Here is a 230,686-nt window from a genome sequence, read left to right on the forward strand (position 1 = left end):
ATTATTGATTGTATTGACAATACAACTGGCAGTAGCAAACGCTTTCGGCCAGCGTACTGCCCTTGCAGATTACGTAAATACCCTTCAGGGAACAAATTCCAGTCATGAACTGACAAGAGGTAACACTTATCCAACTACCGCATTGCCATTTGGGATGCATACCTGGACTCCACAAACCGGGAATAATGGAGATGGATGGAAGTATCAGTATCATAAGAAAAGTATCAGAGGATTTCAACAAGCGCACCAGTGCAGCTCCTGGTCGAACGACTATGCCGTATTTTCACTGATGCCGGTAATTGATAAGCTAACAGTAAATGAGAATGAACGGGCTACCGGTTTCGAACATACGAATGAAGTTGCTAAACCATATTATTATAAAGTAACGCTAAATAACAATATCACTACAGAAATGGCACCGGTAGAGAGGGGAGCACACCTGCGTTTCTCTTTCCCTAAAGGACATGATGCATTTCTGGTGCTGGATGGCTATACAGGGTTAAGTGGGGTGAAAATTTTCCCTGAAGAAAAAATGATCACAGGGTTTGTAAACAACGGAAGAGGATTTCAGAAAGGCTGGAAAAGCTATTTTGTATTGGTATTTGATGCACCGTTTACTGCTTACGGCACCTGGGATAATACCAATGGCAATACTCAACCGGGCAAGCAGGAAATTGAAGGAAAAGGGGCAGGTATCTACCTTCAGTTTAAAGAAGGAGCTGCTGTACAGGTAAAAACCGCATCTTCCTATATCAGTGAAGAACAGGCTAAACTTAACTTAAAGCGTGAGTTAGGAAAGTATAGGAACTTGGAACAAACCAAAGCAGCTGCAAAAGATATCTGGAACAACCACTTATCCAAAATCCTTGTTGAAGGCGGGTCGGAAGAAGATAAAGCTACTTTTTATTCCTGTTTCTTCAGAGCAAGCCTCTTCTCCAGGAAGTTTTATGAAGTAGACAAAGACGGAAAACCATACTATTTTAGCCCGTATGATGGTACTGTACATGATGGATATATGTTTACAGATACAGGATTCTGGGATACATTCAGAGCTCAGTTTCCGCTGAATGCCCTGTTATACCCTGAAATGCACGGACGCTATATGCAGGCCCTGCTGGCGGCATATAAACAATGTGGCTGGTTACCATCCTGGTCTTTCCCGAATGAGCAGGGGAGTATGATCGGAAATCATGCAATTTCTCTGTTGTCGGATGCCTGGGCCAAGGGTATTCATTCTTTCGATCCAAAAATTGCGCTGGAAGCCTATTCTCATGAAGCCAATAACAAAGGGCCCTGGGGGCCGGCAAATGGGAGAGACGGATATCAGGAATATAACCGTTTAGGCTATGTGCCGTATCCTAAGTTTCATGAGGCTACTGCTAAAACCCTGGAGTATGCGTATGACGACTTCTGTGCCTACAACCTTGCCGTTGCTACAGGTCAGGAAAAATATGCAAAGGAGTTTGGGCAAAAAATGCTGAACTACAAGAATGTATTTGATAACAGTACTGGATTTATGCGCGGAAAGGATGAAAATGGCAACTGGATTAAAGACTTTGATCCGATAGAATGGGGAGGACCCTATACTGAAGGTAATGCATGGCATTGGTTATGGTCTGTTTTTCATGATGTGAAAAACCTTAGTAAGATGTTGGGGGGAGATGAAGCTTTTTGCGCCAAACTAGATGCCGTATTCACAGAACCTAACAACGTAAAGGTTGGAACTTATGGTGGAATGATTCATGAAATGACGGAAATGGTAATGGCAAACCTGGGCCAGTATGCCCATGGGAATCAACCTATTCAACACATGGTATACCTGTATAATTATGGCGGACAGCCCTGGAAATCTCAGTTCCACGCAAGAGAAGTAATGCGGAAGTTGTATAACTCAACTGAAGATGGGTATCCTGGAGATGAGGATCAGGGCCAAACTTCTTCCTGGTATGTGTTAAGCGCTTTAGGATTCTATAGCGTATGCCCGGGAACGAATGAATATGTATTTGGGAGTCCGGCATTCAAAAAAATCACTATTTCGCTGGAAAATGGGAAAAAGTTCGTGATCAATGCCAATGGCAATTCTGCTGAAAATGTTTACATGCATGGTGCTGCATTGAACGGAAAAGCTTACACTAAAACCTTTATCACATATCAGGATATTGCTGCTGGCGGTACTTTGTCGTTCGACATGAAGAAGACTCCCGACCTTACAAGAAAACTGCAACCGCAGGATTTGCCTTATTCAATTTCTAAATAAGGTGCAGTAAGTTGTAAGATTGTGTTTTATTGATTAATTTGTATCTGGTAACTATGCCTGTACAGCCAAAATCAACATACCACCCGAATAATAAAACACAAGATGGAAGGGATCAGCGAAATTCTGAAAAAAACTAAGTCGAGCATCCTGATCATTGATGACAGCGATGATATCCTTGATTATCTGTCGCATGATCTGGGAAAAGAGTATAAAGTACATACTGCTAAAAACGGAGAGGCTGCCCTCGCCCTTTTGCAGCAGGAGTTTGTACAGCTAGTGGTGAGTGATGTAATGATGCCTAAAATGGATGGATTTGAGCTTTGTGAAAAGATTAAATTCACGCTGGAACTTAGTCATATTCCCATTATTTTACTAACGGCTAAGAATACCTTACAGGCCAGGATTCAAGGTCTGAAGGTGGGTGCTGATGCCTATATAGAAAAGCCCTTTTCATTGGATCATTTATATGCGCAGATAGAGAACCTGTTGGCAGGAAGATTAAAGCTGAAAGAATGTTATGCCAAATCACCTTTGGTGCATATCAACAGCATCGCCCATACCAAAATGGATGAGGCATTCGTGGAACAGCTCGTAGGTGTTATATTGAAGCATCTCGATGAAACAGAACTGGATGTAGAACGGCTTAGTTTACTCATGAATATGAGTAAACCCACCCTTTATCGTAAAATAAAATCAATCTCCGATCTTTCTCCTCATGATATTATTAACCTTACCAGATTGAAAAAGGCTGCAGACCTGATCAACTCCGGTAATCACAGGGTAAATGAACTGGCTGAGGAAACAGGCTATAATTCTCCCGGCCAGTTCAGGAGAAATTTCTATAAGTATTTCAATATGTCACCTTCTGAATATATCGACAAGGTTACAATGCGTATTCACGACTAAATTGAGTCATAATCTTTCAACTGCGGTAATGTGAGTGTAAAAATATTTAACTCGCTGTCTGTACTGTATTCGAGGCTTCCCTGATGCAATAAAGTAACAGACCTGGCCAATGATAAGCCAATACCTGCACCGGAAGTGATAGTGTTACCCGCCCTGTGAAATGGCTCGAAGATGCCTGATCTTTCAATTTCAGGAATTATTTCACCGTCGTTCAAAACTTTTATAAGTGCCAGTTCTCCGGCTAAAGCAGATTCAATACTAATTGTAATTTGTGAATCGCAATATTTGATAGCATTATCTATCAGGTTACTAATAATTTTAATCATACCATCTTCATCAATATTACAAATGATTACAGGTGTCTTGTATTCCAGTTTAAATGAAATCTTTTTTATGTTGATAGCAGGCTGAAAGTTATTAGAAACTTCTTCTATAAGAGGTATAATATTTTGGGCACTTAAATGCAGGGAGTAATTTCCTGATTCTACCACCCTGAAATCCAATAGTTGTTTGGTTAAGGTCAGTAACCGATCTGTATTTTTATTCATCACCATTATCTCATGTTTCAGGTCTGGTAAGGCCTCTACATTTTTGATAATCTTACTCATTGGCATTTTGATCAGGGTAAGCGGAGTTTTTATTTCATGCGCCACTTTCGTAAAGAAGTCGATTTTCGATTGATAGAGCTCTTTTTCCTTGTTTAAGGTAAAGATCTCCATCAGTCTTTGTTGCTTTTCCGTATAACGATCATGATAATACCTGGTGATCATATAAAGTGTTGCGAGCGTAATTAATGTATAAATTAAATATGCCAGGTTGGTTTTCCAGAATGGTGGTGTTATCTCTATGCCGAAGGCAGTATCATTTGTAATCCATAATCCGTCACTGTTGGTCGATTTTATTTTGATGGTATAGTGACCGGGGGATAGATTGTTGAAGTGGATAATTTTGTTTTTGTCGATATAATTCCAATTCTTATCAATTCCTTCCAGCATATATGCATATTTCACATTGTCGGGGGCTGTATAGGTTAATGCAACAAAATCGAGACTGAATGTGGAGTTGTTATATGGCAATTGTATTTTGTTTTCTTTCAGAAAAAGATAATCAAAAGGAAGATGGCGTGAATTGATATTTATATTTTTATTGAATACCTGTAATTGACTGATATAGATTGGAGGTATATAGTTTGTAGTCTTGTAGCTTTCCGGATTGAATCTTATCAGGCCTTTAAGGCAACCAAAATAGATGTTTCCATCGCTATCCCGGAAAGAAGACCGGTGGTTAAATTGGTCACTTAATAATCCGTCGCTCTGTTTAAAGGATTTAATCTGCTCTGTTTTTCTATCGATATACGCCAGACCCATAGAGGTGGATGCCCATATATTATTTTGATCGTCGGTAACCGTACAATATACAATGTTACTGGGAAGCCCGTTAGCGGTATTATATACCCCGACAGTATTGGTGGATGGATCGAGGTTGTAAAGTCCGGCTTCCGTGCAAACTAAGAGGTGATGATCCGAATCTTCCTGGAAGTTCAGGATCTTGGTTTTATCGAATGGGTCATTGCCTTCAAGTGAAGCGGATAATTTCTTTATTCTATGTCCTTCATCAATATAAAAAATACCATTGGAAAGAGTGCCCAACCAAATCCTGTTTTTGCTGTCCTGGATTATAGCCGAATAAAATTCATCTTTTATCAGGTCTTGCAGGTATTGAAACTGACCTGTTTTTTTATCAAAATTATAAATGCCATTGGAAGTACAAACCAATATTTCTCCGGAAGCTGTTTTGCAGAATATATTAATGTAATTACTGTTTAATCCATTATTAGTAAAGGCTAAATAATGTTGTTTGATTTTATGAGTTTTTAGATCAAAAACATAAAGTCCATCTTTAAAAGTTCCAATATATAAGTTATCGTTATCGGCAAGTAAGCCATGGATGTTATTGGGTAAACCGGAAGTATTTTTGTTTTCACTATTATAATTAATGAATGTTCTTTTAACCGGATCAAATACAGCTATGCCTTTGTCTTCTGAGCCAATCCATAATTTACCGTATTTATCCTGAACGATTTCCCGGACTACATTTCCCTCAAGTGAAAGGTTGCTAGAGGTTGGAAAAAATTTTTCAAAATAGATAGGATGATTTGCATAATAGTTAATACCCCCAAAAAAAGTTCCCAGCCAGATTCCGCCTTCACGGTCTTTACAAATAGAGTAAATAGCATTATCTGTCAGGGAATATTGATCATGGTTGATCTTATAAATATGTTGTATGTTTTTGGTTTGCGTATTGAGTATATATAATCCTGACTCTGTGCCTATCCAGAATTCGGAATTATTTACTTTGAGTAAACTTCTTACAAATATTTGCTGGTGCCTGGCTGCCGGAAGGTTTATTGTCATCCATTGTTTTTCGAGTAAATCGAATTGCAATAATCCTGTTTGGGAGGTACCGATAAGTAAGCATTCATTTTCCTTGTCTTCACAAATAGTTTCTATAGTGTTGGCTATTCTTGCAACAATTGGCGACGAATAAAATGTGAAATTATTGTTATCAGCATTATATTTTGCCAAAATACCATCGGCACAACCTAACCAAAGTGTACCATCTGTTGACTTATAGAGCGTTGTGATATTTTGCAAAGTTGGTTTGTAATAGGAACTGATTTGTTGGCTTTCTGTATTGTATTTATGAAGAATGGTACCTTCAACGAACCAGATATTGTTATGATCATCGGCATGAATTACCCTAACCAGCTGCCCTTTGGTTTTGGGTAACCTTTTAAAGGTACCATCATTATTATCTAAATAGAATAAACCTTTAAGTGTTCCAACCCATAATGTGCCATTAACGTCTTCATATATGTGATAAATCGGATTGTTAGACATGGTGTTACTTGAATCTTCGTTGATTCTGAAAATCCTGAAGTTATAACCATCAAATCTATTTAGTCCATCTGGTGTACCAAACCACATAAACCCTTTTTTGTCTTGCAGTGAAGTAATTACTGAATTATTAGACAGGCCGTTTTCAACTTCATAGTGCCTGAAATAAATAGATTGTGCGCTGTTCCTTTCAAACAGCATAAGAATCATTATAGTACAGATAAAATATCTGAATACTAAAGTGGAATTCATAAGGTCCTCGTTTTACTAAAATATATCAACAGTTTGTCAGTCAGGTATTGGTTTCTTGGGCTGCGTTTAGCAGTCAGTATGATTTTGGTTCTTATGAATTATTACACAAGTTCAATGCATTATTCATCAGAGTCTTCTGAAAAATATCAAAGAACTAATTTATTTGGCACTCCGGCAATAAGAGGGAAGAGGAATGAGAAAGAATGATACAATATAGACCTTTTTTGATTCAAAATTGAAGCATGGGTTTTCCGGCGCAGTGTAATTTTACCGGTAGTAAATACAGAATGATCAGGATTTATTGATGTGCTGTTCCTGATCGAAATTAGTTCCATTTCAACTAAGAGAATAGAATCCATTTTATCAACTACAAAATAGGATGTAAAGTGTCAAAGATCCTTTATGCTTTGAATTTTTAACATCACAACACGTTATGAATAGAATCCTAAAAGGGCTTCGAAGAAGCCTTCCCATTGCCGTATTCGGCACTATGCTTTTAGCTGCCTGTTCCAAAAAAAAGTCTGCTGAATCTGATGCTAAATTTGATCCATCACAAGCTGTAACAGTAGAGAGATTTACTCCCGATAGTGGCGGTGTTGGTACTCAAATGATCATTTATGGAAGCAACTTTGGAAATGAAACTGGTATTGTAAAAGTATTTATCAATGATATACCCGCACCTGTTATTGGAGTAAAAAACACTGCAATTTATGTTTTGATCCCTTCTCAGGCCGGAGAAGGAAAAGTGAGGGTTCAAATAGGTACCGGAAGTAATGCAAAAGAAGTATTAACTACCAGCTCCTTCAAGTACATCTTCAACTCTGTAGTAGGTACCCTTGCTGGTTTTACAGATAAAGCTGGTAATACGGCGATTGTAGACGGGGATATCAGCAAAGCCCAGTTTGAAGAGCCATATTGGTTGACCTTCGACCAGCATAAGAACCTTTACCTGCTGGAAGAATACCGGGGATTAAGGTTTATCGACTCTGCACGTACCTACGTAAAAACCTTATTCCGAGCTGGAAACGGGTTAGACAGGCCAAGAACTCTGGCATTTAATCCTACTTACGATACATTGTATGTAACGAATGACCAGTGGGATGAACGTGGATTGAGTACTGCTATCCTTACTCCGGAATCTGGTTTCACCAAATGGAATTCCCTGATTTTTTCACAAACAACAAATGGTGGAGATGCCAACCCTATAACCGGAGATTTCTTCTTCAATTCCTATGCAAAAGGAGAAATGTTCAGATGGGATCGGCAAACCAAGTCTTCAAGGCTGATGTATCGGGTAGATGATGTGAACTGGGAGTTTAATATCCAGTTTGCACCAAGCGGTGATTTTGCCTATATCGTTGTGGTGAATCAGAGTTATGTACTCAGAACCCGCTACAATAAGGCAACCGGTACGCTGGATGCTCCGGTACATTTTGTTGGTGGCAGAGGGCAGCACGATTACCGCGATGGTGTAGGTGCTGATGCCAGATTCGATCATCCGCAACAGGGAACCTTTGATAAAAACAATAATTTTTATCTGACAGATGTCATGAACCACTGCATCCGGAAAATTACACCTGAAGGTGTAGTAAGCACCTTCGCCGGTCGCCCGCGTGAATATGGTTATACCGATGGGCCATTGCGTAAAGCCCAATTCGACAGGCCACAAGGTATCGTTTACGACGAAGCTGCCGGTACCTTTTATGTAGCGGATCAGAAGAACCGCAGGATCAGAACAATATCTGTTGAATAAACTAATTATCTTAATAATGAGAGTTTTTTACTTGTCACTGCTTTTTATATGCATTTCCACTACACTATTTGCACAAAAGCAGAATATAGAAATTACAGGGATTGTTAGTGATACTAATAATGTTCCCCTGGCAGGCGCAAATGTTGTCGTAAAGGACAGAGTAGGATTGGGCGCTATTACAGATGAGAAAGGAAGATATAAAATCATAGTAGAACCTTATCATACACTGATATTTTCCTATATGGGCTATATCAGTCAGGAAATCCCGGTACGGGAAAATCATACTATTAATGTAACCCTGAGGGCTACAAATACCAATGCCCTGGAACAAGTGGTAATTACCGCGGTAGGTCCACAGAAAAAAGTAACGGTTACCGGTGCTATCACCACGGTAAACCCTAAAGACCTGCGAACGCCTACAGCCAACATAACCAATGCGCTTGCCGGTAATGTTGCTGGTGTAATTGCGATGCAGCGATCGGGAGAACCAGGCAGTAATCAGTCTGATTTCTGGATCAGAGGGATTTCTACTTTTGGTGCAAACAGTGCTGCTATGGTACTGGTAGATGGTTTTGAACGTCCTTTTAATGAGATCAATATCGAGGATATTGAATCATTTTCCGTTCTGAAAGATGCTTCTGCCACCGCTATATATGGTTCCAGAGGTGCAAACGGAGTAATTCTGGTTACTACCAAAAAAGGAAAAACCGGTAAAATCAATATCGACGGAAAGGTAGAACATACCTACAGCACCCGTACCCGCACGCCTAAATTCGTGGATGGAAATGTATATGCTGCACTGGCAAACGAAGCTAAGGTTACCCGAAACCAGGAGCCTTTTTATACACAGAATGAGTTGGAAATACTCAAAATGGGGCTCGACCCGGATTTTTATCCTAATGTCAATTGGCAGGATCAGATGCTGAAAGATGGTGCCAATACCGAAAGAGCAGCGCTCAATATCAATGGTGGTGCCACTATTGCCCGGTTCTATGTTTCAGGAAGTTATGTGCAGGAGGGTGGAATGTATAAGTCTGATGAATCTCTTAAGGAGTATAAAACAAATGCAAACCTTTCCAGATATAATTATAGGATCAACCTGGACCTGGATGTTACCAAAACAACCTTATTTCGTATAGGTGTTGCCGGTTTCCTTGAGAAAAAGAACTATCCGGGGCTCAAAGATGATATCTGGTACTCCCTGGTAGGACAATCGCCTGTTTCTATCCCTGTTTTATATTCAAACGGTCTGGTTCCTGCCTATGGCACCGGTAATAAAACCAATCCCTGGGTTTTGGCTACACAAACAGGCTTCCGTGAATACTGGAGAAATAAAGCTGAAACAAATTTTGTCCTGGATCAAAACCTGGATTTTATCACTCCGGGCTTGAAAGCAACCGGCAGACTTGCATTTGATGCAAATAATGAAAATAATATCAACAGGAAGAAATGGCCTGAACAATATTTTGAATCCAAAAGAAATAGAAATGGAATTCCTATCCTTACACGTATTTCACCGGAGTCGCAGATGTTTCAGGAAACCAGTGCAGGCGGAGAAAGAGTTTCTGTTTACGAATTGGAGTTACGATACGCACGTGCCTTTGCTCAAAGGCATCGTATAGAAGCAATGGGTAAATATTTCCAAAGGGAGCAACGCCAAACCGTAAATCTTGGAAGCGATATCATAAACGGTATTCCTCGCAGGAACCAATCCCTCTCCGGTCGCCTGATGTATGGCTATGATAATCGTTACCTGGCCGAATTCAATTTTGGTTACACCGGTTCCGAAAATTTTAAACCAGGTCACCAGTTTGGTTTCTTCCCTGCTGTTTCGGCTGCCTGGAATGTTTCCGAAGAGAAGTTTATTAAAGATAATTATAGCTTTATAGACTTACTCAAGCTGCGCTTTTCTTATGGAGAAGTTGGAAATGATAATTTCGGTGGCAACCGCTTTGCTTACCTCAGTACTATTTCTTCTGGTGGTACCTATAATTTTGGAGAGAATATTAGCCCTAACGTTTTCCCGGGCCTGTACTATAGCCAGGTTTCTTCAGAACAACTGACCTGGGAAATAGCCAGAAAACAAGACCTGGGTTTGGAAGTGAACCTGCTGAGAAATTTGTTTTCCATTACTATCGATTTATTTAAAGAAAGAAGGGAGAATATATATACCCGTAGAGGTTATCTGCCCGCAATGGTCGGAATTTCCAGTCAACCCTGGGCAAACGTTGGGATAATGGAAAACAAAGGTTTTGATGCCCAGTTCAACGTAAACAAGAAAATCAAAGCGGTTGAAATTACCATGCGTGGAAACATCACCTATTTTAGAAACCAGGTGATTGCTTACGATGAAGAGGCTAATAACCTGAAGTATAGAATGACACAAGGTTTCCGGCTTGATCAGGCAAAAGGCCTTATAGCCCTTGGACTATTTAAGGATTATGAAGAGATAAGAAACAGTCCAAAGCAAATGTTTGGTCCTGTTCAGCCAGGTGATATCAAATACAAAGACGTGAATGGAGACGGAATTATTGACGAGAATGATATTGTACCTATCGGATCATCGCGAGTACCATGTTTGCTTTATGGAGTTGGTATGTCGGTTCGCTGGCATGGCATAGATTTTAACGTCCATTTTCAGGGATCTGGTAAATCGTCTTACTTCGTTGATGGCCCCAGTGTTTACCCGTTTGCAGATGGCAGCTGGGGTAATATACTCACCGATGTTGCAGAACCTGGCAATAGATGGATTTCCAAAGATATCTCAGGAGACCCTGCAACGGAAAATCCAAACGCAAAGTATCCAAGACTTAGCTATGGCGGTAATCCCAACAATTACAGGGCATCTACTTTTTGGTTAAGAAATGGAGCATATCTGAGACTAAAGAATATTGAACTGGGTTATACCTTACCACAAAGGATCACCAGATGGGCACATATTAATAATGCGAGACTTTATTTAATGGGGCAAAACCTGGCTGTCTGGGATTACCTGAAACTCTGGGACCCCGAATTGGCCAGCGGAAACGGTATGAGTTATCCATTATCTAAAACCATCACAGGTGGACTTACCATCAACTTTTAACAAACAAAAGGTCTATCCATTTAATGTTATGAAAAAAACTTTAATGAATATATCAGGGCAGTTGGACAAACAATCTACTGCTTCCGGTTTCCGGATCAATAAGCTGGTAATGTTTGCAGGCGCATTTGCCGGCATATTGTTGCTAGGCTCCTGCAGGAAGTATCTTGATATGGATCACTTCTTCAAAGATCGCCAGAATACCGATACACTTTTCACCAGAAAAGACTACTCTGATCAATGGCTGGCAAGTACGTTTACCCATCTGAGAAATGAAAATGCGGATGTAGCAAGTAAAGGTTATACGCCATTCAACTTTATTTCTGATGATATGTTCTTCGGCGATAGGGATGATAAATACCGTAAGTATAAAAACGGAGAATATGATGAAGGGTGGGATCAGGCATCCTGGGCTTCCTGCTATGAAGGGATTCGCAAAGCTTCTGTCTTTATTTATAATATAGATAGAAACCGTGAAATGCTCCCCGAAGAAATAGCCGACAAGAAAGCACAGGCACGTTTTCTCAGGGCTTACTACTATTGGCTGCTCCTAAGAAAATACGGACCTATTCCAATTGTAAAAGATGAAGGTATTGATTATACCATTGAGTACGAAAATCTGGCCCAGGCAAGAAATTCATATGATGAGTGTGTAGACTTTATCACCGCCGAATTGGCCACTGCCGCAAAAGACCTACCGATGCAACGTACCAACAGGGAGGCTGCAAGGCCCACAAAAGGAGCTGCATTAGCCGCTCGGGCAAAGGTATATCTGTTTGGAGCAAGCCCGCTTTTCAATGGAAATACTGAGTTATCCGACCTGGTAGATAATACCGGCCGCAAGCTTATCTCACAAACCTATGACGATAGTAAATGGGCAAAAGCTGCTGCGGCTGCAAAAGATGTAATAGATCTCGGCATTTATAAACTCTTTACAGCACCATTTAATTCTGAAGACCAGAGCGCCACTCAACCTAAAACAATCATTCCTCCGTATAACGCCAAATATTCCGACATGGCTTTCCCGCTGGGATGGAGAGATATAGATCCATTTCAATCGTATAGCCAGTTGTTTAATGGGGCTTTAGCTTATACCGCCAATCCCGAAATCATTTTCTCCCGGGTTACGGAACAAAGTACGGAAGGAATAGATCAAATGGTGTTACACCAGATGCCATACTCATTGAAGGGATGGAATACCCATGGTATGACTCAGAAACAGGTAGATGTATACTATATGAGTAATGGTGGTAATGTACCTTTAAATCCAAGGGTTACCGGATTTACCAGCAATAAGGAGGATACTAAACCTTTGCAGCCCAATGTATCTTTACAGTATGCCAACAGGGAACCGCGTTTCTATGCCTCCGTTGCCTATAACGGCAGTATGTGGGAAAATACAAGTGCCAGAAAAATAGAGGACAGATATAAACAAGTGTTTTACTACCGTGGATATCCGGATGGAAAACAACCCTCTTCCCCGGCATTTCATATCAGAACAGGTGTAGGTATTAAGAAATACTATAATCCTTTCGACTCTTTTATGGAAGGTGGATTTGTTGTACCTAAAGTAGAACCGGCAATCAGGTATGCGGAAATATTACTTATTTATGCTGAAGCCCTGAACGAATTGAATGGAAGTTATACTGTTCCTAATTACCAGGGCACCGGAAGTATTACTGTTACAAGAAACGAAACTGAAATCAGTAAATACCTAAGTCAGATTCGTATCAGAGCAGGTATTCCTGATTTTGATAATGCTATTTATGCTTCAAAGGATGCATTAAGAAAAGCATTGAAAAGAGAGCGGCAGATCGAATTGTTTGCAGAAGGGCATCGTTACTATGATCTCAGACGTTGGAAAGATGCACCAGTTGAAGAAGCTACTCCGGTAATGGGTTGTAATATGAATATGACTGAAGACCAAAGAGACTTGTTCTATATCCCTGTAGCCATTCCATCTATGCCTACCATCTTTGTCAGGAAGATGTATCTGTGGCCAATTTCACACAGTGAGTTGAGAAGGAACAGAAAACTGACTCAAAATCCAGGATGGACAATGTTTGACTAAGATAAGCTTGTTTATCAAACCAAAAATTTAAAACAAAATGAAAAGAATATATTATCTCACAGGGTTGTTACTTGTTACTATAATAAGCGCTTGTAACAAAGAGTGGGAAAATGAGCTCTTCACAAAATATGTGGCTTTCACTAAAAATGGCGTAGTACAGATTGCCGTTAAGTATAAAGAAGAAGGAGGAAAAATCCCTGTAAAGATTCCGATAGTATTGAGTGGTTCCACAGCTAATAGTAACGATGTTCAGGTAACAATTGCCTTAGACAAGGATACCATTCAGAACCTGAATTTCGATAGGTTCAGACTCCGCGAAGATCTTTATTTTAAAGAGTTGCCTACAGATTTCTATAACTTTGAGTCGCTTACCGCAACAATTCCCAAAGGGGCAAATACGAGCTACCTGGTTCTGGATTTGAAACTGGAGGGGATAGACCTGGTTAATAAATACATCTTACCTATCCAGATTGTTAGTACATCTTTATATAGTCCATCTCCTCTGAAACACTATAAAAAGTCACTTATTAATATTGTGCCGTTCAATGATTATTCGGGAAGATACTCGGTATCAGGCGCAGTATGGGATAGAACCAGAGATGAACGGAGTCAGATTGCTCTTACTGTTCCTTACAGAAATACATGGGTGGTGAATGAAAAAAGCATCTTCTTTTATGCAGGAGTATCAGAAGAAGAAGCGGTAGACAGAGCAACTTATAAGCTTAAAGCTATCTTCAACAGCGATAGTACAGTTACTCTGTCGTCCGATAATCCAGATATTCACTTTTCTCAGCAAAAAGGAACTTTCACTGTAAGTAAAAGAATGGATGATGTACAGCCTTATCTGGAAAAGACATATACTACTGTATATCTCGAATACCAATATGACGATATAACGAATCCTTCCTATCCCTTAAAGTATAGATATGCAGGCTCCATGGTATTGGAGAGAGTCAAGAATATACAGATTCCGGAGGAAGACCAGCAAGTACAAATAATAGAATAAAATAGGTTGATAAAGGCAGAAAAAGCTCACTGATGAATTTCGGTGAGCTTTTTTTTTATCGATGTTTTTTTAGGTTGATTAATAAATTTATTCTACTTGAAATAGTAAAAAATCGACGTCATTTCATGATTGTTTTAATTGTGATCATTGACAATGATAAATTTCTTGGTTGGGTCGGCTAACTTTGAAAGGTAAAGTATTTCGTGAATTGTAAAAAGTTGTATTTTAGTTTTTAATTGTTTGAATTTAATTCGCAACACTAACTAAAACGACCGTGTTTTTATGGGATTCCTGAAGAAACTATTTGGTAAATCCGAATCTAATAATCCACCTGCTCCCGATATCGAAAAAGATAAGGTACCTGTTTTTCCAATGATCAAGGATGCCCGATGGAAAGGAATGCCTTATGCTGAGTATATCCCTTTTGTAAAATGGAATGATACCCTTGATCTTGCCCTTGTTTTTGTGCAGGATGCCGGCGATAAGTTTGAATACATTACGAAAACGGATTTGGAAAATGAAGCCATAAGGGAGAACTTCAACAAATGGCAGGATAATATTAATAACTACCCTTATGAATTTGAAGTATCCGAAGAATTGAATGGCAGGGTAATTATGGCACCGGGAGAAGACCATAGTTCTGAAAAAATATTATCACCCGCTTTTCTCGCAGAGGCATGCAAAAGACTGAAAACCGATAAGATTATTATATCAGCCCCACGTAGAAGATGCCTTATGATTACTAGCTACCATGAAGATTTTCTGATGCTGGAAACATTCTTCTATCTTCATTTTATAGCTTTCAGGGAGGAAGATTACGGAAATGAGTTGATTACTGAAATGGTATTTGTGGCAGATGAAAATAAGTTGCAATATGCTGTGCCGCTTGGCTTCAGAATCAACCTGTATGAGAAAGATGGGCAGAAACGTCTCTCATATTCTACATCAGATGATTTGTTTGATGAAAATGATCAGATCAATTTTCAAAAAATTATAGAAAGAAATAAAATTCGGGTATTGCTACCTTAATACCAGATTTTTAGAAAGTAGATATTCTTTACCAGGTATTTAAAATGAAAAAGGACAGATGCAAGAATGCATGCTGTCCTCGTCAAAAGGGGCAACGAGATACTTATCTTACTTCAGAATAGATTGTAGGACTTCTTTTCTCCCATCAACAGGCATTGTAATATCTAACCCCAGTAAAGTGGTGATTAGTGGGTATACATGAATATTTTCAAATGTTGGAATTTGTAAATTGGATTTAAAAGCCGGACCCCAGGCCATAAAAGTTGCCTGCATATCTTTTACGGTTGCAGGATCAAACCCATGGTAGCCTATTCCTGGTTTTTTTTCTGAAAAAACATAAGGCCATTCCGGAACCAGCAAAATATCTCCGATTCTGTTTAATCTGTCATCTGCTTCTCCATAATGAAAAGATGCCGGAGTATTGCTTTTTAAATATACTTTAAAGTGATTTTCCTGTTGTTTAAGTTGATTATAAACATACAAAATATCTGCTTTATTTTTAGCATGTAATACCATCATTGTTCCGGAAGAAGGAATAATAAATTTGGAGGTATCTATTGCAGAAGGCATTGGTATAGGATGGTCTCTGTCTACACTGGTCATACCATGGTCGGACACAAAAAGGAAATTGACAGGTAACCCGGTTTCCTTTACAGCTATGGTAAGCAGATTAATAATTGAATCCACAGATTTCACTGCAGCAGCAGTTTCCGGGGCATCCGGACCATAACGATGGCCTGCATGGTCGGGCTCTGACAAATAGAAGGTTATCAGGTGTGGTCGTTTTTCTTCAGGTAATGAAAGCCAGTTTTTTACAATATTGATTCTTTTGTCGATGCTTATTTTATCATTGAAATTATAGTAATAAGTAGGTCTTATTCCATTTACAGCAGCTTCACTGCCTACCCAAAACATGCTTGCACTCAATGTTTGCTGCTGCTCGGCCAGTACCCATAATGGCACTCCTCCATACCATGAACCATCTCTTACTTTAGCTTTATCTCCCATTGAATAGGTAGCATTCTTAAGAGAGTCGTAAAAGGTATTATTCACTAGTCCATGATGAGAGGGATATAAACCGGTAGCAATAGTATAGTGATTAGGAAATGTTACACTAGGAAAAGAAGGAAGCATTGCTGTTGCGCGAACACCTTGTTGCCCCAGCCGGATTAAATTGTCTGCATGGTATTTTTCAGCATAATCGGCCCTGAATCCATCTGCAGAAATAAGAATTACATAGGGCTTCTGTTGTGCAGCTACACTGTTTACCCGATCAGCAATTACATGCTCAATTGTATCCTGTTGGCCATAGGCTATTCCACCTGAAAGTAATATCAGTGTAAGGAATGACTTTAAATTTAAACGCTTCATTATGAATTGCAGTATTTGAGACTGAACGAAAAATAAAAAGACGATATACCGGATATTTCCGGCATATCGTCTTCTGCATTATTATTTCATAGTGATAAACTTCGTTTGGGAAACAACAGCCTTGTTTTTATCATCTTTTGTACGAACATAGATGAACAGGCTGTAAGTTTTTCCTGTTGCGAGTTTGCTAAGCTTCAAATTCAGATTACCTGAAAATGTATTGGTATTGGGATAAGTAGATGGAGTAAATACAGTAGATACACCATTGTTTCCTGTGGCTGCCGATGCATTCACATTCCAGCTGGCAAAATGAACACTATCTACCAAACTGGGTTTACCTGTTGCCGGTGCATCGTACCAGGCAAAATCCAACGTTCCGGGATCGGCTTTGGTTAATGCGCCGCCAAATGTTACCTGGATTACGTCTCCAACCGCAAAAGGACCAGTTTGTTTAATTAATCCTACACTGGTTATTTCAATGGTAGGTAATGCCTTTTCCAATTCTGCTTTTATCATATCGTTGTTCTTTGTACAGGAGAACAGCGTAAAGAGTAGAGCAGCGGATAAATATGATATCTTTTTCATGATAATAGTAATGTATTAATTAGAAAGAATAACGGGCACCTAACTGCATAGACCAGGTACTTGAACCGCTGTTAACATTCTGAGTAGGTGTAGTGTATAATACACCGTTGTTGTTTTGCATACGGTAAACAGGAACTCCCTCAGCATTAATATTCTTAAGTGCAAGCGGCTGAGTAGTAGTTGTAGCTTTTTGAATGCCCCAGTATTTATTTAAAAGGTTAGGCAGATTCAGGATATCTGCAGAGAATTGCAAGGTATGTCTTGTTTTCCCAGATTTAATATAGAACTCCTGTAAGAAACGTGCAGCAACATCGTTATACCATGGCATTATTCCACCGTTTCTCTCAGTATATTGTCCACGGCGCTTGCTCAGGTAAGGAGAGTTGTTAATGAATTTATCCAGAGCTGCAGCCTGTTGTTCTGGCGTAAAGGTATATGTAACACCATTCACAGTTGCACTATAAGGATCGAATAATAACTCGGTCGCTTTCTTAGGTACATACATCAGATCCTGGTTATTACCATCACCATTTAAGTCACCATTGATTCTGTAGGTAATGTTACCTGAAGGTGCTCCCTGGTAGATGAGGGAAACAGTTGTAGCTGCGTGTTTCAGATACTCAAATCTGTATGAAAGCATGCTCACGATTCTGTGGCGCGATACAGATGAAGAAGGATTCAGCTCAAGATCATTGCTGGTACCAACAGTAGCATTGGAGTTCCAGATAGAGTAGGCCTGAGAACCAGAGTTACCGGAGATATCCTTGGCTTTAGTATAGGTATAGGCTACCGAACCGTAGAAACCTTTCGCAAAAGCCTTATTCAGTTGTGTAGTCAGGGCATATGAATATCCTTTATTAGTATTCTCAAGAATAACGGCAGAACCAATGTTTGGATAGATGTATCTGTCGGTATTCAAAGTAGAAACGTAACGTGGTCTGTTATCCGGGCCGTTTAAGATACCGGTTGCTTCTTTCAGGTTGGCATTTCGCATTCTTACTGCATTGATATCTTTTGTAATTAAGCCTTCAATAGTAAAGCTGTAGCCATTACCCAGGTTTTTATCAATAGCCAGGTCTGTTCTGAAGATCTGAGGGAATTTGAAGTTAGGGTCTACCATTACGATATTGGTCGGAATGGAGGTTCCTGCAACAGGAGGGAATAATTTGGAATAGGCATCCACCTTAGGGTCAAATTTCATCTTATTCAACTGCTCAAGGTCATCCGGGTTAGTGTTTTTCAATGCTACGCTATTTTGGTACATACCAGAGTTGGTAGGCATATTAGTCAACCACACGAATGGACCCATACCATTGAAGATACCGGTGCTTCCACGGATAATGAGCGATTTATCTCCCAATACATCCCATCTTGCTCCAATGCGTGGAGATAAAGTAACTCTCGGGCTTGGCCATTGACCATTGTAATGAGTCATATTCCCATCCTTGTCAGGGAAAGTCAATGCAGTAATTGCCGGGTTTTCCAATGCATTTTCCAGGTAAACAGGTTTGTCTGCACGTAATCCCAGGGTCACTTTCAATCTGTTGTTTACTTTGATCTCGTCCTGTGCATAGAGGGAAGCCTGACCATATTTCAATTCAGCAGAGTAAACAGCCGACTTTCCAGGAACCATTGAATATGCATAGGAGTAATATAAAGGCGGATTATCAGCCATGAAATCACTCAGGGAGTTGTAGATATAATAGCTCTGTGCTCCGGGCATGAACATATTACCAACCATCTGATATTCATAGGAGAAACCTGCAGTGAGAGAGTGTTTACCAGTATAGTATGAGAAGTTGTCGGTAACACTCCATACTTTATTGATCACGTCATTATTGAAGCTATATGGCTCATATCCAAAGCTCATGTAGTTATGTGGAATGGTGGTACCATCAAAGATTTCAACAAATGGAAATGCAGCACTATTGGTAATTCTTGTATCCTGTACTTTACTGTTTGTCAGTAATAAGCTGTTTGAGATTTTACCATAAGTACTGTTTAGCTCAAGTGTACCGGTTTTTACAGTATGCTTAAAACCATAAACAGAGTTGGAGAAAACCATCGACTTATTACTCAATCTGCTGTTAGGAAGAGTAGAGAGTGAAGAAGTAGTTCCCGGAAGTGAGAATCCGCCGCCACCAATGATAGATGAAGCATTGATAGATGATGGATCTTCATTACTTACAAAGTCGCTGTATTTGGCAGTAAGTTTATTATGGTTGTTAATGTTCCAGTCAACCTTCGCGATATATTTGTAGTTCGATTTCGCGGCGGTAGGGTAATTGTCATACACGCCAGGATCATAACCATATTTTTCTTTCAGGTATGTAGCCAGTTTAGCAAGTGAATCAATCGGTGTAGAGGAAATATTTCCTGAATTAGTGCTTCCTGTTGCAACATAGTTGGTAATTCTGGAGCCACTATTGATTTCATATTCTCCATTTACAAAGAAGAATAGTTTGTTTTTGATGATTGGCCCACCGATGCTACCACCGTAAGATTTTTTGGAAGAAGAGGTGGCAGGGTCCAGTTTAAGATCTCCAACATTACGGCCATTGAATGACTGGTCGCGGTAGAATCCATAAACAGTACCATGAAATTCATTGGTACCGCTTTTAGTAACAGCATTGATACCGGCGCCAGTGAAGCCCGACTGACGTACGTCTACCGGTGCAATGTTTACAGAAATTTCATCGAAAGCATCGAGGGAAATAGGAGAGGCACCACCACCAGGTAATGGATCAGTGCTTAAACCAAAGCTGTTGTTTAAGTTTGCACCATCTACCTTCAGATTATTGTAGTATCCACTTCTTCCGGCAAATGAGTTACCACCATTGGATTGTGGTGTAAGCTTGGTGAAGTCTGTGATACTACGGTTGTAGCTAGGCAGGGAGGCAAGCATTCTTGAATCTATAACGGTAGCGGCACCACTTTTTTCGGTTGCCCCCTTACGTTTTACGGATGTTGAACTAATTGTTATACCAGCCAGCTCCTTAGTATCGGAACCTAAATTAATAACCACGTCATAAGGTTCTCCTAATAATACGGTGAAACCTTCTACAGTTTGTGGTTTAAATCCGATGTAGTTTACTTTTAACAGGTAAGGACCTCCAATTCTTACGCTGCTAAGGGTGAAAGAACCATTCCTTAATGTACGGTTCATATATCGGGTGCCTGAAGGCTGATGGACCAGTGTAATACTGGCGCCCTCAATTCCTTTGCCATCAGGACCTTTTACAGTACCGGTTACCGAACCGGTAGTTACCTGTGCCATCATTGCCAGTGGCAATAAAAATAGGCATAGCAAAAAAAGTAATGCTTTTTTCTTTAGCATAAGAGCAACTTTTAGTTAATTTAGAGATAGATAGTTAGACTGAGTTGTTGACCGTGATCAGTAGATTATTTCTCTTCCGTCTTGTTATTTATATTTCCGTTTACAACCTGGTTGTAACCACGATTGGATGATGATTTAATAATACCTGGTAATAGTATTCCATCAATCGAGTTAAAGGAGAGGCCAAGTAATTTGCTTATTACAGGTGCTATATCTTCCAGCCCCATTTTATTTATTACAGTGCCTTTACTGATGCCTGCACCATAAGCGATAAAGCCAGTTTCTATATGTTGAAAGTCAGGGAAGAAGCCATGTGTTCCACCGCGTCCGGCTTTTAGAAGGTCTCCGGTAGATGAACCTGAAATGGAAACACCTTCTATGCATGCAATTGCTAGAGCAGCATTAGGATCGGCACCAATTTTATCCATTTCGGCTCTGTTTACCACACGGAATAATTTCTTTACAGCAGGAGGGAGGCTGTCTAAAAGGGATTGTACTTTTAGCAGAGTTTTGTTATCATTCTTATTTTTAAGATGCAGAAATGCTGAGCCACCGGCACTATGGAACATTGCTTTCCAGTTATCTTTTTCACGACCGGCCGGTAGAAGTCCGCTTTGCGCCAGCAAAACATTTGGAGAGAAGCTGGTATGAATATCAGAAAACCCATGATCTCCGGTAACAATGATAGTTGTACTATCTGCTATTCCAGCAGCTTGTAATGCTTCCATAATATTGCTTACAGCATGGTCTGCAGAGGCCAGGGCTTTATAAACAGATTCACCGTTTCTGCCTTCAGAATGTTCGGCATGATCTACGCAAACAATATGTACGGCTGTGAAGTTAGGTTTGTATTTTTTTAGCAGGTAGGCTGCCATTCTGCTTAGGTTCTCGTCTATTGCCAGGTTATTCAGGTTCATCTGGCTATAGTTTAATTTACCGGTAGCATTTTGTTGAATTTCATCGAATAATCCGGCTGGTGTAACATGCGGATTGATAGATACAGTACCGTTCTTATCACTTTCCCATGCTTCAGGAATATTATAATCTATTGGAGCTCCAACAGAAACAGGCCATGAAACACAGGCGGTAGTTAATCCGGCATCATGTGCGGCATCCCATAGGGTAGGTGTCTGAATAAATTTCTCTTCGCGATACCATTTATTGGTGGAACCTGAATCAGAAAAGATGGTATTGTAATATATACCGTGGCGTGCAGGCATGGCACCGGTAATTATAGTGGTATGTGATGGATAAGTTAATGTTGGAAATACTCCTCTTACTCCATCGGCATAAGTACCGTTATTTTTCAGAAAACGAAGGTTAGGTGTAGGCCAGGCCTGATCGAGGTAAAACTCCGGGCGTAAACCGTCTATACTAATAAGTACAACATATTTCGACAACTTTGCTGATCCATTATCATTGCGTTGTTGTGCAAATGTTGGCAATTTAAATAGTAATAAAAGAAGGCATACGGATAAAGGTAATTTACTCATCCTCATAAGTCATGATTTAGATTGTGCGTTGATTAAAACGTCCTTGACATTAAGAAGATGCAAAGTAAATACACATAAAATCAGCAGGGGTCAACGAAAGATCACCAAATAGTTACTTAAACATTAAACGTGTTAGATTCTTACAGGAATATAGAAATTTTTGTTAAAATAGTTAAACCATGCGGCCGAAACAGCTATTAAGTGTATTTCAGACGGCATTGAGCGTATCTGCTGCTAATTGGCGTGTAGTACCTGTAAGGTCTGCAATATCCTGAAGTGTAAGAAGTTTGTTCAGGATGATTTCACGGTTACCAACCATGACTGTTTTTTTCATTAATTCGTCGTGCAGGAGTTGGATTCTCTCACGTGGTTCGTATGATCTGATATTGGAGAGCATGGACTCTGTTTTATTCCATCTGTAAACGATTTTTTCGAAGCACCATGCTGCGACCTCCGGATCATGGGTCATTAAATGTTTAAAGAATGCAGGTTTATAGATTCTCAGTTGTGTAGCGGCAATAGCTTTCCCAAATTCACGGAAAGTATCACCCAACATTGCCAGGTTTCCAAAAAATTCACCTGGTGTAACCAGTTCATAAATATATTCGCGGCCTTTACCAGATATTCCACCCAGCTTTACAGCACCGCTAATAATTTCATAGATATCAGTATACTTATGGGAGGTATCATAAAGCTGTTTACCTCTTTTAACCGTCATAAGTTTTACATTCTCCCTTAAGTCTGGAACCTGTTTCCAGGTAAGGTAGTTGTATAGGCCTACGTCAGAAATTTTCAGCATAACCTTAAAATTATCAGGGAAAAGATATTAATTTTTATATCCTTCGCGTATTTTTCGTTTTAACTTATTGTTATCTTTTATTTTGGTTGATATATTGCATGGAATTTCTCCGTATAAATGGATGCAGGCATAGATAAATCATAGATACAAAGATATCATCTAAGAGCTTAAAAACGGATTAAAAAATTATAAGCAGTCAAATAATATGATGAGTCTTCAAAATAATACCCTTTAAACAAATGATTGGTTGCAAGTTTTAAACTGGCCCTTAATTATACAAATATACCAGAATAGAGACTAATCATTAAAGTAATGCAAAATGATTTTGCTGATTGTATCAGCCCTGTTGAATACCATGAGGTGTCCTCCGCCTTTAATATGATAATCGGGATGTGTGCGTCTACTGGCAATAACCCTGTCTGCCGTTCCATGTATCAGGATTGTTCTTTCCGGAGCTTCTTTATTTTTCCACTTTGCAACACTTTTCAATGCCCATCGGAAAAAATGAATGTCTGTATCTTCCAAGAGTTCAGTTAATTCTTTTTTATCTGTTGGTGTCTTAGCACCAAAGTAACTATTGGTAATAAAATTAGAACGTTCCAGAAGGAAGTGTGGAATGAGCTTATAGAATCCAAGTTTTATAAAAAAGAATTGTACTCTGTTCAATTCATCCTTTGTTCTTACTGAAGAGATCAATACCATTTTCTTTACATCAATTTGCTTGGATACCTCCACTGCAACTATACCTCCGAATGAAAGCCCTATGAAATACGGATTCGCAACGGTGATCTGACTCCTGATTCTGGTGGCATATTCCGTTAATGTTTCATTTGGAAGTGCTGGAATCCAGGTGATGTAAACTTTATGATATCCCGGAAGTTTAAGATTCATAAATACGCTTGAATCGGCTCCCAGGCCACTAAAGAAATAAATGGTTCTTTCTTCTTTTCTATTTGCTTCCCCCGGAGTTTGCGAAAACCCTTGGAAGCTGTTTAGCATAAGTAGTACAATCAATATCACTCTCACAGTTTGCCTCATTTCCTTAGTTCTGATTTATAATAAACACTGATAATAACGTACCAGTTTCTGATATCATAGAAATAAAAGTTAAATTCTTACTGGAAGAGCCAGCTTTATACTCGATTCCTCATGATTTTTCCCTTTCCCTTCACCCTTTTTCAGCTGAATGATGCCTTATACATACCATCAACCAGTATTCAGACATGAAAAAGATACTACTTTGGGCTATGCTGCTACTTCCTGTAGCAGGAATTTGTCAGCAACAGGAAGATAAAGGGTCAACGGTTGGACTCTACGAACTACACCTGAACGAGGTGATGGCTTTCTTTTCAAAAGACCATGTAGACAGTGCTGAAGTAATTAGGGATTTAAATACTTTAAATACTATACTCAATAAAGATATTGGTGAAGAAGCCTTAATGAAAGAAATTGGCGCGCTGGATATGGTTAAGGACAGTGTTGCTTTTGTTAAATTGGTTACTACTAAACCTGCAGCACTTTACGGAAAGAAACGCTTCATGCAGGTGCAATTTGTGGAGGAGCATCCCGATTCCTATGTAAGTTTATATTCTTTGGAAACCAATGAAGGAATGTATAGTGCAGAAAGTTATGCGCTCGCCTATTCAAAACTAAGTGACCGCTTGAAAAATATGAGTGCGGCTCAGGGAATTCGTGATAGGATTACAGCATTGAAAAAATTATCTCTCTCTGGCATTAAGGCACCTGATTTTACCCGCAAAGACCAAAATGGCAAAACCATAAAGCTAAGTGATTATAGAGGAAAGCTAGTCATCCTCGATTTTTGGGGTAGCTGGTGTGGAGCTTGCAGGCAAAGCCACCCTCATTTAAAAGAACTCTACGATAAATATAAAGGTAAGGGGCTGGAAATTGTTGCCGTTGCAAATGAAAATGTACATGGTTCAAAAACTCCATTAGACACAGGGAAGGCCAAATGGTTGGCTGCCATTCAAAAAGATGAAGCAAACTGGGTGCATGTCTTAAACGATGAAGGTACTGGCGCCCCCGACATTGTAAAGGCTTATAAGGTTGGTAGCTACCCGACAAAATTCTTACTGGATAAAAACGGTAAAATCCTGCTACGGATTACAGACTGCCTGAATATTGAAATAGATCAGATGATTAAATCGATTTTAGATAAATAACACGGAAAAACTGACGAATTGAAAGAGCCCTAAAATCTTAATTTAAGATTTTAGGGCTCTTTCCTTTATATTACATATAGATTAGATAATTTAATCAGGTAGTTCTATCAATCAAAAAATAAAAAAAATTGCAATGGGTTTTTTGAATACAAAAACTGCATGGGCTAATAAGGAATTTATTCCATTTAAATTATGCATAGCCAGCATTTATGTAATAGTGGGTAGCTATTTTCATAGTTTTTTTGAAAATTATTATATCCCATTATTTATTTTATTTGGAATTACCGTGACCTGGACACTTTATTTATGGATCAAAAAAATGAAACAACGAAATTAGAAAAAAGGTGTTTCTATAGGGTTACCGATTAATTTTCTCCAACCAGGCTTATATATGATGAGTACCGCTAAGTATCATGCCTGATACATTAGAAAGGTACATAGTATTTATTTGTAAGTTTTTAAGTAGCAATGCAAATAAATACTATTGTATTATTATCAAGCTTTATGTGAGGTAGAAAATAAACGATTTCTGGAAGGGGTTCGAATCAAAGTAAAAAGACAATTGAATTATTTTCTTTTAGCTTATTTTTCTAACAACTAACGGTTCAAACTATGCAACTTAGGTTACTCTTTGTTTTACTGCTCAATTTCTATGCTGCAACAATACTGGCGCAACAAGCTCCCGGAATCCGCTTTCAGGAAGGTAATTGGGAAAACCTTGTTGCCCTTGCGCAAAAGGCGCAACTACCTATTTTTGTAGACGTATATACCGACTGGTGTGCCCCCTGCAAACAAATGGATGCTTCGGTATTTAAGGAAAAACTGGTGGGTGATAAGTATAACAAAACTTTTATCTCCTATAAACTGAATGCAGAAAAAGGAGAGGGGCCGGCGCTCGCTAAACAATTTAATATAAAAGCATATCCTACTTTTCTATTCTTGAACAGTAGCGGATTTTTGATACATAAAGTAGTTGGAGAAAAAGAATCCGGACCTTTTCTGGCTATTGCCGATGAGGCTTTGGCAAAACTTGCAGACAAAGATCAGCTTGGAAATCTGGAAGAAACTTTTAAGAAAGGAAACAGGCAACCACAGTTTCTCAGAAAGTTTATTACTGCTAAAGCAAAACTGGATATAGATAATAGTGAGCTATTTACAGAACTGATAAATGCTTATCCTGTCGATAGTCTTCAAACGGAAGAAACCTTAGTGTTTATAGGCTCCTGGTTAAATGGTCTGCAAACCCCGGCTCTTCAATTCTTAATGCAGAATTATAATACCCTAAGTTCTTCTGCTAAGGAAAAAATAAAACCTCGCCTTTTCAGGATAATAGTAAACCGGGGAATGACGAGCAGCATTAACGCTACACATCTGTTGGAATATGAGCAACTGATCTCGTATGCCCGGCAACTGGAACCTTTAAACGAGGAACAATACAAATACCTAAACCGTTTATCGTTGATCTATGCCGGACTTACAAAAAATTCAACTATGGTAAAGGAAGCGGGGTACAAGGCTATTGGAACCTTAATGGATGTTTCGGTTGCAGATGTAAAAAAAGAAGATTTGAGAGTGTATAATGAACTTATGGGGCCTTTCCTGAGAGGAGAACAGGATAGTACCAAGTATCCCGACTTCCAGGAAGAGAAAAAGATGATTGTTAATACTTATTCCCGGGAAATTGTTTCCAAACTGCTTACTGTGGCAACAGCTTTTAGCCAAACATTGCCGGCTAATGATCCTGCACGTAAAGATGCTTTAAGGTGGGCGGAGCGGGCTAATATGCTTTGGCCTGAATCCAAAGAGGTTTTATCACTGATTCAGAAACTTAAAAAGTAATACCTCGGTATCGGATGTAAGATTGGCTTTTAACAATAAGATAATATACCAGCAAAGAATAGATTTTCACTTTGTTTACTTTCGTATTTCTATTGGCCAACAGCACTTTACAGCTTATGAAATCATCATTATTACTTCTGTTTTCATTATCCTTTGTGGGATTAAAAACATTTGCACAAACACCAGGTAAACAACAGGATACTAAACAAATTCTCTTGCCGAATGGCTGGAAATTAAGTCCAGCCGGCCACTCCATCACCCTGGGTGATCTGCCACTGAATATTCAGCTAAGTAGTTCAGGAAAATACCTCGCAGTAACCAATAATGGCCAAAGTACTCAATCGATTCAACTTATTGATCCTACAACCGCCAGGATTCTTGATAGTTGTGTGGTTGGTAAGGCCTGGTACGGCCTCACATTCACCAAAGATGAAAAACACCTGTATGCGTCGGGTGCCAACGATAACTGGATACTGAATTTTCCTGTTAACGCTGGTAAACTCGGTAAAGCAGATACGATTAAACTTGGCAAACCCTGGCCAACTCAGAAAATTAGTCCTGCTGGTATTGCTGTCAACAACCGTAATACCAGATTATATACCGTTACGAAAGAGGATAGTGCTTTATATATCATAGATCCGGCTTCAAAACAAATCCTGCAGCGAATTCAACTCCCGGATATCGCCTATAGCTGCACTTTATCGCCGGATGAAACAAAGCTGTACATAAGTATTTGGGGAGGAGCATCTGTTGCTGTTGTGAATACAGCTGCAGCTACTATCAGTAGTTTCATATCTGTAGGTAATCATCCCAATGAATTACTTCTCAATAAAAAAGGATCTATACTTTATGTAGCTAACGCCAACGATAATACCGTTTCGGTTATAAATACAGCTACTGAAAAGGTAATCGAAACTATCACAACTACTCTCTATCCAACTCAGCTTAGCGGATCTACTACCAATGGTCTGGCTTTGAGCAAAAATGAAAAAACATTGTATATCGCCAATGCCGATAATAATTGCCTGAGCGTTTTTAATACTTCAGTTCCCGGAAGAAGTGAAAGTATGGGCTTTATTCCTGTTGGCTGGTATCCTACAAGTGTTAAAGTGTTGGGTTCAAAAATTATTGTGGCTAATGGTAAAGGTAATACATCATTACCCAACCCTCAGGGTCCTCAACCTGTAAGCAAGTTGGATAACAGCGGTATTCATACCGGCAGTACCGCAAACAGCCGTCTGCAATATATTGCCGGACTATTTAAAGGCACATTGTCGCTCATCGACGCGCCAAATGAAGGACAGTTGAAAGCGTATACCCGTCAGGTTTATTCCAATACACCATTTTCTGATAAGAAGGCAATGCTTGCTGATGGGGAGGCGGGCAATCCAATTCCAAGAAAGCAGGGAGAAGTTTCTCCAATCAAGTATGTATTCTATATTATTAAAGAAAACAGAACCTACGATCAGGTATTGGGAGATTTACCCCAAGGGAATGGCGATTCTTCATTAACCTTGTTTGGCAGAACCATAACTCCCAATCATCATGCTTTTGCAGAAGATTTTGTTTTGTTGGATAATTTTTATGTAGATGCAGAAGTAAGCGCAGATGGCCATAACTGGAGTATGGCTGCTTATGCTACTGATGTAGTAGAAAAGACCTGGCCCACTTCTTATGGCAATCGTGGTGGTACTACCAATTACGAAGGTGGTAGACCAGTTACCTATCCTAAGGATGGATTCATCTGGGATTATTGTAAACGTGCCGGCGTGACCTACCGCAGCTATGGTGAGTTTGGCTCGTATAGTAAAACCGGTCTTAAGTCTTTGCAGGGTCATATGTCGCCCTATTCTCCTGGATTTGATATGGATATAATGGATCAGGTACGTGTAGATGCCTGGCAGCACGATTTCGATTCATTGCTGGCAATCAATCAGGTACCACAATTCAGCACTATCCGTATTTCAAATGATCATACCAGCGGACAGAAAGTAGGTAAACCTACACCAAGAGCTGCGGTGGCCGACAACGACCTCGCCATCGGCCGATTGCTCGATCACCTTTCCCATAGCCCGCTCTGGAAAGAATCTGTAGTTTTTATATTGGAAGATGATGCCCAGAATGGCCCTGATCATGTAGATGCACATCGTTCACCGGCTTTTGTTTTAGGCCCTTATGTGAAAAGAAATACAGTTATTAATAGTATGTATTCTACCTCCGGATTTCTGCGGACTATGGAACTCATACTTGGACTCCCTCCAATGAGTCAGTACGATGCTGCTGCTTTACCATTATACGAATGTTTTACTTCAACTCCCGACTTTACACCATATACTGTAAAGCCGGTTTCAATAGATCTCGAAGAACGCAATGTAGCTATAAATGAAAGCAGCAAACGATCCGAGAAATTTGATCTTACAAAAGAAGATGCTGCACCAGATCTCGAATTGAATGAAGTAATCTGGAAAGCTGTTAAAGGTGAACATGCTGTAATGCCTGCTCCTAAACGTAGTGCTTTCGTGATTTTGGAGAAGAAGAAAAAAGATGACGATGATTGATCTATGATTGATATATGGAAAACTCCCGTAGATATTATATCTACGGGAGTTTTTTTATAAGAATAATGCTTTGGTTGTATAGTAGTGCTCTAATTCCTCAAAATCTTCTCCCTCATTACATTCAATTATCCTTACGATTTCCATCATTTGTTTTTTATGGGTTCATGATTTTCCGGGTCAGGTTCTCTTAAAACTTCAGACAGAGAAATTAATTTGTCTTTAAGTAGCAGATCAATCATTGACAGAATCGTCTTGTCAAGATCTATAGGAATTTCTTTTTTGTACTTACTGGCTACATAATCTACGTACGCACTAATCGTTAATCTTCCATTGGCATCCAGAAAAACCATTTGTGGCCAGGGATCAAGTGTAAATACTCTGGCCCCCTGGTTGTCATAAACTGTGATCATTTCTTTTGAAATCCAGTGCCATCGGGAGGTGCGGTAAAAATATAAATTTTTGAGAGGGGAATTTTTTAATACCTCATAGTTTGGACCAGGGGTTCTTTTAAAGAAACTAAATTTCATGTAAATAAATGACTGTAAAGGGTTTCTATGATCTGTTTTAGCCTTAGAGCTAATAATATTATTAGTTCTAAGGTAATACTATCTTTTATCATTTGCCTATTATCCCGGGAAGTTTGGAAAAAAGGCTCATAAATAACAAAGCCATCTGACTATAACAGATGGCTTGTACTTGTATTTCTCTGATACTTGTTTTACGCTTTTTTCTTCTTTACAACAAAACTATCGGCCGGATACTTTTCCTTCAACGTAGAACGTATTCCTTCACACCAGTCGTTAAATATCTTCTTCTCATCTGTTGTTAGTTTAGCATTGGTATGAATAAAGGTGTATGATGACAAGGGCATTTCTCCATCATTCACTAATTCGATACTTTCTCCCAGTTTTTTATATTGACGGGAAATTGGATTATTTATGAATTCGTCGAAATTCAGATGACGTTTCCCATCTTTCACATGCTTATCGAGCCACCACGCAACTGGTTGAATTTCGGCATACCAGGGATACACTGTATTATTACTATGGCAATCGTTACAAGCCCGTTTTAATATATCTTTTACTTCGGCAGAAGTGTTGTAGGCTGTTGTAATATTATTGGGCTGAGCCGCTGTGGAAATATTCCTGGCCGGACGATAGAACTGTATTAATACAGCTAACACTAATAAAGCCAGTAGGATTTTGTTTCTTCTTTTCATAACAAATTTACAATCTTATGGTGCTGTTAGTTGATTAACATCTTAAAAGATGATATAAGACTTATCGTGCTAAAATAGGATTTTATTCTGGAGAGATTCTGTAGACGAATACTACATCTGGGTTTAATATAAAAAATAAATAGGCAATAATCGATTTAAAAACCTACCTTTATTCGAATTACATCAAGGCTCCTGCCTCTGCTTCTTCTGATTTAGTCTGGATAACCTCTTTGCTTCCTCAGTCTTCGCTTTTCCAGTTGCTATTTTTTCATATTCAAAAATTTTCTTTTATGAATATTTCTGTTGGCAATTTGAGTGGCCGGATAATTGAATCGGAGTTGTCGGAATTGTTTACTCCATTTGGAATTGTGTATAGAGCTGAAGTGATTTATGATAATTATATGGGTCGTTCTACAGGTTTTGCTTTTAATGCTTATGCAGAAGTAGCCCTTTAAAAGTTTGATGATACCGTAGTGGATGAATAATAAATCGGCTCGTTCAGGAGTCAATTGTCCTTATTTTTCAAGACCCGGATACTAAAAATTATTTACAACATTTTATTGATAGTTCGACTTCTTCATAAAACAGATTTTTTATAAACATTATACGCAATTGTGCGACTTAACTAAAATTAGAAATTATGGGTGAATCCTTTGGCAAAAAAGAAAACAGAAATAAAAAAGCTAAATCTAAAGAAGATAAAGCTCAAAGAACAAAGGACCGGAAATTGAATAACAATAAAGGGAAGAGTCTTGAAGACATGCTGGCATATGTTGATGAAAATGGAAACCTCAGCTCCGTGCCTCCTGCAGAAACAGCAAAGGTTGAGATAGATTCAAAGGATATCCGTATTGGTGCAACACCAAGGCCGGAAGAAGATCCTACAAAAACAGGCATGATTACATTCTTTAACCAGTCTAAAGGATTTGGGTTTATTTCTGATGACAAGTCCAGGGAAAACATATTCTTTCACATTAATGATTTGCTGGAACCAGTGAAGGAAAGAGATAGGGTATCTTTTATCCAGGATAGAAATGCTAAAGGCTACTTTGCAACTTCAGTAAAGAAGGTAAGTACCCAAACTAAGAATTAAGATAAGATAATATTCTATTGATAAAAAGCCAGTTTACATTAAATCTGTAATGTTAACTGGCTTTTTGATTTATATTTTATCTGATAGCTGTACGATGGTTAGGAACTAAAACTACATTTATTACTTTTATAAAAGATAGAAATCTTATAATGTAATAGGTAGGGTCGATCTCAAACCAGCGCTGGCCAAAATTTACGGAAGAGGGATGTTTGTGATGATTGTTGTGATAAGATTCTCCCAGCATTAATATATCAAAAAACAACAGGTTCATTGCCGTGTTTTTTAATTTAAAATTGATATAACCATACTTATGGGCAAACCAATTTACTATTGCCCCATGGAAGGCCCCCATAGATACTACTATTGGTAATAACAAATACTGATAGGGAGAGGTAGCAAATGCAATAAAGAAAGAAGTGTACCCCGCAACCCAAAGCAATCTCGAAAAAGCACTGTTGGCGAACTTGTCGAAATTCTTCCAAAGAGGTAGATTTTTGGTATACTTTACATCCACATTCTCTTCATGGTGGAGTATCTGCTGATAGGCACTTCGGGTATCCCACATCATTGAGAAGATGTTAGACGAATTAGAAGGAGAATGAGGATCGTGTTCCGTATCGGTATGCGCATGGTGTAACCTGTGCATGATTGCATAAGCTCTTGGACTCATATATGAGGAGCCTTGTGTGATATAGGTAAAAATGAAAAAGAACTTTTCCCATCCTTTACTCATAGTAAAAGCTCCGTGTGCAGCATACCTATGCTGAAAAAATGTTTGTGAAAACAATGATAGATACCATAAAGCGGCAAAAAAGATAAAGATGGCCATACTTGAAATTTTGTGAAAGCGGGTAATAAATCTCAAATATGTCAGGTGAATAATTGGAAATATAGTGCGCAATCCGGTGATATGAATATCTTAAAATTAGGGCTTGCTTTGTTAAAAAAAAGGTAAGGAAATGTTATTTAAAACAAATAAAAAATCTCCATTCAGGTGGCAAAAACCAAACAAAAGATCTTTTTAAATTGAACCATTGCTATCGTATTTATGTATATATAATTAGTTTGAAATATTTATTGGCGCAAAGGATATATCAATCTCAATTTGGGGTGCTTGTCAGATGCTTTGCTTCTTTTAATTACTTTAAGTTACTTTTTATGTATATATGAGTTTACGGTTAAATATTTATTTGTTTTTAACTTCTTTTTTAATACCAAATGCAGCTGGTAGAATAGGAGGAATACTAATTATTTTCACCTGTACTACAGCCATAGCACAACATCAGGATACTTTAACGATCAGGGAAGCATATACTCTGGCTAGAAATAATTATCCACTGGCAAAGCAATACGGGCTTATTGAACGTACAAAAGCCTATACAGTTTCCAATGCATCCAAGGGAAAGATACCTGCATTTTCGATGAGTGGACAAGCCACTTACCAGTCGGCGGTTACTAATTTTAATATTAATATTCCAGGGATTACATTACCAACTTTTAGTAAAGATCAATATAAAATATATGGGCAGGTTACCCAGGTAATATATGACGGCGGAGTTATTAATAACCAGCGTAAAATGGCCGCTGTAGATGAATTGATCCAGAAACAAAATCTGGAAGTAAACCTTTATGCACTTTATGATCGGATTAACCAGCTCTTTTTCGGGGTACTTTTATCGGATGAACAATTAAAACAAAACTTCCTGCTCCGTAAAGATATTCTTAATGGTATGGAGAATGTAAAGGCTTTACTGGCCAATGGAGAAGCTTACCAAAGCAGCTTGGATGAATTAAAGGCGCAATTGCTACAGGCCGACCAGTCGCGGATTGATCTAAAGGCCAACAGGCAGGCATTCCTGGATATGTTGGGAGTGTTTATCGACAAAACTGTTGATACTACCACTGTTCTTATCTCACCTCCGGTACCCGAATTAGCTGATAATTTTACCCGTCCTGAATTGTTGTTTTATGATTTCCAGAAAAAATCATATGATATCCAGGACAGAATGTTGTCGGCCAATCTGCGTCCAAAATTTAATTTCTTTTTCCAGGGAGGATATGCCAGGCCAGGTCTCAATTTCCTGAGTAACAACTTCACCTGGTATTATCTGACGGGTATACAGCTTACCTGGAACCTAAATAGCTTGTATTCGCTTAAAGGGGAGAGAAGTTTATTAGATATAGACAGGAAAATGCTGGATATACAGAAAGAAACATTTCTGTTTAATTCCCGGCTCAATAAAGATCAGGGGCGGATAACAATTGGGAAATATATAGACCAGCTACAGCGCGATGATGAAATTGTTGCCTTAAGAGAGAATGTTAAGATCACCGCCGCTGCCCAGTTGGAAAACGGAGTGCTGACCGCTCATGACTATATAACCCAGGTGATTGCAGAAAATCAGGCGAGGCAGGATAGGGTTCTTCACGAAATAGAATTGTTGCAGTCGCAATACAACTATCAGAATGTAATGGGCAATATAAATATTCAATAATGCTAAACTTCCGGGGAATGAAGACTTCCTATCTATTATCGGCCATTATTATGCCTGTAATATTTATGCAATGTAACTTCAATAATCATATTTCTGATGCTTCAGGAACTTTTGAAGTAGATGAAGTAATTGTATCTTCTGAAATTGCCGGTAAGATCATATCACTACCTATAGAAGAAGGTACCATGCTGCAAAAAGGTAGTCTTGCTGCCGTTATAGATTCTATTCCGCTTGGACTGCAGAAAGCACAAATTGAGGCAACAATTGCTACGCTGCATCAGAAGACGCTCGATGTACGCCCGCAGGTAAAGCAATTACAGGATCAAATAAGTGTGCAACGGGTGCAACTGGAAAATGCTATTTATGAAAGAGATCGTACAGAACGTTTGGTTAAAGCCCATGCTGCTACTACCAAACAACTAGACGATCAGAATAACCAGATAGAGGTTCTTAAAAAGCAGATCATTGCTACCGCTGCCCAGATAGGTGTTCAGAAAACTTCAGTAAATACGCAAAATAGCACTGTTTTGAGCGAATATAAGCCTTTAAGAAAATCAATAGCGCAGGTGAATGATCAGATCCGGCGTACTAATGTCCTCAATCCCATCAATGGCACTGTTCTCACAAAATACGCCATGCAAGGGGAAGTAACGGAAGCTGGCAAGGCATTGTATAAAATTGGGGATCTGTCGGTAATTACATTGAGGGCTTATATTACTGGCGTACAGTTGGCCCAGGTGAAACTAAATCAAACTGTAAAAGTTCTGGTTGATAGTACCGCTAAAACCTACAGAACCTATCCGGGAATCATTACCTGGATTTCCGATAAAGCAGAATTTACTCCTAAAACAATTCAGACAAAGGAAGAACGTGCAAATCTCGTATATGCAATAAAGATTCACGTAAAAAATGATGGATACCTGAAGATTGGGATGTACGGAGAAGTCGTCTTTAAATGAATGCATCATGGCAGTTACTGTACAAGACCTGGTTAAAAATTATACTGTTAAAAAGAAAACTATCGAAGCCTTGAAAGGGATCTCGTTTTCTGTTGAAAAAGGAGAAATCTTTGGAATAATTGGTCCGGATGGTGCCGGAAAAACGTCTCTTTTCCGGATTCTTACAACGCTGTTAGAGCCGGATGGTGGATCTGCCACGGTAGATGGCTGTAGTGTGAAAGATGAATATCTGCAAATCCGGCAAAGGGTAGGTTATATGCCCGGCAAATTTTCATTATACCAGGATTTAACCGTGCAGGAAAATCTTGAGTTTTTTGCTGCCATATTTAATGTCAGTATAGCTGATAATTATGAATACATCAAAGAGATATATGAGCAAATAGCCCCATTTAAAGATCGTAAGGCAGGTCAGTTATCCGGAGGAATGAAGCAGAAACTGGCACTTTGTTGTGCATTAATCCATAAACCAACGGTATTGTTCCTGGACGAACCCACTACCGGGGTAGATGCTGTTTCAAGAAAGGAGTTTTGGGAAATGCTGCATCGTCTTAAAACCCAGGGTATTACTATTCTTGTTTCAACTCCTTATATGGATGAAGCCGGATTATGTGATCGGGTAGGACTAATCCAGAAAGGAGCTTTTCTTTCCATTGAAACACCTCAGTCTATTATCCGGGATTTCAAGAAAACACTATGGTCTGTCAGGGCAGATGATATGTACCGCTTAATGGAAACAATTTTAAAAAGTCCGCTGATTAATAGTTGTTACCCGTTCGGGCAATATCATCATGTCACCTTTAAGGACGATACTAAAAAGCAAAGTGATCTTGAGGCGATTGTTGCACCTGGCAATTTTAAGGATGTGGAAATAGCGGCTATTCAGCCTAATATAGAAGATTGTTTTATGGCGTTAATGACAGAATGAGATGCAAACAGATAAAGTAATCAGTGTATCAAATCTTACCAAAAAATTCGGGGATTTTACCGCGGTTGATAATATTTCTTTCGACTGTGTCAAAGGTGAAATATTCGGATTTCTTGGGGCAAATGGTGCAGGTAAAACTACCGCAATGAGGATGCTGTGCGGATTATCATTACCTACTTCTGGAGAGGCTTCCGTGGCAGGATTTGATGTGTATAAAGAGAGTGAATTAATAAAGAAGAAGATAGGTTATATGAGCCAAAAGTTTTCTTTGTACGAAGATCTGACTGTCTGGGAAAACATAAGGTTTTATGCAGGAATATACGGACTATCGGATAGCAACATCAGAGAGAAATCCAGGCAACTGTTGACAGAACTTCATCTCGAGGGGCAGGAAAATGCCTTGGTGCGGTCACTTCCTCTTGGCTGGAAGCAGAAATTAGCTTTTTCTGTTGCTATTGTTCATAATCCTGCTATTGTTTTTCTGGATGAACCCACCGGAGGAGTAGACCCTATTACACGCAGAGAGTTCTGGGGGCTGATCTATGAAGCGTCGGCCAGAGATATTACAGTTTTTGTTACGACTCATTATATGGATGAGGCCGAATATTGTAACCGGGTTTCCATTATGGTAGACGGCAAAATTGAAGCATTAGATACACCGGCAAACCTGAAACAACATTACAATGCAGATTCTATGGACGAGGTTTTTCTACATCTGGCAAGAACAGCCACCCGCTCGCAAGATTAAGTATATAATCTTCAATACATGAAACAATTCTTGATTTTTGTAAAGAAAGAATGTCTTCATATCTGGAGAGACAGGCGTACATTGGTAATCCTGATAGGGATGCCGATTGTGCAGATTATCCTTTATGGATTTGCGCTTACAAATGAGGTCAAAAATTCAAGAATTGCCGTCTTTGATCAATCTAAGGATGATGCAACAAGGCTAATTACCGACAGAATTGCAGCCAGCCGTTATTTCAATCTGGAAAAAAACCTCAATTCCTATAAGCAGATCGGAGAATCGTTCCGCGAGGGGATAGTTAGAATGGTAGTCGTTTTTCCTATTAACTTCCAGGATGATCTGTTGCATACCAACCATGCACAAATTCAACTGATAGCTGATGCTTCAGATCCCAATACCGCCAATACACTGGCAAATTATGCATCTGCAATTGTTAATGATTACCAAAATGCACTCAATAATGATCAAAAGCTACCTTATAATATAGATGTTCAACTCCGAATGTTATATAACCCTGAACTGAAAGGTGCTTATAATTTTGTTCCTGGTGTGATGGCCCTTGTACTTATGCTGATATGTGCAATGATGACGTCTATTTCCATCGTAAAGGAAAAAGAAATGGGAACAATGGAAGTAATTCTGGTATCACCTCTCAAACCATTCAGAATAGTTTTGGCAAAGACTGTTCCCTATTTGTTAGTATCATTACTTAATATCATCAGCATTTTGCTTTTAAGTGTTTATGCGCTGGATGTTCCGATAAAAGGGAGTATTTTCTTACTCATGGCAGAAAGTACCCTCTTTACTATTACTTCTCTTTCACTAGGTATTCTCATTTCTAATTTTTCAAGAACTCAACAGTCGGCCATGTTCACTTCCATGATGAGCCTTTTTCTACCTACACTATTGTTCAGCGGATTTTTATTTCCAATAGAAAATATGCCCAAAGCATTACAGATAATTTCCAACATTGTACCGGCCAAATGGTACTACATAATAGTTAAGGCAGTTATGATTAAAGGATTGGGAATAACTGCCATTTGGAAAGAAACTTTGATCCTTATGGGAATGACCTTGTTGTTGCTTGGTATTAGTATTCGTAATTTCAAAATCAGACTGGCATGAGAATGCTGAAATTTTTATTGCAGAAAGAGCTACAGCAGATATTACGTGATCCTTCCATTATCAGGATCCTCTTCATAATGCCAATGATACAACTGTTGATCCTGCCTTTAGCCGCTGATTATGAGATAAAAAATATTAACCTCGGTGTCATAGATCACGACCATTCTCAGTATTCCCGGAATTTGATTAATAAGATAATTTCTTCCGGGTATTTCAGACTAAAGGATTATAGTGCCACTTTCCCTCAGGCAATAAAATCAATTGAATTAGATAAGGCAGATCTTATATTGGAAATCCCCGGCCATTTCGACAGAGATTTGATCCAGGAGAATAATAACACGCTTTTTGTTGCCGTTAATGCTATCAATGGAATAAAAGCAGGGTTAGGGAGTGCCTATATACAGGCTATAATTAATGATTATAACCAGGATATCAGAACGCAGTGGATACAATTTCCCCGATTTAATCCTCAGCCGATGATTGAAGTAGTAACCAATAACTGGTATAATCCTAATATGAACTATCGTGTATTCATGGTTCCTGGTATCCTGGTTATGCTTGTTACCATGATAGGATCTTCCTTTGCGGCAAACAATATTGTTCGTGAAAAAGAAATGGGTACAATAGAACAGATCAATGTTAGCCCGATTAAAAAATATCAGTTTATTCTAGGTAAACTCATTCCCTTCCTGGTGCTGGCAATGACGGTACTTACTGTTGGTTTAATTATAGCAAGGGTAGTATATGGCATTGTTCCACTAGGAAGCTACAGCACTATTTATTTTTTTGCCACCATCTATCTTATTGCCATATTGGGGTTCGGACTTTTACTTTCTACATATGCACAAACGCAGCAGCAGTCAATGCTGGTTTCCTTTTTTATCACAATGATATTTAACCTTCTAAGTGGATTATATACTCCGATTGAGAGTATGCCCGAATGGGCACAGATTATTACACGCTTTAACCCTGTTTCCTATTTTATAGAGGTAATGCGGATGGTTATGCTGAAAGGCAGTGGCATAGCAGATATCAGACCTCATATAATTGCCATGCTTGGATTTGCAGTATTTTTTAATAGCTGGGCAATTCTTAATTATCGTAAAAGATCTGTTTAGAATCTGAAAATTCCAAAATTTCAATATGGTATTAAGGCGGAAAACGATTACCAGGATAGTTTGGATACTTTCACTTGTTAGTTTATTCACTGATATAGCCAGTGAAATGCTTTACCCTGTGATGCCAATTTTCCTGGAGAGTATTGGATTTTCTGTATTGTTAATAGGTATACTGGAAGGAATAGCTGAAGCTACGGCTGGTCTTAGCAAAGGTTATTTTGGAAAGATGTCTGATAACCTGGAGAAGCGACTACCATTTGTTCGTTGGGGTTACTCTCTGAGTGCTGTTTCAAAACCGATGTTGGCCCTATGGGCATTTCCTTTATGGATCTTTCTTGCCAGAACCTTAGACCGTTTGGGTAAAGGACTTCGTACCGGAGCGAGAGATGCCATGCTTTCAGAGCAGGCTAGTCCTCAGACAAAAGGTACTGTTTTTGGTTTTCACCGTTCAATGGATACAGTAGGGGCAGTAATTGGCCCCTTGGTGGCAATTGCCTTTCTATACTTTAATCCCCAGACCTACAGACCGTTATTCCTACTGGCATTTGTTCCCGGAATTATAGCTGTAAGTTTTACTTTATTGCTAAAAGAGCCGGAACGAGTAAAGCAACATTTACCGGTAAAAACATCATTATTTGATTTTATCAGGTATTGGAAAACAAGCCCGATAAACTATAGGAGGCTAACAAAAGGAATATTGTTATTTACCTTATTTAATAGTTCTGATGTTTTTCTAATCCTCCGGTTAAAGGAAATAGGGATAAGTGATACTGTTACAATTGGGGTATATGTTTTTTACAATATTGTTTTTGCTTTATTTTCTTATCCATTGGGAATTATTGCAGATAAAATTGGATTGAAGAAAATCTTTCTCTCGGGGTTATTGCTATTTGTTGTTGTGTATGCCGGAATGGCTGTGAATAAAGGATTTTATGGTGTGTTGTTTCTGTTTTTTTTATATGGAATATATGCAGCAGCTACAGATGGAGTATCAAAGGCCTGGGTGAGTAATCTGGTAAAGAAAAGTGATACGGCTACTGCAATAGGAACACTAACAGGTTTTCAAAGTATCTGTACTATGATTGCAAGTAGCTTTGCCGGGTTGCTTTGGTATACTGTTGGGTCATTGGCGACATTTATGCTTACTTCATTTATGACCCTTGTAGCGATTATTTATATTTTATTTTTGAAGTTGAAGGATTGATGGAGCATATTTTATGTAGATAGAGTTTCTACTTTTTTACTAATTTGCCCGACCTAAATAATCAAACTATGCAACTTCGGATACTCTTTGTATTGATACTTCATCTTTATGTTTCAACAATTTCGGCTCAAGGACGACTTACTCGAAAAGATGCTACAGCTTATGCTGCAAAGGCTTATCTGGAAATGAAAAATAAGGAACGTAACGACGCTGAGAAAGAATGGAGTAATGCTCAGATAGAACTTGATTCTTTCACAATGCGGTTTAAATATCGCATTTATGGCAATGCCCCGGCAGATGGCCGTTCTCTTTATATATCAATGCATGGGGGAGGAGGGGTTCCTGCTAAAGTGAATGATGAACAATGGAATAATCAAATTGGCTTGTATAAACCAGAAGAGGGTGTTTATGTTGCCCCACGCGCTACCACCAATACCTGGATGCTTTGGCATGAAGCAAATATAGATGATATGTTCGACCGCCTCATTCTGGATGCAGTTATTACCCAGGGAGTAAATCCTGATAAAGTTTATCTGCTTGGCTATTCTGCTGGTGGTGATGGTGCATTTCAATTGGCACCCCGAATGGCAGATAGATTTGCTGCTGCCTCTATGATGGCCGGCCACCCGGGAGATGCCAGACCCTATAATCTGCGTAATTTGCCGTTTTCTATGTTTATCGGAGAATTCGATGCTGCATACAATAGAAATAAACTGGTGCCTGAGTATAGCGCATTACTCGACAGTATCCGTAATACCGATACTGCCGGATATATTCATCAACTTCATGTTTATCCAACCGGCCACTGGATGGATCGTAAAGATACTATTGCTGTTCCGTGGATGGCTCAGTATAAAAGGAATCCGGCTCCAGACAAAGTATATTGGCGCCAGGATGATCGTACACATAACTTCTTTTATTGGTTAGAAATACCAGCTGGCAGTGCGGAGGGAGGAAAAGAAGCAATAGCTTCAATCAAGAATAATACTATTACCCTGCTAAAAAATGACTACGATACTCTTTATATTAATCTAAACGATACCTTACTGGATCTCGATAAGAAAGTGGTAGTTAAATACCAAAACAAAGTGATTTTTAACGATTATGTACGAAGAGATAAAACGCTGATAGATCAAAGTATCACTAACCGCAAAGATGCCGGGTATATTTTTGCTGCAAGACTATGCGTAAGTGGAACATCAGTGACTAGATGGAAATAATTATTGACATCCCGGCTCTTTTTCCCATTTGAGGAAACTGGCATGAGCACTATCTACATAAAAATACTCCTGTTCGGGATAAGTAGCTGAGTATTTGGGCATCCAGGTACTTATATATTTATCCCGGTTTTTCCAGCTAAAAGTATAAGTAGTTGCTCCGGTACTTTTAATTATAACGGTATTACTATCTACAGGTACAACTTCTTTGATCCTGGTAGTCAAAAATTCAATCCCGGTTTGTTCGTATAATTCGTTGTCACTTACCCGAATAAGTTGCATGTCCTGGCCGCAGGGGCGGAATACTACAAAGTTGTTACTGTCCTTCTGCACTACCTTAAACCAGGTGCCCTGGTAGCTTTTGCCCACTTTTGACGGAGGATTGTCGGCAGGCGCAGTGAGTGCAGTATCAGAAGAAGCGGTATTGGTGGAAGTTGAGCCAGGTTTGCAAGAGGCGTAGAGGAATATGGTTAATGCGATTGCAGAAATTTGGTACATAGATGCTGTTTCGTTGGTGAAAATTTTTATTAGGTTCTGGTTATGATTACCATTAATTGGCTTCTTAATTATAAATATATTCAAAAATAGCAACTGTGAAAAGTTGCTAAATATAGTCCTGACTCTTAAATCATACATGATAATTTGGTGGATGTGGTAGTGATTTTATTCCCCAAGATTTTGTATACATTTATTACAATTATGAATATAATACAGGAAATTAATTACTATGCTGTTAAAAATGATTTGTCTGTCCTGAAGTGCAAAGACATGAAAGAATGTGTTAGTCAGGATGGTTTTATCTATGGTATAAAGGAAACAAAAGGCATCTCCCGTCATCTTATAGAAAATGTATATTTCCACGATGATGCTTTGGAAGTACAGTTATTCAATAAAAACGGTGATCAATTTACATTATCTGAAAATGGTTGGTTGGCCACTGCTATCGGAATTAAGGAGTCACGTAAAGGATTTGGAAATGGAATCATACCAACAATGGATATTGCTGATCCACTTGGTAATACTCAGACAATCACTGCTGAAGTTAAATACTATGGTGGTGTTATTCAATTACACAGGCTATTAAAGTATTTATCAAACTGCCCGAATTGGGATATAGCAAGTGAGCGTAGGAATAAAATGGAGTTAAAGAAAATATTTTTAAGGCTAAAGAATGAAAAAGATATAAATATTACTCTATTTATTAATCCTGATGAAGATTTTTTGATAAGACTTTATTTTGAGAACAACATTTTTAAAATGCATTATTGTATCATAGAAGGAGATCTCTATTTAGGAGTAAAATATAAAGATGAACATGATTTTGAAAGCAATGACTTTTATGAATTCATGCATAAAGTTTATGAACTGTTCCCGAATATAGAAATTCAATTGCGAAAAGATTAGTTTTAGAATAGGAATTAACAGATGGCTCTATAGGTCAAAATTTCATTACTTACAAATAATATTCACCATTTTAGGTAAAGCCTTATTTGCAGCCTCGAGCTTTTTAGGAGCAAAATCCTTAGGATCTAGATTGTCGAATTTCTTGTCAATTGTTAATGTAATTTCCTGTTGAGATAATCCGTTTTTAACTTTTGTTATTTTCATTTCCATGATTATAAAGTTATTAACTTTTAATTGTAAAAAAATATCAACAACAAAAAAGATTATAACCCTCTGTTGTAATAATTTTTGTAACTGATTTAGCAACATTTATAGAACAATCACATCCTCTGGAGTTCCATAGTTCTAACCCGCTAAATAAGTATGAACCATTTAAAATAATTAGCGTTATTTCTTTGATTAGTTTTTAACCCTTAACACAAAACCATAAACTATGGAACAACCTATCGAATCAGCAATCATTAAAGAGATCAGCAATACTTTAGGTATTCCTGAGACTTCTATTTCCTCCGGACAATCAATTGAGGAATTAGGAATGACATCAATTCTGGCAGTTCAGCTTGCGTCCAAATTGGAGCAACAATTTGGAGTAAAGGCCGACATGGACGGTTTGTCTATGCATAGTACAATTGGTGAGGTCGCCGATTATTATAAAACTAAGGCTAAATGATTTTGGTTATTTATTTTTATTTTATAGTAATTGTTTTGAAATATCTATTCATATTTTTTGGCTAGATATTTGAATAATAGAAATGATTCTGTACACCGGGTCTATCTGATATAAACAACATTATTTTGCCAGATAGACCCTTTGAAAAATATTTGGATAACCTTTATTTATACAAATAATTTTTTATGAATTATAATCAAAATTCACAAAGAGGGAAACTATAATTTTTATATGTAATTGCTTCATCAATCTTATTCATAATAAAGCCACCTTTTATCAATCTCTTCCCCTCATCTTGATAATAGTCTCCATTAAACAAAACTATATTGTCATTAGATGATGTTTCAATATTACCTCTAATAAATCCCAATATATTTGATTCAGGTGTACTAATACCATAACTTAGTAAGTAAGATTTATCTGGAAATATTACTGCTTTATTAGTATTCCAATTATATGGGTTCTGAAACTTGACCAAGGGGGATTCATGGTTATCTTTTTTCCAACAACGTTTTCCTTGTAAATGCCACTCAATCATGTTTCCTCTGACATGCCTTAAGTAAATAGAACAAATACCACCATGTGCATAACCTTGATTTTCCCGGTAACACTTATATTCGTATTTACCAGAAATATCAAAAGGTACTCCACGTTTAATTTGAAAGTAATTTTCCTGAGAAAGGAATTTCGATAATGGTGATAATGATGTATTCTTCTCTTTATAGGCTGAATATACTGATTTAATCTTTGATGTTAATATCTTTCGAAATTTTTTATATTCTTGCGTATCTTTGTTTTGTGTCATCTGTGTAGGGTACATTACGTGTTCAAATGAGCTTAAATCAAAGTTAAATTTTGTTTTTTCATCAATTACTATAATGATTGGCATATCGAAAGCTACCCTTAAACCTAATTCATATAATACATTGGGATTGTTTCCACTTACATCGCAAATTACTAATGGAATTTCGAATAGGTGATTAAAAATTCTACTCTTTATCTCGGGGTTGGTATTGTCAAAGCTGACAACTTCTGTGTTATCATAATTAATTGCGTCAGATACTATTGATGCAAGGATTTTTTTTACTCCTATCCAGTGACCTGCGGAATAATCATTTATGCCAGAAATAGGCATAATTAACCCACATTTTTTGTTAAACTCCATGGTGAATATTAAAAGGTATTTTAGGGTATTTCGCTAGTTAAAATAGAGATTTATATGGAATTTGTCAACATATTTATATAATTACCTTTAAATTATTTTTTTAATTAATTCCAATTTATAAATGATGTCTTTCATTTCTCATTGAGTAATAAGTTTACATACGCAAATTAAGAATGTATTGACCATATCAGGGTTATAACCCTTAAGTATTTCTCGATCATCTGAGAACTTTTAGTTGATGAATGTTCTGGCTGTTCTGGTTTGGATATGTAATTGTCAAATTAAGGTATAATTTTTAAGTTAAAAAATGAATGGACAGCTAACTTTTTTAGAACATTTTTAGCTTAAATTATCCCATTCTCTATTTAAAAGTATGGTAAAAGTGATTACTTTTGCGCCTGTTTTTAAGAGACCATTCAAATCTGCCATATCTCAAAAACCTTGGGAAAAGCCACTACGATAGTAGAAAATTCAGATATGCGTTATAATTATTATTTGGTAAGAAAAATACGGATTTCATGCAAAAACCATTAAAATCAATATTCCTACTGTTATTGCCTTTTGCCTGCTTCGCTCAGAAAACTGTTTTACCCGGAAACCCAGACATTAATGCCAAACGATTAAAACCGGGAAAATCATTATTCACGATCTATTACGTAAAAGACCAGACCTGGACCAAAAAAGGATCATATACCAACGAGCTAACTATTTTAGGAAATGAGATGTATTTTATTACCAACTACATCGATGAGAAAGAGAAATGGTATAAAAAGAGAACTTCTGTAGCTGATGCAAAAACACTAAGTCCTGTTAGTTATAAATCCGAAGGATTAAAGAATGTGCTTGATCTGAAATTCGGTAATCCCGTTACCGGTAAAGAACATTTTCTGAATGGGGAGAAGGATAAGCAACTTGAAATAAAGCCAACAGGCAAATATGTTGATTTTAACATAGCCGAACTTCTCTTTACCACTTTGCCACTGGATGTGGGCTACAAAGCTACTGTTCCCGAGTTTTACTACGGTTCAAGCCCCGACAGTGTATTATCCAACTACCTTATTAAAGATGTAAAAAGCTATTTACATTACTCTCCTAAAACAGGGAAACACGAAAGCTGGCTTGTTAGTGTATTGGAAGAAGAGTCTGGCGTTATCTACACATATATAATAGATAAGAAAGATCACAGGATCTGGCAACGTGAAATGCCGGCAGGTGGAGGTACTATTGAAATTTGTACGAATGAGGAATTGGATTACCTGCCTATAGAAAGCAAATTTGATAAAGAAGAGAATCTAAACAAATTGGAGAAAGGGAACAGTGCAATTGTAGGCACCGCATTTGCCAGAGATCACAACAAAGGAAGTTTGGCAGTGGTAAATATCAATAGGGCTCAATATGCCCCAATAGGTACAGTAGTATCTATTCTTCCTAATTCACCCTACATCCAGGAATGGAAAGAAGTGAACAGAAAGATCCGGAAGGGTAAAAAATTACCGGAAGTACCTATCGACCCTAACGTTGCTGCCTGTATTAAAACAACAAAAGTCTACGATGATAAAGGACATTTCGAATTTACGAACCTGATGCCTGGCGAATACATACTATTCACAACTTTTGGGTATACCCACCGTTATTCTTATCAATACCGTAGTGGTACGTCCTATCTGATGCACCCAAGCGGAGCGGTGCTCTCATCTAGTCCTACTTATGGCTCTGCCAGTGCTTCCTCAGGCGCAACAGCTGAAATAGAATCAATTGTCACCATTCGGAAAGACGGCGATAAAGTAGACGTTAGCCTGAAAGAGGTACGTTGATCAACTTACACATAAAAGCATAACAAGGGGCCGTCTCAAAGCATTGAGACAGCCCTTTGATGTTAGGCATGATGGAAAGCCTTTTATGGCTCCAATTGACCTTTATTTTAATATTTAGGTTCTCCCCATTTATTCAGCGCAGGATTACCAGGCATGGTTACCGGGCATGCTTCGGACGCTGCCTTAATCTTTTTGCTGATACTGCAGCCACAAACCTTGCAAACACAATCTGCCGCTCTTTTACCAATAGTATCCTTAGATTTGGATGTTACCAGTTTTTGCAGGAATTTCTCGGGCTTCACCAGGTGTTCACAGGAAAGGCAGGCATCTTCTCTTTTTTCCAATACTTCATCACTCACCACTGTAAAACCAGATTTGGTCCAGTTTAATAAGGCTGTTCCCGCTCTTTTAATCAAATCTTTGTTAGTTAATTCTTTTTCCTCCTCAACTCCATACATTTTATTGCCAGGATCATTTAACAAGGCATTCAAAAAGGGCGCACTCTGACGGCTAATAATAAGATTTTGGGCATATACAGGATCATTGATTGCCCGCAATAGTGCGTTGGTTGGTGCGCTCCCTGGCAAACCTAGAAAGCTGCCGAATTTTACGGCTAAATCGTCAAATGAACTGCTTTCGTCTACCTCAAGAATTTCATGTATCATGGTACTTACTGGATTTGTGACTAAGAAATAAGGAGCCTGTAATACTTTGCAGTATACAGGCCTCCTTATTATTGAAGCCGGTTATTAAAATTTAAAACTGGCGCAATTATCACCCTTGATCAGTGGTTCTCCTTTAGCAGAAGTCACATCATATACGCAAACGGAATAACTTCCCGGTTTACCCATAATGGTATGAAGATTTACCACACTTGGATTTGTAGGGTCTATACGGGCAGCATTTACGGAAAGAATCGGATCGAATACATAGTTACCGATTGCTGTAGCTGATTTAGGATCTACCGGTACGTTGTAAGTAACTACCAGAATAGTACCTGTTTTATCAGTTATAGGAAGTGCTGATTCTACCTGAAGTTTAGGATCTACAGGCCCACCGGCACATGCAGGCAAAGGCATCATATGGAATGCTGCTTTCATGGCTTCCAGACGGCAATCTGTTGATATATGCATGCAGGTATTACCTTTCTTCCCTGTTCTCAATTTAGGATTGATCAGATCAAAGAAAGATGTCAATGTTTCAATAGCCTGCGAAATGATTGGACCAGAAGAAAGACCATACCATACCTTAGGTAATACCCCGGTAATTGCAAAGAAATCTGATTGACCTTCGCAAGTATAATCCTCGTCATTTTTAGGAACACCGCCATAGAGGTGACCTAATTCATGGGCAATAACAAAAGCCAATGTATCAAAGTCCATCAACGCAACACGTGCCAGACCTCCATTAACAACTACGAATGATTTACCATATTCAAAAAATGAATATGCATTTGGCATCTGGTTTACCTTATCGTAGTAGAATATAACATCTGGATAAAAACCTTGAAACATGGTGAACAGATATTTCACCAGGTCATCACCAATACCGGAATAAACAGGTGATATATTTGATTCCGGATTTTCAAGGATTGAAATCGCTTGTTCTTTGCTTACAAAGTGCTGGGCACTTTCAGGAATAATAACAGGGCCTCTCTTACCAAACACTTCAAATACAGAAGAATCGAAATCTTCCGGTTTGTGCTCGGGGTGATGCGCTTTCAATGCATTACCAATAACGTGTTTGTATTTCTCAAAGTATTCCTTAGTACCAAATTCAGGCAATTGGGCGTGATTGGCAACCAATGATTTACTATCTGATTGTCCGCCACCCAGGCCAAGTTGTAAGGCATAATCGCCACAAACAATACCTTTAGCAAGCATCAGGTGTCCATCCATTGTTGTGGCTGGGCCAAGGCTGGTTGCAATATGGTGTAGCCCTTTTTTGTATTTACCAACTTCCAGACTTTTAACCATTGCAGTAGTGCCGTCATAAAATACCAGTTGGTCTTGATCCGGAACAAGTCTGGATGCGGATTTCATTTTTTTATCTGTCATATAAAATAACTGATCTCTGGAAACAAACAAGTGATCCAGTTTACCATCCGAAACCTCATAAGTAAGTTTAATCATGGTAATTGCGCTGGAATTTCCACCAGCACCATTACTAAACAATACTTGTTTCTGGCTCCATTTGGTGAGGTCTGCATTGTCTGCTACATAAACCAGATCACCAGGATTGAATTCTGCAATTGCCTTGTAGGTTTTTAAATCCACAGCAACAGGTGTTTCATTGGCGAAACAACCGCAGCAGCAATAGCAGCCTAACTCAAGGATAGGTACTGGTGATGTTGCAGAGTAAGAACAGCATCCTTGATACCTTACAGGGTCACATCCATTTGGATAAACATCGGTGCAATTACAATAGTTTTCTGAGTAATCCTTGACAATAGTAGAATTGCAATGTTCCTCAGAACACATTGTTCCGTGCAATTTCTTGATATTATCGAGGCAGGGCTGGTACCACCAGTCATTAGTGCCCATAGACTTAATTTTTTTTGAGTGAGAGAAATGGTTTTAAATTCTGTTGCAATAGCTGGATAATACCAGCAAGAAATGAAATGGTTATTTTACTTTCAGGGTGTACCTCCTTTTTTTGGTTTTATAAAATATGATTAACTAAATGGGGGCTCTGTGTAATAAATAACTATTGCCATGTCAGTTAACTTTGTCGGATCAAGTGCCTTATTCTGGCCTGTTCCTTTGGATATTGCATCCGGCAGATTCGCATCCACAAACTGGATTGTACAATTCACACTATCTTTCCCAAAACCTATACTCTGTAAATCATCTCCGCTTATCTCACCATAATTGGCCGAGATATTAAATAGCTTGGAACCCTGACTGGCTTTTATCTGTACAAAAGTACTTCCACTCAGAGCCGTACCATCGGCTAGTTCGAGCTGTATTCCCAGTTTTTCGACCTTTACATTGGCCATATTGGGCAACCAGAAATTATCTGTAATTGGGAAGGTGATTGATTGCATACCACTCACCGGAGTGCCAAACAGGTTGGTCCAGCTATTAAAAAATGCCTTTTCTAAATCGAAGGTCTTAGCCTTGATATAACTGTTTGAAGGATACTGAATATTCTTATAAATATTCTTGACATCTGAAGTGAAATTGTTACCTCCAAATTTGGATGTATATTTTACATTGATGATGATATCAGAAATACTGTTATAGTTAATTCTGTTTGTATCCGGAGGTAGACTTAATGTCCACGAAGAGATTGCACCAGTGCATTCGAACGGCAAATATCTTTCATCATCAAAATTCAATACAAACAAACCTGCATCATCTATGCCTTTTGATAATGCAATCTGTTGTCCGGGTACCCAGTTTTGTCTCAGGATATTGGACGGTGGCTCTTCGGTGGTAAGACCTGTTCCGGCTGTAGTTTTGGAAATTACATATTTCACCGCATTTGTATCCGGTACCAGAATTAGCCAATTGTAATTTTGTGTAAGCGTAGCATTCAGGTTCTGATAAGGTCCGATTACCGCCGGAATAGAAATAGATATGGACTTTATCTTTCTGCAATACTGACCTGGAAAGTCAAAATCAAATAACTTCTCACTTAATACAAAATCAAGTACACCTTGTGTTCCACCATTATTGCCCCACTTAAAGCGTAAGAATTCTTCTGGGAAATTCTGCTGAACGGAAATGGTTTTTTCAATTTCGAAGGTACGTGTGTTGATGTTATTATACGAAGTTTCCATTTGCTGCAACGATAGCATCAGCGATTCTCCGGCCAGTAAGCCTTTATACAGACTATCCCAATAATCGAAGGTAATAAACTGAGTGTTGGTATCTTCTTCAAACTGAAATGCTGCCTGTGCTTGCAATGCAGTATTTAATGCCAGGTTATAAGTTTGGAAGTACAGTGATGATAACCTGGAACTCATCCACGTATAGAGGTCTTCATTCGTAAATTTGGATTTCAGGAAACTATCAACTGTTTGAGTTTGAGTGATACTCTGTTGGTTGACAAGCAAATCCTGCTGAGCAATCTGAATACGTGCCTGGCTTGATGTAATTTCCTGATTGATTTGTGCAACTTCATAATCGGCACTTTCTTTCTGGAACTTCCAATCTTCATCCCGGCGTTGATAAGTACCTGCCGTAGCTACCAGGCCAGCAGATTGATTCAGTATCTCTGCAGTGATGCTACTGATACTGGCTCCACACGTTATGGCTTCGCCAAATTCCATTCCTCCGTCTGCAAATCCGAAAATATTGGGGGCAAGATATCCAGCGATGGCTACACCATTAATACCCAATGCAATGGTTTGAGGAACTGTGGCAGATGAACGTAATGCCACATCGGCAATTTCGTAAGAATTCCAGCCTGCATCCAACAAATCGGTAAAGTACTGTTGTTTGTATTGCGCGCTTTCAAGACTTTGCTGTAATGCTGCCAATTGAGCCTGGGCATCTACAATTTGTTGTTGCTTTATTATTACATTAAGATTCAGCAGATTTAATTCGTTTACAGTTTGCAGTTGCTGTAATGCTTCGCTATCTTTTTTCTCTAGCGCAGTGAGTAGCTCTCCTCCCAACTGAGTAACTGTGCCGGTTAATTCTTTTGCCAACTGTATCATGCTGCTAAAGCGATATGCAGGTACATTTGGCTGCACCATAGAACTAAGGTTCAGAATATTGTTGCCAGATGCTGCTGCTTTTACCAGATCCATTGGATTAATAGGTGGTTCAAACAATGGCAATGGCTGTGGAACTCCGTTTATATTCAGGCAATGCCTGATGTTATACAACCGGTTTTCGATGGTATCCCAATAGGTAGCAAACATCTCATTTTCAGGAATACAGAAGTATGCTTCAATGTCATTGTATGGTACATCTTTCCCGATTGGAGGAATTACTGGTGGGAGAGATGAAGAAATAGCATTTTCCATGTCTATGAGAAACTGTGGTATACCACCAACAGTATCACCATACTTCTCCAGAATTTCATTAAAGTTAACAGGGAACTGAGGGGGCTGCTCACCCATATCTACAGGGCGCGGACCCAACAGATCATAGGCATAGATGTATAACATCATAGCTGCAGTGATAGACTCCCAGGTATATAATCTGTATTCACTGTCGCCCCAATCGATCAGGTTCTGAATATATTGCATAACCGTCGCCTTTTCGTATGCACCGATTCTAAGTCTTGCAATGGCATGCGGATCAAAAGGATGACGATCGTAAGTATAAATCTGTGCTGCGTCGGTTAGTTGATCGGTCAGCGATTGCAAGGTATGTTCTCTGAAAGGCTGGAATTGCCAATAAGTATACAGAGGGGTGATCAGATAATTGTTGACCAGAATATTTTTAACTTCTGCTGCTTGTATTTCAGATATGTATAAAGTAGCTGCCAGCATCTGTATGCTTACATTCAGTGCTGCTTTTTTTACCATGCCATCTTTATCAATCAGGTCATTAGGCGGTGTAGTAAGAGTGGTAAAGATCTGAGCAGATTGGATGGGTGAGATATTGTTTACCACAAACGAATCTGGCCCCATCTTTACTACACTCAATGTAGGGTTGAAGACATATTGATACCAATCTTCTGCATCTTCAAATTGCAGATTATTATTCAATACCTTAGCCACCAGCATCGGACCATGGAAGAATAATTCCCAATAGTATTCACCATATGGCCCCACAAAACTTACCTGCTCATCATATTCTATTTTAGGAGGGGTTACGGCATCGGTAGGTGCCATCTGATCAAAATAAGACACAACATTCTTAGGCGCCTGTTGCGATTCCAGCGACAACATCTGATCAATTCCTTCTGTAAACAGTATCCGGCTAAGTTTTCTGATGGCGCCAGTGCTGATTCTGTCGACAGTGAAATTGAGTGAATAGATATTGTCATTGGGTTTAAACTTACTAGGCGGAGTATCCTGGTCTGGTGTTGTGAGTACAGCTTTAATTTCTGTAGCCTGGGCTTCAGAAAGCCCGGTTGCTGCAGCAATCATTTCTATACTCAACTCATCAGCAATAATAGAATCTACAATTCCATCTTCACTGATTATCTCATTTGGTGGTGTGCGGAATACCGTATATACCCTTTGGGATGTAGCTTTGTCTATATCCTTTGTTTGAAATGAATTAGGTTCAACAAATACATAAGTACCACTTTCATAACAAATACCGGTTAGTGAAGATGAGAGCAGTGTATTCTTAACTTCATAAGCCTGCTCAATTGAAATACTACATAAAGTAGCCAGCATAGCCGGTTGTATAGCAAGTGCCTTTGCTAAATCTACCTGCCCGTTTGCACCTATTATAACATTTGGCGGCTTAGATAATGCATTGAATATATTGAAGGAGGTAGTCTGGTCTATATCCAGCGTCATAAATGAATACTTATTCACACCATCCAGCAAATTTCCAATTCTGGCCAGGTCACTGATATCGCCATACTTATCGTTCTTAAACAGATAGCCATCTCCATCATTATAAAAAATAAACATGCCCGGATTATTATCTATCGGAATAATCTGGCTGTTATAAGTAGCTATATTTTCGAGTAATGACTGTGTTCCATAATAGTGGGTAAACAGCGTGTCTCTTACTTCCCTGGCCTGCTCTGTCTCGAGCGATAGAAGCTGGGCATACATAGTCACATCAATATTCAGAGCGATACTCTTCACCATGCCACTACCATCAATAACATCATTAGGCGGAGTGGTAAGAATTTTGAAAATAGTGGCTGATTGTTCGGCTGTAATGTCGGGGGCAATGAAGGAGGTATTATCCACCGGGTAAGGCTCCAGGAAGCTAACAGCTTCCAGGCCCATTCCTTCAATATAATTAGTTCTTAGTGTATTATACGATGGTTGTAGTACCAGTTTCTTTTCTACGCTGGTTGCTGCAAATCCCGGGGCACTATTTCCTGATAAGGCATCATCCTGCAGAAAAACATATTCATTGTTGTTGACCAGGAAACTACTTTCCAGTAAGGTATCCAGTACAATGAATGGAGTAAGCGGATAGTATCCTGCGGTACCGTTAGTTTTTCCCTGTCGTATAACGGCATCGTCTATACTAATTTGCTTTTCAAATGCATAGGTCATTGGTGGAGCCTGCGGATTGGGAGCAGGAACGGATGAAGGGTTATACGTTAAAACATTGGTGAGTGGTCCATAATAAAGATAAATTTTTTGTTGCTTCTGCGGATCGGCCTCGGGATCATAGAAGTTCTTGTCGTCGCTTGGAAATGCTATTACCCGATTGTAATAGGGTTTATCAAAATTGAAGGTGGTAGCGTTGAACGGACTACTGAAAGAAGGATACGGACTTATATCTATCACCTGATTATCGACAACGGTTTGTGGTTGTTTCCAATTACCGCTGTAATCATAAAAAGATGATTTAATAGTAGCTTTTGTTACTAGAATTTTAACATTGTCCGCTCCTGTTTCATTGGTCTGTACCTGCTCTACCCAAAAAATGAACAACTTGTTAAAGGCATATGTAGCAGTAATATGATCAGAATTGATGGTGATATTTATCTTATTCCATTGCGACCATACATCCCCGGGCTGCCTGGTAATATAATAATATTGGTAGGGAACAGATTGGGTTCTGGCAAAGAGATACAGGATTTCACTTTCAGGATTAATGGGTCCATCTGTATAGCAATGATATCCACTCACATATTGTAGGGTGGCCAGTTCCTGGAATGAATCCAGGTATTGTGTATAGGCCGCTTCTACAGTAGATTTGGTAATATTTCCCTGGCTTAGATTATTCTCCAGCTGTTTGAATAAATCTGTTTTTGAAGCACGTAAGCTTGGGTCCAGATAATTTTCGGGATATAGAAATACCTGCCGGTTTGCCTCCCATACACGATAGTTCATAATCCATTCCCAGTATATATCCGGAAGGTCGGCCTTATCAATAACAACATTTCTTTCCAAATTGAGCCGGCACCGTTGTAAGTATAACTGAGCAGAATTCAATGCCTGTTTAATGTAGGAAATATCCTGGCATCCTCCCCGTTTAACATCAATCAATAGATATTCATATAAATTATTTGCTGTGGTAATGTCTGGATAGGTTTTTCCAACTTCCCATACTGTCAGATCAAGCATTGCTGTTCGCTTAGCTTCTTCGAGTTGACCATTCATGGATTTAAAAACTGTTGGCCATGCGTCCGAAGGTGTAGCTGCCTTTACATTTTGAAGGAGGGTAGACGATAAACTGTTGTAGGTTGCCCAGTTGGTTGCATTTGTCTGCTGCCAGGAAGCAATATCATTGAGTTGTTTGAGAAAGTATACATCTATTCCCAATTCGGCGGTAATAGTGAAGGCTACGTTCAGCCGCTGTATTTCCAATACAGTCTTACAATTGACACCAGTTCCGAAAAAGTAATCACATAAATACCTGCACTGATCCTGGTGCCAGCCTGTTATAGCACTTAACTCTGCACAGGCATCCAGGGTGGTAGACTTTACTGTATAAAGATAACCTACCAATGCATTGTTTTTATCTCCAAAATCACTCTCCTGGTTAATAAAGGTATTGAGTGCTATTATGTTATTCGGACTAAAGGTGAGTAGGAATGTGCTGCTGTTGAAATTGTAGGTAAGATTGTAGGCTGTTGGAGTTTGGATAATGCCTTCAATTTGTACAATATTAAAACCAAGGCTCTTATAAAGAATAATAAATCTTGAAAGCCCCTGAATGAAATTGAATATGAACAATAAATCATTAGTGGTTTCAATGGTTGGATCTGAATAGAAATAAATATTGTCTTGCCCAGGCAGCTGATAGCCATAATAGAGTACAATTTTGGCTTTATCATCAATAGTCCATGATCCGGTACCGGTGGTTACAATATTGATTGTTTCCGGTAATGGTAAACTATTTTTTGAAAAGACAGCCCGCACTTTGGTTGGGTCGAGATCCGTAGTGCTTCCATCCTTCAGCACAGAATTGGCAGGAGTGGAAAAGAGATCTTTCAGGTAGAAATATTCCAGATAATTTGGAGCATTGAAAAGCGTTTTCACCTGATCAATAATGCTCGACATAAAGTCAGACTTTACCTGGAAGAAGGATGAAATTTCAGAAGTGAATACATTAGTTTGATTACTTCTGTATGTATTAGTGGTTTGAACAATATTTGTTTTGTTTTGGAACGTCAGTGTGAAATCGTTGCTACTTAATACCGTCAACGAATTGGGCAGATTCTGTATGGTTAGAATATTGGTATTTGATACAAATCCTGCTGAGTCGACATAATTCTGAGGATTAGCCTTCATCCAGTCAAAGACTGCTTTGGATTGTTCCGGAGAAATTCCATTACCGGTGAAGCTACTTTCCAGTAGCAGATTTCTTTGAAGTGAGGAATTAAGGGAGTTGATAAAATCCGGTACATTCACTACTTCATATCCGGTATTGACATATTGACTGGGTTGTGCATTACAGAGATAATTTACTGTAAATGCATTAAGCCCGGTTCTGCGCATCCACTTGAGGTTTTCAACTATCTGAATAACATTATCGGGTACAAGAGATAATGCAATCAGTTCCGGATGCCCGGATTGTGTTAATCCCAGCTGTTTTAAGAGTTGTATATATTCGCTGGTCTGGATATTGAGTGTCTTTACCAGCATTGCATGACGGTAGAGTACAGACAAATTCGCAACGCTTAATTTGATGCTCGTTACCTTTCCGAAAGTAGCCTGGGCTATCTGCCTTAGCGAATCTGTAGAAGTAAGGATGCCCGAAATAACAATATTGCCTGGCGCTGATTTGGTATTATCGGTATCGTTGAGATACCAGTCCAGGACATCTGATTGATAGAGAGGATTTACAAACTGCTTGTAGTTATCCTCATATTTTGGATGATATGGAATAATATCTGTAAATCCAATTTGTTCAGGTCCATTGAATACTTTGTCGAACAATGCCTGTGAAAACTGTTGGTTTCCAATACCGGTTGTATTTATATCGTACCATAGACTCGCCAGTAGGTCTAACGGTATTGAATACTCGGTATAGAGTTTCATTACTTTTGCCAGTTCAATGATAACCTTATCAGAAATCTCACGACTGGTGCTTGTTACATAAGATAGTGTCATCAACATCCAATCGAGCGATGCATAATCCCATTCCAGTTTTTGCGACAACCGGATAAACCGGTTTAATGTATCGAGTGTATTAATGTCGAGATTGGCAATTTCATCAAATACATTATTGGGATCTACTTTATTCTCTCTGATAAAGAGGTAGGTAGTTTTATCGGCAAATGGTTGGTTGATAAAGAAGTTATGAGGAATGATTCCACTGGCGGCAGGTGATTTCGTTGTATCCCGGGTGCCGTTCCAGGTAGCAGTTTGCCAGGGCGCTCCCAACGAAGTGTTCCAGTTACCGGTAAATGACATGGCATTATCTGTAAACACAAACTGGCAATATCCTTTTGTGACAGTAGTGTTTTCAGTTTGGATCCATTCTCCTTGCACCGTTTTATCAATGATACTACCATTAATTACAACAGTACCTGAAGCGTAAGTACAAATTGCTTCTATGTTGCTACCGGATTGCTCGAAGACAATCGTAGACCCCTTCATGCCGGTTGTATTATAGGTACCGCCAACATTAAAAATTTCTTCTGTATTGAGGTTTTCCAGTAACAGTAATTTGAAATTCTCGAGGGAGATACCAACCTGACTTATAAATGTATCTACCTCGTTTAAATGAGCCAGATTACTGCTTGTGATAGTAACACCATAGTTGGCACTTAATACTGCAGGCAATTGGCCTGTAGCTGGCTTCATATAGTTGTTCAATTCTTCTACGGACATATTCAGGTATTCCCGTGCAATGGCAAGTCCGCTGCTGCCGGTATCCATCGAAGAGAATATATCAGACAAAGAAGTGTTGTTCTGGGCGAGATAGATTCTTATCTCTTCCAACGGAAGATTAAATGGCAGGTTGAAAGGATAATATCTGCTTACAAGATCAAAGTATATATCTTCTACATTTAACGCATTCATGAGCGTTATTTCCAGAATTTCATTTACAATCTGCAGATAAGGAACCAGGTTGTTTGTATTTGCACAAGTAAGTTTTATTTGAGAAATATCCGGCCTTCTGTCGTTGAACGAAAGTCCGGCAGGAATATCCGGATTGGGTTTTGTAATGGCTTTGTCTATGATCCGTAGCAAATCTGTCAGGTATGCGGCTGCTCCCATAATGGATTTACATTCAGGGCAACTGCAATAATCAAGAGAACCAAAAATCTCCTGGTAGCTCGAGAGATTTTCAAAATCCTGAACAGGATACTGAGGCGCAGGGGAGGAGGCAAGAGACTGATAATAAGGAGATTTACGAAGCTGACTAATATTCGTCCAAAGCAGCATTACTTTGGTTTTGACGTCATTCGCCTGCTGATATATTTGACGTGCTGTTTTGCTACCTCCCGGCAGTTTGGAAGCAAACTTTTTAGTAAAGTGTGATGGACTGTAGGATGTAATTTTCCTGGCGGAATCCAGCTCGTTCTCGAGCAATGCTTCTACAACATCATGATCCGGATGCAGCCGTAAAAGGCGTTGATAAGCTTTCAGTACTTCTACTACTTCTTTTTCCTTTCCCTTGGAAAACTTTAAGGTAGAAAGATTTCGCTCATCAATAAAATTAAAGGTATGTATATCAAATTCAGGATTGGTTTTATAGAAAGATGCGAGTTTTTTACTTTTTATTTTTGTGGGATTAGTTTTTTTCATCGGAATATATTTAATATTTTTTTTGATTGAATATTTATAATCCAAATACTTTTAATGATGATCGGTATGCTTTTTAATCAGGTATTCCACTACATGCTGTGGTAATAATGCCGTGTTTATTATGCCGCCCGGACTAATCTTATAAAATGCATCCAGTGGTTCAATTGGGTGAGATATTCTGTCGATTAACTTTTTAGCCATTGGTCTGTTGTCGAATTGCTTTTTAAAGGCTGCTGATTCCTTTAAACTCATCTCTCTGGCCCATTGGAATTCATCTCCAAGCTTGGGTTGTAATCTGTTTAATAGATTTTCAGTTAAAATATCCATATTGGTTCCACCACTTTCACTGTGCACAGAAGGGGTCAGCAAATCATGTCCATGATCCAGACGCAGCAACTTTAAACGTTGTATCTGATGCTTCAGCAGCATACTCTGTATTGTTTTCTGCAATGGAATATAACTTCCTTCAAAATGGACTACCATAGTGCCTTTTAACAGATTATTCTCGCCAAACAGGCTAAGTCCGAATCCTCTGCAATATACCAGTGAAGGGATCTTTACTATTGCCCTTTCTTCCTTATGAATTACCACCGCTTTGGACGCAGTTACAGAGTGGGTGGTATGGGCAAGATCCCGGACGTTGAGTGAAACTTCCCAGGAAGTACCACCATGCGAGGAGGTGGAGAAGTACTTTCCTTTTGGCTTAACCTTTACCTTTGACGAGTACTTCCAGGCTTTCAACATTAAACCATCTTCATCTACATGAGTAACCGGGTTTCCTTTAACAAATGCATACAAATTGAGGCCGTCTACCGTGCCTGCAGGATCTGTATTCAACCACCTGCCTAACCACGAGACATAATATCGCTGGCCGTAATAATACAGACCAGTGGTGTTGTCGCACTCCTTACCTGAGTACCGGTAAATCTTCAATGATACATCCACCTGGTTACTTCCAGCAATAATTGCCGTACCTCCATAAGGATAGTATTCTTCATAACTGATAACCTGCCCTTGCTGGTCGAGCTCCCCTGCTACCGAACCTAAATTGTTACCTAACTGGTAGCGATATTGACTGTTATCGCCAGATAGAGGCCCGCCCTGGGTCCAGTAATGATAAACGAGAATACAATCTTTATCATCCATGATCCGGACAGTCTGCCTTTTATCTGTACTGGTTCTCGTGCCGTCATTCAGCTGTGTTCCTTTTTCATTGTACACATAGTTATTTATATAAATGTTGTCGTCATATCTGACAGAAGAGGCAGTAGCATACCTTTCACTCACCTTTCTGGTACGTTGTTCATCTGCCCCATATAAGTAATAGTCTGCATCATTATCTTCATCTGGTCTTGTAATTAACGGCACATTCAGCAGGTTGTCACAACAGTTAAATACAAGTTGTGCCTGGTCATTTATTTGAAGAAATAGCGGATTACCTGATGCGTCATAAGTTACATCTGCCAGTCTGTTGGAATTGTCCATAACGGCTGTGTCCTGAGTCCAGCTGGCGGAGGTGGCAATGTGTTGTTTCTTAATCATATTGCCGCTGTCATCATACGTATAAAGCTCTTTATACTGTTCAATAGCATTTCCATCGTTAACCGACAGCTGGGAGTATTTCGACTGCATAAAACTTCCATCAGCAATATTATTCCGGTAGGTAGTAGCAGTGATACCCTGGTGTTGCCGGCCAGTGGCCTGTATTAATTGATAAAGTGCATCATAAGTATAATCCAGCAGCGGCTCTATTTGCTGGTTGTTATTGAATATTGTATCGATAGATTGGTCTCTGATCCTGGTACTATTCCCTACAGGATCATACGTGTAGTTGATGTCCTGTACTGTTTTCGGATCCAGATTGGTACGCTGGGTGGTCAGTTGAAGCATTCGCTGCGTCGTATCTTCGTATCCATAACTTGTACTGGTATCATTACCGAATGCAACATTCGTACGTTGATTGCTGGCGTTGTAACTAATACTCTTAACAGCCTGAGTTTCTACCTGCTGGCTATTTTTAAGCGTTATGGCAGTAGGTAATGCCTGGTAATTATATGTATAGCTGACAACAGAGCCATCTGGAGTTGTTTGGGTGAGTTGTTTCCCCACCGCATTGAATGTATATGCAAAGTCATAGGAGTGGTCCTGCAATGGTACTGTTTTATTCCAATTGACAGGCGTTTTGTAATCAACTGTCATTTTTCTGGAACTTGCCAGTAAATTCCCGGAAACGCTATAACTGGTCTGCATTAGTATGCCCGAAAGATCATTCTGCTGGTAGAGCTGACCGCGAAGGTTGTTTCCTGCCTGGGCTGTTGCATTGGCATATTCGCCGTATGTAAATATTTCTACCAGACTAAAATTGTCAAAATTGCTGATGGGGCCTGAAGTAGTAATGAGCTTTATCTTCAGTTGTAATTTTCTCTGCATCCAGTCGTAGAAGATTACCTGACAATAACTTCTGGGGCTCAACGACCATGTCTGTAAATCAAAAATATTTTTGAAATGCAGTTGTTTTCCAGCATCAATGCTATCTACTACCATACCATCCTTTCCACTCATGGTATATTGATAGCTAAAATTATAGTAAGTGGTTCCTTTGTTAATATTGGAAGTATAGAGGCGTGGATCAATTTCCAAGATCTTTCGCCCACTGATATCTACCTGTATAACGGTTGGAGGTTGTTGACCAGTTACCAGAGTATTAATGGTACGGATGGTAAAACCCATATTGTCCAGAATCGTCAGTGTAGGCGTATTGTCAAATACAGCTGCTTTATCCAATGCATCCTTTTCGTCTTGTTCCTGTTGTGTTGGATTTACAGGATAGGAGCTCATAAAATTTTGATAGTAGATAGATGATTTTACTGTATCGTCTTCATCAAAAGCACTTTGTTCCCAGGCATTAAATTCCGTCTTTGTAAAGAAGCCTTTAGGGGTATCCACTCTGATAATACGTTCGAGTGGATCATAATGGGTGAGGGTAGGAGGAGGTACCTTATACAGAGATGTAATCTCATCCTGAGTCTGATAATCTGGTATTGTAGCAAAGAAGGGAATATAACTTTCACATTCCTTGCCTTTATTGTTATATACTTTCCGGCCGGAAGACAACCATTTGTCGGCGGTTAAAGGTACATCCGTAGCTTTGGTTCTTGTTTCAATTTGCCGGAGTAGCCCATCATTGTAGGTTATAATGGCCTGATTGGGCGTATCCGTTACCGTTATATTATTCTGGTGATAATAATTCTCCCTGGTTAAGTTAATAGCACTGACTGGCTGATCGCTGTTCTGCGTGCCAGCCAGATTATAGAAGAAATAACTGCTCGCGCCTTGTAAAAAGTAACTTTGATCTTTAAGAACTGCGTTAAATGTAATTGCTCCACCACCAGGTGCTGTGGTTCTGACAACATATTCCGCCTTCAGATTTTTGTAATCAAATAACAGCATACCTCCTGTAAGGTTGTTACCTTGGTGTCCAAATGTGGAGGTCACAATTACTTCCCCCAGTGCATCAAAAAGACATTGTGTTACGTTTCCATTGAAGTCTACAAGCTGCTTGATCTGCATACTCTGATAATCCATTGTTGCATTGATCACATTCGTAATCAATGGATCGATAGACAAGAATGTAGTGGTAATAACAGGTCTTAGGTTGTAATTGTCGTATACTGCGGTGCTCATAGAACCCAGTTTGAGCGCAGAACTCTGGGTGCCGGAAGACAAATAGAAGCTTTCAGGAGTTTTATTATAATTCTGAACCAGGCCATGATTTTCCCAATAACCGGTATCCTTGTTATAAATGTATCCTCCAAGATCTGAAATGGTATCGGCGGCCAACCGGTCGCCAAACATAGTGGTGATATTATCGTTCGTAAATTCTGAAGTGGCTATATGATGCAGCAATGCCCTTGGCGATACTTGCCCCAATGGCAATACCTGCTCCTGATCCAGGTTCCAGAAATATGAATATAGTCCGCTGAATTGCCTTGCACAGGTACCTGTTGAAGGAGTAGCCATATAGGTGATGATCTGCTTCATAGCAGCAGTTACTACAGTCTCCGCAGTGTCATAGGTATAGTAATTACCTGTGAAGTTTGCATTTAGCAGTTCATACTGCATGTTGGCATACGGAATACCACGTAGCCTGTAGTCTTCATTCTCGGCCGAGTCGAAATAGCTGGTGGAGGTAATTACACCCTTCAATGTATATTGTTCAGAGAAGTTCTGCTGCACCTGGCCACGTCGAGGCAGGTACATTGTACAGGAAAGCTGAGGTAATCCGGAAGCAGGATCTGTTTCAAAAACAAATTCCTGTGAAACTCTCGGATCATCTGTATTTCTCTCATAATTATAAGTGATTTTTTCCCTGATATCTGTCCTGAAAACCGCTGGGTTATGGGGAGTAGCAGCTTGCAGGAGTGTTACCTCATAACAGATTTGTTCTACCTGGTATGGATTTTCAGAGGTCTCGGTATTATCATCTCCATAAATCTCCTTTCTGATTAACTTACCTGCCAGGGCCAGGTATTCACCATTTATGGTTTGCTCATTTTCTGATGACAGATCGGGCAATTCGTTTAGGGGAAAAGGATACGCATGTGTATCTCCATTAAAAAACTGGCCGGAAAAATCCTGCATTAACAGCGTGTAGTCATTGCCATTACACCCATTCATATACCAGGTTTTGGTATATACCGGAGGTACATATAGCTCTTCATTCAGGGAGGCTACAGGGTAATCGGGATTTTGATAACTATCCTGAAATTCTTCATACGACTCAGTATCCCAGGATTCAATTAGCCCAAAGCCTTTGAACTGACGGTTGTATGCATCATAGTAGCCATTATGATAGCTATAAAGGTTTGTAAACTTTGATTGTGAGAAGGTTTCATAAGCAGTTATTTTTTCAACCACCTGTACCGGAAATGCCAACCTGGTAGTCCATGGCTTTCCATTTTTTTTATCCTCCAGGTAGAATTTAACTGAACTGCAATAATTGATGATTTGAGTTACCCCAATGTTGTTGTTGATAACATTTAGCAGATATGGTTTTAGGGATGCCTGACAGCTTCCATCGGGTAATACTATCTCTCCTGAGAAATTATAATAATATTGTCTGGGAGTTACTGATATCTTCGTAAACACCAGGCAGGTAGTGCCATTGCCCAGGATATCAGCAAATGAAATTTGGTCGAGTGTATCAAATAATTCCGGCAGGTGAATAGTAACGGGATCAGAAAATGTATTACCGGATTGATTCAGGAATAACTCCACTTTATCCGGATAAACATATATAAAATCTGTAGTGCCGGAACCATCAGCATCTGCAAGAAATAAACGTGAAGTATCAAAGTTGTCACCGAACGACGGGGCATTTCCCATCATTACTTTTTTACCGAACCGGCCGTATCCCAGACAAGGCCAGCATTCTACAGAACCATTACTAATCCTTACACGATGTGAGAGCCCATCTCCAAACATATTGGCAAAGGTGACCAGCTCCTGTTTGTATCCTTGTTTTGGCAACGGAAAATCGTTGTCATTGGAAATAAGTGAAGGGCCAGTATAGCCTTCGGTTCCTAACGAAGAAAAAACTTGCAGACTGTCTAATTCTGCCAGCAGCATATCGGTTTTTCCGTTTCCATCCAAATCTACCAGTTCCATATACTTGCTGCTATAGTTATTGGGATAGCTGATAAACGGAGTATAATTGTTCCATCCGCCCTGGCTATTCCGGGGAAAGTATCCCATCTCATTGGAGGTATGTACCAATAAATCGAGATACCCGTCTCCATTAATATCCGTCAGTACTGCTTCGTTATTTTGAATATTTTTATTGATGGGAAAAGGATCGTTTACCTTTGGAGCCTGGTACTTACCATCACCAAGAGGTTCCATATAGAAGCTGGAATTGGCATTACTGTAAAGGAATCCCGGCAATCCATCTCTGTTCAGATCCACTGGTAAGAAAGCGCTGGTATTAAGATAACCGGGAATAGTACTCAGATCCATTTCCAATTCCTTGAAGGTTGGTGCTACAGGCGGTTGAAAGGATGAGAACCCAAATTCGAGTGGTGGTACGGTTTGTGGATCGGAAATATCCTTCTGGTATCCATTCAGCGTAATACTTTTAAGCAATGATGGAGCCTGAAATTGAACAGGAGTATAGCTTTGAATATTTTCATATTCGAGGCATAATTCTTTCACAACTAATGGGTCGCCCAGTTCATCCGGAAAGTGATGTACCATCTGAATTTTTTCACAAAGCCTGAATAACCGAATTTCAAATCCTGCATTGTAATAAGAGAATGGGTCAGGTCTGCAAGCCCACTGGTTATTGGTTTCCTGGCCATAGTTGAATACAACTGTAAAAGCAAAATATTCTATGTTGTTTGTCCAATAATTGCCATAAGTAATTGTATCGATATATCGGCCTGCCTTATAGTTTCTGTTTATTTCAAAGATGCCGGAGGGTACGTTTTCATTATTTTCTTCCAGGTAGGTATAAACAATTTTATTCCCTTTTGCATCATATGAATTATCAATTAACCATTCGAATATTTGTGTATTATCATCAGGGTTGGCTATACGAGAAAGGTCTGAATTTCCATAAATACTGGTAACATTGGAGGTACTAATTGTTTTCCAAAAGGTAATTTTGGTAGATGGATCTTCCCATCTTTCTATAAGCGAATAGTTAATATTAGGATTGGTGAGGTAAGTAGTAATTGTGTAAGTAATATTATTTACTACCTCAGTACGAAGTGCTGTAATGGTACTTACAGATAATGAAACACCATCCAGCAAGTATTCATCTGTACCGTCATATCGCGGGATGTGCCTGCTGGTATTAACTGATATTTTTGATAAGGAAAGGGAAAACCCAAGACCATAGGCACCATTTCCCGCACCCGAATTATAGGAAAGCTGTAATTCAGGCTCAAAACCTCTTGCGGGAGTAACGGGAATAGGAATGTCGTATGAGCCGGTGCCGGAAAAAGCATCTGCCTTAAATGAATTTCCTAATCCTTTAACCGTGCCACCTCCTCCTGGTGGTTTAAGCTCTATGGCAGATATTTTTTGAGGAGATGGTTTCTTTTGATCTGTCGTTTTCATAGCAATAGCTTTACTGTTCCAATGAAAGTATATGAAGAGCGATAAAAAGATCTGAGATCCTTTTTATGCTGTTCATTTACTGCCTTTAGTGCAATCAGTTATTACGTTGTGAACACGAAGTAATAGAATAAGCGGGTCTGGGGAGGCTCATCTAGAGGCTTTGTTTGTCAGGTGGGTGACTTTTGTCTTTACTAGAATGAGATTGTGCCAGGGTAATTCATAGAAAAAATATGAGATATACTAAGGTTATTTCTGAATTAAAAATATAAAAAAATAGATTAAAAATTCATGGACTGGTAAAAATATTTTCTTTTCTTGGATCATTGAATCTGGCATAAACTTTTTAATTCATACTAGATTATTATCTGAATGAATTCGTTTTGTTTATAACAATGATGTATATGCTATTTATTCTGTAATTATTATTGGTAAAGGGTTTGTGCGCTGTTTGGATGAGGTTTGTTTAGAATTAAAAACGCGAGATATGTTGATGTTTTTTTTTGAAATTAATAGCAATATAATTGTTCATGTTAATGAAAGTATTGAGTCCTAATTATAATTTTTAGTTTAAAATATTTACTGAAAATTAACATTTGAATGTGGTTTTGTTTAGCGAAATGGCTCAATGTATTTGATTTGATGGGGTTGAAATTATGGGGCGAAAGATTACTTATTATGGGCTAGATATTCTTAACCGTAGGTATGGGCATTAGTTGCCCAACCTACAGTCAAGGAAATTAACAAACAATTTGTAATCAATAAACCGTACTGAGTTTAATAGTATTAGACAAGAGTCCTCGTTACATTGTAGCGTCTAAATTACGCCTCAGGGTATACGTAGACATCTAGTTGTAGGAAAAGCTTTTTACATTCGAAACAAGGGCTTCGTCATAAGGAACTTCAAAAAGCATTTTTGATTTGTACCCCAATGCTATGGCAATAATCTTCCCTGGAAAGGTGTTTATAGCACTATTGTACTTAATAACCGCATTATTATACTTTATCCTGGATGTGGATATGCGTACTTCCAACCCCGTCCATTTTTCCTGCAGTTGAAGGAAATTGGTGCTGGTTTTGAGATTTGGATAGTTATCTGCCGCATCAATGATTTGATGTAATGCACCTGTGATGCAGCTGTTGAGCTCAATTTTTTCTTCATCTCCCGTATTATAGGAGAGTGCTTTCATACGCATTCTTGTTAATTTAATTAGTACATCACGTTCGTAGGACATATAAGATTTTACGGCATCCACAAGAAGAATAATTAAGTCATAACGGCTTTTTAATGTTTCATTTATACTTCCTGTGGCAATTTCCACTTCATTTTTCTTACGAACAAGTAGGTTATAATAATATATAACTAGTAACAATACCAATCCTGCAATGATTGACATGATATCCATATTGTAATTCTAAATTGATTAATAATTATTATAGTCTCATTTATCTACTTGCCAAATCTGACAATCTCATAATAATTTGGCTCAATCCAGCATGTTTTGGTATCCCAAAAATGGAGAATAATGTTGGTGAAAAATCATTAAGTAGATAACCTCATAAGAATAATCTGTCAGAGACCTAATCCAGTATAGAAAATATATATAATCACCCGAATTGTAGTTATTATCTGTTGCTAATCAATTATTTCCAAAGGAGTGCAGACCAGGAAACTTAACAGGGTATTATTTCTTTTTCAATAATTAATGTATTTTGACGACGATGAAATATAACTGCCTGATTATTGAAGACAATATAATCGAGAGGGATCTTTTAGAAATGTACCTCGATAAAATAAATATCCTGGAAATCAAATCTTCCTGTCAACACGCCTCAGAAGCATTTAAAATATTATCTTCTACAAGGATTGATATTGTGTTTTCAGATATAGATATGCCCGATATTTCGGGAATTGAGCTTCTGAAAGGACTGAAAAATCCTCCCATCTTCATTTTCACCACCTCCCATCTGGAGCATGCTGCAGAGAGTTTTGAACTCGATGTACTGGATTTTATTCCAAAGCCAGTGAGTATGGAGCGCTTAATTAAATCGATCAATAAAGCAATAGAGCATCTTGATCTCAAAAGTAAGGTGCAGACTTTAGAAGTAGAGCAGCGCGGTGATCGGGATTTTTTCTTTATTAAAGACAGCAAGGGATATGCACGCCTGAACTACGAGGAGATAGTGTATATTGAAAGTTTTGGTGATTTTTCCAAATTGCGTACAGAAAACGGACAGACCTACACTGCACTAATCAACCTGAAAAATCTTTCTCTTCAATTACCTGATTTCTTTATCAGGGTTCACAAACAATACCTCATTAATTTCAATAAAATAATGAGTGTAAATACTTCTGAAATTATTTTGGATGGTGGTGCAAAAATTCCAATTAGTATTTCCTACAGGGAAGAACTTCTTCAGCTGATCAACAATCGAACGCTCAACAGGATTGCCAAAGAATCCGCTTTTTAGTGATTGTAGGCCAATTCCCTCTGGCTTATAGGGGCGGTGTTTTTGCATGGCATTGTAAGTACAAATACTGTTCCTTGCTGCCCATTGAATGACGCAGTTAATTCGGCATTCATCATTGCTGCAAATGTTTTACATAGAGTAAGTCCAAGGCCCATACCTTTTTCTTTATTGGTACCGGCGGTGCTACGGCCAGGTTGAATGATGTCATTTCCATTAAACCATTTCAATTGTGTTTCTCCCAGGCCTACTCCTGTATCGGCAATAGACAGCCGTACAAATTGGTTGTCGTACTGGATTTTAACATCGATGCCTCCGCCTTCCGGAGTGAATTTTATTGCATTGGTCAATAAATTTCTAACAATTAACGAAAGCATATTCATATCACCCAACGCATTAGCTTCAGCATCATAATTGAAAGTGAACTTAAGTTTTTTCCTCTCTGCATCTCTTTCGGCTGCTGCTACCAGTTCTTTTACTACTTGGCTTATCTGCAGTGTTTTTAAATCTGGTTTAAAGCCCTGCATCTGACTATACGCCCAGTTCAGAAGGTTTTCCATCATGGAAGAAGTGTGTTCGAGAGTATGACTTAAACTTAAGGTATATGCTTTTAGTTTTTCCTCGCCTGGGTTTCCATGTTCCAATAATCTGGTAAAAGATATCAGGGAATTCACCGGTGCACGCATATCGTGGCTAACCATTCCTAAGATACGATCTTTGACTTTTCCTAATTCTTCCAGTTGGGCTTTCTGTGACGATACCACGAGATTTAATTTCTTAGTTTTGCGGTGTGACCGATAAACCAGCAATGCGGCACCTGATAATCCTAGTGCCAGTATACCTAAAAAGATAGATAGGTTCCGATTGAGTTTTGCTTTATTCTCTTGCTTTATAATCTTTTCGTCCTGAATCTTTCGCTCTAGTCTGGCGTTTAGGCGTTGCCGTTCTAATTCAGTTTCTTTCTGTAGCTTTTCCTTTTCTAATTCCGATTGTCGCTGTAGAAAGGCAAGTTTTTCTATCCTGATTTCTTTTTCTTTCAGCTCCAGCTGCTGCTTTCTTTCTTTTGCCTCTAATGTCCTTTTTTCCAGGGCAAGGCTCATTACATGCTGCTTGTTTTTGTAATCATTTTCCTTGATCATAAAATCCAACTGCAGGCGTTTACGTGTAATTTCCCGCTCTTTTTCTTCATTAAAAATCTGATCGCGGAAATGGATATAGGTTTTATAATGTTCAAGTGCAATTGTGTACTGATGTTGTTTCTCTGCCAATTTGCTCAATGCAAGGTTGGCATCTCTTTGCAAAGCAGGAAAGTGATCGGTATTACCAATATTTAATGCTTCCATTAATAAAGTACTTGCATTATGATATTGAGTGTGTTCAGCATAAAAATCGGCCAGGGCTAACAGATCTGTTGCATACTCCAGTTTATTAACCAAACGTTTATTGTATTCTATTGCTTGCTGCAAGGCATCAAGAGTTTGTGCGGTGGTTCCATTTACTCTCAATATCATTGCCCGGGTACGATAAATTGAGCCTAAAAGAAAAGGTTCATCAATCTGGTTGGCTAATTCCAGTGAATGATTTAGATACCTAAGGGCTGTCTGGTACTTTTGAGTTCTACTTATGCCCAAGTCTTTTTCATCGGCAAGGAAATAATTAGTTCCCAGATTGGAATAGCTAAGTGCTATCCCATATTCATTTCCTTCTGATTGTTTAAAGATCCCTACTGCCTGCTCTAAATATTTTATGGCAGTAGGATATTGTTCAAGGCTTTTATAGGAGCTCGCAATATTAACATAGCATCCTGCTGCGTCAAGACTATCCCCCAGTTCATTGTAAACAGAAACTGCTTCCAGATTAGCATCCAAGGCTTTATTATAGTCGGGCCAACTGGCATACATAGCACCTAGATTGTAATATATATCTCCGTATAACTGCTTATTCCCGATTTCAAGCGCTTTCTTTATCCCTTTGTTATAGATTTCTTCTGCCTTAATATAGTTACCATGACCATGGTAATAAAAACCAAGATGATAGTAGGCATCACCAATATATTGCGGCAACCTTAGTTTTTCAGCCAGCTTAATAGTTTTGTCTACATACTTTTCAACGTTATCGGCCTGGCTAAGTTTGGCGTAGCTTTTATAGAGTTTCTGAAAACGTTCAAGCCGGGCTTCGTCGTCAGTGTGCGATCTGCTGTCTGACAATAACAGACTGTCAATTGTCTGTTCGATATGTTGCTGAGAAAATCCCGTTTGAAATAAAATTATTAAAAATAGGAAGGAGTAAAAGAGCAACTTCATGTTCACATACCATTTGAAAATATGGCGGCGCAAGATACAAAACAAGTACTAATAACCTGTATCTATGTTACAAGTAACGTTTTAGTAAAGTTGTAATAAGTGTGAGATATATTGAGGAATTATCAGATAGTGTCGTAAAATAATCCTTTTAATGTCAGAAAGCCCGCAAATATTATGTTTGCGGGCTTTCTGATTGATTATATCTTTTATCTGTTTACTGGATTGCGCTTTCAGGTGTAAGGATTTCCTTTCTGATTCCCATTTCAGACAACATACCAGCTATTCTGTTTACCATATAAATAGATGCTTCAATTTCTTCTTTCCTGATAGCCACACTTTCTATATTAAATCCAAATGGTATTGATCTTTCCGCACAAAAGATAGCCAGCTTTTCAGCAATTTCGAGGCAGCTATTTACCGATTTTTCCAGAATATTTTCAGATTGCCTCAGCTCTATTTTGAGTTCTTCGGGCACATGGATGCCCAACCACTCCAGAAAATGTAATGTTTTGGCCGAACCGCAGGCGGTAAGGGTAAAGATGATAGTTGGAATCTTTCTCTTTTCTTTTACACAGGTTGCATGAAGGTCATTAACCACATTCTTGGCATAATCGAGGTTGAAAATGCATTGAGAGATAAAGTAAGAGACACCATGATTAGCCTTATCAAGAATCCTTATGTCTTCATCTTTCAGTTTCTCATGCCTTTCAGGTATAGTTACAGCGCCGATGGCGGAGGTTTGGCTATATCTGTTCCAGAGTTTATAGGCTTGAGGCAAGGTAGTTTTAACCGGGTAGTCTGGTGCTGGTACGCCTACAAAAACTGGGTAAAACTGATGTTGATGGAGCTTATCCAGCCACTCAGAAAGTTCCCCTTCAGAAAATTTGCCGGCTGGGCGATATATAATCTTAGGGGTTTGTATCTGTTGCAAAAACTCACTGGCAAAGTAAAATGGATCCAGTGCATTAAGGAAAGGAAAAGGTCTTTCCTCCGATGTACGGGCCGATTCGTCCTGTACATCGTATACTATCAAAGCGTCGATATCCAGGGGCAGTAATCTTGCTACTGTTTTCTCTGCAATTTGGGTAATCTTTTCAAGGTCGGTACCTTCTTTTGGAGGCGTAATGCCATAAGTTAAAATACCTGACTCCCCTGATTTGATTTTGTGTAGGAACATACGTAGTCTGACAATTATTTATGTAGTGAGTATTGCACTCGTCGCTAAAATTGAAGCAAATCTACATATAAAGATTATTTATTGTAATAATTGTATTTATTACAGCATAAAAATCTATTTTTTATTGTTTTATAGAAAATATTACTTGGTAGAGGGCCTATTATCCTCGAAAAAAGAAAATTATTTTCAGGATCTATTGCCTGGTAGCTGCTTTGATACGGCAAAACGAAAGAGGATACGTGTAAGCGTAGCAGTATTACCCTGGTTAAAAATCGGTTCCTAAATGCTTTGGAGAGCTTTTCCTATTAATTGTCCGCTAATAGTGTAAAATGTTCGGTTTCGGACAACCAAATTTTCAAGAAACCGCATACATATGCATTGGGTGGCCTTTTCTTAGCAAGGCATGCCATTTGTTGAACGAGGAGTCTTGGTGCTATTCCATAATCTTTTTTTTCCAGTTTGCTATGATTCGTAACTATCTCAAAATTGCATTTCGCAATCTCACGAAGCACAAAATGTTCTCCTTAATTAATATAATGGGCCTCTCTGCAGGTATGACTGCCTGTTTCCTGATCTCATTATATGTACATTTTGAACTCACTTACGATACATTCAACAAAAAGGCAGATCGAATTTATCGGGTGGCAACGGATATTCAGACCAGCACGGAAACGCTTCGTTATAGTATTAGTCCGTGGGCGATGGCATCAAACATGCAAAATGAGTTCCCGGAAATGGAGACTTACGTTAGGGTGCAGAAAGATGAAATGCTTTTTCGGAGAGGAGATCTCAAATTCAAGGAGGAAAATGCAGTACTGGTAGATTCTACACTCTTCAGGGTCTTTGATTTGAAATTATTGAAAGGTAATCCCCAAACCGCATTAACAGCACCGCTTAGCATAGTATTAACCGAAACTTCTGCCAGGAAATATTTTGGACATAGCGACCCTATGGGCCAATCATTGTTATTGGGAGAGAAAAGTGAACCGGCAATTGTGACAGGTATAATGCAGGATCCACCAGTGAATTCGCAGATCAGAGGCGATATTTTTGTATCGATGAGTACATATACTGGCCATGAAGACAAGAATATTGAGCGCGAATGGGGAAGCTTCGGGGCAACCGCATTTGTACTCCTTAAGCCAAACACCAATCCGATTGTATTGGAAAAGAAATTTCCTGCGTTTCTGGAGCGTCATGCGGGGCAGATGATGGCTAATCGGCAAATGAAGATCCGGATGCTCCTGGAACCACTTAAAGATATTTATCTGCATTCGACGCGTCCTGCTGCTGAAACGGGCAATGTTAATAATTTATATGTTTTCTCAGCCGTCGCACTCTTTATTATGCTGATTGCGTGTATCAACTTTGTAAACCTCACCACTGCACGTTCGGTTGAACGTGCTCGGGAAGTAGGTGTGAGAAAAGCAGTAGGAGCAGCAAGAGGTACATTGGCACGTCAGTTTCTGGCTGAATCGATGTTAATGTGCCTGATTGCATTTTTTATTTCAGTATTACTTTCAGCAATATTGATTCCTTTATTCAACGAAATTGCAGGCAAAGTAGTGAGTGATGGTATTATCTATGAATTGCCATTTGTAGGGATTCAGTTTGTAGCTGTATTGCTGATTGGATTATTAGCAGGCATCTATCCGGCTTTTGTTTTGTCGTCCTTTGAGCCAGTGAAGGTTTTAAAAGGTAGATTTACCACAAGTGTAAAGGGTATAATGCTACGTAAAGGGCTGGTTACCGTTCAGTTTACGATTTCAATTACGATGATCATTGCTACGATTGTAGTATATACCCAGCTGGATTTTATGCGCAGTTATGATCTTGGTTTTTCAAAAGATCAAACACTTGTCATTCAATCCGGCACTGGGCAGGAGAGAGATGGTTTCGAAGCTTCCATTATGAATTTTCCCGGAGTAAAGTCGGCAGCCGCTTCGTCTGCAATCCCGGGAGGCTGGAATCTACAGGCTTTTTCGAAAATTGAGAAAAAGAATGGAGAAATGCAGGCCGGGAATCTGGAGGTGTATCGTGTAGACTTCAACTTTATCCCTCAATATGGCCTGAAAGTGGTTGCTGGGCGCGCATTTTCAAAACAATATGCTACGGATAGTACACAGGCACTGATGATTAATGAAGCGGCCGCAAAAGTGCTGGGGTATACTTCACCAGAAGAAGCCATCGGAAAAAAATTTGATCAATGGGGGCGACAAGGCACAATAATCGGTGTATTAAAGGATTTTCACTTCAAATCGTTACAGGAGAATATCAAACCGCTTACATTTAGGATTATCGATTTTTGGAATGGGAACCTTCTTTCTGTAAAAGTAAATAGCAAAAATGTAAAGCAAACACTTGCTGCAATTGAAGATCTATGGAAAACAAGGTATCCCGACCAACCATTCAGCTATTATTTCCTCGACGAGTTTTACGATAGGCAGTACCGTGCAGACGAGCGTTTTGAATCGCTATTCATGTACTTTGCCACATTGGCAATCTTCATCTCTTGCCTGGGGCTACTGGGGCTGGCTTCCTATTCAACCGTTCAGCGTACCAAGGAAATTGGCGTAAGAAAGGTAATGGGCGCATCAACTACCAGTATTGTTGCATTGCTGTCAAAAGATTTTCTTCAGCTTATTGGAATTGCCTTTATCATCGCAGCACCGCTGGCCTGGTTTGCAATGGATCGTTGGCTGGATACCTTTGCTTATAAGACGGATATCCGACTTTGGGTCTTTATCGTTGCCGCAGTGTTATCAGCATTTGTTGCATTTGCTACAATAAGTTACCAGAGTATCAGTGCCGCATTGATGAATCCTGTTAAAAGTCTAAGAAGTGAATAGTGAGTTACTCACCAAAGTATTCGGCATAGTTATTTTCGGTTTCGTGTAATCTGACCGAATGTAAAAATACCCCTTCATTACTTTCTATGGGTGTTTTTAGTTCATTAAAGATTTCTACGCAGAGAAGCTCTGTTGTAGCCATTTTCCCTGCCAGAAAAGATACGTCGAGGTTCAAATTTTTATGATCAAGTTTTTCAATCACATGATCCTTGATAATCATTTTAAGTAATTTCAAATCGATTAGGTAGCCTGTTTCATAACTTATCTTACCTTTTACTGTTACAAAAAGGCTATAATTATGGCCATGCCAGTTGGGGTTGGCGCATTTCCCGAATGTAGCTATGTTTTTCTCCAGGCTCCATTCTTCCCTATACATCCTGTGAGCGGCATTAAAAGTTTCCCTTCGGGTAAGATATACTATCATTTCTATTGGCTGTATTGCCCGGTATATTGGTAGAACAACACCAGGTAGGTTGAAAACTACCTGATGTTGTTAAAGTAAAAAATATGGATAGATGGCCTGTTATTTAAGCCAGACTTTCGGTACTGATATGTTCACGCGCCTGTTGAGCTGCTTTTACCATGTTGATCAGCGCTGCTTTGGTTTCGGGCCATTTACGGGTTTTTAACCCACAGTCTGGGTTTACCCATAGGTTACGGGCAGGCAGCAAATCAGCTGCTTTTGCTAACAGTGCAGCCATTTCTTCGGTACCTGGTACACGAGGAGAGTGGATATCATAAACACCTGGCCCAATTTCGTTCGGATATTCGAAATGAGCAAAGGCCTGTAATAGTTCCATTTGTGAACGGGATGTTTCAATGGTGATTACATCAGCATCCATAGCTGCAATATGTTCGATGATATCATTGAATTCGCTGTAGCACATATGGGTATGAATCTGTGTTTTATCTTCTACACCGCTGGCGGCGATACGGAATGAACCTACTGCCCAGTTGAGATACTGAGGGCGTTTAGCCTTACGCAGTGGAAGACCCTCGCGAATCGCAGCTTCATCGATCTGGATAATACCAATTCCGGCTTTTTCTAAAGCAACTACTTCATCCCTGATTCCCAGTGCTATTTGCTTGGTGGTTTGTTCGCGAGGTTGATCGTCGCGTACAAAAGACCATTGCAGAATGGTTACCGGGCCTGTCAACATTCCTTTCATTGGTCTGTTGGTTTGGGCGGCAGCAAAAGTGCTCCAGCGTACTGTCATGTCGGCAGGGCGACTAACATCACCATAGATCACCGGTGGTTTCACACAACGGCTGCCATAGCTTTGTACCCAGCCATTTTTGGTAAACAAAAATCCATCTAGTTGTTCGCCAAAGTATTCGACCATATCATTACGTTCAAATTCCCCGTGTACGAGTACATCCAGCCCAATTTCTTCCTGCCAGCGAATGGTGTCGATAGTAGCTTGTTCAATAGCTTTATCGTATTGTTCGGTGGTTAGCTCACCTTTTTTGTATTTAGCCCGTAGCTGACGTATATCATCTGTTTGTGGGAACGATCCGATAGTAGTAGTAGGGAAGGCTGGTAATTTGAAGCGTTCGTGATGTAATTGCTGACGAACTGGGAATGCACTCTTGCGGGTAGCATCACCTGGTGTAATAGCAGCAACACGATCTTTTACTGCCTGCTTATGTACCTTGCCAGATAAACGTCTGCTTTCAATTGCTTTTTTATTTACACTCAATAAAACTGCATTTCCATCAATAATCTGTTTTAATTCACTGATCTCTGTTAATTTCTGTTTGGCAAATGCCATCCAGTTCATGATTTCGGGATCAAGTGCTGTTTCAAAAGCCAGGTCAATTGGACTATGTAGTAAAGAGCAGGATGGTGCAATTATTACGTTGTTGCTACCCAGTTTGGATAATGCCTTGTTGATAAGATTTAAGGACTTTTCGTAATCGTTTTTCCATACATTCCGTCCGTCAATCACTCCTACTGAAAGTTGAAGTCCTGTAGGTATCAGGGCAAGTACTTCGTCAAGTTGCTCCGGTGTACGTACCAGATCAACATGCAATGCATTAACGGGGAGATTGACCGCGAGTTCAGTATTATCGAGCAAGGCATCAAAGTAAGTAGCAACCAGGATCTTAATTCCACTTACCTGTTTGGCGATTTCAGAGTAAGCATATTCAAATGCTTCCTTCTCTTTTTTAGAAAGATCAAGTACAAGACAAGGCTCGTCGAGCTGTATCCATTCAGCTCCTTGCTGTTTCAGCCGATTGATGATTTCAATGTATAGAGGAACCAGTTTTTTAATCAGGTCTGCACGTTCAAAACCTTTCTCTTTTTCTTTACCCAGTAAAAGGTAACTTACTGGTCCAACCAGCACTGGTTTGGCTTTGGAGCCAAGCAGCTTTTGCGCGGATTCAAATTCGTTGAATATATTGTTGGTATAGAGACGGAACTCCTGATTTGCTTTGAATTCCGGAACGATATAGTGGTAATTGGTATCCAGCCATTTGGTCATTTCCATTGCAGTAATATCGAGACCATCTTTCTGGTAACCTCTTGCCATCGCAAAGTAAAGATCAATTTCGTTATTAGCTTTTACCTGGGAGAGAACGGGGGAATAACGTTCAGGAATAACCCCCAGTAAGAGGCTGGTGTCGAGCACCTGATCGTAATAACTGAAATCGTTGCACGGTATCAGATCAATACCAGCGTCTAGTTGCGTTTTCCAGTTTTCCTCTTTAATCTGGCGGGCTACATCCTTCAATTCCTCAAGAGTTATTTTGCCTGCCCAGTACTGTTCATTTGCTTTTTTTAGCTGTCTTTGGCTACCAATTCGCGGATAGCCCAGGTTTTGTGTAAGCATGTTCGTCAATAAGTTTAGTTTAAACAATTAGATGTCTCCACAACTTTTAATGTTCGCAGTAACCAGAGGCACACATCAGTTTTATAGTTGTCTGATATGACTTTTGTTTTTATCGCGAAACATTGTTCTACCAAAACAGGCAGGTCTCCTGGCTTGTAACATTTTCTCCGTCCTTCCCATCTCAACTCAGAGACAGTGGATATAAATTGGAGGAAACTTTAGCGTTACTTACAGTTGCGCGACAGCCCATGATTTGCACATGGTTCCCTATTAATTCCAATGTTATTAGAAACCTATTTTAGTCGATAAGTTTGTAGAACTAAAATCTGGACAAAGCTACATAGAAAGATTATTTATTGGCATAATGCTATTTATTTTGGTATAATAATCTAAATTTGTCTCTGAAACAGAAAATTTTACCTGATAAGAGGGTGAATCCTCTCATAAAAAGAATAATATTTCATGATTCAATTAGATGATATTGACAAACAACTGCTTAAACTTCTGGGAGAAGACTCAACTATTACTGTAAAGGAATTGGCAGTAAAAGTAAATTTATCTACCTCTCCGGTTTTTGAAAGAATTAAGAAGTTAGAAGCCGGAGGCTATATAAAAAAATATATTGCATTGATAGATGCAGAAAAACTTGGTTACGGTTTAATTGTGTTTTGCAACATCAAACTAAAACAACATGATAAATCTGTAGGTACTCAGTTTGTAACAGATATTATGCGTTTGGAAGAAGTAATTGAGTGCTATAATATTTCCGGGGATTACGATTTTCTCCTAAAAGTATATGCCAGGGATATGAAACATTACCAGGATTTTGTGTTTAACAAACTAGGGTCTGTACAAAGTATAGGAAGCACCCATAGTACATTTGTGATGTGTGTGAATAAAGACATCCATAATATTAGTCTTTAATCTTTATTAGAAGAGGTATAGTTAGTAAAATCCTTTTTAGGAGGAGTAGGATAGAATGGGAAAAAAATTGCTTCACTAAATACATAGTTTAAATATATAAATATGTATATTATTTAAATATAGCGCATACGATGCTGAAATCTACTGCCTAAATTTCTTATTAAAATTTTTAAAAAAATAAGCTCCATTTTTATTAGTTTGTATCCCACCAAAATCAATAGAAATTTTACATTAATCGTTTGATCTCTTCACCAATGAATACAACAACAGCAATGCCAGTGGATTCGGGAGCAACCCCAGTGGCATCCAATCGTGACAATGAAAAAAAAGCCCGGTTATACTCATTAGACGCCCTTCGGGGATTTGATATGTTCTGGATTATGGGCGGTGGCTCTATTTTCCATGCCATATCAAAAGTAAGTGGGTCGCCTTTCTGGGAAGCAATAGATACGCAACTAGAACATCCTGCTTGGAATGGGTTCCATTTTTATGACCTTATTTTCCCTCTTTTCCTGTTTATGGCCGGTGTCTCAACACCTTATTCAGTAGGACGGGAACTGGAAAAAGGTAAAAGCAGGAACCAGCTTTTATTACGTGTAATCAAGAGAGGACTATTACTTGTATTGCTGGGGATCATTTATAATAATGGCCTGCAACTGCAGCCTGTATCACAGATCCGCTTTTGCAGCGTTTTGGGCAGGATTGGTTTGGCCTATATGTTCGCCAATATCATTTATTTATACACGAAAGGGCGGGCGCAAATGATTTGGTTTGCCGGTATCCTGGTCGTTTATTGGTTGCTGTTGAAGTTTACGGCAGCACCTGGGTTTGCACCTGGTGATCTTACCATGGAAGGAAATTTCGCATCATATATTGATCGTTGTATTGTTCCCGGTAAATTATATCTTGGTATCCATGATCCGGAAGGATTTACATCCACCTTCCCTGCAATCAGTACTGCCTTGTTAGGAATTATTACAGGCAATTTATTGCGTAATAGTCCAATGCTTCCAGTAAGGAAAGTAGGGCTTATGGCTATCATTGGAGTAATGTTTATAATACTCGCACAACTGTGGAACTTCGATTTTCCTATCAATAAAAATCTCTGGACCAGCTCATTTGTACTGCAGGTAGGAGGTATCAGCCTATTGCTCCTTGCACTTTTCTACTATGTGATCGATATCGCAGGATATCAGAAATGGGCATTCTTCTTCCGGGTTATAGGCATGAACTCCATTCTTATCTACATTTCCGGCCACTTTATTGACTGGCATTATACTAATGACTCAATATTTAAATGGCTTGGACAATTAATAGGAGACCCTATAAATGCGATAGCTCTCAGTATCACGTTGGTATTTGTAAAGTGGTTATTCTTATATTTTATGTATAAGAAAAAGGCTTTTCTGAAGGTATAACTAAGCTCAAATAGCTAACCAGATAAGTTGATTTGGGGTAATGCCACTAAAACAGAACAGGGCAGCACTTCTGCTGCCCTGTTCTGTTTTAGCGTTTAAGGATAAACGTTTGTTGAGGTGTTATGGTAAGATTTTGATTAAAATTCAGTAATTTATATTAATTGAGAATAATATTTCTGCTGTAGTGTAAAATTTGAATTATTGATATTCAATTAGTTGTGTATTTGAATGATGCTTACAAACTATTGAAAAATGAATTCTATTGCATTTGTTGATACCGAAATTACGGAGAAAGGGAGGATTCGAGACATCGGAAGTGTTAAAGATGATGGAAGCTCTTTTCATAAATCATCCACCTTCGAATTTGTTCAGTTTCTCAACGGAACCCAATTCATCTGTGGGCATAATATCTTCAACCACGATATAAAGTATATTGGTAAGGAACTAAATAAAGCTGGAATAAATTCAGCTAATATCATTGATACTTTATTTCTGTCGCCTCTTCTTTTTGCTACAAAACCCTATCATGCGCTATTAAAGGATGATAAACTTCAATCGGATGAAGCCAATAATCCATTGAACGATTCAATTAAGGCGAAGGATTTATTCTATGATGAAGTTGCTGCTTTCAAAACACTGGATAAAACGCTTCAACAAATCTTTTATTTACTCTTAAATGAAAAAAAAGAGTTTAATGCCTTCTTTCGTTTTATTGATTACGTTAGTACCAGTATTGAAACAGAGGAGTTAATTAAAATTTACTTTAAAGATGACATATGTCAGCAAGTTGACCTGCCAGCAATCATTTCAGAGCATCCGGTAGAACTGGCATATTGTTTATCGCTCATTAATTCCTTCATTCAACATAATAAAATACATTCTATCACACCACGCTGGGTGTTGAAAAATTATCCGGAAGTTGAAAGGATCATGTTTCGGATGAGAAATAAACCCTGCTTAAGTGGTTGTGTTTACTGCAATAGTGCATTGGATATTCATCGGGGATTAAAGCGTTATTTTGGATTTACTTCTTTCAGAACTTATGGATCTGAACCACTACAGAAAAAAGCAGTCCAGGCAGCTGTTGATAATAAATCAATCCTGGCAGTGTTTCCAACAGGTGGGGGAAAGTCGATTACCTTCCAGGTTCCGGCTTTAATGAGTGGTGAAAATTCAAAAGGATTGACAGTGGTAATCTCTCCGCTTCAATCATTAATGAAAGACCAGGTAGACAATCTTGAAAAAAATGGTATTACTGAAGCAGTCACCATAAATGGATTGTTAGATCCAATTGAGAGAGCCAAATCATTTGAAAGATTAGAAGACGGATCGGCATCTATTTTATATATCTCGCCAGAAGCGTTGCGCTCAAAAACTATCGAACGATTAATCCTCGGAAGAAAAATTGCACGTTTTGTAATTGATGAAGCACACTGCTTTTCCTCCTGGGGGCAGGATTTTAGAGTAGATTATCTATACATTGGAGACTTTATTAAATCGATCCAGGAAAAGAAAAACCTGGAAGATAATATTCCTGTATCGTGCTTTACAGCAACTGCAAAACAAAAAGTGATTGAAGACATACGGAACTATTTCAATGAAAAATTATCATTAAAACTCGAACTATTTGCTTCTAAATCATCACGTACTAATCTTCGATATAAGGTTTTTGAAAAGGAAAATGAAGAAGACAAATTTCAGGAAGTAAGAGATTTATTAGAGGAAAAGAATTGTCCGACCATCATCTATGTTTCAAGAACCAAAAAAGCATATGCCCTCGCAAAGCGGTTAACTGAAAGCGGATTTAATGCAAGACCCTATCATGGAAAAATGGATGTGAAAGAAAAAACGGCAAACCAAAATGCATTCATTGCCGGAGAAATTCCTATTATGGTGGCTACTTCCGCTTTTGGTATGGGGGTAGATAAAAAAGATGTTGGGATGGTGATTCATTATGAAATTTCAGATTCACTCGAAAACTATATTCAGGAGGCAGGAAGGGCAGGGCGAGACGAGAATATGATAGCTGATTGTTTTGTATTATTTAATGAAGAGGATCTTAGTAAACATTTCATCCTGCTGAATCAAACTAAACTCTCTATCAAGGAAATTCAACAGGTATGGAAAGCTATCAAGGAAATTACGAGATATAGATCAACAGTTTCGAATTCAGCATTGGAAATCGCCAGGAAGGCAGGGTGGGATGATAATGTAATGGAAATTGAAACCAGAGTAATAACTGCAATTGCGGCGTTGGAAGATTCGGGATATTTAAAACGAGGGCAAAACATGCCCAGAGTTTTTGCAAACAGTATTCTTGCAAGAAATGCAGAGGAAGCCATTGATAAGATTAATGCCTCACCAAGGTTTGATGAAAAGCAAAAGGAGAAAGGAGCCAGGATTATTAAAAAACTTTTCTCAAGCAAAAGCAGAAAGCAATCAGATGATGAAATTGCAGAATCAAGGATCGATTACATTAGTGATCATCTGGGCATTGTTAAGGAGGAAGTAATAAATATTGTAAACCTCCTGCGCGAAGAAAAAATCCTTGCTGATGCAAAAGATCTGACTGCCTTTTTGAAAAGAAACGAAAACAAAAATCGTTCTCTTAATATCGTTGAAACCTTCAGCAGGATTGAAAAATATTTACTTTCTGTATTTGAAGAACAAGAAAAAATGTTTCACATCAAAGAACTAAATGAAGACGCTGAAGCTAAAGGATGTGAAGATGTCGATATTAAGAAAATTAAAACAATCATCAACTACTGGGCAATTAAAAATTGGATTAAGAGACAAAATTTAGAACACTCTAAAAATCATCTCGCAGTTATCTGTCTGCATCCCAAAGAAATACTGGAAGATAAACTGGAGAAGCGACATGAATTAGCAAGGTTTATAGTGGAGCTGCTTTTCAGTAAAAGTAATTCGGCAAATGATTCCTCTAAGGATGAAGTTCTGATTGAATTTTCAGTAAATGAATTAAAAGAAGCATATGAACAAAACTACCTTATCAAACACGATATAAGTATTAATGATATTGAAGATGCTCTATTTTATCTGTCGAGAATCGAGGCGATTAAAATTGAAGGGGGATTTCTGGTTACCTATAATCGATTAACGATAGAGCGATTAGAGCAGGATAATAAAAAGCGTTATAAGGTGGAGGACTATCAAAAGCTAAATCAGTTTTATGATAACAAGGTACAACAGATTCATATTGTTGGAGAGTATGCAAAAAAGATGATTAATGATTACCGTGATGCTTTGCGGTTTGCAGAAGATTATTTCCAACTAAATTATACTTCCTTTCTAAATAAATACTTTAAAGGTTCCAGACAACATGAGATCAAACAAAATCTGACTCCTGCTAAATTCAAACAACTATTCGGAGAGCTTTCTCCATCTCAGCTAAAAATAATCAAAGACAATGAATCAAAATACATTGTTGTAGCAGCCGGACCAGGAAGTGGCAAAACAAGAGTTCTGGTTCATAAGCTTGCTTCACTACTACTAATGGAAGATGTAAAACATGAGCAACTGCTAATGATTACATTTTCAAGAGCGGCTGCCACCGAATTCAAGAAACGCCTGTTGAAGCTTATTGGTAACGCTGCCAACTATATCGATATAAAAACTTTCCACTCTTATTGTTTCGATTTACTAGGGAAAGTTGGAAGCCTGGATAAATCAGATTCAATACTAAAAACGACAATAGATAAGATTGAGAATAGAGAGGTAGAAGCAAATCGGGTTACCAAAACTGTACTAGTTATTGATGAAGCGCAGGATATGGATGAAGATGAGTTTAATCTGATAAAGGCATTAATGGATTATAATGAAGAAATGAGAGTGATTGCAGTAGGAGATGATGATCAGAATATCTATGAATTCAGAGGTGCAAACTCAAAATATCTTGAAGAGTTTATTCTGGTAAATAAAGCTACTAAACATGAGTTGGTAGAGAACTACAGAAGTAAGAGCAACCTGGTTAATTTTACTAATCAGTTTGTGACGAGTATTAGTAACCGCCTGAAAGATACTCCAATTATTCCTTATCAAACTGATAACGGGGTCATCAGACTTGTGCACCATCAAAGCAGGAGCCTTATTGTACCGCTGGTGAATGATATAATCTCAACAGATCTGATCGGCACTACCTGTGTGCTCACAAAAACTAATACTGAAGCGCTTCATATTACAGGTTTATTATTAAAAAACGGTATACAGGCAAAACTGATTCAGACAAACGATGGGTTTAGTATCTATAATATGCTTGAAGTTAGGTATTTTATAAATCTGTTGAATGGAGGAGATGATATGTACGTAATTAATGATGAAGTTTGGAATAAAGCAAAACGAGAACTGATTAACCATTTCCACACCAGCACCAATTTAGAAATTTGCATTAACCTGATCAAAGATTTTGAAGCTACCAATACCAGGAAGAAATATATATCTGACTTTGAAGTTTTTGCCAGGGAATCTAAGCTGGAAGACTTTTTTAACGAAAATGGAGAAACCATTTTTGTTTCAACTATCCATAAGGCCAAAGGAAAAGAGTTTGACAATGTATTTTTAATGCTTGAAAACTTCAGCGCTACTACTGATGAAGAAAGGCGACTGCTATATGTAGCTATGACCAGGGCAAAACAGAATCTGGTAGTGCATTCAAATGTCAGTCACTTTGATGGGTTGTCTGCAAACTACCTGCAACGGAGTGAAGATCACAGCATATATCTTCCGCCCAAAGATATTGCTATGCATTTAGGACACAAGGATGTTTGGCTAGACTATTTCACTTACAGACAGCAGCCCATATCGGAACTTATCAGTGGAGATACATTGATTGTAAATGGAAACGAATGTTTTAATGCAGAGGGGCAATCAGTTCTGAAATTTTCAATGTCGTTTATTGACAAAATTGACTCTATGAAACGAAGTAATTATATCTTGAAAAGTGCCAAAGTAAACTTTATCGTCCATTGGCATCAAGAGGAATTAGGTGAAGAGATAAAAATTATTCTTCCGGAGCTTTTATTTGAAAAGAAAGGGGTAAATATTTCTTTCAGAAGGTAGATGCATATTAATGCTGTTGTAGTACTACCGAATGCATTTATCAGTTAGTTTCTTTATATTGTATCTTCAACTAATACATTCACAATCTACCTTGATTGGAAATCGTATAATTTTTTTATGCTTATATAGTAGGATATAAATTAATATAGTGATGAAATAGAAGGTCTTCTTAATAATTTGCCATTAATCCCATATTATGCTGATAAAAGACTTTTTACCCAATAATGCTCTTAGAGAATTTATACGTTGCTACAGGATCGTGCATTTTGAATTTGACGAACTTGCTGATTCCCCCTTCAAGGCATATCCACCAAAACCTGAAGAATGCCTTTTATTTTATCTTAGAGACAGGGAAGAAGTAGAGCTGTTGGGTGCAGAAAAGCTGGACTATCAATTTCAGGTAGCACTATTTGGACAGCAAACTTCTTTAATAAAGCGATATGCAGGGAAAAATTTTTTCAATTTTCAGATAGTCTTCCAATCAACTGCCTTATTTCGACTCACAGGTATTCCTTCTTATGAGCTTACAAATAGGTGTATTGATGCGAAAACTATTTTCTCGAATAATATTTGTTTTGTGCTTGAAGAATTGCAACATGCGATGAGTTATGGTGAAATGCTTGGAATAGCTGACAAATTTGTTGCAATGCTTATTAAGAATACTAAAAAAGAGGCCCATCAACTAGATGTTGTTAGCAATTTAATGCTCCAAAGCAACAATAATATTTCTGTGGATTACCTGGCAAAAGAAACAAATCTATGTATTAAACAATTTAAGAGGAAATTCAATGAACGTGCAGGTATTAATCCTAAGATGTATGCAAGAATCATCCGTCTTACTAAGGCTTTCAATACAAAAAATGCAAATCCCGATTGGGATTGGCTTCGAGTAGCAATAGAATGTAACTATTACGATTACCAACACCTGGTGAAAGATTTTCATAATTTTACTGGTCTCAGCCCTAATGCCTTATTTCAATATGAACTAAATGCTCCAGAAAGCAGATTAGGGCTTACGAATGAACTTTATCAAAGCCGTTTTACCGCGACCTTCTAAGTCTAATAAAAGTCCTTTTTTTACCACCGCCTCTTCCCAAATAACTTGCAACTTTGTTGATGTAAATAGTTTCGTCTAATAATAATCTCCTTTTTTATGAAATCCCCCAATGAAGTACGACCAACAATTGTTTTAATACACGGTGCCGGACATGGCTCCTGGTGCTGGCAGAAAGTAACCCCGCTTCTGGAAGCAAGTGGATTCAACGTAATGGCACTGGATTTACCTGGATGTAGTAATGATTTAGCCCGGCTAACCGGCATCACCCTGGCCGATAGTGTAAGAACAGTAATGGATGCAGCAAACACTGTCTCCGATAAAGTTGTTTTATTGGGGCATTCGAGTGGTGGCGTTGTGATATCACAGGCGGCTGAATGGTTAGGAGCTGAGAAAATCGAAAAACTGATATACCTGGATGCCTTCTTACCACAAGATGGCGAATCTGTATTTTCTTTGGCTCAGAAGCTGAAGGAAAGTACTTTACCTTCAGCCACACAGGATACAGTACAACCGGAACTATTGATTTTTGAGGAAAATGGAAAAGCTTGTATGTGGAATCCGGCAGTTGTTGAACAGATCTTTTATCACGACTGTTTGCCGGAAGATATTGCTTTTGCGAAATCCCAACTTTCGTGGGAATCTATAGCTTCCCTTGCAACTCCAGTGGAATTAAGCAATGAGATTTATGGAACAATTGCTAAATATTACATTCTCTGTGAAGAGGCACAGGATTTAAACAAAAGCAGTCTTCCTACTTTTGTTCATTGTGAAAATGTTTATAAGCTACCTAGTAGCCATTCTCCTTTCTTTTCAATGCCTCATAAACTTGTTGAAATTTTAATTGATATACATAAGTGAAAGCGTTGTTACCAAACCCAGTTGGTTATCAAAAATTTTTGAATAGTCTATGAAATTAGAGTAATTAATGCCTGATAATAATTCTCCAATAACTTGTTATCACCATTGAGAAACAAATATGGTTCTATTAATTCCAATTCCATTAATTTGAACGAGTTGTTTATTACCACACCATCTACCCTGGCATAAAGAGTAGGCTGGGAGAGACTTTGTATAAATGTTTCTGCCTGCTCAATGTGAACAGGGTTAGGTGTTGGATAACTGATACTGCCTCCATGATAGTGTTGCACTCTGAAATCGCCCTCTTTGGGTGTCTTTAAGGTACAATGACTGTATTTACCATTGAAGAACAGGAAAGACCATTCCCCATTTTTTATTTCTTCTGCAAAAGGTTGTACAATGTAATCTTCTGCCATCAGAAGGTTTTCAATTTCTGCTTTATGCTCTTTCAGAGTGTTTTTATTCACTGTAATGGTATTCTGGGCGCCTGCACTTACACAAGGCTTAATAACCAATTTATCTGTTCCAAACAGGTCAAAGAAGCGATCCTCAAAAGCTGAGCCTTTATGGAGGTATTCGGTAGGAATTACCGGAAGCCCATTTTTAGCAATGTCACTAAGATATTCTTTATGACTATTCCATTTGATAATTTCTACGGGGTTTAGGACCTTGATATTTAATTTTTCTAATTTGTTCAACCACTCTAAAAACTCAGTTAGGTGGTTGTGATAATCCCAGGGAGATTTAATCACTGCCACATTAAAACTATTCCAATCCACCATTTCATCGTTCCAAATTGCAGGAACAACATCCAGGCCCTTGCTTTTCAGAAAGGTTATAAGATCTGCATCTTCGTCATTGGTAACGCCTTGTGTAAACTTTTCCAGTTTTTTGTAACTAACTATTGCAATTTTCATTCGTTTAGCTTTTTTAATTAGAATTTTACCGGCCACACACAGAATCAATCCAATAAACTAATGCTGAAATTGAAACAACCCGGTAACCTGGTGAAAATGATGTGAATTCTTATTAAGTTTGAATTCTAATACAAAACTAAAGGTTTAATATCCTTATATCAACACAAATATGAGTACCAGATTAATCTCTTTATTCTTATGCCTGATAATTTCTATGTTATCCAGGGCACAAGGCTGGAAACAAAAGCAGTTGGACTCCGCTGCCACTGCGGCAAATATTGCTTATCTATCCCAAACAGAGAAAGATGCGATAATGTATATTAATCTTTGCAGACTGTTTCCGAAAGACTTCGAACATATAGAGCTAAGCCAATATGAGACAGACCCGGCGTATGAAGCCAGCTATCTTAAAATGTTTGCGGAATACAAAAAATCCCTGCAGCAAGACTTACTCAAAAGAGTAGCTGTAGCTGCACTGGTATTTGATGAGGTACTTTATAAAGATGCAAAATGTTACAGCACTGAAATCTCAAAGGCTGATAGAAAACCTCATGAAAGAAAAGACTGTCCTCCTTCCAATTATGCGGAATGCTTATCCTATGGCCAGTCAACCGGCCAGGATATAGCTATGCAATTACTGATAGATGCTGGAGTAACTAGCTTAGGCCATCGAATCAACTGTCTGAATAAGGAATATCATAAAATTGGTCTCAGTGCTGGTGAACATTTTGAGTGGAAGTATTGTGCAGTTGCTGAATTTATTTGGTAAGGGTAGGCTCTCAAGTTAGTTGTGTTACTGATCTGTTGGCAGATCGATAATCTCACTTCTTAACACTTTTTAATACTGCTTTATATGGTGTTTTGTCGATCGCTTCCCGAATCTTGGCTTCTGTAGTTATATGAGTATTGTACCATACTATTATCTGCCTTTTTTCTACATTTGCTGTTGATTTTATATAACCATCCACCTTTTTTAAGGAATATTCTACAATACCAACACAACAACCCTGAGTGAGCTTCTCTACATAATACTCTGCTATTTCGATCTGAGGTTTTTTTTCTGAAACCTGGCTATTCGTTTGTGCCTTACTGTAATATGGAAGAATAAGTATGAATAGGGTAATAATAGTAATCACCCACAAAAATAATTTTGAACGAAACACTCTCCCCGGCTTTACATCGGTGTCTGTTGCAATAGCACAGCACGACTGCTTTGCCGGTTGGTATGCTTTGTACAGGTTGTATCCCAGTGCCAGCAAACTTGCAATAATCAAATAAGGCTTAATACTAATAAGGAAAGTTAATTGAGCTACACCAATGCCCATAACTCCGGCTAATGCCAGCAAAGGAGATACGCAACAGGTAGATGCAAGTAAGGCTGTTAGTATGCCGCTGCCAGCGACCAATGTTTTTTTCATTTATTGATAGTTTAATGGGTGAGTAGAAAAGGAGATAACTGCAAAAACAATTATCTCCTGAATATTTAGCTGCAACAGCGACCGCTTGACTGATCAATTTTGACCTCAGGTTTATCAATCTTAGGTTCCTCACTTGGTTTGGGCACTTCTAAGGGGTGTTGCACTTTCGAAGCAGGAGTACAGCAACTATCATTTTTAATGTTAATGAGTTTTTCCCAGAAACTGCCGGTTTTTTTTTCTGTCATAGTTCGCTTTTTATTTTTGTAAAACAATTTTTAAGTTATCTCCCTTTAATTCTTCATGCTGCCAAGGTACTAGCACCATATGATCTTGTGTAATTTGCTGAATGTGGGAGAGCCAGCGTTGTTCTCCCTTTGCACGGGCCTTCAGTATTGGGTTATTAGTAGTTGTATTGCTCATACTGTTATTTACAATCCACCAGGTATTTCCAATACCCGCTCTTGAAAGATCTGCTTTAAGACGTTCAGCTTCCAATACAGGGGTTGCTTCAGGTAGTGTAACAATAATAACTTCAGTTTCTTTTCTGTCTCTTAGTCTTGGAAGAAGATTTTTAACAGATGCGGGAATGTCGCCCTGTGAGCGCTCTACCTCGCGGTGGTAGCTCTCCGTACTATCTAATAGCAGTAATGTATGTCCAGTTGGTGCTGTATCGATTATGATTACTTCTTCATCTGCTTTTTTTACAACTTCAGCAAACGCCCTAAATACGGCTATTTCTTTTGTGCATGGTGACTGAAGATCTTCAACTATATAGGCAATGTCTTCATCAGACTTCCCGTTTAACCGGGCTTTTTCAATAACTTCTTTCTTATACAATGCCAGTTCTTTATCCGGATCTATGTTACTGATAGAAAGATGTGAATTCTCCGAAATAATGAATTTCAAATGATCCGCAGGATCGGTTGTCGTTAAATGAACCTTCTGTTCTTTTTCAGAAAGACCAAGTGCCAATGCGGCTGCCATAGTTGATTTCCCAACACCTCCTTTCCCCATTGTGAAAACAACACGCTTATTGGTAACATAGAGGTAATCGATAAGATTGGTCAGGCTTTCATATGTTCCAGCGATGATATCTTCTCCAATCAGTTGAATATTATCTGAAAAGAAGAAATTTCTTAGATTATCCACTCCCGTTAGGTTATAAGAACGAAGTGGTACATAAAAAGTCTGACTTTTAGAAAGTACTTCAGGCGCATTTTCCAATGAATTAGTTTGCTTGTTAAAAAGTTCTGCGGCCAAAAAATCATCTGTTTCCGGTTGTTGTAATAAGCCATTGATTACTATCCATTGATTTCTAATCTGAAGATCTGAAAGTTCTTTGGAAGAACGGGCAACTTCCTGTAATGGTGTATAATCTGGCCTGGATACTAATATAAGTGTGGTTAAGGTTGGGTCAGACAAGCGGGATACTGCTTCTTTGTAGATGGCCTGCTTTTCTTTCATACCGGATAATTGTCCAATATAGTTGTCGGAAGGGGCATCATGACTGATATAGTTATCCCAGGCTGATGGTAGTTCCAGCATCCTGAGGGTATGACCAGTGGGAGCAGTGTCGAAGAGAATGTAATCATAATCGGCAGATTTTTCATTGCTGGTAATAATTTCTGAGAACTCGTTAAATGCGGCAATTTCTACTGTGCAGGAGCCAGAAAGTTGTTCCTCCATATTACGGAGCATCATTTCTGGCATTTTACCTCGGTATGGAGCTATAATGGATTCTTTATACTCATGCGCTGCTTCTTCCGGGTTTAGATTGGTAACAGTAAGGTTTGGTACCTTGGCAATAGCCACTCCTTTATTATTAATGTTAGTATCAAAAACATCCTGTAAATTGGATGCAGGATCAGTGCTGATTAGTAATACTTTTTTTCCATTATCCGCTAAAGCTACAGCAGTAGCACATGCCAGAGAGGTTTTGCCTACACCTCCCTTACCAGTAAAAAATATATATTTTGAGAATGATATTTCAGCAGGGAAATACGATTTTAATTGTGTCCTTTTCATAATTATATACTATTTTCTTTTACATTTTTATCTATACCAGTCCATTCCAATATCTCTGTCAGATTAGGATATCCGCCAGATTTCCTAATAAGGCTATCCACTATTGTAATAGGGAAGATTTCCATTGTCTTATCCTGTAGAAAGTCGTCTATACCAGGAATCTGGTTCAGTAAATCGGGTTTAAGAGCAGCATTGATACGCTGAAGGCTTATCCCAAATTGTTGGAGCTCTTTGGAATATGATTCCAACAGCTGGAGGTCGGAATACTGGGAAGGATTCATAAGGCTGGTCGAACAACAACCGCCTATTTCGAATATGAGCACTTTAGTTTCCATATACTTCTTTTATTAAGAAGTCGGAATTCCAATAAAAAAGACACTTAAAAAAGTGTCTTTTTTTTAAAAATCATTATTTAAGGCAATTTTCTATATCTCTGAATGGTTGACAATGCTCTTTGATAGAACAAGTGGCAAAAGCTCCATTTTTATCGTAAACTATATCACAGCATTCAATGAAGAGGTTATAGAGCTTTTCCCTGGCGCGTTGTACACGCATTTTCGCTGCAGATAATGAAATGTCGAGTTTCTCAGCTATTTTCTTCTGAGGAATTCCCTCTATATCACTCCACAAAAGAGGATCAGCATACCTTGATGGCAGTAATTGGATAATAGAGCGCATCCCATCTATAAGAATAGAGGTACTTGCTTCCTGACTTTTTTCTATTTCAGAATCATTTAAATCAACCGAGAATTCAACAATCGATTTCCCCTGCTGTCTGTAATGATCGGCGATTACATGACGAAGCGTCTGGTAAAGCCAAGCCCGGAGATTATTAATTTCGGTATTTGTTTGATGTGCCCGACTTATTCGGTACATGACTTCCTGCACGGCATCTTTGGCCAGATGCTCATCCCTTAATTGCTTAAAGGCATAAAGATACAAGGCTTGATAGAAGTCCTCGACCACTTTAATAATATCGCAGCATTTGATCATTTAATTTAGTATAATTCAGTTAGGGGATGCTAATCAATTTGATAATTTTTTAATGATGCTTATAAATATTTTTGTACAAAAGTCTGTGAGTAATCCTTAATTAGCTGTCGTACATTTCTGAATTGTTGAAGGATCTCTTCTTCAGTTCCCGTAGCTTTAGCCGGATCAGGAAAGTTTTCATGAAACTTTTGAGCGGTTGTAGGGAAAAAAGGACAGCGTTCTTTTGCATTATCACAAACTGTAATTACATAATCAAAAGGAATTTGACTGTATTCAGTAATGTTGTTGGAAGTATGATGAGATATATCAATTCCATCTTCAGCCATTATTGCTATAGCTCTTGGATTCACACCATGTGTTTCAACTCCCGCGCTATATATTTCTGCTTTATCGCCGGCAAAATATCTGAGATATCCTTCTGCTATCTGGCTACGACAACTATTACCAGTGCAGAGTACGAGTATTTTTTTCATTTTATATAGAATTAGAATAAGAATAATAGAGGAGTTGGAATTACTACCCCAACTGAGTATTGTTATGCTGTAATAAGTGGCTTTTTATAGAGCCTTTTGCGAAGCCAGAAAGCAACATTTACCAATGCAATTAATGCAGGTACTTCTACCAATGGTCCAATCACTCCAACAAATGCCTGTCCGGAATTGATACCAAATACACCAATCGCTACTGCTATAGCCAGTTCAAAGTTGTTACCCGCTGCGGTAAAGGAGATTGCTGCATTTTTAGAGTAATCAGCTCCCATTGTCTTTCCTAATAAGAAACTTACAAGGAACATAATAGCAAAGTAAATAACCAGGGGGATAGCGATTCTGACAACATCCAGTGGTATCTGAACAATGAGTTCACCTTTCAGACTAAACATTACAATGATGGTGAAAAGCAAGGCTATCAAAGTAATTGGTGAAATGAAAGGCACAAACTTATTTTCAAACCAATCCTTACCTTTCAATGCAACCAGGCCATATCTGCTAATAATACCGGCAGCAAATGGTATTCCAAGGAATATTCCCACACTTTTGGCAATTTCACCGATAGATACCGCAATAGTGATTCCTTTCATACCAAAAAAGGTCGGTAACCAGGTAATAAACACATACGCATACACGCTATATAATAATACCTGGAAGATACTGTTGAGCGCTACCAGCCCTGCTGCATACTCTCTGCTACCATCCGCCAGTTCATTCCATACCATAACCATAGCTATACACCTGGCAAGACCAATGAGGATCAACCCGGTCATATATTCAGGATATCCGTGCAGGAATAAAACAGCCAGAATAAACATCAGAACCGGCCCTATTACCCAGTTTAATAATAGTGAAAGAGATAGGATTTTAGTATTGCGAAATACTTCTCCCAGTTTATCGTATTTCACCTTTGCCAGTGGCGGATACATCATAAGTATTAGCCCTATCGCCATTGGTATATTGGTAGTTCCGGAAGAAAAAGAGTTAATGAATTCAGATGATGACGGGATTAAATATCCGATGCCCACACCTATGGCCATAGCTAAGAATATCCATAATGTCAGGTACCTGTCTAAAAAGCTCAGCTTTTTGCGTTGAGCCGGATTACAATTTTGCATTTTTTAGGTCTTTATTTCAGGCTAAAAGCGAGATAAATCAGAATTCTCCTAACAACAACCAGGAGGACAGCAAGCTGTATCAGCTGGTTTTTCAGCGTAAACTGTAATGCTGTAAATGCCTGTATTACTCTTACGAAAGGCCACAATTTCTTCTGAATTCAGATAGTTGGTAAGAATATCATCAGGTATGATAATCGTTTTCTCTTTTTGGATAATGATGTTCTTAAAGCCATTGCTGGTCATCATTCCCAGATACTCGTCTTTTTGAATGGCGCCAGAAACGCAGCCGGCGTACATTTCAGCTGCTTGCTGAATTCCAGCGGGTAATTCTCCCTGTAAAACAATATCTGAAATACTAAAATGGCCCCCAGGTTTGAGTACGCGGAAGATCTCTTTGATTACACCGTCTTTATTTGGTACCAGGTTAAGCACACAGTTACTTACAACTACGTCTGCAACATTTGCTGTAACAGGCATTTTTTCGATATCACCCTGGCGAAATTCAACGTTGTTATAATTAAGTTTATCGGCATTCTGACGGGCTTTTTCAATCATAGCAGGTGTAAAATCAATACCAATCACTTTACCTGTTTCACCTGTTTCATGTCTGGCAATAAAGCAGTCATTACCAGCACCAGACCCAAGATCTATGACGGTATCTCCTTTTTTGATTTTGGCAAATTGGGTAGGCAGGCCACAACCAAGAGCCAGATCAGCATCCGGATTGTATCCTTCCAAATCAACGTAAACGTCTGTCATGATATTATATACTTCAGTAGAGCAGCAACCGGACCCGCAGCAGGAGGATGCGTTTGTATCCTTGTCTTGCCGGGCGATCTCACTGTATTTCTGTTTAACTAATTCCTTCAGTTGTTCGTCTGTATTCATATTTCTATATCATTGTATTATTGCAATATTGCGATGATTTGTAGCAAAAAATTTTTAACAGCACTTATCCTTCAAGTCAACATCCTGAAAGAATGCATTAAATAATTCCCTGTATTGCTTCCAGACCTTTGGATTAATACAATAGCAAACGCTGGCACCTTCAATAGATCCCTGGATAATGCCGGCTATTTTAAGCTCTTTAAGATGTTGGGAAGTGGTAGCCTGTGCCAAACCAAGTTCATCCACAAGATCCCCGCATACACAGGCATTCTTTTTAACCAGATATTGCAGGATAGCAATACGGGCAGGATGTGCAAGCGCCTTAGCCATAGCAGCAATATCATTCTGCTGTTTGGTGAATAAATCAGTTTTTGTTGCTCCCATAGTTTATTGTATTATTGCAATATTACGATTGATTTCTGATTCTCCAAAAAATTTCTACTTTTTATTCAAATATAGATGGCATTTTTTTAAATAAAACAGATGATGGTCACAGAACCGGCCCGCTGTTAAACGAATCTGTTTATTCCAGCTGTACTTTCCTGTCAAATGATTTTCTATTTTTGTAAATTATTATGATAGACTTATCTCATGCTGAGAATCAGATTCAATGTGTCTCGAATTTTCAGGACCTTGTTTCTACGCCATTTAATGGAGAAATTAATGCGATTTGTTGGAATCGTAACCTAACAGGTGATTTTTCTGAGATTGTTGAAAAGGTAAAACTAAGCGGAAATATTACAATAATAGAACAAGAAGAACTCCTGGAACTTCAGCTGAGTGAGCAAGGGCAACTTGCCCGTGAAATTCTTTTAAATGATTTGAAGGAATTAACAGCACATGGGGCATTGCCAACTCTTAATGTTATTAACTACTACGAGCGGGATGATTCATACCCATTTTTTCCTACAGATGTTTACTCTTTTCATGTGGACCGCTCTCCCATACCAACCAATACTTTTTTATGCACTTATTATGGTGAGTCCAGTGAAATTTTACCAAATTCACAAGTCCGGCAGAAGGTACTTATTCCAGAAATACGAGCAGAACTCAGAAAACTATATGATGGTCCGGAAGAAGGTTTTGAATCATTTTTAAGTGAAAACTTCTTTGATCTGCATTATCAGGCTAAACCCAATTCCCACCCAATAAGCCTGGGGATTGGTAATTTATGGAGACTGGCAGTAGACCATCCTGAAAGTAAAGTTCCTCCTTGCATTCACCGAGCGCCAAAAGAAAAACCCGGGCAGAGTAGGTTGTTGCTGATTTGTTGAAACCCTTATAAAGTTGTTTTCAAAAGCTATTCTTAAAATAATCAGCTTTTCAATTCGCTCAAATTTTGAATACAATTGGTGAAATATTCTTATTACTTCTTTTGTCTGTACTGGTTTGGCGTAACTCCTACACGACTTTTAAAAAGACGTATAAAGTGTTGAGGATATTTAAAACCCAATTCAAAAGCTATTTCATTCATAGTTTTTTCACTTTCAAAAATTTCGTGTTTAGCAATTGAAATAATCTTATTCTGAATATATTCCTGAGCAGTGGTACCTGTTTCTTTTTTGATAAGATCCCCGAAATATTTTGATGATAAATGCAACTCGCCGGCAAAATATGCAACAGTTGGAAGGCCCATTGAAGTGGGGTTCTCAGAAGTGAAATAGGTATTCAGTAATGCTTCAAATTTACCTAAGATACCTTTATTGACAGTTTCCCTGGTGATGAATTGGCGATCATAAAATCTATCACAATAATTCAATAAAAGTTCAATACTGGCGGCTATTACCTTTTTGCTATGCTTATCCACTGGTTGCTGCAATTCGGCCTCTATTTTAGCAAAAAGATCTAACACCATTTCACGCTCTTTGGGAGATAAGTGAAGTGCTTCGTTTGTCTGGTAACTGAAGTAATTATGTTCGGCTATTTGTTTCCCAAGATTAGTTCCTAATAACATATCAGGATGGAATGCAAGAGCATGACCGGCAGGTTGATAATAATCGACCTTGTTTTCAATATCAATGATCTGCCCAGGGGAGACAAATACCAATGTTCCTGCCTGGTAATCATAATACTGTCGGCCATATTTCATGTCTCCGCATTTAACTTCTTTCAGGAAAATACAGTACAGATCAAAATACATTTTTGATCCGGTCCTTTCTTTAGCTTTCGAAAAATCTATTACACTTACCAATGGATGCATGGTATCGTGGTTATTGAACGAATTGTAATCGTCAATTGTCCGGAAAACAAATTCTTCTCCCATATCCTTCACTTTAGTTATCTGTTCAAATTTACATATACTAATGACCTAAATGACCTGAGACAGTAAAAAAGGTAATAGAACCAGTAATTTATCTACCAGTCTACTTTTTAAAAATATATATTGTAAATATAAATATTATGTATTTTATTGTTTGGTAATTAAATAGAGGGTTTGGTTATATGTTTGGGAATATTGGTAACAAAAACAGTAATAAGTATACTGATGGATGTTTGATGTAATCGAACTTTGTTTCTGAGGACTTTGTATATAAGCCCAAAGGCATAAAGTATGAAAACAGTAAAATTAAACAACGAAGGATGGTAAAGTGGTTGAGTGAATGAAAACAAAGATGTTTAATTACCCTTTAAATTATTATCAATGTTACCAAAAAGAACTTTAGGAAACAGTAATCTGGAAGTCTCAGCCCTGGGCTTAGGTTGCATGGGGTTGAGCTTTGGCTATGGCCCTGCCACTGACAAGAACCAGGCTATTGACCTCATCAGGGCTGCATATGAGGCTGGTGTTACTTTTTTTGATACAGCTGAATGTTATGGTCCTTTTACCAATGAAGAATTAGTAGGTGAGGCCGTAGCTCCCTTCAGAGATAAAGTTGTAATTGCTACCAAATTTGGTTTTCAGGATGGGGATTCGAAAAAAGGCCTGGATAGTAGTCCTGCAAGGATAAGAATTGTTGCAGAAGCATCACTGAAAAGATTGAGGACAGATTATATTGATTTGTTTTACCAACATAGGGTTGATCCGAATGTGCCGATAGAAGAGGTTGCCGGAACTATTCAGGATTTGATCAGGGAAGGAAAAGTAAGACATTGGGGTTTATCTGAAGCTGGTGTTTCTACTATCCGGAATGCACATGCAGTGCAACCGGTAACTGCCTTGCAAAGCGAATATTCCTTATTCTTTCGTGAACCCGAGAAGGAGATTATCCCAACACTTGAGGAACTGGGTATTGGCTTTGTACCATTTAGTCCGTTGGGGAAAGGTTTTCTGACAGGTGCTATTAACGAAACAACAAAATTCGACCCAACAGATTTCAGAAATATTGTACCAAGGTTTTCTGAGGAAAACAGGAAGGCAAATCAGGCATTGGTAGATTTACTAAAAGTCATAGCAAGTGAGAAAGGAGCAACGCCTGCCCAAATAGCATTGGCCTGGTTGCTGGCACAAAAGAGCTGGATTGTGCCTATACCTGGTACTACAAAATTGCCTCGACTGCAAGAAAATATTGGTGCTGCTTCTATTAACCTTTCCGAAGAAGATTTACGGCACATCGAAAAAGCTGCTTCCAAAATTCACATTCAAGGTGCACGATATCCTGAAAATTTACAAAGCAGGGTGGGGAAATAAAAACTAACTGAAGAAATGGTTAAAATAGTTAATTACTTATGCACGTCTGCAATAGTTCTGCTGGCATCTGTTTCTCTTAATGCTCAAAATACAAAGCAATTGTTGACGATAGCCGGGCAAGGCAGCTTTATGGTTGGGGGATCTGTGATTACAGTGCCAGGCACTTTCGACCTAAGCAGCGCATTGAAACCACAAGGTCAAACCTTTCATGGTGATCATGCTTATGTATTTTACCAGATTCCTGTTAATGCGCATAAGTATCCACTTGTTTTCCTGCATGGTGCCGGGCAATCAAAGAAAACATGGGAATCGACCCCCGATGGAAGAGAAGGGTTTCAAAATATTTTTTTGAAACGTGGTTTCAGTGTTTATCTGCTAGACCAACCAAGACGTGGAGATGCTGGCAGAAGTACTGTTCCGGCAACTATAACCCCGGTACCGGATGAGCAATTTTGGTTCACGCAATTTAGAATAGGTAATTATCCTGATTACTTTCCTAATGTACAGTTTCCAAGAGATAGTGCTTCGTTGGAGCAGTTTTTCCGTCAAATGACTCCCAATACCGGAAGCTTTGATGGTGATATTGTGTCAGATGCCTGCTCCGAGATATTTAATAAAATTGGCGAAGGTATCCTGGTCACTCATTCCTAGGGCGGAGGCCCAGGTTGGCTTACAGCCATCAAAAATGAAAAGGTTAAAGCTGTTGTGGCTTATGAACCTTACAGTGGCTTCGTGTTTCCAGAAAACGAACTACCACAGCCGATTGAATCAACAGGCCTTTTCGGCGAGCTTAAGGGGGTAGGCGTTCCTCTGAATAATTTTCTAAAGTTGACTAAAATACCAATTGTTGTTTATTACGGCGATAATATTTCTAAAGAGCCAACAACTGTCTGGAATAAAGATCACTGGCGTGCAGGTCTGGAAATGGCCAGGATCTGGGCTGCAACAATAAATAAGCATGGAGGTGATGCAACGGTAGTTCATCTTCCTGAAATCGGAATATATGGGAATACTCACTTCTTGTTTTCGGATTTAAATAATATTGAAGTTGCCAATCTCCTATCTAAATGGATTAAAGAAAAAGGCCTGGATAAGTGATAAGGTAACCAGAAACCAGGCATGTAAGAGAATAAAAAAATATGGATTGTATAATCTAAGTGCCTATAAACAACACAATCTTTAAGCCTGGTTGAAAATAAATGAATATAAGATCCTGGTAGATTAAGAAATTAAAAGCTTTAAAATATAGTGAAATGAAAAACGTAAAATTCATGCTGTTGAGCACAGTGATGGGAGCAAGTGTTGTGTCTTCAGCGCAAACAAAACCAGAAAATCCATTTGGTTTAGTGTATGAAGGTGCGATTACTGAAAATATGCCAGGAAAAGTAAATATTCATGCTGTTATATATACGCTAAATGGAATTGAGATTGCTGCTAATGTTTATACTCCTGTAGGATATGATTCGACCAGAAAGTACCCTGCCGTAGTAGTGGCACACCCTAACGGTGGGGTAAAAGAACAAACAGCTGGTTTGTATGCACAACGTTTGGCTGAAGCAGGATATATAACTATTTCAGCTGATGCGGCTTATCAGGGAGCCAGTGGTGGAAAACCACGGAATGTAGATAAACCTTCAAACCGAATTGAAGATATTCATGGTATGGCAGATTTTATTAGTCATTATCCTGGTGTAGATGCAACTCGTTTAGGAGTTCTCGGTATCTGTGGTGGTGGTGGTTATACTTTGAAAGCTGCCCAGAGCGATAAACGTATCAGAGCTGTTGCTACATTAAGTATGTTTAATTCCGGGGAGGTGAGACGTAATGGATTTCAGAATTCGCAGGTAGGAACTATTCAGGATCGTTTAAAGCTGGCATCAGATGCTCGTACACAGGAGGCTGCAGGAGGAGAGATTATTTATATGGGTACAGGTAAAATTACAGAGGAAGAAGCAGCAAAGATACCTACTGATTTGTACCGGGAAGGTTATTTCTATTATGGTAAAACTCACGCGCACCCCAATTCAACTTTTAAATATACCATGAGTAGTTTGCTCGACCTTATGACCTTTGATGCAAATACAAATATGGATCTGATTAATCAGCCCTTGTTGATGATAGTGGGTAGTAAGGCCGACAGCCGTTATATGACAGATGAAGCATTTCCAAATGCAATCAATGCAAAAAGTAAGGAATTGTTTGTAATCGAAGGAGCAACTCACATTGAAACCTACTGGAAAGCTGAATATGTTAACCAGGCAATAACCAAACTGGTTGATTTTCTGGGGAAAAACATATAGAATGAAGAGCGGTATTTTAATTTAAATACTATTTATCCTCAAATATTTTAAATGCTAACTGATATGAAGAAATCTACACTTCCTTTACTCCTGATAATTGTAATTGCTAACTTTTCATTTGCACAAACATCTTCACAGGATCAGGAAATCATAAAGCTTAGTAAAGAAAAATGGAAGTGGATGGCAGATAAAAATATTGATGTATTAAATGACCTTTTTCATGATAAATCGGTCTTTATGCATATGGGTGGTGCCTGGGGAAAAGAACAGGAACTTAAAGTTATTAAGAGTGGAAACATATGGTATAAAAAGGCTGATATTCATGAAGTATCTATAAATATCATTGATAATACAGCTATCCTTCTTAATAGAATTGATTTATTAGCTGTGGTAGGTGGAAATGAGGTGACCAATCCATTTATGGTAACAGAAGTATATATCAAACAAGATAATTCCTGGAAATTAGGATCGCTCTCATTCACAAGATTACTTACTGCTCCCGGGAATAATAGTCATTGATACAATGATTAGTTGCGAAGAGGTTTGTTGTAAAAATAGAAAATGAAACAGATTTTTAGACTTCTTATACTATTCACAGTCTTCGGTATTTTACCAATCATGCTGTGGTCTCAGAATATTATGAATGATACACTTACTTTAAACGCTAAGCAGAAAGCTGTAGTTGCAATTGCAGCACTTACAGCAAAAGGTGATTTGCCGGCATTAAAATCCAGTTTAAGCCAAGGGCTGGAATCAGGGCTTACTGTTAACCAGATCAAGGAGGTATTGATACACATATATGCATACGCTGGATTTCCGCGGAGCATACGTGGGTTGCAAACTTTTATGACTATCCTGGATGAACGAAAAGCCAATGGAATTGTTGATATAGTAGGCATCGACGCCTCACCAATTAATGAAGATAGTAGCAAATATAATCGCGGAAAACAGGTTTTAGAAAACCTAACTGGAGTAACAGATAATTTATCCAAAACAGGATATGCGGCATTTGCGCCAACTATAGAAAAATTTCTCAAAGAACACTTGTTTGCTGATATATTTGAACGTGATATCCTCTCTTATTCAGAAAGGGAACTGGCAACAATATCAGTATTAAGCAGTATTGGAGAAGTTGAGCCAATGCTATATTCTCATTTGAATATTTGCTTAAACGTAGGCCTGAAACCTGGTCAATTACATCAGTTTGTAGGTATAATTAACCAGATAATTGGTGCAAATGAAAGTATTGTAGCTCAAAGAGTATTGGATGAAGTACTAAAAAGTAAAAACTAAAACCTTCTATTACAACTAATTGTTGTGCAAACTTAAAATATGAGACGAATCTTTTTGTATCTGTCATTACCTGTTTGGGTTGTATATGGAGCTTGTAATGATGGGAATCAAAATCGGAATATAGTCCATAAAGAGTTGGGCCTAAGTTTAGTATTTCCAACAGGGGATCTTATTACCAATGATAATTTTACAGGAACGGCATACCTATATTCTCTTGTTGAAGGTGATAGTATTAATGGTAACAGTGTAGGAAATGTCACCTTTGAACCTGGAGCTAGAAGCAAGTGGCACCTACATCCGGCTGGCCAAATACTATTAGCGATTGATGGAGTAGGGTATTATCAGGAGAAAGGAAAAACAAAAGTTATTCTTCGAAAGGGTGTTGCAATTAAATGTCCTCCAAATATATTGCACTGGCATGGCGCAAGCATTGATAGCCCTTTTGTCCAGATTGCTATTACAGGGCGGGAGAAGGGGCCTACTCAATGGTTTGACACTGTTTCAGAAGGTGAATACAACAGTGCGCCTACGCATTAATTTTTTCCTTTAAATATAATTATTGCCTCCTTTGAGTATTAAAAATAATGGGATATGTAAGTGATGTGAAAATTTGAATTGATTTGGACTTCTTAATCTTGTGTATACGCTAATTATCCATGAGGTGCTAATATTGCCTTAATATCTCTCAATTTGCCCCGTTTATCTAAACATTCGTCCGCTTTATCAAAGTAATTATTTGAATAAGTGACAGTATCTTTGCGCCAGCTGGTGCTAAAGTAAAACTAAATCTTCTTACAGTTTATTATTTTAGCAGATTAACATAATTTTGTGAAAAATCCAAACGAGGAAGAGTAATGCAAAAACGATTAATAATGGTTTTTTTAATAGCAGTCTGGTTTTGCCAGCTGTCTGGCCGTTATCTCGTTATGCTCAATTTCTACCTGAATCAGGATTATATCGCCCAAAACCTTTGTGAAAACAGGGATAAGCCACAGATGCACTGCAATGGTAAGTGCCATCTTGCTAAAAAACTGAACGAAGAAGACAAAAAAGACCGGGAAAATCCTGAACGGAAAATGGAAAACAAAAATGAGCTTTTCAATGCACCGGTTTTTGCAATAATAAATCTTTCCATTAATAATTATTCTAATACTGAGATCGATTTTAATTCTCCACGATCAATCGGTTACCCAATAGATCAGCCTTCTGCAGTGTTTCGCCCTCCCATTGCCTAATACACACTTATTTCTTTAGTAATCTTTATTTCAATCGGGACTTACTTCCGTGTTTTTTCGCGTGCACTTCATAACGTGTACCTGCGAATACAAGACGTATTGTGTTTAACAAAAAGATCTGCATACCCGTGCAGGTAAGGAATCCTATTATCTGAACTTTTTTACAATCAATTTTTATGAAAAGAATTTTAACACTGGTTACTATATCTGCCTTATTCCTTGGTTCTTGCAGCAAGGATGATAAGAAAGACAATATTTCCCCGATCGGACAGGCAACTCTGACTTTCGACTCCAGAGTGAATACCGAAGATTTTGCGTTGAATAAAGACTTTACCATTGGTGGTACCAAATATAAATTTACACAACTTCGCTATTGGGTTTCTAATGTTTCCCTGATAAATGATAAAGGCGAAACCTATAATGTTCCTAATTCATATTTCCTGCTGGAAGAAAATAATGCAATCGACGTACAAGGTGGTGCATTCAGCTACCCGGCCAGAAAAAGAGAAGAGGTAACCATTAGCGATATTCCTGCAGGTAACTACAAGGCTGTATCTTTTTCTATAGGTGTGGATGCAGAACATAATGATAATCTCAGCCTTCAGGCTGGTGAATTGTCTCAGCTCAATGGAATGACCAATATTTCCTGGATGTGGCATACCAGCTATATCTTCTCTTCCCTGAAAGGTTCGCGTATCGTTGGTACTGATACTACCGGCATCACCGTTGAAACAGGGCTAAATACCAACTACCGCTCCTTAAAAGTGGACTTGCCCGCAGCTGTTGCCATTGGTGGAAAAACTGCTTCAATTAAGTTTAATGTAGACGTAACTAAGATCATTGAGGGCCTGGACCTGGCTAAAACTCCTGTAATCGGTGCCTCTCAGAAAACTGAAATGACATTGGTTGCAGATAACTACAGTAAGAAAGCAATTTTGGTATCAGGTACTTCGAACAAATAAATGAGGCAATACACTTTCATATTGTATGTGCTCGGCATGCTGATATTTAGCTGTAAGAAAGCCAATATCATCCCGGAGCCACAGGCTTACCGCCTGGAGGTTCCGGCTGATTTTCCTGGAGTTCCGGTATTTGCTGATAATGTGATGAGCCGGCAAGGTGTGGAATTAGGACGAATGCTTTTTTATGATAAACGTTTGTCTGGTAATAACCAGATTTCATGTGCTTCCTGCCATCATCAATCATTGGCTTTTTCAGACGGATTGGCTTTAAGTACACAAGGCTTTTCCGGAAAGCAATTACCAAGATCTGCACCTGCCTTGATGAATCTGGCCTGGGAAAATAATGGCCTCTTTTGGGATGGAGGCTCTACCAACCTGGAATCACAGGCTTTCGGCCCGCTCACCAACGAAGATGAGATGCATCAGAACCTGGAAGAATTGGTGTATGAACTCCAACAAATACCAGCTTATGTTAAAAAATTTAAGGCGGTATTTGGCGATGACATTAAAACAGGATACATAGCTATGGCACTTGCACAGTTTCAACGAACATTGGTTACTGGAAATGCTCCATACGACCGGTACCGCAGAGGTGAACCAGGTGCAGAGATTACAGCCCAACAAAAAATTGGACTGGCTCTCTTTCAGCAACATTGTGCTACCTGCCATGCAGGGGTGCTGTTCACCGATAATGAGTACCACAACAATGGCATAGATGCAGATTTTACGAATGATGCACTGGAAGGACTCTTCCTGGGCCGATTTCGCATAACATATAACCTGGCAGACCTGGGGAAATTTAAAACACCCACCCTTAGAAATATAGCCTTAACAGCACCATATATGCATGATGGTAGATTCAAGGATTTGGCTGCAGTATTGCAACATTACGCAGATGGTGTGAAGAGGTCCGCAACTACAGACGCAAAGCTATATACCAACGGACAACCAGGACTTAGATTATCCAAAGCCGAACAGGAAAATATCATTGCTTTCCTGCAAACGCTTACAGACGATACATTTATTAACAATAGGGCTTTTAGTGAGCCCGCCCTTCCTTAGATAATATTTTTATGAAAAATATTTATGCAATCATTTTTTCCTGTTTTACAGCAGCAACATTTTTTACAAGTTGTTCTAAAGACAAAACAGTTGCACCTTCAGGTGATAATACTGTGAAAACAACATTATCCATTCAGTTTGACAACATTGTGGGGGATAAAAACCTGCAACTTGGAACTGGTACCTACACCAATGCAGTTGGTGAACAGTTTAAAGTAGACTTCCTGAAATATTATATCACCAATATCAAGGTGAAAAATTCAAATGGTGTAGAATACACAGTGCCTAAAGATAGTAGCTATTTCCTGGTGAATGAGGCTGATGGTGCTTCGCAATTTGTGAAAGTGCGCGTGCCGGAAGGGGATTATACTTCCCTTACATTTATCCTTGGTGTGGATAGTCTCACCAGTGTAATGGATGTTAAAAAAAGAACCGGTGTTTTAGACCCTTCTGGTGGAATGGATGAAGGCATGTACTGGGAATGGAATATGGGCTATATCTTCTTTAAAATGGAAGGAACATCCAATGTAGCCCCTGCAGATCCAAGTGGACAGCACAAATTTCGTTATCATATCGGAGGTTTTGGTGGATATAATGCACCAACTATAAATAATATTAAAACAATCACTGTAGATCTTACAACAGCCGGTATTGCCAAGGCAAGAGTTGGAAGAGAGGCAAATATTCATCTGATGGTAGATATCCTTAAGATGTTTAACGGTAAAACTAATGTAAGTATTGCCACTTATCCTACTGTCATGTTTGCTGATTTTAGCGCTACGATTGCTGACAACTACAGCAAGATGTTTACTCACGATCATACAGAAAATTAAATCTCTGCAAATGCGTAAATATTATTGGTGTGTTGCAGCAATGATAGCTTTTTTGATCTGGTCTTGCCAGAAAGATAAAAACCAGGAACCTGCATTTGAAGGATTTGTGCAGCCTGCAGGTTTTCCGGTTCCAACATATAATGTAGCCGGAAACCCTGTTACCAAAGCAGGCTTTGAACTGGGACGTAAATTGTTTTATGAACCCAGGTTATCCAGGAATAATACGATTTCCTGTGGTTCCTGTCATTTACAAACATCCGCATTTACACATCATGGGCATGATATCAGTCATGGGATTGATGATCGTCTGGGGAGCCGTAATGCCCCGCCAATCATGAACCTAGCCTGGAATACAACATTTATGTGGGATGGGGGCATCTTTGACCTTGACCTGCAACCCGTTGCGCCCATTACCAATTTTGTGGAAATGGATGAAAAAGTGAGTAACGTTCTGGAAAAATTACGCAATACTTCTCCATATCCTGAATTATTTAAAAAAGCATTCGGGAGCAGCGATATTACAACCGCCACAATGATGCAGGCCATGTCGCAATTTATGATCATGGTAATCAGTGATCAGGCTAAGTACGACAGCGTAATGCGTGGATTGGCTTCTTTCAGCGAAGATGAAAATAAAGGATATGCCATCTTCCTGCAGAAATGTAATTCCTGTCACAAGGAGCCATTGTTTACCGATCATTCTTTCCGTAATAATGGTATTGGTGCAGGGCCGAATAATGATTCCGGCAGATTTGCTATTACACTGAATCCTAAAGATATGTATGCCTTTAAAGTACCAAGTCTGCGTAACCTTGCTTATACGGCACCTTATATGCACGATGGCAGGTTTTATACACTACAAGGTGTGTTAACGCATTATACCTCTGAGGTAGCAGATATGCCTACATTGGATCCCTTACTGAAGACAAATGGAACACCAGGTATTTCCCTCACCTCACAGGAACAGGCTCAGTTACTGGCATTTCTCAATACACTAAATGATAAGAAATTCATTACTGATACAAGGTTTTCACAGGAGACTCAATAATTAACTAAAAATATTTTGTATGAAACGACTATTGCTACTGGTAACGTTAATGGTTATATGCTGTTATGAAGTTCGTGCGTGTGATATCTGCGGCTGTGGAGTTGGTAGCTATTATATCGGCATTCTGCCAGACTTTAAAAAACGCTTTGTTGGATTAAGATATCAATATAAAACATTGACATCTCATTTAGGTCCGGGTGGTACGACTTCATACCTGACCACAGCAGAAACATACCAAACTGCAGAATTATGGGGAGGCTGGAATATTGGTAAACGATTCAGAGTAATTGGTTTTGTACCAATTAATTTCAATAGCCGCGAAAACCAGGGCAATACTATGAGCAGATCAGGCCTGGGTGATATCGCTGTAGTAGGATACTATCAATTGTTGGACGACCAACACACTGTCGGTAATAAGTTACTGGTACAATCTCTTTGGATAGGGGGAGGATTTAAACTACCTACCGGTAAATATGAACCAGCAGAGCATAAGGAAAATGAAGATGCTCCCAATAACTTCCAATTGGGTACAGCTAGCACGGATTTTACGCTAAATGCCATGTATGATGTTAGGTTGATGGATTTTGGTATAAATGCTAATGTCAGCTATAAAATCAATACGAATAATAAATACGATTATCAATACGGAAACAAATTTACAGCTAATCTGCTGGCTTATTACAAAATCAAGCTTGCAAAAAATTTAACTGTTGCACCTAATGCAGGTATCCTGTATGAAACTGCCGCAAAAGATGTTGAGGCTAAGAAAATTTCGGTGGATATTTCCGGTGGCCATAGCCTAATGGGAACTCTGGGAGCAGAAGCAACTTTTGCCAGCTTTTCTGTTGGAGCTAACTTTCAGCCCGTATTATCCCAGCAGCTGGCTGATATGAGAATTAAAGCCGGCAACAGGGCAATGGTTCATTTTACCTATCTGTTTTAAGAAAAACTTTTGGGAAATCAAAAGTCTCTTCCAATGCAGATGATAGTCTCCATTATACCTGCATTCTATTTTAAACCACCCATTTCCTGAGTCATACTCATATGGAATAGTTTTAATAGCGATTGTACATGAAAACAGTTGAAATACCTGTTTTTTCTCTTGAAAAATCTAATGCGACAACTGATGCATGTTGGTTAGGTGAGATAAATGATTTATTGCGCAACGGGCCGGTAAGACTAGAGTGTCATTTGCTAGTTTTTATTACAAGTGGTAGCCTGAACGTTGTTATAGACGGAACATCAATTTCCTTACAAAAGGGGGAATTGATTTATGTAAGGTCGGGGAGTATTGTCAAAATTACTATAAGTCCTGATGCTGCTGGTACCTGCGTTTGTTTTACGGAAGCATTTATGTTTGGAAAATATGATCGCGTTCTTACCGATTATGCTGTTTTTCAACGATCATATTTCCATGTAGATCAGTACAAAGATAAGCAATATGCCAGGTACGAATCGCTCCTGGTGCTTATGAAAGCGGAGTTTCATGAACAGCAGGCAAATACGGGAAGTGTGTTGCGTTCTTTCTTAAATATTTTACTTTGCAAACTGGATCGTGAAATTCTTGACGATCATAAAATATATCAGCAGCGTATTCCTAAAGAAAAGATAAGGGAGTTTAAATATCTGCTGGAAAAGTACTTTGCAACTCATCGTTCGGCATCGTTCTACGCTTCTAATCTGAATATAACCACTAACTACCTGAATAAGCTTTGTCAAAACCAGGAAGGAATGTCATGCGGGGATATGATAAGGCGTAGAATCATTGTGGAGGCACAACGACTCCTTCGCTATACGGCATTATCTGTAATTGAAATTGCTCAGCAACTGGAGTTTGAAAGTAGTTCCTACTTTATTACATTTTTTAAGAGAAATGTTGGTATTACACCAGAACGGTTCCGAAAAAACAATAAAAAGTAGCTGTATGTCTAATTATCAAATAGGTGAAATAATTACAATCAGGAACCAGCTTTGAATAATTTTCGGATTAGATTAGTACCTATGCTTAAGGCGCATTATGTTGCTCATAGAGATAAATACCGGATCATTCAAAATGATCCGGTATTTTCTTGAATATTGTTTATTTCAAATAGATTAAAATCTTTCTTCCCCTGGAAAATAAGGCTTAAAATATACTTTAATTATTCAAAGAATTTAACGATGCCAGTCTCCAGGTGATACATGCCACCTACTATTTTAATAGCCCCATTATTTACCAATTCAGTGATGATTGGACTTTCTGCGGTTATTTGTTCGATGACATTACGTACATTGTTTTCTGTAACCTTTGTTACAAATGCTGGATTCTTTCCATTTCTGTTTTCTGGTGGTGTTGATGTATCACTATCGATAGCTGGTTTTATCTTATTTAATAACTGGGTGAGTTGGCCCAGGTGCACATCATCGCAAGCACCTTTTATGGCTCCGCATTGCGTGTGGCCTAATACCACAATTATTTTTGTACCTGCCAGCTGTGTACCAAACTCCATGCTGCCTACAATGTCCTGGTTCAGAACATTACCGGCTATACGTATACTGAATATATCTCCCAAACCCTGATCAAAGATAAGTTCCACAGAGGTACGTGAATCCATACAACTAAGGACGGTTGCAAAAGGATATTGTCCATCTCTGGTGGCATTCACCTGGCTTAATAAATCCCTGTTTGCTCTCAGGTTATTTACAAATCTTGAATTGCCTTCTTTAAGATATTGAAGCGCCGTAGCTGGTGTAACGTTACTTTGGGCTTCTTTGGAATGCTTATACATATATTATGGTTTGAAAGTAAAAAACGAGATGTCAAAAAGCTGTACCTCTTCTTTAAAATGTAAAGATATTGAACTATTTTAAATGATAGTAATACTATTATTTTTTAAAGTAAGGTTATAAATCAGGAAGGGTCTGCTATTAATTTGTATTTTTACCTATTAATGCATTAACGTATGGAGCTGCAGTTACAGATAAAAATGAATCCCAAGCTTTACCTGAGAGATCCGGATGGCACCGATCTTGGACGTAATATTATTAAGCATGGAATACAATTGATTCACGATATTGGTTTTGAAGACTTTACTTTTAAAAAGCTGGCAATTGAAATTGGAACTACTGAGGCCAGCATCTATCGCTATTTTGAAAATAAACACCGGTTACTAACTTATATCACTACCTGGTTCTGGACATGGTTGGAGTACCAGTTAATATTTCATACAAATAATCTTAAACATCCAAAAGAAAAAATAGATATCATTATAAGGCTGCTAACCTTTCAGGTGCAGGACAAATTTATAGTGGAGTATATAAATAAAAGTACTTTGCATGCAATTGTGATATGTGAAGGAGATAAATCATACCTTACCAAACAGGTGACTGCTGATAATAAGTCGATGTTATTTAAGCCATACAAAGATCTTTGTCACCGTATTGCGGAGATTTTTCTGGAACTAAACCCGGATTTTCCATTTTCACATTCACTGGCAAGCACCTTAATTGAAACGGCTCACAGACAATTGTACTTTAAAGAACACCTTCCAAGTCTTACAGATTTTGGCAAATCCAAGGAAGTAAAACCTTTATTCAGTTTTTTACAGCACCTGATTTTTACAGCATTGAATAAATGATTAATAAAAACAGCTCTTTCACAATGTAAAATGGGTCTTTCGATTTCACAAATCGGGAAGAGTTACCAAGCAGTATTTAGATTGTGTTTAAATCTGTATTCACAGAAATTAAAGAGCACAAGTAGACATCACTATCTAAATATCCATTGTATATATTTGCTTCTTATATCGGCCCGGCGACATTCCTGTTACTTTCTTAAATATCTTGGAGAAGTAAAATACATTCTCAAAACCGGTTTGGTTAGCAATTTCGGCAAAGGTCATTTGTGTTGTTACCATTAGATATTGGGCCCGCTCAATTCTTTTTTCCTGTATATATTTTGCAGGTCTTTCTCCGGTATGTTGAAAAAAGAGGCGTGAAAAATAATCTGTATGCAGATTTGCTCTTTGCGCCAGAAAATTTACAGTAAGCTCATGCTGGAGGTTTAATTGAATATAACTGATTGAATTCAGGATTTTTGCAGGTATCTGGAGTGTCTCAGATCTGAATATTTCTTGTGTTAGAAAGCGTGAAACTAGCTGAAGAAGAATGCCATGCGTTTCTGTAAAAGTCGACATATTCTGCCGGTTATTTAATTCCTGATATGCTTTATAAAAAGTGTTTTTTTCATACACCTTAGGATTGTCGGAACCATTAATACCTCTGCCGGGGTTTATTTCCAAAAGGCGTTTGAAATTAAGTATATCGATGTCTGTCGCTTTTACCTTCAGCATTGATCTGTTATGCTCGAATAGAGATATGCCATCAGACGACTCCTCAAAGAATTGCACAAAATACTGGCTAAGATAGTTGGAACATAGAAGGTTGCATAGCGTGAAGCTGGGGATTATATATAAAAATCCGGGTTCTAGTATTATCCTGTCTGTTGTATTAAATATTTCTCCTTCACCTGCATCTATATAATATATCCTGAAATATGGGCTGATCACGTTTTTGTAATTCCATTGAGAATTGAGTTTAACGTAGTCAATATTTAGTAAAGCGAAAGTATGTTTTAGTACTCTTTTGATCATATTATAAATATCTGAGACGATTTACATGCTGATACCTTATACACTAGTCTGATATCATTTTTAAGGTTGATTTTGATCCTCTTATTTTTCGGCTTCAGGAAGTTAATATAAAAGAAAAAGGCGGATTTGTATAAAAAAAAGTCCTATTTGACCAAATGTATCGTAGTTATTTCGAAGTAAGTTTGACCTAACAATAATGGACACCCGTTTGAGGGTTATGATCAACACATAAATTAAATTCCATGAAAAGAAGAACGTTGATAAAAGGCCTGGCCACTGGGCTCTCATCTTTATACTTGCCTAAAACTTACGCACACAGTTTGCTTACTCAAGCAATTCCACGTATGGCTCCAGGGCCATTTAAGCCAACCTGGGATTCATTGGGGCAATACCAGGTACCTGACTGGTTTAGGGATGCAAAATTTGGCATATGGGCGCATTGGGGCCCTCAATGTCAGCCCGAACGCGGCGACTGGTATGCTCGCGGAATGTATCAGGAAGGCGGTGATCAGTATAATTATCATATCCAGAAATATGGGCATCCTTCTAAATTTGGGTTTAAGGATGTAATCAACGACTGGAAGGCCGAAAATTGGCATCCTGAAGAATTATTAACCCTATACAAGAAAGCTGGTGCAAAGTATTTTATGGCCCTAGCTAATCACCACGATAATTTTGACCTCTACGATAGTAAATATCATCGATGGAATTCTACAAAACTGGGCCCTAAAAAAGATCTCATCGCTGGTTGGGAGAAAGCTGCCAAAAAACATGGTTTGTATTTTGGTGTTACTGTTCATGCTTCCCATGCCTGGACGTGGTATGAGGTGGCACAACGGTCAGATAAAAACGGGCCTATGGCCGGTATCCCTTATGATGGAAAACTGACAACAGCAGATGGTAATAATACATGGTGGGATGGTTATGATCCGCAGGAATTATATGCCCAAAACCATGTACTGAGTAAGGATAGTTTGAATGATAATAGCATGGGAGGGTATTGGGACTGGGGAAATGGTGCAAATGTTCCTGATAACGCCTATTGTGATAAATTCTTAAACCGGACAATTGATCTCATAGATAAATACAAACCCGATCTCGTTTATTTTGATGATAACGCATTACCACTGTGGCCTGTAAGCGATGCTGGGCTGAAAATAGCTGCACATCTCTATAACACCAGTATCAAAAAACATGGAAAATTACAGGCTGCTCTTTTTGGAAAAATGTTGAATGAACAGCAACGTAAATGTATGATATGGGATATAGAACGTGGGCAAAGCAACCAGATAGAACCTTTCCCTTGGCAAACCGATACCTGTATTGGTAATTGGCATTATGATCGCCGTGTTTTTGAAAACAAAAGCTATAAAAGTGCCAAAACTATAATACACACACTGGTCGATATTGTAAGTAAAAATGGTAATCTTCTGTTGAATATTCCGTTACGTGGAGATGGAAGTATCGACAGTGAAGAACGCGCAGTTGTAGAACAAGTTGCTGCCTGGATGCAGGTTAACAGCGAAGCAATTTATAGTACAAGACCATGGAAAGTATTCGGAGAAGGACCAGCTACTGAATCAGTGACTGCTTTGAGCGCTCATGGCTTTAATGAGGGTAAAGGCAAGCCATATGTGGCTGAAGATATTCGTTTTACTACCAAAGGGAAAACGCTTTATGCTACCCTGCTGGGATGGCCGGAAAAAAATACTATTACAGTGCAGTCGCTGGCAACTAATAATCAGGTAGGAAAAGTTAGCCGGGTAAGCCTCCTGGGAAACCATCATCTGCAATTTCAACAAACATCTGAAGGCTTAAAGGTACAATTACCTGAAGCTGCTCCATGTAAAGAGGCTTTTGTATTAAAGATTGAAGGAGCAATTGTTTAAGTGTAAGAACATGCTTTGCGGTTAAAAAATTGTGCGAAATTTAGCGCTACCTGATTTCATTATCCCCGTAGGATTTGATAAAGATATGAAGAACGGTGGCTCGATTAATGTCGGGTTTACTTTCCTTTTTTTATAAATTTATATAAAGTCATGAAAAAGCATTGTCTGGCCCTTGACCTAAAAAATGACCCTCAATTGATTGCGGAATATGAAAATTGGCACAAATCAGAAAATGGTTGGCCTGAGATAAGGAAGAGTATTGTTGATGCCGGGATTATAGAAATGGAAATTTACAGGACTGGGAATCGTCTGATGATGATTATGGTAACGGATGAAACATATAATGAATCTGCTAAAGCTGCATCAGATGCGGCCAATCCGAAAGTTGGGGAATGGGAACAACTAATGTGGCGATTTCAGCAACCATTACCATGGGCAAAAGAAGGAGAGAAGTGGGTGGAGATGAAACAAATCTTTCAACTATAAAAAATAATATGAAAACAATAGTTTGTGAAAGGCCTGGAATACTATCTCTTTTACACACAGAAAAGCAAAAGCCTGAAGAAGGGTACGTTCAAATTAGAATTCGCCGGATTGGAGTTTGTGGAACGGATCTTCACGCCTATGAAGGCACACAACCCTATTTTAATTATCCACGGATTTTAGGACATGAACTTTCCGGTGAATTAGTAGACACTAACGGAGCTGAAGGTTTTTCAACAGGTGACATAGTGACATTTATTCCCTATTTCAGTTGCGGTGTTTGTATTGCATGTAAGAGCGGAAAAAGTAATTGCTGTGTTAAAATCAATGTTTGTGGAGTGCACATTGATGGGGGGATGACAGAGTATCTTAATGTACCAGCTTCTTCACTGGTACATGGCAATGGCCTTGGATATGATGAACTTGCGTTGGTAGAACCCTTAGCTATTGGAGCACATAGTATCAGGAGAGCGGATGTAAAGCCAGGTGAATATGTGGTAGTTATTGGTGCTGGCCCTATTGGATTGGGAATTATGGAATTTGCACGTATTGCAGGAGGGAAAGTTATTGCTGTTGATGTTAATGCAAACAGATTGGCATTTTGTAAAGAAGTATTGAAAGTTGATCATGTTATTAATGCATCCGTCGAAAACGTAGTGGAACAATTGGCATCTATCACGAGTGGAGATATGCCCACAATAGTTATTGATGCTACCGGTAATCTGAGTGCCATTAATAACAGTTTTGAATATATTGCTCATGGTGGCAGATATATACTCGTTGGCCTGCAAAAAGCGAATATTAGCTTTAGCCATCCGGAATTTCACAAACGTGAAGCTACCTTAATGAGCAGCCGTAATGCCACACAGCAGGATTTTGAATACGTTATTACATCTATCAAAAATGGTCAAGTAAAGCCTTCTAATTATATCACTCATCGTATTGCATTTGAAGAGATTACAGAAGAATTTAAAAATTTGTTAGACCCGTCAAATAATGTGATTAAGGCGGTAATTGAATTGACTTAACTATTAAAGTGTTTTGGATAGAAAAGGTAACCCTATTATTAGGTGTAATATAGCAGTAAGAAGTCAATATTCTGGCTGCATGCGTGCCCTATTGTTGATTGGTGGAACTGAATAATTTGTTATGTTTTAGTTACTTTATTTATTACTTTTAATATAACCTTTATTTCAGTTCTATGAGAACAGTTTTTCACATAGCAACCTGTATACTTTTGTTTGTATGTCGACCTGCCGTTGCCCAATCTGTTAATAATAAAGGCGATCTGTTATATCTTAAATTGCAAACTTTGAATAATAGTGATTTTTCTGTTTATGCAGATTATTTTGCATCCAGATTATTACCTCCCGGATCGAAATTTATTTTACCGGGTACAGTAGGCGAATCCTATGCTATATACGAATTTGCACTTGACGGATACCAGGAATTAAGAGAAAATTACAGCAGGAAACTGATACCTGATAGCATTTACCAGTTATATGCAACTACCAATGAAATTAACGGGGTAGATACTACCAATTATTTGCCTTATCCAATCAGACACCGAATACATATTTTACTTTATTCCCTGCCAACAGGACATTATCAGTTGATTCCTGATACAAATAATAATGATGATTTCAGTGATGATGAAATTTATAACCTGAGCAAGGACGATTTCAAGGATGGTAGCTTTAAAATAAAAAACGTTAGATTTTATAATATTGAATATGCTCAGCACAAGCAGTTGTTTAAGCTGGGCCATACTTTTAACATCAATCTTAAAGCGAAAGAGATCTCCGATGGTGAAATAACTCTGGAAGATCTGAAAGTTTCGAGTATTGAAAACCCTGCAGTGCAATTTGGATACTTCGCGGTTGGTCAGAATAAGTATTATGTATTGTTGTTTATTAATTCTGTATGGATGGATATTAATTATAAAGCCAATCCGAATATTCTAATATTTGAAAATAACCTGCCTGCAAATTTAAATGGAATAAACGGTACCGCTTTTTTTAACCGGCTCAAAGACACCATTTATACTACTTCTGCACTTTTTAATGTTGCTTATTGTTCTTTGCTCGGCGATTCTCTTGTGCTCAAATATCTTGGACCAAATCATCAGCTCTTGGGTGCTGGTATTGGTCTCAAAGTTCCACGGATGAATTCTTACGATTATATCAATAAAACAAAGGCAGTCGTAAATGATTCAATAAAAGGACATTACGCAGTACTCGATTTCTGGGGCAGCTGGTGTGGGCCTTGTATTAAAGGGTTGCCGGACTTTAGGAAAGTTTTTACCAGGTATGCTCCAAAGGGTGTTAAATTCGTATCTATTGCGGTAGATGAACCGGCAAATGTTCCATTATTAAAGAAAATTATTGCTAGAGAAAATCTCACCTGGATGCACTTCCTGGAGGATCGTGGAGATGCACTTCATAATCTGACCCAATTACTCCGGATAGATGCTTTCCCTTACTATATTGTTATTGATCCAAATGGCACCATTGTATACAGAAATTCAGGAAATTCCAATTCTATAAATGAATTGGAGGCTTATTTGGAAAGAAATGTCATTTATTGACGTTTACAGATTAAAGCAATAGTGGTCCTGACCAGCTGTTCTGTGGGAAAATTATTTTTGTGAATTGATATGAGCTTCAAGTAAATCAATAATCCTGGTATCGATTCCCGGATTAAATTTCCAGCAGTAAATAAACCTGTTCGATAAAATCGAAAACCATGCTTAACTTATCATCTACTGGGTTTAGTATACAGATAAAATATTGGGTAGAATAGTAAGGGCCATCCCCGTTTAATTCCCTGATAGTACGAGTATTTTTTCATACATTTAGATTAGTTTGGAAGTTCCAATATATTTTACTCCTCTAGTTATTCGACGTTTGTTTAAATGATTTTCCCCAATTGCAATTATCAGAATCGGAAATAGTTGTAATTATGACTAAAATCTTGATCAAATGAAGTATTCATTAGAATCCTGTTGTAAAACAAATTAATTGGCCTCCTCCTTTCCTGTAGATAATTTTATCTTATTATACTTAAATAAGTTTTCAATTCAAAAATTACCTAAAAACTTTTGAGCAAATAATATGCAAGAACAAAAAGGAAAATATGATGGCTTACAGAATGATGAGCTGGGAATAAAGATTCGCTCAAACAACAATCCTTATCTTTCTGTTGATAGTCAAAAAAAACATCTTCAGCCTTTCAGATTATCTTCTTATTTTATTGTATTAGTTGAAAGTGGATCAATTACCTACAATTTAGACTCACAAGATTTTACCCTTACTGACGGACACTTACTTTTTGCAATGCCGAATCAATTTTTTTCACCACCCGCTAAAACGGACGATCTTAAATATTTTAAGTTGCTGTTTGATGAAAATACAGTGGCATTATTGCCTCAGCAATTTCCATTTTTGGTCAACCCGTTAAACATGCCGGTTATTGTTCTTGACGGAACTGCAAAAGAAAGAGTCATAAAAGTTTTTGGAATTTTAAATCAGATTCTTTACTTAGATGAATGTCAGACCGACACAGAAATAGTATTAGCGTATTTGAACTTATTGCTATCAGAATTAAATAGTGCTTATTTCAAAAAAAATGAGTCCATCAATATTTTAAATGCTAACCTTTCAAAGTTTATCGAGTTCAAATTAGTCGTGGAAACTCACCTTACAGAGCAACCTTCTATCAACGAAATTGCGGAAAAATTAGCTATATCCACAAATAGTTTATATCGGATTGTGAAAGAATATTCCGGAACATCGCCAAAGGATTATTTTATTAACCGTTTGATAGCTGAAGCTCAGAGAAAGTTGCGTTATTCAAATATTTCAATCAAAGAATTGGCCTATGAATTAGGTTTTAATGACCCTGATTATTTTTCAAGACTCTTCAAAAAAAGTACTGGAAAAAGTGCAAGTGATTTTTTACCCAAGCAAGATTTGTCGGGGAAATAAAATGAATTGTCCATTTCCACTATTTTTTAGCCCTCTACTTTTGCTATATAAAATTCATATAGAATGAAAATTGCATTAGTAACAGGAGCTAACAAAAGCATTGGCTTTGAAGTTGCTCAACAACTAGCTCAAAAAGGAATTTTTGTTTATCTCGGGAGTCGAAATTTAGAAAATGGTCTTGAAGCCGTTGATAAATTAAAAGCGATGGGATTACACAATGTAGAAGTTATTCAGCTTGATATTACAGATAATGATTCAGTAGTTAATGCCCGTAAAGAAATAGGTGAAAAAACAAAAGTCCTGGATATACTTATTAATAATGCAGGGATTTTTGGTGGCTACCCACAAACGGCACTTAATGCAACTATCGACCAGTTTAAAGCAACTTTTGATGCAAATGTTTACGGTGTAGTACGAGTTACACAGGCATTTATTGATTTACTGCAAAAGTCGTCGGAACCCCGTATTGTAAATGTAAGTTCTAGTCAAGGTTCCATTTCCTTGCACAGCACCCCAACATATAAATACTACGACTATAAAGGCGCTGTATATCTTTCTTCAAAATCGGCCTTGAATATGTATACTGTTGTTTTGGCATACGAGTTGAAAAATACCAACTTCAAAATAAATGCCGTTTGCCCAGGGTATACACAAACAGATTTCAATGGACATAGAGGATCAGGAACAGTTAATGATGCCGGAAAACGGATAGTGAAATATGCATTAATTGACAATGATGGCCCAACAGGAAAGTTTTTTAGTGAAGAAAATAATCGTGAAACAGGAGAAATACCATGGTAATGAAGAGTAAGCATTAGAACCCAATGGATTTAATTGCTGGTAAATGGACGATGTTTATTATTAACTATCAATAAAAAAAGCCTTACAACTCAATGCTGTAAGGCTTTTCTAATTTTTTATAACTACCAACACATTTTAATGTCAATGCTCCCATCCTCGATGATAGTATTTTCAGAAAAAAACGTTTTCTCCATTCACTGTTTCCTGTTTCTTGAAAAAATTTTCCAACCAGGAGGATTTTATTGAATTATTTGCTTTCAATGTACAATTCCTTTTACATTGAAAGCTCAACATAATAAATACATATGCCGCGCATATCTGTATAAATTTAAATAAACTTAATACCAATTAACTGAACATATTTCTATTATGAATTGTTATGCACCTGCTGTAGCATTTTGTTACAACAAAAGGTGGCAATTACAATAAAAGCTGGCAATAACATTTACCTAGAGAAACTCCAATTCGGAAGTACTGAAATGAATTCGCCATACTATCAAACAAAAATTTTAAATAAAAAAATTGATACTATCGATTAGTTAACAGCGCACCTCAAAATATCAATTAAATAAATAACGGAATAGCCGAACACCGGATCAAAAAGTAGGCACATTTAAAAAACCATGAAATATTCAATAATCATTCCTAAGCTATTATTAGCTGTATTTTTGATCTCCTGCAATGCCAAAACCAATACCCATACCAACCAAAAGCTGGAGCCAGGGTATACAGGAGATGACCTTAGTGCAAATGCAAGTATTATTTGGGATAGAGATACCAAACAAACCAAATTTGTTTCTACACTTCAAGGGGAGTGGACATTGTATGGAGGCCAATCTGTTGACTCCATTAATTTCACGAATCCGCTTATTACGGGTAATGGTTCAGGTGAGTTTCCACTCACAATCCCAAATGATAAAAGATACTATTTTGAACTCATTACTCCGACGGGTACAGCGCTTCTTGCTGAAAGGCTTTTACCTATGGCAGGAGCCTACAATCTCCGTGATTTGGGAGGATACAAAACTAAAGACAGTAGTCGCTATGTAAAATGGGGCAAAATATTTCGTTCCGATGATTTATCAACTTTGACGGATACAGATTTAAATTACCTCTCCTCCATTCCATTGACATGCCTCGTTGATTTCCGTACATCGATTGAAATAAAAGTTGCGGAAGATAAAAGACCGAAATCGCTTAAAAGTATTATTTTTTGTCCCATTGCACCAGGTAATTTGGGAATAAATGATTCTTCAAGTGCTAAACAGGTAGATGAGGCAATGATAAAATTGTATGAGTTTTTGGTAAGCGATTCTGCTAGTATCTACAAATATCGCAAGATGCTTGCACAACTTCAGCCTCCTTTTTCCGACAGACAACTGCTCTTCCACTGTACTGCGGGAAAAGATAGGACAGGCATGGCTGCCGCATTTATATTATTTGCTCTTGGAGTAGATGAAAAGACTATTATGAATGATTTCCTGATGTCCAATGATGATTTAAAAGAGAAATATGCCAAAGATATCCAGGATCATCCCAATTTGTCTGGTTTGTTTACAGTAAAAAAAGAATATTTAGAATCAGCTCTCAATAGGATCAGAAAGGATAATGGAACAATAGAAAACTTTCTGGAAAAAAAATTGAATGTGGATATTAATACATTTAGGGATAAGTATCTGTATCACTGAGTAATAAAGTAATTTGAAATCTAAGAAAAGATACCCAAAATATACTGATTCGGTTTTATTTAAATTATTCGCATCTTATTAAATCACATATTTACTACCAATAAAAAAGCCTTACAACTCAATGCTGTAAGGCTTTCTTTAATTTTTTTCAACTACCACCATCTTTTGATATAAATCTCCCCATTATTCATGATGGTGTTTTCTGTGAAGAATCTTTTCTTCATCCATTGTTTCCTGTTTTTTGAAACAACTTTCCAGCTGGGAGGATTTTTAAACCTAATAGGTTGATCTTTATCCCCACAATAAATCATGCAACTAATAGGACTATCTGAGCAATTATGCCAAAATGTAGGATGCCATGGACACCATGAACATACTGAATACATTTCTTTTAGGACCAGGTTGTAAGTCCTGCGATGGTCGGTAATTTCAAGAATTTTCTTTTTTTTCACTTGTAAACACATTTAGTGCTACAAGGCGTCAAGAAGTTTTTTCATGATAAGTAGGGTTTAAAATTTAACAGCGGTTAGAACTTTTAGAAATTATAATTCAAGTACGTAGTATAACACATCATCATTTGTGCCATCAAGCCATTCTGCAGGTTCACGATAACTAAACTGAAAGCCTGCACGTTGATTAGCTGCTTTAGAAATTGTATTGTTGGCCCGGTGACTAACTGTTAATCTCTTAAGGTTTAACCCGTAAGCAAATTCTAGTCTTACTTTGTAAAAAAGAGAAGCCAGCCCTTTTCCTCTGAATTCCTTCCGTATATAGGACTGACCAAGAAATGCTTCTTGCTCATTTAATAAAAGAATACTAGTCATTCCAATTATAGTATCATTTTCATACAGGCCAAACACTGATCTGGGAGAAACAACTCGCTCTTGCCATTGTGCATCACTAAGGTCTTCCTCCGCAGGAGTGGAACACCGAAACATTGAAGGTTCAGTTCTAATAGCTTCTAAACGTATAGCTTTATATAGTTGTGCTTCATTTGGATTGAGTTGGCGAATACTATAGGTGCCGGATTTTACTTGGGATTGAAAATGGTCCATAATCTCTAAGTTAGACTAATTTCTGTTAATATATAGTCGATTAAATACTGCGATATCTTTTCGGTAAGAGCGATTGTTGGGGCACTGTGTCTTCGGTACCAAGAATCAGATTAATGTTCCTATCCTTGGTTTTAAACGGAGATATTACTAATATATCGAAATCAACTCATTGATTAAGAATGGTTCTATCTAGTTTGGCATACTGAAACAACCGTTCGACTAGAACCGATAATGAAGGAGGGCTTATTATTTGTAAAGAAGTGTAAAGGAGTAATAAAGTTACTCAAATACTTACTCACTACATTACTCGGCCAATACATTGAAATTCGATGAAATAAATTGATATGCAGGAAAAATGAAAAATCCTGTCTCTACTTAGTAGAGACGGGATTTTCGGCCTATTTCGTAATTTTTCATTACAAAAAAAATCGGCTAAAAGTCGGGACGACAATACGACGCCCTGATATCGTAAATTATTTGATCTCAATGTGTTATTAAAAGAGCTTCGAATCTACTCACGGGATTACTCCCAGGGGTATTCAGTGATTTTGCCGCAAGATAGAAATTGTATCAAATAATGCCAAAAGGAGTTGATTTTTTATCTTTTGCAAACTAATTAAAAGATGTTAGGCTATTTCTTTCTTCCATTTTAAAAATTCAACGTTTTGTAAGCTGCCGGTTTTGAATAATACTCATTAAGCGTTCATGCCGAAGATCTTGCCTTATTACCATTTTAGCAGAATCATATGGTAAGGATTCGAGATGGTGTTTCAGAAGTCGGAGGTTAATACTCTTATTTAGATCCTCACTTTTGATTACATCATGGCAGTAAGTATCAATGATATCATCGCCATTGTAATTCAAATCAAAAAACACTATCATGTTACGCATGTTAAACAATTCAATATAGGCATATAGTACGCCAATCTCCCTAGATCCTCTAATGTGTATAATATGTGAAACCTCGTCAGGGCCAAGTTGATGTATTATTTCGTTCGTGGGGTAATAATAGAAGGCAATTTTGTTATTACTAATGCCACTGACAAAATTTTTTGCATTTACACAATAGCAATCGGGGTATCCTCTATGTAAATAATAGTTGAGGCATATTTTTACAATCGAACGGTCACAATCTTTTCCACCAATCCAGAGATCACCAATTTGATCCTCTTCATCTGAAACGATATAATATTTTTCTTTAGTTGGTTCTACAATCGATTCTTTATATTCGACCTTGTATTTTTCTTTTATTTCTCTTATTTTTTTCTGAATCATTTTATTATAGATTGTTGGCTCTACAAAAAAATGAGCAATATTTTTTTCTTTTTCTGATATTTTTATTTGGTCATGTGGAACAAGCCCTGGTCCAACATACTTTATTTGTCCTGATTGAGACATTAATTTTATTCTACCTCTATATTCATTGCGATCAAGAGGAATGTTCAGCAGAAAACCATATGCCCTTAGCTGTTTCTCCAAAGCGACATCGATTGAATTTCCAAAATCTGAATTGCATTTGCTACATAGTAACAAATCCGATTTTAATTTTCCTCCAATGCAATTATTGATAATATGCTCAAAAGACTTGTTGCTATCAGTTAGTAATATTCCACAATTGTAACAATGTTTCATTTTTTTGACCTCTTTTTATAATAGATGTAATTCTTACAGAGAATTGATATTTAATTAGAAAGTAATATTTTTTTATATGCTAAAAAAGTAGTTTTTTGTAGGTGATAAAAAAGATTCTAGCATATATGATATACTTAATTCCAGATACTAATCAGTGGATTTATTTGGCAAATAGTAAAGACCCATCGACAGAAAACTTTCAAGAGGGAAATCATTTTCTATTGCTTGATAAGCTCAGTAATATTATACAACAAGGAGATATAGTAATACTTATAAATGACATTATTGAGGCAGAGTGGAAGCGGAATAGAAATACTGCTGAAGAACTGATTAAAACTCTTAAGAAAGCAAAAGAATCTAAACTAAATGAGTTTAAGAAGATGAAAACAGAATATCCTAAATCTTCAGCGGAAATTGATATTATTCTTAAATCGATTGAGGATAAATTCGATGACGATATAGAAAAAAATGAACTTCATATAGCGAGAGTTGAGGCTCTATTGAATTCCTCTGAAAAGTACCCTATTTCGAGAGATGTAAAAGCTGATGTAACAGATTGGGCAATAGGTAAGAAAGCTCCATTCATTGGAAATAAGAAAAATAGCTCTGCTGATGCTGCCATTCTTTTTGGAGCATTGGAGTATATTAATTCAAAGGCTACTGTTACATGGAGTGAAGCAAAAGAATATCCTAAGGCTTATTTCATAAGTGCAAATACCACTGATTTTGCATCCCCAACTAATAAAAATGAAATTCATCCAGATTTGAAGCCTCTTCTGGACAAGGTTGGGATGAAATATTCCAGGAGTTTACCATATGCATTAAGAGAGGTCGACCAGCATTTGTTGGATGAGGCCGAAATGCTAAGATTAGAACGAGAGATGTATGAATGGGAAATGAAAATGGAAGAAGAGGCGAATAGAAATACCGCAGCATGTTTAATCTGTACCCCTGATGAGGAGAATGAAGGGCTAAATAACATTCACTTTGGGCCTGGTTTTGAAATTACATATGATGTTTCGAATATTGATCCAAATCAACTTGAATTGCCTTTTACAGATCTTGACAGTATGGTTGCACATTCTGTTCAGATTCAAGCTGGATTTTGCGAATGGTGTTCTGCCTACCATATAAAATGCAGTTGTGGTGAAATTATTTGTACAGAGGAACTTTCACACGAAGAAACCATTGACTGTGAAAATTGTGGTATGCTATTTCAAAAAGTAGTTATATATGAAGGCAATAATCAATACAATAGTTCTATTGTCCTTCCTAGAAAAAATGTGTGATTGCTTTAGTCGTCCAAGACCCTCCGCTTTTAATAAAGTGGTAATGATAAAGAGAAAAGAGCTAAAAACTACCTTCTGGCTTAAATTGCATTTTTTTTAGTCATAATTTCAGTTATGATTAAATTACCATTCAATATTGAAGAATTACCTTTTAACTAGTAGGTATGCCTTTGTAGGATCATTCATAATCCTGCTGATCTCAGCATCCACAAAATCGGTAACATCATCTTTTATCTGCATAAAGTTTTTATACACCACTCCATTTTCTAAATTCCTGATAACAGGCAACTCCTTTTGAAGTTTTCTTTCCTGATCAGCTTTTCTGGGGTCTTTCGTTACCTTACAGTGAAAGACCTTTTGCGGTATCTCCTGCCCAGGGTCATCGGCTACTATACCCACGAATTCACCGGAGGAAAGGTTACTAATAACGCTGGGAAGTATAGCCATATCCAGTTGCTGAGAATAGTTAACAGAGGTATCTGAGCTGTTAATGGTGGTACTGGCACGGTCCTGCATAATCCTGCCTACCCGGTCACTCATTTGCCTAGCGGTATCACCGGCAACCTGCCCACAGATTACATTACCACATAGGTTCATGAGTACATCTGCCATCTCTCTGGAATAGTCCTTTTTTACCTGATCGAGGTTTTGGATGACAAGGGTAGTAGTTGAATGTGTTGTTAAAAGAGCTTTGGATCTACTCACTGGATTGCACTTGTGGGGCTAGTGAGTTGCAGCCACAAGGTAGAGTTTATTCCAAATAATGCAAAAATGTACCATTGGGCAAACTGACTAAGTCGACATGGCTTATTGTTACTCGTGAAAAAACTTTCTTAGAGTAAAGCCTGGATCTAAAGGAAGATCTGGTAATATATTATGTAAGGATCAATAATTTAAAAGCAGCACAAAAGTTGATGCCTTGATTATTGAATCGCACTGCCTTATTTGAAGAAGTAAGATTAATTTTCCTGAATTGGATTTTTGTAGACCGGATTAGATATTTTATTTATTATAAAATAATGTAATATTTATGTATTACTATTATTTAACATAATAAGCACCTGATAAAATAAATTTATTAGCGATAAAGCTTCCATCTTATAATTTTTTTACGTTAGTTTGTAGCCATGTCTAAATCCTTATTTGCCAAATTTTAATTTTTAAATATCGGGTTATGAGTTTTCTTTTCAGAAAACTAAATTGTTTCGATATGCATCTTTTTAATCAAATTGTAATAGTCGTTTAGAACCGGATAGTATTTGTTATTCAATCATTCATATGAGGAAAAGGATCTGCTTTCGCTGGTAGCAGAGGGGGATGAAAAGGCTTTTGAAATAGTCATTCGCCAATATGGTGGCCATTTACATGATTTTATTGTAAAATTAACCCGAGACAGCTTTGTGGCCGACGAACTTGTTCAAGACACTTTTTTAAAGATATGGCAAACCCGGGAAGGTCTTGTGTTCGTGTCCAATTTTAAAGCATATCTCTTTACAATTAGCCGGAATCTGGCTATTAACGCCCTGAAAAAAACGATAAAAACTAAAATGTACCACTCTCAGTGGTTGGCAGAATCACCCGATGCTACTATAGATAGAGAAGCTGAAGATAATGATACATGGAAATGGCGTTTATTTGATGTAGCTGTAGAAAACTTACCTCCGCAACAAAAGAAGGTATGGGTAATGGCCAGACATGAAAGGAAAAAATACCACGAAATCGCTGCTGAACTACATTTGACAAGGGAAACCGTCAAGAAATACCTCCAGTTCGCTGCTGCAGCAATTGTTAAATATATAGAGTCTCACCCCGAATTCTGTCTACTGATAGCCTTAGTATTCTATAATTCCTAAAAGCCTCACCGGTAAAGGATTTATAAAATTTGAATTATTTTTTTGAAAACACTATCCCCTTTTTTCTTTTTTTTTTGTTCTTATAATAGAAGATTATATGAATACTGGAAATAAATACGCCGAATTACTGGAGCGATGGTTCAATGCAAATGAATCTGAACAGGATATCCAGCAGCTTTACGAGCAGCTAAAGGATGAAGACCTGTTGCCAGACCTTATTGACGCGTTGGAAGCCAGATATGTTCAATCTGATAATCAGCCTTATGATTATGTCAAAACGTCTCTGATAATGAAGGCTATTCATGAATATGAAGCAGTCAAGGAAGAAAAGACAGTTGATTCTGGAAGGGGGAATTTACGTTACATACGAAAATGGGGATGGGTGGCAGCAGCCATTGTACTCATAGTAAGTATTGGTATTTATCAGTTGACAACAAAAATTACAGGTAATCAGCCATATCATTTAGCACCATTGGGAGTTGATATAGCGCCGGGTAAAAATGGCGCGGTGCTTACGTTGGCGGATGGTTCGCAGGTAGTGTTGGATAGTATGGGCAACGGGGTTGTAGCTACTCAAAACGGAGCACAGGTTCAATTAAATAATGACGAACTGGCGTATTCGTTAGTCGGTAAGTCAAGTAGTGATGTGGTATACAATGTTATATCAACACCTAATGGCAGGCAATTTAATGTTGTGCTTCCAGATGGTACAAAGGTGTGGCTGAATGCCGCCAGTGCATTGCGTTTCCCTACAGGATTTACCGGACATGAAAGAAAAGTAGAACTAACAGGTGAAGCATATTTCGAGGTGGCCCAAAATGAGAAATTGCCTTTTAAAGTTATTGTGAATGATAAAGCCGTAATAGAAGTCTTAGGAACACATTTTAACGTGAATGGTTATGAAAATGAGCAACTGTTGAGCACAACTTTGCTAGAAGGGAGAGTGCGTGTACATTCCATGAAAGAGCTCAATGGATCAAGGAATAATGGTGTAATACTACAGCCGGGCCAACAAGCTAATATTAATCAGAATTTATCCGCTGCAATTACTGTTATCAATAATGCGAATGTTGATAGAGCAGTAGCATGGAAGAATGGACTGTTTAATTTCGAGGGAGCTACGCTTGGAGAAATGGTGAAACAATTGGAAAGATGGTATGATATCACTGTTAGGTATGAAGGAACAATTCCAGAACGTGAGTTTCAAGGGAAGTTACCACGTAACCTGCATCTGTCGCAAGTTTTAAGAATTTTGGATGAAATGGGAATCAAAACCAGGCTTGAAGGAAAAGTATTAATTATAGAGTAAGCATATAATAGGATAAATCAAGTATGCCAATGAAAATAGTAAATGATTTTTAAACTATTTATATCTCAAAAATCAGCCAACAATCCTAAAACAGAGCCAGGGATGTGTAAGATCCCTGGCAGAAGTTTGAAATGTTGAATGAATTCAGTCGACTAGGACTTCATATTTTATCAACCAATCAACGCAAATGTATGCAAAAAATTGCTATTTGTGATCGGTATGCTCGTGGGAGCAACTGTCGCATTTCCGCCTTAACCTTCAGTAAAAGGCTAACTTTCATTTTCTTTACGCTTGTCGGCTTACTACAAATTTCTGCAAGTTGTCTTGCACAATCAGTGACTTTCTCAGGAAGAGATATTCCCTTAAAGCAAGTTTTTACTGAGGTAGAAAAACAAACAGGTTATCTGTTTTTCTGTGATGGTTCCCTTCTCAAGGCTGCAGCTCCGGCATCAGTCTCGGTTAAAAACATGCCTTTAAAGGAATTTTTAGCAGTGCTATTACAAGACCGACCTTTAAAATTTGCCATAGAAGATAAGGTGATCATTGTTTCCGGAAAATCTTCTACATCTACAACTGCAGCTAGTGTTACAGAAGCTCCCACTTCTATTAGTGGAGTGATACGTTCTATAGAAGGTGAATTGTTGCCTGGTGTTTCCGTACGTATTAAAAATACAGTAACCGGAACTGTAACTTCTGCTACAGGTACATTTTACTTTAATCAGCTACCAGAAAATACAGTGTTACAACTGTCGATGTTAGGTTATGAGCCAATGGAAATTGGCACCCGAAAAACAGATAGAGGTTTTTCAGCCTATACTTTGAATCCTAACCAGGCAGAACTTATCATGGCACAGCCAGGCAATAATCTGGTGTTGAATATTACACTAAAGAAGAGAGGCTATGATATGGGGGATGTAGTGATAACCGGATATATGAACGTGAACAAAAAGAATTACGTTGGTGCTGTTTATTCTGTAAAAGCAGACGATATTAAAGTGGCAGGTGAAACCAGCATTGATCAGATGTTACAAGGTGTTGTACCCGGCATGTCAGTAATGACGCAGTCTGGTCAAGTTGGTTCTACTCCCAAGATTCGAATCAGAGGTACCTCCACTATCCTGGGTAACCAGGAACCAGTTTGGGTAGTAGATGGTGTAATTCAGAGAGATCCTTTACCTATACCCTCTAGTAGTGGCACATTGGGCAATGATATGGGAGAGTTAAGATTAATTGCTTCTAATGCTATATCCTGGCTAAATCCAAATGATATTGAAACGATTACGGTACTGAAAGATGCATCGGCTACTGCTATCTATGGTTCACAAGCTGCAAATGGAGTAATTGTACTCACCACAAAAAAAGCACGGGCTGGAGATTTATCTGTATCATATAATACAAACCTTTCTATTGGGCAGCGACCTTCATATAGTAACTTTAATCTGATGAATTCGCAGCAATTGATGCAGTTCTCAAAGGAAGTTTATGAGGCGCGTGATAGTTACAATGCTGAAGTCTTGCCGATAGGTTATGCTGGTCTTATACAACAATTGCAACAAAAGGAAATTGATTATGCTACATATATTCAGCGTTATAGAAAACTGGAGAATCAGAATACCGACTGGTTTGCTTTGCTATTCCGTAATCCATTTAGTCAGAATCATAGTCTTAGCCTTTCTGGTGGTAGTGATAAGATCAGTACCCGGGCATCCTTCAATTTGCAACAACAGAATGGCGAAGCAAAAGGAAATGACCTGAAAACTTTTTCTGCATCTACTAATACTGTGCTTCGATTTGGTAGTCGCTTAACAATAAATGTCTCTCTGAATGCAAGCAGACGAGAAACAAACGGATTCGCCTACGGAGTTGATCCCTTTGGTTATGCCTATGGTACTGCCAGAACAATTCCTATGTATAACGATGATGGTACGCTGTTTTATCACGACAAGACAGGAGAGGCAAGTACTGTTTTTACCAGCAATAATCGCTACCGTTATAATATCCAAAACGAGCTAAATAATACAGGAAACAGAAACATAAATACAACATTGGCATCTACTGTGGATGCAAACCTACAGTTGTCTAAATATCTCCAGTATCAGGGGCTGTTTTCTTATAATCTTGCTACTAGCAGTGTTAAATCCTATGCCACAGAATTATCCTTCTATGCTACTCAGACAAGAGGATACGAATTTGGATCGGTAATCTCCAATTCTGTGCAGGAGCAGGCTAGCCGTTTGCCTTTTGGAGGACTTGTACAACACCAGAACGCTAATAATACAGCATACACCTGGAGAAATAGCCTCGTATATAATCGCTTATTTGCTTCCAAACATAGTGTAACCGTTCAAGGTGGAATTGAAGCACAATCAGCACTAATGCAAGGTAATAATGATACGCGTTACGGTTATCTACGTTATCGTGGGGAAACCTATGCACCGGTTCCTTTGAATCCTGTAGTAAACGGTGTAAGCACACAAAATAATCTGTATGATAGGATGCGTATTAACTCAGGTATCGTAAATCTTCGCAGCAATACCCTGAGTGAATACTTTACCGCGGTTTATGGTTTTAATCAGCGTTATATTTTAAACTTCAACGCCAGACTGGACGCGTCCAATAGGTTCGGACAGGATAAAAATAAGCAATTCCAGCCTACCTGGTCAGTAGGTGCAAAATGGCGTGCGGCTAATGAACAATTTTTAAGTTCCCAGAAATGGTTGAATGCATTTGACCTGTCTGCAAGCTATGGTTATCAGGGTAATGCAGTTGAAGCGGTTTCTCCTTATTTAATTGCTACAGATGGTGGGCTGAGTGGACTATTTAATCAATACATTCTTAATATTAAATCTTTGCCTTACCCAGATTTGGGCTGGGAGAAAACAAGAACCTGGAATTTAGGTATGGATTTATCTTTCCTGAATGGGCGTCTGAATGCCAGTGTGAATTGGTATAGGAAAACCAGCAACATTCTGGCATCAAGGCAAGTACTGATCGAAAATGGGATGAATTCAACTACGATTTTTGGCTCGCTCATGGAAAATACAGGATATGATATGATCGTTAGTGTAGTGCCGATTAAGACCAAGGATTTCATGTGGCAATTGTCTGTAAATACTGGTCTTGCCAGAAATAAGCTGGAACAAAACCAAAGAATAAATACTATAGACGACTACCTGAGTGGAAGTGCTATTGTTAACGGGCAGGCATATTCTACTTTTTATTCCTATGCCTTTGCAGGTCTAAATAATACCAATGGTGTACCTAAGTTTAAGAATATGGATATTAAACCTACGTCTAATGATCTGGACTATCTGGTTAAATCAGGAAAACTTGAACCCGATTTTTCAGGAGGATTCAGTACCATAGTAAGATATAAAGGGATTTCACTGAGTACGCAACTAGCAATGGCATTCGGTAACCAAAAAAGGCTTCCGGTATTTTATGGTACTGCCGGAGCTCCAACACCAGAACAAAATGCACCTAAGTTATTGATGGACCGTTGGAAGAAACCTGGTGATGAGCAATACACAAATATTCCAGCAGTTCCGCCAGGAAATCCAAATAGGATAAATGTTCTTGTTCCAAGAATGACACCAGTGGCGATATCAGCTTATCAGCTATATAATCAATCGGATATTATGGTAGCTAATGCTGATTTTATTCGTTGCCGTCAGGTGGCATTGGGCTACCAGTTTACAACTGCAGTGTTGAAAAGAGTGCATCTGAAAAGTCTGAGTACTACGCTTAGCATGACTAATCCGTTTCTCGTCACATTCGATAAAGCATGGGGAGGATATGATCCAGAAACAAATGGATGGCCAGCCCGCAAGGTGACTTCATTATCCTTTAATACGACCTTCTAATACTAATCGCATGAAGTATAAATTATTAATATTAATATCTCTTTGCGTGCTGCTTGGATTTAGCAGTTGCAAGAAATTTCTGCAAGAACAATCGCAAAGTGAAGTGATTCCCAAAACTGCAAATGATTTCCGTGAATTATTGATGGGTTCTGGTTATATGCAAAAGGAAGAGCCCATGAACTTTCTTACACTCATGGATGATGATGTAGATTTTAATATTGATTGGGATTCAGGCAATGGACAAACTTATGTTGGGAGTTCAGGTGCTAAAAGATACTTTTATTACTATACCTGGCAGCCAAGATTATTTGAGACAAATGGATTAGGAGAAGTGATTAACGCAGATCCATCCACAACTGCGTATTACCGCTTTTATGAATTGATAAAAGGTTGTAATGCTGTCCTGGATAATATTGACGGATCTATTGGCAGCCAACAGGAAAAAGACAGGGTAAAAGGAGAAGCATTGGCACTACGTTCTTTCTACTATTTCCGTTTGGTAAATATGTATGGTGCTCCATATAATAGTAGTCCAGATGCACTTGCTGTACCATTGAAACTAAACTCCAATATTGTGATTGACAATATGCAGCAATCAACTGTGAAGGAAGTTTATGAACAAATACTAAAAGATCTTAAAACTGCGGCTACCCTGATGGACCCTTTACCTATAATACGTAGAGATTTTCACATCAATCAACCTGCAATTCATATTCTTTTATCAAGAGTATATCTTTTTATGGAAAAATGGCAGGATTGTATAAACGAATCAAATAAGGTATTTGACCAGGGTGGAATATTGACTGATTTGACAGGGCTAACGACAGGCAACTACATTAGCTACAATAATGCTGAAATAGAATGGATGTATGGCGGAAATGCGCAAGGAGGAGGTACTGCTGAGTATATTCCTTCTGTTCAGTTTAGATCCATGTTTGATGTAAATGATATACGCGGAAAGTATGGTTTCGCTATTTCTGGAGGCTCACCTATCATTACAAAATTCGTTACGTTAGGGTCATTTGTAACAGAAGCTGTACGTACAGCAGAAGCGTTGTTAAACAGGGCGGAAGCAAATGTGCAATTGGGAAATCTTGCTGAGGCAGGAAGGGATCTAAATGATTTGCGTCGTAATCGTATAATAGGATATCAGGACGAAAGTATCAATGATAAAACGAATTTATTATTAGCGGTTCGCACTGAACGCCGAAAGGAATTATACATGGAAGGATTTCGCTGGTTTGACCTGCGCCGCTATGGTATGCCTGCTATTACTCATCGATATCAGAATGAAGTTGGAGAAGCGATTTTGCAGTATACATTGGCAGAAAAAGATCCTATGTATACATTGCCATTTCCAAACAGTCTATTGCTTAGAAATCCTGGGCTGAAACAAAATCCTTCCGGAACTATGGCCGATAGAGTTGGACACTAATTACTAACACACAATACCATCATTATATGAAACATATATCTTTCATTAGTTTCATCTTCACTATATTTTTATTCTCCTGTTCAAAAAAGGAAACTGAAATCGGGGCACCTGTATCGATAAAGCCTGATTATGTTTTGCCACAGGGGAATGCCCCCGATGCAGCAAATGCGCGGATTCAGCAACTCTATGATAAGTATGGTTCTTACTTTCTGTATAATTTTACACAGAAAGACTATGAATGGGTGCAATCTACTGGTAGTGGTAATTCGAAGTTGGATACAGCGGTACTTGGTGATCCTATTTATACAAGTGATATGCTGCAATTTCTGGACGATGTTTGGTTGAAGTTTTTACCAGAAGATTTCAAAAAGGGGAAGGGGATTCCTTATAGAGTATTTATGGCAGATGTGATCCGGCAATACAGACCAAATTTCCCACCTGAATATACTTACTTGTATTTTGATTATAAGATAGTAGGCAAGGCTGTTGTTTTCCCAGGCATGAATAGTGATCTCCGTACAATGACGCCGGCTCAGAAAGTCGCTAAAAAGATTATCGTGACTTCTGCCATGTGGAGTTATTATATTGCTAATAATATCCTGGATATTCCATCTGAATTTTATGCGATTAGCAATTATACTTCCACGGCAGCTCCGGTAACCCCGTTGTCCTTACCAGCTAATATGATAGCTTACCGAACCAGAGGATTTCTACCAAGCAGTTATGATCCAACATTTGGTAATGCACTGGAATGGTATTATAGCTCTTATGCATGGGGAACGGCCAAAACTAATGATGCCAATAGTTTTATTACCAACATTACCCAAAGAACGGATGCTCAGATGGCTCCTTATCTTACCTATCCTCTTATTAAACAGAAGTTCGATCTGTTAGTTAATTATTACAAAACGAAATACAATATTGATGTTCGTGCAATTGCGAATGCAACCTATTAATCTCTAATCTCCTTTCGCCCGGGGCCAGTCCCCGGCGAAAGGTTTCTACACGACGAATTTTAATTGAACGTAATATTTGCGTAAGCAACTGCTTATGCCTGGAATTTTATTTACTAAACAATCCGTAATGAATGGAAAACGCCATTGTAAAAGTTGAAGATTTGTCTCATCGTTATGCTTCCCAGTGGGCAGTAAGAGACATAAATTTTGAAATCCACAACCAGGGAGTAGTGGGTTTGTTGGGTTCTAATGGTGCCGGAAAATCTACCACTATGAATATCATTTGTGGGGTATTAAAGCAATCAAAAGGAGAGGTATTTATTAATGGGATCAACCTGAAAGACCACCCCGTAGAAGCGAAACGTAATATTGGCTTTATGCCACAGAAGTTACCGCTATACCTGGATTTTACAGTTGAAGAGTACCTTACCTATTGCGCTGATTTACGGATGGTAGAGAAATCCCAGATGAAAAAGGCTGTGCAGGATGTACTGGAAAGGTGTGGTGTCGCTCACTTTCGGGAGCGTTTACTCCGCAATCTTTCTGGTGGTTATCAGCAGCGGGTTGGAATCGCTCAGGCAATCGTGCATAACCCGAGGTTCGTCGTCCTGGATGAGCCAACGAATGGTCTTGATCCAAATCAGATTGTAGAAGTAAGGAACCTGATTAAGGAGATAGCAATTGATAGGTCTGTTCTGTTGTCAACACATATACTCACTGAAGTACAGGCAACCTGTAAAGAGATCAAAATGATTGAAGAAGGGCAAATGGTATTTTCAGGAACATTGGAAATGTTTGATAATTACATTGAGCCCAATTCATTAATAGTTCAACTGGAAATACCACCTGCAAAAGAAGAATTACTAAAGATTCCAGGTGTCAGGTCATTTGAGGAATTGTCGCAATATCGTTTTAGGCTTGGATATGATGGAGAAAAGAAAACAGCTCAGGGAGTAGCTGAAACGAGTGTTAACAGATCCTGGGGAATGACAGAGCTAATAATTGAAAAAAGTTCTCTGGACGCAGTTTTTGCCAGGTTGTCTAAAAAAAATACCAAATAAAGAAGTTAATATAAAAGATATTCAATGAGACAGATTTTAAAGATAGCGAAGGCAGAGCTATTCACTTTGTTTTATTCGCCAATCGCATGGATGATTCTGGTGGTTTTTACTTTTCAAACTGGATTTGTATATATAGATCATTTGGAAGAACTGTTACAGGCAAAGAAAATGGGATATCAGTTTGCCTTTTTATCCTCTGGTATATTTTCAGGAGGAAGAGGTTTGCTGGCTTCAGTTCAGAATTACCTATACCTCTATATGCCTCTATTGACAATGGCATTGATGAGCAGAGAGCTAAGTAGTGGATCTATCAAGTTGCTTTACTCATCTCCGATAACCTCTTCACAGATTATTCGTGGAAAGTACATTGCGATGTTAGCTTACAGTTTAGTATTAGTTGCTGTGTTGATGGTATATGTGGTGATTAGTATGTGTATTATAGAAAATTTTGAGCTTGCGCCTGTATTAGCTGGAATTTTAGCTGTGTATCTATTGATTGCTTCTTATGCCGCTATTGGGTTGTTTATGTCATCACTTACTTCCTATCAGGTGGTAGCTGCTCTGGGAACGCTTGTATTGCTGGGATTACTGAGTAATATGGGAAAGGTGTTGCAGGATGTAGAAGTGGTGCGTGATATCACTTATTGGTTATCTATTTCTGGCAGAGGAAATGAAATGATCAATGGTCTTATCTGCACAGAAGATATACTATACTTTTTCATAGTTATTTCGATGTTCCTGACATTAAGCGTTTTGAAATTGCAGGCCAATCGTACGCATGCTTCATTTTCCAAAGTTTGGAGCAGTTATGTTGTTGTGGTGATAGGGGCATTGGTATTAGGCTATGCTACCTCAAGACCTTTGCTGATGGCGTATTATGATACGACTGAAACTAAGAGAAATACACTTACGCCAAATAGCCAGGCAATCATGGCCAAACTGGATGGAGGTCTTACGATTACCACTTATGTAAATCTACTGGATCGCGAGGTTTACCATGGTTTACCTAAGGAAGTAAATACCGACAAGGAAAGGTTAAAACAATACATTCGTTTTAAACCTGAAACGAAACTAAAGTACGTATACTATTATGATTCATCCAGCAATAATCGCCGTATTCAAATGGTCTACAAGAATAAGTCGCTTGCAGAAATCGCCGAGAAAGAAGCAGATGCGATGAATTTGAATATAAAAAATTTCCTGACACCTGAGCAAATAAGGAAACAGATCGACCTGCGTGATGAAGGGAATACTTTTGTGCGAGTAATAGAAAGAGAAAATGGCCAAAAAGGATTCCTCAGGATTTATGATGACATGACCAAGTTTCCTACTGAAACTGAGATAACTGCTGTCTTCAAACGTATGGTAATGAAATTACCCAGGGTGGCTTTCTTACAAGGGCATGGAGAGAGATCTATTTCCGGAGACAGGAATCGGGATTATACATTGTTTTCTTCTGTAAAAACCTTTCGCCATTCTCTTACCAATCAGGGCTGCGATGTTGAATCTATTGATCTTTCCGGAAGTAAACAGATTCCAAAAGAAGTGGATATAATCGTTATCGCGGATATGCAGGTGCCATTGGATTCTGTTTCTAAAACTAAATTGGATGCATATGTAGCAAATGGTGGTAATCTAGTGGTGACACTGAAGCCGGGTTCTGCTGTTATGGAGAACTTTATTGCTCAGTTTGGAGTGAAAACCATACCAGGTCAGTTAGTTCAGCCGAAAATGGACGATCCGGCAAATGCTGTTATATGTAGGCCAACTCCACAAGGTAAGGCCTTAGCGCCAATCTTTGAAATGATGAACAAAGGTGGCCATCCCGCTTATATTGGAATGGTGAAAGCTGCCGGACTTATAATGGCGGAAGATAAAGGCTTTAAGGGTATTCCTGTTCTTCTGACTGATACCTCGAAGACCTGGAATGAATTACAAACCATTGATTTTGTAAATGATACTGCTACACTGGATGTTACTACAGGAGAAAAGGCAGATAGGTTCGTTACTGCGATGGCCCTGACAAGGAAGGTGGGTGCAAAAGAGCAGCGAATTATGATCGTGGGAGATGCAGACTGTATTAGTAACAGCGGAATGAAGCCTCCAATCAGACGCTATGGTGCCTCTAATTTTAATATGATTCCAGGAATGTTTCATTGGTTGTCTTATGGCACGGTACCAGTTGATGTAAGTCGTCCGAATTCAACAGATAATAATATCTCCATTACAAAAGGGAGCTACAATGTGATGAAATATGGTTTAATGGGTGTAATTCCAGGCTTAATACTGGTTGGAAGCACCATTTTACTTATCAGAAGAAGAAGGAAGTAAATCTATACTTGTAATGAACCTAATGACAGATAAACAGACATTGAGCGACCTTAATATATTCGGCAAAAATGGTGGAGATTCTATCTATGCTATATTCAACCGCACCTTTACACGAGGCGGAGCCGAATTACTGGAGGAGATGTTTCGAAACCCGCTGTCGGATGTAGATGCTATCAATGAGAGAAGCTCCATTATTAGCACTTTTTCTATTTTAAAAATACATTTTCCTTACGAAGCAGAATGGTTTGATGCTGCTGATCAATATCTCCAGAATACCGATGTACGGACTAAGTTGAAGGAGGAGGACTATTCTTTAGGAAGAAAATTTAATCACCTGATTGCCGCTGATACAATGTATAAAGGTATTGAGAAAGGGGTAATCAGCCTGATTGCAATTTTGCAAGCTACCTCAGAATTTGTCGGTCGCATTTGGAATGAAGTCAAGGATACTCCTTATTCCAGAGAACTGGTAGCTATTGACCTGTTGTTACAAACAGCAGCTCTTAAGCAGCTTTTGGAAGAGGATATACGGAAAAAACTTCCATTTGCCAAGGTTGCAGAGTATGATAATATACTCCGTTTCCGGCATAGAGATAATATTCTGAAGCTATTAAAGCATATTTATCTTGTTGATATTTATATATCGGTATCCCGGACGGCAATAGAACGTAAGTTTTGTTTTCCGATAGCTTTGGACGCAGCATTACAAACAATAGTACTGGAGGATTTCTATCATCCGGCACTAACCAGGCCTGTAGCTAATTCTCTGACTATTACACCAGCAAGCAATATTATTTTTCTTACGGGAGCTAATATGGCAGGAAAGTCCACTTTTATGAAAGCGTTAGGTATCGCTATGTTCCTTGCCCAAATGGGTTTTCCGGTACCAGCATCCAGTATGAAGTTTTCGGTGCGTGATGGAATATTTACGACTATTAATCTTCCGGATAATCTATCTATGGGAGCCAGCCACTTTTATGCGGAAGTATTGCGGGTAAAAAATATTGCCACGGAATTAAGCCGGGATAAATATCTGTTTGTCATCTTCGATGAGCTGTTTCGTGGCACAAACGTAAAAGATGCCTACGAAGCTACCATTGCAGTTACTTCTGCTATCGCCCGCAGGAAAAACTGCATGTTTGTAGTATCAACCCATATCATTGAAGCAGGGGAGGTTCTTAAAGAGAAATGTGAGAATATCAACTTCATATATCTTCCAACATTAATGGAGGGAAACAGACCTGTTTACACGCATAAATTGGCTGACGGCATCACCGCAGACAGGCACGGGATGATTATTGTAGAAAATGAAGGTATCCTGGATATTTTGGCCAGGAAGAAATCAATAAAGAAGACGACATGAGCTTTATCGCTGATAAACAAACTTTGGATGATTTGGCGATACTGGGTAAGTATAATGCAAGTTCCATCTTCAGCCTTTTCAACCAGGTGAAATCCAGGGGTGCTGAAAAGCTATTGGACAGCATGTTTCTGCATCCTCTTACTGACGCCAACGCCATTAACGCCAGAAGTAATGCTTTTAGATATTTCGAGGTTACACCTTGCGTATTTCCATTTGATGAACAACATCTTAGTGCTATGGAAAGTTTTTTGGATGAAGGATGCGATAGCAACTATCCATTGGCTCTATGGCGTTTAAGCCGTAAAAAAGTGGCCGCCATCCTTGTTAAAGATGATGCTTTTTATCTGCAAGTGCAAGGCATTGAAACCTGTATCAGCGTATTACAATGCTGCAATACTTTACTGGAACATCTTGAAAATGAGGCAAGAGATAGAAATACTCCATGGGGGAAGTGGGCAGCACGGGCAAGAAATATTTTACGTGATAAGCGATTACAAAATATTAATACCGCCGGTAAATCCTTGATCCATTTAGCCAGGTTACACTATCTGTTAGGATACGTTTTCCGGGATAAATTAAAAGATTTGCTGGCTTTGACATATGAAATTGAGCTCCTGATTGCCGTTGCCGGTGTAGCGAAACAGAAAGGGTTTTCTTATGCTCATGCTTTACCAAAGGAGAAAAATACACTGGAGATAAAAGGAGTCAGGCATCCACATTTAGATAAAGGCGTTTCCAACTCCTTGTCATTCAATGGACATAGCAATGTATTGTTTCTTACAGGCGCAAATATGGCTGGTAAATCCACTCTTATGAAAGCTGCTGGAATTATGATATACCTTGCTCACATGGGGTTTCCTGTAGCAGCAAAGGAATTAAAGTTCTCAGTGCTTGATGGTATATATTCATCGGTAAATGTGCCTGATAACCTGAATCAGGGATATAGCCATTTTTATGCAGAGGTACTTCGTGTCAAACAAGTAGCGGAAGCAGTGGCTGAAGAAAAGCGTCTTTTCGTCATTTTTGATGAGTTGTTCAAAGGAACCAATGTGAAGGATGCTTATGATGCTACATTAGCAGTAACTGCAGCATTTGCAGCCTATAGGGATTGTTTCTTTATTATCTCTACACATATTTTTGAGGTGGGAGATGCTTTGCAAAAGGAAGGTAAGCATATTCAGTTCGAATTTATGCCAACTATTATGGTTGATGCAGTGCCAAAATACACCTATCAACTACAAAAAGGAATTACAACAGACAGACAAGGAATGATAATTATTGAAAATGAAGGTATTCTCGATATGTTATAAGAGTTTCCTTTCTATACGGACTATGCAACATAAAAAAATCAACTAAAGAAATAATTTATGCGTTATCGTTATTGGACCTCCACTGGATTGCTATGCCTATCCATGATGGCAGGCTATGCCCAGAAGGTAGATCAACACTCTATAATTCCTGTTGACACAGCCTTACATACCGGACAATTACCTAATGGGTTTACTTATTATATTCGTAAGAATACTGTACCGGCTAAAAGAGTAATATTTTACCTGGTAAATAAAGTGGGATCAATTCTTGAAGATGATGATCAACAAGGTCTGGCCCATTTTATGGAACATATGAATTTTAATGGTACCAGACATTTTCCTCAAAATGAGCTGGTTGATTATCTACAGAAAGCAGGTGTACGTTTTGGGGCTGATCTAAACGCCACAACATCTTTCGATGAAACGGTATATCAGTTGCCTATTCCTACTTCCGACCCTAAAATGGTAAGCCGTGGATTAGATATCATGCGTGACTGGGCGCAGGAAGCATTACTGGAAACAGATGCAATAGATAAGGAGAGGGGTGTTATTATCGAAGAAAAACGCCTGAGAATTGGTTTGGGAGAACGCATTCAGCAAAAAACTTTTCCGCTCATTGTTAACAATTCAAAGTATGCAAGCCGATCCCCAATTGGAATAGATAGCATACTTCTTCATTTTCCAGCAGCTACCATTCGCCGCTTTTTCCACGATTGGTATCGTCCGAACCTTCAGGCGATTATTGTAGTAGGAGATATTGATGTTAACCAGGTAGAACAGCAAATTCGTAAACAATTTGCCGATCTGAAAAATCCTCCAAACGAAAGGCCCAGACCGGATTATGCTATAGAACTAACTGGAAAAAATCAATTCCTGCAAGTAACCGATCCTGAGATTGGAGGCACTGGACTGGAATTGTCTATAAAACATCGTGTCAATAAGATGAATACAACGACCGACTACCTAAACATGGTAAAGCGTTCATTGTTTAATCAATTACTTGTAACAAGAATCGGTGAATTAATTCAACAGCCTAATCCCCCATTTTTGGATGTAAATGCAGGCATCAAGAGTTTAATGAATGGGTTGGAGCAATTTTCTTTTTCCGTTTCATCAAAGCCAGGTAAACTGAAGGAAGCATTCTCGATTGGATGGTCAGAAGTAGAGAAAGTGAAACGTTTTGGCTTTACTTCAACAGAGTTGGAACGTGCGAAGGTGGCCTATTTGCAAGGATTGGAGAAAACTGCAAGGGAGATTGATAAAATGCCATCCAGCAATTTTGTGAATGAATATATGGCTATGTTCCTTAAGGGTTCTCCTTCACCAGGGTTTAATTGGGAGTATAATTTTTTAAAAACCGTAGTACCAGATATAACACTGGAGGATCTTAAAGACGTAGCAAATAAATATATAACTAATACTAATCGGGATATTTTTGTGATAGGAAATGAAAATGATAAAAATACCCTTCCTGATTCGTCTGTTATTGAGACATGGTTTAATAGCGTTGCTTCCAGTTCTATGGAAAAGTATAAGGATAACGTTACAGATCAGGTATTGCTAAATCATTTACCAGTTCCTGGAAAAGTGATTTCTCAGAAAAAATATTCTACATTGGGAATTCGACAATTTACGCTGAGCAATGGTGTGAACGTATGGATGAAGCCTACTACCTACAAAAATGATGTTGTTCAGATGATGTCTTTTGCGCCAGGAGGTTATAATAAATATTCCAATGAAGAGTATCCGACGGCGGCCAGTGCTTCTGGTATAATTGCTGGTTCTGGTGTTGCTGATCTTTCCCCGCTTCAATTATCAAAAGTGTTAAATGGCAAGTCAGCGTCTGTTAATGCTTTTATCAGTGGTAAGAGCCAGGGTATAGGTGGTGCCAGTTCTCTGAAAGACCTGGAGACAGCATTGCAATTGGTATATCTTCGATACACCGCACCTCGAAAAGACACTATCTTGTTTGAAAATGCCATGGCACAATCCAGAGAGCAAATAATAAATCATTATAAAGACCCGGGAAATGTGTTTAAAGATACAGTGGGCGCTGTTATAAGTGGATATGATTATAGATCAAGTCCAGGTACCTTGGCGAGATTGGATAGTATCAGTCTTGAAAAAGCATATGATATTTACCGTGACCGTTTTGCGGATGCTTCCCAGGCTAACTTTGTATTTGTAGGTAATTTTGATGTGGATAGCATTAAGCCTTTATTAGAGCAATATCTTGGGGCATTACCATCATTAAATAGGAAGGAAAAGTCAGTGGTGATTCATAAGCAAATACCTGAAGGGAAACTGGAGAGAAAGGTTTATACTGGTAAAGATAATAAGGCTACCGTATTATTGGTTTACCATGGAGACTGCCAATATAGTCCAGAAAACAAAGTACAACTTCAGGCTTTATCAGATATTTTGCAATACCGTTTGCTGACAAGCTTACGGGAAAATGCCGGGGAAGTATATACACCGTCTGTAAAGGCTAATATGGTAAAAGAACCAGATGCGCGTTTTGCTATTAATGTATCTTTTGGTTGTGCTCCGGAGCATGTTGATCATTTAATAGGTTTGGTAGAAGAAGATATCAAAAACTTACAACAGAAAGGTGCTACTGCCGATGAGGTACAGAAATTCAAAGTTGGTTTTCAAAAACAATATGAATTGCAAATTGAAAGTAATGAATTCTGGATGCAATTTATAGCCGGACAAATAGAGAATAAAGAAGGATTAAAGGAATTGCCAAATATAGAAAAACAACTTGGTAAGGTAAATGGAGCATCGATTAAGGCTGCTTCTAAGAATTATTTAAGCGGTAAAAATTTAATGCATTTTATAGCATTACCTGAGAAGAATTAAAGACAGTTTTTTGATTGACAATAAAAAGGCTGCTTCCAATTTATTGGAACAGCCTTTTACTGTTTTTTGTATTCCGATTATTTAGCTATGGCTCTAATTGGCATATATAGTAATAAGGTATTCAATTGTGTATATAATTTTTTGGACGTTTCATCTTTTTACTATCAAATGTGCTTTCATGGGATCATTCATGATCCTGCTGATCTCCGCATCAACAAAATCGGTAACATCATCTTTTATCTGCATGAAATTCTTATACACCACTCCATTTTCTAAATTCCTGATAACAGGCAACTCCTTTTGAAGTTTTCTTTCCTGATCAGCTTTTCTGGGGTCTTTCGTTACCTTACAGTGAAAGACCTTTTGCGGTATCTCCTGCCCAGGGTCATCGGCTACTATACCCACGAATTCACCGGAGGAAAGGTTACTAATAACGCTGGGAGGTATAGCCATATCCAGTTGCTGAGAATAGTTAACAGAGGTGTCTGAGCTGTTAATGGTGGTACTGGCACGGTCCTGCATAATCCTGCCTACCCGGTCGCTCATTTGCCTAGCGGTATCACCGGCAACCTGCCCACAGATAACATTACCACATAGGTTCATGAGTACATCTGCCATCTCTCTTGAATAGTCCTTTTTTACCTGATCCAGGTTTTGGATGACAATGGTAGTAGCTATCTGATTTGATCTACCAGTACCAACAAGTGCGTCAACGCCTTGCACTGTGAGGGTAGGGAATTCCTCGAAATTAATACCACACTTTAATTTCCCTTTTTTATTGATCTGTTTTATCAACCTGTTGATGTATAAAGAAAGTACTGCTCCATAGGTAATATGTTTCTGTGGGTTATTAGCCATGCACAGAATTTGTGGTGCTGCAGGATTATTAATATCCAGGGAAAAGTCATTGCCGGAGAGTATGAAATACAGCTCTGGTGAGGAAAGACGCGCCATTGCAATTTTTGCTGCAGCAATCTGCCCTTCTAGTTGCTCCATTACTCCGGCTTCGAGCGCAGAAATAAAGGGGGATATTAAGATCTGTAGCTCTGGTACTGACCTTATCAGTGTAAATAATTTAGCGTAATCTACCTGAAGTAGTTCTATGGCATGAGGCAGGGTACAAAACTCACCATTTCTGTATTGACGCAGATACCAGATAACCGCTGTTAGCAGAATAATTGGTGATTCCACAAAGAAATCGCCATTTCGCTGTATCCAGCTACGGTTAAGACCATAAAGGATGGTACGAGCTGATTCTGCTGCATCCGTAATATCAGTCATGGTAGATGGCTCAAGTGGATTACATCTACCGGATTTTGCCGGATCTTCAGGAATAATGGCATTGAACCTGATAGGAACTTTATACCGATGCCTGTACTTAAGGTAATGGTTATACGCAATAGTTGTCAGGTCCGGGTATTTCCAGTCATGGATGAAAAGACAATAGCCCTTTTCTATCTGTTGCCTGATAATCTCCTCTAAAATAAACCAGGATTTGCCGCTGCCTGGCTGGCCTGCCACCAGCAGTCCTTTAACTGAATTTATGTTGATATAGCTTTTGCGTACTTGGTCCTTCAGTTGGTAGGTGGCAGGAATGTTGATATAGAACTCGCCTTTCATCAGCCTTTCCTCTTGTGGAAATGTCTGGCTCTTACGGTTGAATATATCATTGCGATCAATATTGAGTTTGATAATCCTGGATAGGAGTGTGCCTCCGGTAAGAATCAGGATATATCCGCAGGTGGTGATGCCTATATAAGCACAGGTCCGGAACTGCAAATCATAGGTGAGTAGTAGCACATAGTAGCTGATAAAGTATAAAACCAGCCCTATACTGATATAGGCTACTACAGTGGTGTATTTAATATGCTGATCTTTTCTTCCTTGCGCGCCAAGAAGTGTTATGCCGAGGAACCCCAGGGCAATTAGTTTGGTTTTAAGAAAATAGGAAAATAGCCCTGTCTTTGTAATGTTATCCAGTAGCCTGTCGGTAATGTCAGATGTTAACTGCCAGGCGTGAAATGCGGCATAGCAGTAATAATAAAAATGAAGAATAAGGATGGCAAGGCTAATTAGCCTGGTAAGGTCAATGATTTTACGAAGACCTTGTTCGTTTTCTCCTGTACGCATATCTCACTTCCTCCAAAATCAATCTCAGCATGTGCGCCGGGGTAGGTTTAATCATTAATAGATGGGCGTTTGCGCCGTTTCTTTCGTTTGGTTTCTGCTTCCCGGTAAGTGTATTCTGGTTGTAGTAATTGTTCTACCAGCGTTGTATTGTTATCCGGTGCCAGGACGGCGCTATTAGCAGCTTGCGGTGGTATGGTAATCGGATTATTACGTTTTCCCATATCCTTCTCATGTGTAATGGATGGCAAAGGCTGCAGGGGTTGCAGCTCCTGATAACTGCCGGATGCAGCTTTCTTAAACAATTCAGCCGCGCTGTATGATTTTCCCAATGAACTTCCGTTAAAAACAGTTCTTTTGATGTGATCCACGAAGGTGATACCATATAATCTGCCATCAGCACTAATCCTGCGAACTGTAGAAATTCCGTTTCGTTCCAGTGATCCAAATAGATCAGATAAGCCAGATCCTGGACTTTGTTGAAAGTGCCAGTCAATTAGTGATTTGATCCTGCCACTATGTTGCTGTTTCTGAACTGATCCTTCCTGAAATTTTGTTTCCAAATAAGATAAGGTAGGTTTGAAATAAATGGAGCTGGCTTTTATGGGCTTTCCTACTTTTTTTCCATTTTCATCCAGCATGCGGTATAACAAACCTTTATTTCGTTGTACGCGGGAATTTTCCTTACATGGATCAGCATATACGTTACATAGTTGTAAAATGGCATTCAATTCTGCCAAGGAGCTATATTTGTAAGTATCTACTACATTAGCCAGCACGTTACTGATGCCACGTTTTGTTTGGCTCTTGCCGTAGCTTAACTTTTGTGCCTGAAGAACCGGAAGAAAGAATTGCTTCTCCTGTGGATGGTCAGCAGCCTTTTGCAGAGAGTAGTTTATCTCAATAGCCTGTCTGGCTGGTTCGGATAATCTTTTACCGATATTATGAGTAGGTATTCTGTCTCCGTTTGCATCTATAAGATTTGTGACAATATGAAGATGGGGGAGGATGGTATCAGAGTGCCGGTAGAGCAGGTATGGCTGGTCACCAAATCCAATTCTATTCATATAGTCGTTGCCGATAGTGCGCAGAAGATCATCATCCAGCTTATCTGTTGGATGAAAATTTAAGATGATATGCTGTGCGTTCTTTTTTGTCCTGGTATTTAATTGATTTAAGGAATTAAATCTGTCCAGTTTATCGTAGAAATTCAGCCTTTCTTTTTCCTGCAGGAAGTTACCTGCATATAGCAATTCGGCGCTGCCAGCCTTAACTTTCGCTTCGTTATAATTAATCATCTTAGAGATGTTACTGGTGGGCTTACCTATTTCTGCATACATGATTCATGAATTTTTTCAAGTTTGAAAAAGATATCTCTGATAAAATCAAGTAGCTGTTTGTGGCGCAGCTCATTAGATAAAATCCATGTCAACATTTCCGGTGAATCCTTAAGCGTATGCAGTCTTTTTACCTCTTGGTTATAGTTATTACCTATAGCGGAGATCTCATTTTTGATACCGATCAGGGCTGACAGAATTTCATCAGCAGATTGATTCCTGTATTTGAGTACTACAGGTTTGTTTAATAATACCTGCCTGGCGTACTGACTAAGGTTGCGGCAGGTCGTCTGCTGAAAGCGGTTGTATATGGCATCATAATCACCTGGCTTGGTGCGTATGGATATCCATTTGTTTGTCTTCTTTTCCATATAAATTGTCTTTAGTCTTAAAAAATCCCGTGAGTTCCGAGCGGGATATCAGATATACCCTGCCGACACAGGAGCCAGGGCGAGATCCCGATGTGCAACATCGGTACATCTCGCCGGGTGCGGGAACCGGCATCCTTTGGCTTAGTCCTCCTGATCTTATCAGGAGGGATATATACCTGTCTTGCTGCTTTGGTGATATACCAGTACGCAGTATCTTTTTGTACTTATCTGGATATTTCAGGTAATCGTTATAAGAGGGGGAAGGAGGATGAAACATCCTGAAATACCGTTTTCTTTTCTTACTATCGAATGGAGATATCCAGGGTTGGAGAAAAGCTATAATGACAGCTTGGATAATATAGATCCAGCCTGTTTTCCACTGAGTTGAAAGTATACTAATCATCTTCTCATCTTTTTCTTCTTCACAAAAAAACTAGTAATGGAAACAAATCTACACTCAGGGATCTGACAAAGTATCACTTGTGTAAATTCTGTACAGGCTTGTATTGCATGGAATTGGTATTTTCGTACCAGTATAAAATTGAAAAGTGATGAGTGTAAATGTGATAACTTATGTAACGGCAGTTAATGCAGGGAAGGAACCCAAGGCGTATGCTTTTGATGTACATCAAATACCAACGGGTGAGGTAATATCCCGTTTGGATTTTAAAGTGTGGACTAAGAAAAGCAGTGGTGTGACCTGCTTTTTTTGTGAGCCTGATACAGGCAGGAAATTTAGGGTGACTGTATTCAAGGATAAGCACAGTGAAGAGTACAAATTGTATAAGGGAGAATTGGATTTTAGAGAATGTCCGGTAGGAAAGCTGTATAGACTCAGGATTGAAAAGAATTCAAATGGGAATATGTCTTTAAAGGAGGCACATTTGATAGAGGATACTCAGTGATACGGGTAAGTATGAGCTATGGCTTCCGGAGATAAGTACGTCATAATTAAATATAACTTCTTGTTTTTGTATCTGCATATAATGTTAATGGTTATACGAAATAATTATGTAGGTAAGATGCCACGGTCTTATTAAATATCAGTAACGGCCTGCCCCCAAGGGCAGGCCGTTTTTATTTATGGGAAACCTGTCTTTCGGGCCAGCCCGAAAGACAGGTTAATTAATATAGACCAACTAACTTAATATAATACCGTCTAAACCTTTGGCGGCAAAGGTATCGCAGAGGCTAAACGCTGTCTGTAAACGCTGGTTAGCAGTGCCGCCCATAATTGAATTTAGTTTTGTTTCTTCGTTTTTATACGAACGGTAGTTTTGAAAGTATCCGCTTACCGCGTTATATGCACCGTATACAGTGCCTTTTGTTGATTCCATTAGTTGTGTTGGGTTTGTCATCGCATACTCGTATACGTTTTCGACAATGTTGTTAAAGCTCGTTGATATTTCATCAAAGTTACCTTTTTGAATATTGCTTAAAACTTCCTTATTAGGCACCATTGCAAGCTGAATAAGTTTTTTAACCTCCGGGTCAGTGATACGAACTTTTGACCAGTGGTTAAAAATGTCCTGCATTTGATAGGAAAGCCTGTTGCTTATTCCCATTACCCGGTGGGCCTGTGCTAGTCGGTCTTTTGCATTGGCAGTATGCCGTATTTTAATACTGTTGGATTTATTGACCATAGCGGCATTTAGTGTATTATTACATACTATGCGAATGGGGGTAAATGCTGCAGTAATACTACCCATGCCGTTATGGCTGGTAGTAAGAAATAAATATTGTTCTATCAGGTCATCATTTGCAACACGTATATAATTGGGTAGTTTAGCAGTTATGAAAATTCGTTCACCCTTGCCCAATGCGCCGGCAGTTTCATAGAAGATGCCGTCACCACCTACAATAGAATCAAAGAAACTAAAAGCGTCTTTGTTTTGTACTATCTGATAGTCTTTTCCTACTACGCCTAACACTACATCATTATCAGTGCGTACAGTGGCGTAATATCCCGGAACCGCTATAGATGGAAAAATATTAGCACTTTCGGCGTCTACCTGATTTAAAGAATCCAGGGTATACAAATTTCTTTTCTCTACCTGATAGTCTAGGCCAGCATGGTCGATAGCTTCGGCGCTGGTGGGGTACTCTGATACTAGCTTACCCAGGCCGTGCCATGCCTTTTGGTTGACAGAAAAAAAACTGTGTTTACCTGTTTTGTCGTTGAAATTAATATTGTGTGCCATAGAATCACGCCCGTTTTTGTTTATATGCCGCACACGGGGAGGCTGCGGTAAAAAGAGAATTAAAAAAATGGAGTGGGTTTGTGGCTAATCTGCCAGAAGTGTTAATTGCAGGTTGTTGTCTCTGTTGGGATAACTGGGATGGCTATACTTTTTTTTGAGATACCACACCGTTAAATTTGCATTTAATAAAATGGCCCAGGCATTGGCGAGGGCTTTTGATCGCGTTACCTGCCTGCTTCGCTGGATCTCCCAGGAAAACAGCATTAGTTGTGAAAGCTGGTTGTTAGTCATAGTCGCTAAATTTTTAGGTGAATTAATCTTACATGCTCGGCTTACTGCCTTGCAATTACCCGTAGCGACCAGCCATTACACCTGGATGGAAGGAGAAAGTTTGAGGAAAAAAAATACGACCGCAGTCGGCTGAAAAAGACATCATGAACGTGGTGGAGATTATTTTTTCTCAACCGCAGGCCAGCCGACGCGCAGCAGAGGCGCAGACTTTCGTATGAGCAGAAGGGTGTAATAATTTTTGGAGGGGAAGAATGCTTTGATATCCAGGGTCTTCAGAAAAAAGAAATTGGGTATAGGGTAATATGGGGTAATTTCATTATATTATATCACTAAACCCCATTAGAGATATGAGAATACTTAAGATGTCTATTATTGGAATTGTAACTGTTGTAATTGTTTTTGTATCAGTAAGGCTCCTTTCTGCTCGTCAACAGACCTGTGACTATTGTTATTATCAAAATCAAAAGTACTCGAATGGAGCTGTGTCTGGCTTAAACTCTATTTGTTCATTTAAATGTTCAAATGGTCAGTGGCAATGCCAAGGGTGTGCTGCCGGAAAACCTTGTCACAATCAAAGTTTGAGCAAAACCTGTAAGCCTTGCATGTTCCAGAATATGGCTTATAGTGAAGGGGCACCGTGTTCATTGAATTCAATTTATTATTATATCTGTCACGATGGTAATTGGGTTAAACAACCATAGGTAGAGTACTATGTAATTCTGGGAAATCTGTTAGCGTATTTGGTTAATTATCTGTCCAAAAGCTATATGGTTTTGTTCTTTTAAATAAGTGCATTTACTTCTGCATGATAAAATGTAATAGAGCATGATAGCAGTAGTAGTTTTCTTATCTTGTATAGAAACGACATGGTAATTGACCGTTGATTTTTGTAAATTCCATATTGAATACACAGTATAAGGATTTAATAGACAATTTTATTGCTCGTACCCCTTTCATATCCTAGTTATTGTATGGTACATCCACATATGTAGTATTCCGTTGATACCCAACCCATTTATTCATCGAAAGGAACTAATCATGCTATGTACTGTGACCTTGCTAAGTGGGGAACCACTAGAATATTTAGATGAAATACCGATTAATTTACAAACGGCTGCAATTGTTTCTGAGAAATCTTACACTGCCAGTTATGCTAATGGTGAATTGTTATTTCAATGTATCTCAGACTGCAGAGACTATGCACTGTGGTATAAGGTGCTGATTTCAAGAAAAACTGATTTGCTTATCAGTAAATATCCGGAACCACGATTGATACTGAGGGTTTCACTAAATGGCATACTTGAATTTGAGTTGCCAGAGATAAATACTTTTAAGTTAGGTCCAGGGCAGTTTCTACTATACTATCAGGACAGTCCTTACAGCCAGTTACTATTGCAGGCAGATAGCGAGTATAGGTATCTTGAAATTGCTATGCCTGTATCATATTTGGACCTTTTTATGAGTTATTACCCTATACTTCAGGGTTTTGTTGAGAATGCAAGATCTTCGGCCTCAGTAAGCCTTACAGCCACTCCATTATCTGGCAACGCGGCTCTTTTGGATAATATTGAAAAATTACTGCAGTGTATTTACAAAGGAAGTCTTCGCGGAATGTTTACTGACGCAAGGATAATGGATATTATGACAGAGGTATTTACAATAGCACAAGGAAGTACCAGGACGGAAATACTATTGTCGCAGGATGAAAGAGAGCGAATTTGGTCTGTCAGAGATATGCTGGGTGAGAATCTGGATATTCACTATACGATTAAGGATTTATCCCGCATGGTATATATTAATGAGTATAAGCTTAAAAAAGGCTTCCAGCAGTTAACAGGGGCAACTATATTTGACTACCAATTGGGTAGGCGAATGCAGGTTGCTCAAAAGTGGTTGAAGGAAACAGATCTGAGTTTAGAGGAAATTGCCACTGCTACAGGGTATCAGTATTTATCCAGTTTTGTTGCTGCCTTCAAACATCGTGTGGGCGTTACACCTGCAGCTTTTAGGAAAAATGCAGTATCGTAAATGCTCCCGATTGCCTAATATTCTTTCCGTTTTGCTTAAATAGTTGATCTGATAGCTGTTGTAATTTAGAAAGAGAGTTACACCCTAAACATCTAATCCTATGCAGCATCGAAAGTATTCATTGGAATGGTTTGATTTGTTTATCACTGAAACCTTACCCGAAATCTTTAAAAAACCTGTACTGGTAAACCCTGTATTTATTAGAAGAGTTTTAGAAAAAGCTTTAGAAGAAAGAAAGCATATCCGTTTACGACTTTTGGAAGATATGTTCAATACCAGGGATGAAAAAAACATGCAGGTACTCATTAATCGTTACCAGGTTTTGCTAATTCATTTAATAGACGAGGCCAACAAGGTGGAAGTGTCCAGCTCAAACAGGCTTGTAAGGTTTCTTTGTCAAAAACTGCAGCAATGCCTGGAAAGTCTTTTGGCTTTTATTGAGAATGACTTTCTAAAGTATTTCGATTTAGAACAACGAGTTCCAGAGAGTTATCATGCTGTTTGCAGAGAGCTTATAGGGAATGAATTACCAATACTAGAAAAGAAGCTATATAGTTTCAAACAAGATCCTGCTTTGGTAGAAATGATACTGGATAACCTTCGTTCATTTGTCGTTAATACCAGGGTTCATCTGCCTTACCGGATATTTTTATATATGAAAGCAGTCTGGTATGAGCTGCGTTTTTCTTCTGTGTACAATAGGCAAGAGTGGAAATTGCCAATTCTTTTGGAAATACTTATCAGATTGAATTACAATAGCCCTGCACTAACTAATTACCTTGCTGAAATATACCTTCCCAAGAAGCTGTCATCGATTACTGAGACTGACGGTAAAGTAAAGTTGCTACATGCTTTCCGGAGAAGTGTTTCTGAAATCACCATCTCGGCAGAAGGAAAGCTGTTTCGGGATCTTCCTGGAATCGACGAGCAAATATTTCAGTTGGTGGGTGAGGAAATAGAACTACTATATCCGGCTGTTAATTCGGCCACGGAAGGTCTTACAGTTGTAGGTAAAGATTTTAAGATGCAGACTACTTTCAGTGTACCGGTGCTAGGCGCAATCTTCAGGATATTTAAAGAAGCTGGTGCTATTCGTAACGCTAACGTAAAAAAGATGTTAGAATTTGTGGCGGCAAATTATACAACACTAAAATCTGATGATATCAGTTATATCCACATTCATAGCAGTTATTATGATATAGGTCCAAAAACAAAGCAGCAGCTTTATGATCTGTTCATACAATTAGCAAATACTAGTAGAAAGTTGTGAGAATATTGGAGTGATCCTTTATGGATTGTATTCGTTTACCTCATTAGACAGCTGAAATTAATTTCTACTGTTTGATGGGGTTTCTCATTTAGATATAAATAGAAATAATTTGATCTGATTATGAAAGCTTTAGCAAGGCTACTACTAGGGTTGGTAGCCTTTTATGCATGGATTAATCTCTTTCTTTGCCATGATGGATCTACGACACTGTAACTGTAGGTAAATAATTGCGGCGCAATACAGGTATTGCCTTACTCCTGTAGTACAAAAAGAAAGGCAGTAATCATTTCTTTCACTTTCAAAAATCAATGTTTATGAAAAATTTCAGATTGCTTTTGGCGGCAGCTGTCTTAATCATTGCAGCCGGTGGTGCCTATGCTAAGGGAGCGTTTTCGGCTCATAATACCAGTAGTCGTGCCATGGCATGGTTTGAGTACAGCCCAACTACCTCTGGTGGTACAGCGAATCCGGCTAACTATCATGAAATTACTTCTACCGGTTGCTTAAATGGTAGTCAGTTATGTGCTATCCGGGTAGAGAAGAATGCTAGTACAGGACTTCCGGACGCTACAGCACTGAATAATATTCAGTCTGATATTGACGCAGGAACCCCAATTGCGGGAAAGGTGGTGTTTAAACCATAAAAAATGCCGTCCTGTATTTTGCAGGACGGCAAATATCTTATTTTTCAGGTTTCATTAGCTTACTAACAAATTTTTTGCTACCAAAAGTGGTTGATTTCCACCCGCCTCTTGGGCCATATTCTTCTTCTGTAATGGCCCCATATTTTTCTTCAGCTTCTTTATAGGTTAAGATTTTGGTAATTAATACCCAATGGCCCACATTAAGGCATTCTAATTGCCCGTATTTGCGGAGTTGATGAAAACGCTCATCTCCAAGGTGACGAATTATTTTAAATCCCCAGGCAATTGTTTCTCCGCACCAATTATCAGTTATAACGCTTTGATAATCAGATAATTCATTTTCATATCCGGCAGGTATTGAGTTGTTCATGAATGAATTTTTACAGTATTACAGAATTATAATCTGAATATACCAATTATTATTTGACCCATAGGCTCGTAATTCAATCATGTAAACATTAGTGCTGTTATCGTTTATTTCTTTCCATACTTTGTGCAGTCGCAAGTACACTAGTAGGTATCTGCATAGCGTATCTTAAATCACCGGGAGGTAACGTATATCTCTCATTGTCAATCTTCCTTTCCAATGTAATTTTACCACCAGCCAATGTATTTAGCCTTCGTATATCCATCCATCTGATAACTCGAAAGGGGAGTTCCTTACGCCTTTCCGACAGGATAACATCTATTAAATTATCCGTTGATGTTATAGGCGTGAAGCTTAATTTATCATATCTGTTTTTCTTAAATTGATTAAGTGCTTGCAACGCGTCACCGTTTTTGCCAATTCGCGCTAGGCACTCTGCTTGCGTTAAGTAAACTTCATCTGCTGCTAATCCTTCAAAGAGCTGGTAAGAGTTGCTTCCGTCATAATTTCCTGAAAAAGCTGCGCTCCCATCAGGATTTATTTTATAAAAGAGTTTCTTCCTAAGATCATTTGTAGTGTATGAGCTTATCAATATGGAATCAACCCGGCATATGGAAGCATCTAGGCTATACGAGTAATTGGCTGCTATGTGAAAGATGACCTCATCATTGAAGCGTTTAAAAGTTTCGCCAGAAGCTGAAGAAAGCAGGTTGTAATCTAAAAGCTGTATACCTGATTTTATGCAGGTATCAGCATAGTTAGCGGCTTTTGAATAATTACCAATGCAAAGGTGTATTCGGGATAGTAATGCCAATGCGGCTACTCTTGAAGGTCTGGTTTTATAGGCAGTATTCTGGGGGAGTAATTGTGAAGCGTATTCCAGGTCTCTGGTGATGGTATTATAAGTATCCTGTAATGAAGAGCGATGGGAAGGTTCATTAACGTCAGCGGTTAAACGAAGTGGGATGCCTAATTCTGAAGTGGATGATTGTGGATCGTATGGCATTGCAAATTCCTGCGCTATCATAAAGAAGGCAAATGACCGATAAAACAAGGCACTTCCTTTAATCTCGTTCCATTCTTTTAATTGATCTGGCGTAGGATTTACTTCTGCAATCTTTTCCAATACCAGGTTGGATTTGAGTACTACTCTGTATGTAAGGGTCCAATCCATGTCGTTGCTTACATCATCTTTCCAGATGTAGTTTTCTCTGTCCGTTAGTGATGATATGCTTTTCCAATTGCTGGTCAGCAGATAATAGTTGTCTGATGCCACCTCGGTAGCAATTGGCCAGGAAAGGTTCATTGTAGCTACATCATCCATTAAAGCGCGTAGATCTTTCATTGTGGAGGGAACAACCATTTTTGCGTCTGGTTTTGCATCCAAAAACTTACGACAGGCATTGAAAGATGATAATATTGCTACTGGCAGTAAGATCAGCGATATATATTTATAGTAATTCATAATTCAATTTTTAAATAATTAGAAAGATGCCTTCAGGCCCACAGATATACTTCGTGGAGGAATGGCGCTGCCATATTCCGGATCTTGCAGGTCTTTGGTTGCTTTATAGATGGTGCAAATATTATCGAGGTATAAGTTGAGTACTAGTTGTTTGAGAAATTTACTTTGCGTCAAACCCAATGAATATTGTAAACTGATATCTTTCAGACGGATTATATCAGCTTTGTCTACCAGCACTGCGGATTGCAAATAGAATTCATCTCGATAACTGTTTGCAGGGTAAGACATTGCTGGTATGTAAGTGCTTTCCTCATCACCTGGTTGTTGCCAGCGTTTTGAAAAGTCACTGTGTCCATTCCAATTTTGAAATAATGCCGTGTAGTTGATTGAATTTCGTCTGAAGTAGTGACCTAGTTTATAAGTAATGCTGCTGCTAAGGCTCCAATTTCTATAACTTAACATAGGCCGAAAAGCACCATACACAGGAGGTAGTGATCTTCCGGAATACACTAGATCATCCAATGTACTTTTACTGCGTATCGCGGAATAATCCTTACTGATCTTTCCGGACAACCAGCCACGAGGATCTCCCTGATTGTCTAATCCTTCCCATCGATAACTCAATAGTGCATCAGTTGGTTTTCCTTCAATGGGATTTATACCAGATCCCATATAACTGATGGCCTTTGAGTACCTGTATTGGTACTTAGTTATTTTGTTATTGTTGTAGCTAAAAAGTAAATTGGTTTCAAGCCTCCACTGATTTATATCTATCACCTTAGCGGTAAGTGAAATATCAATACCATTCCCCTTAATACTTGCACTATTGATATCAATACTTGTAACTCCGGTGGTGGGATCAAGCGGAGCGTTGCCAATCAAATCGATGCTGTTCTTTATATAGTAGTCGATGCTGCCCGATAATAGGCTGTTTTTAGTTTTAAAGTCTATGCCGATATTGGTTGTAGCAGTTTTTTCCCAACGCAAATTAGGGTTGGGTGGCGTTGTGATAGTAGCGTAAGGCTCATTAATCAGGTAATTTGTTCCAGCGGGATTATAACTGATGATAGTCAGGGCTGAAAGTTTGTTGCTGGTATTTCCTGCATACCCATAAGTTAACCTTACCGCTAAAGTTGGGAGTACGGTGGAAGTATAGAATTTCTCTTGTGAGATATTCCATCTTAAGCCAGTAGACCATAGTGGTGTACCTTTTTGATTGCTTCTGACGCCGAACAAGTTGCTGGCATCTTTTCTGGCGCTTGCAGAAATAACATATTTGCCATCATATGTGTAAGAGGCATTTGCATAGTACGATGTAAAGCGGTACATAAACCTATTGAAATCTTGCGGGTTATAAACTTGTTGGTCACCTTTCAGATTCATATATGTAGGTAGATAACTGACATAATCTACATTAGAAGCAGTCAATAGGTTGGGGTCATAGCCATAAGACCTGCTGTTGTTTGAAACTGTTTGAGATTGTCTTATTTCCATACCGGCAATAGCTGAAATCTGACTTTTATTCCATGATCTGTTGTAATTGAGTTGCACTCTACCGGAATGGGTAGTTAAGGTTTCTGTGCTTTGATCTATAATTCCGCCTAACGGTATACCGTATACGATACTGCTACCTGTTATCTGTGTAAACAGATTTGTCAGGTTACGACTATAATATGTGTCAGAATTACTCATGTTCCACAAGGAACTTGTCTGGCGCTCATACTGGTAATTAACTTGTGCGGATAGTCCTTCTGAAATGGAATAAGAAGCCGCAGCTTTCATCCGTAGTCCATTTAAATCGGTGTAATTATCGGACTGTTGTAAGTCTTTTAGTGGGTAATAACGCCAATCTTGAAGTTTTCCATGTCCTACAGTGTCTATGAAGGCAAAACGATAATCTTTTACAATCGGTAGTGGATTTCCATTAGCATCAGCAACTTCGGCATATGGGTAGTACTTGGTTTTGTCTGCACCAGGTGTTACCATGTTTAAGTTATTATTATTGACCGTTTTGCTATAGGCGTATTGCAATCCTAGTGTTAATTCTAATTTCTTGGTGATTCGAAATGTGTTTTCAGAAAGAAGTGTAAGTCTACGTATGTTATTACGCACCAGATTACTTTGCTGATCGTCAAATCCAGCGCTGAAATAGTAGTTTACATTATTAGTACCACCCCGCATGCTCATTGCATACTGCTTGGAAGCAGCGGTTCTGTAGAAATATCGCTGAAAGTCTTTACGAATATCATTTCCTCGAAGCGCATCAATACTTTTTGTTGCTTGATCATGTGTGATAAAACCGTCCGCTTCTTGCTGTAATAGCTCAACAACAGGTGAAATAGGAGGCCGAGTATAGGAGTTATTTAGTTGGCCGCTATAGTAACCTTTCTGGAAAAGTGTTTTTTCAACATCAATGAAATCGCTTGCGGAAATAGAATTATCCCTGTATAAGTCTGGCTTTTCTGTGAAGGTGACGTTAGAGGTTATATCTATTCGTTGTGATTGGTTGTATTTGCCTTTCTTTGTTGTGATTACCAATACTCCATTTGCGGCTCTGGCACCGTATATTGAGGACGCAGCGGCATCTTTAAGTAATGTGATGGAAGCGATATCGTTAGGATTAATTTGATTCATATCCCCCTCTACAATGAAGTTGTCAACAACGATTAGCGGTGAGTTGTTTCCGAATAAAGTGCTTCTTCCTCGAAATAGTAACTCTTGTCCTTTATTCCGATGATCAAACAGAATTGTGCTACTGCCATCAAGTTTTGATAACCAATCACCGCTTATCCTTCTGTCCAATACGCTCTGATTTATATTCTCAAAAGCTCCGGTAGCGCGTTCCGTTGGGATCAACTGGTATCCCGTTGAGTTGATTACTACCTCCTTTAATCCGGTTTGTGATGGAAGAAGGCGGATGGTATTATCCGTATTGGTTAGATTATTAACCGGGATTTTTAAAGTATTGTAGCCAAGAAAGGAAAACACGATGGTGTCACCTGAAGTAGCTTTGTTGATATTGAAGAAGCCTTCTTTGCTTGTTCTTGTCTTATAAGGAGCAATTGTGTAGTAAACAGAGGCTCCTTGAATGTTTTGGCCAGTAATATGATCAACTAATTTACCATTGATCTTAATGGGTATGTCCTGGGCGGAACCTACCTGCTGTATCAGTAAGGAAAGGAGGATAAGGTATCCGCTATTAAATCGTGTTATTGTTCTTAGTATGTTCATGATCGTGGAGTTTTGGTTGGTGGTTGATTCTTACAAAACGGGTTGGTCTGTGATGATCAGCATATCGATAGATCGTATTTCTTCTGTTAGTGTAAAGCCGTAGTCAGCGAAGGCAGCTTTTAAAGCGTGGATGCTTCTATGAGGAATATTTATTTCGATATTTTGCACCTTACATATTCCGCTGGAATCAATGATGGGTGGGATTCCCTGTACATTGTTAAGTTGATATAGTAATGCACTAACGGTGCTACCGGTTACATGAAGATCATTGCCTGTAGTATCAGAGGTCTTATTATTTGAATGATGAATTTGTAATGCAGGTATAATCTGTCTTAAAATCAGGCAGGATACTGGAATACTCTTTATCGTTGCTGATATGTGTAGATAACGATTTAAATCCTGTATCATATAGGTTTGTAACTCGCTCCTGGTAGTAGTTAATGGGCAACGTAGCTCATAGCAATGTGCATACTTTCGTTCCCAATCATATTTGTATCCCTGATCCGGAGTATATAAATATCTTCCCGGATTTGCCAGGTTTAATATAACCTGATTACGGGGGAAATTTATTAACCTGTTAAATGCCATTAAGTACAACTCTACTACAGACCAATTGGTAGCATATCTACGTATCGTTTGATGTGAGCTATCGATATCGATACCTGATTTGGTTACAAGCCCTACACCGTAGCCGGTAATTGTGCTGTAATAAGTAGGTGCCTCCGGGAATAAGGGAATATCCGGTTTTAAGAACGGAAGAGAATAGTCGCGAATTTTATCTGTTTTCTGGGGAAGGTTAATTTCATTACCAGAAAGTACACTACGTATATTCTCAGCCGTTAAATATTCCGAATATGTAAATGAGATAACCTTCCCTGTTTTGTCTATCCAAACAAGATGCGGGATTGTTGCATAGGGAAAGTACTTATGCAGCAAGCTGTCATCGGTTATGGTAGGAAGGGGAGGGCGTTGGACTACGGTTTTAGAATAGAACTTCTTTACTACACTTTTTTTTTCGCTGGTAACCGAGATTATTTGAATCTGATCACCAAAGAGCTTTTGAAGACTATCCAGTTTACTGAGGCCAGCTATGCAACTACTGCAGTTCGTTGCCCAGAAATCTAGTATAACTAGTTTCCCTTTATAGTTATCAAGCGATATTTTGCCCCCTGGAATGTTTACGGTGGCGGATGTGGTGATGCTTGGTAGATAATCTCCGATCCTCAGGGCGGTTATATTGGGTAGGCCGGAATGGGCGAGGCATGGCAATAGCAGCCCTATCAAGAAAAATATTCTTTTCATGATAAAGAGTTTTAAGCGTTATGAATTGGTTTTAAGTTGTCCTGGTGTGGTCTAAATATTTGAAGTTTAATGAAATGCGTAGTAAGCCCATGTGAATAGATATTCACGGGCTGCCTTATCTTTTCTCAATCGAAAGCGAAAAAAAATAAGTATCCAGATTAGTTGGTGCGAGATTATTTACTAAGAAGGAATTTGCAGGGAGGGCAAAAAAAAAGCGTGGGGCAGTCTCCCTCTCCGGCTCTACTGGGCTACGACACCCGCACACCGAATATAGAAGACGCCCACGCGGTAGCGTGAGCGTTTTACTCAGGATTCGGGTGTGCGCAATTCAAGGTCGTAGTTTGTAGAGCGCCGAAACGAAAGCAAATCGCTAAATATCATCTAGTTATAATATCGCAAAATACAACATCAAGATGTATTTTCAAATACTATGCTGTCTATAAATTTATTATTGAAATCTGTTATCATTTTTGAATCGTAATTGTATTTCATAGTAAAGATAAGAAAAATTTCATTTCACCCCACAATCGTGGGGTGAAATATTTTTTCAAAAGAGCCATTTTCCAACAATGGAAAAAAACAAAGAATTTTACACATATAGGTTGGGGTTAGGTTTAACGAAATGGCTTGATAATAATAAGAAAAAGGCAAAGGAAAATAAACTGAATGGGGTTGAAGACCTAAACCTGGTCAAAAGTGAAGCAGATCTTGTTGCATCCTCAGGTGTAGCAAAAAATGCAGTTACCCTTATAAAGCAAGGCCAACGTAACCCTGAGTATTCGACATTAGAGTATATCGCTGAAGCTTTAGGCGTTCCGTTAAGTACGTTTATTCATTACTGTGAAAGTATTTCTGATGAGGAAGTTTTTGAACAACTAAGAAAAGTGACTAAAAGAAAGAGATAGATTTGTAAATTAGTACTGTTAGCCAGAATTCCCTTGATTTTTTTGTAACCTTAAATAACCATGATATGAAAGCGCTATCGATCCTAGTACTAGGTTTATTTCTTGTTTCATGCGGTTCTAAGAAGTTAAGCAGAGAAAAGGCCGCTGAATTAATTCAAGCTAGATATCCATATACCATCGACTGGAATATTTATACAGCAAACCCGGAAGAGGCTGCAAAGCTTATTGATACCGACTTAGAGAAGGAGGGGTTTGTAACTGTCAAGCATAAAGTAAGTTATGAAGAATTAGGATCTCCAATTGTTACATTTACAGATAAATCCAAACCATTTCTACTGGAAACATCGGAAAAGGATAAGAAGATTCATATGCAGAGGGTGAAGTTGGCAGAACAACACTTCGATGCGATTACTGGTATGCGGTTGTTAAAAAATGACACCAAAGCAATTGTTGAATATACTTTAGTGTATAAAAATGTATCTCCGTTTGTTCCAATTTCTACTTTGAAAATAGAACCTAAACTTAATAGAAAAGCTTATTTCGCTCTCTATGATGATGGCTGGAGGATAGTAGAACAACCAGACCTGGATTTTATGATAGAATAAAAGAAAGGCTTTGTGCAAGAATGCACGTTGCCTTTTTTACACCCTAGAACGATCACTATACACCATAACTGTGGATTTGTGATTTAAACAATGGACAAAAGACCGTTGCAGTACTTAATGCTGCATATTTGAAGTAGTCTAAAAAAATAATTAAAATGAAGGCTTGAGTAAGACTAAACGTTGCCTTATTCTTTATGTATGTCCTAACCCCTATTCTTAAAGTATTTGATCCTGTAATGGCCGTAGGTGGACAGGGATATCAATGTCTTCATCACTGACGACCAAACATTTATAATAGCCTTCAATGTCTCTTTGGTTAGCGTGATAAATTTTACCAGTTTTCAACTCATTGAAGTAAGATTGTTCAAAATTTCGATGGGCCTTCACCAATAACTTACTTCCATTCAGGAAAGAGATTATATAGATGTTAGGCTTTGGACCAATCTTCTCTTCAGCTATTTTCTGAGCATACACATAAGTGCCTTCAAAAATAAATGGTGGATACCTGTCTTGCCGCGCTTTGAGAAAGTGAGTACACTTTTCAATAATTTGCATCTTTGAGTAGGTAAGCATCTGTTAAGTCTTATTTAGGTTAATCAATGGTTTGATACCTTATTGAGGTGTCTTAAATATATCCTGGCCTGCCGCTTAGTATTGGGTATGGGATTGGCTGGTAGAAGCGTCAGTTTTCCAGGTGTTATACGAATACGTAGTTTGTCATCTGGACTAATCCCGGCGGCTTTCAGCCATTTTCCTGATAGTATAATCTGAGGTATATTCATTCCCGAACCATTGCCACTGATAGTCCGCCAAGTGACATGGATAATTGAATCGAAGTGCGATGTTTTCATTTGATATCGTTTTGATTAACGGAGATACCTTTTCCTTGGGTGTCCAATTTGGTTATACGTAAATAATTACGAGATACTATAATAGAAATATTGTCACCAGCGTGAAAGCCCGCCTTTGCTAACCATTGCCCAGAGAGGTTAAGCCAGGGAACTTCGACTGGTTCTATTAATCGCGGAACTATTTTTGTGTGGAGTTTTGCGTTTCTGATATTTGATTTCATAATTGAGTATTTTGGTTGACCAGGTAAGTAGAAGATGATAATTCCCCAATTTGGCTGATTGATTCCTGGAAGGTTCTGGTAGTCATTTCTATGAATTCAGTTACTTTCCTGAACATTAGCGCTAACTGATCATCGGAGATAACGAGTGGGTTTTCCTTTATGTATCTTGACCCTGAATATGCCCTGTTTAGCAAACTAAAAGATTCGTCTACTGTGAAGTCCTCAGTATGAAAGATGTTGACCATATCTTCTGTAAGGAACAGCGATAGCCGCAGGTGAGTGATGAGATTATGTTTACTTACTGTAATTCCAATAATTGATAATGATAACGCCCTTATGGTATGCTCTACTGCTTGATGTAGACAGAATGCTGAAAGTTCATTGTGTTTTGCTACCTCAAAATTTCTGGCCCCTTGTATGAACCCCGGTACTACTGAACTAATACGTTCAAATTTCTTTATTGCATTTTGTTTTACATTATCAATAGAATAGATAGTAGGTAATGGAAGAGTTGTGTTGTTTGCATCATACTTTATAGCATCTTGAAAGATTACCCGGTTAAAGAAAATATTACCTTCTTTCCATAAGCTGTATGCTTCTTTAGCGGATCTGACCAGAACATGCAATGGCCAATCTGCAGGTAACAAGTCGTCTATTATTTTGTAAATCTGCTCATGAGTTATCCCAAAAGTTTGGTGAGTTAGTACCAGAATAGAAGCTCTGTAATCTATACGAGAATGGTATTTTATAAGTATGATTTTATCTATTTCGGGTATTTGACTTCCGATATATTTTAATATATCAAGAATGTAATTTTCATCCGTGTAGTCTTCCTGTGATCTGTATGGTTTGAATACCGGTAGCGTCTTTTGAATATAGCTGATCTTGCCTGTTCTTCTATGTTCATTGATTAGATAGCTGGCCTCAATTAACCGTTCTAACAATTCATAGAAGTGTGCCATATCATCTCGCTCCTTGGCAGATAAACCATTGAAGTAACTCCCGGTAATAGTTGACCTGAGCATTTCCCAAAGACAATACCTACTGCCGTATAAATGATCATGATCAAAGAAATCTTCTAAAACAGACAATGGATTTTCAATTTCATTTGAATTGAGTTTAAAAGGCTGGTTTAACCAATCAGGCCATTTTTCGGTTCTGTCAAACATAAATTTTTGTTTTAACTTAAAGTGATTACAGCTATTTTGGGAATAAGCCGATATTTAATGGTTGCTTATTTAAATTATTCGGAAAATAGGTTTCCGCTGAAAGGCTTTGTAGATGAAGCCTTTTCCACTTCCTTATGTAACATCTTCAATGTTACATTTAAGTACTTGCTAAATACAAGTAGTTGTAATTTTTCCTCCTCAGAAATTTCTTCTCTTTCCTGGGAGTATGCTGTCATATTGTTTATCATTCCTTCCACAGTTTCCGGTGGGAAAATAATAAACAAAGAATTAAACATTTCCCAGGATTTTCGTTGCCGTTTATCCTCTGGTTGCTGAAGGAATAATTCAAGTAGTAAAAACAATTTTTTAATCTTCTCCATATAGTCTGCGTTTTTTTGAGGGCATAGGTATGCCCCAACGGCTTTAAGCCGAATTTATTCGGGTTAATATTAGATTGGAGAAGAGATAAGGTAGATGGCCAAAATGATATTGGCAGTTTCAATGTGATCCTAAAAATAGGAAAATCATCAATACTACCAAATCAATTAACCTGTTTATTTCTGAATGAGGTAAACCGCATTTCTGTATGAGCCTATATGGTTGAATCTTCGGAAGTAGAAAAAATATTGCGGTGAAACGAATTATTTCCAAAAATATATAATCTGATAAACACATAGTTACCCTCCCTACTACTAGTGTTGCTAGGTTTTTTCGCTTTCAATCAACCCCATATTTGCAATTGTAAAGTTGAAAGTACCAGATGCAGTTGATAGTGTGAAAGGATGGTGTACTTCTCGCATAGGCTGTGTGGTGGTTTGAGTGGTGTAAATAATAGTCGGCCTATGTTGAGTTCAATTTCATGGGCGTGCTACCTGCTGGTAGCCGCCCTTCTTTTAGCAGTTTATTATCTGTATGTAATTGCGCGCTATTACAGAAGAGAAGTGAGAAATTTTATCAATGGCAAGAGTCCTGCAAAGCCACTGGAAAATGAAAGTACTTCTCCTGGTCAACTATCGTTATTTGATACTCCTGAAATTCCAATAGTGAAAGAACGTGCTATTGATCCATTTTCTCTGGCTATCGATCTTTCATCAAGAATTAAGATGGTAGTAGAGGTAGCAAAAGAAGAAAAGTATAGTAAAGCGGGGCTGGTCGCAATTTTAAGAAAGCTTATCGCAGAATACCCTGAGCTTAATGTTCCTGCCTTCCAGGTTGCAATTAACAATGTGATTCTCTCAGAATGTAAAAGACTTGGATCTGATAGTCTTGCTGAAAATGAAGTAAAAATGCTGTGGTAGTGTAATCTGCCCTTTTGGGTGATGCTATGTAAAGCGTCTGTGTGTGATTTTAAAATGTGTGTTTATGAAAGTGAGGTGGTTGAATTTAAAACAACACAGGAATGTTGTGTTGCTTGTTGGTACTACGCTATTGTTGGAATTGATTTATCTATCTGCCGATGCCCAAGATGGTAAAGCAGGCATCAAAGAAGCCAGTGATAAAGTGCGTAGCTATTTTGCAACTGGCGTTGATTTGATGTACGGGGTTGGTGCCGTTGTTGGACTAATCGGAGCTGTGAAGGTATATCAAAAATGGTCGTCGGGAGATCCGGACACCAGCCGCGTGGCCAGTGCATGGTTTGGAAGCTGTATTTTTCTTGTTGTAGTTGCCACTGTATTACGCAGCTTTTTTGGTATCACTACGTAAAGCATGTTGTATGGCAAATAGTGTCTATTCAATCAATAAAGGTATCAACCGCCCCTTAGAGTTTAAGGGCTTAAAGGCACAGTATATCTGGTATATGGCGGTAGGTGTATTTGGAGTACTGATATTATTTGTTATCCTTTATTCCTGCCGGATTAATACTTATGTCTGTTTAGTGATTGGGTTGTCTGCGGGTGCCTCCTGGGCAATGTGGATCTATAAACTTAGTCATAAGTATGGAGAGTATGGATTAACAAAAAAACTGGCAAGACGTAGTGTGCCAAAGAGTATACGTGCAGCCAGAAATAGAGATCTTTTTGTTGGCAATTTAAATGGTGTGTATGGAAAGAGTGATGAACGAAATGTTGCCGATAATGGGGGTAGAGCATGATGCCATCTTGTCAAAAAATGCTGATGTAACAGTCGTGTATGAAGTGCAGTTACCGGAAATATTTACGCTGTCTGCTACTGAGTATGAAATAATACATCAGGCTTTTATAAAGGCAATGAAAGTGTTGCCAACCCATACTGTTTTTCATAAGCAGGATTGGTACATAAATAAGAAATATTCGGGAGTGGGTAGGGGAGAGCAGGAATCTTTTCTCTCCCGGAGTAGTACCCGGTTTTTTAATGAACGTCCTTTTCTGGACCATCGCTGTTATATCATGTTGACAAAGATGGTTAGTGATAGACGACCGTCCAGTTCTGTGTTTTCGAATCTGTGCAAAAGGTCAATTATTCCGGCAGCACACCAGGACAGAAATGTGATCCGGGAATTTTTTGATAGTGCCGGCCAGTTTAAGAGTATTCTGGAAGGTTGCGGGATGATCCGCCTTGAACGATTGGAAAATAAAGACCTGATTAGTAGTGGTACTAAGGCAGGGCTTATCGAAAGGTATTGTAACCTATTGCCAGATGATACCAATCCTATAAGTAAGGATATCCTCTTTGGTGATGATATCAGAATTGGTGATGATTACCTGCAAGTATATACGCTCTCTGATACAGAACACCTGCCAGGACTATGCGGTAGCAGAATTAACTATGATAAATATTCCTCAGACAACTATAAATATAGTGTGGGTTTTGCTGCTAGTTTAGGACAGCTTTTGCCTTGCGATCATCTGTATAATCAATTTATCATTATTACTGATCCTGCCAAGAAGATCCAGCAACTGGAAAAGAAAAAATTACGTCTGCAGTCATTATCTGCCTACAGCCGTAGTAATGCTGTTGCAAGGGATGCCGTGGATGCCTTCCTGCAGGAAGCAGTGAGCGACCAACGCTTACCTGTAAAAGCCCATTTTAATCTTTGTGTATGGTCTTCTGATAAGGATGAACTAAAGGATATCCGCAATAAGGTTGCCACGGCACTTGCAGCGATGGATGCTTCTACTAAGCAGGAGATTATAGGTGCGCCGCAGATCTATTGGGCAGCGATGCCGGGTAACGAAGGCGATTTTCCGCAAAATGATTGCTTTGATTCCTTTTGTGAGCAGGCTTGTTGTTTTTTGACATTGGAGACAGCCTACCGTAGTAGTCCTAGTACATTTGGAATACGGCTAGGGGATCGTCAGACAGGTAAGCCACTAAATGTGGATATAACGCACGAGCCTATGCGGCTTTCACAGATAGCCAACCGCAATAAGATAGTAATTGGAGGTAGTGGTTCTGGTAAAAGCATGTTTATGCAAGCGTTGCTGCGTAGCTATTATGAACAGGGAAGTCACATCGTTATCCTGGATGTGGGAGGAAGCTATACAGGTTTGTGTAAGCTGGTGAATGGTTATTATTTCAGCTATACAGAAGAATCGCCAATAAGCTTTAACCCCTTTTATATTTCTGAGCATGATGTGTTGGATATTGAAAAGAAGGAGTCTATTAAAACCTTGCTGCTGGCGTTATGGAAGCGGGAAGATGAATCTTTTAAACGCTCTGAGTATGTAGCACTATCAAATGCTCTGCAGCTCTACTATGACAAACTGGAAAGTGATCGGTCAATATTTGCTTGTTTTGATACCTTTTATGAATTTCTTCAAACCGATTATATACCCGTATTGGAGAGTGAACGAGTACAGCGACAGGATTTTGATATCAATAACCTGTTGTATGTTCTAAAACCCTATTACAAGGGGGGAGAGTATTACTATCTGCTAAATGCTAGAGAAAATCTTAATCTGTTGGAAGAAAGATTTGTTGTGGTTGAATTGGATAATATAAAAGATCATCCAATTCTCTTCCCGGCAGTTACCTTACTGGTAATGGAAATGTTTATTTCTAAAATGCGTAAGCTGAAAGGTGTGCATAAGGTCATTACAATAGAAGAAGCATGGAAGGCCATTATGCGTAGCGGTATGGCTGAATTTATGAAGTATTTGTACAAGACCGTTAGGAAGCATTTTGGTGAGGCGATAACTGTTACCCAGGAGTTGATGGACCTTATCAGTTCCAATATTGTTAAGGAAGCCATTATTTCCAATGCTGATTGTAAAATACTACTGGATCTACGCAAGTTTCAAAACAAATTTCAGGAAATACAGATGATGCTTGGCTTGTCTGATAAGGCTAGAGATATGGTGTTGTCGGTTAACCGATCAAATGAACCTGGCCGCCGATATCGAGAAGTATTCATTGATTTGGGCGGACAGATTATGAAGGTATATAGGTTTGAACCTTCCCCGGAAGAGTATTATGCTTATACCACGGAGGAATCGGAAAAAGTAAAAGTACTGAATTATGCAGCCAGATATGGTGGTGATATAGAACAAGGAATTGCCGCGCTGGTGAGAGATGTTGCCTGACTGTAAACTGTTGTTTATGAAAAGTGTAAGAAGGATTTGGTTGATGTTGATGCTAAGCTGTTTTCTGGTAATAATGCCAACTCAAAAGAGCCATGCGATTGTTTGGGTTGTAGTTAAAGCCGCGCTAAAAAAGGTTATTAAGGCAATGGATCTACAAGTACAGCGTCTGCAGAACAATACCATTGCGTTACAGAATGTACAAAAGACCCTGGAAAATACTTTGTCTAAGCTGAAGCTGGAAGAAATAGGAAACTGGACAGAGAAGCAGCGACAGTTATATGCAGGATATTTCGATGAGCTGTGGAAGGTGAAAAATGCTATTTCTACCTACAAGAAAGTGAAGGATGTAATAGCGCAGCAGGTAGCGTTGGTAAATGAATATCAGCGTTCCATTCAGATGTTAAAACAGGATAACCATTTTACTGAGCAGGAGATTGAGTATATGTACCAGGTGTACGCTGGTATATTAACTGAAAGCCTGAATAATATAGATCAACTACAGTTGGTGATTAATTCTTTTAGTACTCAGATGTCTGATGGGAAAAGGTTACAGATCATATCAGATGCTGCCGATCAGATTACAGAAAATAGAATGGCATTGAAGCAATTCACGGATTTTAATATTGGGATCAGTATTCAACGGTCTAAAGGAATTCAGGAGGTGGATATGGTGAAGCGGCTTTATGGAATTAAATAAACGGTTGGTTATGAAAAGTTTTGTGTTACTGATAATTATAGTACTGCTGTCTGTTGCGGTAAAGGCACAAACCACGGCGGAATGGTTCCAGCAGAAGAAGACACAGCGTGAATATCTGGCCAAACAGGTCGCTTTGCTGCAACAGTATTTAGGTTACCTGAAGAAAGGATATAATATTTCGAAGACAGGTTTGAATACAATATCAAAGATAAAAGACGGAGATTTTACATTGCATGATGTTTTCTTTAAGTCACTTGGATTGGTTAATTCATCTATCATTCATTATTCTAAGACAGGACTATTACTATCTTCTATTTCTCGGATAGATAAAGTATGCGCACAGGTTATGGTAAGAGTTGGAGCTGAAGATTGGTATAATGCTGAAGATGTTGCCTACATCAATACTATTATGCAAAATATTCAACGGGAGAACGAAGGTTCTTTGAGTCAATTTATGGCTGTTGCGGTTCCTGGAAAACTTCAGTTAACAGATGATCAAAGATTAAGCCGCTTAGATGGTATTTATGCTGATGTATCTGACCGAGACGAGTTTGTTAATACCTTCCTGCAAGAGCTTTTAGTTTTAAAACGCCAACGGATAAACGAAAAATCAGATGCGAATATGGTTCGCCAGATTTATGGATTAAAATGAGATGTTATGAAGACGTTTTTTGTTACGATGATATTTTTATTGCTAATGCTCCATGTTACCATACCGGTAAGGGCGCAGGCAGATGAGTTGGCTCAACTGGCACTAAATATCCAGAAACTTAGCCAGTTGAAAAGTATTCTGCAGAATATGTACCAGGGATATGAAATTGTAAGCAAGGGATACAATACTATAAAGAGTTTATCTGAAGGTAATTTCAATTTACATGAAACTTTCTTGAATGGACTGATGGCGGTAAATCCTGCAATTAAGAACTATAAGCATGTACAAGATATTATCCGCATTCAGACAGCTATTTTAAAGGAGTACAAGGATGCATACAGTGGCTTCAGAAGTAGCAGTTTATTTAGTCTGGAAGAGTTGGAGTATATGTCTGGTGTTTATGGAAAATTAACTAATGAGAGCTTGAAAAATCTCGATGAACTGTTAATGGCTATTACTGCAAGTAAACTAAGGATGTCTGATGACGAGCGTTTGGCTAGTATTGATCGAATATATGCAGATATCGAAGATAAGTATCTTTTCCTGCAGGAATTTAATTCAGGTGCCAAGTTGTTGGGCCAGCAACGTGCTAAGGAGAGAAATGATGTGGGATTAATTCGTATGCTTTATGGTATCGGGAACTAAATCGTTAGTTATGAAATGTGCAAGATTGATCTTTGTTGTCCTGGTTGCAGGATTGTTAATTCCTGGCCATAGCTATGCTCAAGGGGCATCTGAAGGGGTTGGAGGGCTACACGCAGTATTAGATAAGCTGATGGATGATATGATGCCATTGTGTAGTGAGTTGACAGGTATCGGTCAGGCTATCGGTGGTTTTGCTGCCATCTGGTATATATCAAGTAGGGTTTGGGGGCAGATTGCCCGTGCTGAATCAGTAGACCTTTATCCATTGCTACGTCCATTTGTTATCACCATCTTAATTGGTATGTTTCCTCAGGTACTAAATGTAATGAATGGTGTGTTGAAGCCTACCGTTACTGCTACTGCTGCCATCGTACATGATTCCGATACGGCCATTGCTGTTTTGCTACAAGAAAAAGAGCAAGCAATTAAAGAAACAGATGTATACAAAATGTATGTGGGGGCCGATGGGAAGGGCGATAAGGATAAATGGTATAAATACTATCATCCAAATGATACTGCCAGATCCAAGGAAGGTATGTTTGAACGAATTGGTAATGATCTTAGATTTAGCATTGAACAAACAGCCTACGGAATTAAAAATTCTATAAAGCAGTTTATGTCTGAGGTTTTACAAGTGCTGTTTCAAGCTGCTTCCCTGTGTGTAAATACGGTGCGTATTTTTTATCTGATTGTACTGGCAATTTTGGGTCCACTTGTCTTCGGGTTGAGCATACTAGATGGTTTTCAGCAGTCTATTGTAAGTTGGATAGGGCGGTATATAAACTATTATATGTGGTTGCCTGTAGCCAATATCTTTGGAGCGATCATCAATAAGATTCAGATTAACATGATTAAACTTGATGTGGAGCAGATTAAGAAATACGGTGATACAGCATTTGGGGCCAATGACACTGCTTATATTATCTTTTTGATAATGGGAATTATTGGATACTTCACTGTTCCAAGTATAGCTGGATATATCATTCACGTAGGGGGTGCCAATCCATTATTGCAGAAAATTACCGGGATTACTACGTCCGTGGCTTCTGGTGGAGCAGGCAGGATTGCACAAGGAGCGGCAAATATTGCTAATGCACCTGGTGACATTGGTGATGGTTTATCAGGTAAAAGTTCTGGTAGTGGGTTAACAGGAAGTATTGGCCGTGCAGCAGGTAATGCTGGTTCTCATATGTACGATTCTATAGCTGGTAAGTAAACTGTGTGGGTATGTTTAAACAACTAGAAAATATTGATAGCGCTTTCAAGTACATCCGGACCTATACAATTGTGATGATTCTGGGTAATCTGCTTTTTTCATGTTTCTGCTACTATAAAAGCTATGATTTGGCGGCTAAGGTACAAGGTAAGATTTATGTGTTGTATGGTGATAAAGTTATAGAGGCATTTTCTGATGATAGAAAGAACTATATACCGGTGGAAGCAAGGGCGCATGTAAAGGAGTTTCACCGACTTTTCTTTACACTAGATCCTGATGAAAGGAGTATTCAGGAAAATCTGACGAAAGCCATGTATTTGGCTGATGGATCTGCAAAGGAAAGATATCAAAGTCTGAAAGAATCTGGATTTTATACCAATGTTATTTCCGGCAATGTAAGTCAGCGCATAGAGGTAGATAGTGTACAGATCGACTTTAATCAAACGCCCTATTATTTTAAGTGCTATGCGACAATTAAGATTAAGCGTCCTACAAGTATAACTACCAGGAGCCTTATTACAGAAGGGTATCTGCAGGATGCCCAGAGTACAGATAATAATTCGCATGGTTTTCTGATACTACATTGGTCTATCCTTCAGAATAATGATCTGAGTATAATTAATCGTTAATGTATGAAGTGGAGTTGGAAAGGTAAAAAGAAAATTGAGCAAGTTCCGCAGGGTGGGGGTTATGAATGGTTGGATAAGTGGTGTTATACATTACTTGGACCCGTAAAACGACACCTGGATAGATGGGGGGCGATGTTCACTCATGTGCCAAAGCATTACCAAAAGATGATGATAGTTGCTTTTTTCTGTCTGGGAGCTGGTTTGTTTACCTACCTGGGTATTGTGTTAAATCATATACCTGTGTTGCCGGCACAAATCAGCATTCCCAAACATACTGTTCCCCACAAAATGCCTTTGCATGTTCCTGGTGATCCCAAAAAAAGTGAGAGTTACCAGCGTATTGCCGCCTTTAGATATTATGTTGATAGTTTAAAAAGCACTTCAGATGGGCGAAAGGTATATGACAGTCTGTATGCTAGGCACAAGGGTGTTTTTGATAGTCTGGATCTTATTGAACCATGAGTGGTAGGTTTTAATTGTAATGTAGGCGCTAATTTGTTTTTATGGGTGAACGTGATATTAGAATGATTGGTGGAAGGTGGGAAAATTTATCAGTTTTTCCGCACGAATTAGTAGATCAATATATAGTTGTCCGTGATTTTCAGCCAATGGGATTGATTTCTGAATATGGTGAAATTAGTGAGATCGGTCGTACTACAGATCTGCTAGAGGCATACAATTGCATGTTTAAAGCTAAGATGAGTGAAGATACCAAAGATTGCAGATATCTAAGTATCTCTGTTTTTGCCTCTTTTAAAAATATGGACTTTGAATTGGATAAGTATGCAGAGGTGGTCAAATCAACAGGGATGATAGTTTCACATATGTGTTATGAATGGCATGTTGATACACGGGATCGTCACTGGGAGTACTTGGAAGATTATAACCCTTGTAAACCGATAATTATTAATGATCCAGATAACTATTTCTTTCGTTTACCTGATTTTGCAAATATCAATCCGGTTCACTTCCACAAAGAAACTGATTTTGCCTGTGATAACAGAGGTTTTGAATACCATAAAAATGATCTCCGGAATTTAGGCTTAGGTAAATTTTTGGATGATGCACTTGCTGTAAATCTTACAGGAGATAGACGGCAGTTTCAATTGTTTGAAACGTGGTGGTTCGATGATGATTTAGCTGTAATTAATCTGTCATACAAGAGATCCGATGCAAGTGATAATCATTCAATGGTCAGAGATGGAATGGAAATACTATTGTGTTCAGCAACAGGGGAGATTCAACGTCAATCTTTTGATACACCCAAAGATGGATTTATTACAATAGAAAATGCCTATAACGCCATGCAACAAAGGTCTTTTCTGCTGGATAAAAGCAACGATACCTGGGCTTTTTTGAATTTTAAGGAAACAGATCAAAATGGTAATCATCAGATAGAGACGGTAAAGGGCTATGACTTAAGAAAAGTGCTAGGTGCGCTGCCAATAGAAGAACTGAGAGATACGAAGAAAGCGGATAGCTTTTATGCTTCATTGGAAAGTGGAAATCGTGAGGCAATTGCAATTTCAGGGAAGAATTTTTTTGTCGAGGCTCAACCCAAATACGATACCCTGCGTGTGTATACAGAAAATATGCAAAAATCTACTATTCAAGAATTGAAGAGTGCAGCCGGTGTGAGCCATAATAATGAGTTTAGTGACCATAGAGTGGATCTAAATACTGGTACTAAACAAAGCAAAGGGCAAACGCCATCTTAATTTATGCTTTAAATGTGTTGTTGGTTTTAAAATGTGTGTTATGGAAAATAAGCATGAGATATCAGAAGAATTTTTGAGAGAGAGGAAATTTGCAGTCGTTCTGCCTTTGATTGTTTTTCCGTTTATAACTATTTTTTTCTCTCTATTAGGTGGTGGTAAGGGATTAGCGGCATCAGTGGTAAAGCAGAAAGATGCTTTGAATTATGAACTTCCAGCGCCTGTGTTGCAAGATGATAGCCATATGAGCAAATTGGATTATTATGAGAAATCTGATAGAGATTCTGCAAAGTGGAGAGAGGTGGCCAGACGTGATCCTAATTATGAGAATAAGGCTGATGTAGAATCAAAGGATTTGGATTTTGCATCATTTGCACAGAAGGATAATGTTGTGTCAGCGAATAGGGCGGGAGTGGTGGAGGCTCCATATGGTGAAAAACCGGTAACTGATAAAAATGTTACTATGGTACAGCAGAAATTGGATGAATTGAATAGGGTAATGAGTCAAAAAGAAACAAGCATCCATAATGCCGATGTTGTTAAAGATAACAGTGGGGGTACTAATATTCCATCTGCCGTATCTGCCGATGTTGAACAATTAGAGAAAATGATGAAATCTCTACAGGATGGAAATCAGGATGATCCAGAGATGGCAAAACTTGACGGAATGCTGGATAAGATCCTGGATATCCAATATCCAGACCGTGTAAGGGAGAAGGTGAGGAAGCTATCGGCTGAACATAAGGAAGTAGCTTATCCTGTTAATGTTGCTAACGATGATAATATTACTGTTTCTTCAATAGATAAACATGCATCAAATGCTCCAAAAGATTCAGGTGTGGAAATAGAATTACCATCAAACAGGTTTTATTCTATCGATGATGGTTTGTTTCCTGAAGAAGAAGATAACGCCATTTCTGCTGAGATTCCTGAGTATCAAACTTTAGTCTCTGGGTCAACGTTGAAGATGAGAATTACTAATGATGTCTATATTGCGGGTAGGCTTGTTCCCAAGAATAGCTACGTTTATGGTGCTGTTGCAGTTAACGGAGAACGGTTGCAGGTAGAGATTAATTCTATCCGCACTAATAATACTATTCTGTCCGTAGCCCTGGCCGTATATGATCAGGATGGAATGGCTGGTATTTATGTGCCAGGTGCAATTGCCCGAGACGTTTCGAAAAACTCCGCTGATCAGACCATTCAAAGTATGCCAATCATGTCAATGGACCCTTCGCTTGGAGTTCAGGCAGCAAGTGCAGGTATTGAAACTGCGAAATCTCTGTTAAGCAAAAAGGTAAAGCTAATAAAGGTTACTGTTAAGGCCGGATATCAGGTGTTATTGAGAAACCGACAGGGATAGTATTCTGTTTACTTTAAATTCCTAAGTGATGATGAAATGTGTAATTGGAATTGCAGTGTTGTTCTGCATAGGAAAGTTGCCAGCTATGGCACAGTATTACGATAATTTAAAACCTTTACGGGTAGCTGTTTCTTACAGTAAAACTTCGAATCTTATATTTCCTTACGCTGTAACATCAGTGGATCGTGGTAGTAGAGATCTAATGGTACAGAAGGCAAAGGGAGTAAAAAATATTTTACAATTGAAGGCTGGTAAGGAAGACTTTAAAGAAACAAACCTAAGTGTTGTTACTGCAGATGGTAGGTTTTACTCCTTCTTGGTTTATTATGAGAGTTCTCCTTCCGTGTTAAATCTACGTTTTCGGAAAATTCCTGACGACAATAAGGAGTATCCTGCAGTACTATCTACCGATACCATCAAGGTAGAAAATGTTGAGAGAAATGCTGATCTGGTAAGAATGGCAAGTAGAAAAGGGCATGGGCCGCATGACAAGAGTTTTTCTATCAAAGCACACATAACTTCCATCTACATCAAAGATGACATCTTCTATTTTCGTGTTTGCATGAAGAATTCTTCAGCGATAAATTTTTATACTGACCAACTTAACTTCTCGATAAGAGACAAGAACGTGGCTAAGCGCACTGCCTACCAGGAAAAGTTTATTGCACCAACGTATACTTCTGGTGATGCTGGACTAATTAAGGCAAATACAGAAAGCATCCTTGTTTTCGCGGTGCCAAAATTTACAATACCAGATAAAAAGCAACTTTACTTATTGATTACCGAGAAAGATGGAGGCAGGAGCATAAAACTGCGTATAAAGAATCGTCATTTGATTCGTGCTTTCCCAATTATTTAATCCTGAATAATTAGTTATGGAGAATAATCTTAAACATCGTGGTGGAAATGACAAGGTATTGTTCATTCCTGATCATGTAATAGATTCTTATGTGGTAATGAAACATACGCATCCTGGTCATCAGGTTTTTGAGATTGGTCATGAAACCTTTAGAATAAGTACTCACAGCGATTACCAAAGTGGTATGCAAGGTTTGTTCGATGCTATTAAGGCGGAACCAGAACATTTCTTGGGTTACAGGGATTTCTCTTTGTGTGGTACATACAAAGGTACAATGATGAAATTTGATGCTGCTGGAGATGTCATGGGAGATACAGGTTTCCTGGTCAGTTATGCCTTTCCTCCTAATCGTCGAATGGGTGAAACTGAATGGAGAATAGATCCCGTATTTAATCCCTCTTCTACCTTTGCGTTGACTTATCCTGTGTCCTTTTATTCCGATAATCCTTCTTTAATTGGACCTGAAGCATCAATAAATCAAGAGGTCCACGACAAAATTCAGCAAGAATGTAATAACCGTTCATGGATGGTCTATGATGCCAAATCAGGAGAACTGTCGATAAATGATTTTGCCTTTGGTCAAAATCAACTTGCTGCAGAACATGAAGCCTCCAATATGAGAGATGGATTTGAAATATTTGGGAGTGTTGAGCTAAAGTCTTTGCCTGATGTTATAAAAGGGATAACCTATGGTGTTCCTCCGCCGCTTTGGTATGAGGAACCTAACCAATTAATATTAACTCAAAAATTTTCCAGTGATATGAATGAAAAGGTGTTGGAGTATCATAAAAATGATCTCCGAAAAATAGGAATGGGAGATTCACTTGATGAAGCATTATCAATGAACATTAAAAGTGGTAAACCGGATTTTAAACTGTATTCTACTAAGGAGTTTGGGGAAGATTTGGCAGTGGTAACATTGCCGTATAGACGTTCTACCAGGGAAGGCAGTGATATGATTTTCAGAAATGGAATGGAATTGCTTGTTCGTCCTAAGGTCGGAGATATCCAACGGCAGACTTTTACACAGGATAAGGATATTGGTAATATCACCGTAAAGAATGCTTATAATGCCATGCAGCAAAGATCTTTCCTGCTGGATAAAGATACTGATACCTGGGCCTATCTGAACTTTAAGGAAACAGATAGAAATGGTAATCATCCTATGGAGACTGTGAGTGGTTATGATATCAGAAAGGTTGTTGGTCCATTGCCAATAAGTGATCTTAAAGATCCTGAAAAAGCAGACACCTTGTATGCTTCACTGGAAAGGGGGAACCGTCAGCATGTGGAGGTTTCGGGCAAAAGTTTTTTTATTGAGGCGCTACCCAAATACGAGACACTGAGAGTTTATACCGGGAACCTGCAAAAATCCAATATAGAAGAGCTTAAGAAAGCTGCAGATCTTAATCAGTCTACAGATCAGACGAATAACCAGGTGCAACAAACTACTAATACTCAGAGACAGCGTAATGGACAATCACAGTCCTGATTTCTTATCAGATAAATTTTGTTTTATGGATAAAGTGAGAGAACGATTAGCTGAAATCTACGAAGCCATTAAGAACGATAATCGTATTGGAGCGCCACATCTTAGCTTATACATGGCCCTCTTTCAATTATGGAATTTAAATGATTTTGAAGAGCCAGTTTCTATTGACAGACCAGAGGTATTGGAATTGGCAAAAATCAGCCGATCTACTTATCAACGCTGCATTAATGATCTGCACGACCTGGGATATATAAAATATGTGCCATCATATCATCCAGTACTTGGTAGCATTGTATATATGTCTGAATGGAATAGTGGTACAGCGGCATGATACCTACCTTATTGCATAGCCGAAAAGGAAACAGTGGTAGGAGTGCCACTGCCAGCGATAAGCTATGCAGACGGGGATAACCTACCAAAGCCCCTCTCAGGGGCTTTGGCTTCATTAAAAGGGATTTTATGAGTACTATAGAAGTTTTAACAAAGGAAGATCTATTTATCTTTAAGAAAGAGCTATTGCAAGAGTTAGAAGCCATGTTTGCAAGGAATAAACAGGAGGAACCTAAACGTTGGCTGAAAACCTACGAGGTTAAGAAGATGTTGGGCCTTTCCTCCGGAACGCTGCAGACCATGCGGAATAAGGGTACGCTGAAGTTTAGTATGATAGGGAATCTGGCTTACTATGACTATAATGAGATTGTGGCGTTGATGGAGAAGAAAAAACTGAAGTGAGAAAGGATTATATTTTTAAATTTTAATCCTAAAATATGATTGATTATCAATTATTTAGATTTTTTAATGAAAATAATTTGTAACTATCAGTTAATAATTGTACATTTGTATTAGTTCTTTAACAGTCGGCAGTATGGTTTCTATGTCTTAAAGCGTTTAAGTGCGCAATGAGTGGAGAAGTAGTTCTAAACTCATAGTTGTTCATCAATCATGTATGTATTCTTTTTATAGAGTATGAAGCATGATGGTGAATTAGTCCATGACGATATCAGGATCTTTTATAATTATAGAAGAAATTTCTCAATTCGGTATCACGGTATCACGGTATCACGGTATCACGGTATCACGGTATCACGGTATCACGGTATCACGGTATCACGGTATCACGGTATCACGGTATCACGGTATCACGGTATCATAAGAGAAGCTATTATTATTATTATTTACAGATTCAATAGTACCTATCCGTTATAGTTCTCCGGGTTTTTTAGGAGTACCGGATGTTATTATCCACCGGGTTGTATTATGGCTCCATATTCTGGATAGCCTTGATATATTCATAAGGACAGGAAAAATTAAGTGATTATTTTAAGTGTGAACCACGGTCTATCTAAGCCATACCTGCAATGGACAGGGCAGTAGTATTGCTGCTTTAACAAAAAATCTTTTTTTATGTCCAAAACGACAAACAGCGCCCTCATTGAAGGGCTTCAAAAATTGTTAAAGAACCGTGGTTCCATGACGGTTGAAGGTGTTGATCTTTTAGAAAGAGTTATTGATCATCTTAGAGAATATGAGAAGCTGAAAAAGAAAGATGATCGGATGCAACGTGCTGCTGTAATTGTAGAATTGTTGCTAAAATTCTTGCTGTTACCTTCTGTAAGCGAAAAGATTGGAGATACGTTGAACAATCTGCCCCATACAATTAGTAATCTGATCGATAAACTTCTTTAACCGTCCACTTAATTTCTTTTATTATGAACTTAGGAATGACCATATTACAGTTGCGTGAGAAAATGGGATTGAAGCAAGGGCAACTGGCAGAAAACCTGGATATTACTCAGACTTATTTGTCGCAAATAGAAAATAACAAGAAGCTGCCGAACATTGCGTTGCTAGAGCGAATAAGCTCAGAATTATCGACCCCACTTCCATTTATTTTTTTTCTTTCTCTGGATGAGAAAGATATCCCGGCAGAAAGAGTGCCACACTTTAAATTGTTAGAACCATTGTTGAAGAAGTTTGTTCATGAATTGATTGATTAGCTATATGATTCAGTCTCTCCTTCACCTTCAAGCAGTATTAGGATATTCTATCGAAGAGATGGAACATCTGATTTCAGAAAAAGATAAGTATTATTACCACTTTTCTCAAACGAAAGGATTTGAGAAAGGAGTGGAGCAATTCCGACATTTCTTTCCTAGCAAAAAAAATCTTAGAGATCTTCATAATCGAATTCATACACGGATATTTCGAAAAATTCCTCTGCCGCCTCATGTACATGGTAGTGTTGTAGGCAGGGGAAATGTAACAAATACAAAAGCGCATCAGGGCAAACTTTATAAATTGCATACAGATTTAAAATCTTATTTCGATTTTGTTAGCAATAAAAAAGTTTATGATGCCTTACGTGGGCTGGGATTTTCGCAAAAAGTTTGCCACCTGTTAACAGAATTAACTACCTTAAATGGGCATTTGCCACAAGGGCCACCAACCAGCCCTTTTCTAGCCAATATTGTCGGATTACAAATGGATAATGATCTTTTAAACTTTTGTAATGATCATCAAATTACTTATACGAGGTATGTAGATGATTTGGGTTTTTCCTGTCAAGTTGATTTTAAAGATCTTATACCAAAGATTGTCGACATAATTAATCAAAATGGATTTTTGATTAGTTACAAAAAAACTGTTTACAAAAAAGGACGTATAGAAATTACAGGAATTAGTATCGGGCAAAATAATTTACTGCCTACGAAGAAACATTTAGCGAAGTATTCCGATCCTCTCACCCCTGCTCATACAAGAAAGGGCCTAGGTATTTATTTTGCTGGGTTTAGTCCTAAAAGAATAAAATAAGCCGTTACTTTAAACTGTATGAGCGAAAGGTAGCTAGCTGTCAATCATCGAATAAACGTTATTAGTTTTACTGCCGTATAAATGCGGTGGAAAAGTCATTGAGATTTACTAAATTCATGTATTGTTTACTCTCAATAATAACCATATGGGTAGCGTTTATTTGCTCATTTTGGGCTTCATCTTTTTGATACCAGGAATCTTTCTAAGGGTTATAATCAGCAGACGTGAATTCTACCGTAGGGGAGAAGGTGGGTTACAAAATTTTCCAAATTACCGCTCTGCGGTATGGAATACCTTTTTAGAGCGTATTGGAAAGGTAGTTGCAAGACTGTTGATTTTTTTAGGTGCTATATCTCTGATATTAGGTGTTTGGACCTGGTAGTATTACTGTAACCTATCTTTTGTATAGCCTTTCTTATTTTATGCCCGTTAGACCTGATATAGCTAGAGAAGTACAGGAAACAATCATTGCTTAATTAGGTATTTAGTTTTTCCTTGTTCTGTGTTCTGTAGGGGAGAAGCCCAATAAAATAATTTTAGAACAATGGTATAGGCAAAAATGCCTATACCATTGTTTTGTTTATTGACAAGCCTCTTCTAATAATTGAAGAGAATTGCTATTACTAGAACTCTGAATATGGTTATTGTTAGAGACTACCTCCATTAGTTTTGGCATTAGTACTGTCGTAAACACTTTCTCCAGTACATTCGGTGCTATCTGTTCCAGCAGAGCTATAAACTTCTGTTCATCTATACCATGCGTGCCTATAGTATCGCCTTTTAATATCCGCTGTTGCACACGTTGCATGTACATTAGGATTAATGGATTTCCAACCCTGGCATAAATCATGGTTGTTTCTATTTTTTCATGACCCATCATAATTTGCAATACTTCTGGTGGCACCCCCATTTGTAGGGTTACTGTGGTAGCAAAAGTATGCCTTGCCATATAGGCATGAAGATCCTTTTCAATTCCACATGCTAACCCAATAACCTTAAGGTTGTCGTTAAGAACTTTGTTGCTAACGTAGGCAAATACTGTTTTCCTATAGGTGGCACCTGATTCTAATCCAAATTGTTCCAGAATATCTTTAGCTTTCGGTAGGAGGGGAACCCAGGCAGGAACCTCGCTTTTAGCCCTGCCGTATGTCATCCATACGTTGCCATTTATATCAGTCGATAGCTGGCTTGGTCTGAGATTTTGAACATCAACAGGAGCCATACCTGTATAACAGCAAAAAACAAATATTGCCCTGACGAGTTCCTGTACAGGAGTGTTAAGCTTGATAGTTTCAATTTTTTGTAGTTGTTCCCAGTTAAGGTACTCTGTCTCTCTGCGTTTGATGTCAATGGAGAAATCACTGAGTACGTCTTTCTCACACCAACCATTTTTACCGGCCCATGAAACCATCTTTTTGACACGTTCCATATGTTTCATCGCACCATTCTTATTACATGGATCGTTTTGTTTAATAGGGTTCTGAAGGATATAGGTATATAGTCCATCAATAAAGTTGAAATTTAAGTGGCGGAGTGGCACATCTGCTGCGGCATACTTTTGTTTGCAATACCTTTCAAGATACCTATTGGTAGCACCATAGTTCTTCAGGCTCCCTGGTTTAATTTCACTTTTGTACTTATCATAAGCAATTTTGCAAAGTTGTAACATGGTTACCTTCTGAACATCCGGGCCAATGCCCAGGTAATGGTTTTTAATGTTCTCTGCAGATAATACCCCTTCCTTCAATTCAAGTTCCTGGAAGATGGTCGTTAGTTTGGCTTTCACTTTTTCGAGGTAGGTAGATAGTTCCTTCAATTCCTGGGTGGTTTGCAATGGCCAACGTCGGGCCTCATCCCAATCTTCCGAATTAAAACCGCCTTTAATAGTGATTTCTCGCTCAGGAGAATTGTTACAGGTAATTCTGGCAAACACAGAGTAGTCTTTCCTCTTGTTCTTGTTTTGGCGAATGGAGAATGTTACGCCGAATGTGTTTTCACTTCTCATTTTTTCTCTCATTTAAAATGAACAATAATTACTCACTGGATCGGCCCCACGGAGTTCAATAAATGAGTAGATCAAAGTATGCTGATATCAATTGGAATAAGATGATATCAAATGCAATGATTTGCTTTTTAATAACTTACATATAACTGAGAATTTACGTTGAGTAGCTAAAGTTACTCGACTACCTACTCACGGGATTACTCAGCTAATACATTGAAATTCGATGAAATAAATTGATATGCGGGAAAAATGAAAAAGCCCGCAGATACAATATCTGCGGGCTTTTCGGCCTATTTCGTAATTTTTCATTACAGAAAAAATCGGCTAAAAGTCGGGACGACAAGATTCGAACTTGCGACCCCTAGCACCCCATGCTAGTGCGCTACCGGGCTGCGCTACGTCCCGAAATTTCCGGTGGGAGGCAAATGTACATAATTATTTAATTAATATAAAAAAAAGGTAGCGCATATCCGCCAGCGAATATGCGCTACTTGTTTATCGCTTATAAACTCCTACCTCTGCCAGTGCAGTGTATGTCGAGTTCTTATAGTCCGATCTGACGATTATTTTGAAAGACCTGAAAGTCTCTGCCTCTGTTAGGTCCAGGAATTGCTTATCATTGATCGATAGCAATGTAAAGGCTCCTAAGGAACGCCAGGTCTGATTATCGTTACTGATCTCAATCTCTATCAGCTTCACGGCTCCGTCAAGCGGTAAACGCTGATTAAAGGTAAATCCGGTAACCAGGTTTTCTACGCCCATATCTACCTTTAAAGTATGCGGATAGTTCGAGTTGGCGACTTTCGACATATGCCATACTGTATTGATGTTATTATCTATAGCGTTAGCCGGACCACGACCTGATGGTTCATCAAAATCTGAAGCCGTGGCTGTCCAGCCGGTTTTTGCATACTCTAAAGGAGGGCCTTTTACCACTATTTCCTCAAAATCCGTTTTAAACTCATCTATGGCGTTGGAGTCAGGTTTGTAGATCGTCGTATAGGCTATAGGGTTATCATCCTTATACTCATATTGAGTTATGGTAGTGGTATTGGCTTCCGCTGGAATTGTAAGTAATTGCTCTATTCCGCCGCGGTCTTTAAACTTCACTTCAGTTCCTGATACCTGGGTGTCCGGAGTTCCCCAGGTGATCGTCAGCGTTCCATTCAGATATAAGGCACTGCGAATCGGACGTGGCAAGAGGGAGCTGATATATCTTTCACCGTATACTTGTCCGGTTTTACTAACCTTTATCGACTTATTCCCTTTTCCATCGTAGGTATAAATATCGAAGGAGTATACTCCTTCCTTCATAGGTGAGAGAATCACTTTGAAACTATCTATTTCATACTGCCGTTTGAATTCGAGATCCATCGAATCATTTTTGTTGTTCCAATAGATCTTACCCCGTGTAACTGTAGGGTCTTTCAGCAGCCAGGAGAGCTGAAGGCGGTTGTTACCAGGCCACGACTTTACAGAATCTACTGATCCCGCATACACGATTTCTCCGTTTTTGATAAAGTCTTTATATGTATCATTCATTTTACTGCAAGCCAATAAGCCCACCAGTAAAAGGATATATAAATGATATAATTTCATAAGAATTAATTAAAGGTTGAGCAATCATTTTACATTACCCCAGAAAGTAAGTTCAGCTATGTACATATGGTCCAATGCCCCCCATACTTTAATGGTTTTGAAACGTAAATACCTTACTGGTGGGATATCGGCAGGGAAGTCGAAATCTTCTCCATCTACTACCGCAAATTGTTTATCCTCTGTAGTTACTGTTCCTTCCGGCAAACCCGATGGCTTTACAGACTCAAAACGGGAGAGGAGTATCCAGCTATCCCAACTACCGTCATTGGCAGGATTATTACTGCCCCATATTTCATAGATCTTAGGATCACCACCGGTATACGGACCATCAGTAGTTCCATCACGATGGTGAATCTTAAATCGACTTAATGTGGCAGTAACACCCATGTCAAAAGTGAACCATTGAGGGAGGCCACTTCCTGGTTTGGTATGGAAGATATTTCCGCCTAGTTTATCATCCCACAGGTTAGGAATTTTCCCGATGTGCGGCTGATAAGTGTCGGTAGGCAGATCTACTTCCTTGAATTTCGATTTGTCGAGCTTTTGCTCAAACATTGGCGTCAATGTAGCAAATAGCGTGTCTGAATGGTTATTCCAACGGTCACGTACATATATACCGAATTTACGGCTGGTAGTGTCAAACCCTCTGGCGGCAAATACTCCTTCCCTTCTTTTGGTGTAATAGGTTTCTGAAGGCACCAGGTCTTTTGTTGAATCAGCTGCTAATACAGTTATCACTACATCAGCTTCCGCATCATTACTAAAGTTAACTCTAACTCCCCCGTATGTACTGGTCATTTTCAGTGTTTGAAATACTGCCTTAACAGGTGGAGTAAGCGGATTGATTGTAACGCTTACGGGTGCCGATTCATTTCCTCCTCTGCTTACTGCATAGAGTTTTACTGTATAGTCAATTGTATCAGGAAATCCATCTACCGTCAGCGTATTCTGATAATAGGATGCTTTTACCTCCCTTTCAACTCCAGGGCGGATATTGTATTTAGCCTTTATATATAGCAGGCTTTCGTCCTTAGGCCTGTCGTAGGTGATCTTTGCGCCTCCTGCTATGGGTGTTGCTTGTACATTGCTCACTGGCCCGGGTGCCTGGTCTGTGTTGATGGGTTTTTGTTTCTCATCTTTACATCCAAATACCACCAGGGTGATGAGCAAGTATATTATATAGTACTTTTTCATTTTGAATAGTTTTTTCAGCCGGTTTACCAGCCTGGATTTTGATTGATTTTCTTGTTGCTTAACAGCTCTGATTCAGGAATTGGCCATAGGTAATCTCTGGTCGTAAATGTTTGATTGTAGATTACTTTCTCTCTGTAATACGCTGGTGCATCTTCCTGCGCCAGATCCCATCCTGTTATTGGTTTGTTCAACTCTTCGGTCGACTTTTTCCATCTTCTCAAATCCCAATAGCGCTGCCCTTCAAATGCCATTTCGATGAGTCGTTCCCGTTGTATTATGTCTCTAAGGCCATCTTTCGTGGTAAACTTGTTTGGATTACGGGAATAGTTGGTCCATGCATCTTCTACTGATGGGATACCGGCTCTTTCTCTGATCAGGTTTAGATATTTGTAAACTTCAGTACTCGGGCCGTTAGCTTCGTTCATGGCTTCTGCATAAAGGAGATATAGATTCGCTAAACGTAACACTGGCCACGGATAGCTTTGAATTGTATAGGTGGTTCCGTCTCCAATCACATTGTTGAAATTTACAAGCTTCTTAGGCCAGTAGCCTGTAACGGAATAGGACGATTGATTTTGAGCGCTGGCAGGCTGACCTTTTTTACTTGATACAAAAAACAGTGTTCCTTTATCGTTAAAATAACCTTGTCCATACCATATACCTCCATCAAAACCCAGGTCGGCATAGAATCTTGGCTCCCTGTCGAAATGCAGGGCAACGGTCTGATAACCTTCCTGTAAATAAAGTTTATACGCTAAAGTACCAGAGCGTAACTTGAATCTACCGTTATAGTCGTAGGTCTTATCTTCTGTGATAGGAACACCATGACTGCTATAGAACATCTCTGCTATTTTCAAAGGAGGAGCAATATTACCTACAGTGGAACTGTTGGCGGTTTTAGATGGGTCTAGCCCTCTTGGAATAGCATTGGCCTGAATACTTTGAGCAAGACTGTTTGTATTACCCCAGATGACCTCTGGGTTCCATTTTTCAGTAACAGCATTTCTGATATTCAATTGCGTTTTGATGGTATCAGATACTTTATATTGAAAAAATTGTGGGTTGAAAGTATATAATTTGAAGCCCAGCGACTCACAAAGTGTGAGTGCTTCCTTACAGGCATTGGCAGCTTTAACCCATTTTTCCTGATCATAGGTATTGGCGAAAAGTAAGGTGCCATTAGGGTCCTTAAATCCGCTATGGTCAGGGTTCCCGTTGAAAAGTGGACTTGCGGCTAAAACGAGTAGCTGTGCTTTAACGGTAAGGGCTATAGGTTTGGTTACTCTTCCTAATTCGGAAACTTCGCTTTCAATTTTTTCCGGTAGATCCTGGGCGGCCAGATCAAGTTGCTCTGCAATGTAGTTAACGCAGGCATCTACAGGATCTCTTGGCGGATACACTTCTTCTTTACTCGCGCCAACCGGTATGTTGGTTTTGATAAGAGGAATCGGTCCATACATCTGGAATAACCAGTAGTGATAATATGCTTTAAGGAATCGGGCTTCGGCTGTCCACCTGGCTCTTTCCCTATCTGTCATATCAGGTACTTTACCAACGTTATCAAGGAAGATATTACACTGCCTGATACCTTCAAACAAATCTTTACCCCCTGTGTTGCCCTGCCAGTAGTTCATATATGAGTTTACGATATTCTGGAACCCTCTTGCTATCTGCCAGGCATTGGAGCCGTTGGTTACAGGCAACCAATATTCATCTCCGGACGCATTTCCCGGGTTTCCATCAAAGTTGCCCAGTGCAGGCATATAATTGTAGCAGGTAAATAAATATCTTTCGGCTGTAGAACGTAGCCTGAAAGCGTAGTCTATGGTCGCTACGTTATCCGGAACAATATCCAGATACTTTTTACAACTACTAAGTATAGTCGGTAACGTTAGTACGGAGAAGATTATTATTAATTTTTTCATGTTAAGATCACTTAGTAAAAGAATTAGAATGTGGCTAAAGCACCTACGTTAAATACTCTCTGAATCGGATATCCTAATCCGTTACCAGCCATTTCAATATCCCAAAGTTTAAATTTGCTCCAGGTTAGCAGATTGCTACCGTTGGCGTATATACGTAGTTTTGATATATGTGCCCAGTCTCTGACGGTATAACCTATTTCCATCTGTTTCAATCTTATAAAGGCTCCATTTCTCATAAACCAGGTGCTGGTCTGGGCATTGTTGTCATTACCTATTCCTGTTGTGCTGAGGCGTGGCCATAATGCATAGAGGTCTCTGTGTTCTTCAGACCAATGACTATCGGCATATGCTTTCAGTAATTGGTTCTGTGGTCTGCCTGATAAAGATTCATTATCGTAGTAATAGGTCATGAAAGGAGCAGTGGCCCGTGCATTGATCCAAAATGATTCTCTGCCCAGACCCTGGAAGAATGCAGAGAAGTCGAATTTTTTGTAGCCTACGGAGAAACCGAATCCATAGGTGATTTCAGGAGTTGTAGGATATCCGAGTGGTACCATATCCAACGAAGTAATCTGACCATCACCATTTACATCATGGAATTTGATATCGCCACCTCCATATTCGCCAAAGTTCTGACGAGGCGATTTAGCCGCTTCCTGATCATCTACAAACAATCTTTCTGCTATGTATCCCCATTGCTGATTAATCGGATAACCAACATGCAGTTTCCATGGAGCACCATCATAGGATGGTTCTTCATAACTGGTGAATTTGTTGGTTGCATAGGTGAAGTTGGCACGCCCCTGTATCCAGAGTGATTTATTAAAAGAGTGATTATAATCTGCTGAAAGGTCTATTCCTTTTGATTCTGCTGCTCCAACATTAGCACGTGGCTGTGCAGATAACCCCATAGTTGCCGGAGTGGCAGTACGTGTCATCAGGATGTTGCTGCGCTTCTCTGTATAGATATCTGCCTGAATATCCAGCTTCCCGAATAAGCCGACTTCCAGACCAATATTTGTCTTTTTAGCCAGCTCCCAGCTGATATTGGGGTCTGCATATCGTGATAATGATATACCGGATCTCGAATAACCATTATCACGGCCAAATACGGCTCCTTTACTGCCATCATTCATGTTCACATTTGAGAGATACATGAACCTGTCGTTCGGGTCTCCGATAGCATCATTACCTGATAAGCCGTAAGTAGCGCGTAATCTCAGGTTGTTGATGGTGCTTTTATATTGCTCAAAGAATGGTTCATTGGAAACACTCCAGGCCATACCTGCGGAAGGGAAGAAGCCCCAGCGGTGCGACTCATGAAAACGTTCAGACCCGTTGTAACCAAAGTTTAGCTCCAGGTAATACCTGTTTTTATAGGAGTAGGTACCACGGCCGGCTAAGCCTACGTTTCTGAATGGTAAGGATGCCTGTAAGTCGGCCCCATTACCTGTCAGGTTATTTCTAACCATGAATACAAACAATCCACTGAGTGTATGGTCTTTGTGGAAAGTCCGGTTATAGTTTAATGCTGATTCCAGGTAGAAATTGGAACTAACGGTTTTGGTACCCGGCAGGTAATTGAGATATTCGGTACCTGTTTCCTCATTCATCAGGTCCAGTTTATACGTATTGGTTAGCTTATCGTAGGAAGAGGGTTGGTACCAGAATGGGAAGTAGGCGCGTGTTACATCAAAATAACTGTTTCTTGTAACATTCACCATGGTTCTGAAATTCAGGCCTTCTGTGAGGGAAGCAAGATCCTGTTTTACTTCAAACTGGGCGGCCATGAGAGAACGGGAATAGTTTTTATAACCTTTTACCATATCCGCATATGGGTTAAGGAGAAAACCACCGTCTTCATGATTTCCAAACATAATATGCTGTACATATTTATGATCCTCATCCATCGGATAATAGGCAGGGAAATAAACGGGATTGGTGCGCATTACATTTCTGTAAACAGAAGCACCGCCATCTATCGGGCCTTTATAATCGTCGAACGATCCATTGAGCCTGATTGCCAGTTCCGTTGATTTAGTAACATTAACATTGACGTTTGAACGAAGCGAATAGTTTTTTAGGTCGATGTTACTGTTGAAGTTATTGCGTTTGTCTACTTTCAGAATACCGTTATCCTGGTTGAAAGATCCGGCAACATAGTATCGTGCAATGTTTCCTCCACCACTAACGTTCAGGTTGGCGCGTTGATTGGTAGTGTAGTTTTTAAAGAGCGACTTCCTCCAATCGGTAGACGGATAAACATATGGATTTACTCCGTTGATGGTATTGTCAATTTTCTGATCGGTGTAGGGGAGTTGCCCAAGCGGGTCTCTGGTAAGCACGGCCTCATTGTTGAGGCGCATATACGTAATTGGGTCTGCCAGTTCTACGTTTCGGGTAGGGGCAGCCACTGAATTTTCGAGGCGTAAGGTTATTGCAGCTTTACCTTCCTTACCTTCTTTGGTGGTAACGAGTATAACACCGTTGGCAGCTCTGCTGCCGTATAATGAAGTAGCGGTGGCATCTTTCATGATAGAGAAGCTGGCTATATCATCTGGCTGTAGTCGGGCCAGGTCAGTTACGGTAAGCTCTATTCCATCAATCAGGATTAGCGGATCTTTTTTGTAACCAAAGGTGGTAACACCGCGAATGAAGAAGTCGGCATTATCTTGCCCTGGTTCTCCGCTGCGTTGGTAGCCGATTACGCCGGCTATACGTCCTGCCAGGGCGGTAGTCAGGTTACTGGAGGGAATTTTGAGTTCGGCCGGATTAATAGTAGTAACGGCACCAACAACATCTGCTTTCTTTTGTTTTCCGAATGCTACGATTACTGTTTCATTCAGCTGGTTGGCGGAGGCTTTTAAAATAATGTTGATGACTTCACGACTGCCTACAGGTATTTCCTGCGGGGCAAAACCTATCATGCTAAATATTAAAGTTGCATTTGTTGGTACTTTCAGGATGTATCGACCATTAACATCGGAGGCAGTCCCCACTCCGGGTTTGTTCTTAACGCCAATGGAAGCGCCGATAATTGGGCTTCCGGTACTATCTGTAACTAATCCTCTTACTTCTTTATCAGTAGTTTGAAAAGGACTGGCAAAGGCTGGCGGACGGAATAGCAGTAAGATAATTACCACCAGAAAGGCGTAAAACTTGTTTTGCATACGTGATTATTATTTTGATTGATAAATTCGTATATACGTTTACGTTATATACATGAAAAGCTCATTCCACAGGAGTATTTATCCTGTGGCTCATAATGAATAAGACATTTGTAAATGTTAGTACTAGGTAAATGTCGCTGCTGCTACTAGCTTCGGTATTCTATTTCATAACTGGAACCTACATTTTTGTAATCGATTGCAATTTTAATTGTTAAAAAATACTGGCATAGGCCTTATTTCAGAAAATTTTCTTCTTAAATCTTACGTTGGAACTTAATATTGGGCCCTTGAAAAGCTAAACTTACACGCGTGGATCAATAAAGGGCTTTTTTACACTTAATCAGGTCAACAAAGATTCCAATATATTATTGACGATACAAGTTTAGTTGGTTGTATATTACAACTGAAAAGGTTGTATTTTACAATTGCAATCGATATCTTGTTGGCTAACACGTTGTGAATAAACGATTTGACCGATTGTAGAATTACTTATTCAATTGTTTAATGTACATTTAGCACTAAATTTTTTTATTATATGAATATTGGTCAGAAAATAGCCCGCCTACGGGAGATCCGAGGCATCAAACAGGCTGATCTGGCACGCAGGTTAGGCGTTACGCAGCAAGCTTTATCTAAAATGGAGAATGCAGATTCAATGGACGACAAAAGACTCGAAAAAGTAGCTGCAGCACTGGATATCTCTCCTGATGTTATACGAAATTTTAAAGAAGAGGTGATTATCAATAATATATACGATCAGAACAATACAGTCATCAACTATCAATTCAATCCAATCGAAAAGATAGTAGCCCTTTATGACCAGTTACTCGAAACAGAACGTAAACGTATCGAATTGTTGGAAGCAATGCTCAAATTACAACAGGAAAAAAAACGAGACTAGTTTCGCTTTCCTCCTCGTGTAACTAAAAACACAATCAATCCAACTACTACTGCAACACAAATAATTCCAGTCCAAACTCCCGCTTTAAAAATTCCACCAATCACTTGGCAACTACTAAATAAGAATAGTATCCCGGTTAATAGATAAAAATTTATTGGTCTCATCTTGTTCAGGTTTAATGACATATATCAACAATGTCATATCCCGTACCAAAAAAATTTGAAGATCAAAGATTAATTGATAGCTTTAGGATATCAACCAAAATCGTATGGATACAGGGAAAGCCATAAATGTTGGCTTGCATGTAGTTACCTCTCATTCCTCACTTTGGGAATTATTTAGACAAGGTGACCGCAACGCTTTTGCCGCTATCTACGAAGAACATATAAACGACCTATACCATTACGGTATGCATTTTTGCCAGCAGACTAACCTGGTAAAAGATTGCCTACAAGACTTATTTCAGGACCTGTGGATTAGCAAAGAACACCTGGCTGCGGATATACGAAATGTTCGCTACTACCTGATTAGTAGCCTAAGACGCCGCTTACTGAAAGCCGCAAAAAATAATCAACGGTACCATCACCCCGAATCCTGGGATTCCTTCGAATTCGACTTCTCAATCTCTAAAGAACATCAGTTAATTCAACTCGAAACCCTCGAAGAACAAAAAAGACTACTGCATGCTGCCCTCAGCCAGCTAACCAAACGACAACGAGAAGCCATCTACCTCCGGTTCTATCAAAACCTTAGCTACCAGGAAGTTGCCGATATTATGTCTATGCAGGTCGACTCCGTCTATAACACTATCTCCAAAGCAATAAGCATCCTAAAGAAAAATCTCCCAATTCCCCTCTTATTACTCTTTTTAAAGAGTTAATTAAAAAAGAAATTAGGAGATTCTTCTTAGTTCAGTTATTTATACTCGAATGCTGCAGTAACATTTCTATCACCTTGAGGCGTTTTCGGGAAGGTTACTATTGCTTTAATTGTATCGATCTGTTTGTTACTGATCTTACAAATGTTCTCACTTACCCTGTCAATATACGCCGGATCATTCCCGTTTTTTATAGTACGAACAATTTTCGCCGGAAATTTCGTCATCCTGCTTAGGACCGGTAAATTGTTAATTGTATAACCTTCAGCAAGCCCTACTGCAACAAAAATTAACGGATTAAAAACCACCGAGTCAGAATATTGATCTATAACATCTGTAATAATTGAATTCCCATTAATAGTCGTAATCTTAATGAGATCACCTCCACTATTGTATTCATAAGTTGTTTCGGTTTTTAATTGAGTTCCGGCTTCATTGGTTGTAGAGAATTTCAGCTTATTTGGTTGCCCATTGGTATTATAGCTAAATTCCATTTTATGTGTAACAGGATAACCCGGCTGTTTGGTTCCTATCACATAATTTGAAATCCTGCCATTGTCATAACTATAGGTACTCTGATAAAGCGACTTGTCTTCAAAAATCGTTTTTATTTTTTTATTCTCCCACTCAAAAATTGTTGAACTGGTTTGACTTGCTAAACTGTAGTTAATCTGTTTTAACGTGCTGTCAGTATTATACAATACTTCAGCTTCAATTCCATCAGTCCAATGGATTGCACGAACCAGTTTAAAAGCAATCAGGCTGTCGCCAGGCTTATTGGTTACAGGCGGTTCTTCTTCATTTTTCTTACAGGATTGAAAAATTTGTAATGTCAATACCAGAATAAAGGCAATAGGTAAAATACTTCTCCGCATTTTAATAGGATTTGTGGTCAGGATATTAGTAATCTATATTTCAATGCAATGTTCATTTTAATTTTTTTAACTAAAAAACTTGGTAGACAGATAACCAGGTATGTCGACAAACAACATGATTTTCGAATGAAATACTTTGGTATACTAATTAATAAAGTATAGTGGTTGACGTTAGTAAAAAATATTAAATCATTCATTATTAGTTGATTCTGATATTTTTTAAAAAAACTTTGAAAAAAGTGATGAGATTTGACTCACTGACTACTCTTTACTAAAAAGTGCATGTTTTGTGGCTATAAACTACCTGTCATATTCCGCCAGTCAGTTAGCGCTCGACGAATCCTTTCAGCACTGGGTTTTGCACCCGGGCAGTAAGCACGTGTTTTGGGAAAACTGGGCATTAAATTACCCGGAGAAGACAGCTGTAATAGAACAGGCCCGCCAGCTGGTTTTGGGTATCAGGTTTAAGAAATACGAAATCTCCGAAGAAACAAAAGATCAACTCCTGGAAGCGATATGGAATGGGATAGAAGAAGAAAAAACTTCGCAGGCCCCCGCTATCAGACCATTCCGGAAATGGAAGCAGCTAACGGGTTATGCAGCCGCTATAGTAGCCGGAGTTTTAATTATGGCTGCCTGGCAATATTATAATAGCTACAAACGTAGGCCCGTTCTCGTTAGCGCACATACCAGCCTGGGCGAAACCAAACAACTATTGTTACCTGATAGTTCTATCGTTACCCTAAACGCAAACTCAAAACTGTTGTTTTCTGAGAATGCAAATATGCAACGGGAAGTCTGGCTGGATGGAGAAGCTTTTTTTAATGTTAAACATACTGTTTCCAGTCAGCCGTTCATAGTGCATACATACGATAACCTGGATGTAAAGGTATTAGGCACTCAATTCAATGTAAACAGTATAGGAAATGAAATCGTAGTGGTGCTTGAAACAGGTAGTATCCTTCTGAATATAAATGAACTGCGTAATAGTAAAGCTACTTCCCTGTATCTCAAACCTGGAGAAATGATCAGGTACAGCAAGCAGGATGGTAGCTACTCTAAAAGGAAAGTAGCTGTAGATCAGTATACTGCATGGAAATCCGGCAAATTAGTAATGGACGATTTTTCATTGGCCGATGTGGCTGTATTCATGCGACAGGTGTTTGGAAAAACATTAATTGTTCGTGACTCACAACTTCTGAATTATAAGGTTTCCGGGTCTATGCCAATAATTTATGACCCGGATACAATGATGATACAACTAAGTAAAGTATTTCGTACAAGATTCAACCAAAGAGGCGATGAAATTTGGATTCACAAGTAATGAAAATCGCCGCTGATCATATAGCGCGTTAATTCTTAATCGTTAAAACCTGTTCACAATGAAAAGAGGTTTACGTGTGTTGTCATTACACGCAATGGCCCTGTATTTCCTATCCCAAACGGCGTTGGCCCAAGACGCCCTTACTTCAACCAGCGATTGGCCCGCTAATCCCCATAGTGATAGTACAATGGTACAGCCGGAAGAGCTTGCCCTTAAAACCGTTCTTCACATGATTGAAGAACGGTTCAGTGTTGCTATTGCTTATAAAAGCAATATTGTAAAGAATAAATGGGTATTGGTGGCCGTTAATTCCTGCCAATCGCCCGATGAAGCTTTAGGTAAAGCACTGGCCCCTTTCAACCTGCACTACGAAAAAGTGAGAGAACGATTTTATATGGTGTCGGAAAAAGTAAATACACCTCTTCCTCCCGACAATAATGTGCAACAACAACATCCCGTTAAAGGGATCATTAAAGATGAAAAAGGTAATCCCATTGTTGGCGTTACTGTAAGGATTACCGGCACTTCTATCGGCACTGTTACCAATACAGACGGCACTTATTCGCTTTCTGCTCCCGGAAAAAGTACCGACCAACTGGAAATCTCCTTTATCGGATACGAATCTCAACATATTGCTATTGCTGGCAGGCAAATCATAAATGTTACCCTAAAAGAAGGTGCAAGCTCATTAAGTGAAATTGTTGTAACAGGGTATACAACCCAGAAGAAAAAAGATCTTACTGGTGCAGTTGCAGTAGTGGATATGGATAACCTGAGAAAACAACCATCAGCCTCCATTACCGAACAATTACAAGGACAGGCATCCGGTGTAACTGTTATCGGATCGGGTCAGCCAGGGGAAGCTCCACAGGTGCGTATCCGCGGGGTCAATACCTTTGGTACCAACTCTCCGCTTTATGTAGTGGATGGCGTGCCAACTACAGATGTATCGGATCTGAACCCCAACGATTTTGCAAATATGTATGTATTGAAAGATGCGGGTGCTGCTTCAATATATGGATCACGTGCTTCTAACGGTGTAATCATTATTACAACCCGCAAAGGCACCGGTAAGGTGAAAGTGTCGTATGATGGATACTATGGACGCCAATACCCTAAGAAGGGAAATGTTTGGAATACCCTCAATCCAAAGGAACAAGCTGAATTAAGATGGCTGGCATATAAAAACTCGGGCGTCGACCCGGGTACTCCGCAATATGGTCACGGTGCCAGTCCGGTAATCCCTGATTACATTCTTCCTTCAGGGGCAATGGAAGGCGATCCTGCAGTCAATCCTGACCTCTATTACCTCAATCCTAACTTCACTGATCAAAACGATTATAATAGCTTTTATCAGATTGCCAGAGCTAATAAAGCAGGTACAGACTGGTATCACGAAATTTTCCGTCCTGCTCCTATAACCAGTCATAACCTGGCGGTGAGCGGTGGTGGTGATAAAGGAAATTATCTTTTCTCACTCAACTATTTCAATCAGCAAGGAACCTTAATGAACACCTATCTTAAAAGATATACTGTTCGTTCCAACACTCAGTATAATATTACAGATCATATAAGAGTAGGGGAGAATATAGCTTATTCACTATCTGAAAATCCTTCTGTAGAAATCAACTCTGCCGATGCGGCAATTGGTCATGCAATGCGTGAACAATCCATAATCCCGGTCTATGATATTAAAGGCAACTTTGCCGGTTCGGCTGGTGATGCCCTTGGTGATGCATTCAACCCGGTTGCCATGCAGTTTCGTACCCGCAATAATAAAGCCCTCAACACGCGTTTATTCGGTAACATCTTCGGAGAAATCGACTTCCTGAAATACTTTACTGTCAGATCAAGTTTTGGCGGGGAAGTAGTTTCCGGATGGTCGCATTCCTTTACTTTCCCTCAGTATGAAAATAAAGAGAATGCTACTTCCAACTCCTATACCGAAGGTTCTAATAATTCAAATAGCTGGACCTGGACCAACACCATCACCTTTCATAAAAAATTCGGAAAAGATCACGATTTAAAGATCATTGCCGGAACAGAAGCATTTGATAGCAGGAGCAGAGCCGTAGGGGGTACAACTAAAGATTATTTCAACTTCGATCCTTATTTCCCGGATCTCTCTACCGGTACCGGTGTTCAAACAAACTACAGCAACAGGGAACAGGAAGGATTGTTTTCGGTGTTGGGGCGCATAGACTATGCATTTCAGGATAAATATCTTTTTAGCGCTACGCTTCGTAGAGATGGTTCTTCCAAATTCATTAATAATCCTTATGGTACTTTCCCTGCTGTATCTGCTGCCTGGCGTATTTCTCAGGAAGAATTTATGAAGAAGATCAACTGGATCACAGATCTTAAGATTCGTGGCGGTTGGGGTATAATGGGTAATCAGCTCAATCTGAGTGTCAATAATGGCTACTTCCTGTATGGCGGTAATCGCAATTCTTCCTACTATGATCTTGCTGGCGTAAATAACGGCCTTAATGCTGGTTTTGCTGGATTTCAGATTGGTAACCCGGATGCCAAATGGGAAAGTGATATCAACGCCAATATCGGTATAGATGCCTCTCTTTTTAATGGTAAACTGGAATGGTCTGTCGACTATTATAGAAAAGATATTAAAGACCTTCTTTATAATCCGGAATTACCTGGATTGGCTGGTACTGCACCTCAGCCTTTCGTAAATATTGCGCGCATGAAAAATGAAGGCTTCGATTTCTCTGTTGGCTGGCGTAGTAACCTGACCAAAGATTTACTGTTTACTGCTTCTGCAACATTTACAACCTATAAGAATAAGATCAGTAAAATAGCGGATGGGGTAGATTATTTCGATACGGATGGTCGCCGCTTTGATGGTAGTAACATTATCAGAAATGCAGTAGGGCAGCCAGTATCTTCATTCTTTGGGTATAAAGTAATTGGATTCTGGAATGATCAGTCTGAAATCGATGCTGCAGATAAGGCAGCGAGAAATGCCACTAAAAATGATGAAGCTATTTACCAGGAAGGGGAAGGTGTAGGCCGGTTCAGATACCTGGATGTAAACGGAGATGGTATTATCACCCCTGATGATCGTACTTTCCTGGGAAATCCGAATCCCGATTTTTCATATGGGATCAATATCGGACTGACCTATAAAGGATTTGATTTTGGTGTCTTCCTTTTTGGAACCTATGGAAATCAGATATGGAATAATGTGAAGTGGTGGCGCGATTTCTATCCTTCATTTGAGAGTGCAAAAAGCAAAACAGCCTTATACGATTCATGGCGCCCCGATCATAAAAACGCTACTGCGCCTATCCAGGAAGTGGATGGATCCACCAGCACACAGAATGTTCCTAACTCTTATATGGTCGAAAACGGATCTTATTTAAGAGTTAAGAATATGCAATTGGGTTATACCCTGCCTGCAAAGTGGCTGACACGTTATCATATCGAACGGTTAAGGGTATACGTACAAACAGCTAATCTGTTTACTATCACCAAATACTCTGGTTTAGATCCTGAAATTGGTGGTTCTAATATTACTGCTTTTGGGGTAGATGAAGGGGCATACCCAAATCAAAGACAGTTTTTGATTGGTATTAATCTGGGCTTTTAATTTTTAAAACTGCATGAATATGAAATCTATATATCAATTTTCAGTTGGTGCGTTAATCTTCCTGGTGCTGGGAAGTTGTGGTAAAGGCTTTCTGCAACGTACTCCTCAATCTTCATTGGAGGAATCAGCACTCACAAATAAAAAAGGTGTAAATACTTTACTGATAGGCGTATACGGAGCGTTGGACGGACAGGATTTTAAAGATGGTGATATGTTGAATCTTTCTGGTGGCAGTGGTTACGCGGTATCGCCCGATAACTGGATTTACGGTAGTGTATGTGGAGGGGAAGCACACAAAGGAAGCGATCCGGGTGATGCTCCGGCAGTTTTGCAAATTGCTACTTTCATGGGTAATGCAACTAATGGTTTCTTTAATGATAAGTGGAGAGTAGATTATGAAGGAATAAGGCGCTGTAATTTTGTACTGCATGTTTTGGCTAATGTAACAGATATGACTGATGCTGAAAAGAAGGAATTAGCTGCAGAAGCCAAATTTTTACGCGGTCATTTTTATTTTGATCTTAAAAAGATGTTTGATAAAGTTCCATGGATTGGAGAAGAAGATGTAAGCTATTCCAAGCTGATTGTTGATCAATATAAAATCCCTAATGATAAGGATATCTGGCCATTAATTGAAGCCGATTTCAAATTCGCTGCCGAAAATCTGAATGAAATTCAGGATGTGGTGGGCCGTGCTAATAACTGGGCCGCAAAAGCATATCTGGCAAAAGCATATTTGTACCAGAAAAAGTATGCTGATGCAATGCCAATCTTTGAAGATGTTATTGAAAATGGTGTTACTTCCAAAGGCGAAAGGTATGAGTTAAGACCGAAGTTCCACGATAATTTTGATGCATTTACAGAGAATAACAGTGAAGCGCTGTTTTCGATTCAGTATAGTGCCAATGATGGTTCTGGCGGTACCGGAAATGCGAATCAGGGGCAAATGCTAAACTACCCGTATAACGGACCTTTTAGCTGTTGCGGATTCTATCAGCCTTCTCAAGACCTTGTAAACTCTTACAGAACAGATAACAATGGATTACCGTACCTCGATGATTTTAACACGCATCCTGTCAAAAACGATATGGGTGTACCCGATTCGGTTGATTTTGTACCGGATGCAGGTAATTTAGACCCACGGCTCGACTGGACAGTTGGTCGCCGGGGTATTCCATTTCTCGATTGGGGCAACCATCCCGGAGCTGCATGGGTACGTAACCAACAATCTGCTGGCCCTTATGCTGCTTTGAAAAATGTATATATGCAGTCGACCCAGGACAAATACTATGATGGTAACGGATGGGCCCCGGGAAATGCTATCAATTACGTATTAATCAGGTTCTCGGATGTACTGCTAATGGCTGCCGAATGCCAGGCACAAGTTGGAAGTCTGGATATCGCAGAAGAGCACGTCAATACCGTGCGTGAACGTGCCGCTAATCCCGATGGCTGGGTTAAAAAATATATCGACCCCGATCATCCGATGGGTGGAGTTACAAATGTGCCTGCAGCAAATTACAAAGTATCAGAGTATGCTAATGGTGCTTTTGCAGCACAAGGTAAAAGCTATGCTATAAAAGCTATCCAGTTCGAAAGGAAATTGGAATTAGCATTGGAAGGACATCGGTATTTCGACCTGGTAAGATGGGGAATTGCCCAAACAGAGTTGAACAGATATTTTGCTTATGAACAAACAATCACTACGGATGTAATAGGAGCCGTCTTTGCTTCAAAGCATGTACGTTTTCCTATTCCTCAAAGACAAATAGATCTGAGCGTGAAAAATGGGCAGCCTACATTAGTGCAGAATACTGGTTACTAAGGAGGTTGATTGCTTTTACCATAGATTGGGCTTGCCCCAATGCCCTTATGTTAAGAGGAATAACTTCCGGTTGTATTGCCTATTTGTGAATGATAAATTTCTTTTACCATAGGTTGGGCAGGGGTAAACCCTGCCCCTACAGGGTTTCAGCGAATTACAGTTTCTATATTGTAGAATTGTTTCTTTACAGAATTGAAATTAGTAGATTGACATTTAACATGAAATCCTGTAGGGGCGGGGCTTGCCCCCGCCCATCCTACGGTAAAAGAAACCAATCCTTTAAATTGAATTCAATATTCAATCAACATCCTTCCTCTTAACTTAAGAGCATTGCGCTTACCCCCGCCCATCTTACGGTCAAGGATGTTTTTCCATCACGTTAGATCCGATAAGGAATAGTATTAATTCAATATAAATTTTTTAAAAAGCATTGTAATCAGTCATAATGATTAACGATTAAAAGGATATTCATTTACCCAGTGAAACCCACGTCCAAGCAATACTGTACTATCTCTGTCCTGACGCACAAGATCTACAAACAAGGTATCCTGGTTTAAAGATCCTACTAATTTTAATTGCTTTTCAGGGCCTTCTTCATAATGGAATTGAATACTATCTTTTTCATTGGTCCATGCGGTCAGGTGATGTTTGACAGTATCAATTTTCAGGTAGTAACCTGATATTGAATTTCCTGAATCTCTGGCAATAAGGTAGCCCATACTTTCGACATACATTTTCTTCCAACCTTTGAACAGAGTAACATCCGCAGGAAGGTTGCCGGCACCTTGTAATTTTGTGATTTCATACGACCCTGCCAGCGGAGTGTCTGCTTTTTTACTTAAATTATATTTTATAATACTATAGATATTACCCCCGAGTAAACCTACAATTATTAGGTATCTGACACTTACGAGTATAATTCTTACTATTTTCTTTTTGGGAGATGGATACCAGTAATTTGCAGGAGCTGCAGTTTTGTTTTGGAAAAACACTGCTATAAGCCTGTTCAATTCCGGAGCAATCAAAAAACCTCCTACTAACAACAAATGTGAGGAGAAGATTTTGACAGGTATGTCAAAGCAAAAATTCATTGCCACCACATTGGCCATTACGGCCATTGAGAATAAGGTTCCAAAGAGTGTAGTTCGTCTAAATAATAAGAGAACTCCGCCTATTACCTCTGCAATACCGGCAAAGTACATATAGGCGGTAGAGTGGCCCATATAGAGCCATGCCAGGCCCATTGGCGATAAATCCTTGATCTGTTGATCCAGCTGGTAGTTCATTACTGGTATAAACTGGTTGGCCACTAGTTTGGCTACTCCATATTCCAGCATAACGAAAGCAAGTATAAATCGTAATATGGTTCGGATTACATATTCCTGTTTTTCGTAGTTACGTTTCTTACGTTCTATGAGCCACCAGATAATATTGATCAGTAGAGTAATGATCAGCATGCATCCGATTTGCAGATAGTTGAAGGTGGTATCTCCGCTTCCCCGCGGCCAGACTTTTATTTCATATTTTGATGAAATCAGTAACTTCCCAAGCCAGGTAACCGGATGATCCCACATATGCGTCAGAAAGGAATCATTACCTCCCGTTGGTATCATTGATGAAATGGCATACATCAGGAAATAAACACTGAAAAAACGAAAAAGAAGGCGACGGGATAATGTCCATTGTTCGGTACTTGTCATAGGGTTGTTGATTTTGTGATGTCTGAACTAAAATAAACTAATCTCGTTATATGTAAAATCAGGAAACTTGTTAAATTCATTATAAAGTCAGATCGTGATAACTTTAATAAAGACAAAAAGAAAGATATGTCAAATTTATTTAGTCCTTTGAAATTAGGCGATGTAGAGCTCAGGAACCGGATAACAGTATCGCCTATGTGCGAATACTCTTCGGAAGATGGATTTGCCAACAACTGGCATCTTGTACATTTAGGAAGTAGGGCAATAGGAGGAGCAGGGCTGATAATCACAGAAGCAACTGCTGTTTCTCCGGAAGGGCGGATTTCCAAATATGATCTTGGTATCTGGAAGGATGAGCACATTGAAAAGTTGAAAGAAATCACCACATTTATCCATGAGCATGGGGCGGTGGCCGGAATTCAACTGGCTCATGCCGGTCGTAAAGCCAGTACGGTAAGGCCATGGGAGGGGAGTCGTGCTTTGCCGGTTGAAGATGGCGGCTGGCAGGTATATGGGCCAAGTGCCATTCCTTTCAATGAGGTGTATCCGCTTCCCGAAGCACTGACGCTGGAAGGTATTAAAAAAGTGATAGCTGATTTCAAGTCTGCCGCCATCAGGGCAGATAAAGCAGGGTTTAAAGTAATCGAGCTCCATGGGGCTCATGGTTATCTGCATCATACTTTCCTATCTCCTTTAAGCAATCAGAGAACCGATAATTATGGAGGATCTTTCGAAAACAGGATACGAATGACCCTGGAAACGGTGGAGGCTATACGGGAAGTTTGGCCCGTTCCCCGACCTTTAATTGTTCGTATATCCGCGACCGATTGGGCTGAAGGAGGATGGAATATTGAAGAAAGTATTAAACTGGCAGCAATATTAAAAGATAAGGGTGTAGATCTTATCGATTGCTCTTCCGGTGGCCTGGTGGCTCATCAGCAAATTAAGATCGGGCCATTATATCAGACCCATTTTGCAGAGCAGATAAAGAAGGAAACCGGTATCCGTACCGGTGCAGTTGGACTCATAACTACCGCGGAAGAGGCGGCATCTATTATAGATTCAGGGAGGAGTGATCTGGTGCTGATGGCAAGAGAACTGCTTCGCGACCCATATTTCCCGCTACATGCTGCGTTTAAGCTGGGTGTAGACGTTTCCTGGCCTATCCAATACGAAAGGGCTAAACCCAGGAAGAAGTCTTAAAAACATAGTTGAAATACCTATTCCAACAAAAAGAGGCTGCATCAAAAGATGCAGCCTCTTTTTATAATATCAGTAAGAAGTTCTTAGTTCAATTCTTCTACCTGCATTTTAGCGGTAGGAACCACCTTCAGATCTTTTAATTTATTGCTATTTTTCACTTTAGCAGGAACAGGGCGTATTTCCCATACTATACCAAGGAAACCAAGGGTTTTGAGGATGTAATAGGTAATATCGAATTCCCACCAGTAGAACCCTTGACGGGCAGCACTCTGATAATAGTGGTGGTTATTATGCCATCCTTCACCGAGGGTTACTAATGCCAGTACTGCACTGTTACGGGATTCGTCGCCAGTATAGTATCTCTTATTTCCGATTTTATGCATCAGAGAGTTGATGGTAAATGTTCCGTGATAAAGGAATACTGTGCTCGCGAAAAAGCCTATCAATAAGGTAGATAAACCTGCAGTCCAGTCGAACCAGCCAGTGCCGTTTACCTTATTTCCGATGAAATAAACTGCTACCATCAGAACAATAGCAGGAATCATATGGTATTTATTCAGCCAAAGCAGTTCTTTCGCTTTATGGTCTTTAATCAGATCCCAGCGGGTAGGCTTGTATTCTGGCCCCATGATCCAGCCGATATGGGCATACCAGAAACCATATACATTCGCTGAATGCGGATCTTCAGGAGTATCACTGTGTTTGTGGTGAATACGGTGATTGGCAGACCACCAGAGAGCCCCTTTTTGCAAACTACTCTGTGCGCCTCCTGCCAGGATAAACTGGAAGAATCGCGACGTTTTAAATGCACGATGCGAGAAGTATCGATGGTAACCCGCCGTCACAAAAAACATACGGATTACGTATAAAACCCCACACAGAATCCAGTCAAATGCTGTTGTGCCGGTAAAAAACGCGAGTAGGGGCACTGCGTGTATGCCCAGAAAATCTACTTGGTGCCACCAATTTGGTGCTTTTCTGTCTTGCTTGATCGCCTTATTCATTCCGCAAATATAATTTCACTCAGTTTGTAATTCTATGATTTAAATCATTTACAAAAATTAAATGATTCTTGCAAAGGTAAGCGGTTTAGCTGGTTTTTCCCCGTTATGTTAATCGAACTTTTTAAAAGTCGAAGTGTTAGAAGGACATAGATATATACTATTTATAACGTAAAAGTCTTTATTATGTCAGAATTCATCTCTGCCGTCAAAAATAATGTGAAATATTGGTGGTTGTATCTGCTTAATGGTATCATCTTCGTTATTGCCGGCTTCATTGTTTTTTCCAACCCGTTTAGTAGTTATGTACTGTTAAGTATTTTCTTTAGCGTTACCTTCTTCGTTACTGGTGTATTTGAGATCATTTTTGCTGTTAGTAACAGAACTACTCATAAGGGCTGGGGATGGTCGCTTGCTTTTGGGATTATAGACGTAGTATTGGGTTTTATTTTAATGTTATATCCGGCTATCAGTATGGCGGTTATCCCGCTTTTCCTGGCTTTCTGGTTTATGTTCAGAGGCATTGGCTTAATCGGTTTTTCTATTCAGCTATCTACCGATAAAATTCCAAACTGGGGCTGGGTACTCGTAGGAGGTATTTGTTTAATCATTATCTCAATATTTATCCTCGATAATCCTGCTTTGGGTATTGCAGCTATTCTTGCTTTAATGGCAGCTGCATTCTGGGTAACTGGTGTGTTTAGTATCATCTTCGCTTTCCGTTTAAAAGGCGTAAAGAAGGAAATGAAAAAATTAGGGATTCAGTAATAATTAAAAGCAATAAGTATATAGAGCGCTTCAATATTTATATTGAGGCGCTTTTTTTTAAAGGCAATTGTTAGCAATATGTTATATTCATAACCCAACCTCTCCGGTGCTTGCAAGAAAGAATTCCATTCGTATATTTAGAATATCCTAATCCGTATTTTAACACATGAATAGTCGCTTTTTCAGTCTGACCTTTTTGTTGATAGGGAGTTTATTTAGCCTTAATTCTTATGCTCAAGACCGCGATACTGCACCAACAGTACAAACGGTGTTGCAACAGTATATCGATGCAATAGGGGGGAGTTCTGCCATCAGTTCCGTTACTGATGTGAGAATTTCAGGGAATGGAAAAGCAGGAAATGAAAAGGTAAATTTGAGCATCAAGATAAAACAACCGGATAAATATTTTCAGGAAATTACTACTGCCTCAGGAAATAAACCAATGATGAAAGTTATTGTAATAGGTGACAGTATCAACATTAACATCTTCAAAAATGGGAAGAATGAACAGGTGAGTCAAATGCAAAGAAACATACTGAAGGCACGGAGCCAGTTTTGTCCGGAATATGGCTATCTGCAACCTGATCACACCGAAAAGCTGGAACTATTACCAGAGAAAGAACTGATCAATGGATCCGTCGCAAATGTAATCACCATTGCAACAATGGAAGGTATATTATTTAAAAATTACTATGATGCTAAAACCGGCCTGAAAGTACAATCTGTACTTGTTTCAGGGCAGGAAGAAGAAACACCTGATGTTGTGACCGTCTATAAAGATTATAGAAAAGTAGGGAATATTCGGCTCCCGTTCTATTTCGAAAATAGCACAAATGGAAAGGCGGCTTTTGAAGCAGTATTAAAAAAAGTTAGCATAAATTCAGGAGAGTCAGACGAAGAATTTAAATAATCCAATAGTTGGTGAACTTCCTGTCTTTATTGCTGTTTATTATGGCACCGGAAATAATTAATATATTGTGCTATGATTAAAGGACATGGTGACGATAGGTACCAATTCAATTTGCCTGTCAAGGCAGATTTCAGTTCAAATGTCTGGTATGCGGGATTGCAAAAAGGATTAGAGGATGAGCTACGGAATAAAATTAACGAAGTAATTCATTATCCCGATCCCGGGGCATGGAAATTACAAGCTAAGCTGGAGCAGTATCTCAGTTTATCTGCCGATACTGTTATGGTTACCAATGGAGGTACAGAAGCCATTTATTTGATTGCTCAGGCTTTTACCGGAGCAACTGTCACGATTGTAGAACCAACCTTTGCAGAGTACGAGGATGCGTGTAAGCTGTATAAGCATCAGGTTCAATTTTTGTCATGGGAAAAATTAAATAGTGAAACATCATTTAGTACTGATATGGTTTTCATCTGTAACCCGAATAATCCAACGGGACAGGCCATTGATGAACACATTTTAGAGCAGTTAATAACGCAAAATAAACATACTGTTTTTGTGCTGGATGAAGCATACATTCAATTTACGCATGATACCGCATCAATGATCCCATTTTTAAAGCGGTTGCCAAATTTGCTTGTGCTTCGTTCCCTCACCAAATCCTGCTGTATCCCGGGTTTAAGACTTGGTTATATAGCAGGAAGAAAACAGTTGTTAGATAGAGTAAGAGTATATAAAATGCCCTGGTCTGTTAATGCAATGGCAATTACAGCAGGGGAGTATATCTTGGATCATCCAACAGAATTTGAAGTGAAAAGAGATACTTTATTGGAAGAAACCTATCAGTTGTGGGAAGGCATCCGAAAGATGCCGGAATTTAAAGTGATGCCAACTCATACTCACTATTTTCTGTTTGAAACACTTACCGGCACCGCTGCTGCATTGAAAATGTGGCTGCTGGAACAACATGGGCTACTCATCAGAGATGCCTCTAATTTTTATGGACTGGGCCCCGGTCATTGCCGGGTTGCTTGCCAACAAGCCGATGACAATAAATTATTGATTACTGCATTACGTAAATGGACCTTATCTTAAAATTCGTATTGCCATTACTGTTAGGGTATTTACTCGATCTGTTAATCGGCGATCCAAAAACCTGGCCGCATCCTGTAAAGTTTTTTGGGTTCCTTATCCGTAAAGGAACCTCCTGGTTGAATCATGGAAAGTATCGCTTTGCAAAAGGAACATTGCTTACGATCTTTCTAATCACTTCAACCTGCTTATTCTTTTGGTATGTACAACAGCTATTGGAACCATGGCCAATAGCCTGGTATGCTTTCACTACCATTTTTGTATTCTTTTCCTTGGCCAATAAGAGTCTTATTGCTGAAGGAAAAACTGTATTTCAGACGCTGGAAAATAAAGGTCTTAGCCATGGGCGACTGCAATTGGCAAATATTGTAGGCAGGGATACCAGTACCCTCTCCGCACAGCAAATCAGAATTGCTGTTTTGGAAACCATGTCCGAAAACCTCAGCGATGGAGTGATCGCGCCTTTATTCTTCTACTTCATATTTGGACTACCCGGTATGATGATGTATAAGATGATCAATACTCTCGATTCTATGATCGGGTATAAAAATGAGGCTTACTTTTACTTCGGCAAGGCAGCCGCCAAGATCGATGATGTGGCCAACTTCATCCCAGCCCGGGTTACCGCCGGATTAATGATTTTACTGTTTGGAAGTAGCCGTGCCGGCAATTTTGTCCTGCATTATGGAAATGCCCATACCAGTCCTAATGCCGGTTATCCTGAAGCCGCGCTGGCCGGAATCCTGGATTGCCAGTTCGGAGGCCCCAATATCTACCAGGGGCGTTGGGTGGTAAAACCCTATATTGGAGAAAATGATCGCATCATCGAAGATAAAGACATCAAAAAAGTGATGTGGATCAATCACTCCGTTACCTTTACAATGGTTATTACAATTGCTGCAATCAAGGCATATTTAATCTGGATCAATGGATAAACGAATTAGTGTTTTAAGCTGCGGATGGCTGGGATTTCCTTTAGCTATTGAATTGCAGAAAAACGGATTTTTAGTAAAAGGAGCCAGAACTTCGGTAGAGAGGGTAACGGAACTGCAACAGGTGGGGATAAACGCTTACCAGGTGTTGTTAAGCCCTGAACAGATAATAGCTCCTGCTGAATTCTGGGAATCAGATATTGTAGTCATCAATCTGCCTCCGCGTATTCAGAGAGGGAAAGAGGCGCATATAGCTGAAATGCAATTGCTTAATAAGCTGCTTGCTGATAGTGCTGTTGCCCAGGTTATCTTTATTAGTTCCACTTCCGTATATGCCGCGAATGAAGGTATTGTAACGGAAGAGGATACAGAGCTTCCTGCCACCCCCAACGGGCAGGCATTAAGAGAGGTAGAATCCACGTTCCTTCAAAACCGGAAATTTGCAACAACGGTACTGAGATTTGGTGGGCTCATCGGGTATAACAGGCTCCCGGATGCCAGGCGATTTGGTGCATTGCCTGATACGCTCGCCCAACCAATGAATGTAATACACCGGGATGACTGTATAGCCATCATTTCAGCACTTATCCTTAATCCTCAGCCTGGTGAAATATTTAATGCCTGTGCCGGAGAGCACCCTCTCAGGTATACCTGGTATGAGAAAGCGGCTATAAAGCTTGGTTTAACTCTCCCTCCATTAGCCCCGGAAACCCCTGTAAAAGGCAAAATAATCGATTCGGGGAAGCTGTTACGGCAACTTTCCTATAGCTTTAAGTATAACGACCCTATGCAGCTTTTTTAAGGGATTATTTTTTAGCTTTTTATTATATAGAAATAATTGTTTACTAATACTAAAAATGTTATATTGTGTGTTACCTCATCAGTATGCCAACTAGAGAGGTCCATTAGGGGATTCAATTAATTAAATCTAAACCATACAACGCCGTGAATCTGCTGTTATTTAGCCTGTTTGCAGTGGCTATTTGGCTTATGTTCTCCTTATACCGGAGCCACAACCGCAGAAAAGCAGGGATGTTCCTGCCTGTGAGATCTGCGAGTATTATTAAAATCCATAGCTACAAGTCTTTTGGTATCCTTGCCACTATCCGATTTAAAGACGAAGCGGTTCCAAAAATTGGAGATCGTGTTTGCGAGCAAGGAAGTATCTATGAAATTACAGGGGTAGTATCTCCCGATCAGGAAAAACTACCGATAGGCCAATGGGATTGCCGTATCGTAAAAGTCTGATTGTCCTGGTCTCTAATTTGCATAAGATCTCTTAAACTCAGATCTTATGAAGGTATTCATGATTAAAATTGCCGGGTTGAGATTCTATGTTCATCCCTGGCCTGTAAATCGTTTTGCCGTAATAATTGACGGTGAAGAAGTCGTATTGGAAACAGACGAAGATGGCTTTGTCAGAGCCGCACTGAATTCAGTTTCAACGTTCCGACATAATATGCAGCTTTTAAATAAAATTGCTTCAGCAATTGAGAACTGGCGACGTAATAATTCCCCAGTTTGTGGCTAACGATATTCCTCAAATGCAGTAATATATTTATTGATATATTCGGCTTTAGACTTCGATTTATACTGCATAACAAATCTTGGGTGCTCCAATGGTACAATCGTCTTAAAAAAATGTTCCTTTGCATTTAAGGCCTGTAGGAATTTTGCATTCTTTCCGGTGCCCATACAATAACATACATCCTTATTAATGTTCCAGGTCAGTTGCTCTTTCAGACTGTCTACAATAAACCCGTATGCCGCTTTGGTGAGTGCCGGGCTGTCATAATAATTGTAATTGACCTCCTTTCCGCCCGGTTTAATAGCAGTAAAGCCCAGCGGACAAAGAGAGGTTATATAGAAATCTTTATAAAACTCCTTTACTCCTCCATATGCATCAATTACATCATACACAAAAACAGAGGAGGGTTCATAAGTCTTCAAACCTTTAATCTCAATTCCACATTTCTCGCGTAGCCTCGTTGTATCAGAAAATGGTACACCTGTAGAACCCGACCCGAACCTGCCGGGATTAATGCCAACAATCAGTCTGCGGGTATGATGATCATGATAGAATTTATGATAGAAAGCAGACATTACCTCCACTATACCCGGCGATTCCTGAAATGGATTCATAACTCTGATCCCGGGAGGCAATTTTCCAGGAAATGCTAAATTACAGTTGAAGTCTATGATTTGTTGATCTATAGTAGGTTTGCTCATCAGGCGGTTTGATGGTGTCGGTTGATTTTTTCAAGAATATCCTCTTCCCGGTAGGGTTTCATGATATAATCATTCATCCCCGAACGAAGATACAACGCAATATCATCTTCCAAAACATTTCCTGTTATGGCAATAATTGTGATAGCAGCCTTTTTGGCATCAGGAAGTGCCCTTACAAGTTGGGTAAGCATCAATCCATCTATTCCTGGCAAATCAATATCTGTAAGAATAAAATCGAAAGCCTCCTGCTGATAAATGTTTAGTGCTTCCTCTGCACTGGATACAATTACAAAAGATGCATGCAGTTTATTAAGCATCAGGGTTAGCAGCTTCTGATTAAGTATGCTATCTTCTACGATTAATAACCGGATGTTGGAAGGAAGAAATGGCTCCATAGTTGTATTCGCCACAGGCACAATAATTTTTTTGGTTGCCGGTACCTTGGTAACGGGTGTGTAATGAATCTCAAAACTAAATGTAGTGCCCTTCCCAGGTAGACTCTCAACCTGTATTTTCCCATTGTGCAGCTCAACAATCTTCTTGGTGATATGGAGACCAAGACCACTACCTTTTTGATAATGGTTTTTTCCCTGTGTAAAGGCATTAAACACCAAAGGTAATTCTTTATGCGAAATTCCGGGCCCTGTATCTTTTACGCTTACCTGCAAAAGGTTACCTTCTCTAAGATAGGCCGTTATATTTACTTCCCCTGATTCTGTATATTTTATAGCATTGGCAGTAAGATTGGTAATGATCTGCTTTAACCGGAACGAATCTCCCATTACCAGCATATTACTTGGAAAGAAAATATTGACGCTGAATTTCAACCCTTTCTCCGAAGCATGTATGGCCAGCGTATCTGTTACATCTTCAATAGCGATACGGGGAGAAAATTTTTCTTTCTTCAGAATAGGTTCTTTTGCCTCCATTCTCGAGTAATCCAGTACATTATTTACCACCTGCAGCAACATTTCGGCCGAATGCTGTATCGCTGTGATATAAGGCCCCTCCTCATTTCCCAATAGCCTCGAATAGCCGATCAGTGATTGCACGGGAGTCCGGATTTCATGGCTGATAGTTGCTGCAAAATCACTTTTCTGCTGGGCTAGTCTTTCGGCCTGGCGCTTCGACTTTAATAAAGCCAGATCATAACGATAAAGCTTAATTATCCCGAAAATGATAATACCTGCCAGCAGTAGGATGAGAGGAACTTCCCAGTTGGTATGCTGGTTTAATTCGTATAGAGATGATTGTGCTGCAGCCTTCAATTTTGACTGACGCGTATTTTCTGCGTCTCTCAGTTCAAGTTGCAGATCTGTGAGATATGACAACAGATTGCTGAATAGGCGCTCGTTGGTAGTGACCAATGCATATTCCTTCTCCTTCAGTTGTTGATGGCTGGCAGCTGCATTTTTAATAAACTGGCTGTATGCCTGTTGAATATGCTGTAGCTGAGAATTAGTAAATGCTTTTTCCTGTTGAGGCTTCTGATAGGCAATAACAACCTGCTTGCTGGTCTGTGACTTAGGTTTATTGCTGATTGCCTCTCTGATCCTTCCAAAAAGGGCTTTCTTGTTTTTACTTTCTACAGTAGTTGAGGTGATCAGTGTATCTGCTTTGGATGCCTTCGTAACCAAAGCGGGTTGAAGGTTTAATTGCTGCAGTGGTACAGGCATCAGGGCGGTGGTATCCCAGCTTTGAGCAAGTGTAAGCAGGGAATCTACATACCGTTTGGTATGCAGAAACATTTCTGATGCATGTTGTTTATTGACCAGCAACTGGGTCAAAGTGCTCTTATTTTCCTGCTGCATGGCAGTATCGATATGCGCACCAACCAGCTGGAGTTTTTGCGTATAATCCCGGAGGTAATCCCGGTTATAGGTAATAGTATAAAGTCGGAAACTGTTATCGGCAGAATACAGGAGTTGTATTGACTTATCGATATGTTCAGCTTCCCGGCTACTGCTGGTTAAATTTTGTACGACTATACCCAGTTGTTGAGACTCCTTTTTTCTCAACATGATGATCATAAAAAAGGTTAGGAGAACGATCACCATGATAGTCAACATTGCATAGCGCACAAACGCCTTTTCCTGTGAGGTATACATTGTGTCTTTAACTTGGAATTTTCCTGGTACAAAGCGAAAATAAATGTTTTTCAGGACGCAACTAAAAGATTATCAATCAAAAAGAAAATGCATGAGTATGTTAATTAAACATAATTATATATGCATTAATGTTATTTTAATGATATTGATATTTTTTATATGTATAGCAATTTTTCGGGATATTTAATGGTAATTTGGTTTTTCTTATTTCATCTAAGTTGTATTTTGTTAGTAAATCTTACTTCATGTTTCGCATATTATTACTCCATTGTTTTTTGTTTTTATTTTTTTCGGTAGATGGACAAACTGTTGGACCTGATGCTGCTTATAAGTTTAAGTCCAGCGGTGATAAATTACTTGACCGTAATTTTTACTTTTTTACATTACTGCAAACAACAGCAGTTGCGAAGGAAATAGAGCAGGATACCGCTCTGAAACGCGTTCTGCAAACGTTCAGGCAGCCAACGTTTAATGGCTTATGGTCGGCCGCTTCAATAAATGAGGTTTCAACTGCACTAATTGAACTCGCTAAACAGGAACCTGCAGCTTTCCGCCAATTAGCACACGAAATGCGCAGGAGCGGAGTATTTCATCTTTACTCAGCCAGTGACGATACCCAGTTAATTATCCATGCCTGGAAAAATGCAGCCGATGCGCTCAATTACATAATTAATGCTTACACTACAGGTACAGAGTTGCGTTACCCGTCAATCGATTCTGCATTGGTAAGCGTACATAGCCCAAAATACCAGGCAGAAGTGGAAGTATTAAAATCCCAGTACAGCAAGGATAACAGTAAGTTCTTTTTTCAACCTTCGGAAAAACTGGCATTAGCATTGTTAAAACTGGGCAAAAGAACGGAAGCAATAAAATATGAGCCGCTGGAAGAAACATTGAATAAAGAACCTTTATCGCATGTTTCAAAAACGAATTGGAGTAAATATACTTATCCGGCAATGCTTGTATTAGGGGCAAGCCCAACAGGCAACGAGCCTATCAGTGCGATGGCGCAAAGCAGGTGTAGTACTGCTGCAATGTTATATAATCAGCAATTAGCCCCCTTTATTATTGTAAGTGGAGGGCATGTACGCCCGCCTGGCACTCAATATGCTGAAGCTATTGAAATGAAACGTTTTCTGGTTGAGCAATTGAAGATACCGGCCGCCGCTATTTTTGTGGATCCGTACGCCAGGCATACCACTACAAATGTTCGTAATGCAGTAAGAATCTTATGGAGAAGTGGTTTTCAGACCGATAAACGAATGATGATTGTTTCAGATCCCTGGCAGCTGTATTATGTAAACAGTCCATTGTTTGCACAACGTTGTACCGGAGAATTGGGCTATCTGCCAATGAAAGATCTGCAACAAACTAAAACAGAATTTCTTACTTTTTTATGTGATTTGAATTCTTTACAGCAGGATGCACATGATCCTTTGGATCCCTGATACAATATTTCATTTTAATAATCGTCTTAATTGTAGAATCTAAATAAATATTATGTTATACACTATCCTTGGAGCTGGTGGCGTAATTGCAAATGAGTTGGTAAAGTCCTTAGTGGCAAATCAAAAACAAGTGCGCCTGGTAAGCCGCTCCCCTAAACCTTATGGCGGAGTAACAGATATTATGCCTGCTAACCTGACGGTTGCAGAAGAGGTAAATCGTGCAGTTGCCGGAAGCTCAGTAGTTTTTCTGACAGCCGGTTTGCAATACAATATAAAGGTCTGGGAGCGCGATTGGCCTGTTATTATGACCAATGTAATCAATGCCTGTAAAGCTGCCGGAGCCAGACTTATTTTCTTCGACAACGTATATTCATATGGGTTAGTATCCGGTCCTATGACGGAAGAAACTCCTAATAATCCTTCAAGCAAAAAAGGTAAGGTCAGGGCTGCCATTGCTGAGCAATTAATGAATGAAGTAAAGGCAGGGAATATAACGGCTACTATTGCACGGTCGGCCGACTTTTATGGCCCCAATGCTGATAAAACAGGATTTTTAAACTTTTTGATAATAGATAAATTTAAGAAGAATGGTACCGCAATGTGGTTAGGTCGCGATGATGTGCCCCATAGCTATACCTATACGCCGGATGCCGGTAAAGGTTTATACTTACTATCTCAGGACGAAAGTTCCTGGAATCAGATCTGGCATTTGCCCACAGCCCATCCGGCCCTGGATGGTAAAGGATTTATCCACCTTATTGCTAAAGAGATGAATGCAAAACCTAAATACATGAAGCTCGGTACTTTTATGGTGGGCCTAACAGGACTCTTCGATGCTACTGTAAAAGAAATTAAGGAGATGTTATATCAAAATAATTATCCTTACATTTTCGATTCAACAAAATTTGAAAAACACTTTTCTGTGAAACCAACTTCCTATGAAGAAGGTATCAGAGCGAGTATTGGAAAATAAGAAATTGAAGTTATGGGAGATGAGTTTAGGAAGATAAAAACAATAGTCTACAAATTTTGTAGGAAATAAATTTGGAGATTAATTTTTCCTGCTTATCTTTGCACCAGTTCTTTAAATAGCTTATCAAGAAAGGAGGAGGGAAATGGCCCTACGATACCTTAGCAACCATCTCTACCAGTTAGAGAAAGGTGCTGCATCCATCCGGTAATACCGGAAAGATAAGTCAGATCATTTATTTTGCTATTACTTACTATAAGTATATCGTATTAAACTCATCTGGCTTCAGGTGAGTTTTTTTTATGCCCCAACCTTTCTGTTCAGCTACCCAGGAACAATGTTTATTCAATTTATTTCATCAAACTTTAAATCAAACAAAAGATGAGCAACCTTACTGAATTAATCCATTCAATTCCTGTAGACCCTCAAACCGGCGCTATTGCTGTACCTATTTATCAGACTTCTACTTTTGTGCAGGAAGCACCTGGAGTGAATAAAGGCTATGATTATGCAAGATCAAATAATCCGACAAGAGAAGCGGCAGAAAAAATCATTGCAAAACTTGAAAAAGGTGCCGTTGCTGCTGCGTTTTCAAGTGGATTGGCAGCCATAGATGCCGTAATAAAATTATTAAAATCGGGCGATGAAATAGTGGCTGTAGATGATATTTATGGAGGAGCTTTTCGCTTATTCCATAAGGTTTACGAGAAATTCGGTATAAAAGTAACATACGTAGATACCACGGATGTACAAGCGGTATTTCAGGCAATTACACCGGCAACCCGCCTGATCTGGCTGGAAACCCCTACAAACCCAACCCTGAAGATTTCAGATATTGCTGCCATCAGTGAAATTGCAAAAGCCAATCATTGTTTGTTATGTGTAGATAATACTTTCGCATCACCGGTGTTACAACAACCAATCACCCTGGGGGCCGATCTCGTAGTACATAGTGCAACCAAGTATCTTGGCGGACATAGCGATATCATAGCCGGTATTGTAGTGGCAAAAACTCAGCAATTGGGAGAGGAGATAAAATTCTATCAAAATGCTACTGGCGCCATTTTATCACCCTTCGATAGTTTTCTGCTAATCAGAGGCATTGAAACATTACCACTTCGGATTCGCCAGCACAACGCCAATGCAATTGCAATAGCCCAGTATTTATCAGAACATCCGGCAGTAGATAAAGTATTTTATCCTGGCTTAATCTCACATCCGGGTCATGAACTCGCAAAACGCCAGAGCAAAGGATTTGGTGGAATTATTTCCTTCACATTAAAGGATGATAGTATTGAAGCAGCAACCGCATTTGTAACATCAACCAAATACTTTAAACTGGCCGAAAGCCTGGGAGGCGTCAAAAGTTTGTTATGTCACCCCGCTACTATGACCCATAAATCTATCCCTGCAGAGAAGAGATGGGCAGCAGGAGTAAGCGATAGCTTGATTCGGTTATCCGTTGGACTTGAAGAAGTAGAAGACCTTATTGCCGATCTGGATCATACTTTTCAGTCGATTCAAAACGTTGAAAGAAAGGAAAGGGTAGAAGTGGCGTAGTGATCTTTAAATGATTATAGGTTCTTGTGGCTATTTGCAGGGCGGGGCTTGTTCCCGACCTGTATATTGCTGCGAAAGTATAAACGAATAATTCTTCTAGGTTCCCCTCTTATTCATAAACCTGGTCACCATCATAGCTGCCACATTATCGCCGGTAGCATTGAGTATTGTGGCAAGCGGATCTACAAGGGTACCAATAATCATCAGAGGTGGCAGGGCATCAATCGGGAGGCCATAAATACTCATAACAAGCATTTCACCAACATAGCCACCGTTAGGAATACCGCCTTCAACAATACTTACTATAACGGTAACGCCTAAGGCCATAAGAATGACGGATGGACTATCAAATCCTTTTCCATACATTCCGAAAACAACGGCCATTTTTATGATAGAGGAAATACTGGAGCCATCTTTATGTAGTGTTGCACCTAATGGAACTACCACATTACCGATATCCTGAGGCACATTCATTTTCTTTACAGCTTCGAGGTTGGCTGGGATGGTGGCAATACTACTACCGGTTCCTACAGCCGTAAGAGAGGGAATGATATTGTTTTTCCAGAAGATTTTGATACCGGGAATTCCGCCGGCAACAAATGCATAGGCCGTGAAACCTACAATGAAGTAGAAGATCCCGAAACCATAATACAGGCCTAATGCCTGACTGTAGGTTTCGAATAATTTAGGTCCAATTGTGCCCACTTGATAAGCAAAGTAAGCACCCAAACCTATTGGCCCGGCTTTCATTATCAGGTTTAAAAGATCTTTCATGACTTCATTGCCTGAATAGAGGAAGTCGCGGAATGCTAAGCCCAGCTTGCCCGTACGCATGGTGGCAAATCCTACCAGTCCGGAAAAGATTATAAATGGCAGCATATTGTGCCTGGAAAGCAGCTCATAAAATTCATTAACTGTAAATAATCGTGTTAATTGGTCGCCCCAGTTCCCAGGTTGTGTTATATTTGTAGCGTGAGTTAGCGTAATTTCCTGATGAATGGGAAAGACCCAAACAGCGATAATGGTGAGAAAGGCCGAAATTAATATTGTAGCAAGGAAGACTAACGACATTATACCAAGCAGGGAACCAAGCTTCTTTCCAGCATCAATATGAGCAATAGCACTGGAAATAGCAAAAAATACCAGTGGAATAACTGCAGTGAATAATAGGTTTAAAAAAATATCTCCTATTGGTTTTATTACAGCTATACGTTCACCAAAAATACTCCCCGCAATACTGCCGGCGAGTATACCAGATAGTAGCAGGAACAGGCTACGATAAGTTCTGAAAAATCCCATAATTGATGAAGGATGTTTGAGTATAGTACAAGTTAAACATTGTACGTGAACCGTGAACAATCAATCATGGATATTGTTTATAAATCATCAAACCAATACCTGTATTATGAAGAGTTTTGTACTTTGTTTGTTGCTTCCATTGCTTCATTATCAGCAACCTGCCTACACAATAGGTGAGGTAATGAGAAAGGCAAGGCAACTACACAGCGATAGTACAACCGTTCAGATAACCGGTTATATTATCAAAAAAGTAGGTGAAACAGATTATATGTTTGAAGATAAAACGGCTGAAATACGTGTAGATATCGATCCCAAATTTATGCCTCAACGCCCGGTAAGCGATAAAGAGGCTGTGGTGATCAAAGCCCTGGTTCAATATGAAGTTAATAAACCAATAACTTTAAAAGTAAATCAGCCGGTTGTAAATCAGTAAGTTATAGTTGCATCAGGAATTTAAAAATACTACGCATACTCACACAGATCACAATCACCCCTACTGCTACCATAATAGTTTTTGCAGAGATCTTATTGGATACTTTCGCCGCAATTGGTGACGCAATAGCACTTCCGATCACAAGCCCAAGTACTGCATCCCAATGCACGTGATTTAGCACCGTAACAAAGGTGAGTGAGCTAAGCATGGCTATGAAAAAACGGGTAGCCTTTACCGTGCCCAGGGAAAAACGAGGATGACGACGCCCTGCAATCAGCGAAGAAAGTACAATGGAACCCCAGCCTCCGCCACCAATAGCGTCTATAAAGCCTCCTCCAAATCCTAAAAACCTGATCTTTGTAATCTTTTTGCCTGCATGTTTCTGGTGCCTGGTTCTTATTGCCCTGAGCAGAATGATAGTTCCTAATATAAGAGTGTATAACGATACCACAGGCTTGGTATACGCTGCATAATGTTCGAGTGAGGATAACAAATACGCCCCGATTACGGCTCCCAGTATTCCAGGTAATATCAACAGCTTAAAAAGCTTTTTATTGACATTTCCCATTTTAAGATGCATCCAGCCGGCAATTCCGCAACTCAGGATCTCCGAGAGGTGAACCGCTGTACTGGCCGAAGCTGGTGGAATACCCATTGATAATGAAAATGTTGTGGAGGTAATACCATACGACATTCCTATGGCCCCATCCACCATCGCAAATATGAACCCGGCTATCAGAAAGTAATAAAATGCTGGAGGTACATCTTCTACATGCTCCCGAAAGGAGGGTGATTGCCACCAGTATATTCCTAAGAAAATTGCCAGCGCCAATAATCCAGCTATACTATAAATCCATTTCTGTCGATTAAATACATTATCCGAGGCTTTTTTCTTAGCCTCAGAAGAAGGGTTTAAAGTAGTTGTTTCTGCCGTGGGAGCAGCTACGGTAGTGAGTTCTTTCTCCATATATTATGAATATACCAGCCTAATTTCTCCACAAAATACATAAACTCTATGAAATAAGTAGACTATTTATTTAAAAATCATGCTATCTATTTTAATATTGATATGTATGATGGTTATTTTTCCATGAATCCTACGTATAACAATTGATTTACCTATATTTGGGGTTGCGAACCAATTTTAACATCTTCATGCTTTGGCAACTTTTCTGGACAATTATCTTAGTGCTTTTAAACGGTTTTTTTGTAGCGGCAGAATTTGCCATCGTCAAAGTACGTTCCTCTCAAATCAATAGTAACAATGGAGCCGGTAAACGTGCTACCGGTGCTGCAAAAACAATTCTAAGCAATCTGGATGGATATCTTGCTGCCACTCAACTAGGTATTACCCTGGCTTCCCTGGGCCTTGGTTGGGTCGGAGAGTCGGTTATGACTGCTATAGTCGTACAGGTGATGGAGAAATTCGGGATTGCTGTGTATTTGCCCGCTGCTCACGTAGTGGCTGTGGCAATGGCCTTTACCATTATCACTATTCTGCATATCGTATTCGGTGAATTAGCTCCTAAATCGGTAGCTATCCGCAAACCATTACCAACAACACTGGCTGTGGCTATTCCACTGCGAATTCTGTTCGTAATTTTCCGACCTTTCATCTGGATGCTCAACGGCCTGGCAAACAGCGTATTAAGACTAATCGGAATTACCCCGGCCGGAGAATCTGAAATTCACTCTGAGGAAGAATTGAAACTCATTATTTCTGAGAGCCAGGAGGGGGGCGCCATCGAAGAAACAGAAAGAGAGCTTATTCAGAACGTCTTCGATTTCGATGATAGCCGTGTTAAGGAAATTCTCACCCACCGTAAAGAACTCTCCGCGCTGGATATTAATCTGCCATTAGATCAGTTAATAGATCAGGTAATAAAGGATGGATACTCCCGTTACCCTGTTTATAGCGGCTCCCTGGATGAATTAAAGGGAATTGTTTATGCTAAAGACGTGGTAAAAGGAATGCACGAGAAAACGCTTCATAATATCAAAGATGTTATGAAACCAGTGTTTTATGTGCCAGATAGTATGAAGATCAAAGACCTGCTCCGTACTTTCCAGTTACAACGAACCCAGCTGGCAGTTGTTACCAATGAATTCGGAGATACGGAAGGTATTGTTACCATGGAAGATATCCTCGAAGAATTAGTAGGTGATATTCAGGACGAACACGATCAGGAAGCTCCATTGGTTGAGCTGAAAGACGATTACTATATTGTAAATGCTCACGGATATCTTGCAGATATTAATGAACTGCTTCCGTCTCCACTTCCCGAAAGCGAACAATACGAAACTTTATCTGGTTTAATCAACTACATTCATGGAAACATTCCCCGTGAAGGTGAAGTAATTACCATTGAAAACTATGAGGTTTTAATCCTCAAAATGTTTAGAAGTTCTGTAGAGAAAGCTCGCCTGAGACTTAAAAAGTAGTCATTATGGAAAAGAAGATTTTGCATATCCTGGAAGGTCGTGAAAAGAAAATCACGGATACCGAAGTAGTAAGGCAATCACTGCCAACTGCACAGTTCAGATTTGCTAATCCGTTTATTGTAGTGCATCATATGCCTGCAAAATACTTCGAGCCCGGGTCGCCGGAAGACAGGCTGAATCCTCACCCTCACCGTGGCTTTGCTCCGGTTACCTTTATGTTGCAGGGCCAGGGGTATCACCGCGATAATGCCGGAAATGAAATGACGGTTTCTGCCGGTGATGTACAATGGATGTTTGCCGGTAAAGGTATTCTCCATAGCGAAGGACCCTCTGCCGAATTCCTTAAAAATGGAGGTAATTACGAGCTACTCCAATTATGGTTTAATGTTCCTAAAGCAAATAAAGGCGAAAATCCATGGTATCAGTATATCAAAGGTGCTGATATGCCTTCCGTAATTAACGAAGCAGGAATAGACCTCAAATTGGCAGGAGGAGAATATGATGGGAAAACAGGTCCGCTGCAAAATTATACTCCCATAACAGCAATCTGGGGCCATATTAATGCAGGCAAAGCTGTATCACTTTCTGCCAAACCGGGTTACTGGGCCTTATTATATATAGTAGACGGAAGCGTGGAAGTTAACGGTAGTACAGTTACCGGCTACCATCTGGTGCTGTTCGACAAAGAAGACCCTTCAGAAACTATTAATATCTCCGCCAATGAAGATACCAGAATCCTGTTTCTGAATGCTGAACCAATTGATGAGCCGCTGGCCGTAAAAGATAATTTTGTAATGAATACACCGGAAGAAATTGAACAGGCAATCCAGGACTATAAAAATGGATTGTTTGGTACTTTAGCCAGATAAAAATATTTCTTAGAATAAGGAAAGCCTGGTATTGAAGCAGTTTCTTCAAATACCAGGCTTTTGTTTTTTGGTCAACTTAGCTATAAGGTATCCCTCATTGGCTTGGTTACGACTTTATTTTTTCTCTTGTTCTCTTTCATTTTGTAATGATGTCTGACTGTATCCATTGTTGGCATCATAGTGTCAGACGGAAAAATTGTGGTTCCATGATACGTAGTTGGCGCGGCCTGCACTGCACGATCCGGATCACTCTTAAAAAATACAAGAAGAGTGAGTATCGCCAAAAGTCCAATAGTTGCAGGTAAGTGTTTCATAAGATTCAAATTTATTTAACCTTTGATCTCAATTATGCATATTCCATGCAGTTCTCTTTTTAATTATTGTATCTATGTACAAGCTATTGAGGCTTCAATACTTATAAAAAACCTGTTTGTGGGAGTAGTTGAGTTAGCTTAGATAATTTGGGGATTTTTCTCTCAATTAGTAGAACTAGGGTTACAAACTCTTAATTAAATCATAAGAGTTAATTTCAGCTGCATAAGGGCATTTCTTTTGTTGTACCTGAGATATTAGCTTACTGAAATCTTTATTTTATGAAAGGTACAAGAAATGAAAATACAAAACAGAGCAAACAACAGGCCTTTTCTAATTTACCAAGGCCAGAAATAAGAGATACGCTCGATAGCCGTAAGAACCTTGAACAAAGTTATCACGGAGGAACCTCTACCCACCATGTAAAAAACGTGAAATCACTGAAGCATAAAACCCCTCGTTAATGTTTCTCGCAAAGACGCAGAGATTAATATTAAGACTCAAAGGACTTTTTTTAAGACTCAAAGAGTAGAAACAAATATTATTAAGCACTTCTAATTAAGTTCAATTTAAGATTGAACCTAATTAATAGCTTTTTTTCTTAATAATCTTAAAAAAAGTCCTTTGAGTCTTAATATTAATCTCTGCGTCTTTGCGAGAAATACAACTACCAGAACTTAGCCACTGCTTCAGCGAATTCTTTAAAGTTTTTATTAGCAGGTAATGTCCACGCATCTTCTGCATAGGCCGCCAATCTTGGATATACCTTAGCATTCATTGCTGCTTCATCTGCAATCCATTCCCCCCACATCTGGCAACCACTCCCTAATATCTTTGAATGATATTTTGGATCTAACCCTTCAGGAATAGGATCAAAACTATATGCTTTTTCCAGAGAAATGGATTTATAATCATAATCGAGATAGGTCATCGCATGATAAGAGTTCACAACTTCATAGCCCTTAGAAACCGCATCTGTAATCAGTTGTAAATCTCCCCGCCAGAATTGTACAATAGTACCTGGCGCCAATTTTTGAGTGGCATTGGCATCTTTTTCTGAGGTATATTCATGCAGTTTGCTACCCATGATCTCGTTCCAACCGGTCATTCTACGGTTCTTACCTGCAAGATAATTGGAAATGCTATTGGTAAAACTGATCTGTAAATCGGCCGGTGTAGATAGCTGATGTAATTTCATATATGCCTGTACGTTAGCATCCGCTTTCCATTGATCATACCTCACTTCATCACCACCGATATGTATTACTTTAGAAGGGAATAATGCCATAACCTCGTTCAGAACATCCTGAAGAAAAGCTACTACCTTAGGGTCTGCTACATTAAAGACATCATATTGTACTCCAAATTTACAGGGAACTTTTATTGAAGTCTTAGCCGTTCCTAACCATGGATAGGCTGCAATTGCAGCGCTGGAATGCCCCGGCATTTCTATCTCTGGTACTATAGTAATATGCCTTTGGGCAGCATATTGAATAATATTTTTTATCTGCTCTTGTGTATAATATCCTTCATGTACTTTCCCATCATAAACCTTGCTGTTCCACCCGTTGATCTGTGTAGAATCTCTGTGGCCTCCGACTTTTGCGAGTAACGGATATTTTTTGATATCAATTCTCCATCCCTGATCATCGGTAAGGTGCCAGTGAAACACATTCATCTTCAGACGTGCCATTTCATCGAGTAGTTTTTTTACAACCAGTTCTCCCTTGAAATACCTGCCTTCATCGAGCATAAAGGCTCTCCAGGCAAAGCGGGGTTTGTCGGTAATTTTAACTCCTGCAACTTTTGCCAGTTGTCCATCGGTTTCAACCAGCTGACGAAGGGTTTGAATGCCGTAGTATATTCCTGTATTGGTTGCTGCGGTAATGATTATATTATCATTATTGGCTGTTAATTGATAGCCTTCTTCTCCTAAAGATGTTTTTAATTGTTTATTGATGGTTAGCTGGATGAAATTTTTGCTGGCTTTGGGTTTAAGGGAGAGATCGAGTTGCAGTTGATCCAGCAGGTAGGTCTGTAAAAACTTTGCTTCTGTTGTATTGGTGCCAGGGATGATGACTGTAGTATTGGAAAGCGTAAAAGTGCCAGGTTGACTATCCATTTCAGCTGGCTGTGGAATTACATGGAGGGCATTAGCGGTTAAAACACTGGTGCTGAAAATGAAGGCAACAACACCAGTTAACGCTGCTCTGAGTTTTTGCATTAGGTAGATTTTTTATTGTTCACATTAATGATGATAATGTACAATAAAAAAACCAGTAATAATACTAGCAGTTACTAGCCAGATCCATAATAGCTTCTGAATAGAAAACAGGAGGAACATCTATCAACGGCAAAAGGCAGTTTAAAGATGCTTTGTCTGTATTATTAAACCAACGCTCTGATGTCTTGGTTTTATCAACGAAATATAAAGTTCCTAACCTGTAATGAAAACTATCATCCTGGTAAATACTGCTCATTTCTATAATGGCTTCCAGTTGATGCTCATCGTTTGTTTTATACCAGGAGTAAGAGTATGCGCCTTCTATTCCTTCACTGAGTTTCCAACCTTTTTGCTCCAAATGTTTATTCAGCTGCTCAGTATTGATCACAATATCTTCAAAGTCTTCTATGAGGGTATTGGTTGCGGCTTCAGCTACCAAAGTAGCTACCGGTCTTTCCAATTGAGGAAAGACCGGAGTAATATTTTCTGTAGCAAATTTTTGTTTCCAGGCATGAAGCGTATTGTTATCCAGATAAACCGGATGAGCGATCTTAATGCTTGCATTTTCAGGCAATATTATCGCAGTGCCATCAGCAGCGGAAAGTGTTCCATCTTCTGTTGAGTGGAAGGTAGCGATCAGCTGATCATTATTGTTGAATGCTGCCCATAAGATTCTGGTAGCAAAAACATTCATGATGGCTGATTGTAGAAAAACTGATTGCCAATGTTTTACATTCCATGGTCTTTGTATTACCATGAAATTTTCCAATCGTTCGGTCTGTACTTTCACTACTTCTGAAATAGTTTTAGCCAGTGTTTTGAACGATTCTCTGGTGGCAGGTGCTACGGCAGTTGGCAATGATTTGAGTTGTTTGTACTTTTTATTAAAGAAGATGGGTTTGAATTGGTGATCCAGCGATACAAAATATGTTTCATCCTTAATAACAAAAGCTCTGTATTTGCCTTCAAAATCGAAGGTCGGAACAATCAGGTCGCAAAGTTCATGCAGGCTTGTCTGCTGTTCTTCGGCTGCCGCCTGTAGTGCAGCTAGAGCTGTTGTTCCTACATTGGCTTTTTTAACGCGATAGCGGCGGCTGAAATATTCAACTGCTCTTAAGGCAGCTGAACTTCCATGCATTGCCAGGGCCCCCATCCCGATTTCCATCAGCTTGAAACGCTTGGTATCAATCCAGTGCTGTACGGTTGTTTGCAGTGGAACTATCAGGCTATCGTCGCCGGTTGCAGCTGCGGTTATCAGCAGATATTTGAGCTTGGCATCGGAACCTCTTTCAAGGAATAATTCAAACAGGTATAATCCGAAAGTATTGCTTCTGAACCTGTCGACCTGTGCCAATAAAACCTTCGCTTCTACATCAGGTTTAATTCCTTCTGCGCGCGACATCCTATAGAGCAAAAATCTTACAGTGTCCAGCGATGCTATACTTCCATCCAATAAGTAAAGAGGAGGGAAGGAGCTTTCATCCAACCATTTTTCTATTGGCTTGGAAAGTTTATTACGCTTTTTAGCAGCATCCACAAGATCGGCCAGGGTACCAGATTGACCCGCGCCCAATGTTTCTATCATCAGATCTCTTGCATCATCATTTACTTCCGTATCAAGTGTCTGCTGTAATAGCTGATGTGCTTGAGAAGTATTGATTTTACAAAGGATTTGAGCAGCTGTCAGACGTTGATCCGCTTTCTTATGCTGAAGTAGTTCGCCTGCTTTTTCCAGGGCCTGCGGATGTAATGCAAGCACGGGAGCAACAAGCGATCTGACAGATTTGAGTTTATGCAGTGTAAATGGCCACAGTTCATCAAGATACAGTGATTGAGATAACTGAATGAGGACGGGTAGTACCAGTCTTGCATCGTAATCATTATTCAATGCCTGCAGCAATAAAGGAACTGCATTATCTTTTAAAGTATCCGCAACGGCCTGGAATGCACCAGCGTGCAGGTAGCGTTGTTGCTGGATATGCGTTTGCAGGTAAGGCACCGCATTAGAAAGATCATACTGTAGCAATTCCTTTACGGCCAGTTCACTTACGGAATTATCAGAAAGAGAGGTGGTTGGCATATTTAAGCAGTCATATGCCACTGAGATTACCTTTTGCTGATATTTTTCCGGGAGATGAGCAGCCAGTAAATAATAGCCAGCCAGTGCATTCCCATAGGATGCAGTGGAAGTCCAATGAGCTGTAGAATTTTCGACAAGCGGTTCATACCTGGTGAAGTTGTTTTGTAACATCACCTTCATAAGAGTTGCTGTGTCGCTGGTGTTGAGAAATACGTTTTCCAGGTATTCCATCTCTCTTTCCGGGTGTCCTTTGGCCAGGAGCCGGTAAAAGAGAGAATTCCAACCTTTGTTTTTCCAGGTGCGCAAATAGGCAGTAATGGTTTGCGGATCGGCGCTTTTTATCAGGTCTTGCAGGAATTTGCGCAGAGGCGAAAATTTCAGCGGTGATAAATCGAAGTTGTTACCGTGGCCTGAATAATCGATCAGCAGTGATCCGATTTCTTCCGGTGTACAACCCCGGTCCTGGAGGAAGTTGGTGAAATTACTGAAACGTAGTACAATAGAGCTGGAGGTACCCGGAGCATCTAAAGTAGGAACCAGTAGTTTGAGGAAGGCATCTTTGCATCCTTCCCAGGTAATAGGTGTTGAAATAAGCTGAAGTACCAGTCGGTCATTTTCATTCCATAGGTCGGGTGATTGAAGCAATGCCATAAATCGGCCTAGTGGCTGAGCGGCAGTTGCTTCTTCGAAAACAGGTGTTTCATAGGTTTGCCCTGTAAGGAAATCTACCCCGGCTTGAATGGATGCAGCGATATCTGCATAATTATTCCGTTGTTTCAGTTCATCAACAAGAGGTAGTATAGTTTCCTTTGTGTACGGCATAAGGTATAAGTGGATTCAGTTTATTTTTTCAGCATTATTTCTTCTTTGGCGGCCCATTGCCCAATGTCTTGTTTGCTTAGGGCCATAGCCATCATATCAGGGAATTTATCGGGAGTACATGCAAATACAGGAATGCCCAGATCGGCCAAAAACTGTGCATTCTCATGGTCATATGCCGGTGCTCCGTCGTTATTTAATGCAAGTAACACAATTACTTGGATACCTGCGGATGTCAGTGTTACAAAACGTTTACGCATATCTTTTTCGTTACCGCCTTCAAAAAGATCTGTGATAAGTACCAAAACAGTATCTGAGGGCCGGGTAATAATTTGTTCGCAATATCGTAAAGCTCCGTTAATATCCGTACCTCCTCCTAGCTGAACGCCAAATAATAGTTCTACAGGGTCCTGCAAATCTTCTGTCAGATCGGCTACCGCTGTGTCAAAAACTACCATTTGAGTTTTCAGGGCAGGTATGGATGCCATTACGGCCCCAAAGATACCAGAATAAACAACAGATGTACCCATCGAACCACTTTGATCCAAACATAAAACTACTTCTTTCAGGGCTGTACGCTTTCGGCCGTATCCTATAAGCGTTTCCGGGATAATAGTTTGGTAGTCGGATTGATAGTGTTTCAAATTTTGTTTTATAGTCAGTGGCCAGTTGATTTCATTGTGGCGGGGCCGGCGATTTCTGACACTCCTGTTAAGACTTCCGCTGATAGCCTGTTGGGTAGGCTGGGAAAGTTTACGCATCAGTTCATCTACCACTGTTTTCACCACCTGCCTGGCCGTATCTTTTGTTTTTTCAGGAATTACTCTGCTCAGGGTCATCAGGGTTGCTACCAGGTGCACATCCGGTGTTACATTTTCAAGCATCTCCTTTTCAAGCAGCATTTGGGTGAGATTAAGCCTTTTCAGGGCATCCTGCTGCATTACCTGAACTACTGATGACGGGAAGTAGGTTCTGATATCTCCCAGCCAGCGGCTGACATTAGGAGAGGATGCTCCCAATCCCCCTTGTCTGCCACTGTCGTAAAGGGCTTCCAGTGTTTTATCGACCTGCAGATCGGCTTTGGCCAGAGAAAAAGAGGTGCCATCATTCTGAGCTCCTCCCAATATCAGGCGCCATCTGCGTAATTGTTCCTCATTTTCCATTTAAACCAAATTTAGGATCAGAAAATCCCAGCAACTGCATGATTACTGGTATACCTTTAGCGCCTCTGGTTTCGTTTATAGTACCAGTGGCCACAAAATGATCCGATGATCCTACCTGTCCTGATTTTACTTTTTCTCCCAATTTTTTCCTTTCAGGAGTGGTAAAGTTAGAAAAGGTCCGGCGTAATAACGGCAATACCTGTATGAAAATATCATTTTCAAGCTGGGCTACCCACTGATAAATCATTCCCCACAATGTTTCATCAAGCAATAATAAAGTACCACTTCCTTTCAGAAATCCTTCCAGCCACGATGCTGCTGAAGCAGGCGCATTGGCCACAGACATGGCCACACTGAAGGCTTTGGTTAAAGTATCTTCATCAATTTTCTTAACATCAAACAACAAACGGGTAGCATATCCTGCAATGGCAGGAGTAGTAGCAGCACTGCCTGCTATAACCGTTAAGGTCCGCTGCCATGAACTTATCAATGCTTCCTTTTGCAATAAACCTACTGCTTCATTCATGGAATAAAACAGTTCGAGCAGCGATTGGGCTGCATCATCAGCTACCGAGGTACAAGCGCCGGGTAAACTAATGCAGATCCTATCTACCATGCTGTAGGTGATGGCATCTACTAATTCTGCATCGGTTTTTCTAACGTTGCCGTATCTGCTGATGCTGACCAGCGATGGAATTACTTCCATTAGTTGTAATACATCTCCGGAGGCAGCAGCTAAATTATTGATACAATGAATAAGGGTATCTACTACTGCCGGTAATTCGGCCGGGATGGCCGACTCCAGAAGTTTGCAAACTTCTTTCAGCGTATTCGAATGCTTAGCTTTTTCGCTAACAAATTTCGCTGCAGCTTCTTCAACCGTATTACCCCAATTCCCTTTTTCTATGATATCGATAGATAACTCGGGAGCCCATTGAAGTCTCCACTGTTCTTTGAAAGTACCTTTTCCATTAACCTGGTAGGTGCTACCCCAACGGATTTCCAATAACCCGAGTCGATGTAAAAAGATACTTCTTTCGAGGTCATTGTCTTTACGCAGATCAAGGGTATAGTCTTTGAAATCGGCTGTGGCAGGGAGTCTGAGTTTCTTTTGCAGTCGTAAAATATCTGCCTGTAAAGGTGGTGCCGGTATTTCAGCCGGCACAGACCCAATACGATTACGTACAATTATCTCGTCCTGTATGAGTTGCATACCAATGCTTTCTCCATTACAAAGAATGCTCTGAGTAGCTTCATTCAGTTCTTCCAATCCAGGTCTGCTAAACTGTCTTAATGCGGCTAAAGCATTTGCCAGGCGCACTGCTTCTATAACATGCGCAACGGAAATATCTTTCTGCTGTTCCCTGAATAGTTTGGCTACGGTTGCCATCCAACGGGTTCCGTCATCTTCCGGAAACTCCCAGATATGTTCGTACCAGCCCGGAGAAGGGATACCGGCACCATAACCACTTTGGTAACTCAAACGGCTATAGGTCCAGGGAACCCAGGTACAAGCTACCTTTGCTTTAGGTAAATTCTTCAGCAGCTCATTATCGTTTTTCTGAGAAGGCATTTCTGAGAGGGCAGGGGCATGCCATGCACCGCAGATCACAGCGATACGTTGAAACATTTCCTTTTCTGCCTGCCTGATACATTTACGCATATAGGCTTCTCTCAGTTGCTCTTTATGATCATTTTTGGAGGGAAGTTCCTGTCTTAATGCTCCCATGGCATCATGTACTGCATCAAAAATCTCGGTAGGGTTACGACGATATTCGAACATATGTTCCCACCATCTTTCACCATCCTCAAAGCCAGCGGCAGTAGCTAATTCACTGATAGGATCAATCTGCCGCGCTATCCTGATAGGATCTTCCGTTATTTCGGTTAATTCATCTATTAATCCATCAGTGGTATCAGTACGATTTTCGAGTTGTATACCTGTTTGGGTAGAATCTTCCGATATTTTGGTTAATTCACCTATTAAACCGCCACTGGTTTCTGTACGGTTTTCGTGTTGAGTACCTGTTATCGCAGAACTTCCCGTTATTTCTGCTAATTCATTATTATATTCCTCACTGGTATCTTCGCTGTTCTCCTTTTGAGTAGCGGTTTTAGTATCTGCTTCTTCTTCGTTTTTCTCATTCTTTTGCTGTTCTTCATTCTCGAAGCCAAATACATGAGCGAGTGGCAGGTCCATGAACTTTACATGGATATTCTTCTTTTTGGCGTATAACATTGCCTGCCATTCAGGAGAGAATGTGGCAAATGGATAAAAGCAGGCACGCTGAGGTTGATCTGGCTGATAGGCCAGTATAGCAACAGGAGGTTGCAGTTGTTCATTTGCTACCCATTCCAGCAGGCTATCTGCCTCAGGAGGCCCTTCAATTAGCACAATATCTGGTTGTAGTTCTTCCAGAAATGCTTTCACATTTTTAGCGGAACCCGGACCATGATGTCGTATGCCTAAAATATGTACAGACATGCTTTTAGATTTAGGTTAACACACTATGCCAGGTCTCTGCAGGCACGATATACATCTTTCCAATCTTCCCTGGTTTTCACAACTGTTTCCAGATATTCCTGCCATACGAGTTTATCCTGTACCGGGTCTTTAACCACTGCTCCGATGATACCGGCAGCCAGATCAGCTGCTTTTAATCTGCCATCACCGAAATATGCTGCCAGGGTAAGTCCGCTGTTTACAACAGAAATGGCTTCTGCGGTACTAAGGGTGCTACCTGGCGATTTAAGTTTTGTTTTTCCATCCAGGGTCACACCATTTCTCAGTTCCCTGAAAATGGTCACGATTCTGCGAATCTCTTCCATGGCTGGTTTTTCGGCCGGTAGTTCCATTACTTTTTCAAAACCTTCCACTCTTCTTCTTACAATATCTATTTCTTCTTCCATAGAATCCGGAACGGGAAGGATAACGGTATTGAACCTACGTTTCAAAGCACTTGATAATTCATTCACCCCCTTATCGCGGTTATTGGCTGTAGCAATTACGTTAAAACCTTTTGCTGCCTGTACTTCAGTATTCAATTCGGGAATTGGTAAGGTTTTTTCCGACAGAATAGTGATTAGGGTATCCTGAACATCGGCACCGATACGGGTCAATTCTTCAATCCTGGCAATTTTACCATCCTGCATGGCACGCATAACCGGTGTTTCCACTAATGCATTTTTAGACGGACCCTCAGCCAGCAATTTGGCATAGTTCCAGCCATAGCGGATGCTTTCTTCGCTGGTACCTGCGGTACCCTGAATGATCATGGTAGAATCTCCGCTTATTCCGGCAGCCAGATGCTCGCTCACCCAGCTTTTGGCGGTACCCGGGAGCCCGTATAACAGTAAAGCTCTGTCGGTAGCCAGTGTTGCCACGGCAATTTCTATGAGCCTGCGGTTTCCGATATATTTTGGACTTACTTCAAAACCATTTTTCAGTTTTCCTCCAATCAGGTAGGTTACTACAGCCTGTGGCGATAAAACCCAGTTGTATGGTTTTTTTTCAGTGTCCTGTTTTTTTAATTCTGCCAGTTCTTCGGCAAAAAGTTGTTCGGCATGATAACGTAAAATCTCTGACATAGTGAATTAGATTAATCAAATTGATGAAAGTGACAATACCTGTTTTTTGACCTGAATCAGTCGGTGCAGATGACTTTTAATATTGCTCCAGTAGCCTGTTTGCCAGTTATCCGGTGCCTGAATATCGTCTAATGTATCTGCTATACTTACAGGGATCAGATGAATTGTATTATTCATATACGTCTGATTGTACACATAAGGCTGTGTAGCCGCAAACGTTAATATTTTTTTAGCCAATGCAAGGTTCCATTCCTCTTTGAAGCCACCGGCACATTTTACAATAGCTTCGCTTTGTTGCTCAAAAAATTGCTCGCATACTTCCTGTTGTTGGTATTCGGGCAGTAGAGGAATAATCTCTATATAGAGCGATTGACTTTGTTGCATTAGTTCCTTAGCCCAGGGTTGGTATTGAAACCAAATAGTAGCCTGAATCAATGATGGAACAAAGGCTTGCAGGCTTTTGTGTTTCTGGAAAAAAGAAATGACTTCGCCGGGAGATTTATCCAGTTGGGTTTCCCAGTTGGAAGGATGAACCAGTGCTATAATCTGAGAAAGAATATAGGTTTCATCACTGATTTTTTTATCATTGCTCAGCTTATCGATTCCGCTTTGGAAAATGCTTTCGTCGATATGTGGTAAAGCTACAGTTGGCCCCAGCAAGAATCTAGGTTGAATAGCTTCAGCTGCAATTTGCCAATATTTTTGATGTATAGTTGATGAAGGCAATTTTTTCAATAACCTTAATACTCCATCTTTCACCTGTTTACTTCTTTCGTTGGTAAGGCTTTCCAGCCATTCC

The 230,686-nt window shown here is 39.1% G+C and carries 181 protein-coding genes, 1 tRNA gene and 2 riboswitches (2 of these 184 only partly in view); of the genes, 111 read left to right on the forward strand and 71 right to left on the reverse strand.

Annotated elements, in window-relative coordinates:
• Positions 1-2,257, forward strand: the 3' portion of a protein-coding gene (locus DVR12_RS02475) for a GH92 family glycosyl hydrolase (RefSeq protein WP_116974235.1). 11 nt of this gene lie to the left of the window's left edge; only the last 2,257 of its 2,268 coding nucleotides appear in the window; its start codon lies off the left edge, out of view; its stop codon occupies positions 2,255-2,257.
• Positions 2,258-2,359: 102 nt separating this feature from the next.
• Positions 2,360-3,163, forward strand: coding sequence for a response regulator transcription factor (locus DVR12_RS02480; protein WP_116973866.1), 804 nt, complete (start codon positions 2,360-2,362; stop codon positions 3,161-3,163).
• Here the strand turns inward: DVR12_RS02480 and DVR12_RS02485 are convergent.
• Entirely contained in the window at positions 3,160-6,312 is a 3,153-nt protein-coding gene (locus DVR12_RS02485; protein ID WP_116973867.1) for a ligand-binding sensor domain-containing protein, read from the reverse strand. The two genes, DVR12_RS02480 and DVR12_RS02485, sit on opposite strands and share 4 nt — an antisense overlap.
• A 433-nt stretch (positions 6,313-6,745) precedes the next feature.
• Between DVR12_RS02485 and DVR12_RS02495 the strand changes: the two genes are divergently transcribed.
• From DVR12_RS02495 to DVR12_RS02515, 5 genes are all read left to right on the forward strand, one after another.
• Positions 6,746-8,065 carry an IPT/TIG domain-containing protein gene (locus DVR12_RS02495; RefSeq protein WP_116973869.1) on the forward strand — a complete coding sequence of 440 codons (1,320 nt, stop codon included), beginning with the start codon at positions 6,746-6,748 and terminating at the stop codon, positions 8,063-8,065.
• A 16-nt stretch (positions 8,066-8,081) separates the two neighbouring features.
• Entirely contained in the window at positions 8,082-11,150 is a 3,069-nt protein-coding gene (locus DVR12_RS02500; RefSeq protein WP_116973870.1) for a SusC/RagA family TonB-linked outer membrane protein, read from the forward strand.
• 28 nt (positions 11,151-11,178) lie between these two features.
• On the forward strand, positions 11,179-13,218 hold the full coding sequence (locus tag DVR12_RS02505; protein WP_233522115.1) for a RagB/SusD family nutrient uptake outer membrane protein: 2,040 nt from the start codon (positions 11,179-11,181) through the stop codon (positions 13,216-13,218).
• Between the two features lie 37 nt (positions 13,219-13,255).
• Positions 13,256-14,224 (forward strand): DUF4973 domain-containing protein, encoded by a 969-nt coding sequence (locus tag DVR12_RS02510; protein WP_116973871.1) that lies wholly within the window; start codon positions 13,256-13,258, stop codon positions 14,222-14,224.
• 282 nt (positions 14,225-14,506) lie between these two features.
• Positions 14,507-15,253, forward strand: a complete 747-nt coding sequence (locus DVR12_RS02515; RefSeq protein WP_116973872.1) for a hypothetical protein — start codon at positions 14,507-14,509, stop codon at positions 15,251-15,253.
• 108 nt (positions 15,254-15,361) lie between these two features.
• On the opposite strand, the gene DVR12_RS02520 is transcribed toward DVR12_RS02515, so the two are convergent.
• From DVR12_RS02520 to DVR12_RS02545, 6 genes are all read right to left on the reverse strand, one after another.
• Entirely contained in the window at positions 15,362-16,624 is a 1,263-nt protein-coding gene (locus tag DVR12_RS02520; RefSeq protein ID WP_116973873.1) for an alkaline phosphatase family protein, read from the reverse strand.
• 81 nt (positions 16,625-16,705) lie between these two features.
• Positions 16,706-17,209 carry a hypothetical protein gene (locus DVR12_RS02525; protein ID WP_116973874.1) on the reverse strand — a complete coding sequence of 168 codons (504 nt, stop codon included), beginning with the start codon at positions 17,207-17,209 and terminating at the stop codon, positions 16,706-16,708.
• Between the two features lie 19 nt (positions 17,210-17,228).
• A complete protein-coding gene (locus DVR12_RS02530) occupies positions 17,229-20,546 on the reverse strand; it encodes a TonB-dependent receptor (RefSeq protein ID WP_116973875.1) in 3,318 nt (1,105 codons plus the stop codon).
• 65 nt (positions 20,547-20,611) lie between these two features.
• Positions 20,612-22,045: an alkaline phosphatase family protein gene (locus tag DVR12_RS02535; RefSeq protein ID WP_233522116.1), complete on the reverse strand. Its 1,434-nt coding sequence runs from the start codon at positions 22,043-22,045 to the stop codon at positions 20,612-20,614.
• A 202-nt stretch (positions 22,046-22,247) separates the two neighbouring features.
• The gene (locus DVR12_RS02540; protein ID WP_116973877.1) at positions 22,248-22,838 is read right to left on the reverse strand and encodes a Crp/Fnr family transcriptional regulator; all 591 of its coding nucleotides are present in this window, start codon (positions 22,836-22,838) and stop codon (positions 22,248-22,250) included.
• A 297-nt stretch (positions 22,839-23,135) separates the two neighbouring features.
• Positions 23,136-23,876: an alpha/beta hydrolase gene (locus tag DVR12_RS02545; RefSeq protein ID WP_116973878.1), complete on the reverse strand. Its 741-nt coding sequence runs from the start codon at positions 23,874-23,876 to the stop codon at positions 23,136-23,138.
• Positions 23,877-24,061: 185 nt separating this feature from the next.
• Here DVR12_RS02545 and DVR12_RS02550 point away from each other — a divergent pair, with 185 nt between their 5' ends.
• The 3 genes from DVR12_RS02550 to DVR12_RS02565 all read left to right on the forward strand — a co-directional run bounded on the left by DVR12_RS02550 (position 24,062) and on the right by DVR12_RS02565 (position 29,418).
• Positions 24,062-25,021 (forward strand): peroxiredoxin family protein, encoded by a 960-nt coding sequence (locus DVR12_RS02550; protein ID WP_116973879.1) that lies wholly within the window; start codon positions 24,062-24,064, stop codon positions 25,019-25,021.
• Between the two features lie 612 nt (positions 25,022-25,633).
• A complete protein-coding gene (locus tag DVR12_RS02560) occupies positions 25,634-26,860 on the forward strand; it encodes a thioredoxin family protein (RefSeq protein WP_116973881.1) in 1,227 nt (408 codons plus the stop codon).
• Between the two features lie 116 nt (positions 26,861-26,976).
• Positions 26,977-29,418, forward strand: coding sequence for a bifunctional YncE family protein/alkaline phosphatase family protein (locus tag DVR12_RS02565; RefSeq protein ID WP_116973882.1), 2,442 nt, complete (start codon positions 26,977-26,979; stop codon positions 29,416-29,418).
• A 143-nt stretch (positions 29,419-29,561) separates the two neighbouring features.
• On the opposite strand, the gene DVR12_RS02570 is transcribed toward DVR12_RS02565, so the two are convergent.
• Together DVR12_RS02570 and DVR12_RS02575 are read right to left on the reverse strand one after the other, a co-directional pair.
• Positions 29,562-29,828 carry a hypothetical protein gene (locus tag DVR12_RS02570; protein WP_147323396.1) on the reverse strand — a complete coding sequence of 89 codons (267 nt, stop codon included), beginning with the start codon at positions 29,826-29,828 and terminating at the stop codon, positions 29,562-29,564.
• A 308-nt stretch (positions 29,829-30,136) separates the two neighbouring features.
• Positions 30,137-30,637, reverse strand: coding sequence for a heme-binding domain-containing protein (locus DVR12_RS02575; RefSeq protein ID WP_116973884.1), 501 nt, complete (start codon positions 30,635-30,637; stop codon positions 30,137-30,139).
• Positions 30,638-30,927: 290 nt separating this feature from the next.
• Here DVR12_RS02575 and DVR12_RS02580 point away from each other — a divergent pair, with 290 nt between their 5' ends.
• Positions 30,928-31,092, forward strand: a complete 165-nt coding sequence (locus DVR12_RS02580) for an RNA recognition motif domain-containing protein (protein WP_116973885.1) — start codon at positions 30,928-30,930, stop codon at positions 31,090-31,092.
• Positions 31,093-31,277: 185 nt separating this feature from the next.
• Positions 31,278-31,730 carry a cold shock domain-containing protein gene (locus tag DVR12_RS02585; RefSeq protein WP_116973886.1) on the forward strand — a complete coding sequence of 151 codons (453 nt, stop codon included), beginning with the start codon at positions 31,278-31,280 and terminating at the stop codon, positions 31,728-31,730.
• Positions 31,731-31,806: 76 nt separating this feature from the next.
• Here DVR12_RS02585 and DVR12_RS02590 read toward each other — a convergent pair whose 3' ends face one another.
• Positions 31,807-32,559, reverse strand: coding sequence for an acyl-CoA desaturase (locus DVR12_RS02590; RefSeq protein WP_116973887.1), 753 nt, complete (start codon positions 32,557-32,559; stop codon positions 31,807-31,809).
• A 337-nt stretch (positions 32,560-32,896) separates the two neighbouring features.
• Here DVR12_RS02590 and DVR12_RS02595 point away from each other — a divergent pair, with 337 nt between their 5' ends.
• From DVR12_RS02595 to DVR12_RS02630, 8 genes are all read left to right on the forward strand, one after another.
• A complete protein-coding gene (locus DVR12_RS02595; protein WP_116973888.1) occupies positions 32,897-34,225 on the forward strand; it encodes a TolC family protein in 1,329 nt (442 codons plus the stop codon).
• A 17-nt stretch (positions 34,226-34,242) separates the two neighbouring features.
• Positions 34,243-35,184 (forward strand): HlyD family secretion protein, encoded by a 942-nt coding sequence (locus DVR12_RS02600; protein WP_116974237.1) that lies wholly within the window; start codon positions 34,243-34,245, stop codon positions 35,182-35,184.
• Positions 35,185-35,191: 7 nt separating this feature from the next.
• Positions 35,192-36,109 carry an ABC transporter ATP-binding protein gene (locus tag DVR12_RS02605; protein WP_317126734.1) on the forward strand — a complete coding sequence of 306 codons (918 nt, stop codon included), beginning with the start codon at positions 35,192-35,194 and terminating at the stop codon, positions 36,107-36,109.
• Between the two features lies 1 nt (position 36,110).
• Positions 36,111-36,857: an ABC transporter ATP-binding protein gene (locus DVR12_RS02610; RefSeq protein WP_116973889.1), complete on the forward strand. Its 747-nt coding sequence runs from the start codon at positions 36,111-36,113 to the stop codon at positions 36,855-36,857.
• 18 nt (positions 36,858-36,875) lie between these two features.
• Positions 36,876-37,982: an ABC transporter permease gene (locus tag DVR12_RS02615; protein WP_116973890.1), complete on the forward strand. Its 1,107-nt coding sequence runs from the start codon at positions 36,876-36,878 to the stop codon at positions 37,980-37,982.
• Positions 37,979-39,100: an ABC transporter permease gene (locus DVR12_RS02620; protein WP_116973891.1), complete on the forward strand. Its 1,122-nt coding sequence runs from the start codon at positions 37,979-37,981 to the stop codon at positions 39,098-39,100. Before DVR12_RS02615 ends, DVR12_RS02620 begins: the two co-directional genes overlap by 4 nt.
• A gap of 25 nt (positions 39,101-39,125) precedes the next feature.
• Positions 39,126-40,304, forward strand: a complete 1,179-nt coding sequence (locus DVR12_RS02625; RefSeq protein WP_116973892.1) for an MFS transporter — start codon at positions 39,126-39,128, stop codon at positions 40,302-40,304.
• 68 nt (positions 40,305-40,372) lie between these two features.
• Positions 40,373-41,524, forward strand: coding sequence for an alpha/beta hydrolase (locus DVR12_RS02630; RefSeq protein ID WP_116973893.1), 1,152 nt, complete (start codon positions 40,373-40,375; stop codon positions 41,522-41,524).
• Here DVR12_RS02630 and DVR12_RS02635 read toward each other — a convergent pair whose 3' ends face one another.
• Positions 41,525-42,019, reverse strand: coding sequence for a hypothetical protein (locus DVR12_RS02635; protein ID WP_147323397.1), 495 nt, complete (start codon positions 42,017-42,019; stop codon positions 41,525-41,527).
• A 270-nt stretch (positions 42,020-42,289) separates the two neighbouring features.
• On the opposite strand from DVR12_RS02635, the gene DVR12_RS02640 reads away from it, so the two are divergent.
• Positions 42,290-42,925: a hypothetical protein gene (locus tag DVR12_RS02640; protein WP_147323398.1), complete on the forward strand. Its 636-nt coding sequence runs from the start codon at positions 42,290-42,292 to the stop codon at positions 42,923-42,925.
• A 45-nt stretch (positions 42,926-42,970) separates the two neighbouring features.
• Here the strand turns inward: DVR12_RS02640 and DVR12_RS27535 are convergent, their stop codons facing one another.
• Positions 42,971-43,135, reverse strand: a complete 165-nt coding sequence (locus DVR12_RS27535) for a hypothetical protein (protein WP_158563185.1) — start codon at positions 43,133-43,135, stop codon at positions 42,971-42,973.
• 223 nt (positions 43,136-43,358) lie between these two features.
• On the opposite strand from DVR12_RS27535, the gene DVR12_RS02650 reads away from it, so the two are divergent.
• Complete coding sequence (locus DVR12_RS02650; protein ID WP_116973897.1) at positions 43,359-43,595, forward strand: acyl carrier protein; 237 nt, start codon at positions 43,359-43,361, stop codon at positions 43,593-43,595.
• Positions 43,596-43,791: 196 nt separating this feature from the next.
• Here DVR12_RS02650 and DVR12_RS02655 read toward each other — a convergent pair whose 3' ends face one another.
• Positions 43,792-44,760 (reverse strand): hypothetical protein, encoded by a 969-nt coding sequence (locus tag DVR12_RS02655; protein ID WP_116973898.1) that lies wholly within the window; start codon positions 44,758-44,760, stop codon positions 43,792-43,794.
• A 518-nt stretch (positions 44,761-45,278) separates the two neighbouring features.
• Here DVR12_RS02655 and DVR12_RS02660 point away from each other — a divergent pair.
• The gene (locus tag DVR12_RS02660) at positions 45,279-46,574 is read left to right on the forward strand and encodes a DUF3108 domain-containing protein (RefSeq protein ID WP_116973899.1); all 1,296 of its coding nucleotides are present in this window, start codon (positions 45,279-45,281) and stop codon (positions 46,572-46,574) included.
• A 107-nt stretch (positions 46,575-46,681) separates the two neighbouring features.
• On the opposite strand, the gene DVR12_RS02665 is transcribed toward DVR12_RS02660, so the two are convergent.
• The 5 genes from DVR12_RS02665 to DVR12_RS02685 all read right to left on the reverse strand — a co-directional run bounded on the left by DVR12_RS02665 (position 46,682) and on the right by DVR12_RS02685 (position 66,896).
• Positions 46,682-47,239 (reverse strand): hypothetical protein, encoded by a 558-nt coding sequence (locus DVR12_RS02665; RefSeq protein ID WP_116973900.1) that lies wholly within the window; start codon positions 47,237-47,239, stop codon positions 46,682-46,684.
• An 84-nt stretch (positions 47,240-47,323) separates the two neighbouring features.
• Entirely contained in the window at positions 47,324-49,117 is a 1,794-nt protein-coding gene (locus tag DVR12_RS02670) for a M48 family metalloprotease (RefSeq protein WP_116973901.1), read from the reverse strand.
• A 131-nt stretch (positions 49,118-49,248) separates the two neighbouring features.
• Positions 49,249-58,383 carry a Tc toxin subunit A-related protein gene (locus DVR12_RS02675; protein ID WP_147323399.1) on the reverse strand — a complete coding sequence of 3,045 codons (9,135 nt, stop codon included), beginning with the start codon at positions 58,381-58,383 and terminating at the stop codon, positions 49,249-49,251.
• A 51-nt stretch (positions 58,384-58,434) separates the two neighbouring features.
• Positions 58,435-65,502, reverse strand: a complete 7,068-nt coding sequence (locus DVR12_RS02680) for a SpvB/TcaC N-terminal domain-containing protein (protein ID WP_116973903.1) — start codon at positions 65,500-65,502, stop codon at positions 58,435-58,437.
• 845 nt (positions 65,503-66,347) lie between these two features.
• On the reverse strand, positions 66,348-66,896 hold the full coding sequence (locus DVR12_RS02685; RefSeq protein ID WP_158563186.1) for a LemA family protein: 549 nt from the start codon (positions 66,894-66,896) through the stop codon (positions 66,348-66,350).
• A 325-nt stretch (positions 66,897-67,221) separates the two neighbouring features.
• Here DVR12_RS02685 and DVR12_RS02690 point away from each other — a divergent pair, with 325 nt between their 5' ends.
• Entirely contained in the window at positions 67,222-67,971 is a 750-nt protein-coding gene (locus DVR12_RS02690; protein WP_116973905.1) for a LytR/AlgR family response regulator transcription factor, read from the forward strand.
• Here the strand turns inward: DVR12_RS02690 and DVR12_RS02695 are convergent.
• Both DVR12_RS02695 and DVR12_RS02700 read right to left on the reverse strand, forming a co-directional pair.
• Positions 67,968-70,271 (reverse strand): ATP-binding protein, encoded by a 2,304-nt coding sequence (locus DVR12_RS02695; protein ID WP_116973906.1) that lies wholly within the window; start codon positions 70,269-70,271, stop codon positions 67,968-67,970. The two genes, DVR12_RS02690 and DVR12_RS02695, sit on opposite strands and share 4 nt — an antisense overlap.
• A 214-nt stretch (positions 70,272-70,485) precedes the next feature.
• A complete protein-coding gene (locus tag DVR12_RS02700; RefSeq protein WP_116973907.1) occupies positions 70,486-71,448 on the reverse strand; it encodes a methylenetetrahydrofolate reductase in 963 nt (320 codons plus the stop codon).
• Positions 71,449-71,963: 515 nt separating this feature from the next.
• Here DVR12_RS02700 and DVR12_RS02705 point away from each other — a divergent pair.
• Positions 71,964-74,297: an ABC transporter permease gene (locus tag DVR12_RS02705; protein ID WP_233522117.1), complete on the forward strand. Its 2,334-nt coding sequence runs from the start codon at positions 71,964-71,966 to the stop codon at positions 74,295-74,297.
• A gap of 4 nt (positions 74,298-74,301) precedes the next feature.
• Here DVR12_RS02705 and DVR12_RS02710 read toward each other — a convergent pair whose 3' ends face one another.
• Positions 74,302-74,721, reverse strand: coding sequence for a 6-pyruvoyl trahydropterin synthase family protein (locus DVR12_RS02710; RefSeq protein WP_233522118.1), 420 nt, complete (start codon positions 74,719-74,721; stop codon positions 74,302-74,304).
• Positions 74,722-74,824: 103 nt separating this feature from the next.
• The gene (gene metE, locus DVR12_RS02715) at positions 74,825-77,131 is read right to left on the reverse strand and encodes a 5-methyltetrahydropteroyltriglutamate--homocysteine S-methyltransferase (RefSeq protein WP_116973909.1); all 2,307 of its coding nucleotides are present in this window, start codon (positions 77,129-77,131) and stop codon (positions 74,825-74,827) included.
• Between the two features lie 121 nt (positions 77,132-77,252).
• A riboswitch (cobalamin riboswitch) is annotated at positions 77,253-77,443 on the reverse strand.
• A gap of 150 nt (positions 77,444-77,593) precedes the next feature.
• Between metE and DVR12_RS02720 the strand changes: the two genes are divergently transcribed.
• The 5 genes from DVR12_RS02720 (at position 77,594) to DVR12_RS02740 (ending at position 86,464) form a co-directional block, all read left to right on the forward strand.
• The gene (locus tag DVR12_RS02720; protein WP_116973910.1) at positions 77,594-78,055 is read left to right on the forward strand and encodes an Lrp/AsnC family transcriptional regulator; all 462 of its coding nucleotides are present in this window, start codon (positions 77,594-77,596) and stop codon (positions 78,053-78,055) included.
• Between the two features lie 254 nt (positions 78,056-78,309).
• Complete coding sequence (locus DVR12_RS02725; protein ID WP_199417023.1) at positions 78,310-79,473, forward strand: acyltransferase family protein; 1,164 nt, start codon at positions 78,310-78,312, stop codon at positions 79,471-79,473.
• 252 nt (positions 79,474-79,725) lie between these two features.
• Positions 79,726-84,549, forward strand: coding sequence for a RecQ family ATP-dependent DNA helicase (locus tag DVR12_RS02730; protein ID WP_116973911.1), 4,824 nt, complete (start codon positions 79,726-79,728; stop codon positions 84,547-84,549).
• Positions 84,550-84,745: 196 nt separating this feature from the next.
• The gene (locus DVR12_RS02735) at positions 84,746-85,606 is read left to right on the forward strand and encodes a helix-turn-helix domain-containing protein (protein ID WP_116973912.1); all 861 of its coding nucleotides are present in this window, start codon (positions 84,746-84,748) and stop codon (positions 85,604-85,606) included.
• 96 nt (positions 85,607-85,702) lie between these two features.
• Positions 85,703-86,464: an alpha/beta fold hydrolase gene (locus tag DVR12_RS02740; RefSeq protein ID WP_116973913.1), complete on the forward strand. Its 762-nt coding sequence runs from the start codon at positions 85,703-85,705 to the stop codon at positions 86,462-86,464.
• A gap of 47 nt (positions 86,465-86,511) precedes the next feature.
• Here the strand turns inward: DVR12_RS02740 and DVR12_RS02745 are convergent, their stop codons facing one another.
• Positions 86,512-87,381: an ATP-grasp domain-containing protein gene (locus DVR12_RS02745; protein WP_116973914.1), complete on the reverse strand. Its 870-nt coding sequence runs from the start codon at positions 87,379-87,381 to the stop codon at positions 86,512-86,514.
• Between the two features lie 169 nt (positions 87,382-87,550).
• On the opposite strand from DVR12_RS02745, the gene DVR12_RS27720 reads away from it, so the two are divergent.
• Positions 87,551-88,150, forward strand: coding sequence for a CAP domain-containing protein (locus DVR12_RS27720; RefSeq protein WP_199417024.1), 600 nt, complete (start codon positions 87,551-87,553; stop codon positions 88,148-88,150).
• A gap of 52 nt (positions 88,151-88,202) precedes the next feature.
• Here the strand turns inward: DVR12_RS27720 and DVR12_RS02755 are convergent, their stop codons facing one another.
• The 8 genes from DVR12_RS02755 to DVR12_RS02795 all read right to left on the reverse strand — a co-directional run bounded on the left by DVR12_RS02755 (position 88,203) and on the right by DVR12_RS02795 (position 94,695).
• Complete coding sequence (locus tag DVR12_RS02755; RefSeq protein ID WP_116973915.1) at positions 88,203-88,799, reverse strand: mercuric transporter MerT family protein; 597 nt, start codon at positions 88,797-88,799, stop codon at positions 88,203-88,205.
• 255 nt (positions 88,800-89,054) lie between these two features.
• A complete protein-coding gene (arsA, locus tag DVR12_RS02765) occupies positions 89,055-90,824 on the reverse strand; it encodes an arsenical pump-driving ATPase (protein ID WP_116973917.1) in 1,770 nt (589 codons plus the stop codon).
• Between the two features lie 2 nt (positions 90,825-90,826).
• Positions 90,827-91,159 (reverse strand): arsenic metallochaperone ArsD family protein, encoded by a 333-nt coding sequence (locus DVR12_RS02770; protein WP_116973918.1) that lies wholly within the window; start codon positions 91,157-91,159, stop codon positions 90,827-90,829.
• A 73-nt stretch (positions 91,160-91,232) separates the two neighbouring features.
• On the reverse strand, positions 91,233-91,817 hold the full coding sequence (locus DVR12_RS02775; RefSeq protein ID WP_116973919.1) for a sigma-70 family RNA polymerase sigma factor: 585 nt from the start codon (positions 91,815-91,817) through the stop codon (positions 91,233-91,235).
• Between the two features lie 59 nt (positions 91,818-91,876).
• A complete protein-coding gene (locus DVR12_RS02780) occupies positions 91,877-92,290 on the reverse strand; it encodes an arsenate reductase ArsC (protein WP_116973920.1) in 414 nt (137 codons plus the stop codon).
• A 62-nt stretch (positions 92,291-92,352) separates the two neighbouring features.
• Positions 92,353-93,423, reverse strand: a complete 1,071-nt coding sequence (gene arsB, locus DVR12_RS02785) for an ACR3 family arsenite efflux transporter (RefSeq protein ID WP_116973921.1) — start codon at positions 93,421-93,423, stop codon at positions 92,353-92,355.
• Between the two features lie 48 nt (positions 93,424-93,471).
• Positions 93,472-94,311: an arsenite methyltransferase gene (locus DVR12_RS02790; RefSeq protein WP_116973922.1), complete on the reverse strand. Its 840-nt coding sequence runs from the start codon at positions 94,309-94,311 to the stop codon at positions 93,472-93,474.
• Between the two features lie 54 nt (positions 94,312-94,365).
• Positions 94,366-94,695 carry an ArsR/SmtB family transcription factor gene (locus DVR12_RS02795; RefSeq protein ID WP_116973923.1) on the reverse strand — a complete coding sequence of 110 codons (330 nt, stop codon included), beginning with the start codon at positions 94,693-94,695 and terminating at the stop codon, positions 94,366-94,368.
• Positions 94,696-94,886: 191 nt separating this feature from the next.
• Between DVR12_RS02795 and DVR12_RS02800 the strand changes: the two genes are divergently transcribed.
• Positions 94,887-95,585, forward strand: coding sequence for a DUF1826 domain-containing protein (locus tag DVR12_RS02800; protein ID WP_116973924.1), 699 nt, complete (start codon positions 94,887-94,889; stop codon positions 95,583-95,585).
• 92 nt (positions 95,586-95,677) lie between these two features.
• Here the strand turns inward: DVR12_RS02800 and DVR12_RS02805 are convergent, their stop codons facing one another.
• Positions 95,678-96,574: a helix-turn-helix domain-containing protein gene (locus DVR12_RS02805; RefSeq protein ID WP_116973925.1), complete on the reverse strand. Its 897-nt coding sequence runs from the start codon at positions 96,572-96,574 to the stop codon at positions 95,678-95,680.
• Between the two features lie 378 nt (positions 96,575-96,952).
• On the opposite strand from DVR12_RS02805, the gene DVR12_RS02810 reads away from it, so the two are divergent.
• The 14 genes from DVR12_RS02810 (at position 96,953) to DVR12_RS02870 (ending at position 108,592) form a co-directional block, all read left to right on the forward strand.
• On the forward strand, positions 96,953-97,939 hold the full coding sequence (locus DVR12_RS02810; RefSeq protein ID WP_116973926.1) for an aldo/keto reductase: 987 nt from the start codon (positions 96,953-96,955) through the stop codon (positions 97,937-97,939).
• Positions 97,940-97,954: 15 nt separating this feature from the next.
• Positions 97,955-98,590: an alpha/beta hydrolase gene (locus DVR12_RS27725; protein WP_199417025.1), complete on the forward strand. Its 636-nt coding sequence runs from the start codon at positions 97,955-97,957 to the stop codon at positions 98,588-98,590.
• A 54-nt stretch (positions 98,591-98,644) separates the two neighbouring features.
• Complete coding sequence (locus DVR12_RS27730; RefSeq protein WP_199417026.1) at positions 98,645-99,037, forward strand: alpha/beta hydrolase family protein; 393 nt, start codon at positions 98,645-98,647, stop codon at positions 99,035-99,037.
• Between the two features lie 155 nt (positions 99,038-99,192).
• Positions 99,193-100,239 carry an alpha/beta hydrolase gene (locus DVR12_RS02820; protein WP_116973927.1) on the forward strand — a complete coding sequence of 349 codons (1,047 nt, stop codon included), beginning with the start codon at positions 99,193-99,195 and terminating at the stop codon, positions 100,237-100,239.
• Between the two features lie 63 nt (positions 100,240-100,302).
• Positions 100,303-100,758, forward strand: coding sequence for a nuclear transport factor 2 family protein (locus tag DVR12_RS02825; protein WP_116974241.1), 456 nt, complete (start codon positions 100,303-100,305; stop codon positions 100,756-100,758).
• Between the two features lie 42 nt (positions 100,759-100,800).
• The gene (locus DVR12_RS02830) at positions 100,801-101,532 is read left to right on the forward strand and encodes a carboxymuconolactone decarboxylase family protein (RefSeq protein ID WP_116973928.1); all 732 of its coding nucleotides are present in this window, start codon (positions 100,801-100,803) and stop codon (positions 101,530-101,532) included.
• Positions 101,533-101,571: 39 nt separating this feature from the next.
• Positions 101,572-102,069, forward strand: a complete 498-nt coding sequence (locus DVR12_RS02835) for a cupin domain-containing protein (protein WP_116973929.1) — start codon at positions 101,572-101,574, stop codon at positions 102,067-102,069.
• A gap of 335 nt (positions 102,070-102,404) precedes the next feature.
• The gene (locus tag DVR12_RS02840; RefSeq protein ID WP_116973930.1) at positions 102,405-102,767 is read left to right on the forward strand and encodes a hypothetical protein; all 363 of its coding nucleotides are present in this window, start codon (positions 102,405-102,407) and stop codon (positions 102,765-102,767) included.
• 176 nt (positions 102,768-102,943) lie between these two features.
• The gene (locus DVR12_RS02845; RefSeq protein WP_116973931.1) at positions 102,944-103,729 is read left to right on the forward strand and encodes an MbnP family protein; all 786 of its coding nucleotides are present in this window, start codon (positions 102,944-102,946) and stop codon (positions 103,727-103,729) included.
• Positions 103,730-104,791 carry a cytochrome-c peroxidase gene (locus DVR12_RS02850; protein WP_116973932.1) on the forward strand — a complete coding sequence of 354 codons (1,062 nt, stop codon included), beginning with the start codon at positions 103,730-103,732 and terminating at the stop codon, positions 104,789-104,791.
• Between the two features lie 11 nt (positions 104,792-104,802).
• Positions 104,803-105,624 (forward strand): MbnP family protein, encoded by an 822-nt coding sequence (locus tag DVR12_RS02855; protein WP_116973933.1) that lies wholly within the window; start codon positions 104,803-104,805, stop codon positions 105,622-105,624.
• Positions 105,625-105,634: 10 nt separating this feature from the next.
• Positions 105,635-106,672, forward strand: coding sequence for a cytochrome-c peroxidase (locus tag DVR12_RS02860; protein WP_116973934.1), 1,038 nt, complete (start codon positions 105,635-105,637; stop codon positions 106,670-106,672).
• 19 nt (positions 106,673-106,691) lie between these two features.
• A complete protein-coding gene (locus DVR12_RS02865; protein WP_116973935.1) occupies positions 106,692-107,615 on the forward strand; it encodes a transporter in 924 nt (307 codons plus the stop codon).
• 128 nt (positions 107,616-107,743) lie between these two features.
• Entirely contained in the window at positions 107,744-108,592 is an 849-nt protein-coding gene (locus DVR12_RS02870; RefSeq protein WP_116973936.1) for a helix-turn-helix domain-containing protein, read from the forward strand.
• A gap of 221 nt (positions 108,593-108,813) precedes the next feature.
• On the opposite strand, the gene DVR12_RS02875 is transcribed toward DVR12_RS02870, so the two are convergent.
• Positions 108,814-109,440, reverse strand: coding sequence for a carbonic anhydrase family protein (locus DVR12_RS02875; RefSeq protein WP_116973937.1), 627 nt, complete (start codon positions 109,438-109,440; stop codon positions 108,814-108,816).
• 174 nt (positions 109,441-109,614) lie between these two features.
• Here DVR12_RS02875 and DVR12_RS02880 point away from each other — a divergent pair, with 174 nt between their 5' ends.
• Positions 109,615-110,289 carry a TetR/AcrR family transcriptional regulator gene (locus DVR12_RS02880; RefSeq protein ID WP_116973938.1) on the forward strand — a complete coding sequence of 225 codons (675 nt, stop codon included), beginning with the start codon at positions 109,615-109,617 and terminating at the stop codon, positions 110,287-110,289.
• A gap of 135 nt (positions 110,290-110,424) precedes the next feature.
• On the opposite strand, the gene DVR12_RS02885 is transcribed toward DVR12_RS02880, so the two are convergent.
• Entirely contained in the window at positions 110,425-111,303 is an 879-nt protein-coding gene (locus DVR12_RS02885) for a helix-turn-helix domain-containing protein (protein WP_116973939.1), read from the reverse strand.
• A gap of 242 nt (positions 111,304-111,545) precedes the next feature.
• Here DVR12_RS02885 and DVR12_RS02890 point away from each other — a divergent pair, with 242 nt between their 5' ends.
• From DVR12_RS02890 to DVR12_RS02920, 7 genes are all read left to right on the forward strand, one after another.
• On the forward strand, positions 111,546-113,192 hold the full coding sequence (locus DVR12_RS02890) for an alpha-L-fucosidase (RefSeq protein ID WP_116973940.1): 1,647 nt from the start codon (positions 111,546-111,548) through the stop codon (positions 113,190-113,192).
• A 150-nt stretch (positions 113,193-113,342) separates the two neighbouring features.
• Entirely contained in the window at positions 113,343-113,678 is a 336-nt protein-coding gene (locus DVR12_RS02895) for an L-rhamnose mutarotase (RefSeq protein WP_116973941.1), read from the forward strand.
• 8 nt (positions 113,679-113,686) lie between these two features.
• The gene (locus tag DVR12_RS02900; RefSeq protein ID WP_116974242.1) at positions 113,687-114,703 is read left to right on the forward strand and encodes a zinc-binding alcohol dehydrogenase family protein; all 1,017 of its coding nucleotides are present in this window, start codon (positions 113,687-113,689) and stop codon (positions 114,701-114,703) included.
• A gap of 173 nt (positions 114,704-114,876) precedes the next feature.
• Positions 114,877-116,262, forward strand: a complete 1,386-nt coding sequence (locus tag DVR12_RS02905) for a TlpA family protein disulfide reductase (RefSeq protein WP_116973942.1) — start codon at positions 114,877-114,879, stop codon at positions 116,260-116,262.
• 526 nt (positions 116,263-116,788) lie between these two features.
• Positions 116,789-117,661 (forward strand): helix-turn-helix domain-containing protein, encoded by an 873-nt coding sequence (locus tag DVR12_RS02910; RefSeq protein ID WP_116973943.1) that lies wholly within the window; start codon positions 116,789-116,791, stop codon positions 117,659-117,661.
• A 63-nt stretch (positions 117,662-117,724) separates the two neighbouring features.
• Positions 117,725-118,462: an SDR family oxidoreductase gene (locus DVR12_RS02915; protein WP_116973944.1), complete on the forward strand. Its 738-nt coding sequence runs from the start codon at positions 117,725-117,727 to the stop codon at positions 118,460-118,462.
• 623 nt (positions 118,463-119,085) lie between these two features.
• Positions 119,086-120,150 (forward strand): tyrosine-protein phosphatase, encoded by a 1,065-nt coding sequence (locus DVR12_RS02920; protein ID WP_116973945.1) that lies wholly within the window; start codon positions 119,086-119,088, stop codon positions 120,148-120,150.
• 542 nt (positions 120,151-120,692) lie between these two features.
• Here the strand turns inward: DVR12_RS02920 and DVR12_RS02930 are convergent.
• Both DVR12_RS02930 and DVR12_RS02935 read right to left on the reverse strand, forming a co-directional pair.
• Complete coding sequence (locus tag DVR12_RS02930; protein WP_116973947.1) at positions 120,693-121,205, reverse strand: GNAT family N-acetyltransferase; 513 nt, start codon at positions 121,203-121,205, stop codon at positions 120,693-120,695.
• Between the two features lie 657 nt (positions 121,206-121,862).
• Positions 121,863-122,837, reverse strand: a complete 975-nt coding sequence (locus tag DVR12_RS02935) for an HNH endonuclease (protein WP_116973948.1) — start codon at positions 122,835-122,837, stop codon at positions 121,863-121,865.
• 125 nt (positions 122,838-122,962) lie between these two features.
• Between DVR12_RS02935 and DVR12_RS02940 the strand changes: the two genes are divergently transcribed.
• Positions 122,963-124,126: a PIN domain-containing protein gene (locus DVR12_RS02940; protein ID WP_116973949.1), complete on the forward strand. Its 1,164-nt coding sequence runs from the start codon at positions 122,963-122,965 to the stop codon at positions 124,124-124,126.
• 144 nt (positions 124,127-124,270) lie between these two features.
• Here DVR12_RS02940 and DVR12_RS02945 read toward each other — a convergent pair whose 3' ends face one another.
• Positions 124,271-124,831 carry a TraM recognition domain-containing protein gene (locus DVR12_RS02945; protein WP_116973950.1) on the reverse strand — a complete coding sequence of 187 codons (561 nt, stop codon included), beginning with the start codon at positions 124,829-124,831 and terminating at the stop codon, positions 124,271-124,273.
• 554 nt (positions 124,832-125,385) lie between these two features.
• On the opposite strand from DVR12_RS02945, the gene DVR12_RS02950 reads away from it, so the two are divergent.
• The 10 genes from DVR12_RS02950 (at position 125,386) to DVR12_RS02995 (ending at position 142,469) form a co-directional block, all read left to right on the forward strand.
• On the forward strand, positions 125,386-125,979 hold the full coding sequence (locus tag DVR12_RS02950) for an RNA polymerase sigma factor (RefSeq protein ID WP_116973951.1): 594 nt from the start codon (positions 125,386-125,388) through the stop codon (positions 125,977-125,979).
• A gap of 97 nt (positions 125,980-126,076) precedes the next feature.
• A complete protein-coding gene (locus DVR12_RS02955) occupies positions 126,077-127,288 on the forward strand; it encodes a FecR family protein (RefSeq protein ID WP_116973952.1) in 1,212 nt (403 codons plus the stop codon).
• Positions 127,289-127,479: 191 nt separating this feature from the next.
• Positions 127,480-131,151, forward strand: coding sequence for a SusC/RagA family TonB-linked outer membrane protein (locus tag DVR12_RS02960; protein ID WP_116973953.1), 3,672 nt, complete (start codon positions 127,480-127,482; stop codon positions 131,149-131,151).
• A gap of 10 nt (positions 131,152-131,161) precedes the next feature.
• Entirely contained in the window at positions 131,162-132,586 is a 1,425-nt protein-coding gene (locus DVR12_RS02965) for a RagB/SusD family nutrient uptake outer membrane protein (protein ID WP_116973954.1), read from the forward strand.
• Positions 132,587-132,612: 26 nt separating this feature from the next.
• Positions 132,613-133,542, forward strand: a complete 930-nt coding sequence (locus DVR12_RS02970) for a zinc-binding metallopeptidase (RefSeq protein ID WP_116973955.1) — start codon at positions 132,613-132,615, stop codon at positions 133,540-133,542.
• Between the two features lie 131 nt (positions 133,543-133,673).
• Positions 133,674-134,603: an ABC transporter ATP-binding protein gene (locus DVR12_RS02975; RefSeq protein ID WP_116973956.1), complete on the forward strand. Its 930-nt coding sequence runs from the start codon at positions 133,674-133,676 to the stop codon at positions 134,601-134,603.
• A gap of 24 nt (positions 134,604-134,627) precedes the next feature.
• Positions 134,628-136,934 carry a Gldg family protein gene (locus DVR12_RS02980; RefSeq protein ID WP_116973957.1) on the forward strand — a complete coding sequence of 769 codons (2,307 nt, stop codon included), beginning with the start codon at positions 134,628-134,630 and terminating at the stop codon, positions 136,932-136,934.
• A gap of 13 nt (positions 136,935-136,947) precedes the next feature.
• Positions 136,948-138,297, forward strand: a complete 1,350-nt coding sequence (locus DVR12_RS02985; RefSeq protein WP_116973958.1) for a MutS-related protein — start codon at positions 136,948-136,950, stop codon at positions 138,295-138,297.
• Positions 138,294-139,607, forward strand: a complete 1,314-nt coding sequence (locus tag DVR12_RS02990) for a MutS-related protein (protein WP_116973959.1) — start codon at positions 138,294-138,296, stop codon at positions 139,605-139,607. Before DVR12_RS02985 ends, DVR12_RS02990 begins: the two co-directional genes overlap by 4 nt.
• Before the next feature lie 57 nt (positions 139,608-139,664).
• Positions 139,665-142,469 (forward strand): M16 family metallopeptidase, encoded by a 2,805-nt coding sequence (locus DVR12_RS02995; protein ID WP_116973960.1) that lies wholly within the window; start codon positions 139,665-139,667, stop codon positions 142,467-142,469.
• 150 nt (positions 142,470-142,619) lie between these two features.
• Here the strand turns inward: DVR12_RS02995 and mobC are convergent, their stop codons facing one another.
• From mobC to DVR12_RS03010, 3 genes are read right to left on the reverse strand one after another with little or no spacing between them, the layout of a single operon-like run.
• Positions 142,620-144,599, reverse strand: coding sequence for a conjugal transfer protein MobC (gene mobC / locus DVR12_RS03000; protein ID WP_116973961.1), 1,980 nt, complete (start codon positions 144,597-144,599; stop codon positions 142,620-142,622).
• Between the two features lie 47 nt (positions 144,600-144,646).
• Positions 144,647-145,936, reverse strand: coding sequence for a relaxase/mobilization nuclease domain-containing protein (locus tag DVR12_RS03005; protein ID WP_116973962.1), 1,290 nt, complete (start codon positions 145,934-145,936; stop codon positions 144,647-144,649).
• On the reverse strand, positions 145,921-146,304 hold the full coding sequence (locus DVR12_RS03010) for a plasmid mobilization protein (RefSeq protein WP_116973963.1): 384 nt from the start codon (positions 146,302-146,304) through the stop codon (positions 145,921-145,923). The genes DVR12_RS03005 and DVR12_RS03010 overlap by 16 nt, the downstream gene beginning before the upstream one ends.
• Before the next feature lie 551 nt (positions 146,305-146,855).
• On the opposite strand from DVR12_RS03010, the gene DVR12_RS03015 reads away from it, so the two are divergent.
• A complete protein-coding gene (locus DVR12_RS03015) occupies positions 146,856-147,209 on the forward strand; it encodes a hypothetical protein (RefSeq protein ID WP_116973964.1) in 354 nt (117 codons plus the stop codon).
• 234 nt (positions 147,210-147,443) lie between these two features.
• Here DVR12_RS03015 and DVR12_RS03020 read toward each other — a convergent pair whose 3' ends face one another.
• Both DVR12_RS03020 and DVR12_RS03025 read right to left on the reverse strand, forming a co-directional pair.
• Positions 147,444-148,505 (reverse strand): DUF932 domain-containing protein, encoded by a 1,062-nt coding sequence (locus DVR12_RS03020; RefSeq protein ID WP_116973965.1) that lies wholly within the window; start codon positions 148,503-148,505, stop codon positions 147,444-147,446.
• A gap of 84 nt (positions 148,506-148,589) precedes the next feature.
• Positions 148,590-148,796: a hypothetical protein gene (locus DVR12_RS03025; RefSeq protein WP_116973966.1), complete on the reverse strand. Its 207-nt coding sequence runs from the start codon at positions 148,794-148,796 to the stop codon at positions 148,590-148,592.
• A 362-nt stretch (positions 148,797-149,158) separates the two neighbouring features.
• Here DVR12_RS03025 and DVR12_RS28090 point away from each other — a divergent pair, with 362 nt between their 5' ends.
• The 4 genes from DVR12_RS28090 to DVR12_RS03045 all read left to right on the forward strand — a co-directional run bounded on the left by DVR12_RS28090 (position 149,159) and on the right by DVR12_RS03045 (position 152,738).
• Complete coding sequence (locus DVR12_RS28090) at positions 149,159-149,497, forward strand: DUF1496 domain-containing protein (RefSeq protein ID WP_394337590.1); 339 nt, start codon at positions 149,159-149,161, stop codon at positions 149,495-149,497.
• 337 nt (positions 149,498-149,834) lie between these two features.
• On the forward strand, positions 149,835-150,824 hold the full coding sequence (locus DVR12_RS03035; protein WP_116973968.1) for a helix-turn-helix domain-containing protein: 990 nt from the start codon (positions 149,835-149,837) through the stop codon (positions 150,822-150,824).
• Between the two features lie 100 nt (positions 150,825-150,924).
• Positions 150,925-152,094 carry a hypothetical protein gene (locus DVR12_RS03040; protein ID WP_116973969.1) on the forward strand — a complete coding sequence of 390 codons (1,170 nt, stop codon included), beginning with the start codon at positions 150,925-150,927 and terminating at the stop codon, positions 152,092-152,094.
• A gap of 314 nt (positions 152,095-152,408) precedes the next feature.
• A complete protein-coding gene (locus DVR12_RS03045) occupies positions 152,409-152,738 on the forward strand; it encodes a DUF6520 family protein (protein WP_116973970.1) in 330 nt (109 codons plus the stop codon).
• A 37-nt stretch (positions 152,739-152,775) separates the two neighbouring features.
• Here the strand turns inward: DVR12_RS03045 and DVR12_RS03050 are convergent, their stop codons facing one another.
• The 4 genes from DVR12_RS03050 to DVR12_RS03065 all read right to left on the reverse strand — a co-directional run bounded on the left by DVR12_RS03050 (position 152,776) and on the right by DVR12_RS03065 (position 159,103).
• The gene (locus tag DVR12_RS03050) at positions 152,776-153,108 is read right to left on the reverse strand and encodes a hypothetical protein (protein WP_116973971.1); all 333 of its coding nucleotides are present in this window, start codon (positions 153,106-153,108) and stop codon (positions 152,776-152,778) included.
• A 97-nt stretch (positions 153,109-153,205) separates the two neighbouring features.
• The gene (locus DVR12_RS03055; protein WP_116973972.1) at positions 153,206-154,570 is read right to left on the reverse strand and encodes a RagB/SusD family nutrient uptake outer membrane protein; all 1,365 of its coding nucleotides are present in this window, start codon (positions 154,568-154,570) and stop codon (positions 153,206-153,208) included.
• A gap of 18 nt (positions 154,571-154,588) precedes the next feature.
• Positions 154,589-157,801 (reverse strand): SusC/RagA family TonB-linked outer membrane protein, encoded by a 3,213-nt coding sequence (locus tag DVR12_RS03060; RefSeq protein WP_116973973.1) that lies wholly within the window; start codon positions 157,799-157,801, stop codon positions 154,589-154,591.
• A 30-nt stretch (positions 157,802-157,831) separates the two neighbouring features.
• Positions 157,832-159,103, reverse strand: coding sequence for a TlpA family protein disulfide reductase (locus DVR12_RS03065; protein WP_116973974.1), 1,272 nt, complete (start codon positions 159,101-159,103; stop codon positions 157,832-157,834).
• A 569-nt stretch (positions 159,104-159,672) separates the two neighbouring features.
• On the opposite strand from DVR12_RS03065, the gene DVR12_RS03070 reads away from it, so the two are divergent.
• Together DVR12_RS03070 and DVR12_RS03075 are read left to right on the forward strand one after the other, a co-directional pair.
• Positions 159,673-160,008: a helix-turn-helix domain-containing protein gene (locus DVR12_RS03070; protein ID WP_116973975.1), complete on the forward strand. Its 336-nt coding sequence runs from the start codon at positions 159,673-159,675 to the stop codon at positions 160,006-160,008.
• 65 nt (positions 160,009-160,073) lie between these two features.
• Positions 160,074-160,613, forward strand: coding sequence for a hypothetical protein (locus DVR12_RS03075; RefSeq protein ID WP_116973976.1), 540 nt, complete (start codon positions 160,074-160,076; stop codon positions 160,611-160,613).
• A gap of 216 nt (positions 160,614-160,829) precedes the next feature.
• Here DVR12_RS03075 and DVR12_RS03080 read toward each other — a convergent pair whose 3' ends face one another.
• The 5 genes from DVR12_RS03080 to DVR12_RS03100 form a co-directional block, all read right to left on the reverse strand.
• On the reverse strand, positions 160,830-161,186 hold the full coding sequence (locus DVR12_RS03080) for a hypothetical protein (RefSeq protein ID WP_116973977.1): 357 nt from the start codon (positions 161,184-161,186) through the stop codon (positions 160,830-160,832).
• A gap of 23 nt (positions 161,187-161,209) precedes the next feature.
• The gene (locus tag DVR12_RS03085) at positions 161,210-161,464 is read right to left on the reverse strand and encodes a SymE family type I addiction module toxin (protein WP_116973978.1); all 255 of its coding nucleotides are present in this window, start codon (positions 161,462-161,464) and stop codon (positions 161,210-161,212) included.
• Positions 161,461-161,685, reverse strand: coding sequence for a SymE family type I addiction module toxin (locus DVR12_RS28095; RefSeq protein ID WP_116973979.1), 225 nt, complete (start codon positions 161,683-161,685; stop codon positions 161,461-161,463). The genes DVR12_RS03085 and DVR12_RS28095 overlap by 4 nt, the downstream gene beginning before the upstream one ends.
• Positions 161,682-162,854, reverse strand: coding sequence for a HEPN domain-containing protein (locus DVR12_RS03095; RefSeq protein ID WP_116973980.1), 1,173 nt, complete (start codon positions 162,852-162,854; stop codon positions 161,682-161,684). Before DVR12_RS03095 ends, DVR12_RS28095 begins: the two co-directional genes overlap by 4 nt.
• A 74-nt stretch (positions 162,855-162,928) precedes the next feature.
• A complete protein-coding gene (locus DVR12_RS03100) occupies positions 162,929-163,234 on the reverse strand; it encodes a hypothetical protein (protein WP_116973981.1) in 306 nt (101 codons plus the stop codon).
• A gap of 462 nt (positions 163,235-163,696) precedes the next feature.
• On the opposite strand from DVR12_RS03100, the gene DVR12_RS03105 reads away from it, so the two are divergent.
• The 19 genes from DVR12_RS03105 to DVR12_RS03195 all read left to right on the forward strand — a co-directional run bounded on the left by DVR12_RS03105 (position 163,697) and on the right by DVR12_RS03195 (position 179,435).
• A complete protein-coding gene (locus DVR12_RS03105) occupies positions 163,697-164,152 on the forward strand; it encodes a hypothetical protein (protein ID WP_116973982.1) in 456 nt (151 codons plus the stop codon).
• Positions 164,153-164,216: 64 nt separating this feature from the next.
• Positions 164,217-164,558, forward strand: a complete 342-nt coding sequence (locus DVR12_RS03110) for a DUF4134 domain-containing protein (RefSeq protein WP_116973983.1) — start codon at positions 164,217-164,219, stop codon at positions 164,556-164,558.
• 10 nt (positions 164,559-164,568) lie between these two features.
• Positions 164,569-164,946 (forward strand): DUF4133 domain-containing protein, encoded by a 378-nt coding sequence (locus DVR12_RS03115; protein ID WP_116973984.1) that lies wholly within the window; start codon positions 164,569-164,571, stop codon positions 164,944-164,946.
• Positions 164,897-167,356, forward strand: a complete 2,460-nt coding sequence (locus DVR12_RS03120; protein ID WP_116973985.1) for a TraG family conjugative transposon ATPase — start codon at positions 164,897-164,899, stop codon at positions 167,354-167,356. Before DVR12_RS03115 ends, DVR12_RS03120 begins: the two co-directional genes overlap by 50 nt.
• Before the next feature lie 16 nt (positions 167,357-167,372).
• Positions 167,373-168,053, forward strand: a complete 681-nt coding sequence (locus tag DVR12_RS03125; protein WP_116973986.1) for a conjugal transfer protein TraI — start codon at positions 167,373-167,375, stop codon at positions 168,051-168,053.
• Between the two features lie 10 nt (positions 168,054-168,063).
• On the forward strand, positions 168,064-168,705 hold the full coding sequence (locus DVR12_RS03130; protein ID WP_147323400.1) for a hypothetical protein: 642 nt from the start codon (positions 168,064-168,066) through the stop codon (positions 168,703-168,705).
• Positions 168,706-168,711: 6 nt separating this feature from the next.
• Positions 168,712-169,350 (forward strand): TerB family tellurite resistance protein, encoded by a 639-nt coding sequence (locus tag DVR12_RS03135; RefSeq protein WP_116973988.1) that lies wholly within the window; start codon positions 168,712-168,714, stop codon positions 169,348-169,350.
• Between the two features lie 10 nt (positions 169,351-169,360).
• On the forward strand, positions 169,361-170,566 hold the full coding sequence (gene traJ / locus DVR12_RS03140; protein ID WP_116973989.1) for a conjugative transposon protein TraJ: 1,206 nt from the start codon (positions 169,361-169,363) through the stop codon (positions 170,564-170,566).
• 11 nt (positions 170,567-170,577) lie between these two features.
• On the forward strand, positions 170,578-171,195 hold the full coding sequence (gene traK / locus DVR12_RS03145) for a conjugative transposon protein TraK (RefSeq protein WP_116973990.1): 618 nt from the start codon (positions 170,578-170,580) through the stop codon (positions 171,193-171,195).
• 3 nt (positions 171,196-171,198) lie between these two features.
• A complete protein-coding gene (locus DVR12_RS03150; protein WP_116973991.1) occupies positions 171,199-171,657 on the forward strand; it encodes a hypothetical protein in 459 nt (152 codons plus the stop codon).
• 41 nt (positions 171,658-171,698) lie between these two features.
• A complete protein-coding gene (locus DVR12_RS03155) occupies positions 171,699-172,913 on the forward strand; it encodes a hypothetical protein (RefSeq protein ID WP_116973992.1) in 1,215 nt (404 codons plus the stop codon).
• Positions 172,914-172,953: 40 nt separating this feature from the next.
• Positions 172,954-174,273, forward strand: coding sequence for a conjugative transposon protein TraM (gene traM / locus DVR12_RS03160; RefSeq protein ID WP_158563187.1), 1,320 nt, complete (start codon positions 172,954-172,956; stop codon positions 174,271-174,273).
• A gap of 28 nt (positions 174,274-174,301) precedes the next feature.
• Positions 174,302-175,132 carry a conjugative transposon protein TraN gene (traN, locus tag DVR12_RS03165; protein WP_116973994.1) on the forward strand — a complete coding sequence of 277 codons (831 nt, stop codon included), beginning with the start codon at positions 174,302-174,304 and terminating at the stop codon, positions 175,130-175,132.
• 16 nt (positions 175,133-175,148) lie between these two features.
• A complete protein-coding gene (locus DVR12_RS03170) occupies positions 175,149-176,624 on the forward strand; it encodes a hypothetical protein (protein WP_116973995.1) in 1,476 nt (491 codons plus the stop codon).
• 25 nt (positions 176,625-176,649) lie between these two features.
• Positions 176,650-176,955: a MarR family transcriptional regulator gene (locus DVR12_RS03175; protein WP_116973996.1), complete on the forward strand. Its 306-nt coding sequence runs from the start codon at positions 176,650-176,652 to the stop codon at positions 176,953-176,955.
• Positions 176,956-177,083: 128 nt separating this feature from the next.
• A complete protein-coding gene (locus DVR12_RS03180) occupies positions 177,084-177,356 on the forward strand; it encodes a helix-turn-helix domain-containing protein (RefSeq protein ID WP_116973997.1) in 273 nt (90 codons plus the stop codon).
• 672 nt (positions 177,357-178,028) lie between these two features.
• The gene (locus DVR12_RS03185) at positions 178,029-178,310 is read left to right on the forward strand and encodes a hypothetical protein (protein WP_116973998.1); all 282 of its coding nucleotides are present in this window, start codon (positions 178,029-178,031) and stop codon (positions 178,308-178,310) included.
• A gap of 23 nt (positions 178,311-178,333) precedes the next feature.
• Positions 178,334-178,621 carry a helix-turn-helix domain-containing protein gene (locus DVR12_RS03190; RefSeq protein ID WP_116973999.1) on the forward strand — a complete coding sequence of 96 codons (288 nt, stop codon included), beginning with the start codon at positions 178,334-178,336 and terminating at the stop codon, positions 178,619-178,621.
• A 4-nt stretch (positions 178,622-178,625) separates the two neighbouring features.
• Entirely contained in the window at positions 178,626-179,435 is an 810-nt protein-coding gene (locus DVR12_RS03195; protein WP_116974000.1) for a reverse transcriptase family protein, read from the forward strand.
• 580 nt (positions 179,436-180,015) lie between these two features.
• Here the strand turns inward: DVR12_RS03195 and DVR12_RS03205 are convergent.
• The 6 genes from DVR12_RS03205 to DVR12_RS03230 all read right to left on the reverse strand — a co-directional run bounded on the left by DVR12_RS03205 (position 180,016) and on the right by DVR12_RS03230 (position 189,328).
• A complete protein-coding gene (locus tag DVR12_RS03205) occupies positions 180,016-181,440 on the reverse strand; it encodes a site-specific integrase (protein WP_158563188.1) in 1,425 nt (474 codons plus the stop codon).
• Between the two features lie 331 nt (positions 181,441-181,771).
• A tRNA-Pro gene (locus tag DVR12_RS03210) sits at positions 181,772-181,845 on the reverse strand.
• A 90-nt stretch (positions 181,846-181,935) separates the two neighbouring features.
• Positions 181,936-183,039: a DUF4998 domain-containing protein gene (locus DVR12_RS03215; RefSeq protein WP_116974003.1), complete on the reverse strand. Its 1,104-nt coding sequence runs from the start codon at positions 183,037-183,039 to the stop codon at positions 181,936-181,938.
• Between the two features lie 24 nt (positions 183,040-183,063).
• Positions 183,064-184,233, reverse strand: a complete 1,170-nt coding sequence (locus DVR12_RS03220; RefSeq protein ID WP_116974004.1) for a DUF5000 domain-containing lipoprotein — start codon at positions 184,231-184,233, stop codon at positions 183,064-183,066.
• A 23-nt stretch (positions 184,234-184,256) separates the two neighbouring features.
• Complete coding sequence (locus DVR12_RS03225; RefSeq protein WP_116974005.1) at positions 184,257-186,158, reverse strand: RagB/SusD family nutrient uptake outer membrane protein; 1,902 nt, start codon at positions 186,156-186,158, stop codon at positions 184,257-184,259.
• 23 nt (positions 186,159-186,181) lie between these two features.
• A complete protein-coding gene (locus tag DVR12_RS03230) occupies positions 186,182-189,328 on the reverse strand; it encodes a SusC/RagA family TonB-linked outer membrane protein (protein ID WP_116974006.1) in 3,147 nt (1,048 codons plus the stop codon).
• Positions 189,329-189,863: 535 nt separating this feature from the next.
• Between DVR12_RS03230 and DVR12_RS03235 the strand changes: the two genes are divergently transcribed.
• Together DVR12_RS03235 and DVR12_RS03245 are read left to right on the forward strand one after the other, a co-directional pair.
• Entirely contained in the window at positions 189,864-190,229 is a 366-nt protein-coding gene (locus DVR12_RS03235) for a helix-turn-helix domain-containing protein (RefSeq protein WP_116974007.1), read from the forward strand.
• A 268-nt stretch (positions 190,230-190,497) separates the two neighbouring features.
• Entirely contained in the window at positions 190,498-191,109 is a 612-nt protein-coding gene (locus tag DVR12_RS03245; RefSeq protein WP_116974009.1) for an RNA polymerase sigma factor, read from the forward strand.
• A gap of 35 nt (positions 191,110-191,144) precedes the next feature.
• On the opposite strand, the gene DVR12_RS03250 is transcribed toward DVR12_RS03245, so the two are convergent.
• Positions 191,145-191,981, reverse strand: a complete 837-nt coding sequence (locus tag DVR12_RS03250; protein ID WP_116974010.1) for a hypothetical protein — start codon at positions 191,979-191,981, stop codon at positions 191,145-191,147.
• Positions 191,982-192,270: 289 nt separating this feature from the next.
• Here DVR12_RS03250 and DVR12_RS03255 point away from each other — a divergent pair, with 289 nt between their 5' ends.
• From DVR12_RS03255 to DVR12_RS03265, 3 genes are read left to right on the forward strand one after another with little or no spacing between them, the layout of a single operon-like run.
• Positions 192,271-193,305 (forward strand): FecR family protein, encoded by a 1,035-nt coding sequence (locus tag DVR12_RS03255; protein WP_116974011.1) that lies wholly within the window; start codon positions 192,271-192,273, stop codon positions 193,303-193,305.
• Between the two features lie 58 nt (positions 193,306-193,363).
• Positions 193,364-196,912, forward strand: a complete 3,549-nt coding sequence (locus DVR12_RS03260) for a SusC/RagA family TonB-linked outer membrane protein (protein WP_116974012.1) — start codon at positions 193,364-193,366, stop codon at positions 196,910-196,912.
• 19 nt (positions 196,913-196,931) lie between these two features.
• Positions 196,932-198,737, forward strand: coding sequence for a RagB/SusD family nutrient uptake outer membrane protein (locus DVR12_RS03265; RefSeq protein ID WP_116974013.1), 1,806 nt, complete (start codon positions 196,932-196,934; stop codon positions 198,735-198,737).
• 449 nt (positions 198,738-199,186) lie between these two features.
• Here DVR12_RS03265 and DVR12_RS03270 read toward each other — a convergent pair whose 3' ends face one another.
• The gene (locus DVR12_RS03270; RefSeq protein ID WP_116974014.1) at positions 199,187-200,437 is read right to left on the reverse strand and encodes a DoxX family protein; all 1,251 of its coding nucleotides are present in this window, start codon (positions 200,435-200,437) and stop codon (positions 199,187-199,189) included.
• A gap of 126 nt (positions 200,438-200,563) precedes the next feature.
• On the opposite strand from DVR12_RS03270, the gene namA reads away from it, so the two are divergent.
• Positions 200,564-201,640 (forward strand): NADPH dehydrogenase NamA, encoded by a 1,077-nt coding sequence (gene namA, locus DVR12_RS03275; protein WP_116974015.1) that lies wholly within the window; start codon positions 200,564-200,566, stop codon positions 201,638-201,640.
• 83 nt (positions 201,641-201,723) lie between these two features.
• Here the strand turns inward: namA and DVR12_RS03280 are convergent, their stop codons facing one another.
• Positions 201,724-202,644 (reverse strand): acyl-CoA desaturase, encoded by a 921-nt coding sequence (locus DVR12_RS03280; RefSeq protein WP_116974016.1) that lies wholly within the window; start codon positions 202,642-202,644, stop codon positions 201,724-201,726.
• A gap of 183 nt (positions 202,645-202,827) precedes the next feature.
• Here DVR12_RS03280 and DVR12_RS03285 point away from each other — a divergent pair, with 183 nt between their 5' ends.
• The 7 genes from DVR12_RS03285 to DVR12_RS03315 all read left to right on the forward strand — a co-directional run bounded on the left by DVR12_RS03285 (position 202,828) and on the right by DVR12_RS03315 (position 207,874).
• Positions 202,828-203,409 carry an HdeD family acid-resistance protein gene (locus DVR12_RS03285; protein WP_116974017.1) on the forward strand — a complete coding sequence of 194 codons (582 nt, stop codon included), beginning with the start codon at positions 202,828-202,830 and terminating at the stop codon, positions 203,407-203,409.
• Positions 203,410-203,575: 166 nt separating this feature from the next.
• Positions 203,576-204,319, forward strand: a complete 744-nt coding sequence (locus DVR12_RS03290) for a hypothetical protein (RefSeq protein ID WP_116974018.1) — start codon at positions 203,576-203,578, stop codon at positions 204,317-204,319.
• A 72-nt stretch (positions 204,320-204,391) separates the two neighbouring features.
• On the forward strand, positions 204,392-205,414 hold the full coding sequence (locus DVR12_RS03295) for a pyridoxal phosphate-dependent aminotransferase (RefSeq protein WP_116974019.1): 1,023 nt from the start codon (positions 204,392-204,394) through the stop codon (positions 205,412-205,414).
• Positions 205,399-206,346 (forward strand): adenosylcobinamide-phosphate synthase CbiB, encoded by a 948-nt coding sequence (gene cbiB, locus DVR12_RS03300; RefSeq protein WP_116974020.1) that lies wholly within the window; start codon positions 205,399-205,401, stop codon positions 206,344-206,346. The genes DVR12_RS03295 and cbiB overlap by 16 nt, the downstream gene beginning before the upstream one ends.
• A complete protein-coding gene (locus DVR12_RS03305) occupies positions 206,339-207,145 on the forward strand; it encodes a Rossmann-fold NAD(P)-binding domain-containing protein (protein ID WP_116974021.1) in 807 nt (268 codons plus the stop codon). The genes cbiB and DVR12_RS03305 overlap by 8 nt, the downstream gene beginning before the upstream one ends.
• Before the next feature lie 143 nt (positions 207,146-207,288).
• On the forward strand, positions 207,289-207,591 hold the full coding sequence (locus tag DVR12_RS03310) for a hypothetical protein (protein ID WP_116974022.1): 303 nt from the start codon (positions 207,289-207,291) through the stop codon (positions 207,589-207,591).
• Between the two features lie 46 nt (positions 207,592-207,637).
• Positions 207,638-207,874 carry a hypothetical protein gene (locus DVR12_RS03315; protein WP_116974023.1) on the forward strand — a complete coding sequence of 79 codons (237 nt, stop codon included), beginning with the start codon at positions 207,638-207,640 and terminating at the stop codon, positions 207,872-207,874.
• Here the strand turns inward: DVR12_RS03315 and DVR12_RS03320 are convergent.
• Positions 207,871-208,572, reverse strand: a complete 702-nt coding sequence (locus tag DVR12_RS03320) for a uracil-DNA glycosylase family protein (protein ID WP_116974024.1) — start codon at positions 208,570-208,572, stop codon at positions 207,871-207,873. The two genes, DVR12_RS03315 and DVR12_RS03320, sit on opposite strands and share 4 nt — an antisense overlap.
• Positions 208,572-210,680, reverse strand: a complete 2,109-nt coding sequence (locus DVR12_RS03325) for an ATP-binding protein (RefSeq protein ID WP_116974025.1) — start codon at positions 210,678-210,680, stop codon at positions 208,572-208,574. The genes DVR12_RS03320 and DVR12_RS03325 overlap by 1 nt, the downstream gene beginning before the upstream one ends.
• Positions 210,681-210,925: 245 nt before the next feature.
• On the opposite strand from DVR12_RS03325, the gene DVR12_RS03330 reads away from it, so the two are divergent.
• The 3 genes from DVR12_RS03330 (at position 210,926) to DVR12_RS03340 (ending at position 214,658) form a co-directional block, all read left to right on the forward strand.
• Positions 210,926-212,128: a YdcF family protein gene (locus DVR12_RS03330; protein WP_116974026.1), complete on the forward strand. Its 1,203-nt coding sequence runs from the start codon at positions 210,926-210,928 to the stop codon at positions 212,126-212,128.
• A gap of 52 nt (positions 212,129-212,180) precedes the next feature.
• Positions 212,181-213,101, forward strand: coding sequence for an NAD-dependent epimerase/dehydratase family protein (locus DVR12_RS03335; RefSeq protein ID WP_116974027.1), 921 nt, complete (start codon positions 212,181-212,183; stop codon positions 213,099-213,101).
• 117 nt (positions 213,102-213,218) lie between these two features.
• Positions 213,219-213,326, forward strand: a riboswitch (SAM riboswitch).
• 153 nt (positions 213,327-213,479) lie between these two features.
• Positions 213,480-214,658, forward strand: a complete 1,179-nt coding sequence (locus DVR12_RS03340) for a trans-sulfuration enzyme family protein (protein WP_116974028.1) — start codon at positions 213,480-213,482, stop codon at positions 214,656-214,658.
• Positions 214,659-214,754: 96 nt separating this feature from the next.
• Here DVR12_RS03340 and DVR12_RS03345 read toward each other — a convergent pair whose 3' ends face one another.
• On the reverse strand, positions 214,755-215,957 hold the full coding sequence (locus DVR12_RS03345; RefSeq protein ID WP_116974029.1) for a dicarboxylate/amino acid:cation symporter: 1,203 nt from the start codon (positions 215,955-215,957) through the stop codon (positions 214,755-214,757).
• 106 nt (positions 215,958-216,063) lie between these two features.
• Between DVR12_RS03345 and DVR12_RS03350 the strand changes: the two genes are divergently transcribed.
• On the forward strand, positions 216,064-216,390 hold the full coding sequence (locus DVR12_RS03350; protein WP_116974030.1) for a NirD/YgiW/YdeI family stress tolerance protein: 327 nt from the start codon (positions 216,064-216,066) through the stop codon (positions 216,388-216,390).
• Between the two features lies 1 nt (position 216,391).
• Here DVR12_RS03350 and DVR12_RS03355 read toward each other — a convergent pair whose 3' ends face one another.
• Positions 216,392-217,357: a sulfite exporter TauE/SafE family protein gene (locus DVR12_RS03355; RefSeq protein ID WP_116974031.1), complete on the reverse strand. Its 966-nt coding sequence runs from the start codon at positions 217,355-217,357 to the stop codon at positions 216,392-216,394.
• Between the two features lie 188 nt (positions 217,358-217,545).
• On the opposite strand from DVR12_RS03355, the gene DVR12_RS03360 reads away from it, so the two are divergent.
• The gene (locus tag DVR12_RS03360; RefSeq protein WP_116974032.1) at positions 217,546-218,832 is read left to right on the forward strand and encodes a hemolysin family protein; all 1,287 of its coding nucleotides are present in this window, start codon (positions 217,546-217,548) and stop codon (positions 218,830-218,832) included.
• Positions 218,833-218,837: 5 nt separating this feature from the next.
• Positions 218,838-219,701, forward strand: a complete 864-nt coding sequence (locus tag DVR12_RS03365; RefSeq protein ID WP_116974033.1) for a pirin family protein — start codon at positions 218,838-218,840, stop codon at positions 219,699-219,701.
• A gap of 80 nt (positions 219,702-219,781) precedes the next feature.
• Here the strand turns inward: DVR12_RS03365 and DVR12_RS03370 are convergent, their stop codons facing one another.
• Positions 219,782-220,015: a hypothetical protein gene (locus DVR12_RS03370; protein ID WP_116974034.1), complete on the reverse strand. Its 234-nt coding sequence runs from the start codon at positions 220,013-220,015 to the stop codon at positions 219,782-219,784.
• Between the two features lie 279 nt (positions 220,016-220,294).
• Here DVR12_RS03370 and DVR12_RS03375 point away from each other — a divergent pair, with 279 nt between their 5' ends.
• Positions 220,295-220,477 carry a hypothetical protein gene (locus DVR12_RS03375; RefSeq protein ID WP_116974035.1) on the forward strand — a complete coding sequence of 61 codons (183 nt, stop codon included), beginning with the start codon at positions 220,295-220,297 and terminating at the stop codon, positions 220,475-220,477.
• Between the two features lie 203 nt (positions 220,478-220,680).
• Here DVR12_RS03375 and DVR12_RS03380 read toward each other — a convergent pair whose 3' ends face one another.
• The 6 genes from DVR12_RS03380 to DVR12_RS03405 form a co-directional block, all read right to left on the reverse strand.
• A complete protein-coding gene (locus DVR12_RS03380; protein ID WP_116974036.1) occupies positions 220,681-222,237 on the reverse strand; it encodes a beta-N-acetylhexosaminidase in 1,557 nt (518 codons plus the stop codon).
• Positions 222,238-222,301: 64 nt separating this feature from the next.
• The gene (locus DVR12_RS03385; RefSeq protein ID WP_116974037.1) at positions 222,302-225,139 is read right to left on the reverse strand and encodes a DUF4132 domain-containing protein; all 2,838 of its coding nucleotides are present in this window, start codon (positions 225,137-225,139) and stop codon (positions 222,302-222,304) included.
• A gap of 20 nt (positions 225,140-225,159) precedes the next feature.
• The gene (locus DVR12_RS03390; protein ID WP_116974038.1) at positions 225,160-226,299 is read right to left on the reverse strand and encodes a VWA domain-containing protein; all 1,140 of its coding nucleotides are present in this window, start codon (positions 226,297-226,299) and stop codon (positions 225,160-225,162) included.
• On the reverse strand, positions 226,289-228,784 hold the full coding sequence (locus tag DVR12_RS27735; protein WP_199417028.1) for a DUF5682 family protein: 2,496 nt from the start codon (positions 228,782-228,784) through the stop codon (positions 226,289-226,291). Before DVR12_RS27735 ends, DVR12_RS03390 begins: the two co-directional genes overlap by 11 nt.
• Positions 228,785-228,807: 23 nt before the next feature.
• Positions 228,808-229,887 (reverse strand): ATP-binding protein, encoded by a 1,080-nt coding sequence (locus tag DVR12_RS03400; protein ID WP_116974039.1) that lies wholly within the window; start codon positions 229,885-229,887, stop codon positions 228,808-228,810.
• Positions 229,888-229,902: 15 nt separating this feature from the next.
• On the reverse strand, positions 229,903-230,686 hold the 3' portion of the coding sequence (locus tag DVR12_RS03405; protein WP_116974040.1) for a DUF5691 domain-containing protein. It continues 677 nt past the right edge of the window; 784 of the gene's 1,461 nt are visible here — the last part of the coding sequence; its start codon lies beyond the right edge, outside the window — the gene reads right to left on this strand; its stop codon occupies positions 229,903-229,905.

Origin of the sequence: Chitinophaga silvatica, from assembly GCF_003419895.1 — a bacterium.
In the GTDB taxonomy this organism is placed as follows: Bacteria; Bacteroidota; Bacteroidia; order Chitinophagales; family Chitinophagaceae; genus Chitinophaga; species Chitinophaga silvatica.

Excerpts from the sequence above, each read along its gene's own strand:
- DVR12_RS02480 (WP_116973866.1), top strand. The coding sequence starts at position 2,360 with ATGGAAGGGATCAGCGAAATTCTGAAAAAAACTAAGTCGAGCATCCTG.
- DVR12_RS02485 (WP_116973867.1), bottom strand. The coding sequence starts at position 6,312 with ATGAATTCCACTTTAGTATTCAGATATTTTATCTGTACTATAATGATT.
- DVR12_RS02495 (WP_116973869.1), top strand. The coding sequence starts at position 6,746 with ATGAATAGAATCCTAAAAGGGCTTCGAAGAAGCCTTCCCATTGCCGTA.
- DVR12_RS02500 (WP_116973870.1), top strand. The coding sequence starts at position 8,082 with ATGAGAGTTTTTTACTTGTCACTGCTTTTTATATGCATTTCCACTACA.
- DVR12_RS02505 (WP_233522115.1), top strand. The coding sequence starts at position 11,179 with ATGAAAAAAACTTTAATGAATATATCAGGGCAGTTGGACAAACAATCT.
- DVR12_RS02510 (WP_116973871.1), top strand. The coding sequence starts at position 13,256 with ATGAAAAGAATATATTATCTCACAGGGTTGTTACTTGTTACTATAATA.
- DVR12_RS02515 (WP_116973872.1), top strand. The coding sequence starts at position 14,507 with ATGGGATTCCTGAAGAAACTATTTGGTAAATCCGAATCTAATAATCCA.
- DVR12_RS02520 (WP_116973873.1), bottom strand. The coding sequence starts at position 16,624 with ATGAAGCGTTTAAATTTAAAGTCATTCCTTACACTGATATTACTTTCA.
- DVR12_RS02525 (WP_116973874.1), bottom strand. The coding sequence starts at position 17,209 with ATGAAAAAGATATCATATTTATCCGCTGCTCTACTCTTTACGCTGTTC.
- DVR12_RS02530 (WP_116973875.1), bottom strand. The coding sequence starts at position 20,546 with ATGCTAAAGAAAAAAGCATTACTTTTTTTGCTATGCCTATTTTTATTG.
- DVR12_RS02535 (WP_233522116.1), bottom strand. The coding sequence starts at position 22,045 with ATGAGGATGAGTAAATTACCTTTATCCGTATGCCTTCTTTTATTACTA.
- DVR12_RS02540 (WP_116973877.1), bottom strand. The coding sequence starts at position 22,838 with ATGCTGAAAATTTCTGACGTAGGCCTATACAACTACCTTACCTGGAAA.
- DVR12_RS02545 (WP_116973878.1), bottom strand. The coding sequence starts at position 23,876 with ATGAGGCAAACTGTGAGAGTGATATTGATTGTACTACTTATGCTAAAC.
- DVR12_RS02550 (WP_116973879.1), top strand. The coding sequence starts at position 24,062 with ATGAAAAAGATACTACTTTGGGCTATGCTGCTACTTCCTGTAGCAGGA.
- DVR12_RS02560 (WP_116973881.1), top strand. The coding sequence starts at position 25,634 with ATGCAACTTAGGTTACTCTTTGTTTTACTGCTCAATTTCTATGCTGCA.
- DVR12_RS02565 (WP_116973882.1), top strand. The coding sequence starts at position 26,977 with ATGAAATCATCATTATTACTTCTGTTTTCATTATCCTTTGTGGGATTA.
- DVR12_RS02570 (WP_147323396.1), bottom strand. The coding sequence starts at position 29,828 with ATGATCACAGTTTATGACAACCAGGGGGCCAGAGTATTTACACTTGAT.
- DVR12_RS02575 (WP_116973884.1), bottom strand. The coding sequence starts at position 30,637 with ATGAAAAGAAGAAACAAAATCCTACTGGCTTTATTAGTGTTAGCTGTA.
- DVR12_RS02580 (WP_116973885.1), top strand. The coding sequence starts at position 30,928 with ATGAATATTTCTGTTGGCAATTTGAGTGGCCGGATAATTGAATCGGAG.
- DVR12_RS02585 (WP_116973886.1), top strand. The coding sequence starts at position 31,278 with ATGGGTGAATCCTTTGGCAAAAAAGAAAACAGAAATAAAAAAGCTAAA.
- DVR12_RS02590 (WP_116973887.1), bottom strand. The coding sequence starts at position 32,559 with ATGGCCATCTTTATCTTTTTTGCCGCTTTATGGTATCTATCATTGTTT.
- DVR12_RS02595 (WP_116973888.1), top strand. The coding sequence starts at position 32,897 with ATGAGTTTACGGTTAAATATTTATTTGTTTTTAACTTCTTTTTTAATA.
- DVR12_RS02600 (WP_116974237.1), top strand. The coding sequence starts at position 34,243 with ATGAAGACTTCCTATCTATTATCGGCCATTATTATGCCTGTAATATTT.
- DVR12_RS02605 (WP_317126734.1), top strand. The coding sequence starts at position 35,192 with ATGGCAGTTACTGTACAAGACCTGGTTAAAAATTATACTGTTAAAAAG.
- DVR12_RS02610 (WP_116973889.1), top strand. The coding sequence starts at position 36,111 with ATGCAAACAGATAAAGTAATCAGTGTATCAAATCTTACCAAAAAATTC.
- DVR12_RS02615 (WP_116973890.1), top strand. The coding sequence starts at position 36,876 with ATGAAACAATTCTTGATTTTTGTAAAGAAAGAATGTCTTCATATCTGG.
- DVR12_RS02620 (WP_116973891.1), top strand. The coding sequence starts at position 37,979 with ATGAGAATGCTGAAATTTTTATTGCAGAAAGAGCTACAGCAGATATTA.
- DVR12_RS02625 (WP_116973892.1), top strand. The coding sequence starts at position 39,126 with ATGGTATTAAGGCGGAAAACGATTACCAGGATAGTTTGGATACTTTCA.
- DVR12_RS02630 (WP_116973893.1), top strand. The coding sequence starts at position 40,373 with ATGCAACTTCGGATACTCTTTGTATTGATACTTCATCTTTATGTTTCA.
- DVR12_RS02635 (WP_147323397.1), bottom strand. The coding sequence starts at position 42,019 with ATGTACCAAATTTCTGCAATCGCATTAACCATATTCCTCTACGCCTCT.
- DVR12_RS02640 (WP_147323398.1), top strand. The coding sequence starts at position 42,290 with ATGAAAGAATGTGTTAGTCAGGATGGTTTTATCTATGGTATAAAGGAA.
- DVR12_RS27535 (WP_158563185.1), bottom strand. The coding sequence starts at position 43,135 with ATGGAAATGAAAATAACAAAAGTTAAAAACGGATTATCTCAACAGGAA.
- DVR12_RS02650 (WP_116973897.1), top strand. The coding sequence starts at position 43,359 with ATGGAACAACCTATCGAATCAGCAATCATTAAAGAGATCAGCAATACT.
- DVR12_RS02655 (WP_116973898.1), bottom strand. The coding sequence starts at position 44,760 with ATGGAGTTTAACAAAAAATGTGGGTTAATTATGCCTATTTCTGGCATA.
- DVR12_RS02660 (WP_116973899.1), top strand. The coding sequence starts at position 45,279 with ATGCAAAAACCATTAAAATCAATATTCCTACTGTTATTGCCTTTTGCC.
- DVR12_RS02665 (WP_116973900.1), bottom strand. The coding sequence starts at position 47,239 with ATGATACATGAAATTCTTGAGGTAGACGAAAGCAGTTCATTTGACGAT.
- DVR12_RS02670 (WP_116973901.1), bottom strand. The coding sequence starts at position 49,117 with ATGGGCACTAATGACTGGTGGTACCAGCCCTGCCTCGATAATATCAAG.
- DVR12_RS02675 (WP_147323399.1), bottom strand. The coding sequence starts at position 58,383 with ATGAAAAAAACTAATCCCACAAAAATAAAAAGTAAAAAACTCGCATCT.
- DVR12_RS02680 (WP_116973903.1), bottom strand. The coding sequence starts at position 65,502 with ATGAAAACGACAGATCAAAAGAAACCATCTCCTCAAAAAATATCTGCC.
- DVR12_RS02685 (WP_158563186.1), bottom strand. The coding sequence starts at position 66,896 with ATGTCAATCATTGCAGGATTGGTATTGTTACTAGTTATATATTATTAT.
- DVR12_RS02690 (WP_116973905.1), top strand. The coding sequence starts at position 67,222 with ATGAAATATAACTGCCTGATTATTGAAGACAATATAATCGAGAGGGAT.
- DVR12_RS02695 (WP_116973906.1), bottom strand. The coding sequence starts at position 70,271 with ATGAAGTTGCTCTTTTACTCCTTCCTATTTTTAATAATTTTATTTCAA.
- DVR12_RS02700 (WP_116973907.1), bottom strand. The coding sequence starts at position 71,448 with ATGTTCCTACACAAAATCAAATCAGGGGAGTCAGGTATTTTAACTTAT.
- DVR12_RS02705 (WP_233522117.1), top strand. The coding sequence starts at position 71,964 with ATGTTCTCCTTAATTAATATAATGGGCCTCTCTGCAGGTATGACTGCC.
- DVR12_RS02710 (WP_233522118.1), bottom strand. The coding sequence starts at position 74,721 with ATGATAGTATATCTTACCCGAAGGGAAACTTTTAATGCCGCTCACAGG.
- metE (WP_116973909.1), bottom strand. The coding sequence starts at position 77,131 with ATGCTTACACAAAACCTGGGCTATCCGCGAATTGGTAGCCAAAGACAG.
- DVR12_RS02720 (WP_116973910.1), top strand. The coding sequence starts at position 77,594 with ATGATTCAATTAGATGATATTGACAAACAACTGCTTAAACTTCTGGGA.
- DVR12_RS02725 (WP_199417023.1), top strand. The coding sequence starts at position 78,310 with ATGAATACAACAACAGCAATGCCAGTGGATTCGGGAGCAACCCCAGTG.
- DVR12_RS02730 (WP_116973911.1), top strand. The coding sequence starts at position 79,726 with ATGAATTCTATTGCATTTGTTGATACCGAAATTACGGAGAAAGGGAGG.
- DVR12_RS02735 (WP_116973912.1), top strand. The coding sequence starts at position 84,746 with ATGCTGATAAAAGACTTTTTACCCAATAATGCTCTTAGAGAATTTATA.
- DVR12_RS02740 (WP_116973913.1), top strand. The coding sequence starts at position 85,703 with ATGAAATCCCCCAATGAAGTACGACCAACAATTGTTTTAATACACGGT.
- DVR12_RS02745 (WP_116973914.1), bottom strand. The coding sequence starts at position 87,381 with ATGAAAATTGCAATAGTTAGTTACAAAAAACTGGAAAAGTTTACACAA.
- DVR12_RS27720 (WP_199417024.1), top strand. The coding sequence starts at position 87,551 with ATGAGTACCAGATTAATCTCTTTATTCTTATGCCTGATAATTTCTATG.
- DVR12_RS02755 (WP_116973915.1), bottom strand. The coding sequence starts at position 88,799 with ATGAAAAAAACATTGGTCGCTGGCAGCGGCATACTAACAGCCTTACTT.
- arsA (WP_116973917.1), bottom strand. The coding sequence starts at position 90,824 with ATGAAAAGGACACAATTAAAATCGTATTTCCCTGCTGAAATATCATTC.
- DVR12_RS02770 (WP_116973918.1), bottom strand. The coding sequence starts at position 91,159 with ATGGAAACTAAAGTGCTCATATTCGAAATAGGCGGTTGTTGTTCGACC.
- DVR12_RS02775 (WP_116973919.1), bottom strand. The coding sequence starts at position 91,817 with ATGATCAAATGCTGCGATATTATTAAAGTGGTCGAGGACTTCTATCAA.
- DVR12_RS02780 (WP_116973920.1), bottom strand. The coding sequence starts at position 92,290 with ATGAAAAAAATACTCGTACTCTGCACTGGTAATAGTTGTCGTAGCCAG.
- arsB (WP_116973921.1), bottom strand. The coding sequence starts at position 93,423 with ATGCAAAATTGTAATCCGGCTCAACGCAAAAAGCTGAGCTTTTTAGAC.
- DVR12_RS02790 (WP_116973922.1), bottom strand. The coding sequence starts at position 94,311 with ATGAATACAGACGAACAACTGAAGGAATTAGTTAAACAGAAATACAGT.
- DVR12_RS02795 (WP_116973923.1), bottom strand. The coding sequence starts at position 94,695 with ATGGGAGCAACAAAAACTGATTTATTCACCAAACAGCAGAATGATATT.
- DVR12_RS02800 (WP_116973924.1), top strand. The coding sequence starts at position 94,887 with ATGATAGACTTATCTCATGCTGAGAATCAGATTCAATGTGTCTCGAAT.
- DVR12_RS02805 (WP_116973925.1), bottom strand. The coding sequence starts at position 96,574 with ATGGGAGAAGAATTTGTTTTCCGGACAATTGACGATTACAATTCGTTC.
- DVR12_RS02810 (WP_116973926.1), top strand. The coding sequence starts at position 96,953 with ATGTTACCAAAAAGAACTTTAGGAAACAGTAATCTGGAAGTCTCAGCC.
- DVR12_RS27725 (WP_199417025.1), top strand. The coding sequence starts at position 97,955 with ATGGTTAAAATAGTTAATTACTTATGCACGTCTGCAATAGTTCTGCTG.
- DVR12_RS02820 (WP_116973927.1), top strand. The coding sequence starts at position 99,193 with ATGAAAAACGTAAAATTCATGCTGTTGAGCACAGTGATGGGAGCAAGT.
- DVR12_RS02825 (WP_116974241.1), top strand. The coding sequence starts at position 100,303 with ATGAAGAAATCTACACTTCCTTTACTCCTGATAATTGTAATTGCTAAC.
- DVR12_RS02830 (WP_116973928.1), top strand. The coding sequence starts at position 100,801 with ATGAAACAGATTTTTAGACTTCTTATACTATTCACAGTCTTCGGTATT.
- DVR12_RS02835 (WP_116973929.1), top strand. The coding sequence starts at position 101,572 with ATGAGACGAATCTTTTTGTATCTGTCATTACCTGTTTGGGTTGTATAT.
- DVR12_RS02840 (WP_116973930.1), top strand. The coding sequence starts at position 102,405 with ATGGTTTTTTTAATAGCAGTCTGGTTTTGCCAGCTGTCTGGCCGTTAT.
- DVR12_RS02845 (WP_116973931.1), top strand. The coding sequence starts at position 102,944 with ATGAAAAGAATTTTAACACTGGTTACTATATCTGCCTTATTCCTTGGT.
- DVR12_RS02850 (WP_116973932.1), top strand. The coding sequence starts at position 103,730 with ATGAGGCAATACACTTTCATATTGTATGTGCTCGGCATGCTGATATTT.
- DVR12_RS02855 (WP_116973933.1), top strand. The coding sequence starts at position 104,803 with ATGAAAAATATTTATGCAATCATTTTTTCCTGTTTTACAGCAGCAACA.
- DVR12_RS02860 (WP_116973934.1), top strand. The coding sequence starts at position 105,635 with ATGCGTAAATATTATTGGTGTGTTGCAGCAATGATAGCTTTTTTGATC.
- DVR12_RS02865 (WP_116973935.1), top strand. The coding sequence starts at position 106,692 with ATGAAACGACTATTGCTACTGGTAACGTTAATGGTTATATGCTGTTAT.
- DVR12_RS02870 (WP_116973936.1), top strand. The coding sequence starts at position 107,744 with ATGAAAACAGTTGAAATACCTGTTTTTTCTCTTGAAAAATCTAATGCG.
- DVR12_RS02875 (WP_116973937.1), bottom strand. The coding sequence starts at position 109,440 with ATGTATAAGCATTCCAAAGAAGCCCAAAGTAACGTTACACCAGCTACG.
- DVR12_RS02880 (WP_116973938.1), top strand. The coding sequence starts at position 109,615 with ATGGAGCTGCAGTTACAGATAAAAATGAATCCCAAGCTTTACCTGAGA.
- DVR12_RS02885 (WP_116973939.1), bottom strand. The coding sequence starts at position 111,303 with ATGATCAAAAGAGTACTAAAACATACTTTCGCTTTACTAAATATTGAC.
- DVR12_RS02890 (WP_116973940.1), top strand. The coding sequence starts at position 111,546 with ATGAAAAGAAGAACGTTGATAAAAGGCCTGGCCACTGGGCTCTCATCT.
- DVR12_RS02895 (WP_116973941.1), top strand. The coding sequence starts at position 113,343 with ATGAAAAAGCATTGTCTGGCCCTTGACCTAAAAAATGACCCTCAATTG.
- DVR12_RS02900 (WP_116974242.1), top strand. The coding sequence starts at position 113,687 with ATGAAAACAATAGTTTGTGAAAGGCCTGGAATACTATCTCTTTTACAC.
- DVR12_RS02905 (WP_116973942.1), top strand. The coding sequence starts at position 114,877 with ATGAGAACAGTTTTTCACATAGCAACCTGTATACTTTTGTTTGTATGT.
- DVR12_RS02910 (WP_116973943.1), top strand. The coding sequence starts at position 116,789 with ATGCAAGAACAAAAAGGAAAATATGATGGCTTACAGAATGATGAGCTG.
- DVR12_RS02915 (WP_116973944.1), top strand. The coding sequence starts at position 117,725 with ATGAAAATTGCATTAGTAACAGGAGCTAACAAAAGCATTGGCTTTGAA.
- DVR12_RS02920 (WP_116973945.1), top strand. The coding sequence starts at position 119,086 with ATGAAATATTCAATAATCATTCCTAAGCTATTATTAGCTGTATTTTTG.
- DVR12_RS02930 (WP_116973947.1), bottom strand. The coding sequence starts at position 121,205 with ATGGACCATTTTCAATCCCAAGTAAAATCCGGCACCTATAGTATTCGC.
- DVR12_RS02935 (WP_116973948.1), bottom strand. The coding sequence starts at position 122,837 with ATGAAACATTGTTACAATTGTGGAATATTACTAACTGATAGCAACAAG.
- DVR12_RS02940 (WP_116973949.1), top strand. The coding sequence starts at position 122,963 with ATGATATACTTAATTCCAGATACTAATCAGTGGATTTATTTGGCAAAT.
- DVR12_RS02955 (WP_116973952.1), top strand. The coding sequence starts at position 126,077 with ATGAATACTGGAAATAAATACGCCGAATTACTGGAGCGATGGTTCAAT.
- DVR12_RS02960 (WP_116973953.1), top strand. The coding sequence starts at position 127,480 with ATGCAAAAAATTGCTATTTGTGATCGGTATGCTCGTGGGAGCAACTGT.
- DVR12_RS02965 (WP_116973954.1), top strand. The coding sequence starts at position 131,162 with ATGAAGTATAAATTATTAATATTAATATCTCTTTGCGTGCTGCTTGGA.
- DVR12_RS02970 (WP_116973955.1), top strand. The coding sequence starts at position 132,613 with ATGAAACATATATCTTTCATTAGTTTCATCTTCACTATATTTTTATTC.
- DVR12_RS02975 (WP_116973956.1), top strand. The coding sequence starts at position 133,674 with ATGGAAAACGCCATTGTAAAAGTTGAAGATTTGTCTCATCGTTATGCT.
- DVR12_RS02980 (WP_116973957.1), top strand. The coding sequence starts at position 134,628 with ATGAGACAGATTTTAAAGATAGCGAAGGCAGAGCTATTCACTTTGTTT.
- DVR12_RS02985 (WP_116973958.1), top strand. The coding sequence starts at position 136,948 with ATGAACCTAATGACAGATAAACAGACATTGAGCGACCTTAATATATTC.
- DVR12_RS02990 (WP_116973959.1), top strand. The coding sequence starts at position 138,294 with ATGAGCTTTATCGCTGATAAACAAACTTTGGATGATTTGGCGATACTG.
- DVR12_RS02995 (WP_116973960.1), top strand. The coding sequence starts at position 139,665 with ATGCGTTATCGTTATTGGACCTCCACTGGATTGCTATGCCTATCCATG.
- mobC (WP_116973961.1), bottom strand. The coding sequence starts at position 144,599 with ATGCGTACAGGAGAAAACGAACAAGGTCTTCGTAAAATCATTGACCTT.
- DVR12_RS03005 (WP_116973962.1), bottom strand. The coding sequence starts at position 145,936 with ATGTATGCAGAAATAGGTAAGCCCACCAGTAACATCTCTAAGATGATT.
- DVR12_RS03010 (WP_116973963.1), bottom strand. The coding sequence starts at position 146,304 with ATGGAAAAGAAGACAAACAAATGGATATCCATACGCACCAAGCCAGGT.
- DVR12_RS03015 (WP_116973964.1), top strand. The coding sequence starts at position 146,856 with ATGAGTGTAAATGTGATAACTTATGTAACGGCAGTTAATGCAGGGAAG.
- DVR12_RS03020 (WP_116973965.1), bottom strand. The coding sequence starts at position 148,505 with ATGGCACACAATATTAATTTCAACGACAAAACAGGTAAACACAGTTTT.
- DVR12_RS03025 (WP_116973966.1), bottom strand. The coding sequence starts at position 148,796 with ATGACTAACAACCAGCTTTCACAACTAATGCTGTTTTCCTGGGAGATC.
- DVR12_RS28090 (WP_394337590.1), top strand. The coding sequence starts at position 149,159 with ATGTCTATTATTGGAATTGTAACTGTTGTAATTGTTTTTGTATCAGTA.
- DVR12_RS03035 (WP_116973968.1), top strand. The coding sequence starts at position 149,835 with ATGCTATGTACTGTGACCTTGCTAAGTGGGGAACCACTAGAATATTTA.
- DVR12_RS03040 (WP_116973969.1), top strand. The coding sequence starts at position 150,925 with ATGCAGCATCGAAAGTATTCATTGGAATGGTTTGATTTGTTTATCACT.
- DVR12_RS03045 (WP_116973970.1), top strand. The coding sequence starts at position 152,409 with ATGAAAAATTTCAGATTGCTTTTGGCGGCAGCTGTCTTAATCATTGCA.
- DVR12_RS03050 (WP_116973971.1), bottom strand. The coding sequence starts at position 153,108 with ATGAACAACTCAATACCTGCCGGATATGAAAATGAATTATCTGATTAT.
- DVR12_RS03055 (WP_116973972.1), bottom strand. The coding sequence starts at position 154,570 with ATGAATTACTATAAATATATATCGCTGATCTTACTGCCAGTAGCAATA.
- DVR12_RS03060 (WP_116973973.1), bottom strand. The coding sequence starts at position 157,801 with ATGAACATACTAAGAACAATAACACGATTTAATAGCGGATACCTTATC.
- DVR12_RS03065 (WP_116973974.1), bottom strand. The coding sequence starts at position 159,103 with ATGAAAAGAATATTTTTCTTGATAGGGCTGCTATTGCCATGCCTCGCC.
- DVR12_RS03070 (WP_116973975.1), top strand. The coding sequence starts at position 159,673 with ATGGAAAAAAACAAAGAATTTTACACATATAGGTTGGGGTTAGGTTTA.
- DVR12_RS03075 (WP_116973976.1), top strand. The coding sequence starts at position 160,074 with ATGAAAGCGCTATCGATCCTAGTACTAGGTTTATTTCTTGTTTCATGC.
- DVR12_RS03080 (WP_116973977.1), bottom strand. The coding sequence starts at position 161,186 with ATGCTTACCTACTCAAAGATGCAAATTATTGAAAAGTGTACTCACTTT.
- DVR12_RS03085 (WP_116973978.1), bottom strand. The coding sequence starts at position 161,464 with ATGAAAACATCGCACTTCGATTCAATTATCCATGTCACTTGGCGGACT.
- DVR12_RS28095 (WP_116973979.1), bottom strand. The coding sequence starts at position 161,685 with ATGAAATCAAATATCAGAAACGCAAAACTCCACACAAAAATAGTTCCG.
- DVR12_RS03095 (WP_116973980.1), bottom strand. The coding sequence starts at position 162,854 with ATGTTTGACAGAACCGAAAAATGGCCTGATTGGTTAAACCAGCCTTTT.
- DVR12_RS03100 (WP_116973981.1), bottom strand. The coding sequence starts at position 163,234 with ATGGAGAAGATTAAAAAATTGTTTTTACTACTTGAATTATTCCTTCAG.
- DVR12_RS03105 (WP_116973982.1), top strand. The coding sequence starts at position 163,697 with ATGTTGAGTTCAATTTCATGGGCGTGCTACCTGCTGGTAGCCGCCCTT.
- DVR12_RS03110 (WP_116973983.1), top strand. The coding sequence starts at position 164,217 with ATGAAAGTGAGGTGGTTGAATTTAAAACAACACAGGAATGTTGTGTTG.
- DVR12_RS03115 (WP_116973984.1), top strand. The coding sequence starts at position 164,569 with ATGGCAAATAGTGTCTATTCAATCAATAAAGGTATCAACCGCCCCTTA.
- DVR12_RS03120 (WP_116973985.1), top strand. The coding sequence starts at position 164,897 with ATGGAAAGAGTGATGAACGAAATGTTGCCGATAATGGGGGTAGAGCAT.
- DVR12_RS03125 (WP_116973986.1), top strand. The coding sequence starts at position 167,373 with ATGAAAAGTGTAAGAAGGATTTGGTTGATGTTGATGCTAAGCTGTTTT.
- DVR12_RS03130 (WP_147323400.1), top strand. The coding sequence starts at position 168,064 with ATGAAAAGTTTTGTGTTACTGATAATTATAGTACTGCTGTCTGTTGCG.
- DVR12_RS03135 (WP_116973988.1), top strand. The coding sequence starts at position 168,712 with ATGAAGACGTTTTTTGTTACGATGATATTTTTATTGCTAATGCTCCAT.
- traJ (WP_116973989.1), top strand. The coding sequence starts at position 169,361 with ATGAAATGTGCAAGATTGATCTTTGTTGTCCTGGTTGCAGGATTGTTA.
- traK (WP_116973990.1), top strand. The coding sequence starts at position 170,578 with ATGTTTAAACAACTAGAAAATATTGATAGCGCTTTCAAGTACATCCGG.
- DVR12_RS03150 (WP_116973991.1), top strand. The coding sequence starts at position 171,199 with ATGAAGTGGAGTTGGAAAGGTAAAAAGAAAATTGAGCAAGTTCCGCAG.
- DVR12_RS03155 (WP_116973992.1), top strand. The coding sequence starts at position 171,699 with ATGGGTGAACGTGATATTAGAATGATTGGTGGAAGGTGGGAAAATTTA.
- traM (WP_158563187.1), top strand. The coding sequence starts at position 172,954 with ATGGAAAATAAGCATGAGATATCAGAAGAATTTTTGAGAGAGAGGAAA.
- traN (WP_116973994.1), top strand. The coding sequence starts at position 174,302 with ATGATGAAATGTGTAATTGGAATTGCAGTGTTGTTCTGCATAGGAAAG.
- DVR12_RS03170 (WP_116973995.1), top strand. The coding sequence starts at position 175,149 with ATGGAGAATAATCTTAAACATCGTGGTGGAAATGACAAGGTATTGTTC.
- DVR12_RS03175 (WP_116973996.1), top strand. The coding sequence starts at position 176,650 with ATGGATAAAGTGAGAGAACGATTAGCTGAAATCTACGAAGCCATTAAG.
- DVR12_RS03180 (WP_116973997.1), top strand. The coding sequence starts at position 177,084 with ATGAGTACTATAGAAGTTTTAACAAAGGAAGATCTATTTATCTTTAAG.
- DVR12_RS03185 (WP_116973998.1), top strand. The coding sequence starts at position 178,029 with ATGTCCAAAACGACAAACAGCGCCCTCATTGAAGGGCTTCAAAAATTG.
- DVR12_RS03190 (WP_116973999.1), top strand. The coding sequence starts at position 178,334 with ATGAACTTAGGAATGACCATATTACAGTTGCGTGAGAAAATGGGATTG.
- DVR12_RS03195 (WP_116974000.1), top strand. The coding sequence starts at position 178,626 with ATGATTCAGTCTCTCCTTCACCTTCAAGCAGTATTAGGATATTCTATC.
- DVR12_RS03205 (WP_158563188.1), bottom strand. The coding sequence starts at position 181,440 with ATGAGAAGTGAAAACACATTCGGCGTAACATTCTCCATTCGCCAAAAC.
- DVR12_RS03215 (WP_116974003.1), bottom strand. The coding sequence starts at position 183,039 with ATGAAATTATATCATTTATATATCCTTTTACTGGTGGGCTTATTGGCT.
- DVR12_RS03220 (WP_116974004.1), bottom strand. The coding sequence starts at position 184,233 with ATGAAAAAGTACTATATAATATACTTGCTCATCACCCTGGTGGTATTT.
- DVR12_RS03225 (WP_116974005.1), bottom strand. The coding sequence starts at position 186,158 with ATGAAAAAATTAATAATAATCTTCTCCGTACTAACGTTACCGACTATA.
- DVR12_RS03230 (WP_116974006.1), bottom strand. The coding sequence starts at position 189,328 with ATGCAAAACAAGTTTTACGCCTTTCTGGTGGTAATTATCTTACTGCTA.
- DVR12_RS03235 (WP_116974007.1), top strand. The coding sequence starts at position 189,864 with ATGAATATTGGTCAGAAAATAGCCCGCCTACGGGAGATCCGAGGCATC.
- DVR12_RS03245 (WP_116974009.1), top strand. The coding sequence starts at position 190,498 with ATGGATACAGGGAAAGCCATAAATGTTGGCTTGCATGTAGTTACCTCT.
- DVR12_RS03250 (WP_116974010.1), bottom strand. The coding sequence starts at position 191,981 with ATGCGGAGAAGTATTTTACCTATTGCCTTTATTCTGGTATTGACATTA.
- DVR12_RS03260 (WP_116974012.1), top strand. The coding sequence starts at position 193,364 with ATGAAAAGAGGTTTACGTGTGTTGTCATTACACGCAATGGCCCTGTAT.
- DVR12_RS03265 (WP_116974013.1), top strand. The coding sequence starts at position 196,932 with ATGAAATCTATATATCAATTTTCAGTTGGTGCGTTAATCTTCCTGGTG.
- DVR12_RS03270 (WP_116974014.1), bottom strand. The coding sequence starts at position 200,437 with ATGACAAGTACCGAACAATGGACATTATCCCGTCGCCTTCTTTTTCGT.
- namA (WP_116974015.1), top strand. The coding sequence starts at position 200,564 with ATGTCAAATTTATTTAGTCCTTTGAAATTAGGCGATGTAGAGCTCAGG.
- DVR12_RS03280 (WP_116974016.1), bottom strand. The coding sequence starts at position 202,644 with ATGAATAAGGCGATCAAGCAAGACAGAAAAGCACCAAATTGGTGGCAC.
- DVR12_RS03285 (WP_116974017.1), top strand. The coding sequence starts at position 202,828 with ATGTCAGAATTCATCTCTGCCGTCAAAAATAATGTGAAATATTGGTGG.
- DVR12_RS03290 (WP_116974018.1), top strand. The coding sequence starts at position 203,576 with ATGAATAGTCGCTTTTTCAGTCTGACCTTTTTGTTGATAGGGAGTTTA.
- DVR12_RS03295 (WP_116974019.1), top strand. The coding sequence starts at position 204,392 with ATGATTAAAGGACATGGTGACGATAGGTACCAATTCAATTTGCCTGTC.
- cbiB (WP_116974020.1), top strand. The coding sequence starts at position 205,399 with ATGGACCTTATCTTAAAATTCGTATTGCCATTACTGTTAGGGTATTTA.
- DVR12_RS03305 (WP_116974021.1), top strand. The coding sequence starts at position 206,339 with ATGGATAAACGAATTAGTGTTTTAAGCTGCGGATGGCTGGGATTTCCT.
- DVR12_RS03315 (WP_116974023.1), top strand. The coding sequence starts at position 207,638 with ATGAAGGTATTCATGATTAAAATTGCCGGGTTGAGATTCTATGTTCAT.
- DVR12_RS03320 (WP_116974024.1), bottom strand. The coding sequence starts at position 208,572 with ATGAGCAAACCTACTATAGATCAACAAATCATAGACTTCAACTGTAAT.
- DVR12_RS03325 (WP_116974025.1), bottom strand. The coding sequence starts at position 210,680 with ATGTATACCTCACAGGAAAAGGCGTTTGTGCGCTATGCAATGTTGACT.
- DVR12_RS03330 (WP_116974026.1), top strand. The coding sequence starts at position 210,926 with ATGTTTCGCATATTATTACTCCATTGTTTTTTGTTTTTATTTTTTTCG.
- DVR12_RS03335 (WP_116974027.1), top strand. The coding sequence starts at position 212,181 with ATGTTATACACTATCCTTGGAGCTGGTGGCGTAATTGCAAATGAGTTG.
- DVR12_RS03340 (WP_116974028.1), top strand. The coding sequence starts at position 213,480 with ATGAGCAACCTTACTGAATTAATCCATTCAATTCCTGTAGACCCTCAA.
- DVR12_RS03345 (WP_116974029.1), bottom strand. The coding sequence starts at position 215,957 with ATGGGATTTTTCAGAACTTATCGTAGCCTGTTCCTGCTACTATCTGGT.
- DVR12_RS03350 (WP_116974030.1), top strand. The coding sequence starts at position 216,064 with ATGAAGAGTTTTGTACTTTGTTTGTTGCTTCCATTGCTTCATTATCAG.
- DVR12_RS03355 (WP_116974031.1), bottom strand. The coding sequence starts at position 217,357 with ATGGAGAAAGAACTCACTACCGTAGCTGCTCCCACGGCAGAAACAACT.
- DVR12_RS03360 (WP_116974032.1), top strand. The coding sequence starts at position 217,546 with ATGCTTTGGCAACTTTTCTGGACAATTATCTTAGTGCTTTTAAACGGT.
- DVR12_RS03365 (WP_116974033.1), top strand. The coding sequence starts at position 218,838 with ATGGAAAAGAAGATTTTGCATATCCTGGAAGGTCGTGAAAAGAAAATC.
- DVR12_RS03370 (WP_116974034.1), bottom strand. The coding sequence starts at position 220,015 with ATGAAACACTTACCTGCAACTATTGGACTTTTGGCGATACTCACTCTT.
- DVR12_RS03375 (WP_116974035.1), top strand. The coding sequence starts at position 220,295 with ATGAAAGGTACAAGAAATGAAAATACAAAACAGAGCAAACAACAGGCC.
- DVR12_RS03380 (WP_116974036.1), bottom strand. The coding sequence starts at position 222,237 with ATGCAAAAACTCAGAGCAGCGTTAACTGGTGTTGTTGCCTTCATTTTC.
- DVR12_RS03385 (WP_116974037.1), bottom strand. The coding sequence starts at position 225,139 with ATGCCGTACACAAAGGAAACTATACTACCTCTTGTTGATGAACTGAAA.
- DVR12_RS03390 (WP_116974038.1), bottom strand. The coding sequence starts at position 226,299 with ATGGAAAATGAGGAACAATTACGCAGATGGCGCCTGATATTGGGAGGA.
- DVR12_RS27735 (WP_199417028.1), bottom strand. The coding sequence starts at position 228,784 with ATGTCTGTACATATTTTAGGCATACGACATCATGGTCCGGGTTCCGCT.
- DVR12_RS03400 (WP_116974039.1), bottom strand. The coding sequence starts at position 229,887 with ATGTCAGAGATTTTACGTTATCATGCCGAACAACTTTTTGCCGAAGAA.